Source organism: Moryella indoligenes (genome assembly GCF_030812885.1).
GTDB lineage: Bacteria > Bacillota > Clostridia > Lachnospirales > Lachnospiraceae > Moryella > Moryella indoligenes.
On sequence record NZ_JAUSTO010000003.1, the window covers coordinates 1 to 230,686 of the forward strand.

Genomic DNA, 230,686 nt, shown 5'->3' on the forward strand with positions numbered 1-230,686 from the left:
AACTGTTATCCCCCTGTATGAGGCAGGTTCCCCACGCGTTACTCACCCGTCCGCCACTCGATCTACCGGATTCCGTCCGAAAACTTCCTCCTGTATCTCTCGTTCGACTTGCATGTGTTAAGCACGCCGCCAGCGTTCATCCTGAGCCAGGATCGAACTCTCTGTTTTAAGTTCTCTCCGGTTCAGATAACGTTGACTTTTCTCAGTTATCTTACCCGTTTTACTTGGTTTGGTTCTTCTTTTGAAATTTCAAAGTGTTACTGAGCTGATCGGTGCAGGCATGAAATCGCAGGCGATTTCATGCTGTGGCTCTCGCCACATATCTGCTTCGGCCCTTCCGGATTCAGAAGCAAGCTTCCTCTCCGTCAGGCCCTCGCAGCTGCCCGGCTCAATAACTCAAATTTCAGGGTTGTGTGTACTGTCTGATCTTTGATTTTCAAGGTCCTGTGCTGACCTCTGTCAGCCGCGCAGAAGGAGGGATTTGAACCCTCGCGCCGCTATTAACGACCTACTCCCTTTCCAGGGGAGCCCCTTCAGCCTCTTGGGTACTTCTGCATAAAGTACGCTGTGCTAAATCTTTGATAACGATTTGTAATTTTCTGCCATTCCCCGGAGTTCACTTCTTTTTCGTGAAACAGCTCATTTAATATACTTGTTCCGTTCCAAAATGTCAACAGGTTTCCACAACTTTTTTATAATGGTTGATTGTAAGCGGAGAGCCGGAGCTCTCCGCTTATCGACATTATCTCCCATCTCATCCCTGTGCTTTTTCCGCACAGTCTTTGCACAGACCGTAGAGCACCGAGCCCTCGCATTGCAGCCGGAAGCCGTGTCCGCTCTTTAAGTGCTCCTCTACCTCATCCATGAAGCCACAGTCCATATGAATGACACGGCCGCAGTGTACACATTTCAGGTGCAGATGCTCCGCGCAGTGCTGTCCCTCCCTCTCAAGCTGATACACTGCCTTCTCGCCCTTTTTAGCCACATATTTGATGACTCTTCGCTCCAGACAGAGCTTATCAAGATAGCGGTAGACCGTTGTCGGGCTGACCGAGAGCCCGCGCTCTGAGAGATATCCCAATATATCCGAAACGCTTATTGTTGAAGCCGAACTCTCCTCAAGACAGCGCATAATCCCCTGACGCGCCTTTGTGCTGTAGCTCGCACTCCTCGGCATAGCTTCCTCCTCCCGACAGAGACAGCACGCTGCTCACAGCACAGTCCCTGAGATAAAATCAATTCTTCTGCCACGCTGCGGCTTATGCCACAGCTCCACAGAAGCTTTGCTTTTATACTACCATGATTCTGTGAGAATTTCATCCCTCCGCTGCGGAATAAAAAACGCGAAAGCCCCGCGCAGCCCGATTTATCCGGGTCGCGCGGGGCAGATGTAGAAGCTTAGTATAAATATTAGCTTAGAAGAGGCCGGTGATTCTTCCGTTCTCGTCGACATCGATGTTCTCGGAAGCCGGAACCTTCGGCAGACCCGGCATCGTCATGATATCGCCGGTCTTAGCTACCAGGAAGCCAGCACCTGCGGAGACCTTGATCTCACGGATCGTGATCTTGAAGCTCTCCGGCGCACCGGTGAGGTTCTTGTTGTCAGAGAAGCTGAACTGCGTCTTTGCCATGCAGATCGGCAGCTTATCAAAGCCGAGCTCCGTGAGTCTCTGCACCTGCTTCTTTGCCTCCGGAGTCAGGACAGCGCCTGCGCCGCGATAGATGTTCTTGACAATTGCATTGAGCTTGGACTCGATGCTCTCTTCAACATCATAAGCGAACTGGAAGTTATTTCCTTCGCCGCTCTCGCAGAGACGGACAATTTCCTTTGCGAGTGCCAGACCGCCCTCGCCGCCCTTGGCCCAAACCTCAGACAGGACTACATTGACGCCAAGCTCCTTGCACTTATCCTCAATGAGCTTCAGCTCTTCCTCGGTATCAAACGGGAAGCGGTTGATCGCAACGACAGTCGGAAGACCGAATACAGTGGTCATATTCTCGACGTGACGAAGCAGGTTCGGAAGCCCCTTCTCCAGCGCCTCAAGGTTCGGCTTGTTGAGATCTGCCTTCGCAACGCCGCCGTGATGCTTCAGAGCGCGAACGGTAGCAACGACGACCGCGCAATCCGGGCGAAGACCGGTCATGCGGCACTTGATGTCGATAAACTTCTCTGCGCCGAGGTCAGCACCGAAGCCTGCCTCCGTGACAGCGTAGTCATTCAGCTTCAGAGCCATCTTGGTTGCGAGCACGGAGTTGCAGCCGTGAGCAATATTTGCGAAAGGACCGCCGTGAATGAATGCCGGGGTGTGCTCAAGCGTCTGAACCATGTTCGGCTTCAGAGCATCCTTTAAGAGCGCCGCCATAGCGCCTGCAGCCTTCAGATCACCTGCAGTGATCGGCTCATTGTCTACATTATATGCAACGATCATTCTGCTGAGTCTGTCGCGAAGATCCTTGATATCTGTCGCAAGGCAGAACACGGCCATGATCTCACTGGCAACCGTGATATCGTAGTGATCCTCGCGGACTCTTCCGTCCGTTCTCTTGCCGAGGCCATTCACGATATTGCGGAGCTGGCGATCGTTCATATCCACCACTCTGTTCCAGGTGATTCTCTTGGAATCAATGCGGAGCGCGTTGCCCTGGAAGATGTGGTTGTCAATAATCGCTGCCATGAGGTTATTCGCTGCACCGATCGCATGGAAGTCACCGGTAAAATGAAGGTTGATCTCCTCCATCGGAACCACCTGCGCATAGCCGCCGCCTGCAGCGCCGCCCTTGACGCCAAAGACCGGTCCGAGAGACGGCTCGCGAAGTGCGCAGGCTGCCTTCTTGCCCAGCTTATGAAGTCCATCGGTCAGGCCAACAGAGGTTGTGGTCTTTCCCTCTCCTGCCGGAGTCGGGGTGATTGCAGTAACCAGAATCAGCTTTCCATCCGGTCTGTCCGCAAGATCCTTCAGCAGATTGTAATCAATCTTTGCCTTGTCCTTGCCGTACTGCTCGATGTACTTTTCGTCAATTCCCTCATACTTTGCAATCTCAGTGATATTCAGGGCCTTGGCTTCCTGAGCGATCTCAATATCTGTTTTCATTGTTTACAATCCTCTTAGTCGTCTATGATTGAAAATACTCCGTCAGTTTCAATTACGCTTCTTACTTTTGATTACAGCCGGTCTGTGAGCTCGCTCAGTGCAAAGATCTCCTTCTCCAGCTTCACAGCCTCATCGTCCAGCTTCTTCACCTTTGCGGTGTACTCAGCAACAAAAGCCTCATCCTTGATGGAGCCAAGGTTGATCTTGACATTGAGACCGGCGCCGATCACAGCGGTTCTCGCGGCCATCGCAGCCACAAGGCCATCTGTAACTGCATTTGTGTTGCCTCTCTCGATCACAGCCTTCGCAAGCGGGAAGATCTTCGCGGCAGTCTCCGCCACGGAATACGGAACCTGCGCAGCACTCTTTAGACCGCTCTGCATCGCAGCGGTTCTCGCAGCCTTCTGCTCGTCTGTGTCCTTCGGCATGCCCATGGCAGCCATGAACTCGTTGAAGGAAGAGCTGTCCTTATCAATCGCCTCAACAAGCTCCTTTCTGATCTCCGCCGCCTTCACTGCAATCTCCTTCATCTCAGCCTCAGCATCCGCATACTTCTTCTTGCCGATGGTGAGACCTGCAACCATTGCCGTCAGAGCAGCACCCAGTGCACCAACCAGAGCAGAGACACTGCCGCCGCCCGGCGCCGGAGCATCAGACTCTGTCACCGCGATAAACTGCTCAACGCTCATATCCTTTAAAAGCTCGCTCATCTCACTCCTCCTCGTCCTCTAACAGCCAGTTCTCCATGATCTGCTTCTTCGCATCGAACTTCATCGGCCCAAATGCGCAGGCCTGCAGATAGTACTCCGCACAGTCGATCAGAGACTGCATCGGAACCAGGCCGACGATCTCACTCTCGATCACATTGACACCGTAGCGTCTCGCCTCCATCTTGACAGCCTCAAATGCGCGATAGATAGCGGTCTTCTCATAGTTTACAAGGTTCATGGAAACCTGCGCAACCGTCTCCTTGCCGGAGTAGTGATCCTTCAGCTCAATGCCGATCGCCTTGACAAAGTGATAGCCGCCGCGGATATTCTTCACAGCGTTTGCAATATTGGTCGCGATCTCCATGTTCGGGGTGTCGAGGTTGATGTTGAATGCAATGAGAGGCATTCTCGCGCCGATTGCAGTGACACCAGCGGTCGGATGAATGTGATCCGGGCCGAAATCCGGAGTCCAGAGCGCCTTGTCCTGAAGCTTCTCTGCCATGCCCTCAAACTGACCCTTACGGATCTTCGCAAGGTTCTGACGGTGCGGAGCAGTCGCAGAATCCTCATACAGAAATACCGGAATCTCATACTTCTCACCGACGAGCTTTGCGACTTCCTTTGCGATCACATCCGCATCCTCAAAGGTGGTGTTGCGGCAGGGAATGAACGGAACCACGTCAACTGCGCCCATTCTCGGATGCTGCCCCTCATGCTTGGTCATATCAATCACTTCCACAGCCACACCGTAGGACTCAACAACTGCATCTCTCAGAGCTTCTGGCTCTCCGACTGCGGTGATCACGCAGCGATTGTGGTTTGTGTCGGTCTGGCAGTCAAGCAGACGCACGCCCTTCTTATTCTTAAAGCAGGCGGCAATCTTTCCAACCTTCTCCATGTCGCGGCCTTCGCTGTAATTCGGTACTGTCTCAAGCAATTTCTTTCCCATTTCAATACCTCCGTTTCTGTCTGACAAACTGTTATGCTGCTATAAATTGTGACGCAGTGCGCCTTCATCAGCGCTACTGACACAATTATAGCCTATAAGCATAGCGGGGTATATAGCATCTGTATGATATTTTGCAGGATTCCCTTTACAAACAGCAAGTCTGCTCATGGCAATTCTTTACGAAACCAGATGAACATGAAAATAATATTTGTGCAATGTGGTTTTATTTAAGACCTCATCTCTCATCCCTGGTTATCGGCCTCTTCTATTTTGCTATCGGCATCGCATATAATGTATTGGATAAAATACATAAATTTTCCAAAATTGACTTGATATATTTATGTCGTATGTTATAATTTATATATCGTTATTAAATTAACGTTAAAGAAATCTCAATATTGCGCAGCTGGCGAAGCAGTGACTTTTTTTCAAGAATACACTGCCGCGTACACCACAAAAGAAAGAGAGAGGTAAGCAGATGAAGGTTGCAGTCGTCGGTACTGGTCTGATGGGTATGGGAATTGCTCAGGTTTTTGCAGCGCACGGTGATCAGGTTGCCATGTGTATCGTCACTGGCAAGGATCCCGAGAAAAAGCAGGCAAAGTTTTCCAAAAATATTCAAAAGCTTGTTGCCAAAGGTAAGATGACACAGGAGAGCTGTGATGAGCTCTGCTCCAGAGTGCATTTTGGCGGACTTGAGATCGCCGCGGATGCCGATCTTGTCATTGAGAGCGCACTGGAGAGCATGGAGGCAAAAATCCAGGTCTTCCAGCAGCTTGACAAAATCTGTGGCCCGGATGCGCTGTTCACAACCAACACCTCCTCCCTCTCCATCACGGAGCTGATGAGTCATCTGAACCGCCCGCTGGTCGGTATGCACTTCTTCAACCCTGCACCGGTCATGAAGCTCATTGAGATCATCCCCGGCATACTTACACCGCAGAACCTCAGCGAGAAGATTTATGAAATCTCCAAGGAGATCGGCAAGGATCCGGTCTATGTACAGGAGGGTCCCGGCTTTGTTGTGAACCGCATCCTGATCCCGATGATCAACGAGGGCATCAGCATCTACGCCGAGGGTCTTGCAAGCGTGGAGGATGTAGACAAGGCGATGAAGCTCGGTGCGAACCACCCCATGGGACCGCTGGCACTCGGCGATCTGATCGGTCTTGATGTATGCCTCGAAGTCATGAATGTTCTCTATAATGAGACTCTTGACAGCAAGTATCGTCCCAACCCGCTGCTGAAGAAGATGGTTCGCGGCGGTCTGCTGGGCAGAAAGAGCGGACGCGGCTTCTACGATTACAGTAAAAAGTAAGTATAACTACGGTATCTCCAGGACCGTGCTCCTCACACCGTCCTGTGGTACAACTATATGGCTTCGGCCACAAAAAACGAAGAGAAGCACCGCGATGCCAGACTCCTCCGGCACCGCGGTGCTTCTCTTCTCTTATCATTAAAATATATAATAAATCTATTCTTTCGACAGGCCACCAAAGCGCCTGCCCTTCGGACAGCAGCAACAGTCGAAGTGCGCTTCTCACTCCTACCGGCGCTCATAATCCAGATTCACCATGAGTTCCCCGGGCTCCGGCTTTCTCTCGATGAGCCCCTGCTCATACATCCAGTCGATATTCTGCTGCCAGCACGCCTCTGTCTGTGACAGGAACGGAGCGTCCTCCTGCTCCATGAGCGGAAGCAGAATCTCTGCACTCTTTCTCTCCACATCGGGACTCAAAGGGAAATTCTCCTCATTCTGATTGTCCAGAAGGATCTGCAGCGATGCCTCCGGGTCCGCCTGAAAGTCCTCAAATCCCCGCTTTGAGGCGCGCAAAAAGGCCCTCAGCACCTCCGGCTCCCTCTGAAGAAGCTTTTCATTCGTCAGAAAGCAGAGCTCGTAAAAATTCGGCACGCCATAATCTGTCAGCGGGAAGTAATTCAGTTCAAACCCTTCTTCCTCGAGCTGCGGAACCTCATGGTTCACAAGGCAGCCGATGGTCGCATCCACAGCGCCTGTTGTCATGGAGCTCATCAGCTCAAAGCCGACATTTTGCAGCGTCACCGCAGAGGGATCCTCTCCGACATCCTTCATGAGTGCCTGCACCATCGCTTCAGAGAGTGCCGTGCCCCCATAGCCCACTGTCCTTCCGACAAAATCCTTCGGACTCTGAATGTTTTTTTCCTTCAGAGAGAGGATGATATTCAGCGGGGTCTGACAGATGGCGCCGATTGATCTGAGACCGATCCCCTGATTCGCCACCGCCTGAATCACATCCTGCTGATAGTAAGCACTGAGCTCCGCCTTTCCCGCTGCCACAAGAGCCAGCCCGTCATTGTCATTTGCCGGAAAGCGAACCTTCACATCCAGCCCCTCATCCCGATAATAGCCGCGCTCGATTGCAGTATAAATGAAGCTGTGAATCGCATTCGGATACCAGTCAAGAACCAGATTCAGCTCGCGAAGCTCTCCCTGCGCCGCGCCTGCTTTGCTTGTCTCCGACTGCCCGGAGCTCTTCGCTTCTCCGGAAGTTCCCGCTGCCATCTCTCCCGCGGCGCTGCCTGCATGATCTGCACTCTGACTGCCGCAGGCCGTAAATCCCAGCGACATAAGCACCGCCCCCGCGAGCAGCACTCCAACTGTAGCACTTCTTCTACTCTTCATCTCTGTTCCCCCCTTATTTTTTCAATCATTTCTCCAATGAATCAGTACAGCTTCGATGCAGCCGACCGCTGCGACCATGAGCATGGCCGCCAGACTCAAGAGAAGCACAGGCGCAAAGACGCCCGCCCCGTCCAGCTGTGTCATCATGCGGCGCGAGAAGTAGCCCAGCCCGCACTGCGCCCCCAGCCACTCCCCGATCGCGGCGCCGATCACCGAGATCGGAACTGCCATCCGCAGCGCCGAGAAGAAATACGGCAGCACCGCGGGAAGCTTCAGCTTGAAAAAGATCTGCCGCCCGCTTGCGCCGAAGCTCAGCATGAGCTCCTTCATATCTGTTCTCACCGAGCGAAACCCGTCATAGACTGTAATTGCCACCGGAAAAAAGGTCATGAGCACCGTCACCAACACCCTGCTCCAAATGGAGTAGCCGAACCAGAGCACAAAGAGCGGCGCGAGTGCCGTAACCGGAATGGTCTGCGAGGCGACAATGAGCGGATACAGGGCCTTCTCCGCCATCGGGCTCAGGTCCATGAGCACCGCCAGTCCCACCCCGAGCAGCACGGAGATGAGCAGTCCGATGAGTACAACCTCCATCGTGGCCGGGAGATGCGCCGCAAACAGCGGCTCCCTGAGCTCCCAGAGCCTTGCAAGGATCTGCTCCGGCGCGGGCAGTATATAGGCCGCGTTGATGCGCCGCGCCGCCACCTCCCAGAGCAGGAGCAGGAAGCATACCAGCGCTGCCGCCGGGCCGTTTTTACAGATAGCTGCCTTCCACTCAGACCTCTTCATGACGGCTCCTTTCTCAAAAGCCGGATGAGCTCTTCCTTCAGCTCTGCCGCCTCCGGACGCTGAAGACTCGCTGCTGTACGCGGAAACGGAAGCGGAACCTCAATTGAGCGAAGCTTCCTGATCGGCGAGGTCTCCACTGCCAGAATCCGCGTCGACAAAAACACTGCTTCCTCGACATCGTGGGTGATAAAGAGCACCGTCTTCCTCTCCCGCTCCCACTGCTTCAGCAGCCATTCCCGCATGGAGAGCCGCGTCAGGCAGTCGAGCGCCGAGAAGGGCTCGTCCAGCAGCAAAAGCTCCGAGCCTGTGAGCAGAGTGCGCGCAAAGGCTGCCCGCTGCCGCATCCCGCCGGAGAGCTCCCGGGGCGCCTTCGCACCCTGCCCGAAAAGCCCGACACTCTGAAGTGCCTCCTCTGTGAGACGATTCATCTCTGCCTGCGTTCTGCCTCTCTGGATCTCCAGCGGGAGGCGCACATTTTCCGCAACGGTTCTCCACGGAAAGAGCAGATCCTGCTGAGGCATGTAGCCACAGTAGCGCCTCCGCCCCGCAATCGGCAGACCATCCACCAGGATCTCTCCCTCCGCCGGAATGAGCAGCTGGTTCACCAGGCGGAATATGGTGCTCTTTCCGCAGCCGGAGGCGCCGATCACCGAGACGAACTCCCCCCGCTGAATCTGAAAGCTCAGGCGGTCAATGATGGAAAAAGCCTCCGATGCGTACTGAAAGCGGACATCGCAAAAGCGGAGCACCGCCTGACCGCTCACGCTCTCTGCTCCCATGCCATATCCCAGAAGGACTGCTCAAAGCGGGAGCAGTTCACAAAAATTTCCGCGAGCTGCGAGAGCTCTGCCTCCGGGCTCTGTTCTGTCAGGCGCTCCATGAGGACTATGAGCTTTTCATTCTCCTCGTGATAGCTGAGAGAGCTGTAGCCCTGCACCCACTCCCCATAGAAGGGATGAGACACGGAGGACGGATACTGCTTCAGAAGTCTTCTGGCAATGTACTCATAGCTCAGTGCACAGGCGAGAATCGCTGCTGTAAGCTCTGCCTCTCCGCCCTCATAGGAAATGCGCAGCATGTAGGAGGTATAGGAGAGATTGTCGAGAGAGGCTCTGCTCTGCTCTGCCTCTTTCTCCGGAATGCCGAGCCGCCGCATGTAGCTGCGGTGCAGCGCCATCTCCCCCTCCATGATCTGATGGATGTAAGCTGCAAAAATACGCATTGACTCCGGCTCCCGCGCCTTCGCCGCGCCGAGCGCGAACACCCGCGCGTACTCAAAGAGATATACATAGTCCTGAAGCATATAGAAGCGGAATCTGTCCTGATTCAGGCTTCCCTCACCGAGCCCCCGCACAAAGGGATGCTTAAGATACCCCTCCCAGATCGGCTCTGCCGCCCTGAGCAGCCGTTCTGTCGTCCGTCCCGCGTGCGCCGCAAAGTTCGGGAGCCGCTGCCCCTCTGCACTCTGTACTGCAAGCAAAGCTCTGTCCATAGCTCCTCCTCTCACAGCTCATGTGAGCCGTAGTTCTCTCCGATATCCCATCCGTGATCCATAGGCCCGGAGCCACTTCCGAGATCCAGCATGGCCGCGAGCGCACCGGAGATATACGCCTTCGCACGCTCCACTGCAAGCGCAAGCTCCGCCCCCTTCGCGAGGTTTGCCGCTATGGCGCTGGAGAGCGTGCAGCCCGTGCCGTGCGTGTTATGATTAAAGATACGCTTTCCCATGAACCAGCGGCAGCCGTTGTCCCGCCACAGGAGATCATTGGCATCGTTCAGGCTGTGTCCGCCCTTCAGCAGTACCGCGCAGGAAAAGCGCCTTCCAATCAGCTCTGCCGCTCTCTCCATGTCCTCCGGGCTTTGAATCTCCATCCCGGAGAGTACCTCCGCCTCCGGAATGTTCGGCGTGAGCACAGTCGCAAGCGGAAGGAGCTCCGTCTTGAGACTCTCCACCGCGTCCTCGCTGATGAGCCTGCTCCCACTGGTCGCCACCATCACCGGATCCACGACAATATGCTCTGCTCTGTAGAAGCGCAGGCGCTCTGCAATCCCCTCAATGAGTCCCACAGAGGAAACCATACCTATTTTCACCGCATCCGGGCGTATATCTGTAAACACACTGTCAATCTGCTGCTTCAGAAATTCCGGAGGGACCTCATAAATCCCCTGCACTCCGGTGGTGTTCTGCGCGGTGAGCGCTGTGATCGCGGAGGTGGCAAAGACGCCATTTGCGAGCATAGTCTTGATGTCTGCCTGAATTCCTGCTCCTCCGCTGGAATCGCTTCCCGCAATGGTCAACGCTGTTTTCATAGTTCTGCTCCTTTCCGGACGAATCTCCTGCCGGGGTAACTCCCGTACACGCAAACGATCCCACAAAAAAGAGAGGAGACGCAGCTGCATCCCCTCTCATACAAGAAGCTGCACCGCCCGGAGCTCCGGGCAGCCGCCTCTCTTCCCTACGTTGGCATTATCCAAATCAGGTGTATGGGTTACGGCAAGGACAGCCGACTCTCAGCCCGGTTCCACCGAGCACCCCTCATCATTCTGTTTTCACGCTTCATCTTAAGGACTTGCGCGGCGAATGTCAAGGCTCAGTTCCTTAAGCCTCTCTCCGATCGTCAGGATCACTGTCTTTTCTTTCTCTGCCGCAGCGTGAACAGAAGGAAGAGCAGACTCAACAGTCCGGCGATCAGAGCATACAGCATATTATCACTCATATCTCCCATCTTAGGCAGTGCTCTCCAGTCCTTCTTCGGCTCTTCCACACTCTCCGCCGCAGGATACTGTAGCGGTATTGCTTCTGACGGCCTGACAGCGTTTTCGCGCGGAGACTCTTTCGGCCTGGTAACCCTCCTCGAAACGCTGGAGCCACCTGAAGATCCGGACGACCTCGGAAGGCTCTTAAGCTGATTGATGAGAATATATCCCTCTTTGGCACTTCCCTCCGTTTTAACATGGAAGCTCTGATTACCTAAGTGAATACCGCCGTCGGCTTCTCCCACTTCTTTCACACTGTACTCATACTTTGTTCCGTCATCCGCAGTCTCCGGCAGATGTTCAAACACTGCTGTCCACTGATTCTCATTGCTCAGAACCCTCACGATACCGGCAGGCTTTCCATTTCTTAAGAGCTCTGCACTCACCCGCTCCGGATGTGATTCAAGCGTCTCGCCCTTCTCATCCTTCCAGCGCTTGCTGACTCTGAGCTCCGTATATTTCAGCTGATAGGTATTGGTGACCGTGAGCCCCTCTGCCTCTGACAAATATTCCGCCGGCGGATTCGGCTCCTTCGCATAATACTCAAATACTCTTCCGCTGGGATCGTACTTCTCAAGCTTTCTTCCCTGCATATCTGTATCGAAGCGTCTGGAGCGGAGCGTTCTGTCCGCAACAAATTCATTTACCTTTTCCTCTATCAGCTCGCCGCTGACCTGATGGCCCTTTCTCCAAAGCTCCAGCTCCACAGAGGGCATGGGTCCGTTGACCCATATTTTTTTCAGCTCCGGAGTTACGTTGAGCTTCTCACCGTCTTCCGGTATGAGGTTCCTGACACGAACCAGCTGTTCACTCTCCGCCTTCCTCAGTGTAAGCACACCGTTTTCGGGCTCGTACTGCGGCTCGTACCCATGTGTCTCCGTCTCCTCCACCTGATACTGACCATAGTAGAGGTTTTCGAGCACTGCCTCCTCTCCTGCCTGAAGCTGCAGCTCCTTCTCGTAGCCGTAGGGGCCGGTTATGCGGAAGGTAAATTTCAGGGCTTCACCGGACTCGGCGGGAATTGCATTGGCTCCCGTGGCAAGCTGTCCGGGCCTTCCATTGCCAAGCGGCTCCTTTTGAATGCGCAGGCTCGCCCGGTTTCCTTCCGGCTCCTTCAGGCGATTCGTGACAGTAAGCCCCCGCTCTTCCTTCTCCCAGTTGTCCAGCCGCAGATCCTCCGGATTGCTGTACAGCTCCTTTACGTAGTAGCTGTACTCCCTTCCGTTGGCATCTGTCCGAAGCTGTCGACCGAAATTGCGCATGCCGTTCTTATCAAGCGGCATCGCCTCCGTGACCCGGACACCGTCTCCTGCGTCGCCGCCCTTTCTCCACAGCTCAAAGCCAAGCTCCGGCCTCTCAACGCTCGGATCCGGTACGTCCCAGAGCTTTCTTGCGATGAGCTCCTCAGTCTCCGGCTGCCGGAAGCTGTTTTTGATATCAATAGACTGCTGATTGACCTGCTCCGGTCTGTCTTTGCGGTAGGGCAGCAGCTTTTTCTCATAGCGAATTTCGCCATAGGACGGCGTGTACAAATTCTTATGAACACCTTCTATGAGCTCCTCCGCAGAGTAGATCCACTGTTTCCATGCGCCAGTCTCATCGTCGTAATAATCATAGTCCAGATCTGTAAACTCCGCCCTGCGCTCTGAGCTTCCGGTAAGCGCCGTCAGCTCCTCCACAGGATGGAAGTCTGCATCTTTCTTTCCACCCGCATCAAAACGGCTCAGCCTGACCTTAAACACAGGCATCGGATCTATATTTGTTCCACCGTCAAAGCTCTTGTTTACAGTGAGCTTCACCCTCGCAGGCTCCACGCGACGGTTTACAACCTGAAGCGGGAGTGCGAGTGCATCCTGCTTCCCCTCCTCTGTGACAGTGACTTTGGGAGCTCCGTCAGGAGCCGCCGGATCCTTCTGAACGCTGATCCGCCATCTGGCGCCGGTTTTCTCATAGCCAAGCCATGCTCCGCTCTCTTCTGCCGGCCTCCCGCCGATTTTTGCATTTTTTACACTTTCCTCAGACAGGCGATAGTCTCCTGTCTTCAGTCCCTCGAATGCAAGATCTCCGTTCTTATCCGTAGACTGAACCGCAACTTTCATGTACACAGGCCCGGCTATATGTTTCTCCAGCCTGAAGCTGACATTCTCCAGTGCATGTCCTCTGTCGTCTGTCTTATGAACAGAGACAGTTGCAGGGCTCGGGCTGTTCACAAAGCGCTTCACAATCTCCGTCGTATCTGTAACCTTGATCTCAAGATTCTTTGCATCCGCTCCCAGCGCAAAGCCCGGCAGCGTCTCGACCTCATTCAGAATGTAGGTTGCTCCGATCTCCAGATCCGCAAAGCGCAGCTCTCCCTTCTCATCTGTGCTGCCCTCCACTGCAACAGCGGCGTCCTGCTTCTTCAAACTAAACCTGACTCCCCGGAGCGCAGAACCGTCCTCCGAAAATTTCAGAATACGAAGACTTCCTCTGGTCTTGCGGTTTTCCCAGCTGAGATGAAGCGCTCCGTCAAAGGATGCCTGATTGGCCTTTCCGGGCAGATCCAGCACCTCCACTCTTCCCGGTACTGTCTCCTCATAACCGGCAGGAATTTTTGTCTCCTTCACCGCATATTTTTTCGACATATCAAATTTGTCGTACTGGAAGACTGCTTTTCCCTCTCTATCGGTCTTCACCGTCTCAAGGGCTTCGCCCGTGATCTTGTTGCCCTCATAGCTATACAGGCTGAGCTCCGCTCCCGGCACCGGCGTCTTCTCCTGATTTGGCTCCACCTTGTCTATGGTGAGCGTCACTCTGGGGTTGGTCGCCTCCAAGCTGTGATAGGTGAAATTATCCCCCGTGGTCTTGAAGCGGAAGGGATGGTAGCTGTTCGCATAACCCGTTCTGGGCTTGCTCTCCCGGATCTCAAAGGTGGCCGCCACCGGCACACTGACTCCGGTCGGAAGCTTCTTCATGCCAAAATCCATGAAGGAAAGCTTTCCCTCCGGCCCGGTCTTCTGAGTTTGAAGCAGCTCTTCACCGCCGTCCTCTTTTATCTCCCACAGCTGAAATTCTGTGTCCTCCAGCGGGTGATGCTCCATGTCCTCCTTCAGAATATCTACGCGGTTGGTGTTCTTCACCGGATAGTTCGGATACACAAGGTAATTGTTGTTGGAGGCCTGACCATTGACGCTCAGCCTGCCGCGTGCGTCGACATGTACCTTCACACGATTGTTTGTCCCGGCATTTTCGTACGCTTTATACCCCTCCGGGGCCTTAGGCTCCGCAATATAATAGTCCGTATCGACATCCAGATCCTGAAAGACCGCCTCGCCTCTTGCATTGGTCGACTGCTCCTTAAGCACTGTTCCATCCTCGGACTGAAGCTCAAGCTGCACGTCTCCAAGACGCTTTCCTGCGCTTGATTTGAGCTTCTCCAGAGCTGTCCTTGACCTCTCCTGCTCGGAGATACTGAACAGCCCCAGATTATACACCAGGAGTGTCGCCTTGTCATTTTTGATGGAACCAAGATCCATATGCGCATTCTTTCCGCCGTTATCTTTAAAGCGGATCTCTCTGGACGCAAAGGGCTGCAGCAGGCCGCGCGGCGTAGTCTCCGTCAGCGTGTACGGATAAACACTGCCAAACATTGGCAGGTTTTCAAAACGGACCAGTCCGGTTTCTGTTGACAGCACAAAGCGCCTCACATGGTTGGCTCCCTCGGGACCGCCCTCAAGCGTAAACCCGGTAAAGGGCAGCGGACGGTTATTGCTGTCCACCTTATAGAATTCCAGCGTGCCTGTGAGCGGTGTCATCGGCACCGGCGTATAGAGCTTCTTGTTCAGCACCTCCACGGTGAGTGAGCCATTTTCTGCCTTCTTAAGCTGCTCTGAGCGGATCAGGGTGTACTGATTCTCAATCTCATAGCCGTCCTTCGTGCTCAGCTCCTCCAGAATATAATCCCGATGGTTCTTCAGCTCATCGAAGAGGATCACTCCATTGACTTTTTTAATGCATTAAACGATATTAAATTCTGTAATAAATTAATATTTTGTATATTTTTTAATATTTATATAGATCTTTGGGCTCTTCACAGAAAACAGGGCAGTTGCACCAATTACTCGGTGCAACCGCTCCGCCAGACAAGCGCTTCTACTTTCACTCAGTGCACATAGACTGTCTCTCCCGCATACACGCGCTTATACAGCTTCTTTGCAAAGCTCAGCGGAAGGTTCACACAGCCGTGACTTCCGGAGCTCTTGTAGATTGTTCCGCCAAACTGTCCGCGCCAGGTCGCGTCATGCAGACCAATCCCTGCATCAAATGGCATCCAGTAGTTGACAAAGCTCGCATACAGGCGCTGAGAGCCGCGCAGCACGCGGTTTCTCTGCTTATAGTTGATCTGAAAGACGCCCTTATGCGTCTCTCTGGCCCGGTTTGGCGTACCCGTGACACAATCGCTCTCCATGATCTTGCGGCCGTTCTCAAAGAGAATGACATGCTGCTTCTCGATATCAATATCAATATAGTCAAGTCCGTAGCCCAGCTGGAACTCCGGATCTGCGGCGATGACAGGAATATAGATCTCCTCTTCCGCGAGTATATGCCGCTCTGCTGAGGAGGGAGAGGCCGTCTCTGCCTCCTCCTCGGGATCGTCCGGAATCAGCGCATTGGACCGACTGGCCGGCCCATACTGCTTCTCGGCTTTGCGCCTTCGCTCCTCCCTCGCCTCAGCGCTCTCCACGTTTTCTATATAAATGCCATCTGTGAGACAGATCGTATCATAGCGCTCTGTCTGTTCTGCCCCGGAAGCACTCTGCGCTGTGTCTGCATCACCCGCGCTCCGCTCCTCCTGAGATGACAGCCTCACTGCCAGCATCTCGGGCTCCGGCACAAGCTCTGCCTCCGCCTCTGCAAGAATGCGCTCCGCCTCCTCCGGAGTCTTCGCACGCTTTGCCTTTCTCTGCGCCTCCTTCAGGAGCTTCTCATTGCTCTTTTCCCTTGCGCGTGTCTGTGCCGCAGTCTCGGGAACCGGAAGCGTGACGCCGAGCTTTGCAGCCAGAATATGCTGAAACAGTACCGTATCTATGATATAGCGCTCTCCCTGCTCTGCACCAAGTGTCTTCAGAGCCGCGTCAAACTGATCCGGAAGTGCATCCGCATAAGCTGTGATCGCCGCTGCGTCAAGCCCTCTTCCGCCGTCTCGCGTCTCGCGAAGCCAGCCGCTCAGGATTGTGCCGTCCAGCTCACGCTCCTCTTCCCCGAGTTTCAAGATGTAGCTGTGGTGTGCGAGCGCATTCTGCTCCGCACATAGCTGACAAAGTACGCTATCCTCTGAGGAGCGCTCTGCCTTTACTGCGAAGCGCTCTGTGAGATCCAGCTCAAGGGCATCCTGAACGGCAGCCTCCTGAATGGCATCCATGATCTCCTTCCGGCCGCCGCGCCAGCCGTCCTCATCCGGCAGCACTGTAAAGCCGCTCTCAGGACTATAATCCGAAATCTTTGCGTCGACAGGCGCAATATCCAGTTGAAAGAGCCCCTGCTCCTCCAAAAGCTCCTCCGCGCGCACCCTGTCAAAGCTCAGATTCTTCCCGCTTGAGAGCTCATGGGAACGAAAGAATTCCAGCGGCCAGAGCAGCGTGTTCTGCCCCGCAAAGCCCTGACGTATCGGTGCATCCTCTGCGACAGAGAGAACCTCCGCGCGCGGAAGCTGATACTGCCGATCCTTCACGCTGACAGTCACAGCCCCCTCTGCCGTCTCTTTCCGAATGCGCTGAAAGGCTTCCTCCGGTGTGAGGTAGGAGGCTTCCACTCCGTCTACCTTTGTGTTTGGAAAGCTGTGCTGCCTAAAATAAGCAGCTCCTGTGCCGTACAGAGCCAGCACAACAGCTGCCGCCGCGAGTCTGATCCTCGTCCACTTCTCCATAAATTCCCCCGTCTTACTGTTCTTTTTCAGAAGAAAAGCCCGCTCCGGAAAATATCTGTCTATCTACGGAAAGGCTCCTGCTCTGTTTTCTAAAATTTATATTTCTACTTTACCATGGAAGGTAGGCAGAGACAACCGGGAGCGCGGCCTTTCCCAAAAGTTTTTTCTTTTTCTTTACTCATTTTTTGAAGGTATGATATATTAGTGCATAAGCTCTTGCGAGGAGCACAGAGCGCATCTCGCAAGGCAACAGAAATAATCAAAAAGTAGGGGGCTGCGAAGCTGCTCACTGCGATTTGTAAGGAGGCTATCTTATGGCACTGATGATTCCGGAAAATTATGACCCGGTTCTCTCCGTCCGGGAGACACAGGAAGCAATCAAGTTTATCCGAGACCTGTTTCAGAAGGAATTCGGACGGCAGATGAATCTGGAGCGCGTGTCTGCACCGCTCTTTGTATCCCGCAGCAGCGGACTGAATGACAATCTGAATGGAATCGAGCGCCCCGTAAGCTTCGACATGCTCTCCATCCCGGGAGAGACCGTCGAGGTCGTGCAGTCCCTCGCAAAGTGGAAGCGCTTCGCCCTGAAGCGCTACGGCTACAAGCCGGGAGAGGGCATCTATACCAATATGAATGCCATTCGACGCGACGAGGATCCGGACAATCTCCACTCCTGCTACGTTGATCAGTGGGACTGGGAGCGCGTGATCCGCAGAGAGGATCGCACGAGAGAGACGCTCGAGGACACTGTACGGCGCATCTATATGGTCATCAAGCACATGCAGCACGAGGTCTGGTATAAGTATCCGAACGCCGTGTACCGCCTGCCGCGGGAGATCAGCTTCATCACCGCGGAGGAGCTGCTTCAGCGCTATCCGGACATGAGCCCGAAGCAGAGGGAAAATGCCATCACAAAGGAATATGGCGCTGTCTTTATTGAACAGATCGGTGACAGGCTCTCGAACGGAGAGCCCCACGATCTCCGCGCACCGGACTACGACGACTGGGCGCTGAACGGGGATATTCTGTTCTGGTTTGAGCCGCTGCAGTGTGCAATAGAAATCTCCAGTATGGGCATACGCGTCAGCGAAGAGTCCCTTGCAGAGCAGCTCGAAAAGGCAGACTGTCAGAACCGCCGGAAATTCACCTATCACAAAATGCTCCTGAACGGCGAGCTGCCCTACACCATCGGCGGCGGCATCGGTCAGAGTCGTCTCTGCATGCTGCTGCTGGGCCGCGCCCACGTCGGCGAGGTACAGGCGAGCATATGGCCCGAGGAAATGCGCCGCCGCTGCGAGGAACACAATATGATACTGCTGTAAAGAAGGAAGAGCCACGCGATCGCGTGGCTCTTCCTTCTTTAGATTTCACAGAAAATCCCGGCATATCTTCTCTGCCCATTGCTGATACTCTGTGAGTGTCCTGCTCTTTTTTATTTTCTTCAGTTCCCTCTCACAGCCCGGAAAGCGCGCTCCAAGATAAAACCACAGCTCCTTCATGCGGCAGAGTGTCGCATTCTCAAACTGGAAGCTCCGGCTGTAGCTCTGAAGCAGACAGTCGTGAAAGCGGCACAGTCTCTCCCTGCTGTCCTCCGGATATCCTCCCGCAAACCACGCCTCCGCGAGCAGCGGGTCACGAAGAAGCCCACGTCCCAGCATCATGTGTTCTACGGAGGGGAATTGCTCCTCTATCCTCTGAATATCCTCAATATCCAGAATGTCTCCGTTATAGCAGAGCGGCATCCGGGCCACGCGCACGGCGTATGCAAAGGCGTCCATATGAACATGCCCCCTGTAAAATTCCTTCTGTACCCGCGGATGTATTGTGAGCTCCGAGATCGGATAGCGGTTGTAGATCTCCATGAGCGCCGGAAATTCATCCGGATCGCAGCGTCCGATCCTTGTCTTCACGGAGACCGTCAGCTCCGGATCGAGCTTTTCAAAGAGCTCGTCGAAAAACGCGTCCAGCGCATCCAGCTCTGACAGAAAGCCCGAGCCCTTATTTTTTGCCGCCACCGTACCGGATGGACATCCGAGATTCAGATTGAGCTCCCGGTAGCCGCAGTCCTTCAAAAGCTGCGCTGTGTGCAGGAAGTCCTCCGCGCGGTTTGTCAGAATCTGCGGCACCAGCGGAATGCCTGCATTGTTTTCCGGCAGTATATCTCTCCGGTCCCGCTTCGTAATACCGATCCCACCGTGTCCCGGCGAAATGAAGGGACTCATATAATGTGTCACACCTCTGAAACACTGATGGAAGGCATTCCGGAACACATAGCCCGTGATGCCCTCCATCGGTGCGAGGCAGAAGCTCTTTATCATGACTTATCCTCAGTTTTTTTAGCCCCTTTCGCAAAGCGCTTCAGGAGATTCTCTGCGACGCCCTTTGCCGCCGCGGCCTTGTAGCGTCTGCGGGTATTTCCCTCAAAGGTATCCCCGATCGCAATGGCAAGCGCAGCCGTCGGCTCCGCCTTTGTCCCGATCAGCAGCTGCTCTGCCGCCTCCAGGCGGAAGGGCTTCGTCTGGATGGCTCCTGCAATCACGCGGGCCTCCGTGACGACGCCCTGTGCATCCCTCTTTAGTGCGGCCGCGAGACCGATGCGGGAGATCGTCACCTGCTCGCGGTGTCCGAGCTTCTCAAAGGCGGTCTCAAAGCCTGCCAGTGCACGGCGATCTATGATGAAGCGTGTCAGCACCTCATTGTAAGCGCGATCCGTGTCCTTCACGCCGCGGATGAACGCACGGATCGGAACGCTTCTCAGCGCGCCCGCCGGCCCCATGAGCTCCACCTTGGCATCCAGCATCCACAGCACCGGCGGAAGGTCTCCCGCCGGAGAGGCGTTGGCAACATTTCCCCCTATGGTACCCTTGTTTCTGATCTGCACGGAGCCGACGCCGCCTGCCGCCTCAGAGAGTGCTCTGAGCTCCGGATATCCGGCGAAGGCGTGCTCGACCTCCGTCATGGTCGCCATGGCGCCAATAGAAGCAGTATCCTCCGTCACGCGTATCTCCCTGAGCTCCGGAATATCGGAGAGGCTTAAGAGCTTGTCCGGCGAGAGCAGCTTCTCCCGCATCACAATGATGAGATCCGTGCCGCCCCCCAGTATGATGGAGCGCTCTGTCAGCTGGCTGAGCGCCTCCCCCAGCTCCTCAGGATTTTTCGGAATCAGACTGATGCTCATATGCCCTCCCTCAATTCTTTCGCCGCGCGCTTCACTGCGCTTATGATCTGCCCATAACCGGAACAGCGACATATATTTCCGGCGAGCGCCGTACGTATCTCCGCCTCGCTCGGCTCCGGATTCTGCATGAGCAGCGCCTTTGCGGACATAATCATCCCTGCGGTGCAGAAGCCGCACTGCACCGCAATCTCCTCGATGAAGCAGCGCTGCAGCACATCCAGCTCTCCATTCTTCTCCAGTCCCTCAATGGTCAGAACCTCGCGTCCATTGAGCTGCGATGCAAGGGTCAGACAGGCGTGAACCGCCTTGCCGTCCACAATCACCGTACAGGCTCCGCACTCTCCCTCGGAGCAGCCCTCCTTTGTCCCGGTGAGTTCCAGATCCTCGCGCAGAATATCGAGCAGTCTCCGCGTCGGCTCCGTCTCCAGAGAGGTTCTCTCTCCGTTCAATATAAAGTCCAGCCTCACCTCAGTGTTCCTCCTTGCTCAGATATTCCACGATGCGGTCCGATGACATCGGTATCATGCCCATATCGCTGTCCAGCGCCTGATTCACTGCAGCCATCACCGCGGCCGCCGACGGAACAAAGCTCACCTCTCCGATGGACTTCGCACCGAAGGGACCCTCCTTGGAGTGTCCGTCCTGAATCAGCAGCACATCAATATTCGGGAGAGCCGGCGCGTTCATCAGATGATATTTCGACAGGCTGTTCACAGAGCGTCCCTTCGGATCGATCGCAATTTCCTCCCGGAGCGCGGCGCCGCAGCCCTGCTGTGCCGCACCCGTAATCTGTGCGATGCACATCGCGCGGTTGATAGTCTGCCCCAGGTCATGCACGGCGAGATAGCTGAGCACCTTCGTAATTCCGGTCCAGGTATCCACCTCTACCTGCGCAAAGTGCGTGCCTGTGACACCCGGATTCGAGTTGTTCTGTCCGCGCTCCTCCGCAAAGATCTCCCTGCGGAGCACATTGATTGCGCCGTGTCCCACATCGCCGTAGGTAAAGCGCAGCTCGGGATCGCTCTTCGAGCGGATCACCGCTCCCTCGTAGTAGAGTGTGTCCAGCGGGCAGTCCAGAATCTCCGCCGCCCCTTCTATAATCTTCTCTCTCAGCTTCTCCGCACAGCGCTGCGCCGTCCGCCCCACGACAAAGGTACTGCGGCTCGCATAGCAGCCAAAGTCGAAGGGGGTGTTCGCGCTGTCCGCCTCCTTTAATCGGATCCGCTCCATCGGAAGATGCAGGGTCTCCGCAAGTATCATCTTAAATGCGGTCACAGAGCCGCAGCCGTGATCATGCACGCTGATATTGGCCTGCACGGAGCCATCCTCACACATCCGGAGCTCCACGCCCGCAAAGTCCTTGTAGCGCGGGAAGTAGGTATTGCCGTGGCCACCACAGCCGACCCCGGTTCCGCGCTTATAGCGCACATTCTTCGCGTTGAATTCCGCATCTGCCCGCCGCCTCTCTGCCCAGTGGAAGCGCTCCGCCCCCTGAATGAGCGACTCTCTCGTGCGTATCTCCTCCATCGGCAGCCCGGACTTATGATCCGTATCTCCCGGCAGAAGCACGTTCTTAAGCCGCAGCTCCACGGGGTCCATATTCAGCTGCTTCGCGGCCTTCTCCATGGCATGCTCTATCATAGTCGCCGCCTCCGGCCCTGTCCAGCCGCGGTAAGCGCCGGAAACCGGGGTGTTGGTGGAGACCACCCGGCCGTGCATAAGCCCGTGCGGCACGCGATAGCAGCGGAACATCTTGCCGTAGAGTGTACGAATATATGCCGCTGAATTTCCGATATATCCCCCCGCATCACTTAACAGATCCAGATCCATGCGGAGTATGCTGCCGTCCGCCCGGAAACGCGCCTTCAACACTGCGCGCATGGCGCCGCGGCATATTGTGGATCGCATCGTCTCCGCGCGGTCAAAAGCCAGCTTCACCGGACGGCGCAGCTCCTTTGCCAGCACTGCCGCAACCGGCTCAAGCATCCACTCCTGCTTTGCGCCAAAAGACCCCCCCATTGCCGCCTTGATCACGCGCACGCGGCTGTAGGGAAGCTTCAGCATATCCGCAACGACGGTACGAATTCCATGGACAGACTGATTCGGGCTCTCGATGGTGAGCTCGTCGAGATCCGGGTCATAATCCGCAATGCAGACGTGCGTCTCCATGGCGGCGTGGTGCAGACGCGCGATCTCCGTCTCCGCGACGATCTCAATCCCCTCCGCCTCATCCGGCTCCGCCTCTCCCGTCTCCAGAAAGCACTCGCTCTTCACCGGTTCCTCGCCCGGGAGACAGTTCTTCCCCTCCAGCGCCTCATCAAAACTCAGCGCGTAGGGAAGCTCCTGATACTTCACCTCAACCAGCGCAGCTGCGCGCCGTGCCGTCTCCTCATCCCGCGCTGCAACCGCACCGACTCTGTCGCCGACAAAGCGCACGTACTTCTCGAATACGTGCTCCTCCTGGGGCAGTTCATCCTGCGTCGCCTGACTGCGAAAGCGATTGAAGCGGTAATCCTCTGTGTTCAGGCAGTGAAACACGCCATACACTCCCGGCAGTGCGAGCGCTTTTCCGGCATCGACTGAGACCACGTAGCCATGCGGTATCGTGCTGAATATCATCGCGATATGTGCCATGCGCGACATGGTCTTATCTGCCGCATATTTCAGACGCCCGGTCACCTTTCCCCTGGCGTCATGGATCGGAATATCATGTCCTATCAGCTCCATGCTGCTCCTCTCTCCCTGCTCTCATAAAAAAGAGCTAAAACCACAAACTATATTGTGTTTAATCATAGCATTTTGTAATTGAAAAAGCGTTGAAGATTGACAGCTTTATTTCTTTTGTGCTAGCATGAAACCAATTTATCTGTTTCAAATCGGCATACGCTCACACAGGAGGTTCCGCCATGAAGGTCGCAGCCGTAATTGCAGCCGCCGGGCTTTCCGCCAGGATGAGAGATTTCAAGCCTCTGCTCTGCCTCGGCAGTTCCACGATCATCCACCACACCGTCTCCGCACTGCAAAGCGCCGGAGCGGAGGAGGTCATCATAGTCACCGGATATCAGAGCGCCGTTCTCATGCGGCACTTAAATTTGCCCGGCGTTATATTTTTAAAAAACGAACGTTTCGCAGAGACAGATATGCTTGCCTCCCTGCAGCTTGGCCTTGCCGCTGTCTCCCCGGAGGCGGACCGCATCTTTCTGACCCCCGGGGATATCCCTCTGGTGAAGCCTGAGACCATGCGGAAAATGCTGGCAGAGGACGCCGCTGTCGTCCGCCCACTCTTCGAGGGCCGCGGCGGACACCCTCTCCTGCTCCGGAGAGACGCCGTCCCGGCAGTGCTTGATTTCCGGGGAGACGGCGGTCTCAAGGGGCTGCTCCGCACCGGCACACTACAGCTTGCGGAGCTCGAGACCGGTGATCCCGGCATACGCATGGATGCGGATACACCACAGGACTACAAGCGGCTGCTGTGCTACGAGGCACAGCTCGCAGGGCACGGAAACCTTCGGCTCGATCTGCAGCTGAATATCGGCATGGAGGAGCTCTTTCTCACGACAGAGAGTGTACAGCTCCTCGATATGATCGCGCAGACCGGCTCCATCCAGAACGCCTGCGCCTGTATGCACATCTCCTATTCGAAGGGCTGGAAAATGGTGCAGCTCATGGAGCGCCAGCTCGGCTTTCCCGTGGTGCTTCGCACCATCGGCGGCGAGGGAGGCGGCGGCTCTTCGTTGTCTTCACGCGGCGCAGAGCTTCTGTCTGCCTACCGGAGCTTCCACCGCGAGCTCTCCGACCAGGCCGCCCGGCTCTTCGACAAACATTTCCCGGCCTGTCTCCGCGTGTCCTCAGAACGCCAGACAACGGCTGACATCGCAGAAAGAGAGACATAAATGCTGGATCAACAGAATCGGCTGATTGACTATCTGCGCATTTCGGTCACAGACCGCTGCAATCTCCGCTGCCGCTACTGTATGCCCGCGGAGGGCGTGGAGAGCCTTCCTCACGGCGAAATTCTGCGTTATGAGGAGATTCTCCGGCTCGCCCGCATCTTCTCCTCTCTCGGCATCAGAAGAATACGTCTGACCGGAGGCGAGCCGCTGGTGCGGCAGAATCTGGACCAGCTCGTGAGGGGCTTAAAACAGACGCACGGCATACGCTCCGTCTATCTGAGCACCAACGGCGTACTGCTGAAGGCACAGCTCCCCGCACTGCTTGATGCCGGGCTGGACGGCGTCAACCTGAGCATTGACACTCTGGATGCAGCGGAATTTGAAGCGCTCACGCGACGAAACGCACTCGCCGACGCACTCGCCGGGCTTCGCGCGGCACTCGCAATTCCCGGCTTTCAGGTGAAAATCAACTGTGTCCCCTCGGAACTGAACAGCGATCGGTGGTGTGCGCTCGCGGAGCTCGCAAGATCCCACAGCAATCTCGATGTGCGCTTCATAGAGCTCATGCCGCTGGGACTCGGACGAACACTCAGGAGAAAGACCGAGCAGGAGGTACTCTCCGTGCTGGAGGCACGCTTCGGCTCCTCCACCCCCTGTGCCGCAGCCCCCGGCTCCGGGCCAAGCCGTCTGGTGCGTTTCCCCGGCTTTCAGGGGCGCATCGGTTTCATCAGCGCTATGTCCCACAGCTTCTGTGAGCACTGCAACCGCATTCGCCTCACCGCCGACGGAAAGCTGAAGCCGTGCCTCTATTACAGCCATAGCATTGATCTCTGCACGCTTCTGCGCAGCAATGCGGACGACGACCGCATCCGCAATGCCATCGCGCAGGGCATACACGAAAAACCGATGGCGCATCACTTTTCAAACGCGGCCCCGGAAACGGCAGACAGCAGTGAGCTTTGTCCGAATGAAGGCGAGTCGCGGCTCATGAACCAGATCGGAGGCTGAGTATGGACTGGTATCCGCTCTGGAACTCGCTTCGCATCTCACTGATCTCTGCCGGGATCATCTTTTTTGTCGGGATTTTCGCGGCGCACGCTATCGCGGCGGCACCGCGCATCGTGAAGGGACTGCTGGATGTCATTCTCACACTGCCGCTGGTACTTCCCCCCACTGTGGTGGGGTATCTCCTGCTGCGTCTGCTCGGACCCAGACAGCCGCTCGGCGCGTGGGTACTCTCTCACTTTCAGCTGCGGCTCACTATGAACTGGTGGTCCGCCATCTTTGCGACCTGTGTTGTGATCTTCCCCCTGATGTACCGCACTGCGCGGGGAGCCTTCGAGAGCTTTGATGAGACGCTCGCAGATGCCGCCAGAACGCTGGGACGCTCTGAGCGCTGGATCTTCTGGAGAGTCAAGCTCCCCTGCTGCCGCCAAGGAGTACTCGCCGGAACCGTACTCGCCTTTGCAAGAGCTCTCGGAGAATACGGCGCGACCTCCATGATTGCAGGCTACACCCCGGGGCGCACCGCCACCATCTCTACAACAGTCTATCAGCTATGGAGGACCAACAGCGACGCGGAGGCTTTTCTCTGGGTGATGGTGAATATCGCCATCTCCACAGCAGTGCTGCTCTGCGTCAACATGCTGGAACAGAGCAGCCGCAGGCGGCAGAGGAAGGAGGCAGCACATGACGCTCTCCGTTGATATCGAAAAAAAGTTCGGCAGCTTTGAACTGCAACTCTCCTTCACTGCAGCAGAGGGCGTCACCGGTATACTCGGAGCCTCCGGCTGCGGCAAGAGCCTGAGCTTAAAGTGCATCGCCGGACTCATCACACCGGATCGCGGGCGTATCACGCTGAACGGGCGAACGCTCTTTGACTCCGCACGAGGCATCAACCTCCCTCCGCAGAGGCGCGCAGTCGGCTATCTGTTTCAGCAGTATGCGCTCTTTCCCCATATGACCGTCAGAGAAAATATCGCCGCCGGTCTGCACCACTTAAATCACCGTGAAAAGCAGGCGGAGACGCTGCGCCTCCTTAAGCTGTTCCAGCTGGAGGAGCTTTCAGAGCTTCGCCCGGCGCAGCTCTCCGGCGGACAGCAGCAGCGCACCGCACTTGCGCGCATCCTCGCGAGCCGCCCCGAGGCACTTTTACTGGATGAACCCTTCTCCGCGCTGGACAGCTATTTAAAACAGCAGGTGGAGCTCACACTCTTTCAACAGCTCCGGGACTTCTCCGGCCCCATACTCCTTGTGTCCCACAGCCAGCAGGAGATACGGCGGCAGTGTTCACACGTGTGTGTCCTGCACAAGGGACATGCACAGCCCATGCAGACGACAGCAGAGCTCTTCTCTGCTCCGGAGACACTCTCCGCCTGCTGTCTCTCCGGCTGCGAAAATCTGAGTCCGGTGCATCTGCTTCCCGGACAGCGCGCGGAGAGTGCCCTCTGGGGCGCCGTTCTCACCTTGCCCCATTCCTGCCCGCCCGATGTCTGCTATGTCGGCATCCGCGCAGGAGCCCTCCGGCTCTGCACCGCCCCCGGTGTAAACCGCATTCCCTGCGTCCCCCTCACGCGTCCCTTCTCTGACGGCGAGGCGACAGAGCTCCTGCTCTCCACGCCCGGGGGCAGTGCCCCGGAGCAGCTGCTCCGGCTGCGCTGCACGAAGGAGCTTCCCGCACTGAGCGGACCGCTCTACGTCGAGCTGCCGCCGGATGCACTGCAGCTCCTCAGAGCCGATATCTGAGATCAGACAGCGAAACGGACCACATTTCCCGCATTCTGAGTGTTTTTCATGTGAAGCACAGCGTTTTCAACTAAAATTAAACTCTTTTTCGTTAAAGTATAGTTAAATATTGTTGGCATTCTTAAACTGTGAGGTGAAATATGGAAGCACTTGTACTGAATGGTCACAATCTGACTCTGGAAGGCCTTCGTCAGGTCGCCTATGAGGGCCGGGAGGTCGCAATCGCACCGGAGGCGCTGGAGCTCGTGGATCGCGCGAGAGAGGTTCTCTTCCAGATGGCAGGCGAGGGAAAGCCCGTCTACGGTCTGAACCGCGGCGTCGGCTGGAACAAGGACAAGGAGTTCGATCAGGACTTCTTTGAGACCTACAACCGCAACCTGATCAACAGTCACTCTCTGGGGATTGCCCCCTACGCTTCAGTGGAAGAGGTTCGCGCGACGCTCTGCATCCGTCTGAATGCGGCGCTCTGCGGAAGCACCGGCATCTCCTCGGAGATCCTGAAGCTCTATATGGAATTTCTGAACCGCGGCATCCATCCGCGCATTCCACAGCGCGGCTCCATCGGCGAAGGCGATATCACAACGCTCTCCCTCATCGGCCAGAGCATGATTGGCCAGGGCGAGGTGGAGTACAAGGGACGCTACATGCCCGCAGCACAGGCACTCGCCGCTGAGGACATGAAGCCGGCTGTGCTCGGCCCGAAGGACGGTCTCTCCATCGTCTCCTCCAACGCACAGGGCGAGGCGATGACCGCTGTCCTCTACTATCAGTGCAGGGAGCTCGTAGACATGGCAAACGCTGTCTTCTGTCTGAGTCTTGAGGGCCTGAACGGCGGTCTCCAGCCGCTCGGCGCAAAGGTCAATGAGCTGAGAGGGCTGGCAGGACAGATCCGTGTTGCAGAGCAGTGCCGCAGCTTCCTCGCGGGCAGCTATCTTGAGCAGCCCGACCCGAAGCGCGCGCTTCAGGATCCGCTGAGCTTCCGCTGCGCAAGCGGTGTGCACGGGACTGTGCTGGATGCCATGGAATTTATTGAGAAATACATGCAGATCCAGATGAATGCAACGGATGACAACCCCTGCATCCTGATTGACGAGGGCGATACCTCCGTCAGCCAGAACTTTGAGACCACGACGCTGGCTCTCGGTGTCGAGATGCTCGCCAATGCCCTGAACCATGTCTCAAAGTGCATCTGCTACCGCACAATTCATCTCGCGGACCCAGCATTTACTGGGCTGTCCCGCTTCCTGACTCCGGCAGATGTAAAGACCATCGCCTACGGCACAATCCAGAAGGTCTACACTTACCTCGACTCCGAGAACCGCATGCTCGCAAATCCGAGCTCCATGGACTTCATCGCAGTCGCCGGCTCCATCGAGGATCACGCAAGCAACCTTCCTCTCGCCTGCTCCAAGGCGCTGAAAATTGTCCATAACCTCCGCTACATGCTTGGCATCGAGCTGATTCACGCCGCACAGGCGATCGATCTTCGCAGCAAACCGCAGCTCGGCAAGGTGACAGAAGCTGTCTACCACGCATTCCGCAGAGAGATCAGCTTCCTGAGCGAGGACAGAAACTTAAGCTACGACATCGAGACCGCTTACCGCTTCATCCTTGAGGGGCGCCTCATGAAGGCCATCCGGGACGCGGAGAACTGAGTTACACTGCATCCGAAAAACAAAAAGCTGATTTATTTTCAGATTCTTGCAAATCAAATCGGGCAGACTTCGGTCTGCCCGATTTGATTTGCTTATTTGCTTAATTCTGTTCCGAATAGACCTGTTCTGTCCCGGAGACGCGCGCCTTGTTTTTTTTTGCTTATTATTATATGATAAATAACCAAAACCTTATATTGTTTTGGCAGCGTGAAATCAGACCAGTCAGCGAGAGGAGGTGCATCATGGGTATTTTATCTGTCAACATACTCGGAATTCCTTCGATTGAACTGGATGGCAAGGCTGTCATTCTGCCTTATCGCAAGGCGGAGGCTCTGCTCTATTATCTTATCATGAAGCAAAAGGTCGCCCGAAGTGAGATGATAGGACTGCTATGGGCGGACTCCGATACCAATACCGCTCAGAGAAATCTTCGACATGCAATCTACACGCTCCGTAAAACTCTGGGCATGGATATTTTTCTCTCCGGGCAGCGCACTCTGCTCACCCTGGATCCGGCGCTCCCGCTTCGTTCTGACGTAAATGAATTCATGAACGGTGGTGCACTCTCTCTGTACCGCGGAGAGTTTTTAAAGGGCTTCGCCCTCCACCAGGCAGGGTATTTTGAGGACTGGCTCACTGAACAGCGAAACCTTTTTCAGATTCAATACCTGAAGCGCCTCCTCGCCGCCCAGAAAGACGCCCTGCAAAATGGAGATCTCTCCCTTGCAGAGCAGTATGGACTGAAGCATCTGGAAATTGATCCCCTGGATGAGGATGCAACTGTCACACTCATGCGGGTCTACGCCGCAGAAAGGCAGTATCGAAAGGCAATCGAGCTCTACCACAGACTGTCACAGCTCCTCTCCGAGGAGTTTGGCATATCCCCCTTAAAGAGCAGTTCCCAGCTGTACTACGGCATCGTAGACCAATGGAATTCCTCTTCGACAGGACGGGAAGATCGCGCAAATGAAACGCTTCTGATCGGAAAGGAAAGCGCGCTGAAAAAACTGCTTGCCCTCTGCCGCACACCCGAGAGTCTTGGTGGTATCTCCTCAGCCCTCATTGAAGGTGAAGCCGGTGTCGGAAAGAGCTGTCTGCTGAATCATCTGCTCACACACTTTGACTTCTCTGACCGCCTGGTCCTGAAGAGCTACTGCTATCCCTCTGAGCAGGAGACAGCATTTGCTCCCTGGAATTCTATCATGCTCTCACTTATGGCAGAACTGGAGAGCGGAAAAATATCCGTATCGCAGTCTGTGCTTCGTGCAGCCTCCAGTCTCTTTCCCTGCCTCTCTGTGGATTCGCACGCAGATATAGAGCCCGCCGGACACTACGCGCTTCACCCGAACTATCAGGCTTCACTGGAAAGTGTCATACTCCTGCTTGCCGTGATATCACAGCACAATCCCCTCCTTCTTGTATTCGAGGACATTCACTGGATGGATACAGGAAGCGCCAGTCTGCTCGGACTGCTGCTGCGCAGACTGCGTGCCCCCCAGCTAACCGTGCTCTGCACAGCTCGCACCATCGTACCGGAGCACATCTCCAGGCTGATACGCACTGTGGAGCAGGACAAGCTGATGGAGCGGCTTCTCCTAAAAAATTTTAACCGGAGTGAGACAGAGCGCTTCATACGGGCAAGCCTCAGTGATTATAGCGCAGACAGACAGCTGAACGATATCTACCGTGCCACAGAGGGCAATGCGCTGCTGCTCGTGCAGCTCGTGAATTCCTATCTGGAAGGTGCTGAGCCGGACAAGGTTCCGGACGACCTGGAAAAGCTGATGGACTACCGCCTCGCAAATCTTTCATCGGATGAACGCAAGGTGCTGGATCTTATCTCAGTCTTTACTGACTGGGCGAAGCTCGATACGCTCACTGCCATACTTACCATGGGCACGCTGGAGCTCACCTACACCTGCCACCAGCTTTGTCAGCGCATGCTGCTTCAGGAATCCTTGAAAAATGGTGAGCTGAGTTATGCTCTCGCTCATGAAAAAATCAAGTCTATACTTGTGCAGCAGCAGTCCGAGTCCGCGCGACGTATCCTCCATCTGCGTGTCGCTCAGCAGATGGAGCTGCAGCTCTCTGCACAGAGAACTCCTGTCTATGACAGACTGATCTACCACCTCTCCGAGGGTGGCGATAAAATCAATGTCTTCCGCTATCGTGTGCTGGCACTGAATGCCTACACCGGACTTACCTACGCTCTCCTTCCCACGCTGCGGGAACTTTCCGACGATGAGAATCCGCGGACAGAGGATCCGTTGCATACAGATTCACTGTCACTGTCCGACTACATTCACACATTGGAGAAGGAACTCGCCGCGCTGCGGCTCAACACAGCCCAGAACAGCATACTCGACAGTTCTGAGCTGATCCTGCTTCACTCCAAGAGCCGCTGCTGTATTTACGGTGGAAATTACAGGGAGGGACTCCCCACCATCGAGCAGCTCATCGAGCGCGCTACCGCTCTCCAAGACACAGACATGCTCGTGCGTGCGCACCTGCAGTACATCTATTATGGTATACAGATCTACGATCGCAGGGTGATGAAAACACATCTTGAGGCGGAACAGGCTCTCCTCACGGGGCGAAGGCTCAGCGTGGAGTATGGTGTTTACCTGCGCCTGTCCGGTCTTCTGAAACTGATGTATGCAAGGTATCGCGAGGCAAGGGAACTTCTGGATGAATCCGTACAGCTCTTCCAGGCTCTGGATAGCGACGGACATATGCAGTATGAAATCCATATTGCGGGAGCCTATAACTACATCGCCGAGAGCTATCGCCTTGAGGGCAATTATAAAGCTGCCTTTGATTACTACGACAGAGCCATACGCCACAACCGGAGTCTCGGCTACTACCCGGGAACAGCGGTCTTTTTCACCAACTGTGGTGTGGCTGCCTTTCAGTCGGGTGACAGGACGCGCGCGCGGCTGCAATTTGAGCATGCGCGACGCATCTATACCTCCTCACACGAGTACAGCGGCTATCCCATCGCGCTGAGCTATCTGGCATTTTTTGCTGCCGAGGCAGGAAACTATCACGAGGCCGCATCCAAACTACGAGAGGCTCATAAAATCAGCGATCGCATGGGCTCTCCCTGGTGGAAGGGCATTGCTCTCTTCCTCTCCTGGCGCATACGCATGCTGCCGGCGCTGAGTCAGGAGGCCCCGGAGGAGCTCCATGCACTCTGGCCCGCAGACCCTGCAGAACACTGCCGTCTCTGCCTCTCTTATCTGAAGCAGATGCAGCCCATCCCGGAAACTTCAGAAATAGAAAATGCGCTGAAACAGCTCACAAATGACCTGCCTTCCTGACGGAAAAGGAGCGATCTACACATCATTCAGATGTATAGATCGCTCCTTTTATTCTGTACTTTTTAATTCACCGGAGTATTACGCGCTTCCGGAATCACAAGTGACTAACAAATGCTGCTTACTCCTCAGGTTCCTCTGCAACCTTATCAATAAAGAAGACCTTGATGAAGGAAACAATCTGAAGCATGAAGACAAAGAGTACCAGGAATCCACCGGCTGTAGCCAGCGCCTTGACACCGTCAACACCCTGGGCACCGCCACCGAAGGCAGCCATGATGATAGCAACCGTACCGATTACGATACCCCAGAGAACCTTGATCTGTCTCGGCGGCTCGGAACCGATCGGAACGTCCTTCACGCACATGGAACCGACGTTGGTCAGAGTCGCATCTGCTGCAGTGACGAAGGAGATAACAATGATAAGAATATTAACCGGAATTACAATATGTCCCAGACCAAAGGGCAGGTGCTTCAGGAACTCCCAGAGCGCCATGACTGCGCCGCCTGCATTCAGGGCCGCAACAAGATCAGCACGACCGCTCATCTGCATCTCCAGCGCGCTGTTGCCCCAGATGCCGAACCACACCAGTCCGAATACAGAGGGAAGGATCCAGTTAACAACAAGGAACTCGCGAACGGTGCGGCCGCGGGACATCATTGCAAGGAAGATACCCGTAACCGGCGCATATGCGATCCAGCAGGACCAGTCAAAGAGGGTCCAGGAACGAGTGAGTGCGGTTCCGCCGATGTCAATCGGATCAAGACCCCAGAGCCAGAAATTATCCAGCCACACAGCGAGACCTGCAGTGCTGTTTCTCAGAATGAAAAGTACCGGACCGGTGACAAGAAGCAGAATGAGAAGGCCATAGTAGAACCACGCATTCAGACTTCCGAGCGTCTTCAGTCCCTTGTCCATTCCAATGTAGGAGGAGAAGGTGAAGAGCGCGATCAGAACCACACCGATGACGATAAAGAGCACCAGATTGTCCTGAACGCCATAGGTGCGAAGACCGGTCACGACAAGAGTAATGCACATCGCGAGACCACCGCAGATACCGACGCCCAGTGCCAGCATGGAGAGACAATCAATTGCTGCTGCAAGCACACCCTTGGTGATGCGCTCACCGAAGACCGGCTTCAGTGTCGCGGTAACGTTCAGCTTCTGTCTCTTATTGAAATAGAGATACGCTACGAGCACACCGCAGAGTGCATAGATCGCATACGGCATGAAAGTCCAGTTATAAAAGCTGCGGCCCATTGCAAAGCGGGCGGCCTCCTCGGAGAAGGGCTCAATACCGACCTGATCCAGTTCTCCCCATACGTTTCCGAAGTAGATGATGGGCTCATTGACGCCCCAGGTGACGATACCAGTCGCAACACCACCCGTTAGAGTCATCGCAAACCAGGTCCAGAAGGGGTATTTCGGCTGCGCGTCCTTGCCTCCGAGGCGAATGCTCCCGACCTTGGAGAGGCAGATCACAAGCACAAGAACAGTGCTGCCCGTCACAACATACTGGTAAAGCCATCCAAACGTGTCCAGAGACCAGTTAAAGAAGGCCATGGACGCTGAGGTCAGCGCCTGATTGTTGGTGACTCCGATGATTGCGGCAATTGCAAAGAGAATAATTCCCGGAACAAATACGTCCCAGCGAATATTATCCTTGTAATCGCCTTTCTTTGGGGGATTGCTGTTCATACTCATAAATTCCCTACCACCTTTCTTTGTCTTATAGCCCTTTTGCCGAAGTATTCGGCTGCAGCGCCACATTTCACTGCATAATTTAGCACAAATGTGTCAAAAAAACGTTGAAACGATTATAAATCCTTTATAATTATCATCATTTATTTACGAATAGTCTCTGGGGTAAACTTGATTTTTTTAGTAAACTATAACAAATGACGTACTGTACAGATCTACTTTACAGTAAAAGCTCTCCCATAGCACAGCTGTCCCGGCCCGCGCAAAAAACGCGCGGGTCGGGACAGCCAATGATATCAGTACAACTTTATATTTAAGCCTTTGCGGCTCCCTGCTTCAGCTTGAACATCGCCCGCTTTCTGAGCATCGGATCCAGAATCTTCTTCCGTATTCTCAGATTCTCCGGCGTCACCTCGAGGAGCTCATCCGTATCAATAAACTCAAGGCACTGCTCAAGGCTCATCACCTTCGGCGTGACGAGCTTCAGCGCCTCGTCCGCGCTGGAGGAGCGGGTGTTGGTGAGCTTCTTGGTCTTGCAGACATTCACCTCCACATCCTCGGATTTTCCGCTCTGACCGATCACCATACCGGCATAGACCTTTACGCCCGCACCGATGAAGAGCTGCCCCCTCTCCTGCGCCTGAAAGAGACCGTAGGTGATAGCCTCACCGCTCTCGTAGGCGATGATGGAGCCTGTCTTTCTGTAGAACATCTCCCCCTTGAACGGACCATAGCCCTCAAACTCCGTGTTCAGGATACCATTCCCCTTCGTATCCGTCATGAACTCTCCGCGATAACCGATGAGACCGCGCGAGGGAATGCTGAACTCGATGCGGGTGTAGCCGCCGTGAATCGGTGTCATCCCGACCAGCTCTCCCTTTCTTCCGCTGAGCTTCTGGATCACCGCACCGGAGAACTCGTCCGGGACATCGACATAGGCGATCTCCATCGGCTCCTCTCTGCGGTTCCGCTCATCGTAGCGGTAGATCACCTCCGCCTTGCTGACTGCAAACTCGAATCCCTCGCGCCGCATATTCTCAATGAGCACAGAGAGATGCAGCTCTCCCCTGCCGCTGACCTTGAAGCAGTCCGGGCTCACCTCCTCTACACGGAGGGAGACGTCTGTATTCAGCTCGCGGAACAGGCGCTCACGGATATGTCTGGAGGTGACGTAGCTCCCCTCCTGCCCCGCCAGCGGGCTGTCATTGACCATGAAATTCATGGAGATCGTGGGCTCAGAGATCTTCTGGAAGGGAATGGACTCCGGGTTCTCCGGGCTCGTGATGGTATCCCCGATGTGCAGATCCGAGATGCCTGAAATTGCCACGATGGAACCGACTCTGGCCTCCTTCACCTCGACCCGGTTCAGCCCCTCATACTCATAGAGCTTACCAATCTTCACGCGGCGCAGCTTGTCCGGCTCATGGTGATTTACAATTGCGCACTCCTGATTCACGCGGATCACACCGTTGTCCACCTTGCCGACACCGATGCGGCCCACATACTCATTGTAGTCGATGGTGCTGACCAGAAGCTGCGTATGGGCATCCGGATCCCCCTCCGGCGCCGGGATGTGCTCCACAATCGCCTCAAAGAGCGGAGTCATGTCCATATTTCCGTCATTAAGATCCTTCCGGGCCCAGCCGCTCCGGGCACTGGCAAAGATAAATGGGCACTCCAGCTGATGGTCGTTTGCATCGAGATCCATGAGAAGCTCCAGCACTTCATCGATTACCTCATCGGGACGCGCCTCCGGACGGTCACACTTGTTTACACAGACAACAACATCCAGCGAGAGCTCCAGTGCCTTTTTCAGCACGAAACGGGTCTGGGGCATGGTTCCCTCAAAGGCATCCACCACGAGCACCACGCCGTTCACCATCTTCAGCACGCGCTCCACCTCGCCGCCGAAATCTGCGTGTCCGGGCGTATCAATGATATTGATCTTCGTCCCTCTATAATTCACCGCTGTATTTTTGGAAAGTATCGTAATGCCGCGCTCGCGCTCTATGTCATTGGAATCCATCACGCGGTCCACAAGCTCCTGATTCTCGCGGAAGATACCGCTCTGCCGCAGCAGCTGATCCACCAGGGTTGTCTTGCCGTGATCAACGTGGGCAATAATCGCAACGTTTCTCACATCATCTCTCGTAATTCTCATAAAAACCTCTCTGTTCTTCCCTTCTGTCGCCTCAAACAGCGCACTCCGGCTCTCTGCCGACGTTATTCACAAAAAGTTAGTTTACTACCTGTAGACCTTCTATGCAAGTCCCGGCTTTACAATACCGAACCTTCTGAATCTCCTCCGGCAGCACGCGCCCCGCGCTCTGTTCGGAGACCCGCGCGATGATCTGTTCTGCCTTTTCCTCCGGCACAAGGAGGGTCATGCTGACCGCCTCGCCAAATTCTGTCTCCATAACAGAGAGCGTCTCCTCCTCTGCGAGATACTGGAGCTTCCCGTAGAAGCTGTAGTCTGTGCTCCAGCGTATCAATCTGCCCCTGAGCCGCTCCGAGAAGAGCGAGGCATCCAGCGCGGCCGCAGCTGCGGCACTGTAAGCCCGCACCAGTCCGCCGGTTCCGAGCAGTATTCCGCCGAAATAGCGCGTGACAACCACACAGACATCCCGCAGCCCCTTCTTCCTGAGCAGCTCCAGCATGGGTAGCCCGGCGGTCTTCGCCGGCTCTCCGTCGTCGGAGAATTTCTCCACTGCTCCGTCCTCCCCGGTAATATAGGCGTAACAATTGTGCCGCGCCTCGCGGTGCTGCTTCCGGACCCCGGCAAGAAAGGCGATCGCCTCCTCCTCCGACTTCACCGCCGCCACCCGGGCGATAAAACGCGATTTTTTCTCCGTGATCTCCGCCTCTCCGCCGCGCAGGCAGAGCAGCGCTTTCTTCTCATTTTTCTCCATACTCTCTCACTTTGCAGTATTTTTTTAATAAATTCTTATCTTTTTTGCAATGATTCAGGGCTTCTCTCCCACTTTCGCCTGAAATATATGGAAACACCGGCCCTCTGCTGTGGCATTCCAATAGGAGGAATGGTATACTAGGAGCACTTACAATCATTTTAAGAAAAGAGGCACTTGCGTGAATTTTGGCAGACAGTCCGTGGAGCAGACTCTTCAGAAAGCCTCCTCCAACGCAGAAAAGTACAGAAGCTTTGCAGCTCTGGCTCTGGCCCGGGCTCTCTTCATCTGTGCCCTGTTCTTCACAGCGCTGTTCCTCGCCTGTGCTGCAGGCGCCGTAAAGGGTATCATCGCCTCTGCTCCGGAGCTGAGACCGGACAGTATCACTCCCATGGGCTTTGCGACCTCCGTCTACGACAGTGAGGGCAATCTCACAGAGACACTGGTCATGGCGGGCTCCAACCGTGAGGAGGCAAGCTTTGAGGAGCTTCCCCAGGATCTTATAGATGCCTTCGTCGCAATTGAGGACGCCCGCTTCTGGCAGCACAACGGCATCGATACACGTTCCATTATGCGTGCGGTGGCGGGGGTCGTCAAGGGTGACTCCTCCTCCGGCGGCGGCTCCACCATCACCCAGCAGCTTATCAAGAACAACGTCTTTAACGGCGGACGCGAGAAGACCTTCGGTGAAAAATTGCAGCGAAAGCTCCAGGAACAGGCCCTTGCGCTTCAGCTCGAGAAGCAGATGGACAAGCAGCTCATTCTCACAAACTATCTGAACACCATAAATCTCGGCAACAATGCACTGGGCGTGAAGGTCGCCGCCCGCCGCTACTTTAATAAAGAAGTTTCAGATCTCACGCTTTCCGAGTGCACCGTGCTTGCGGGCATCACGCAGAATCCCAGCCGCCTGAATCCCATCTCCGGGCAGGAGGCCAATGCAGAAAAGAGAAAAGTCATTCTCCGCTATATGCTGGATCAGGGCTATATCACGAAGAAGGAGCAAACAGAGGCCCTCTCGGACAATGTCTACGAGAGGATACAGAACGTAGATCTCATTACAAAGGAAAAGGCGACTCACGTCTACAGCTACTTCACAGACGAGCTGATTGATCAGCTGCTCTCTGACTTCAAGGAGAAATTCGGCTACAGCGACACACAGGCGCATAAGCTCCTGTACAGCGGCGGACTCTCCATCTACACGACGCAGGATCCGAAGCTTCAGAGCATTGTTGACAGCGAAATCAACGACCCGTCCAATTATGCAGTCACCAAATATTCCCTCGAATACCGCCTGTCCATTGAGGACGCACAGGGAGAAAATCAGAACTACAGCGAGAGGGATCTGTTCCGCTGGCATGAGCAGGAGTCAGGAGAGTCCTTTGACGGTCTCTATCCCAGCGAGGCGGCCGCGCGGGCAGACGCGACAGCTTACAGGGACTCGGTGCTTCTTAGCAGCGACAAAGTACTCGGCGAGACTCTGCACATTATACTGGAACCACAGGATTCCTTTGTGCTCATGGAACAGCGCACCGGGCAAGTGAAGGCGCTCTCAGGCGGGCGCGGTGAGAAGACCGCTTCGCTCTCCTTAAACCGTGCCTCAGACGTATTCCGTCAGCCCGGCTCCACCTTCAAGGTACTCTCCTCCTTTGCCCCGGCGCTCGACGCCTGCGGACAGACGCTCGGCTCTGTATACTACGACGGTCCCTATGAGGCCAATGGCAAGCAGTTCAGAAACTGGTACGGCAGCGACAGATATCTCGGCTGGTCCAGCATCCGGGACGGTATTGTGTATTCCATGAATATCGTCGCAGTGCGCTGTCTGATGGAGACCGTCAGCCCACAGCTCGGGGCGGAATACGCAAGAAAGTTCGGCATCAGCTCCCTCACGGATACCGACTACAATCCCTCCATGGCACTTGGCGGCCTCACGAAGGGCGTCAGCAATCTGGAGCTCACGGCAGCGTTTGCCTCTATCGCGGACGGAGGAACCTACTCAAAGCCTGTATTCTACACCAGAATTCTGGATCACAACGGCAAGGTTCTGATCGACAACACAGCGGAACAGCACCGCGTCCTGAAGGAGAGCACCGCCTTTCTCCTGACCGACGCCATGGCGCAGTCCATGCTTCCGAACCGCAAGTTCGCGCAGGGCGGAACCAACATCAACTCCACCAGTACCCGTGCAAAGATTCCGAACATGAGCTGCGCAGGGAAATCGGGAACCACCACCAACAATGTGGACGTGTGGTTTGTCGGCTTCACCCCCTACTACACGGCGGGTATCTGGGGCGGCTGCGACGAGAACCAGCCGCTCAGCGCGGGCAATGGAGGAAATTCCTATCACAAGGACATCTGGAGAAAAATCATGGAGCGCATACACGCAGATCTGAACGACACCGGCTTTCCGGTTCCGGAGAGCATCGTACAGGCGCAGATCTGCCGCAAATCCGGAAAGCTGGCGGTACGCGGCGTGTGCAGCAGCGATCCGCGCGGAGATGCAGTCTACACGGAATACTTCGCGCGCGGCTCCATACCCTCGGAGATGTGCGACAAACACAGAACCGTCACAGTGTGCGCTGAGTCCGGCCAGCTTCCAAACAGCTACTGCCCCTCCACTGCAAATCGCGTGGTCATGGTAACTCCTGAGAGCGAGGTCGGTACAGACGACTCCACGCTGAGCGTATATAGCCACTGCACCATCCACAGCGCACAGACGCAGGAAAGCACAGTGCAGTCCTCCGAAGCGCCCGGAAGCGGCGCAGTCATCGGACTTCCGCCCGGACAAAGCGAGACACAGGCCCCCTGAAGCGGCCTGTGTCTCGCTTTGTCCTGCGTTTTTTCCATGTTTCTCAATATCCCCGCTCCGTCTTCGCCTGCGTGGCAAGCTCCGTATCCGGGAAACGCATAATCACCTCTCCAAAGAGATTGTTCGCATTCTGAATATCGTTCTGCTGCTTGTAGGCCATAGCCTTTTTGAACAGCGCAGCCGTATAGTCCGGATTGATAGCGAGTGCCTTGTCGTAATAGGAAATGGCCTTCTCATAATCTCCGCTGCCATAGGCGAGCTCCCCCTGCTGATAGAGACTCGAGTAGCCCTCTGCACGCATCTTATCTGCGATGGAATTATAGATCGCAGTCACAGAGACGCCGCTCTCGTCGTCGATATCCGTGAGCTGCGCTGCATCGATCATCGCAAAGAGATCTGCTGCGTGTGCATAATTATCACTTCTGTAATCATTCAGTATGCCGATCAGTCTCTGATACTGTGAGAGCTTGTAGGTATAGCTCTCCTCTATGGTGTTCAGCTGATTTTGCAGTTCATCCCGCTCCGTCTCCACAGCTCCGCCACTGCCCCGCGCCTCCGCGAGAGCATTATTCGCCTCTGAGAGCTGCTCACTCACGGAGATGAGCTCCTCATTGTGTGCGCGCCGGAGCTCCGCCTGCTTCGTCGGAAGATAGAGAAAAAATACCGCCGCAGAACCGATCAAAAGACCGATTCCGATATTCAGTATGGTCTGCCATCCCGTGCTCTCCCGGTAAGTAGAGGGGATAATCACATCATCCCCCGAAAGCTTTTCAGCCTCCCGCAGCTCTCGCTGTTCCGCCACCGCATCTGTTCGCGCCTGCTCCCGGCTCTGCTCAATTGAGAGCGCCTCCCGCACCTCTGCGAGATAGCGCACAGCGTCAGAATTGCCGCGATCCGTCCTGAGAAGCCGGAGCAGATGGAGTTCTGCCTTCCTCCATTCCCCCGCCTGCATGCAGAGCAGGGAGAGCAGCAGCCCGGCCCGGGTATAGTTCGGATACTGCGCCACCACTCCGGAGAGCAGATGCAGCGCCGTATCATGGCTTCCGTTCTTTGAGAGCTCCAGCGCGAGATTGTACTGCTCTGCCATGCGCGCGTAGAACCTGAGTCTTCCGTTTCGTTTGCGGATATCCTCCAGATACCAGGCGGCGCGGTTGTCCTCCGGCTTTAGGTTCAGGCTCAAAACCCACTGCACCAGTGCGTCCCCGACCTCTCCCAGCTCAAAGAAGATGAGACCCAGCAGATTTCTCGCGTCCGTAAGCTCCTTATTCAGCTTCAGCGCGCGCTTTAAGAGCGGCACGGCTCCGGAGAGATCCCTGTCTCTGGCCCGCAGCAGTGCGCGGTTATAGCAGCTGTTTGCAGCTCTCTCACAGCGTCGAAGCGCAGTCGTCATCCCTTCTTCTCCTCAGCTCCGCCCTTCAGAATCTCGATCATGATATCCTTCAGATCCGTCAGATCACTCTGAACGATCGCATCCTCCACAGCGGAGATATCCAGACTGGACTTAAAATTCCTGATCTCTTCATCGTAATTGATCATTTCTGACTCCTCTCGGCAGCGAGTATCTCTCCCACAAGGTAGAGCGAGCCCGCGCCAAAAAGTATTTCATCTTCAGAGCGCTCTGCTCTCGCCCTGCGCCAAGCTTCCGCAACGGAGGCGTACTCCCGCACGTCCGCCACACCATCCGTGCGGTACAGCCGCGCGAGCTCCGAGGCATCTGCGGCGCGGTAGGAATCCAGCGGAGCGACGTAAACTCTCACGGGCTGAAGCGCTTCTGAGAAAGCAGCGACCACATGGCGAAGATCCTTGTCACTCACCGCACTTGTCAGCAGCACCGGCTTTTTCCTTCTTGCCTCACAGAGCCCGCGCGCAGCCTCCGTCATGGCGCGGACACCGTCTTCGTTGTGTCCTCCATCCAGAAAAACATTCGGGTATATCTCATCCATGCGTCCCGCCCAGTGTGTCCTCCGCACAGAGTCCTCAAAGAGCTGTGCGCTGTCTTTCCTTCCCTGCCAGAGTTCCGGCTGCTTCTTAAGGAGCTCAAAGACGCGCTTTGCAAGCGTCGCGTTCTCCCTCATATAGCGCGCGGGAAGAAAAGAGAAGCTCTCCTCAATATCCTTGACTGCAAGCGCAGGAGCCCCCATGAGCTCCGCCTGCCTCCGTATGACTTCAGCCGTCCCGGCTCGTCTGGCATCATAGACGATCGGTACCCCCGGCTTAATAATGCCGGCCTTCTCCGCTGCGATCTTTTCCACCGTATCACCCAGATACTGCATGTGATCGAGGCTGATGCTGGTGATTACGGTCATGATCGGCGCGCAGGAATTGGTCGCGTCCAGGCGCCCGCCGAGCCCTGTCTCCAGCATCACGACATCAACATCCGCCTCCTGAAAAATGAGCATCGCCATATAGAACAGAAACTCAAAGTAGGCAGGAAAGCTTCCTCCCTCCTTCTCCCACTGCTCTCCGAGCAGCTTCACCCGCTCTGCGGCTGCCTGAAAGCGCTCCGGGGAGACAGGCACATTGTCGATCAGAATTCTCTCCCTTATATCGACGAGATGCGGGGATATGAAGGTACCCGTGCGAAGTCCTGCGTCAAGAAAGGCCTGCGTCAGATAGGCGCAGACAGAGCCCTTGCCATTCGTTCCGGCGACATGGATGATCTTCAGCTGTCTGTCCGGCGCGCCGAGCCGGTCCAGAAAGCGCCTCACCTCCGGTACGCTGTTCTTTTTGTCCCCCCACATCGGAAGATCCTCCGGAAAATGCTTTCCAGTATTCATGAAGCTCCTCTCCTGCCCGCGAGGCGCAGCCGTCCTCTCAGAACTGCTGCGCCCTGCGGCAAGTCCGTTTATTTTCCTGAGAAATGCGGATGAAGGCATTTCCCGTGCCGAATTTGCACCGCGAAGCAGCTTTTCTCATGCAAATCCATGTATGTTGACCAAAAGTTTCTGAGATAGCAATGATTGCATCAGTGCTTTTTAAGATGTGCCATCTGCTCTCTCAGCTGCTGCAGCATCTGCTCATACTTTTTCAGCTTTTCCCGCTCTACCTCCACCTTTTCAGCGGGTGCCTTATCCAGGAAGCGCTGATTCTTCAGCATTCCGTTGGAGCGCTGTATCTCTGAGTTCAGGCGCTCCTCCTCCTTTGCGAGGCGCAGAAGCTCCTTCTCCGTATCCACAAGATCCGCAAAGGGAATGTAGAGATTGGCCCCCGGAATCACAGCGGAGACTGCATCTTCCGCAATTCCGGTATGATCCGCCTGAATATGCACCTTGGAGGCACGCGCGAGCATCGCAAAGAAGGACTCCGCACGCGCAAAGTTTGCCCGGATACCGGCGTCCTCCGAGACCACATAGACCGCGGCCTGACGTCCGGGAGACACATTCATCGAGCTTCGCACCGCACGAATCGCGCGAACAGCCTCCTTCACGCTCTCCACCTCACGCTCATCCTTGGGGAAGGAGAGACTGTCCTCACTGCGCGGCCAGGACGCAACCATAATGCTCTCCTCATTCTCGTTCAGAGTACAGTAGATCTCCTCCGTGATGAAGGGCAGGAAGGGATGCAGAAGCTTTAAGGATCTGGACAGCACCTCCTTCAGGGTCCAGAGCGCCGCATCTCTGCTTGTGTCCTCCTTATCCCAGAGCCGCGGCTTCACCATCTCGATATACCAGTCACAGAACTCCTCCCAGATAAAATCATAGATCTTCTGGAGCGCGATCCCGAGCTCGTACTTGTCAAGATTCTCCGTGACCTCAGCAGCGAGTGCATTGCACTTTGAGAGTATCCAGCGATCCGCCGCCGTAAGAGCCTCCGCCGCCGGTCGCTCCGGAGCTTTCTCGCCGAGATTCATCATGATAAAGCGGGAGGCATTCCAGACCTTGTTTGCGAAATTCCTCGCAGCCTCCACGCGCTCCCAGTAGAAGCGCATATCATTGCCCGGCGCATTTCCCGTCATGAGCGTGAGGCGAAGCGCATCCGCGCCGTACTTCTCCACAACCTCGAGAGGATCTATGCCGTTTCCGAGCGACTTCGACATCTTGCGTCCCTTTGCGTCACGCACCAGCCCATGAATCAGCACCGTATGGAAGGGCAGCTCTCCCGTCTGCTCCAGCGCGGAGAAGACCATGCGGATCACCCAGAAGAAGATGATGTCATAGCCCGTCACCAGCACATCTGTCGGATAGAAATACTTCAGTTCCTCCGTTTTTTCCGGCCAGCCAAGTGTGGAGAAGGGCCAGAGGGCAGAGCTGAACCAGGTATCCAGCGTATCCTCGTCCTGCTTTAAATGCCTGCCTCCGCACTTCGGGCAGCGCTCCGGGGTCTCCCGCGCCACAATAGTCTCTCCGCAGTCCTCGCAGTACCAGGCCGGGATCCGGTGTCCCCACCAGAGCTGGCGCGAGATACACCAGTCATGGATCCCCTCCAGCCAGTTCAGATAAGTCTTGCCATAGCTCTCCGGAACGAATTGAAGCCTTCCGTCTCTCAGTGCCTCGATTGCGGGCTTTGCCATCTCGTCCATCTTCACAAACCACTGCGGCTTGATCATGGGCTCCACCGTTGTCTTGCAGCGATCGTGTGTTCCGACGCTGTGGCTGTGCGGAACGACCTTCACCAGAAGCCCTTCCGCCTCAAGATCCGCAACCATTGCCTTTCTCGCCTCGTAGCGGTCCATTCCGTCGTACTTTGAGCCTGGGCAGTCGATTGTCGCATCATCGTGCATGATATTGAGCTCCGGAAGTCCATGGCGTTTTCCGACCTCAAAATCGTTCGGATCGTGGGCCGGAGTGATCTTCACACAACCGGTTCCGAATTCTCTGTCCACATAGGCATCCGCGATAACCGGGATTTCTCTGTCCGTCAGCGGCAGCTTCAGAAGCTTTCCGACGAGATCCCTGTAGCGCTCATCCTCTGGATTAACGGCCACCGCCGTATCGCCCAGCAGGGTCTCGGGACGTGTGGTCGCGATCTCGACATACCTGCCCTCCTCACCGACAATGGGATAACGAATATGCCAGAAGAAGCTGTCCTGATCGACATGCTCCACCTCCGCGTCACTGATCGAGGTCTGACAGACTGGGCACCAGTTGATGATACGGCTTCCCTTGTAGATATATCCCTTGTTGTAAAGGCGGATAAACACCTCCTTTACGGCTTCGGAACAGCCCTCATCCATCGTAAAGCGCTCTCTGTCCCAGTCCGCGGAGGAACCGAGCTTTTTCAGCTGATTGATGATTCTGGAGCCATACTCCTCTTTCCAGTCCCAGCACTCCTTTAAGAAGCCCTCTCTTCCAAGATCTTCCTTGCGCTTTCCTTCCTTCTTCAGCTTGTCGATCACCTTGACCTCGGTCGCAATCGCAGCGTGGTCAGTGCCCGGCTGCCAGAGTGCAGAGTAGCCCTGCATTCTCTTATACCGAATCAGAATATCCTGCATGGTATTGTCCAGCGCATGCCCCATATGCAGCTGCCCGGTGATGTTCGGCGGCGGCATAACGATCGTAAAGGGCTTTCTGTCTACGTCTGCCTTTGCGTGGAAATAGCCCTTATCCATCCATTTCTGATAGAGACTGTCCTCGATCTCAGAGGGCGCATAGGTCTTTGGAAGTATTTTCATTGTTCATTTATCCTTTCTACAGCATACTTCTGTATTCTTCTTTCCAGCGACGCACTGTCTCCGCAGCAGCTGCAGCACGCTGTACCGGATCTCCTTTAAATATCTCCGCAACTCTCCGGCTCTCCGCTCCGGAGGCAGCTCTCTGCCTGGCCTCCTCATACTCTCTGTCCCAGGACAGCTGCGTCTCCCCCTCCACCGCAGAGAGATAGCGCTCTCTCACGCCGATGGTCGGCTCAATGAGGGACAGGAAATAAATCCGTTTCAGTATATTTCTGTCCTTTAAAAGCTCATAGGCCTCCACAAAACAGCGATAGGCCTTCTCCGAAAGAAAAAGATTTGCGTAGGCACAGCCCTCGCCGCAGAGCAGCCTCCCTCGAAGTGAGAGACTAATACCGCCGCTCAATTCCCCGTTCAGTACGCGCTCATAAACCGCAACCGCCTTGCCGAATTTTCTGAGAGAAAAAAGAAAATCCCCCTTTTTCTTCCAGTACTCGGCCTGAGAAAGCGACTTAAGCTTCTGCAGGCCAAGACGAAATCGCGCCGCCTCCTGCGCATTGCAGTAGCCAATGGCCTCCGGTATCTTTGAGAGCAGTACCGTCCGGTCCACCCCCGCGGCACTCAGCTCTCTGAGCTCTGCGGCCAGCACCGTCTCCCCGGCTCCCTCGGCCAGAAAATAAAACAGCGCTTCGCCGAACAGCTCATCCATAAAAAGCAGTGGGTATTTTAAAATACAGTACGAGAGCTCCTCCGCCGTGTAAATACGAAGTCCCAGCTCCTCCAGCCAGAGCGCACAGGCAGAATTTGCAGTTCCGCAGAGCATCAGTCCCACAGCTGCACCTCCTCCTCTACCGCTCCCTCAGTCGCAGGGAAAAGCTCTCCAAAGCCGGCATCCCGAAGACACACACACATGGTGCGCTCATCCCTTAGACTTGCCTGAAAATCCACAAAGCAGGTCTTCGCCTCCCGCTCCGGCAAAAAGCTCATCGGAATTCTGACTGTCTTCTCTTTTCTCAGATTGACCGGGGCTATGTGCAGCTCCAGCGCATTGCGGTCAAGCGGCAGCAGTCTCAGCGACACCGCCGCCCCCCCGACCGGATCCCCGGCGTGAATCAGCGGAAACACCATGCTCCGTCCGTTTTTCTCGAGGGAAATGCTGACATTTGCCTCAGCTCTTCCGCTGCACAGAGCCACAAAGCCGGGATCCCCCCTGCCGGAGATCAGAGCCGCTCCGCGCACCAGTGCTCCTCTCGCAAAAATATCAAAGTCCAGAAAAACCTTTCGACGGAATCCACAGATCTGACGCATAAATTCCACTGCCCAGTCATAGTGCTCAAAGCCCTTTCCCGTGAGCAGGATTCCCGAAAAAACTTTATTTTTCAAGAGGCGCTCCGCAGCACTGCTCATGATCTTATCCGCCAGCTTCTCCCCGGCGGCGGATTGAAGCACAGACAGCGTAAATGCCTCGTCGAGATCCTCCTTCTCGGCGCGCACATAGAGCGTCTTTTTGTCACGGCGCATGGTAAGCTCATAAAAGCTGAGCGCCTGATCCGAGAGGTCAAAAAGCCCCACCTCTCCCGTTCTGAGCTCCCGCGGCTGACTCATCACGTAATAAAGAAAGCTCTCGGAGCGGCTCACACAAAAGGTTCTGTCCCGCGGAAAGCCATAATCTGCCAGGGCTTTCAGAAGCTGTTCGGATAGCGTTCGGTCATAATCCGGGAGCACGATCACAACCCCGTCCAGGCTATCCGCTGCGCTCTGTCTGGTCATGGCCTCCGGAATACCTCCCGCTGCAGTCCTCGGCTCACACTCCGCCACAGACTCTGCTTCCTCGGACGATACCAGACTAAACTCCCGCACCAGGGAGAGGAAGCGGCACAGGAGCTCCAGCGCCTCATAGCGCACGCCCCGTATTGTGGCAGTTCCCTGCTTCATGCTGAGCGCCAGCAGCTTATCCGTCAGGATTCCTTTGCCTGCGAGCGCCTTCTCATAGGCCTCTTCCCCGATGTACCAGAGGTCATGCTTCTTATCTCTGCAGATGGCGGTCGGGAGATGAAAGCAGCGATCGCTGTCAGACAGTGCTATGCCAACTTCATTGTCTGTGAGATCAATTCCAAGTATTCTCACTTTCATACATCCCCTCCTTTCTGCATCCGCCCCTTCCGGCAGCATCGATCCCAACGCCTATTCAAGCTGAAAGAGCTCTGCCGCGAGATCCTCTCCCGCAGCAAAGGCCGTCATCTCTGCCCGCAGTGCAGACTCGTCCTTCCTGCCAAGATGCCGCACCATCGCATTCAGGCAGTCGTATCGGCTTCCTGCCCCCGCTGTCTCTTTCTGAAGCTCTTTCTCTTCCGTATCCCGCACAATCGCGCCGGAGATCTCCGGTATCTCCTCTGAATCTCCTGTCTTTCTTATCTCATACTCCCAGCGCTCTCCATCAAAGAGCACGGCCCGCTTCACAAAGCGATCCATATACATACAGGGCAGCTCCTCCAGATGAAATTCCGTCTCGTCCGGAAGGATGCGCATCCGTATCTCATAGCTGCAGCCCGTACTGCCCCGAAACTCCACGCATTCCCTGTCCAGGATCTCCTCGGGAACAGGGATAAAGCGCGCCAAATTTTTATAATAAGAGAAGTAGAGTCCCTCGTCAAGAAGCCCCGGCAGAATTTCTTCTGCAAGCCCCTCCTGCTCCTCAGAGAGAGCTTCGGCCTCTGCATAATGCCTCGTCAGCGCAAGGCGGTAGATGAGCGGTACCTGTGCCGCTGCCTGAGCCTCACGCATCAGGAGCTCAAGATACTGAAAGACCCAGTCTCCCGGCTCTTCATCCTTCAGAAAATAGCACGCCGCGCGCTCCGTCATATAGGCGCGCACCATAAGCTCCGTCGTTTTCTTCCCATCCCGGAAGCGCAAAAACACCCGGTCAAGCTGCCCGGTCTCTCCGGTAAAAAGCATCTGTGCGAGAAGCCGCTCCTCCAGATCATAGGTCTCCACCTGCGCCTCTGCCGCCGCATCAAGGAGACAGCTCATCTCCGCCGTAAGTCCGTTATAAAACTCGCAGAGATAGTCGAGAATCACCGAATCGGCCGTTCCTGCGTGAAATGCGCGGGCAGAGAGCATGAGCAGCATTCCGTCCTCGGGAAACATCCGCTCCAATATCACCTGCGAGCAGAGCTTTCCGAGCGCATCTCCAGGAAGCTCCTGCATCCGGAATTCCTGAATGAGCTCCCACGCCTCCATCCAGTGTCCGGCATCCAGCAGCACGCGAAATATCTCTGTCCGTTCCGCACTGTCAAAGAGCGACTTGTCCGCAGAGAGCAGATAGTCCACACATTCGCGCCCGTTCCGCACCAAGATACCGCGCAGAAAGCTTTTGTAACCCTCCGAGAGCATCCGCTCATCCAGCGCAAGGCGCACCGTTCTCAGTGACTCCGGGCTCAGCCGTCCCGATGCACTCTCCGCGACGCTGCTGCGCAGTGCCGCGAGCATAGCAGGTCTCCCCTCGGGATCCAGCCGGGCGCAGCGCTCCTTAAGCCCCGGTATGGAACACACCGCCTCCGCTCTTCCGAGTGATGCGGCAAAGCGGTTCTCATAGGCATCCTCAAACAGGAAGACCGCCTGGTCTGAGTATACCGGCACATAGGCGCTTCCTTTCTCCAGCCGCACGCGCTCCACCTTCTGGAGCTCCGGGTAAACCACGACCACAGAGCGTATCCAGTCAGATTTCGCGGTGATCCTTCTTGTGTTCAGTATCCCCGGCAGCACAGCTGCCAGCCGCTGATCCAATATATCATCCCGCAGAACCGCGCGATACAGCTCTGCAAGACGGCTATTCACACTGCCTGTCAGCAGCTTTCCCAGCGCAAAATCCTCTATCTGCTTCCGATATTCCTCCCAGAGCTCTCTCTCCTGCTTACGGAAATGAGCAAGATTTGCATAGAGCTTTTCACGGCTCCTCTCATCCAGACGGTTATCATAGACAAAATAGAGAAGGATCTCATGCGGCAGCGCACGCTCTGTGTGGTTCTGCATGCTGGAAACCAGATATTCGTTGAGTCCTGTCAGGCGTATTTTCTGCTCAAGGCCACGCATATACCAGCTGTGAGCCTCCGCGTCCCTCCGGTCACTGCGGATCAGACTTTTGCAGATTGCAGTCAGCAGTTCCGCCGATGGATAGCGCTCATACAGCGCAGAGAGCAGGGGAAAGTGCAGAGCTGTAAAGCTCTTCACCGAAGCTGCCGCTGCCGTGTAAGCTGCCGCTGCTGTTGCACCGGGAAGCTTATGCGAGAGCCCAAAGCGCAGCACCGCGAGCTCCATTCGTCCAAGCTCCCGAATGCGCTCCGGACTTTTTTCATACAGCCCCGCAAGCTCTGCAAACAGGAAGGGGCTTCTGTCTCCCCTTCTGTAAAGCCCAAGAAGCAGCGTATAATACTCCTCTCCCATATCCCGTGACTCGGGGCTGAGCAGAAGATACACGGGCAGCAGTTCCACATGCCCCTCTCTGCTGAGGGCAGAGAGCACGCGCTCCGCTGTGATGTGAACCTGCTCCCCGCCTCTTATCAGTGCGCGAAGTGCTTCTGCGAGATAGCGGAAAAGGAAGCCGTCTCCCCGCTCTCCCGGAAGCAGCACGCCTGTGCGCACCGCTTTCTTTCTTTTCTCCTCCGCCTCAAGTATCAGCGCAGTGCAGCGCTCTGTCTCGCCTCGCCTGAAGGCGAGCTCCGCACGCAGCAGGCAGCGCATTGCGGCATTCCATGCCGCAGGCTGCACAGCATCCACTGTTGACCCGGGTTCCGCCCCCTCCTCTGCCTCTGTGCGCAGAGAGACTGCATGCCTCTCTGCAAGCGCCGTCTCCATCTCATCCAGCAGCTCCTCCGCGCTGTCTCCAGACACAGCATAGTGCAGCCGGAGATAGAGGTAATGCGCAAAGCGTTCCTTTTCTCTCTCCCGCTCAGCCCGCTCCCTGGCCTCTCCGGAGAGTCTCTCCCGGAATACTGTCACCGGCACAGAAAACTCCATGGCCTCAGAGCTGAATCGGATACGCCCCTCATTTTTTCCCTCATGCAGGGCCTTTGAGATCAGTTCAAACTCATATTCATACACACCGTCTGTAAAATCCGAGATGGTAATATAGCGCTTCGGAAGACGGATAAAGCTACCCTCTGCTGTTGCTGTGAGGCGAAAATATCCCTCTCTCAGCTGCAAAAGTGTGATGGCTCCCTCCGCTCCGTTTTCGGTCTCCGCGCGCACCAGTGCGCGCTTCTTGGCCCCTGCCGCAACAAGAAATTCCTCCAGTGCAGAGGCGCGGTCCGGTCCTCTTCGAAACGCCTCATAGAGCGCCCTCAGCTTCAGATCCCGCATAAAGGCAGCAGTCGGGAATTCCCTGTACTCAAAAATTCTGAGTGCCGCCTCCGGCTCCAGCCGGGCAACTTCTGCAAAGCTCTCGAGACTTTCCAGTTTCTCCAGAATATTACCCGCAGTGCCATCTGTCACATGAAAAAGAAAGGGGACTGTTCGCTCCCCGCCATCTGTCACTAGCTTCAGGTTTCCGCGGATCTCCTCTCCCGCCTGCAGCTTTCTCGCATCCACCTCCACAAGCAACTGGTTTTTCCGGTTGCCAAAAGAGGGCCTGAGCACCCGGACACAGATATGGTCCGAATAGATCAGTCCCTTCAGGTAAATGCCGTTTGCGCTGTTCACACTGAGCTCCGTGCGAAGCAGCTCCCCCCGCCGCACCGGCAGCTCAAGACGCTCCGGTATCACGACAAGTTCGGGCCTCTCCGGATTCAGGATTCCCCTCGCCAGGCGGTTGATCCTCTCTCTCATTCTATCCTCTGCACTTTCTCGGTAAACCCACAAAACAAAGCCAGCTCACAGTGCCGGAAATCATACCCTCACACTGCTTTGTGCTTAAAGATTTTATCACACTTCCCCTTGAATGAAAAGCTTGGTATACTATGCTTCAATGGAGGTGACGCCATGTTGTCCGAGCCGATGACACTGTATAAACTGATGATTCTGTATCTTCTGAATCAGGTGAATTTTCCGCTGACAGAGGACCGCATCTCTGAGTTTTTTCTATCCCGCGAATATACGACCTATTTTACATTAAAGCAGGCTCTTGCAGAGCTGAACGATGCGGAGCTGATTCGCGTCCACCGTGTGCGAAATTCCAGCCGCTACTCTATCACCGCCGAGGGCGAACAGACCTACCGCTTCTTCGGCAGGAAAATCTCGCCCGAGATACTCGCGGATATGGACGATTTTCTGAAGGAGAATCGCTTTCGCATCCGCAGCGAGGTAGATATCACTGCCGACTACTGGAAATCCGAAAATCTTGACTACCATGTGCGCTGTGATATCAACGAGGGCCGCAGCTCCATTCTCTCGATTGACATTACAGCTCCCGATGAAAAGCAGGCTGAGCTCATGTGCAGCCGCTGGCGGGAGAGCAGTCAGGAGATTTACGCATTTATCCTGCGAGCTCTGCTCGGAGGCGGATAATGCTGACCGGACAGAGCCGGAACAGCGTGTGAGAGCTGTTCCGGCTCTGTCTGACTTCCCGGCGAGGCAACACACCTCAGACAGGATGCAGCTGCCACAGTGCTCAGAACACGGCAGAAGGCCACACTCTCAGCATCCCCGGAGCAGCTCGTCCACAAGATGAAACAGCTCCTCTCTTCCCTGCTTCGTCTCAGAGGAAAAGGGAATCAGCGGAACTCCCTCCGCGCAGCCAAGCTTTTCACGAATCAGCTTCTCGCGGGCCTTCAGCTGGCTCCTCTTGATCTTATCCGCCTTTGTTGCGACAATCAAAGGTTTCAGCCCCTGTTCCACGATCCAGTCATACATGAGACAGTCGTTCGCCGACGGCTCATGCCGTATATCTACCAGCAGGAACACCGCACAGAGCTGCGGAGACTGATGCAGATAGCGCTCTATCATTCTGCCCCAGGCAGCCTTTGCCTCCTCACTCGCATTTGCGTAGCCGTAGCCCGGAAGATCCACAAAGTAGACCAGACCGTTCACACGATAGAAATTGATGGTCTGCGTCTTTCCCGGCTGTGCCGAGGTTCGCGCGAGGGCCTTGCGATTCACCAGGGCATTCAGAAGACTGGACTTTCCGACATTGGATTTTCCGGCAAAGGCAAATTCCGGCTTTCCGCTCTCCGGAAGCGCGCTCTTCACACCACAGACAAATTCCAGCACAGATTCCTGAATATGCAGGGAGCCGTCTTCCCGGAACAGGGGGGTTGGTTTCGCAGGCGGCACCTGTATCCCGCACTTTTTCTGCGGGACAGGCTTTGTCTCCTTCCTGCGCTTTACACCAAAGGCGCCGTCCACCCGCCTTGCGGGCGCTGCCCCGGTTGCCGCTCTTTTGCTGTTTCGAACCTCTTCCCCGCGCTGCACTCTCTTCTCCCTCACCTCTGCCTCACCTCATCTTTCTCTCGCGCACAGCCCTGCTGCGTAGCTTTCGTACATCAAAGTTCCCGAAAGGCCTCCCGCAGAGCCTCCGGAAGCTCTCGAATATAAACAATCTCAAGCCCGCCGGTGATCTCCCGGTCGAGCTCTGCGATATCTGCGCGATTTGCCTCCGGCACAAGCACCTTTTCCATGTGTGCGGCCTTTGCGGCCAGTATTTTCTCCTTCAGCCCGCCCACTGGAAGTATTCTGCCGCGCAGGGTGATCTCTCCCGTCATCGCAACTGCTCCACTCACCGGTATTTCCGTTACCGCAGAGAGCAGCGCAGTCGCCATAGTGACACCTGCACTGGGCCCGTCCTTCGGCACAGCTCCCTCCGGGATATGGAGATGAATCTCATGCTTCTCATAAAAATCCTCAGCGACTCTCCAGTCTGCGGAGAGACTGCGCACGCAGCTCAGCGCTGTCTGCGCCGACTCACGCATCACGCTGCCCATCTGTCCTGTGAGCTTCAGCTCTCCCTTTCCGGGCATGATATTCACTTCGATCTCCAGGGTATCGCCTCCGACCCGCGTCCACGCCAGTCCCCTGACGATGCCAACTGCATCCGGATGCCGCTCATCCTCCGGCCGGACGCGCGCTCTTCCGAGATACACGGGGAGCTGACGCTCTGTAATGCGTATCCTCCCCTTATGTCCGCGCATGAGCTTCAGTGCGCTCTTTCTGCAGAGCTCCCCGATGCGCCGCTCTGCCCCGCGGACTCCCGCCTCTCTGGTATAGCTGTGAATCAGTTTTTTCAGCGCAGATTCCGTAATCTCCAGCTGATCCGGCCGTATGCCGTTCAGCCTCTTCTGCTTCTCCACGAGATAATCCTTCGCGATATGCAGCTTCTCGTTCTCTGTGTACGAGCTGATCTCTATCAGCTCCATGCGGTCCAGCAGCGGTCCTGGAATCGTCTCCGTGCTGTTTGCTGTCGCAATGAAGAGCACGCCGGACAGATCCACCGGGAGCTCCACATAGTGGTCTCTGAAATGCATATTCTGCTCGCTGTCCAGTACCTCCAGGAGCGCCGATGCCGTTGCTCCGTGATGCTCCGGGGAGAGCTTGTCCACCTCGTCCAGCAGCATCAGCGGATTGGCCGTCCCCGCCTGCCGGAGACCATCCACAATGCGCCCCGGCATCGCTCCCACATAGGTCTTTCTGTGCCCGCGTATCTCAGCCTCATCCCGCACGCCTCCGAGGCTGATACGCACATAGCGCCGGTTCAGCGCCTCCGCGACACTCCGCGCAATCGAAGTCTTTCCGGTTCCGGGTGGGCCCACAAGGCATAAAATGGGGCCATGTCCCTCGGGGTTCAGCATCCGGACTGCAAGATATTCCAGAATGCGCTCCTTTACCTTCTTGAGACCATAGTGATCTCTGTTCAGAATGCGCTCTGCTTCAACCAGATCCTCCGAATCCTTTGAGCAGTGGTTCCACGGAAGCTCCAGCAATGTGTCCAGATAGTTTCGGAGCACATTTGCCTCCGGACTTCCGCTCTGCATGCTCTTCATGCGGAACAGCTCCTTCTTAAGCTTTGTCTTCACCTCATCGGAGGCAAAGAGCTTCTCAAGCCGCGCCTCATATTCCTCCGACTCAGAGAGGAAGCTGTCATCCCCCAGCTCCTCATGCAGAAGCTTCAGCTGCTCCCGCAGCACGTAGTCCTTCTGATTTTTATCAATATTTTCCTTAAGCTTCTCCTGAAACGCATGCCGTATCTCATTCACCGCCACTTCCCGCGTGAGTTCTCCCGCGAGCTCGCCGTACAGTGTCTCCGTATCGGAGCACTCCAGGAAGCGCTGTGCAGTTCTCCAATTCCAGGGAAGCTCCGCCGCGGTTCGCGTGATCAGAAGCTCCAGCTCATCCACAGCCAGCATATCACCGAGCAGCTTCTCGGCAAAGGCTCTGTGACCCGCAGCATATTCCTTCAGCTTGCCTCGAATGATACGCAGCATCGCCTCTGTTGCGGGATCCTCCGGCTGTGCAGCCCGTCTCGGCTCCTCTGCGACGCGCGCAGATAAAAACTCCTGTCCCGGCAGAAGCTCCTCCATGCGGCAGCGCAGTGTACCCTCCACTACAACGCGCCCCATGTCCTGCGGCAGTCTGGCAAGCTGTCGTATCTCGCAGAGCGTGCCGTACTGAAACAACCCCTCCGCATCCGGATCCAGCGCATCCGGGTCTCTCTGAGCAATGAGAAAGAGCTTCTCGCCTTTCTGCATCGCTGCTTCTATTGCAGCCATGGACTTTTTTCTGCTGATATCAAAGTGTGTCGTCTCACCGGGCAGCACGACTCTGGCGCGCAGCGCAACAGTGGGAAAGCTATGATTTTCTCTCATCTGTACTCCAAATATTCTTACTTGAAAAGGCGGGCCGCTATGCCCGCCTTCTGCCACACTCTCTTATGCAGTCTCTCCGGACTGCTCTACTCTCTTCTGTTCCGCCTTCACGGGGGCATCGCGACGCACCAGCTCAGGTCCGCTCCGTTTATCAACCACGTCCTTCGTGACAATACAGATCCCGACGCTCGGATCGGATGGAATCTCATACATCATATCCATCATCACATCCTCAACGATGGAGCGCAGTCCGCGCGCGCCTGTTTTTCTCTCCAGCGCGAGCCGTGCAATCTCCCGCACCGCCTCCGGCGTAAACTCAAGCTTTACGTCATCAAGCTCAAACAGCCTCTGGTACTGCCTGGTCAACGCGTTCTTTGGCTCAGTCAGTATCTTGAGCAGCGCTTCCTCATCCAGAAGATTCAGGGACACCGTGATCGGCACGCGGCCGATAAACTCCGGAATCAGTCCGAACTTCACAAGATCCTGCGGCATCACCTGCCGGAAGAGCTCATCAATCTCACGTGTGTGCTTCTCTATCACCTGAGAATTAAAGCCGATCCCTCCGCTGCCCAGACGGCTATCGACGATCTTCTCCAGACCGTCAAAGGCGCCGCCGCAAATAAAGAGAATATTCTTTGTATCAATCTGGATCAGCTCCTGATGCGGGTGCTTTCTTCCTCCCTGCGGCGGAACACTCGCAACCGTCCCCTCCAGTATCTTCAGAAGCGCCTGCTGCACGCCCTCACCCGAGACATCCCGCGTGATGGAGACATTCTCTGCCTTCTTTGTGATCTTATCGATCTCATCGATATATACAATGCCATACTCTGCGCGCTTCACATCGTCATCTGCAGCCTGAATCAGCTTCAGCAGGATATTCTCCACATCCTCACCGACATATCCCGCCTCTGTCAGCGTCGTTGCATCCGCAATTGCAAAGGGCACATTCAGTACCTTCGCCAGCGTCTGCGCGAGATAGGTCTTTCCGGAACCGGTCGGCCCCAGCATCAGGATATTGCTCTTCTGAATCTCAATATCCGACTCCGACTTCGCAGTGATGCGCTTGTAATGATTGTACACTGCAACGGAGAGAACCTTCTTTGCCTCATCCTGTCCGATAATATACTCGTCCAGGAATTTCCTGATCTCCTTTGGCTTCAGAAGATTGATCCCCTGAAGCTCCTTGCCTCCCTCGTCCTGTGAAAATTCCTCATCTAGGATTTCCGAGCAGAGATCCACGCACTCGTCGCAGATATAGACACCATTCGGTCCGGAGAGCAGCTTTCTCACCTGGTCCTGCGGCTTTCCGCAAAAGGAGCAGCGAATGCGCTCATCATTCTTGTTGGGCATAACTCCTCTCTTTCCTGAACTCAGTGATGCGCAATAACCTCATCAATCAGACCATAGGCCTTTGCTTCCTCTGCCGTCATGTAGTTGTCGCGCTCCGTGTCGCGCTCAAGCTCCTCAAGCGTTCTGCCGGTATTGGCTGCAAGTATTTCATTCAGCTTCTTTCTCGTCTTCAGGATCTGCTCCGCTGCAATGCGGATCTCCGTCTCCTGTCCGCGCGCACCGCCGGAGGGCTGATGAATCATGATCTCCGCATTCGGAAGCGCATAGCGCTTGCCTTTCGTACCGCCGGAGAGCAGAAAGGCGCCCATGCTCGCCGCCATGCCGATGCAGATCGTGGAGACATCGCACTTCACATACTGCATGGTGTCATAGATTGCCATCCCGGCCGTAACACTGCCGCCGGGACTGTTAATATAGAGGTTGATGTCCTTGGTCGGATCCTCCGACTCAAGAAACAAGAGCTGCGCGACCACAAGACCCGCGCTGACATCACTGACCTCCTCATCAAGAAATATAATTCTGTCCTTTAATAGCCGTGAGAAAATATCGTAGCTGCGCTCACCGCGGCTGCTCTCCTCCACGACATAAGGTACTAAAGCCATATTTTGCTCCTTTCTGTCCGCAAAGCCGTGAAGCCCAGGGCCTCACGGCTTACGCTGAAAGTTTCAGTCAGTTTCAGGAGAGCTTTGCCTCGGAGACAAGGAAGTCCACGGCCTCCTGAATCTTGAGATCCATGGCCATTTCCTCCTTCTGAGACTCTCCGATATACTCCTTCATCTTCTCGACATCAATCTTATAGTTATCTGCCATCTTTTTGATCTCTGCCTCGATGCTCTCCTCAGAGACCTGGATATTCTCCTGCTTTACAATTTCCTCAAGCACAAGGCGCGTCTTCAGATTGCGCTCCGCCTGCGGCTTGAACTGCTCCTTCAGAGTCTCGATGGTCATACCGGTGTACTGCATGTACTGATCTAACGGAAGTCCCTGTGCCTGCATTCTGCGCGCGTAGTCGTCGATCATCTGCTCAACCTGCATCTCGATCATCGGAGCCGGAATGTCGAGTGTCGCATTCTCCACAACCTTGCCGATCACATTGTTCTCATTCTGCGTCGCAGCGCTCTTCGCCTTTGCCTCAGCGAGCTTCTTCTTCAGATCCTCCTTGTACGCATCCAGAGTCTCAAATTCGGAGATCTCTCCCACAAACTCATCGTTCAGCTCCGGAAGCTCCTTTCTCTGAATCTCAAGCAGGTCGCACTTGAAGACTGCCGCCTTACCCGCAAGATCCTTTGCATGATATTCTTCAGGGAAGGTGACATTTACATCAAAGCTGTCTCCGATGCTGTGCCCGACAACCTGCTCCTCAAATCCGGCGATAAAGCTGCCGGAGCCGAGCACCAGCGGATAGTTCTCGCCCTTGCCGCCCTCAAAGGGAACGCCGTCAACGCTTCCCTCAAAGTTGATCTTGACGTGGTCGCCGTCCTCTGCCGCGCGGTCATCCACGGAGACAAGGCGGGCATTCTTGTCCTGCTCCTTCGCGAGTGCGTCGTTCACATCATCCTCGCTCACTTCCATATCCGCCTTCTCAACCTCGATGCCCTTGTACTCACCGAGCGTCACACCCGGCTTCGTCGCAACCGTAGCGGTGTAGACCAAATCCTTCTCACCGACCTCCATCACATTGATCTCTGGTCTGGATACGATCTCCAGCTCACTCTGCCTGGATGCCTCGGGATAGCTCTGGTTGATGCAGTCATTGACCGCGCCCTCATAGAAGACGCCCTTTCCGTAGAACTGCTCGATCATGGCCTGCGGGGCGTGACCCTTGCGGAAGCCCGGAAGCTGATACTTGCCCTTCTCACGCTTGTAATTCTCCGTCACAGCCTTCTTAAAGTCGGCCTGCGGCACCGTGACGGTGATCACCGCCATGTTTTTTTCCTGTTTTTCAACCTTAAATTCCATCGAGATATCCTCCTGCATATATACTTGCTTTTTTGTCGAAATCAGATATGCCTCAGGCAAAAAAGGGCATACCTCTTCCGTAAAGAGACACATTCAGTTTGGTATTATAGCATGGTCAAAGTGAAGCTTCAAGTAAAAAGCTCTTTATGTTATGATGATATCCAGGGTCAAAAGCCCATCCCCGGGCGGGCTTGCCCGCCTGCGGGGATAAGGCTTTATGACCCGCACCGCATGGAGCACGAAGTGACGCGGAGCGGCACGGGAGTGCGGAATGCGGCAGGAGCGTGAGAGCACGCAGTGCGAAGCGCTCCGGATATCATCAATAAACTGCTGCTTAAGGGCGGAAACGCCCGCACAAAGCACGAAGGGCTGCTCAAGGGCGGAAATGCCCGCGCAAAGCACGAAGGCTGCTCAAGGGCGGAAACGCCCGCACAAAGCACGAAGGGCTGCTCAAGGGCGGAAACGCCCGTGCAAAGCACGAAGTGACGCAGAGCGGCACGGGAGTGCGATTAAAGTTAAAATTTATTCTGAAAAGGCGGTAATTGTCTGTGGAAATCGAGAGAAAATTTCTTCCGTCGCAGCTCCCGGAAGGGCTCAGCACCCTGCGCTCCATCCCCATGGTGCAGGGCTATCTCTGCACAGAGCCCGTGATACGCGTGCGAAGGGAGGGACCGCGCTGCATACTCACTTATAAGGGGAAAGGGCTGCTCGCACGGGAGGAGTACAACCTCCCGCTGACCGAGAAGGCCTTTCTGCACCTGCTCCCGAAATGTGACGGAAGACTCATACAGAAGACACGCTATCTTCTGCCCCTTAAGGGCACAGCACTCACGGCGGAAATAGATCTTTTTGAGGGAGATCTCGCGGGACTTATCATACTGGAAGTGGAGTTTTCCAGCATGGAAGCTGCTGAGTGCTTCGTCCCACCCGCATGGTTCGGCAGGGAGGTGACGCAGGATCCCGCGTATCACAATGCAAATTTAAGCCGCGGCGTCGATCCGCGCAGCGCCGGATAATACGAAGAGAGCTCCGCTGCGCGCCCCCTCCGTCCCCGCACCTTCTCTGTTGCTGCTCTCCGATCTGAACACCAGTTGCCATGGAGGTTCTATGTCAAAGAATACCATACGCCTTATGCTCTTCCTCTTTGCAGCAGCGCTGCTCCTGCTGCTGGGGCGCAGCCTTCTGTTCCACGGCCCCGGGAAAAAAGTCCTGATCTCTCAGGACGGAGTACTCATTCATTCCTATTCATTAAATGAGACACGCACAGAGATCATTCCCGCAGCGAACGGCGGGCGCAACACACTCCATATCGAGAACGGCGAGGTGTGGGTCACTGACGCCAGCTGCCCCGACCGGCTCTGCGAGCACATGGGGCATATCTCCCTCCCCGGCGAGATCATCGCCTGTCTGCCGAACCGGCTGATTGTTCAGATCTCTGAAGAATAAGGAGGAAATAAGCTGATCCTGACATGACATAAAGCATATTGAGGCCGCTTTGACACATAAAAGATCCGGCAGGATCCTCTAAAATTGAGGATCCTGCCGGATCTTTTTTATCCAGATATCAACTTGTTCAGACCCTGAGTATGGATTGTTCAAGGTCTCAGCTATGCATCCGGCTCAGTTTATGACGCTTGCCGGGCACTTCTTTGCACAGAGACTGCAGTTTCTGCACTTATCATAATCGATCTGAGCGACATTGCCGTTCATATGAATGGCGTCAAAATGGCATTCCTTTACGCAGAGCGTACAGCCGATGCAGCCGGCGGAACATACGTCGCGCACCGCCTTGCCCTTATCCTGAGACATGCAGCGCACATGGAACTTTGACTTGTAATTCGTCATCTCGATGAGATGCTTCGGGCAGGCCTTCACGCACTTGCCGCAGGCCACACACTTCTCCTTGTCGACAACTGCCACGCCGTTGACAACATGGATCGCATCAAATTCGCAGGCCTTCACGCAGGAGCCTCCACCGAGGCAGCCATACTCACAGGCCATATCTCCCGCACCTGGAATCACGGACATCTGGTTGCAATCCGTCGGGCCGACATTGTTGTAGCGCTTCTTTGCACTATCGCAGGTTCCGGAGCAGCGAACCACAGCAACCTTCCGCTCTGTCTCGCCCGCCTCGACACCCATGATCGAAGCGATCTTCTCTGCGCAGGTCTTTCCTCCGACCGGACACTGCGTCACTGCCGCCTCACCGATCGCGATCGCATGTGCGCAGCCATCACAGCCCGGATATCCGCAGGCACCGCAGTTATTTCCTGGAAGCGCTGCCCTGACAGCAAGCTCCTTCTCATCGACCTCTACCTTAAACTTCTCACTCGCCACACCGAGACCCAGGCCGCAGATCAGACCCACGATGCCGACAATGGCAAAGGAGACAATTACGATTGTAAAATTCATTCCCCTCTCCTCCTTCTCAGGTAATCATGCCGGAGAATCCGGTGAATGCGATTGCCATGAGACCGGAGCTGATCAGCACAATCGGCAGTCCCTGGAAATACTTCGGTATATCATTTTCCTCACAGCGCTCGCGGATACCCGCCAGAATAACGATGGCGATGGCATAACCGACAGCTGTTCCGATGCCCCACGCGAGTCCCTCGATAAAATTGTACTCCTTCTGGACATTATCCAGCGCCACGCCGAGCACAGCGCAGTTCGTCGTAATCAGCGGAAGGAAGATACCGAGAGAGGCATGCATGGAGGGCATGCTCTTCTTCATGAACATCTCAATAAACTGCACCAGAGATGCAATCAGAAGTATGAATACAATGGTCTGCAGGTAGTCTATACCCAGTGGTCTCAGCACACAGGCGTACACGACAGAAGCCAGTATCGTCGCCAGGAAGATGGTGAAGATAACCGCTCCACCCATACCGACAGAGGTCTCTTTCTTCTTGGATACACCGACGAAGGAGCAGAGTCCGAGGAAGCGGGACAGGACGACGTTGTTCACCAGCGCACCGCTGACCAGAAGCAACAGAACCTTAGTCATGATTATTCCTCCTCCTTCTTCTCATCCGGAGCAGCCGCCTTCGCCGCTTCAACAGGAGCAGCCTGTGCAGCCACAGTCGCCTTCACGGTCTCAGCAGGCGCCGCCTGTGCGGGAGCTGCTGCCTTCGGAGCTGCCACCGCGGGCTTTGCAGCCGCAGGCTTCGGCGCCGGCTTCACAACCTTGGTCTTTACCTCCTCAAGAGAGGGAGCAGAGCTCTTCACACCGCGCTTCGGATCCTGATAGTACTGCATCGCCGCGACGAGGAAGGCCATAACAAGGAAAGCTCCCGGAGGCAGAACAAAGATCGAGATGTGATACGCCTCAGGAATCAGCGGAATTCCAAAGATGGAGCCAGCTCCGATAATCTCGCGGAAGCCGCCGAGCAGCAGCAGTGCGATTGTAAATCCGAGCCCCATACCGATTCCGTCAAAGAGCGCAGGAATTGGCTTTGCTCCGAGCGCATAGGCCTCGGCACGTCCCAGAATAATACAGTTTACAACGATCAGCGGAATATAGATGCCAAGGGCATCATAGATGCTCGGCGCAAAGCCCTGGATCAGCAGCTGAACGATGGTGACAAGCGAAGCAACAACCACGATCTCGGCGGGGAGACGCACTCTTCCGGGAATCAGCTTGCTGATCGCAGAAATCAAAAGGTTTGAGAACATCAGCACTGCCATAGAGGACAGTCCCATGCCGATCGCATTGGTCGCATTGGTTGTGACCGCGAAGGTCGGGCAGAGGCCCAGCGCCATAATGAAGACGGGGTTCTCAGTAATGATGCCGTTTTTCAGGCGTTCCATACATTCATTCATTCTATTCCCCTCCTTCCTCAGTCCATGCCGTTGGCGGCAAAGAACAGCGCCGCGTTGACTGCATTTGTCACCGCGCGGGAGGTGATGGTCGCGCCGGAGATCGCATCGATCTCGCTGTCATCCTTCGCTCCTGTCTTGGTGACACTGAACTTTTCAACCTGCTTGTTCTCGAATTGTCTGTACCAGTCTGTATCTCGCGCATTCATTCCCAGTCCGGCGGACTCAGAGATGGAGAGGAAGGCGATACCATTCAGCGTGCCATCCTCCTGAATACCCGCAGAGATGCTGATCGCCCCACCAAAGCCTTCTTTAGAGGTGGCATTGATGATGTGACCGATCACTTCACCGGAAGCATCCTTTGCATCAACAACCTTATCCACCGTGACATTGCCGAAGCCCTGCGCTGCAACCTCCTCCGCGGCAGCTGCAATCAGAGCATCACTGTCGGCATTGTCCGCAAAATCCGCGGCATCCGGGTAAACCTGCTTATAGGCGCGCACCGTCGCAGCCTGCTGTGCCGCGCGAATCGGTTCGAGCGTCACGGAGTAGACGATGCCGAGGAGCAGTCCTGCGATCAGGGTGATGAGCATCAGACGAATCGCATCCTGAACAAAAGTAGTTTCTTTTTTTGCACTCATTACTTTTTTGCCCCCCTTCTTCCAAATGCCTTCGGAATCGTGGCGCTCTCAATCAGCGGAGAGAGCATATTTCCGATAATAATGGAATAAGAGACACCCTCGGCGCCGGTTCCGAAGATACGGAACAGACCGGTCAGAAGTCCGATCAGCAGCGCATAGATTATCTGTCCCTTTCGGGTCAGCGGTGTGGAGACATAGTCTGTCGCCATGAAGAAGGCGCCAAAGATCAGTCCGCCGCCGAGCACCTGTGCCAGAACGTAGTCCGCGCTCTGATGACCAAAGATGAAGACAAAGACTGCCACGGTTGCAATATAAATCACCGGAATGTGCCAGCTGATGACCTTCTTCCAGAGGAGGTAGATACCACCGATCAACAGTGCAACTGCGGAGACTTCACCGATGGTTCCCGGCACACGGCCGATAAAGAGCTGCATGAGATCAACTCCCTGCATCGGATCACTGCCTGCCTTCACCGCGCTCTTCATAATTGCGAGAGGCGTCGCTCCGGTCGTGGCGTCAAAGCCGAGACCCGCAGAGCTGAAATTGTTCATGTACTTTGCACAGGAAATCAGCAGAAAACATCTTCCGGCGAGCGCCGGGTTCATCCAGTTCTGACCCAATCCGCCAAAGAGCTGCTTTACAAGGATGATCGCAAAAACTGCACCGAGTGCCGGAATCCAGAGCGGGATCTCCGGAGGCATGTTCAGCGCAAGGATCAGTCCTGTGACGACAGCGGAACAGTCGCAGATTGTGACCTGCTTGTGCATGCCCTTCTGCCAGAGATACTCAGAGAGCACCGCGGCGAGAACCGTGACAATGATGACCAGCAGCGCACTGATTCCAAACTGCACCACACCGAACGCAGCGGTGGGCAGCATGGCAATACAGACATCCAGCATGATGCCGCGCGTGCTGTCCTTGTCTCTGACGTGCGGGGAGGAGGAAACATTCAGCATATTCATTTCTTCTCTTCCTCCTTTCCTGCCTTCTCAGCAGCGGCCTTCTCGGCCTTTGCCTTCTCTTCCGCGGCTTTGGCTCTGCGGATCGCGCCGACCTGGCGCTTCATGTACTTGAACGCCTGCGTGAGCGGACGTCTGGCCGGACAGATGTAGGAACAGCTTCCGCATTCAATACACTCCATCCCGTTCAGGGCCTCATAGCCCTCGGCATTGTCCCGCATACACTCCTTCATCATAAGAACAGGAACGAGGAATTCCGGACATACCGTGCCGCAGCGACCGCAGCGTATGCAGGCCGTCTCCGGATACTTTGCGACCTCATCCTTACAGAAGCAGGTGAGGGAGGAGCTGTTCTTCGTCACCGGGGCATCCGTTGTGAACATCGCCTGCCCCATCATCGGTCCGCCGGACAGTATCTTCTGCGGCTCCTGTCTGAAGCCTCCCGCCGCAGCGATGATATCATTATAGTTCATGCCCGTGCGCGCCTTGAAGTTCTGTGGCTCTGCGATGGCATCACCCGTGACAGTCAGCACACGCTCCACAATGGGAGTCTGCTTACAGACCGCATCATAGATTGCCATGACGGTATTGACATTGTCCACCACACAGCCTGCGTCTGCGGGAAGCATGGAGGAATTGATCTCCCTGCCGGTCACCGCATAGATCAGCGAGCGCTCACCACCCTGCGGGTACTTGGTCAGAAGCTCACAGACCTCAATGCGCGGCTCATCCTTCACAAGCTCCCTCATGCGGGCGATCGCCTTCGGCTTGTTATTCTCAATGCCGATGACGCCCTTTGCGTTGTCAAAGAGCTGAAGCATGACCTTCAGTCCGCCGACCAGCCGCTCCGGCTCCTCCAGCATCATGCGATAGTCGCAGGTGAGGTACGGCTCGCACTCCGCGCCGTTCACAATGACGTAATCAATCGCATTCTCATCCTTCGGCGTCAGCTTGACATTGGTGGGGAATCCGGCTCCGCCGAGACCGACAATTCCGGCCTCACGAACGATATCGCGAATCTCCTTTTTTGAGAGCCCCTCAGCGCTTCTCTCCTCGCCGAAGCCCTCCACAGCGCGATACTCTCCATCATTCTCCACAATGATGGACATCGCCTTGCTGCCATTCACCAGGGTTCTCGCTTCGATCTTCTTCACCTTGCCGGATACGGAGCATATCACGACTGCAGAGATGAAGCCCCCCGCCTCGGCGATCTTCTGTCCGACCAGCACCTCATCGCCCACCTGAACCAGCGGCTTCGCGGGAGCGCCGATGTGCTGCGAGAGTGGATAAACCATCTCGCCGGATGTCGGTTTCAGCACGGTGACGGGCTTGTCCATCGAGAGCTCTTTTCCCTCAAATGGATGGACGCCGCCTATAAATGTTGCCAATCCCATCAGACTACCCTCTTTCTTTCATATTTCTGATACTATTAACGTTAAGAGTATAACATACTGACATCAAAATATACAAAAAAAAACCACAGAAGCGTGGTTTTTTTTTAATACATAGCTGGTAAATCAACTCTCCTGGCAGCTTGTCATTTCGAACCGGCGACGAGTCTTCCGCCACTCACAGCTGTGCGAGCGCGATGGCCGCAAACATAATGACACAGCCCAAAATTTTACGCGGTGAGAGTGTCTGCCCCATCACAAGCCACCCCACCAACACTGCAAAGACTGCCTCAAGACTCATAATCAGCGTCGCCGCAGAAGGATTCTGAAGCTTTTGCTGCCCCACCCCCTGCAGGGTGTAGCCGACGGCACCGCTCAGAACTCCTGCATAGAGGATCGGAATCAGAGCCGCCCGCAGAGAAGCGATATCTGCCGTCTCAAAGAGCAGGGCAAAGACGAGGGAAAGAAACCCAACCGTCAAAAACTCAAGACAGGAAAGGAAGACCGCATCCGTCCGCTGCACATAGTAATCCAGAGCCAGTATTTGAAAGGGAAAAAGCAGCGCACAGAGCAGGCAGTAGGCATCTCCCTTTGACAGTCCGAGGCGCCCCTCAATACAGAGCAGATACATTCCGACCATGGCGATCACAGCCGCAACTCCTACCTTACGCGCCGGACGCCTTCCGAGCGCGATGCTGTAAATCGGCACAACTATGATATAGAGCGCCGTGAGAAAGCCGGCCTTCCCCGCCGTCGTATATTTGACACCAATCTGCTGAACTGCTGCCGCAAAGAATAAAAACACACCGCAGATCAGACCGCCAATCATACCTTCTCTTCGAAGAGCTGCGCGCCTTCCTCTTCCGCTGCTTCTCAATTCATCCCAGCCCATGTGCCGCCGCAGCCAGATCACAGGAATCAAGACAAAGCCGCTCAGAAAGAAACGGGCAGCGCAGAAGCTCATCGGGCCGATATGATCCATCGCCACGGACTGTGCCACAAAGGCGAGCCCCCAGATGAAAGCTGTGAGAAGCAGGATCAGGACTCCCTGATTTTTCTGTGCTGGACTCTGACGCATTCGCTTACATCCTTTCCGGTACTTCCATGCCAAGCATTGTGAGGCAGCTCTCCAGAACGGCCTCTGTGCTCTGAATCAGCGCAAGATAAGCGCGCTTCTTCTCCTCATTCTCCTCCGCAAGAATACGCACCTCGTGATAGAAGGAATTGAAGCTGTTCGCCACTGTGTACAGATACTGGCAGATGCGGTGCGGCGCCAGCTCCTTCCATGCCCCCTCAACCGTTTCTGCATAGCGTGCGAGCTCCAGAAAGAGTGCTTTTTCTACCGGACTCTCCGCAGCCCTCAGGTCTGAAGGCCTCACTGCTGTGCCGCCCGCCGCGAGATATTTCTTTAAAATCGACTTGATGCGCACCGCCGTATATAAAATGTAAGGTCCGGTGTTGCCCTCAAAGGAGGCAAAGCGCTCAATATCGAATACATAATCCTTCGCAGCCTGATTTGAGAGATCTCCGTACTTCAATGCTGCGAGCGCCACAATGCGGGAGGTCTCCCTCGCCTCCTCCTCCGGAATATCCGGATTTTCAGCAATTCTCTGATAGACTGCCTCGCGTATCTCCTTTATCAGGGTCTCAAGACGCATCACGCCGCCGTCCCTCGTCTTAAAGGGCTTTCCGTCCTTACCGTTCATGGTTCCGAAGCCGATATATTTCAGCTCATGCTCCGGCGGGATGATGCCGGCTCTTCGCGCCACGCGGAAGAACTGCGTGTAGTGCAGCTCCTGACGCTTGTCCGCAATATAGATATAGAGATCCGGCCCGTAGCTCTGCTCTCTGTCGATCAGCGTCGCGAGATCGCTGGTCGCATAGAGCGCCGCACCGTCTGACTTTCGGACTATACAGGGAGGAAGTTCCTTCGAGTCATCCGGCTCGGCGATGTCGACCACCAGAGCGCCCTCGGACATACGGGCCACACCGCTCTCCTCCAGCTCCTTCAACAGTCCCGGAATAAAGGGCTGTGCGTCCGACTCTCCCTTCCACAGCTCAAAGGAGACATTCAGCGCGCTGTAGTTTTTTTCAAGATCTCTCACGGAGACAGAGAGAATGTGCTTCCAGAGCGCGCGGTAAGCGGGCGCGCCGCTCTGCAGCATGAGAGTCGCCTCGTGTGCCTTCTCAGCAAAGGCGGCATCCTCCTTTGCGCGCTTCGAGGCAGTCGGATAGATCTCCTCCAGATCGCCTATGGTAAAGGGCGGCTCAGAGGGATAAGTCCCCTGAAATGCCGGATCAAAGTACGGGAGCTCCGGTTTCCTGAGCCTCAGCTCCTCAATGATGAGTCCCATCTGGAGCCCCCAGTCGCCGAGGTGCACATCGCCGATCATGCGGTTCCCGAAAAAGGCGCCCATACGTTTCAGCGCCTCTCCGATGATGGCAGAGCGAAGATGTCCGACATGCAGCGGCTTTGCGACATTTGCTCCGCCGTAATCCACCATGATGGTGCGCTCTGAGTCCATTCTCGCCCCGCACTTCGGATCCTCTGCCATGAGCTGAACGCTCCTGCACAGGAGCTCCGGTCTCAGCTTCAGGTTGATAAAGCCCGGCATCACAGCGCTGACCTCTGAGAAGAGTCCGCTCTTCTCAAGCTCCGCCGCGACCTGCGTTGCAACATCGATCGGTTTCTTCCCTGCCCGCTTCGCAACCGCCATGGCGCTGTTGCACTGATACTCGCAGAGATCCGGGCGGTTTGATACCTGTACCTTGGCATAATCATTCTCAAATCCGCAGTCAGAAAATGCATTCTGAACTGCAGCATTCATCTGTTCAAGTATTGTCTCCATCTCACTACTCTCCTTCTCATCTGCTCTCACCTGAGACAGAACCGAAATCTCTCCTCCCGGGGCTCCGGAAACAGGATGCTTCTCCCGGATTGATACAGCTCACGCCCGGGACAAATAAGAGGCAGTCCCATAAACAGGGGCTGCCCCGGCAATTTCAGTCGGACAATTACGCTCTTCCGAGATACTCTCCTGTGCGTGTGTCGATCTTCACCTTGTCTCCGATTCCGATAAAGAGCGGAACAGAGATCTGCGCACCGGTCTCGACCGTAGCAGGCTTCTGCGCACCGGTCGCGGTATTTCCTGCAAAGCCCGGCTCCGTATCCGTGATCTCCAGCTCAACAAAAAGCGGCGGCTCAACGGAAAAGACATTGCCGTTGTAGGAGACAACCTTGACCATATCATTCTCCTTGACGAACTTCAGCGTGTCGCCGATGAGATCCTTGTTCAGGGAAATCTGGTCGTAGGTCTCGGTGTTCATGAAGTTGAACATATCTCCGTCTGCATACAGGTACTGCATCTCGACGCGATCGATTCTTGCAGTCGGGAACTTCTCTGTCGGACGGAAGGTGCGCTCCGTCACAGCACCGGACATGACGTTTCTGATCTTTGTGCGGACAAAGGCAGCGCCCTTTCCCGGCTTTACGTGCTGAAACTCAACAATCTGATACACCGCACCCTCAATCTCCAGTGTGATGCCGTTTCTGAAATCACCTGCTGAAACCATAAGATAACTCCTCCTTGTTTTACATAATCAGGCACAGAAACACCATCATTTCTCTGCTTGAAGTTATTCTTTGTATTTTTGCCATTTTTTCACAGCTATTTTACAGTATAGCGGGAGCGGAGGCAAGCCCTTTCTGGCGTTTTGCATCCAGCAGGAAAGATTTTTACGGAGTACAGGCGATACGGCTCTTTGTTTTACTCCCTCTCCCGCCGCGAGAGCTCCCTCTGAAGACAGGCGCGAAGCTCCGCGCAGAGCGCTTCCGGCACAGAGCGCCCTGTCCACAGCTCAAAGGAGAGCACGCCCTGATACAGCAGCATATCAAGACCGCCAAGGGCCTCCCTCCCTGCTGCCGAGAGACGCCGCATGAACTCTGTCTCTGAGGGTGTGTAGATCAGATCCACGCCGCAGCGGAGCTTATGATAAAAGTCCGTCTCCGGAATAAGGCTTTTTTCCGTGTACGGATACATTCCGACACTGCTGCACTGAAAGGCAATATAGTCCTGCCGGGAAAGCTCCCGCCAGCCGTCAAGCCCGGCTGCCGTAAAGCAGGTGCCCGGAAAACGGGATTGAAGCTCTGAGACAAACTGTTCAGCCCGCTCCGCGCTCCTGTTCAGTACGGTGAGCTCTGAGGCGCCGTGCAAGGCCGCCATGACAGCAATGGCCCGCGCCGCGCCGCCTGCCCCGAGCAGGAGCACCGGCTCTCCCCTGAGCGAGATGCCCTCCCGCTTCAGAAGGCGCTCCATGCCGGGAAGATCCGTATTGCAGCCAAGATATCCCTGATCTGTCCGCAGCAGCGTATTCACCGCACCGATCTGTTCTGCCGCTCTGTCCAGTCCGCAGAGGAAGGGGAGCACTGCCATCTTATAGGGCACAGTCACATTCAGTCCCCGTATTCCCAGCGCATACGCGCCGTGTACGGCCTCTCCAAGGCGCTCTGCCTCCCTGACCGGAAAGGGAAGGTAGGCGAGATCCACCCCCATACGCTCCGCGAGCGTATTATGCAGGAGTGGTGACAGACTGTGTCCGATGGGATTTGCAATCAGACCGCAGACCAGCGTGTTTGCCGACATCATCCGCGTGTTCCTCCTCTCCTCTGCTCCGCCCTCCTGTAGGCATGAAGAAAGGGGCGCTCAATGAGCCGCTTAAACCGGATCTGCAACTCCTCTCTCCGCTCCATCGGCGCAACCAGTACGCTGTGCATCCCTGTGCGATTGGCCCCCCAGATATCCGTGAAGAGCTGATCGCCGACAGAGACCGTCTCCTCCGGACGCGTCCTCATGATGCGCATCGCGCGGCGATAACCATAGCGCCGGGGCTTCAGAGCCTTCGCCACAAAGGGCAGTCCCAATTCCTCCGCGAAGCTTTGCACCCGCGGCCCCCGGTTATTCGACACGAGGCATATGCGAAAACCAAGCGCTCTCAACCGTCTAACGAGCTCCCTGCTCCGCTCATCCGCCGGGGCATCCGGCGGAACCAGCGTATTATCGATATCAAAGACAATGCCGCGAAGTCCCTCCTCATAGAGCTCTGCAAAGGGCAGCGCATATACGCTCTCAAAGCTTCGCTCCGGAAAGAAGGGATTCATGACTGCTCCTGATGCTGCAGGAGCTTTGCGAGCTCCGCCATGAAGGTGTTCACATCCTTGAACTCCCGATAGACCGAGGCAAAGCGGACATAGGCCACAGGATCCAGATCCTTCAGCTTGTCCATGACCATCTCCCCGATCACAGAGGATGGAAGCTCCCGCTCCTCACGGTTAAAGAGCGCCGTCTCAATCGCATCTGTGATCGCACTGATCTGGAGCGAGGACACCGGGCGCTTGTGACAGGAGCGGATGATGCCCGCCTCGATCTTCGCCCTGTCATAGGCTTCCCTCGAATTGTCCTTCTTGATGATCATGAGAGGCATGGTCTCCAGCTTCTCATAGGTAGTGAAGCGCTTTCCGCAGCTCTCGCACTGTCTTCTCCGACGTATGGATGCGTTGTCGTCCGCCGGCCTTGAATCAATGACTCTTGTGTCCGCAGCGTTACAGAATGGGCATTTCATACAAACCTCCTGTCAGCTCCTGTGCTCCTTACTATGACCTCGCTGCCCCGGGAAGAGATCCCCGCAGCTCTTTCTCAGCCGCCCGTGATGATGCGGTTCAGCTCCCGTACTACCTTGCCCGGATGCAGACCATGCACGCGGCAGGCCTCTCGCACCGTCTCATACTGTGAGGCGGCGCAGCCGATACAGTGCATCCCGAGGCTGTTCAGAAAATCCACTGTCTCCGGATACAGATTCGGCAGCTCAGCGATCAGATCATCCCCGCTCACCGGGCCCTCCTCAAGCTCCATAAATTCGTCCATACAGCGCTCCCTCTCTAATTTCTGCCGAATTCCGAGAGCTTCAGTCCCGGATTTCTGTCCTCAACCATACGCACGCTCCACTCATGACTGAAGAGAAGCAGCGGGTCGCCCTTCAGGTTCTGTATGAGCTTCATATCGCTTGTACCCTGAATACGATCCGGATCGACCTCCTGCGGATTCTCGATCCAGCGGATATATTCATAGGGCAGCTGATCCAGACGCACCTCGACATTGTACTCCTGCTTCAGGCGGTGCGTCAGCACATCAAACTGCAGCACGCCGACCGCCCCCACGATGATCTCCTCCATTCCGGTATTCCGCTCCTGAAAGATCTGGATGGCTCCCTCCTGCGCAATCTGATAGACTCCCTTTGTGAACTGCTTCCGCTTCATGGTGTCTACCTGACGCAGCCGCGCGAAGTGCTCCGGCGCAAAGGTCGGAATCCCCTCGAACTCAACTGTCTCCCGCGCATCGGTCAGCGTGTCTCCGATCGCAAAGATACCCGGATCGAAGACGCCGATGATATCTCCCGCATAGGCCCTCTCGACGATCTTCCTCTCATCCGCCATCATCTGCGTGGACTGGTTCAGTCTGATCTTTCTGCCGCCCTGCACATGTGTCACCTCCATTCCGGCATCGTACTCGCCGGAACAGATGCGCATGAAGGCAATGCGGTCGCGGTGCGCCCGGTTCATATTGGCCTGGATCTTAAAGACAAAGGCGGAGAAGAAATCGTCTCGCATCGGCTGCACCTCCCCCTGCTTCGTCCTTCTGCCAAGCGGCGCAGAGGTCATCTTCAGGAAGTGCTCCAGAAAGGTCTCAACGCCGAAGTTTGTAAGTGCAGAGCCGAAGAACACCGGAGTCAGATCTCCTCTGCCGACGCGCTCCATATCCAGCTCGTCGCTTGCGCCGTCCAGCAGCTCGATCTCCTCCATGAGCTGAGCCTTATAGTCCTCGCCGATTCTCTGTCCGAGCTCCGGTGCGTCCACAGACCAGCTCTCCGTCGCGATCTCCTGCATCCCCGCATGTGACGCATGGAAGGAGGTGATCTCCCGCTGTCTGCGGTCATAGACCCCCTTGAAATTCTTTCCGCAGCCGATGGGCCAGTTCACGGGACAGGTGCGAATACCGAGCAGCTCCTCGATCTCGTCCATGAGCTCAAAGGGATCCCGCGCCTCGCGGTCCATCTTGTTGATAAAGGTAAAGATCGGAATGTGCCGCAGGGTGCAGACCTTGAAGAGCTTCCGGGTCTGTGCCTCGACACCCTTGCCCGCGTCGATCACCATAACCGCAGAATCCGCCGCCATCAGCGTTCGGTAGGTATCCTCCGAGAAGTCCTGATGTCCCGGCGTGTCCAGAATATTGATGCAATACCCCTCATAACTGAACTGCAGCACCGAGGAGGTGACAGAGATGCCTCTCTCCTTCTCAATGTCCATCCAGTCACTGACCGCAAATTTTGCGGTCTTCTTGCCCTTTACGGAGCCCGCGAGATTGATCGCCCCTCCGTAGAGCAACAGTTTCTCCGTGAGCGTCGTCTTGCCCGCATCCGGGTGACTGATGATGGCGAAGGTGCGCCGCTTGCTGATCTCATTAAAATTGCTTGCCACGTTATGCCTGCTTTCCGATCCCTCTGTGTCTGAATCTCATATATAGTCATCTTAAAAAACTACGCGGTCGATGCTCCGCGCCGCTCAGTGCTTTCCTGCCATGCAGTCCAGTATCCGGTCTGCGACCTCGGTCTTCGAGAGCAAGGGGAGCTCCTCTGCTCCGTCCTTCCTCAGCAGAGTCACGATATTGGTATCTGTGCCGAAGCCTGCGCCCGCCGCGCGAAGACTGTTTGCAACTATCATATCCGCCTTCTTTATCCTGAGCTTTTCCGCCGCATTCTCCAGAAGATTCTGCGTCTCCATGGCAAAGCCGCAGAGGAACTGTCCCTCCCGCTTATGCTCCCCGCACCACAGGAGTATGTCCCGTGTTCTCTCAAGAGGCAGGGTGAGGAGCGCATCGGCCGCTTTTTTCTTCTTGATCTTCTCTCCCGCGACCTCAGCCGGACGAAAATCTGCGACTGCCGCCGCCATGATGATAAAGTCCTGCTCTGCCGCTCTCCGCGTCACCGCCTGAAACATCTCCTCCGCAGAGCTGACCCGCACCGTATTCACAAATTTCGGCGGCTCCACGCGCATATCCGCCGCGACCAGCGTCACCTCCGCTCCCCGGATCGCCGCGGCCCGCGCAAGCGCGCAGCCCATCTTTCCGGTCGAATGATTTGTGATAAAGCGCACGGGATCCAGCGGCTCCCGCGTGGCTCCTGCGGTCACCAGCACGCGCCGTCCTCTCAGATCCTGCTCCGCGCCGCAGGCCATCTCAAGCCACTCATAGAGCTCCTCTCCCTCCGGAAGCCTGCCGCTGCCGGTATCCCCGCAGGCCTGATAGCCGATGCCCGGTGCTACAATGCGCCAGCCCCTCTCCGAGAGCTTCTTCAGATTTTCCTGCACGGTCACATTTTCAAACATATGCACGTTCATAGCCGGAGATATGAGCAGCGGACAGGAATATGCCCCGACAATTGCGGAGCTCAGCATATCATCCGCGATCCCGCAGGCCGCCTTTGCGATGATGTTTGCGCTCGCGGGCGCGATGAGAAAAACATCGGCCGCCTTCGGAAGATCCAGATGTGAAACCGGAGAAGCGTTTGTCCGGTCAAAATCATCCAGAACCGTGCGATGCCCCGTCAGCGTATCAAAAACAATGGGGTCTATAAAGCGGCAGGCATTCCTCGTCATGATCACATAGGTCTCTGCGCCCGCCTGCTTCAGGAGGCTCGCAAGATGTGCCATCTTGTATGCGGATATGCTCCCGCTGATACCGAGCAGAACTGTCTTTCCCTTCAGCATCGTCCTCTCTCCCTCCGTGCTGTCTCACGCGTTGTTTTTCCGCGGAATCTGTGTTATAAAAACTGTGTTAAGCGTGGGCTCTGCGCTTTTGGCGCTGTAATCATAGCACAACTCTGCCCAGAAAGGAAGAAAGTCCATGATACTCGCGATTGATATGGGAAACTCGAACATCGTCATCGGCGGCATCGACGAGCAGCACAGCTACTTCATGGAGCGCATTACCACCGACACAAGGAAGACAGATCTCGAGTATGCCATCAGCATCAAAAATATACTGGAGCTCTGGCATGTCACCCCGCCGGATATCGAGGGCGCCATTCTCTCCAGTGTCGTACCGCCCCTGAATCCCATCCTGCTGAACGCCGTGCGGAAGGTGACAGGACTGGACTGCAAGCTGGTGGGCTCCGGCATGAAAACAGGAATGAATATCCGCATGGATGATCCGAAAAAGGTTGGGTCCGACCTCATCGTGGATTCCGTCGCAGCCAAGGCCAACTACCCCCTGCCCATCATCGTGATCGATATGGGCACAGCGACCACGATCACCACCCTTGACCAGAAGGGGGATTATGTCGGCGGCATCATCTATCCGGGGCTCCGCGTCTCTCTGGACACGCTGAGCAGCCGCACAGCACAGCTTCCTCACATTGATCTGGAGAAGCCCGGCGCGATCATCGCCAAAAACACCATAGAGAGCATGCGGAGCGGCATACTCTACGGCACCGCTGCCATGATGGACGGGTGCATCGAGCGCATTCAGGAGGAGCTCGGAGAAAAGGCTACTGTCGTCGCCACCGGCGGACTCGCCCCGTTTGTAACCCCGCTCTGCCGCAACAAAATCATCATCGACGACAATCTCCTGCTGAAGGGACTGCTCATACTCTACCGGAAGAACACCTGATATCAGAGGCTGAAGCTCCGGAGGATCCGCCCCCTCTGCCGAAGAAAAGACAGCGCCGCAGCGCTGTCTTTTCTATATATACACGCGGGCTCTGTCAAAGCCTGATTACTTTCTTCCCTTCAGAAAATCCGGAATATTGATCTGCACATTCTTATTCTGACGCGGCTCAAATACATAGTGATCCTGCGCGTTCAGCTCCGGCTCCACCTTCGCAGGCTCTGCTGCCACAGCAGCCGGTTCCGCTCCACCCGTGAGCTCCTTTGCAGGCTCCGGATTCAGAAAAGAAGCCGTCTGAAAAGACCTTGCCGCCGGCTTCACGGAGCCCGCAGCTGCACTTCCCTTGCGGAAACTGTTTTTTCCCTTATCCGCAGAAGCTGTCGCAATGCTGTTCTGATCCAGACCGGTCGCGATCACCGTGATGGTACATTCATCCTGAACATTCTCATCATACATGACGCCGAAGATAATATTTGCCTCCTCCCCGGCGAGCTCCTGCACATAGGTGGCAGCCTCATTGGCCTCAATGAGACTCACATCACCGGAGATATTGATGATCACATTGCTTGCGCCGTCGATGGTTGTCTCAAGCAGCGGGGAAGCACAGGCGATCTTCACTGCCTCGACAGCCTTGTCGTCTCCGCTCGCCCTGCCGATGCCGATGTGTGCAATTCCCTTGTCCGTCATCACGGTCTGCACATCCGCAAAATCCAGATTGATGAGTCCCGGCACATTGATCAGATCGGTAATGCCCTGCACGGCCTGCTCCAGAACCTCATCCGCCTTGCCGAAGGCCTCCGGAACAGAGGTGCGGCGATCCACAATCTCAAGAAGCTTGTCGTTTGGAATCACAATCAGAGTATCTACAGCGGCCTTCAGATTCTCGATGCCTGCAATCGCATTATTCATGCGCTGTCTGCCCTCGAACCTGAAGGGCTTTGTGACAACGCCGACCGTGAGGATCCCGAGCTCCTTCGCAGTTCTCGCGATAACCGGAGCCGCGCCGGTTCCGGTCCCACCGCCCATGCCGCAGGTCACAAAAACCATATCCGCAGATTTCAGCGCCTCGGTGATATCCTCAATGTTCTCCTCCGCGGCCTTCTCTCCCACCTCCGGCTTCGCACCGCAGCCCAGTCCCTTGGTCAGCTTCTCGCCGATCTGCATCGCAAACTGCGCTCTGCAGGACATAAGCGCCTGCTTATCCGTGTTCACACCGATAAACTCTACGCCCTCGATGCTGCCCTCTATCATGCGGTTCACGGCATTATTTCCCGCTCCGCCGACTCCAACCACGATAATTTTCGCGGTGTTCTCATCCTCATTCAGCTTAATTTCCAGCAAAGTGTGTGCCTCCTGCTTCTATATGATTTCATTTTACCCACAGTTTTTCAGTCTGAACATATCATACGCATTTTTCAGAAAAAGCGCAAGGCAGTTTCAGCGCTTTTTAAATGAATACATGCGGTTCGTCACCGTCGGGTCAAAGTCACTGAGATCCAGCGTGCCGCTTAAATCCCTGATCTCCGGCAGTATATTGGAGAGCTCCGAGAGCTTTCCGTTCATCTCCGAGTCACTCCCCAGCAGGATGGTCACATCACCTGCCGTCATGGAGGCATTCAGGCTGCTGTCGTAGCGTATCACATCCGCCGCAATGCCGTAGCTTGAGAGGGCCTGTGTGAGGTTCAGTATCATGGAGAAAATGCGATCATTCTCCACCGGAAGCTTCTGGTACAGAACAATCTGCCCGAAATGAAGCCCTGTGATCTCCGGTATACCGTCAAGCCTCCGCCCTGAGCTCTCCACAATGATGCCATCTTTGTCGAAGTACATTTTTGAGCTCATATAGGAGACATAGCCCACGATACTCTTCTCATAGACAATCAGCTCCACCGAGGTCGGCCCCGTAAACGCGAGCTTATAGTCCTGTACAAAGGGAATGCTCTTTTTCTTTCCCATCAGTTCCCGCAGCGCACAGACCGTGCTGTTTCGCGAGAAGTGATCCGGGAAGATGATTTCCTCCAGCTGCTCCGCCGTGTACATGTGGTTTCCGGTCACCCTGACCGTTGTGATATTCAGCCCGACCAGAAGAATCGTGGCGATCAGCGCGAGACAGAGAAGGGACAGACGTATTTTATCTTTCATGCGCCTCTCCTCAGCCGTCCGCCCGGATGCTGTGCGACACGCTCAGCACAAGCCCCATCTCCACCATGAGAAAGAGCACGGAGGTTCCCCCGTAGCTTATAAAGGGGAGGGTAATGCCGGTGTTCGGGATGGTATTCGTCACAACCGCGATGTTCAGAATAACCTGAATTGCGATATGCGCCATGATGCCGACCACAAGCAGCGCGCCGGAGAGATCCGGTGCAGAATTTGCAATCACCAGAAAGCGATAGATCATGAAGAGAAATACAAGAATTAATGACACTGCGCCGAAGAGCCCCAGCTCCTCACAGATGATCGAAAAGATCATGTCATTCTGCGCCTCCGGCACAAAGCCCATCTTCTGTATGCTCTCTCCGAGCCCCTTCCCCATGAGCCCGCCGGAGCCGATGGCATAGAGTCCCTGAAGCACCTGATAGCCGCCGTCCTGCGCGTAACGCGCGGGATCCTGCCACACAAGTATGCGGCTCAGCTGATAGGGGTGCAGAAGCCCCACTGCCAAAAGGGCATGAGAGACCGGATTGATCACTGCCACACCCAGTCCCGCCAGAGCACAGAGCAGCAGATGAACAATATACCGCTTCGTAGCCACAAAGCTCATCACAAAGCCAAGACCGAGGATGATGATGCCGGAGCTCAGGTTGTTCTTTCCGACCAGCGCCGCAATGGGAAAATCCAGTGCAAAAAGCATGGCAATTCCCTTCCATCTATTGATCTCCCTGCCCTTCTCCACGATGTAGACCGTGAGAAAGAGGATCAGCGCAAGCTTTGCGAACTCTGTCGGCTGGAAAGAAAGCGGCCCCACACCGAGCCAGCGCTTCTTGCCATTCACCTCCTTGCCGACGATCATAACCGCAATCATCAGCACATAGGAGAGCGCATAAGCGAATTTGGAGCACTTCAGGATCCAGTGATAATCCATCAGAGAGATGATAACCATCAGCACAAAGCCGCCCAGCGCAATCATCCCCTGACGCTTCAGGTAGAAGGCAGCGTCATTCGTGCGCGGATTGATCTGTGCCATATAGGAGCTGGAGGAATAGATCATCAGGAGACCGAAGGCCGTCAGGAAAACAACCGCAAACACAAGACTGTAGTCATAAAAGTTTTTATGCCTCTCCGGCGCCCTTGCTCCGGGGCTGTCCGTCCGCCGCCCGGCGTTCCGGCTGCTAGGCCGCGCTGCACTTTTGCCGCTGCGTGTGCCGGCATTTCCCGCCTCTGTCCGCCTGGCCATCTCTCCCTCCTTTCTTTTCTTACTCCTCTGTCCCGCAGTTTCTTAAGTCCTGCCCGCAGCGCGGCCCGTCACAGTGCCCGCACGTACTCCTTGAACATTGTGCCGCGCACCTCATAGTTCGGGAACATTCCCCAGCTTGCGCAGGCCGGAGACAGAAGCACATTCTCTCCCGCGTTTGCATAGGAAGCGCAGACCTTGACCGCCTCCTGAAGATCCTCCGCAAACATGATATTCGTAAAGCCGTGCCGCTTCGCGCACTCGGAGATCGCATCGCGCGTCTGCCCGATCAGCACAAGATAGCGCACCTTTCCCTCAAAGGCCTCAATCCACTCATCGTACTGCGAGCCCTTGTCGTAGCCCCCGCCGATCAGTATGGTCGGCCCCGGCATAGCCTTGATCGCCTGAATGGCCGCATCCGGATTGGTGCCCTTCGAGTCGTTGTAATACTTCACACCGTAGCGCTCGCACACGAACTCAATCCTGTGCTCCACCGCCTGGAAGCCTCTGCATGTGCTAAGGATCGTCTCCATCGGAACCTCCATGCAGTCCGCAATCGCGATGGCCGCCATCACATTCTCAAAGTTATGACGCCCAAGCAGCTGAAGCTCGTCGGTTCTAAGCAGAGCTGTCGCCTCGCCGTCCACCTTTTTGCAGATCACGCCGTCCTCGATATCATACCCGTTCTGCAGCTCCTCTGTGCTGGAGAAGAATACGACAGTCGAGGGGCAGCTGCCGCTCTCTCCAAAGCTCCTCAGCGCACTGTCGTCGTGATTCAGGACAACGAAGTCCTCCTTCGTCTGGTTGGAGGTGATATCCTCCTTGATCCGGACATAGTTCTCCATTGTGTGATGGCGGTTCATGTGATCGGGGGTAATGTTGGTGATTGCCGCCACGTGAGGACGGAAATTAATAATGGTCTCGAGCTGAAAGCTGGAGGCCTCCAGCACAGTCACCGAGCTGTCCGTCGTCTTCAGTGCGGTCTCCGTGTAAGGAAGGCCGATATTTCCCACCGTGAACGCATCCCCGAAGGCATTCTTCATGATCTCGCCTGTGAGTGTGGTGGTCGTCGTCTTCCCGTTGGTTCCGGTGATTGCAACCAGACGCCCCTTCGCCACCTGATAGCCCAGCTCAATCTCACTCCATAGCTGGACCTTATTGTCCGTGAGCAGCTTCACAAACGCTGTCTCAAGATCAATTCCGGGACTCATGACGCAGATCTGTATTCCGCTGATATCCGGGCGCTCCAGCTCTCCGAGCTTGATCGTGAGCTTCGCATCCTCCGGAAAATTCGCCCTGAGTGCCGCCTCATCCATCTCCGCATTGCTGTCGTAGAGAAAGACTGCACCTCCCGTCTCAAGTAAAAGCTTTGCTGCAGAGATTCCGCTCTTTCCGGCTCCTGCAACCATAACCCTCTCATTCATATGAAACCTCCCCGCTGATTCCATTCTCATCACTCTGATTTGTCTTCACACTCTGCCTCACAGTCCCATCCCCAGCCATGCAATGAGGGACAGGATTGCCGTAGTCACAGAAAACACCGTCACAACCCGCGTCTCTGACCAGCCGCCCAGCTCAAAATGGTGGTGGATCGGTGCCATGCGGAAAAAGCGCTTTCCGTGTGTCCACTTAAAATACCCTACCTGTATCATAACCGATATTACCTCAATGAGGTAGATAAATCCGACAACAGGAATAAAAAGCGGCATGCGCATGACAAGCGCCATGGAGGCGACGTAGGCCCCCAGCGCCAGCGCACCCGTATCTCCCATAAAGACCTTCGCCGGATAGCAGTTGAAGAGAAGAAATGCGAGCAGCGCGCCGGTCACAGCGCCCGCCACCGGCGCGATTAAAATCTGCTCCCGTATGGCCGCCGCAGCAAAGAACAGGGACACCACCACAGTCACAGAGGAGCAAAGCCCGTCCAGACCGTCAGTAAAGTTCACACCGTTGTCCGTCCCGAGCACTACAAAAAAGACTGCAGGGACATAGAGCCATCCAAGCTGCAGCAAAAAGCCGCCTGTAAGCGAGCCTGTAAAGGGAACGAGGAGTGCTCTGAGCTCCGGTCTTCCGTACAGCCAGACCGCCAGCAGCGCTGTCGCCAAGAGCTGCAGCAGAAGCTTCTGCTTCACCGTGAGCCCCTCGGACTGCCGCTTTCTGATCTTCAGAAAATCATCCAGAAAACCAATGAAACCGAATGCTGCGGTAAAAAGCAGCACCGGCACAGTTTCAGGCTCTCTTCGGATAAAGGGAGCTGTGCCTGCCAGTATGGCAAGCACAATCATAATTCCGCCCATGGTCGGCGTCCCGCTCTTCTTGAGATGCGCCTGCGGCCCGTCGTCCCGCACCTGCTGACCGAACTTCATGCGGTGCAGAATTGGAATGGCATAGGGGCAGATCGCCGCACAGACCACAAAGGCCAGCAGCAGCGCAAGGATCGTATCGCTCAGCATAGATACATTCTCCTGACTTTTATGTCAACTCTGGACAATTTAGGACAGTATACCTCGATCACCGGGACTCTGCAAGTGGGCCCCCATGTCGTATCTCTGTCGCAGCGCGGAAGCCACAGCGCGCACTACTGCCCTTCCTCCACCGGAGAAGCCTCTTCCGTATCCTCTTCCTGCGGCTCTGTCTGTGCTCCGCTCTCCGCAGCCACTTCTGCATCCACGCCGGCCGGCGCCCCGGGAAGCTCTGCCCCCTCCGCAGCATTCTCAACATATTCCTCTGTGTCATAGACCGGCGGCAGGGTCTCCGTCTCGGGCTCCGGTGCTGTCTCAGAGAGATCGCTGATGCCCTCACTCTCCGGCAGTCCTGCATTCTCCGCGGCCGGCTCCAGCGCCGCACTTGCGGGAAATACATTCAGATAAGACAGAATCTCTGCCATGATATTATGGAAGATGCCGCTTGCGTAGGTGCTGTGCGGCTGATCCGCCGTGTGCGGCGTATCAACAACCACATAGCAGAGCACCTGCGGATTATCCGCCGGTGCAAAGCCGCAGAAGGACACCAGATAGTTTCCGTTCTTGCGCGGGTATTTCTCTGCAGTCCCTGTCTTTCCGCCGATCTCGTAACCGTCAACTCCGGCAGCTTTTCCGGTTCCCTCCGAGACCGTGCGAAGCAGTGCTGTCCTGAGAAAAGCGGAGGTCTCCGCTGAGCAGGTCTCCCGCACGAGCTCCGGCTGTATATCTCTGACCACCGCGCCCTGTGCATTCAGAACCTGCTTCACAACGTGCGGCTGATAGTAAGAGCCGCCATTGATAGCCGACGCAAAGGCCGATGCGAGCTGTACCATGGTACAGTTGAAATTCTGCCCGAAGGAATTCGTCGCAAGATCCGAGGAGGACATATCCTCCGGCGTGTGTATAAAGGCAGAGGTATCCGCCTCACCCGGGAGATCTATGCCCGTGCGGCTGCCAAATCCGAAGAGTCTCTGCACCTTGCAGAAATTCTCCTTTCCAAGCGTCTGTGCGATGCGCATCATGACGACGTTGCAGGACTGCATGAGGCCTTCCGTGACAGTCAGCATCCCGTGGCCGGTGCGCTTCGAGCAGTGGATCTGCCACCCCCCGACCTCCAGATACCCTCCGCAGTCATAGCTCTCACTGCCGCTGATCGCGCCGTTTTCCATGCCGGCAGCAACCGTAAAAATTTTTGCTGTGGAACCCGGCTCATAGCTATCGCTCACACAGAAATTTCTCCAGAGACTGAAGAGGGCCTCTGTCTTTGCCTCCTCATCCAGCTCCGCGAGCTGCTCCTCATTGTAGATCACGCTGAGATCCCGCGGATTGTTCAGATCAAAGCGGTGGTTTGTCGCCATACCGAGGATCTCGCCGTTTCGCGGATCCATCACGACACATGCCACTGTATCGCCGCCCATCTCCGCCTCAAACTGTGCGATATACTTCTCTACAGTACTCTGTACCTTCATATCTATGGTGGAGACCAGCGTGTTTCCATCCTCTGCGGGCTTGATTACGCGCTCCAGATTGGAGTCGTCGTTCAGATAGCCGTATTCCCGGCCCGGGATACCGATCAGCTCACTGTTGTAATACTGCTCGATGCCACCCGCCCCCTCCGCTCCGTCACTCAGAGAGAACCCGATCACATTGCAGGCAAGCGCATTGTAGGGATACTGCCGCAGATAAGAGTCCTCAAACCAGATGCCGTGCACCCGGTGCGGATCCCCCTCTGTCTTATAGCCCTTATTTACCTCCGCCTTCCGCTCCTCAAACTGCTCCTTCTGGTCATGGGACAGCTGCTTCGCGTAGCGCACATAGTGCGAGGTCGAGCGATCCGCAATGATCTGACGCAGCTCATCCTGGCTGTAGCCAAAGACCTCCGAGAGCAGACTCACCGTCGGCTCAAGATAATCCTCCTGATCGGAATTGATCTGCGAGGGATCCAGAATCAGATTGTAGACCTTGTTGGTCGTGGCGAGATAGGTCCCGTTTCTGTCCACGATATCCCCGCGGCGATACGGAATCTCGCGGGAATCGTAGCGCTGCTGGGAGAGCACCTTCTGATTGAAGGCCTCACTGTTGTCGTTCTGTATCTTCCAGAGTCTGAAGATCAACGCAAACAAAGCCAGCATGATCACCATGGCGGTGACTGCCAGCTTTTCTCTCATGTGTAATGTAAGTCCTGCTTTTGCCGGATTCGAGGATTCCTTACCTCTCCGCCGCTCCGGGGATGTCTTCATACTGTCTCACGTACTCGCTTTCTGTCTTTTTGTAGCGAATTACCTGATTCCGATCCGCATAAACCATGCCAAGCTCGTTGGTCGCCACTTCATAAATGTGATCCAGATCAACATCGGTATTGATCGCGGTCTGAAGTGCATCATTCTCGCTCTTCAGTGCCTCAAGCTGTTCCTCCTGTGTCTCGATGTTCCGCATGCTCGCAGTGATGCCCGACTGCACCCGGATATAGCTGCAGCAGATAAACAGCGCTGCGCAGGTCGCAGCCGTCAGCATCATGAGATAGGGCAGATCCATGTGAAGCGCCTGCCGCTCCCTCCTCCTCGCAATGCGCTCCGCGCGGCGGGCTCTGAGCCTGTCCTCGCGCTCTGCCCGCTGCTCCTCTGTCGGAACCAGCTGCCGCGCCACACTGTCATAATTATACTGCACGGAGGCCACAGCTCTCCCCGGGCGCTGTGCTGCATACCTTTCTCTCCCTGCCATTCTCTGTTTCATTGCTCCCCCCACGGAGCTTTCGCTCCTCCTGCGCTGCTTCTCTAAAGCCTGTCCGTCACAGCGCTCATATTGCTAATTCTGCTCCGCGCTCCGCTCAAACACCCTGAGCTTTGCGCTCCGCGCTCTTCTGTTTTCCTCTGTCTCTGCCTCCAGCGGCACAATCGGCTTTCTCGTAATTACCCGGCCTCTGCTCTTCTCTCCGCACACGCAGACCGGAAGCCCCGGCGGGCAGGTACAAGGATTCTCATTCTTCCGAAAACCGTTCTTTACAATTCTGTCCTCCAGCGAGTGAAATGTGATGATCGAGAGTCTTCCCCCCGGCTTCAGCAGTCCTATCATGCTGTCAATGGACGCCTCCAGCACCTTCAGTTCCCCGTTCAGCTCGATGCGCAGCGCCTGAAAGCTCCGCATGGCGGGATGTCCTCCCGTCAGCTGTATCTTCATGGGTATGGCTCCGCGGACAATATCCGCAAGCTCCCGGGTCGTCTCTATCCTCTTCTCTGCTCTCGCCTTCACAATATGCTTCGCGATATTTTTTGCGAAGCGATCCTCTCCGTAATCCCGGATGATGCGGAACAGCTCCTGCTCAGAGCACTCATTTACCAGATCCGCAGCGGTTCTGTCCTGACGCCGGTCCATGCGCATATCAAGAGGTGCATCCTCTATATAGCTGAACCCCCGCTCCGCCGTATCCAGCTGATGCGAAGAGACGCCGAGATCCAGATAAATGCCGTCCACCCCGGAGATATGGAGCTGTGACAGCACAGCTCTGACATTCACATAGTTGTCACGTACGATCGTCACCCTGTCCGCAAAGGGACTGAGGCGCTCCGTCGCTGCGGCAATCGCATCTGCATCCTGGTCTATTCCAATCAGTCTTCCGCCGGCTGTGAGCCGCGAGGCTACCTGAAACGCGTGTCCGCCTCCCCCGAGCGTCCCGTCAACGTAGATGCCGTCCGGACGGATATTCAGACTGTCTACCGTTTCATTCAACAGTACGGAAATATGGTGGAAGCTCATATGCCAAATCCCAGTCCGTCGAGTCCCGCCGCGATATCGTCTGCGTTATTCTCGATCTCCAGCTCCTTCGCCCAGTTCTCTGCGCTCCAGATCTCCACGTGGTTGCCATTGCCGATCAGCACTGCTTCTTTTACAATGCCGGAAAATTCTCTCAGATTGGCCGGAAGCAGTATCCTGCCCTGTTTATCCGTCTCACAGAACACCGCGCCTGCGTGCAGAAAGCGGGAAAACTTTCTCGCACTCTGATTGGTCAGCGGCAGGTTTGCAAGCTTCTCCTCAAGCTTATTCCACTCCTCCGCGGAATATACAAAGAGACAGCCGTCCAGTCCCTTCGTCACCACAAAGGATGCGCCGAGCTGCTCACGATAAAGAGAAGGGACTATCAGTCGTCCCTTTGTGTCAACCGTATGGTTATACTCTCCCGTGAACATAAGCACCGCCCCACATTTCACCACTTTTTACCACTTCTATGTTCAAATCATACTAAAAACACAGGGAAAAAGCAAGGCATCTCCGGAATAAAAAAAGCAAAAAAACAAGCAGCCATGCGGGTTTGCACGACTGCTACAAGATGTGGAGCTATAAACTTTAAAGGTTCAAGATGTGGATCTCTGTCTCTGAAAATACAGCATTCTTGCGACTTTTTCGAGGTGGGAGCAAGTGGGGGATTTTCTGCACTTTCCGCTTTATCTTGACTTGCGGGCGCTTTTTCTTCGAAAATAGATGATGCCCACTGCTGCGGCAAACACACAGCAGCCCGCCAGCGCCTGTGATACGGCGATCCCTGTTCCAGGCAGCAGAAGGGAGTCAGTGCGCAGTCCCTCGATCCACACTCTTCCCAGTCCGTAGCCGCCGAGATACAGAAACAGCAGCTCCCCCTCGAAGCGCTTTCGGTACCTGTACCAGAGCAGGAAGAGAAGCAGGCAGAGATTCCAGCAGGACTCATACAGAAAGGTCGGATGCACCTGTATATACTCAACGCCGTTCTCCGTGATGAGGTGCCCAAGGAGCTCTGCGTCGATCATGATGGGATTCACAATCTCCCGGCGTATCCGCATGGCAAAGAGCCCCTCCGTGTAGCGGCCGAAGGCCTCACAGTTAAAGAAATTGCCCCAGCGCCCCATGATCTGCCCGACGACCACACCGAGCACCAGAGAATCCGCCATGACAAGGAAGTGCTGCTTCTTCAGACGGCACCACAGAAGGAGCGCAAGGGCGCCGCCGATCACACCTCCGTAGATCGCAAGACCTCCCGCGCGGAGATTCAGAATCTGCAGCAGATCGCTGCGATAGGCTTCCCACTGAAAAAAGACGTAATAGAGGCGCGCTCCCGCAATCCCGGCGAGTATACCGTAGACAATATAATCATAGATCACGTCCTCCCCCAGCCCGCGCCGCTTCGCATCACCCGCAGCGAGCCTTATGCCGAGCAGCATCCCTATGCCGATGATGATTCCGTAGAAGGCAATGCGAAATCCGAAGACGTCAATGTGATTTTGCATATGCTGTATGGTAATTCCCAGATTTACAAAGCTCAGATCGTAGCCCATGTGCGCTCCTCAATTCTCTTAATTCATTTCCCTACACTTATATCACAGAGCAGCACATTTGTCATGGGCGGCAGAACAAGCTGCCGGCCGCAGCTCTGCCATCCGCGGTAAATACAGGCAGGAGTCTGCCTGACTTGTCCTATTTCAGTTCTCTTCCGGAAAACGCACCGTTATTTCTGTTCCGCTTCCCGGCTCACTTTTAATCTCAATCACTCCATTCATATATTCTACCGCGTGCTTTACAATTGAGAGCCCCAGCCCGGTACCCCCGATCTGGCGGGAATGACTCTTATCTACCCGGTAAAAGCGCTCAAAAATACGCGTCTGCTGTGCTGCGTCTATGCCGATGCCGCTGTCTCGCACGGACAAAAAGCGCTCTCCCACTGTAACTGTCACACTGCCGCCGTCTACATTGTATTTGATCGCATTATCACAAAGATTGTAGACTATTTCATGGAGGAGCTGCCGCACCGTCTGAATATGTACCTCTGTTCCCTTCAGCTCCAAGCTGATATTTTTCTGAGCCGCGGCATCCCTCAGCAGACGAAGCTCCTCTGAGACCAGTGATCTCAGCTCCACCGATTCCACCGGCAGCGGAGTCCTCTCATCCAGCTGCGACAGACGAATCGTATCCTCGATCAGGGACATCAGACGCCCCGCCTCTCTGCGGATACGGCCGACAAAAGCAGGAACATCCTCTGCCTGCACAAGTCCGTTTTCCAGAAGTTCTGCACTGCCCATGATACTTTGCAGCGGAGTCTTCAGCTCATGCGATACATTCGCGGTAAACTCCCTGCGATTTCGTTCCGCAAGCACACGCTCTGTGACATCAAACAGCAGGAGGACTATTCCCTGTTTCTCTGCCGCTGTACCGCTCACTCGCAGCAGATACTCCCTTCCGTCCCGACTGAGCTGCAGTTCTGTATCTCCCTCCCGTTTTGCACATTCTATGGCGTCCATAAGCTCTGTGCTGCGCTCCACCAGAATAAAATCCCTGCCGACGGCATCTGCATCTGTCCGAAAAAAGCGCTCCGCGGCCGGATTGATGCTGAGCACCTCCCCGCGATGGTTCAGCAGAACCAGCCCTTCTCTCATTCTCCCGGTAATCGCGGCGAACTCCCTTCTCTGTTCATCAAGTGCTGCCTGCTGCGCATGTACCTGCTGGCGCTGCTGCTCCATGCGTACCAGAATAGGAGACAGTTCCTCATAGCAGTCGTTTTCCAGCGGCCGATCATAATTGATCGCCTCCAACGGGCAGACGATTCTCCGGGAAATCCCTGCAGACAGCACTGCTGAGAGCAAAACAGCGGCAAACAGAACAGCACTGAGCGGAGCAAGCAGCGCAAGCAGCAGCGACAGCGTGGTTTTTCGACTGACTGAAATTCGCAGCACACTTCCATCCCTCAGCCGTTCCGCAAAATACAGCGTCTGCTCTGTCAGCGTGTCGGAAAAGCGTGTGCTCTCTCCCTTTCCCCTCTGAAAAGCCTCCCTGATCTCTTCCCGTGCAGCGTGGTTCTCCATCTGTGCCGCATCACCCTGACTGTCAAACAGAACATCTCCCGCTGCATCTACCCAGGTCAGACGATAGCGATCGCTTTGCAGAGCCCGCAGGTAATTGAATCCCCCCGTCTCCACTCCTTCTGCCGCAAAGGAGAGCTCAGCCTGCAGCTGCTCCGCCTGCACCGTGCCGAAGTAGCTGTAGAGAACAAAAAGGAGCAGGGCTGCGCAGGCAAGCAGAACCAGAAGCGCCACCGACACAATGGAACGAAATATACGTCGAGTCATTTATCTGTCCTCATGCGGTAACCTACATTTCGAATGGTCTCAATATACTTCCCGCAGTCCCCAAGCTTCTGCCGCAGTGTACGGATATGCATGTCCACAGTGCGGCTTTCCGCGATATGATCCATCCCCCAGACTTTTATAAAGAGCTGATCCCTGGTAAACACTCTGCCCGGATTTGTAAGGAACAGCCGAAGAAGCTCAAATTCCTTAAAGGTCAGCTGAATGCGCTCCGCTTTTGCCGTAAGCGTGTGTTCATCCAGATTCATGGAGAGTGCATGCATCTTCAATATATGCTGCTCCGGAGCGGGCTGACAGCGCCGCAGCACAGCCTTTACCCGACTCACCATCTCCATCATGCCAAAAGGCTTCACCAGATAGTCATCTGCACCAAGATCCAGGCTCTGTATCTTATCAAACTCACTTCCCTTTGCAGTTGCCATGATAACAGGAAGCCTGCCGGTGTCAGAGCAGGCTCGGAGACGTCTCAGAGTTTCCACTCCATCTTCACCGGGCATCATGATATCCAATATGATCAGTTCCGGCTTTTCCTGTTCCAGTGCAGCAAAAAGCTCTTCACTGCAGGAAAAACCTCTGGCACCAAGTCCAGTTGCATTCAGCGTATAAACTTCAATATCCCGGATGTTCGCATCATCCTCAACACACCATATCATCCCTGCCCTCCCCTGTGGATTCCCGTGACGGAGAATTCCACCCATTCCGCAATATTCGTCGCGTGATCTCCGATCCGTTCAAAATATTTTGCAATCATCAGCAGATCCAGTGCATACTCTCCGTCCGCATGATTTTCGGCAATCATCCGAATCAGAGCGCTTCTGGTGCTGTCAAAAAGCGCGTCCACGATATCATCACATTGTATCACGTGCCGTGCCAGCTTTAAATCTCTCCGGACAAATGCATCCACACTCTCAACCACCATCTTAATAGCAGCTGCCGCCATCTGTCGAATAGAATCGCACTCTCTGACTCTGCGCTCTTTCAGGTAAGGAATGATTTCCACAATATCAGAGGCCTGATCGCCTATACGCTCCATATCCGTAATCATTTTGAGCGCAGCGGAAATCTGCCGCAGATCCCGGGCCACCGGCTGCTGCTGAAGCAGCAGCTTAAGACAGAGGCCTTCAATCTCCCGCTCCATCTGATCAATCTCCGCGTCCAGAGTAAGCGCCCTTCTGCCTACAGCGGCATTCGCCTCCATCAGGGCCCTTGCTGCAAGAGCAATTGCCTCCTCGCACAGAGCTCCCATATGCGTGAGCTTATGCCTCAGCTCATTCAGCTGCTCATCGAAATGATTGCGCATTATCCGAACCTCCCTGTGATGTAATCCTCTGTTCTCCTGTCTGCCGGACACTCAAACATTTTCTCTGTCGCACCATATTCAACCAGTTCACCCATGAGGAAGAAGGCCGTCCGGTCGGAGATACGCACTGCCTGCTGCATATTGTGTGTCACCATGATAATTGTGTAATTTTTCTTTAACTCCTGCACCAGATCTTCAATCTTTGAGGTTGAAATCGGATCAAGTGCACTGGTGGGCTCATCCATCAGCAGCACATCCGGCTGCACTGCAAGCGCCCTTGCAATGCAGAGCCGCTGCTGCTGCCCTCCGGAGAGCCCCAGTGCGCTTTTTTTCAGTCTGTCCCTGACCTCGTCCCAGATGGCGGCTGCACGCAGAGCATACTCCACCGCATCATCCAGCTTTGCTCTGGACCGGATCCCATGGGTGCGGGGACCATAGGCCACATTATCGTATATACTCATAGGAAAAGGATTCGGCTTCTGAAACACCATGCCAATATGCCTTCGCAGATGATTCACATCCACAGCCGCATCGAAAATATCTTTCCCCTGATAGCACACCTGACCCGCACACCTCACTTCAGGAATCAGCTCATTCATGCGATTCAGCGTTTTTAAAAAGCTGGATTTTCCGCATCCAGAGGGTCCGATCAGTGCTGTAATGCTGTGCGCCTCAATCTCCATGCTGATATGCTTCAGTGCCTGTGTATTCCCGTACCACAGACACAGATCTCTGACAGAAATAATACTGCTCACAATATTCTCCTTCTCTTAAAATAACTTCCGGCCACAGCTGCCAAAAGATTGATAAGCAGAATCAGCAGCAATAGAATCGCAGCAATTGCAAAGGCAATTTGAAACTCTCCCTGTTCTCTGGCATAGACGTAGAGAGCAACTGAAAGAGAGGCTCCCGGACCGGCAAGCCCGGAAACAAAACCGTTCAGCGTATGAGCAAAACCCGCTGTAAACAGAAGCGCTGCTGACTCTCCGACGATACGCCCCACAGCAAGAATGCAACCCGTAACAATGCCGTCAATGCAGCCAGGCAGCACCACAGTCCGTATGACTCTCCACTTGCCCGCTCCCAAGCCAAAAGCCCCCTCGCGATAACACTGCGGCACTGTTCTGAGGCTTTCCTGCGTTGTACGAATGATTACAGGGAGATTCATAATAACCAGAGTCAGGCTGCCTGCAAAAAGAGAAGTTCTCAGTCCTGCAAGCTGACAGAAAACCAGCATCCCGACAAGACCATAAATAACAGAAGGAATTCCTGACAGCGTTTCCGTCGCATATTCAATGAAACTCACCAGTTTTTTGTGTCTCGCGTATTCCGTCAGATACACAGCGGCGCCAACTCCAAGAGGCAGAACCAGCCCCAGTGTCGCCACAACAAGATAGAGTGTATTCAATATATCCGGCAGTATTCCTATGCGCTGTTCCCGGTAGCTCGGTCCCGTGAGCAAAAGCTCCCGGCTGATATGTGACAGACCTCTTCCCAGCACATAAAATACAAGAAAGAGCACCAGCGCAACCGTCATCAGGACAGCCAGTCCCATAAGAATACACATAGCCATACTGTAGCATTTTCTGCTGACGCTGACAGAATCCTTCATAAGCTCAGTTCCTTTCCCTCTTCAGAAAAAAATTCAGGACAGCATTAATCAGGAGAATGAAGAGAAAGAGCACCAATGCAATAGAAAACAGCGCCTGCTGATGCAAACTCCCGCTCACGGCATAGGACATCTCACTGGACACGGCAGTGGTCAGAAAACGAACACTCTGAAACAGCGAGGGCATATTCGCCACATTTCCGGACACCATGATCACTGCCATCGCCTCCCCTAAGGCACGTCCCACTCCCAGCGTAATCGCAGCGGCAATCCCGCTTTTTGCAGCCGGAACAGAAACCCTGAAGCAGGTCTCAATTGCATTGGCGCCCAGTGCGAGCGAAGCATACTCATAATCCCGCGGCACAGCCTCCAGCGCTGTCAGTGACAACTTGATAACAGAGGGAAGAATCATGATTCCAAGCACCAGAATGGCGGAGAGGAGACTGGCTCCATCCGGAAGCCGGAACAGATCTCGCACAGCGGGGACCAGCACCAGCATTCCGACAAGTCCATAGACGACCGAGGGAATACCTGCCAGCAGACTCACAGCTCCCTCTATTATGACCCGCATCCCCTTCGGTGCAAATTTGGCCAGATATACCGCTGTAAAAAATCCGGTCGGAACCCCCAGCAGAACCGCTCCGGCAGTGCCATAGATACTGCTGAGAAGAAACGGCAATATTCCGTAAGAGGGTACAGATTCCAGAGGGGTCCACTTTCCGGAGAGGAAAAAGCGGCTGAATCCTATCGTCCGCAAGGCCGGCAGACCGGCAAGCAAGAGATAGAAGGTGATCAGGAGCACGCACCCTACTGTAAGCAGCCCCAGAATCAAAAATATCGCGTGAATCAGCTGCTCACCGATTTGTCTTCGTCTGTTCAAAATTCATCGCCTCCAAACATGCGGTTCAGTACGCAGCGACGGCTCAGTCAGCAGGAACGACGCCGGTGCCGCTGATGATTTCTCTGGCATCCTCGCTCTGAATATAGTCAAAGAAGGCCTGAGCAGCGGGTGAGATTTCTGCTTTTTCCCGGGTCACCAGAACAAAGGGCCGCTGCACGGCATAGCTCCCGTCCCTCAGACTCTGTGCATTCGGTGCTATACCATTGATACATACGGCCTTCACCTGTCCCTTCAGTGAGGCCAGAGAAGCATATCCGATCGCATGCGGATTTGCTGCCACCGTCGTAATCACATCTCCGGTGGAAGTCAGCTCCTGACGGTACCGGCAGGAGCCCGCGGTCTTTGTGATATTCTCAAAGCCGTCCCGGGTGCCGCTTCCCGCCTCTCTTCCGATCAGAACAATCTCTCCATCTGCTCCCCCGATCTCACTCCAATTTTGGATCTCTCCCGTAAAGACAGCTGCCAGCTGCTCTATCGTCATATCGGAGAGAGGATTGTCAGGATGTACAATAACAGCAATACCGTCATAGGCCAGAACCGTCTCCCTGAGCCCTTTATTCCTCTCCTCCTCACTCAGACTGCGGCTTGAGAGCCCTATATCACAGCGTCCCTCTGCCACTGCGGTGATGCCGCTCCCGGAACCGGTCGGGTTATAAGTAAAGCGAATCTCCGGATGCAGCTCTTCAAAGCTTTCTCCCAGAACTCCTATGACTTTCTCCATAGAGGTGGAACCATCCGCAGTAACATACCCGGCGGTCTCCTCCACCTGTCTGCCGCCGCATCCCGTCAGCAGCAATATGCCAAGTGCCATTCCTATCATCCGTCCAGTTTTCTTTTTCATTCTCTTCAAGCTCCTTTTATATTTTCTGTTCTGTTCTTTATTGTAGCCATCGCATGTAAAACCCAAAACCACGGGAATGTCAAATCCATGTAAAATATTGCTCCTCTATACTTCAGGCTGTTCTCCGGACAGATGGATGTCTATTGCGGGGAAAACGGCTTTCTCTGGTACAATGCCCCCGACATTGCGCTGAAATAAAGTCTGTAATCTGTATAAAAAATTGCAGGAGCTGTGTCTTCGACTCTGTAGGCGCGAAGATGCAGTTCCTGCATTGATATGCGGCAGCAACAGAAGACAGAAGCCACACTACCTCAACAGCACGGCCTTTGTGATAACCCAGCTGTCCGCACGCATCTCATAGCTGTTGCCACAGTAAGGGCAGCACTTCTGATGGCTTGCGTCAAAGCTCGCGCCGCAGCTCCTGCACCGCACCAGCGTGATGGAAAATCCGGGATTCGGCCTTATATGCCTGCTTCTCTCTGCAGTAAATGCGATCCTGTCATTTCTGACAAAGATGCGTCCGTCCACCTCATAGCTGTCATTGGTATATGCCACCAGCTCCAGTCTGCAGAGCTCCGGTGTGAGCTGCATGCTCCGCACCGTCATGCCGCCTGTGTAGACCATATCTATGATGTCATTGAATTCCGCAGAGCGCTCCTCCCCCTGAAATGCCGAGAGCCTGTCCGCATCCTCCGAAAAGATGACCATACGGAGGAATGAGAGCATCTGCCCCTCAAAGTAGCGATAGGAAAAATCCGGATCCAGCGACTTCATAAAGTTTGTAATTTTTTTCTTTGTAAATACCGCGCGGAGCGGCACATGACGGGCAGAATTTGCCACCAGCATGGACAGCAGAAGCAACGGCCCGGAAAGAAAGTAACCCAGAAAACCTCCGACCAGCACGGAGCTGATCAGCTTCGTGAGCAGTCCCGTGTGCTCCGCAGCTCCCGTCAGCTCACGCAGGCACATGCTGAGAAAGCAGAGCAGCATGCAGCACGCCATGATGCAGCAGATCTGCTTCTTTCTGCTCCTTATGCTGTCCATCCGGAGAAAGTAAAAATTGGTCACCTTCGGAAAAAGCTCTGAAATCTGAAAGCGGGCATTGCAGTAGGGACATCCTCTCACGAGCTCTGCCACTCTCGCCGTCGCGCCGCAGTTCGGACAGCTGTAAGGCTTTTCGCCTATCCCATCCGGCGTATCCGCATGGGTGATTGTCTGATACAGAATCTGATCGCTCTTTTTCTGATAGAGACAACGACCGTCTCTGTGATAGCGCACACTCCGCCTGACAGAGGCATAGACCCACTCATCCTCATAATGATTTCCAGGACAGTGCTGCACTCCCAGTACCTCATCCGTGTACTTCCGAAGCTCCAGCTCATGGTGGAGCCTCTTTCTCGCGAGCCGCCCGCCCTGAAGCTCCAGATAGTACGCAGTTTCCCTGTCTGCGAGAGCGGGGATATGCCCGCTCTCGCTCCACTGTTGCAGCTCCTTCGTAAAGCTGTCATAGATAGGATGCTCCGCATCCTGATGGAAATGTATTTTCATAGCCACAAACCCGGCCTTTCTGTGAAAAATTGCAAGCAAGGTTAACCATCGCTAACAGGTTAATCATTCTCCTCCATCTTGTCAATTGTTTTCACAGGAACATTCTCGATTTTAGAACTGCCGGCATTGAGAAACCCTGACTTTGTGCTATAATACGAAATTGTATTGCTTTTCTTTTTCAGAACTGAAATAAGACCCGCAAGTGCGCCGCAGGCTGCACAGCTTCAGCAGCAATGTTTTAAAAGCTGCATAAAAACACAGAGCAAAACAGAAGAAAGGCGGGAAACCTTGAAAATCAGATCTTCCCGGACAGGTATATCAGAATCATGAAATTAGGTATCGTCGGCCTTCCAAATGTAGGCAAAAGCACTCTATTCAACTCTCTCACAAAGGCAGGGGCCGCTGCGGCGAACTACCCCTTCTGTACCATAGACCCGAATGTCGGCATCGTCACTGTTCCGGATGAACGGCTCCAAAAGCTCGGAGAGCTGCACCACTCCAAAAAAGTGACGCCCGCCGTGATCGAGTTTGTGGATATTGCGGGACTCGTGAAGGGTGCCAGTAAGGGTGAGGGACTGGGAAACCAGTTTCTTGCAAACATCCGCGAATGTGATGCCATCGTCCATGTGGTGCGCTGCTTCGAGGATGAAAATGTAGTCCATGTGGACGGCTCTGTGGATCCGGTGCGGGATATTGAGACCATCAATCTGGAGCTGGTGTTTGCGGATCTCGAGGTGCTGGAGCGCCGCATTGCAAAGACGGCACGCTCCGCGATGAACGACAAAAGCTTAAAGAAGGAGCTCGATATACTGAAGGAGCTGAAAACTCTGCTTGAGTCCGGCCAGCCAGCTTCCGCCTATGCGAGTGAGGACACAGATGTTCTCTCCTTTGTACACTCACTCTGCCTCCTGACGGAGAAACCTGTGATCTTTGCGGCCAATGTAAAAGAAGACGAGCTCTCCGACGATGCCGCGTCAAATCCTCATGTGCAGGCGGTCCAGCGCTATGCGGCCGGGCACGGCAGCAAGGTCTTTGTCGTCTGCGCGCAGATTGAGGAGGAGATCTCCGAGCTGGATGAGGAGGAAAAGGCGGACTACCTCGAAGCACTCGGCATCAGTGAGTCCGGTCTCGACAAGCTGGTTGCCGCAAGCTATGACCTCCTGGGACTCCTGAGCTTCCTCACCACCGGAGAGGACGAGACCCGAGCCTGGACCATAAAGAAGGGAACCAAGGCACCGCAGGCCGCAGGAAAGATACACACAGATTTCGAGCGCGGCTTCATCCGCGCCGAAGTGATCAACTACCAGGATCTGCTCGACTGCGGCTCCAACACGGCAGCAAAGGAAAAAGGGTTGATGCGTCTCGAGGGCAAAGACTACGTCGTGCAGGACGGCGACGTGATTCTGTTCCGCTTCAATGTCTGAGTATTACGCTGTCCAAGTCCCCTCTCCCATGAAACGGCTTGCGGCCAAAATTCATCCGAACAGTCCAAAAACAGCGCGCCTCGCAAAAAACTGCGAGGCGCGCTGTTCACTCTCCTGCTGTTAAAAAATCTTCCACTGCTATGATTCCGCTTACTTTCTTACTTCAGAAGTCCCACTTCCTTATAATACTTTTCGGCACCCGGGTGAAGCAAAATCGGGAGTTCATTGCACATGAAAGACGGATCTCCCAGCGGCGCAAGGGAGGCATTTCCGGCAATCATGTCCTCTGCATTCTCATGCAGGGCCTTCGCCAGATTATAGATCAGCTCCTCATCTGCGCTTGCATTGCAGATCACAAGGGTCTTCACGCCGAAGGTGGGAACATCTTTGTCCTGTCCGTTGTAGGTCCCCGCCGGAATGACCTGCTTGGAATAGGACGGATTCTCCGCGATGACGGCATCGAGCTCCTCATCGGTAAAGCCGAGCCACACGCACTCCTTGGTAACGGATGCGTTGAGTTGCGCACCGACCGGAGGGCCGGAGAATGCGGCAGCCGCAGTCATGGTGCCGTTGCAGACATTATCCGCGCCATCGCCCAGCGTGACGTTCTGGAACTTGGAATTCTCCTCGGTGATACCTGCCGCCTTTAGACCGACCAGTGCGGAGACCTCCGTGGTGGATGCCGCCGGGCCCACGCCAAAGGTGCCGCCCTTCGCATCATGCAGGAACTCATAGCCACTGCTCTTTAACGCAATCCAGTTGGACATGGAGGCATATACCGCGCCGATACACACGATATCCTCACAGGGCCCCACATTTTCAAATTTCCCCCTGCCCGCAACCGCAGCTGCCGCTGCATCGCCGGAACACATGCCAAGCTCAACCTCACCGTTGTGGACATTCAGCGCATTCTCATTGGAGCCGGAGGAGGTGGTCGCATCTACATCCAGCCCCTCGATCGCATTGCCCAGTGTCGTAGCAATGGTTGCCGCTGCCGCGTACATCTGCCCGGTGGAATCTGCTCCGCTGAGCGTAAGCCGCGGCCCGGAGTAGGTGTAGGCACCGCCGGATGCCGGCGTCTCAGCCGCTGCGCTGCCTGCTGCTTCCGCTGTTGTCGTCTCCGGAGCTGCTGCGGTTGTCGCGGAAGAACCACCTCCGCAGGCGGTCATCGCCATCGTCATGCTGACTGCAAGAACTGCCGAAACCAAAGAGCGCATACTTTTTTTCATAAACCTTTTCTCCTTTCTCATAGCCTTTTTATCTGCCCGGGAATCTCTTCCCTTAACAACCGGAATCTAATGTTTTCACACAGTGCTCGCCTCTGCAAATCAGACAGCTGCCTTTTCCCTGCTTCCCAGCTTCGGGAGGAAAAACGCTGCGGCCAGCAATACCAGACCGATGATGCTCATGAGATCAGATGGCGTCATCATCAGCAGCCCTCCTGCAATCACCATGAGGCGGACAAGAAGCGGCACCTTTCTCTGCCCGCTGAAATACCAGCCCTGCATACCACAGGACATGCCGATACAGCCGACCAGCGCGGTGACACACACCGATATGATGGAGAGCGGAGAACCGTCCAGCATCATAGCTGCGTTATAACAGAACACGAAGGGCACGATAAAGCCGGCAAACCCGATCTTGCAGGCGTGAATTGCGGTCTGCATCGGATCGCACTTCGCAATCCCTGCTCCCGCATAGGCCGCCAGTGCCACCGGCGGTGTGATGGCGGAAAGGCAGGCAAAGTAAAATACAAAGAGGTGTGCAGTCAGAAGGCTGAGACCAAGCTTCGCCAGCGCCGGAGCCAGAATCGACGCCGCAATCACATACGCGGAGGTGGTCGGAAGACCCATGCCCAGAATGATGCAGGCAATCGCGCAGAACAGAAGGCTCGGAAACATCAGGCCATGTGCCGCGTTAATCATCATATCTCCGAAGACCACGCCTATCCCGGTTCTGGAAATCATTGCCACCACAACGCCCGCACAGGCACAGCCGGATACGATGGAAAGTGCACTGTAGCCGGTTTTTACCATGGTTTCCGGAATCTCCCGGATCGTAAAGCGCTTCTTTTTATCAAAGAGCATGACCAGAGGAACGGACACACAGCCGATCAGACCGGAAAGTGCCGGAGAATACTGCACGATCAGCAGGGCCCACACCAGCGCGCCGATGATGAGGAGGTACAGCCAGCCATCCTTCAAAACAGCTCTCGTCCTCGGAATCTCATTCTCCGGAAGCAGTTCCACATCGCCGACCTCGCCCTGCGCAAACACCGCAATGGCAGCGCCGAGGAAATAGAGCACTGCGGGTATGACTGCCGCGATCACGATCCGGGTATAGGGTACCCCGGTGAAGGCGACCATCAGGAAGGCACCGGAGCCCATGACCGGCGGCAGAATCTGTCCGCCGGTGGAGGCCACTGCCTCAACCCCTGAAGCAAACTCAGGCTTATAGCCTCTGGACTTCATAAGAGGAATGGTAAAGGTGCCGGTACCAACTACGTTTGCAACTGCAGAACCGTTGATGCACCCCATCAGCGCGGAGGCGACAACCGCAGCCAGTGCCGGGCCGCAGCGAAGCTTTCCTGTGAGGGAGAGCGCCAGATCATTGATAAAGCTGGAACAGCCGGACGCCTCAAGAAAGGTACCGAACATGACAAACATGATGATAACCGTCGCGGAGACCTGAATGGTCGTACCGAAAATACCGTCCAGATCGACCGACAGATACTTGAGCAGCGCAGCAAGCTTATATTCCTTGTGCCCCAGTGCCCCCGGCAGCATGTGCCCGAAGCGCGCGTAGAGGAAGAACAGAATCGCCAGCGCCGGCATGATATAGCCGAGACAGCGTCTGGTCCCCTCCAGAACAATGATGAGCAGCAGCGCACCGGCAACCACCGCCCACTGTCCGGCAATACCCAGATTGTCCGACAGATGGTCGTACTCATACTTGCACATCCAGATCGCAGCCCAGAGCGCCCCGATCATCACAAGATCAATGATGCGGCAGACGAGGCGAAATTCGGCATTCCCGGCAAAGCGATCCTTAAATACATGCTCGTAGAGCGGCTGACTAAGCAGCAGTATGGTAAACGCAAATGCGACATGAATGCCGCGCTGCGGTATCACATCCAGCTGCCGGAATACAGTCAGGATGTGAAACAGTGACATAGAGAATGCAAATACTGCGGCGATTCTGCCAAAGGCTGTGCCCTTGTTTTCCTCCATTTTTCTTGCTGCAGCCAGCTCACTGTCCAGAGATTCCACATTGATCTCCTGAACCGCCTTGTCCTTTTTCATACCATTCCCCTTTACACAGACAATCGTTGATAAGTTCCAATATATTGACGAATTTGCCAATATCTCCAACAGCTATATTTCTATATTACACAATTTATCCTCAAAATCAAATGGTTTTATAGTCAATTATTCTATAATCACTGTTTTAACACAAAAATCAGACCCTGAGTGCTCTCACCCAGGGTCTGTCCATAGTATCTATCCGGAGCATGTCCGCTTTTCAGTCATACATGCATCCCAGCGTTTATCCGTCGCTGCTTAACTCTGATCTCTTAATCCTGATTTTCTTTTCTCCTGTGAAGTCCCAGCAGCATGAGCAGAAGCAGCCCCAGCAGGGCAATGTGTGCCCAGGAGCGCTCCTCTCCTGTCTTCGGAACTCTCCTTCTGCCTCTTTCCGGCGTAGATCCGGGCGTCTCAGGCTGTTCGGGTATTTCTGTATTGGTCACGGTAAAGCCTCGCCCCGCATCTCCGCTGATGCTGGTCTCATAACCCTCACAGGGCTCCTCTGCTATGGTGTAGCGGTACTTTCTGAGGCTTCCCTCCGCCCGAACGGGCAGATCCCTGAACTCCCAGCTCCATCCCTCTGACGCGCTGAGCTCCGCTCTCGCATAGCTCTCGCCGTCGCGGAGCAGATAGACGGTCACTGCATCCAGCGGACTGCCTTCCCAGAGCTTCTGCACCTTCACGCTGAAATTCTTCTTTCCCGGATTCGGCGTGTGTCCTCCACCTCCGCCGCCCGGATTGGAGGGCGTGGAGGGCGTCGGCGGTTTCGGTGGGGTCGGCGGCTCCGGCGGTATCTCCATATTGGTCACTTTGAAGTGCTGTTCGCCGTAATCCGCACTGCCGGTGATCTTCACCTCATAGCCCTCTATGGGCCGCTCTCTCAGGCTGTACTGGTAGCGCCTGCCCGAGGCATCCATCGCGGGAAGCCCCTCCACATGAGCGCTCCAGCGGTTCTTTGCACTGAGCGTAATCGCAGGAAGCTCCCTTCCGTTTATATCCTTCGCCGGCACTCCGTCGCAGAGTATTTCCACCACGGCTTCCCGGGCAGCCTTTCCGATCCACTGCTTCTCTATGCCAAATTCCACCAGATGCGGATTGTTGATGATGATACTGCCCGTGGAATCTGCCTCCGTCAGCTCGAAGTGGTAGTCCTTCTCCATGCGCTGATAGCCCTCCGGTGCCTTCACTTCCCGCACCACATAGCTCCCGAGGCTCAGATTCCTGAACTCTGCGATGCCGCGCGCATTGCTGGTCACTGTGAGCAGAGGCTCGGGCCGTTCCGGATGTTTCTGAAGCTCCTCCGCAAGGTAGAGCGCAAACTCCGCCCCCTTCAGCGCGCTTCTCGTGTCTGCATCCCGCTTGGAGATCAGAATGCGCCCCGCGATAGGCTGATTGTTCTTAAAACGCCGGATCACAGATCCGTCCAGCTTGCCCATCCGGCTGTCATCCCGGAAATTCAGCGGGATCTCCGGTACGGTGTAGCTGTCCAGACGATAACCCTCCGGGGCTTTGGTCTCAACCAGTATGTAGTTCCTGCTGACATTCAGCTGCTTCACATAATCCCCGAGCTCTATTCGGCCCTCCGCATCACTGATAAACCTCTTTCCGGGCGTAAGCTCTCTCCTGCTGCCGTCCTCCAGTTTCTCATAGAGCGCGAACTCCGCGCCGCGAAGCGGAAGGTAGATATCTCCTCTGTGCTCCGAGACACTGCGGTAGCGATAGGCAGAATTCTCCCGGAGGAAGCTCTCCTTCTCACTCTCCAGTATGTTCTCATAGATCAGGTCGCCCTTGATGAGCTCCAGCTGAAGCGGCCGGTCCACATAGCGGAAGCTGAACTTCTTTGTGATCTGCTCCTCTTCTACAATGATTCCCGTTTTGTCTCCGCCTGGCTCAAAGGGAATATAGACCGTGTGCTCTGTATCGGAGAGCAGGTAACCATCCGGCGCAGTGAGCTCCCGGAGATAGTAGATACCCGGCTCAATATTCTCAAAGCGGGCCAGTGCCCTGTTCCCTTCAAGCTTCGCCTCCTGCTTCTGAATGACGGCGCCATTCCTGTACAGCGCAAACACTGCGCCGGCAAGTGCTGCGCCTCTCTCATCCTGCTTCTCCACCTCTACCAGACCTCTCACGGGCTTTCGAAGGTTCGGGAAATTCAGGATGTTCTGGCGGAAGACCTGTCCGCTCTCATCTGTTATTTCTGCCTTGTCGTTTAATTTGAAGCGATATTTCCTGTCATTGTGTCTGTAATTCGGATCACTGTGCGGAAGCTCGGAGATCTCATACAGGGTGTTCAGCTTCAGATTCTTTACGATCACTGCTCCCCGCACGGTCTTACCGGTCTCGATCGGGGCTCCGACCGCCTGACCGTCCGCAGTAAGCTCCTGAATGGAGAAGGCATAGCCATCCAGCCTCTTCTTCCCGAAGTTCGTGAGCTTCTGCAGGCTCTCCGGCAGCGCAGCATCCGCCGCAAGCCCCAGCTTATTGATGACCAGCTGCAGATCCTTATTGACAATACTCTGATCCCCGGTGAAGCGAATCTCCCGGTGCTCCGCATCAATCGCAAATTCCAGCGGAGCCGCGGCCTGATAAGCTGTCTGGCTGCTGTTTGTCTGCTCTGTCAGCTGATAGACCCCCTCGAGAAGATCCGAAACCTTGATCTTTCCGTCAGTTCCGGTACGGAAGCTTCTGTCGTAGTCCTGATTCCAGGGACTCATGCCCTTTAAGCGGAAGGCGACATAGGGTAGCGGCGTTCCCGCCTCATTCACCTTCAGAAGCTCCAGCGAACCGCGATACGGCTTTACATTCATGAACTCCCTGATCGCCAGCGTGTCTTCTATCCGGACATGGAACTCCCGCCCCTCTGCATCCGCCGCCGCGTGCTTCTTGAAATCCTCATAGCCGAGCTTTAATTCGTGCTTGGCTCCATTCTCCGCTCTCTGATAACCCTCCGGGAGCTTCGTCTCTGTGATCGTATAGCTCTCCTGTATCGGGAGATCTGTGAAGCGCACCTCTCCATCCTCACCGGATACTGCGGTATAGATGCGGCCGCTGCTGTCCTTTGCCTCAAACTCCGCGCCGGGAAGGCCCTGAGCCTTTGCATCGCCTGTCGCAATCCCTTCTTTTCCAAACTTTTTGAAGCTGATCGAGCCCTTCGGCGGGATCAGGGAATTCCAGACCACATTCGGCTCGATAAAGCGTATGGTGGCGCTGTCCTTCCGGACAAAGCTGTTCCAGGCCTTCTTTCCGGTATTCGCGTAGTTGTTGCTCAGATCGTTCTTCGGCGCCTTCATCGGAACAATGACCGCCAGCACGCCTCCGGCAGCAAGCTTCACACCGGGCTTTGCCTTCACCAGTATGCCTCTGGTATTGGCGGCGGGCGCCGCTGCCCAGCTGAGCTCCTTCGCAATCTGATCCGCGGAACGGTTATTGTAGTTTACTGCTGTATCACTGTTCCAGTAGAGAACCTCATAGCCCTCCGGAACCTGCACGCTGCGGCTTAAATCAAATTGATTCTCAAACTCGGAATGTCTGGGAGCCCTCTTGTGGTTCCCGATATTCTCCTCCTGTATATTGGTATCTCCCACATATGGGAAGAAGTCCATCAGCTGAACATTCTCTCTGTCACTGCTCTGATTGTTGATGAGCTCCAGCTTATATTCCAGCTGTCCCTCGGACTCCGTCATAACTCCATCATCCGACCACGGCAGCTCTCCGTATCTGCGGATATACTTTCGGGCGTACATCTCCTTCGCCTTCATAAAGCGGAAGCTGGTCTCATCGTAGAGCCACGGCTTCGACGCATCTTTGCCCGGCACCGCCTTCTTCACACCGAGCTTCATGATGGAAGGATTCTCAAAATCTACATACAGACGGTTCGTCACAAAGCCCTCCGGGATGGCCGGAGAGGTCGCTGTCTTCAGCGTCGCGATATGATACACTCCGGCCTTCAGGAGCTCTGTGTGGAAGCGGATCGCCAGCTGATCTGTGCCTCCGTAGTTTTCGATCAGCTCATACTCTCCTCCGCTCCTCTGGAAGTCCTCTGAGAGCTGAATCTGGTTCAGACTGACTCCATTCGGCATGAGGTCTATCATCTCAAAATTCTTAAGATCCTCCGCGCCGAGATCGGCGATCGCCGCCCCTCCGTAGATCTCCGGCTTCAGGGACAGGACATAGTCTCCCCGCTCCCCGGGGTAGATGGGACGCGCCGCAGTAGAGGGATAGCTCTGTGTCTTCTGTATTCCCATGCGCTGCGCATAATCCCTCACATAGATTTCCGCGTGGTCGCCCCAGATGAAGTTTCCGGGGATAGGATCCCACTCGCTGTGGTACTTGCTGATCATGGTGTTGCCGTCCGGTTTCTTCAAATCCCCTCTCTCACCGCTCAGGATCTTGGTGCCCTTGATATAGAGATTTCCGGACATGACGGCGTAGTTCTGGAATACATTGCTGCCCGAGGACGAGGCATTGTACTGCTTCTTGTCCGGCTCCCGGAGCTTCGTATCGATGCGAAATTCCAGTGCGGACATAAGCTTATGTTCTGCCGGCAGCACCAGATAGACGTAATCGATCTCCCTGGCAATCTCCTCCGGAAATACGACATGATTCCTCTCGCTCATCTCCACAGACTGCTGATCCAATATCTGATCCGAAGCCGGATCCAGATTCTTGCCCGCTCTCTTATAGGCGATGACATCCACCGTGATATTTGCGGCCGTGTGGCTGTCACGCGGGAAGGAGACGCCGTAGTAGTACAGCCGTGGATCCAGATCATAGTCCGCTATCACAAGCTCCTGCAGATCTGACTTCTGCGCGAGTGAGGACGCGCGTAAAAGGAAAGGAATCACCTTTTCACGATCCTTCGCCGTGTCGTAGAAATAAGAGGTGATGCCGTCCGTGTGCGGCCCTCCGCCGGGAAATTTCTCAAAGCGCGGATCTCCGTCATAGACTATGGGCGCATAGAAGCCAGTATAGATGCTCAGATCATCGCTGCTCTGCATGTGCTCCTCTTTTGCGCCTATGTCATGCGGAACCAGCTCAAGCTGCACCTGGTTCTCCACGTTATAGCCGGACTTCAGATCCGGATAGGAGAGGTAGAGCGGCGCGATATAGCCGGAAGGATTCAGAGTCTTCGGGAACTGCCGGCTCTGCGACAGAAGCTTCTTTCCCTCTGCATCCACGCTCAGAGACCAGTCCGGGTTCATTGACTGATCAAACACTGCATCCCGGGTCTCCTCCAACCCGTCCGCATTGATCGCGACATACTGCGGCAGCGTATCCCGGACTATGGCCTGATCCACATAGCGCTCCAGCGAGCCGACCGTGAAGTCATAGCGCACCGGCATAGCCTCCGTCACCTTGTACTCTCTGACTCCGTCAGGCTTTAAGTACTCTCCCAGAACACCCATGAGGCGCGGGCCGTTGTCACTGGAATCCAGGTTCTTATAGTCGTAGTCCGGAAGGTTCAGAGGACTTCTCTTTATAACCTGCGGCGGATTGTAATAACCCTCCAGCGTGAGCGGCTCCGCAACGCAGATGCTCTCTCCCTTATTGGTGAAGAGCCCCTGAATCTGCAGCCCGTGGTGATTTGGCGTCTCATACTTCTTAAATCTCCACTCAACGGGGAGACTCAGGCTGTAGCCGCCTGACACACTGCCATCTGTGGCCAGCTGAATGCGCAGCTCTCCGTCCTTCGCCTCGAAGCTCTTTACCGAGGTGCCCTCTTTTCGCACCTTGATGGAGCTCTGGTCGATATATTTCGGATCATAATAGAGCCGTATCTCTCCCTCTGTATAGGTGTTGTCGTCATCCGTGACATCCAGATACACCCAGGTCGTCATGAGTTCACCGATGTGATAGCTGTGCTTCGGAAGACTGCTGTTCACATCCGTCTCATTGCCCTGGCGCAGCTCCACGCCGCCGCGATTCGTCACAGTCTGCTTTTGATAGCGGAAAATGAGCTCGTGAGGCTGTCTGTCGTCCGGAACCTCCACCGTCTCATGATCCACAGAGTGCTGGAATATGCGGATATAGCTGTAGGTCTTGTCTCCGTAGATGTATTCGGAGACCGTGTCCGCGAGCTGCTTGTCATTTTCATCCAGATACTTCACTGTCACATGCGTGGGGTTGATGAGGTGCTGACGGACCTGGTTCACATAGCCGTCCTCCAGCTCATTCGGATTCCCGGCAGGCTTATTTCCATCCATGACGAAGACCAGCACTTCCTTCTTCGTCTTATTGCTATTGCGGTTCCCCTGAAAACTGTTCTGAGAGAGCTCCTTCAAAGCCGCGCTGACAAAGACCTCGTCCAGACGATTGTAGCCAAAGGCCAGCTCTGAGAGCGTCTCTGCCTTCGGCAGATCCAGACTTCCGCTGATCTGATTCTTGTGGAACGCCATGCGTTCTGCGGTCCTCAGCTCCGGAAGGGACAGCTCCCTGATCTGGTTTTCATCAAAGGCCCGGCGTCCGACTGTCCGGAGGGCAGGCGCTTCCAGTTCGTTTATCTTATTTCCGGCGAAGGCCAGCGGAGCAACACTCTCCAGACTGGGAGCATAAAGCTTCTCCAGCGGACGATTATAATAGCCTGTGATATTCTCATCCGGATAGTCATATCTCTCTGCATAGGCACTGTTTTTCATAATGTCTGCAAAGGCCGCGACTCCCACCTCCCGGAGCGCCGGAAGCGACAGCTCCTCAAGCTTATGACTGTAGAAGGCGCGCTTTCCTATGCGCTCCAGCTGCGGCGCATGGAGCGTCTCCAGAGGAGCACCGGCAAAGGCATAGTCTCCGATATCCCGGACGGCGGGAAGCTCCGCCTCCGTGATCGGATTTCCCGAAAATGTGCGCCTCCCTATGCTCTCCAGCTGCGGCAGGTCCAGCGCCGTGATCTTATTCACACCAAAGGCCCATGTTCCCGTGATGCTGCGAAGCTGCGGAAAGCCGCTGCTGATATCGCTGAGCTTGTTGCCATAGAAACCGCTGTCCCGCACCTCGGTGACATTTGGCGCACTGACACTGACCAGACCGATGGCCTCAAAGGCGCCCTCCGCCACCACCTGTGCGCGCGGCGGGAGCTTTAATTCAAAATTCTTCTTTGCGATCTTATCCTGCCCCGTCGCCGAGAAGCCGGTCACGACCTCTGGATGCTCCGCGTCCCAGGTGAAATCTGCCTCCTCCCAGTCCCCATCTCCTGTGGGGCTAGGATTCACAATGTAATTCTCCTTACTCGGCAGGCTCTCATTGTCGGTATAGATCACAACGCGATTGGCCCACTCCGGGGATCCCGGATTTCCTGCAAAGGCACCCGTTCCGATGCGCTTCAGCTTCGGCATATGGAGCTCTGTGAGCGCTCCGTTTCCCCTAAGGGCCTCATCGCCGAGCTGCTCCAGACTGTCAAAACGATCCTCGATCACGGGCTGTCCGGTGGACGCATTGCCATAAAACGCCTGTCCGAGCAGCTCCTGCACCATCGGAATCGACACTCTGGTCAGAGGACTTCGGTTAAAAGCTCTGTCCTCGACAATGCGAAGCGCAGGGAAGTTCTCCTCCGTCACCTCCGTGAGCTTACTATCCAGAAATGCGCCATCCCCGACGATCTCCAGATTCGGAACTTCTACCGCGGCAATCGGGCAGTTCCAGAAGGACACATATCCCGTTTCCTTCAGGGAGGGAAGGCTGATGCTGCTGAGAGACTCATTGCTCACAAAGCCCATGGTCTCTATCTTCTCCAGCAGCGGAAGATCTTCCTTTCCGATTTGCTCCAGTTTGTTCGTAGAAAAGGCCTTCCCCTGCACAAGAGTCAGCCTGGGCAGGCGGATATGAGTCAGTGCGTTTTCTTCAAATGCCTTGCCGCCGGCGATCTCCAGTGCGTTCAGGCGCAGTTCACTGATCGCATTGCTGCTGAAGCTGCCCGGATAGTCTGACACCGACTGCCGATACTCTCCCTCTATAACCCGGATATTTCCTGCCTCTCCTTCCGCCGTGGACAGGTAGTCGCTCAGAGCGGTCAGCCCTCGGACACGGAAGGAATTTTCTCCTCTGTTCTCTGCAACCGTATCAATGACTGTCGTTCCGTCCGCCGGGTTCAGGTGCGGAAGCACCAGCTCCTTCTGTGTCTCCACCTTCAAAAGGCCGCTCTCAGAGAAGCCGGTGACCTTATTCCCATCGTAAGTAAAGTCTCCGAGTGTCCAGCCCTTCCCAATCGGAAACGCATTCCAGTCCACACCGATGGAGACCTTCAGCGTGAGGCTGCCTGCATTGCCATAGCGGTCCCGGACAGAGTAGCTCACAGGTATGATCTGACCGGAGACATCTGTCGGAATGCTCTCCGGAGACACGGTGACAGAGGCGCTGATATCCTCTCCGTTCAGATCCGTCGCCTTTACGAAAGCCAGCAGCGCTGCTTTTCCCCCGTCTCCATTCAGCGGAATAAAGGGGCTCGCCTTTGGCTCAATCACAGGCAGTATGTGCGTGTTTTTATATTTTACTGTGAGTACATAGCTCTCACTGTCCGGCGTATACTTAAGCTCCGGCTCCACCGGCTCAAAACCATGAACCGGAGGGGCCTTGTAAGTATTTTCCTCATTCAGGAACACCAGACCGTCGAGCTTCTCTCTGTCATTGCCAAAGATCATATCGCCGAGAATGGGCTGTCCGCTCGCTTCATCCACACAGCGCACCGTGATGGTCGCAGGATTCACCACCTGACCGTACTGCTCCGCCACCACCTCGGTCCGGAGAACAGGCGAGCCGGTCTCGACCAGCACATAGCGGTTATTGTTCGTGAAGACGCCGGTACCCCAGGCCGTGATTCCTGCGGGCAGTTGTACCACATCCAGATCGTTGTAGGAGAAGGCGCTGTCTCCGACGACGGAGAGCGCATCTCCCACGCTGAGTGTCTTCAGCTTATTATTCAGGAATGCCTCCTCTGCGAGCTCCGTGATCTGATTCAGCTGAAGCTCCTCCAGCTTATTGTCGCGAAAGGCAGAGGCCTGAACCTTCTTTACGGCATCTCCAAAAGTCAGGGTCTTCAGACCGCTGCCCGCAAAGGCGGACTCTCCGATCTCCTCTACATTTGCGCCCAGAACGAGCCCAAGCCCGTCCAGATCCTCCTGATAAAACGCCATGGGATCGACACGCTTTACGGGCTTTCCCTCCAGCGTGTCCGGAATCTCAAGCGTCTCGCCATCCGGCAGATCCGCCCTTCCTTTTCCCTCCGCAAAGCCGGTGATGACGACTGCATCATCCTCCTCATAATAGCGGAACAGACCGCTGCTCTTAAGCTCCGGAGCCGGCAGCTTTGCATTCCGAAGCATGAGAAAGCCGAGCGGTGCAGTGAGCGCCGCCCCCAGATTGTCGAGCCATTCCAAAAGCCCGGACTTTATCCCCGCGCCTTCCGCATTGCTGCTGCTGGCATTGCTCGCGCTGGCATTGCTGTCTGTCAGCCTGCCGCTGGAGTTCTCACTGCGCAGCCAGTCCATGAAGGCCTCCAGCCCTCCGGCCTTCGTATCGTCCAGCACCGGGCCATCCGGCATTCCCTCCTCCGAGAATGTCTCAAGAAGAGAAGCCAGTGACTCCTGCCTCGCCGCATAGCTGATACTGTCTCCCTGTGTCACGGTTCCAAAAAGGACGCAAAACGCCATCAGAACAGAGACTGCCCTTCGCCAAGGCCACTTCATAGTACATACTCCCCTCAAAAAATAAATAATTTCCTATATCCCTAATATTTAAAATATATTCAATCAAAATAATTGTCAACTTTTTATGTATTCTTTCAATTTTTTATGTATTTTTTCTGTCTTTAAAAATGTCAACTGTATAATACAAATTTTAATTCCCCCGAATTCGAGGGAATTAAAAATGAAGCAGGATTTAATCGTTTTATTTTATCCGTTAAGCAGTGGGTAGAAAAAACGAATTCTATTGGTATTGTTGCGAGAGCAGGAAGATATGGCGGAACTTATGCGCACAAAGATATAGCATTTGAGTTTGCTTCTTGGGTATCTCCATATTTTAAATTGTATTTGATTAAGGAATTTGAACGCTGAAAGGAAGAAGAACAAAAGAAGTTAGGTTGGGAAACACGCCTTACCACTCAAAAGCGACCGGCCCGCCGTGGGTCGATCGCTCTTTTTCACTCTGATATTTGCTTCGGAGCTCTCACTCCTCCTCTGTCTCCGCTTCGCTGAAGAGCTCATTAAACTCCTGCTCGTCCAGAATCTCGTCAAAGGCATCCGCAACGATCTCGTACTCATCGTCCGTCTCAATATTTGTGAGATCCGGCTGCCCCTCCTCTGTCTCTCCATAGCGGTAGAAGTAAACGGTCGATTCCTCATCATCCGTCTCCGGTGTGAGCGCAATGTACTCTCTGTCCTCACCACCGGCGGTGAAGATCGTGAGTACCACACACTCCAGCTCTGTTCCGTCATCCAGGGTCAGCGTGACCGTGGTGTCTCCGCCATCAAAGAGACCCTCTCTCTTAATCTCCTGACTCTCGCTCATGAAATTCTCCTTTATTCTGCTTCTGTTTATTGGACGCAGCACTGCTGCTGGCTCTATTAAAATTCATCTCATTCCGCTTTGCAAGCAGAATCTTGCAAAAAGCGTAAAAATCAGCCTTTCGGCGTCTCGTATTCCGCGATGAAGCGCGACTCCTCCACCGCGCGGTGAAAGCGCTTTTTACAGGTACAGACCACAAGCTCGTCCTTCGCACGGGTCATCGCGACGTAGAACATGCGCCGTTCCTCCTCCAGCTCGTCTCTGCCGCAGGCCTTTCGGTGCGGGACAATGCCTTCGTTGACATCAATAAGAAAGACCAGCGGAAATTCAAGCCCCTTGGATGCGTGAAAGGTCATGAGATGCAGCTGGTCTGTATCCTCCCTGTACTCCTCTGCCTGTCTCTGTCCCGTCTTTTCTCCATCCCGTGACCTTGCTGTCCGCTCTCTCCGCTGCATGAGCTCCTGCCGGAAGTCCCGGCTGTGCTGAAGCCACTCCTCCGGGAAGCGAAAGCCCTCCGCGCTGTCCTGCAGCTCATCCAGTATCTCCAGCAGCTCTCCGGGCTCGATCTCATGCTCCTCGGCATAGCTTAAGAGAAAGCGCTCATAACCGATCTCCTGACGTATCCAGCTGATCGCCTCATAGACTGTGAGGTGGGAGAGATGACGGAGATCCCGCGACAGGCGATCCAGCCGCTCCCGCATCCACTGCTCTCCGCTCTTCTCGTAGTGCGCATAGATCCCCTCCAGTGTCTCCCCCTCCATGCGGAGCGCCTCGCGCCGGATATAGCGGTTCGGGCGATTCATGATGCGAAGCAGGTCCCCCGGCTCTGCGATATGCCTCGCGAGGCGGAGATAGGCGACCACATCCCTCGCGATCCAGTGCTCCATGAGATCCGGAAGCATCTCACGGATGCGGAAGGGGATATTCTCCGCCATGAGCCTTGCACTTAAGAGCCGGGGCTGAAGATTCGTGCGGTAGAGCACCGCGATATCTCTGTACTGCATCCCCTCTGCAATATGGCGGCGTATCTCCGCGACAATATAGGCCGCCTCCCGCCCGGGATCCGGACAGACCACAGTATTCACAGGCTTTCCGGAGGCACGATGCGCCGTGATTTCCTTTTCAAAGCGTTTTCTGTTCCGGCGTATCAGGCGTCCGGCGGTCTTCACGATCTCCGGTGTGGAGCGAAAATTAATATCCAGCAGAAGCTGACGTGCGTCCGGAAAGTCCCCTCGAAAGCCCAGCATGAGCTCCGGCTTCGCGCCGCGGAAGCGGTAGATCGACTGGTCGTCATCTCCGACTACCGTGAGATTGCTCCGCGCAGCTGCGATCATGCGGACAATCTCATACTGCAGACGATTGATATCCTGAAATTCATCCACCAAAAGCCACTGCCAGCGCTGCTGCAGTGCGGTGCGTATATCGTCCCTCTCCTTTAAAAGCTCATAGGTCATGAGCAGCATGTCCTCATAATCAATCTTCTGCCGCTCACCAAGCGCCCGCTCATAGGCACAAAACAGCTCCCGGAACTGCTCCGCCGGGCAGCTCACGGAGTAGTAATGCGGGAGCTCCGCCCGTTCCTCCTTCACCACTGCGATCTCCGAGAGGAGATTCTGCACCAGTGTCCGGATATCTCCGCTCTCAATGCGCAGCTGCCGCACAAGTCCTGTGAGAATATTCACCCTCTCCCCGTCCGCAATCACCTGATCTGCGGCGTAGCCGTAGGCCGTGCGCAAAATGCGGAAAAAGAAGGAGTGAAAGGTTCCGAAGACCGGCCTGCCTCCCCCGTAAGGCCTTTCCTCACAGGAGGGCATATCTTCCTGTAATGCGGCAAAGCGCTCCTCCATCTCCCGCGCTGCGGCCCGCGAAAAGGTGAGCACCAGTATGCGCCGCGGATCCACCTTCAGCGCATCAATGAGATAGCGTATGCGCCGCGTGATGACAAAGGTCTTTCCCGAACCGGGACCTGCAAGCACAAGAAGCGGCCCCTCCCCGTGGGTGACCGCCTCTCTCTGCGCTCTGCTGAGCCCCTCCGTATGCCGGAGTGGCGCTGCAGCTGTATTTTGTTCTATCTGCGGCCCGGCCTCCGCCATGTGCCGCCGCTCTCTGTCTCTCCTCAATTCTGTCTCCGTTGCAATTCTCTGAAAACCGGAAGGCGCCTCCTCAGGCAAGCTTCTGAATTCCGGTCTCAAGGCGCCTCAGCGCCTCCTCTCTTCCCAACAGCTCCAGGATCTCTGTTGCCCCCGCAGGCGTCATGAGCTTTCCGGAGAGCGCCGTCCGTATGGGCCACATCACATGACCGGTCTTCACTCCTGTCTGCTCCGCATACTGCTTCAGCAGCTCAAAGAGCGCATCGTTCGTCCAGCTCTCCGCCTTCTCAAGAAGCGGGAGCACCTCGGTGAGCACCTTCCGTGCGCTCTCCGCCGTGGACTTCGACTTCTTATTTGTATACATTGCAATATCGTACTCCGGCAGTGCGTTGAAGAAATCTACCATCTCCTCAATATCCGGGAAGGTTTCGATGCGCGTGCGCACCAGCTCTGCCACTCTCCGGCGGTCGATGTCTGCGGTGAGATATCTCTCGAGATAGGGCTCCGCCTTCTCATAGAAGACCTCCGGCGCCATCGCCTTTAAGTACTCCCCGTTCATCCAGCGCAGCTTGGTCATGTCAAACACCGCCGGGGACTTGTTGATGCGACGGTAATCAAAGACCCTTGCGAGTTCGGGCAGACTGAATATCTCCTGCTCTCCCTCCGGCGACCAGCCGAGCAGCGCCACAAAGTTTACGACTGCCTCGGTCACAAAGCCCTGCTCCAGCAGATCCTCAAAAGAGGCGTGTCCGCTGCGCTTCGAGAGCTTCTGATGCTCCTCATTCGTGATGGTCGGGCAGTGCACATAGACCGGAACCTCCCAGCCGAAGGCCTCGTAGAGGCGGTTATACTTCGGGGAGGAGGAGAGATACTCCTGTCCGCGCACCACATGGGTGATGCCCATCAGATGATCGTCCACCACATTTGCAAAATTGTAGGTCGGGAATCCGTCTGACTTGATGAGAACCATATCGTCCAGCTCTGAATTGTCTACGGAGATGTCGCCGTAGATCTCGTCGTGGAAGGTCGTGGTGCCGGTCCGCGGGTTGTTCTGCCGAATTACAAAGGGCTTTCCCGCCGCGAGATTCGCCTGCACCTCCTCCGCAGAGAGCGAGAGGCAGTGCTTGTCGTACTGCATAATGGTCTCGCCGTTCACGCTTCGCTTCAGCGAGTCGAGTCTCCCCTGATCGCAGAAGCAGTAATAAGCCTCGCCCTTCTCCACCAGCTGTTTCGCATACTCCATGTAGATGCCGGCCTTCATGCGCTCACTCTGCACATAGGGACCATAACCGCCATCCTTGTCCGGGCCCTCGTCGTGAATGAGTCCCGTCTCCTGCATGGTGCGATAGATAATCTCTGTCGCGCCCTCCACAAAGCGCCCCTGATCCGTGTCCTCAATGCGAAGCAGGAAGGTTCCGTTCTCGTGCTTTGCGATGAGATAGGCGTAGAGCGCAGTTCTCAAATTTCCAACGTGCATGCGTCCCGTGGGACTTGGCGCATATCTGGTTCTGATCTTCATTTCCTGATCTCCTTCTGTTCATACCGCCCCCCCCGGGAGGGAGGCGTAAATCTGTACTGTTCGTTCCTGCTTCTGCTCAAAGCGCGGGCAATGCGGACAAAGGGCTCAGCGCTCCTCGCGGAAATACGAGAGCCCGAGACTTGCGGGCGGCTGATCCTCCGGCCGGTTCTTCCGGCTGGTAAAAATGAGCACAAGAATGGTCACAACATAGGGCATCATCTTGAATATCTCCTGCGCTGCGCGGGAGAGGTTCGGAATGTAGAGATACATGATATAGAGACCGCCAAAGAGAATGGAGCCCCAGATTGCATTGTTCGCATTCCATATGGAGAGAATGACAAGTGCCACCGCAAGCCAGCCTCTGTCCCCGAAGCTGTTGTTCCCCCAGGTTCCGCCAAGATATTCCATCACAAAGTAGAGACCGCCGAGCCCCGCGATACCCGCGCCGACTATGGTCGCTGTGTACTTGTAGAGCGACACATCAATCCCCGCCGCATCTGCGGTCGCGGGATCCTCTCCCACCGCGCGGAGATTCAGTCCACGCCTCGTGCGCAACAGGAAGTAAGTCAACGCCAGCGCAATGATGAGAGAGAGATAGGTCAGCAGTCCGTAGGAGAAGAATATCTTCCCCAGCACCGGTATCTCCGAGAGCCCCGGTATCGTCTTTCTGTAGGCTGCCGCAGTGACCTTTGTGGAGATCTGGCCGACGCCTCCCGCCATCTGAGAGAGAGAGCCGCCGAAGAAATTGCCGAAGCCCGTGCCAAAGGTCGTGAGCGCCAGACCGACCACGTTCTGATTGGCGCGCAGCGTCACGGTCAGAAAGCTGTACAGAAGTCCTCCGAGCATGGAGACAAGCAGTGCAAAAAAGAGGGACAGAAGAAGTCCTGTGAAGCCGCTGGCACTCTCTCCCGCGCGCTTCTCATAGAGAAAGGCTGCGATGAGGCCGGAGATTCCGCCCATGTACATGATGCCGGGAATACCCAGATTCAGGTTTCCGGACTTCTCCGTGAGTATCTCGCCGGAGGCGCCAAAGAGAATCGGGATGCCCTGAATGATGGCGCGCTGAATGAAGGTTAGAATCACTGTCATCTCACTGCACCTCCTTTTTTCTGAACTGAATTTTATAGCGGATAAAAAACTCACAGCCGATCAGAAAGAAGAGAATAATGCCTGTGATGATATCCGAGAAGTTCTGGTTCAGCTTGTACTGCGACGCAATCTGCACCGCGCCCTGCTGCATGAAGATGAGAAGCCCTGAGATGAGCAGCATAAACAACGGATTGAAATTCGCCATCCACGCGACGATGATTGCGGTGAAACCTCTGCCGTTCGCTGTGCTGGTGGAGAGCGTGTGACTGGAGCCGCCGACGATCACCGCTCCTGCGAGACCGCAGATCGCGCCGGAAATCGCCATGGTGCGGAGAATCACGCGGGGCACGTCGATGCCCGCATAGCGCGCCGTATTCTGGCTGGAGCCGACGACAGAGATCTCAAATCCCTGCTTGGAGCGCCTCAGATAGAAAAATACCAGCAGCGTGACCAGCAGAACGATGAGACAGCTCAGAATATACTGGCCGCCCGCAAAGCCGCTGCCACCGATAGCCGGAAACCAGCCCGCATGACTTTTCTGATTGATGGTGCCGACGCTGTTCGAGCCCTTCGGATTCTCCCAGAAGCAGATTGCAAAGGTCACAAGCTGCATGGCCACATAATTCAGCATCAGAGTGAAGAGCGTCTCATTTGTATTGTACCTCGCCTTGAAATAGGCAGGAATGAGCCCCCAGAGCATTCCCGCCAGCGCACTGGTGACAAGCATGGCAGCAATGAGCAGAAAGCCCGGAAGTCTGTCTCCACAGTAGATCATGAGGGCCGCACTCAGCATGCCACCCATCAGGATCTGTCCCTCCGCGCCGATATTCCAGAAGCGCATGCGAAAAGCCGGCGTCAGTCCCACCGCAATGAGCAGGAGTATGACAGTCTCACGCACTGTGACCCAGAAGCGGCGTGCATTTCCCACGGCGCCCGCATAGAGCGCGCCGTAGACGCCGAAGGGATTCACCTGTGTCACCGCAACGATCACAGCCGCACAGACCACGAGCGCCAGCGCCAGCGCCGCCATATGGATGAGGCAGATCTTCGCAAAGCTGATCTGATTCCGCTTTGTCATATGAAACAGAGGCTCTCTGTTATTCATCTGCGCTCTCCTTTCCGGCAGTTCCGGTCATCATAAGACCCAGCTGCTCCTTTGTCGCCTGCCTCGCCTCCACGATGCCCGCGTTTCTCCCGCCCTGCAGCACGAGAATACGGTCGCAGAGCGCCAGCAGCACATCGAGATCCTCGCCGACACAGATCACCGCCGCGCCCTCCTCCTTCTGACGGCTCAGAAGATTGTATATCAAATAGGAGGAATTGATATCCAGTCCACGCACCGGGTACGCCGCCATCATAACCTTCGGATTGCCGGCGATCTCGCGGCCCACCAGCACCTTCTGCACATTTCCGCCGGACAGACGCCCGATCGGCGTCTCCGTGTTCGGCGTCACAACCTCAAGCTCACTCACAATCTGCTGTGCCATCTTCTTCGGCGTCTCACGATCCGTAACAAAGGACTTTCCGGAGCGGTACGAGCGCAGCATGATATTATCCGTCAGATCCATGCTCCCCACAAGGCCCATACCGAGACGATCCTCGGGCACAAAGGCGAGACGCACGCCGAGATCCTCGATCTCGATCGGCGTCATACTGCCGAGATCCTTCCGGCTCTCATCATCATTGATGTAGCAGATCTGTCCCTCATGCGCCTGAAGGCCCGCGATAGATTCCAGCAGCTCCTTCTGCCCGTTTCCGGAGATGCCCGCAATGCCGAGTATCTCTCCGCTGCGGAGTGTGAAGCTGATATCATCCAGCACCTTCATTCCCTCCGCGTTCACACAGCTCACGTGCTCACAGATCAGGCGGTCCCGGAGGTTCTTCGGCTCACTCCTGTGAATGCCGAGATCCACTTTCTCCCCGACCATCATCTCCGTGAGAGAGCTCACAGAGGCATTTGCGGTCTCCACCGTGCCGATGTAACGCCCCTTCCGAAGCACTGCGACGCGGTCGGAGATATCCAGCACCTCGTTCAGCTTGTGGGTGATGATGATGATGGACTTTCCGTCCCTGCGCATGTTTCGGAGCACACTGAACAGCTTCTCCGTCTCCTGCGGCGTGAGCACAGCTGTCGGCTCGTCCAGAATCAGTATGTCCGCGCCGCGGTACAGCACCTTCACGATCTCCACCGTCTGCTTCTGAGAGACGGACATGCTGTATATTTTTTCCGCAGGATCCAGCTGAAAGCCATACTTCTCGACAAGACAGCGCACCTCATCCTCAACGGCCTTCCGATTCAGTCTTCCCTTCCCCTTAAGTCCCAGAACGATATTCTCCGCCGCCGTCAGCACAGGGATCAGTTTGAAGTGCTGATGGATCATGCCGATGCGGAGCGCAAAGGCGTCCTTCGGCGAGCGAATGGTCACCTCCTGCCCGTTCACCAGAATATGCCCCTCGTCCGGAAAATAAATTCCGGAGAGCATATTCATCAGCGTTGTCTTCCCGCTCCCGTTCTCTCCGAGTATCGAAAGTATCTCCCCCTGTCGAAGCGTGAGGTTGATATGGTCGTTTGCGACGACCTCTCCGAAGCGCTTGGTCACGTCCCGGAATTCGATTGCATTCATCTCTCCCACAAAGCTTTCCTCCATACCGTCCTGCAAGTGCCGCGCCGGTTCAGGCAGACGCAGCGTGCCCCGGGCCGCATCCCTTCCCGCGTTTTCTTTATCTCTGATTCTCCGCGCCGGAGGGCGCTCCCGCCCGCCGTGCAAGGCTCATTATAGCATACTTCTTATAAACCTAAAATCAGGCTCTGAAGGGAATTCTTCAGAGCCTGACTCAAAATTGAAACGCTTAATTCTGAACTGACTCGATGCCGTCCACGATGATGTCGAAGGCCGGCGCTGCGATGACCTCGGACTCATGGAAGTAGCCGTCGGAGATGTACTCTGTACCGTTCGGCGCATAGCTCTCAAGCGTCTCTCCGTTCACCGTAAATGTAGAGGTATCAAAGACGTGGAGCTCGCCGCTCTTGATCTGCTCCTCAATCTCCTTCACCTTCTCCTCTGTACCCGCCGCAACGGAGCTGCCAAGTGCGGAAATACGAACCGCATCCTCGTTGAAGCCCTCGGACCAGTCGGTCTCGATCGGCGTGCCGTCCAGCATGGACTGAATGGCATACTTATAATATACGGACCAGTGATTGGTCGGAGAAGTCAGCGCGGTATTCGGTGCGACGCTGGTCATATCCACATTGTAGCCGACGCAGGGAACGCCCTCCTCCTCGCATGCGGTCGGGGCACCTGTGGTGTCCGCGTGCTGGCTGATGAGAACACAGCCGTCGGAGATGAGCTGCTTTGCAGTCTCCGCCTCTGCTGCCGGATCCGCCCAGCTGTTGGTGTAGAGCACCTTCATGGTCGCCTCCGGAACGATGCTCTTTGCACCGAGATAAAAAGCGGTGAAGCCGGAGATCACTTCTGCGTAGGGATATGCGCCGACATAACCGATCTTGCAGGCGTCTGCGGTAAGCTTACCCTCGTCGATCATCTCCTTCAGCTTCATGCCCGCAACGACACCTGACACATAGCGCGCCTCGTAGATATTGTCAAAGTAGTTATGCATATTCGGGAGACCTGAGCTCGCCGCCTGGAATCCGGTCGCATGACAGAAGGTGATCTCCGGATGATTGCCGGCCGCTTCGATGAGATAGCTCTCGTGACCAAAGCTGGTTCCGATGATGAGCTGGCAGCCGTCGCTCGCCAGATCCTCAGCAGCATCCAGCGCGCTCTCGTCCTCACTAATATTGGTCTTCATGATAAGCTGATCCTCGCTGAGACCAAGCTCGCTCGCCGCGTCCTTGATGCCCTCCATGTGGGAAGCGGAGTAGCCCTCGTTCTCGTCACCGATGAAGAAGATACCGATCTTCAGATCTTCCTTCGCAATGCCTTCTCCTGCAGCTTCGGTGCTCTCCTCCGCGGCAGCCTCGCTGCCCGCCGCCGGCTCCGCCGCAGCGGTTGTTGCTGTCTGTGCGGAGCTTCCGCAGCCCGCAAGCAGTACGCCCGCCATGGACACAGCACACAGTGCGCTCAATACCTTTCTCATTCGTCTTTCCTCCCTTATGTTCGCCGGCGTCCCTCGCCGACAGCCTTGAAACAGTTCTTGTATACCACATTTGCTCTGGCTCCGCAAGAGCCGTTGCGTGAAAGATCCTGCCGGAATTGTACTTTTCCGAATACCCTGTTACACCCGGCCTGCATTTTCCGCTTCTCAGAAAGTACCGCTTCCATCAGCGGCTCTGAAACGTCATCCCGCTTCCTGCGCGCGCACTGTGCTCCTCGGCATGCGCTTTCTCCGCCACACGTCCGGCGAGAGCATAAAGAGGATGGGGAAAATCTCAAGTCTTCCGAGCAGCATATTAAAGGACAGCACAAATTTTGAGAGGTCAGAAAAGCTGCTGAAGTTTCCTGTCGGTCCCACGACATCAAGTCCCGGACCTATATTGTTCATGGTGCAGAGCACCGCGCTGATCGTCGTGACCAGTCCCTTGCTGTCCAGAGAGATAATCATCATGGAAACCATCGCAATGAGAAGGTAGGCCGCCATGTATGCGGTGGTACCGAACATCACACCGTCCTCCACTCTGCGCCCGTCCATGCGGACGATGCTGACGCGACGCGGGTGTATCATCTGATTCATCTGCGCCTTCAGGTGCTTTGCCAGGAGCAGAATACGCGACACCTTGATGCCTCCGCCGGTGGAGCCTGCCGAGGCGCCCACGCACATGATGATGAGCAGAAGATAGCGCGAAAAATCCGGCCATCTGTCAAAATCCGCTGTACAGAAGCCTGTCGTCGTCATAATAGAGGAGACGGAAAAAAAGCTGTCGCGGAAAGCCTGAGGGATATTGCCCGCATACATCGGCATGATGTTGATTCCGATCAGCAGAGAGGCAGCAATCAGAATGAGCCAGTAGCAGCGAAACTCCTCGTTCCGGAAGGCCTCCTTAAAATGCCTGGTCAGAATCAGGTAATAGACAGAGAAGTTCACGCCAAAGAGCGCCATAAACACAGCAATGGTCATCTGTAAATATTGACTTTCATAGAAACCGATGCTGCTGTTATGTATGGCAAAGCCTCCGGTTCCGGCCGTCGCAAAGGCATTCAGCACCGAGTCGAAGAGCGGCATTCCGCCCGCGAGCAGCATAACAATCATCAGGACAGTCATTCCAAAATATATGAGGTAGGTGATCTTCGCGGTCTTGCTGATCTTCGGAACGATCTTTCCCACTGCCGGCCCCGGGCTCTCCGCCTTCATCAGATTGAAGGGCTCTCCATTTCCCTTGGAGAGCGGAACAATTGCGAGCAGAAAGACGAGCACGCCCATGCCGCCGATCCAGTGCGAAAAGCTGCGCCAGTAGAGCAGACCGTTTGAGAGCGCCTCCACATTCGTCAGTATGCTGGAGCCCGTCGTCGTAAAGCCCGACACCGTCTCAAACCAGCAGTCGATAAAGCGCGGAATCATTCCGCTGATGTAAAAGGGTAATGCTCCGATGAGAGACAGCACGATCCAGCCGAGCGCGCAGATCACAAAGCCCTCCCCCATGGAGATGGATTCCCGGCTCTTAAGCCTGCTGAGCAGAGTGCCCGGCAGGAGCGCCGCACAAATCGAGATCAGAAGGGCCCGCACTGTGGCAGGCTCCCCGAAGTACAGTGCAACCAGTACGGCCGGGATCATAAAGATCCCCTCTACCAGCATGATATAGCCCATATATTTTCCGACCAGTCTGTAATTCATGAAGCGCCCCCGTTCTCAAGGAAAATATCCGTGAGATTTGAGATCATCCTCCGCGGATCCGCGATCACAATGATGGAGTCTCCCTTCATCAGCACATCCTGTCCGGTGGGTATGATAACCTGCTGATTTCGAACGATAGAGGCGATGAGGGTCGCTTTCTTCAGCCTGAGCTGCATGATGGGTACATTCAGAATGGCCGGGTGATCCGGTACCGTAAAGCCGAGCGCCTCCGCCTTGCCGTTACTAATGGTATAGAGCGTCTCAACACTGCCCTCCCTGGACTGACCGACCGCACGCACATAGCGGGTGATCTCATTCGCCGTGAGGCTCTTCGGACTCACCACTGCCCCGAGATTCGCAGAGCCGACGAGCTTCAGGTACTCAATCCGGTTTACCTTGGTGATGGTCATCTTTACGCCGATGGACTTTGCATAGAGAGAGATCATAATATTCTCCTCGTCAATACCGGTCAGCGGAACCACCGCGTCCATATCCGCGATGCCCTCTTCCTCAAGGAGCTCCTGAAGCGAGCCGTCTCCGTGGATAATATGAGCCTTCGGCAAACGCTCCACCAGCTGGCTGCACTTCTCCGGATCCGCCTCAACAATGGTGACACTGAGCCCCGCCCGCAGCAGATCGTCCGCGAGATAGAGTCCCGTCGAGCTTCCGCCGACGATCATCACCTTCCGTATACCCTCATTCCCTATGCCAAAGCGACGCAGAAGGAAGGGCAGATCCGAGGTTGCCGCCGCCATGCTGAGCTTATCTCCTGCCATGAGCTCTGTGGAGCCGGAGGGCACAAAGACCTCTCCCCGGCGCTCAATGGTACAGATCAGGGCCTTCTTGTTCAGTATGGCCGGCATCTGATCCAGACGCTTTCCGTTCAGCTCGCCGTCCTTCGGCACGAGGAGCTCCACCATCTCCGCCTTGCCGCCCGCAAAGGAGCTGCGCGTAATAAAGGAAGGAAATTGCAGCAGGCGGAATATTTCCTTCGCACAGGTCTTCTCGGGGTTGATGGCAAGGGTCAGGCCAAAGCTGGATTTCAGGAGATTCATCTCCCGGTCGTACTCCTGATTCCGGACGCGCGCCACAGTGCTGCTGCACCCCAGCTTACCCGCAACCAGCGCCGTCAGCAGATTGATCTCATCGCTGTTCGTCACGGCGATCAGAAGGTCACAGCTCGCCGCCCCCGCCTCTCTCAGCACATCAATCGAGGCGCCGTTTCCAACGACGATCGCCACATCCAGTTTCTCCTGCGTGTAGTAGAGCTTCTGCGGGTTATTGTCGATCACGACGATATCGTGCCCTTCCTTTGAGAGCTGCTGCACCAGCAGAAGCCCTATCTTTCCATTTCCGACGACTATGATTTTCATACTGCGCTCATTCTCCCTGTATCTGCTCTGAAGGCCGGGGCCTCCCAAAAAAATTTCAAAATAATTTAAGCTCAAGCTTCGCCTTCGGCTCGTTCTCGTTAAGTGCTCATAGTATACCACAAGGACGGCGAAGGGGAGGAGGCAAATTTTCACACTGCACTCCGCCGGTAAATTGACTTGCACAGCCTCAGGCGGGTATACTGAAACTATCTATATCTCAGCTGATGCACTGTCTCCCTGCTCTCTCCGCAGCTCTCCGAGCAGAAACCGCCTCAGGAGGAAACATACATTATGAAGACACAGAATATCATCGACTACACCGAAACGGTGCTGGAGCCCTTTGACCAGCTTCCCTTCTCTCCGCCGGACAGTCTCATTCTGTCCTGGTTCTCCTATTTTCACCTCGCCTCCTCCGTGCCAGAGGTCCGCGAGTGGCGCGGCGTGCGGCTTGCCGAGCTGTACCGGGCAGAGAGCTTTCCTGCGCTCTTCCACGATGTGTGGGAGGCGGAGGAAAGCCGTCGCCTGCTCAGTGCCATGGCTGCGAGCCCACGCTTTCGCAATATCCGTGTGAAGGGCTTCACGGAGCAGTTCGACAGCGGACTGGAGAAGCAGTTTGCTGCAGTCAGTCTCCAGCTTGACCGGAATCAGAGCTATATCGCCTTCCGCGGCACCAACACAACGCTCATTGGATGGAAGGAAGATTTCAATATGGCCTTTCAGTCCCCTGTTCCCTCTCAGGCAGAGGCGGCCCGCTATCTCCAGCGCGCTGCCCGGCACTGCCGCGGCATACTGCGCTGCGGAGGACACTCAAAGGGCGGCAATCTCGCCGTCTATGCGGCTGCAAAGAGCAGCGCCGCACTTCGGCGCCGCATGGAACGCGTCTACTCCCATGACGGTCCCGGCTTTCCCGCAGCAGTCCTTCAGGAGCCTGGCTTTCATGCCCTGAGCAGCCGCATCCACAAGACGCTTCCGCAGTCCGCTGTGGTCGGTATGCTCCTTGAGCATCAGGAGCCCTTCCGCGTCGTGAAGAGCAGCAGGCTGAGTCTCCTCCAGCATGATCCCTTCTCCTGGGAGATACAGGGGCAGGATTTTCACTACCTGAAGGAGCTCGCCCCGGATGCCCGCTACCTGAACCACACACTCAGCGAATGGCTGCACGAGCTCTCCCCCGAGGCGCGGGAGCGCTTTGTTGACTCACTCTACACTGTGGTCTCCTCAAATGATGCCAAGACCTTTCCTGAGCTTCTCGATGACTGGAAAACCAGCCTCCCCACCATTGCAAAGGCCGCCGCAAGTCTGGACGAGGATACCCAGAAATTTCTGCGTCAGACACTTATGGAGCTCGCCGCGCTGAGCCTCAAAAATTTTCCTTCTCTCCTGCTCCCCGCGCATCTTCCGGGCAGATAAAATATTTTTTATCAATACAAGTGTTGAAAAATTCGTCTTCTGTTCTATAATAGGAGCATCGCGGGAGATGGAAAACACACCGCCTCCCACAAACTGTGTACAGGAGATGATTTTATGCAGCTTATGAATGAAAATCAAAATAATCACAGAACTTCTCACAATCGGGCTGTTAGGCGCAGAGCGCTCAGCACCCTGCTCTCCCTCACGACAGCATGTTCCGCGTTATGCTTTCCCCCGCTCTCCGCAGCTGCGGCAATCGGAAACGGCGTCTCTCCCACTGTGGACGAGGCCTATTACGTGACGCTGGACAGCTATGGCAACCCGACAGAGGCCAGCATCGTGAAGAGCTACAATCTGAACGGCGCAAGGGAAATCACAGACTACGGAAGCTATGACGCCGTACAGAATCTCACCGACAGCACTGCTGCGGAGACAGGTGACGGAACGGTGCGCTTTCATTTTGGAGAGAAGGCACCGGAGCGCTTTTACTTTGAGGGAAAGACAGAGGCTCCCTTCCGAGCCCTCCCATGGACTATCTCCCTCTCCTACCAGCTGAACGGCGTGCCGACCGAGGCAGAGAAGCTCGCCGGACAGAAGGGCGTGGTGAAAATCACGGTGAAGGCTGTTCCGAATCCGGACAGCAGCGAATACATGAAAAACAACTGGTTCCTGACCGCAGTTTCCGCCTTTAACTTAAACGACATTGTGTCACTGGAGGCACCTGACGCGCAGATCCAGTCCCTCGGAAATATCCGGGTCGCCGCCTTCCTCTGGCTGCCCGGGGAGGAACAGGAATATACACTCTCCGTCGGCGCAGAGGAGTTTCAGTATGAGGGCATGACCTTTATGATGGGCCCGATCAATGCTGCGGGAAGGCTCGGAGACTTGAAGGATCTCCGGGAAGCCAAGGAGGATGCTGAGGATTCCTGGGACAAGATGAACTCTGCGATGGATGAGCTGCTCGACTCTCTGGACAGCATGAAGTCCAATCTCTCCGGCGCCGCCAAGGGACTCGACACGCTGAACGCCGTACGGCAGAATGTACACAGCGCCAGCAGCCGTTTTTACGGAGATCTGGACAGCTTCCTCGGCTCCATGGACGGGCTCTCTGAGACTCTGAAGCCGCTCAGCGGACATCTGAATGCAACAAACAACAGTGTCACAGACCTGCGGCAGAATTTAAAGGATCTGAACGCCAGCCTGCTCGCGCTGAAGGACGATCTCGACGACACCAAATCGACGCTCCGCTCGCTGAGCGACGACATGCAGAACCTCCAGGACGTCACCAGCGATCTGGATCGCGACACCCACCGCGTGAAGAAGGATGTGGAGGGACTGAGGGCGCTCTCAAAAAGCGGGCAGGATTCTGTGAACCGGAGCATCAGCTCCACACTCTCCCAGATGACACAGCTCTATCAGGCCTATGCGGCTTACATGAAATCGCAGGGAATGCAGCCCATGGATGCGATTGGAGACGGCGAGGTGATCTATGATCTGAACAGCCACGGGAGCGGTGTGGCGACACCCGGAAATGCAGGTCTTGACCTGCGCTATAAGGGCAGCGGCACCGTCTCCGTGCGCGGCATGGAGTATCCCGAGGGCAGCTTCCAGAGCTTCGCGATCGAGAAGCTCACCGCACTCGGCTATGACACAGATGAAATCAGCTATGCTGTCGCGCTCTGGAACTACCGCAGAGAGGTCCAGAACGCCTCCGGGAAAGCAGCAGATATCTATAAGAGAACCGACAGCCTCAGCGAAAATATCATGAACCTTCCGCTGGAGGGGCTCTATGACTTCATGGCTGCCATCGGCACCGATGGAGAGAAGGGCTTTGATCAGGCGGGAAACTTAAGTGTCGAGCTGTCCGACAGCATAAAGGAGCTGGATCAGCTGCACAGCACCATTGACAGCTGGATCCCTGAGCTTCAGTCTGCACTGAACGACAGCGCCGCTGTCTGTGACTCCCTGCAGAGCTCCGCCGGAAGCCTGAGCGGCTTCTTAAAAACCACCCGCGACATCATGCGGCAGAACAGCGACCAGCTGAACGACGGCACGAGAGCTGCGCTCCAAAACAGCTCCGGGCTCCTGAAAAAGAGTGCGGATGCACTGGAGAGCAATACAAAATTCCGGGAAGCAAAGCAGAGCCTGAATGATCTGGTCGATGATAAGTGGGACGAGCACACCGGCGATAAGACCAATCTCTTCCGCCTGGATGCAGATGCGGCCGCCGAATCCCTGACCTCCCCGCAGAACCAGAATGTCTCCACAGTCTCTGTCCTCATCCGCAGTGCGGAGATCAAGGCGGAGGAGGAGGAGAATCACCTTCACTCCGGAGATGACCGGGACCACAGAAGCGTGCTGCAGCGCATTGCCCAGATGTTTCGGGATCTCTGGCACGCGCTCACCGGCTGGATGAAGCATTAAGGAGGCAGCTGTCATGATAAAAAAACTTGCGCGCTGGCTCACCCAGCGTCCGAAATTCATCATCCTCGCCGCCCTGCTTCTCACCATTCCCTCGATCCTCGGCTACATCGGCACCAGAACCAACTATGATGTGCTCTCCTATCTGCCGGAGAATGTGCGCTCTGTGGAGGGGGAGCGCCTGCTCGAGGATCCCTTCAAGGCTGCTGCAACCAGCATGATTGTTGTGGAGGGAATGCCTCCGAAGTATACAGACGATCTGCTCTCCAGAATCAAAAAACTGGATCACGTGGGCAATGCCTTCTGGATCTCTGACAGTCTCGGAATTCAGGTCCCGACCTCACTCTTCCCCTCCGAGCTCCAGAAGAACTTCTTCAGCGGAGAGGCTACCATGATGATCGTCCAGTTCGAGACAAATCTCTCCTCGGACGACACGATGAACGCCATCGTTGAGATACGAAAGCTCATGAATGAGCGCTGCTTTGTGGCGGGGATGTCCGCCATGGTCGAGGATATCAAGGAACTGGTGATTGCAGAGCTTCCGATCTATACGGTGATTGCAGTGCTGCTCACACTGATCGTGCTCTTTCTGAGCTTCGAATCCTACGCAATGCCGCCGATTCTTTTAAGCTGCATAGGCCTCGCCGTGATCTACAACATGGGCTCAAATATTTTCTTCGGACAGATCTCCTACATCACAAAGGCGATCGCCGCAATATTGCAGCTCGGCGTCACGATGGACTACTCCATCTTTCTGTACCGGCGCTACGAAGAGGAGAAAGCCAGACATGAGGATATCCGGGACGCCATGGCCGAAGCCATGGCAGCGGCCTTCTCGGCGCTCTCCGGCAGCTCGCTCACAACCATCGCGGGCTTTCTGGCTCTCTGCGCCATGCGCTTCACCATGGGGCGGGACATGGGCATCGTGATGGCAAAGGGTGTGGTGCTCGGTATCGTCTGCGTAATCTTCATTCTTCCCTGTTTTGTTCTGGTCTTTAACCGCCAGATCGAGCAGTATAAGCACAAAAATCTCTTTCCGGACTTCACGGGGATGAACCGCTGGATACTCCGGCACCGCAGAGCGTGGATACTCGCCTTCCTCCTCTGCCTCTACCCGGCATGGTACTCACAGACGCACACAAATATCTATTACCAGATCTCCCGCTCGCTCCCGAGCTCCCTGCCCTCGCTCACCTCAAATGCGAAGCTGAAGGAGGATTTCAGCATGTCCACGCAGCACGTTGTGATCCTCTCCTCGGACATCGACAACGGGACACTCGGAGAGCTGGAGGACGGTCTCGATGCCATACCCGGCATCAGCCATGTGCTCTCTTACCACAGTCTCATCGGCAATGGCGTGCCGGATTTCTTCTTGCCGAAGAAAATACGCGATATCTTCAAGTCCGATGAGTATCAGCTCATGATGCTCATCTCCGACTTCGATCCCGCGACCAATGAGATGAAAGAGCAGCTGAAGCAGGTGAGCGAGCTCGTGTACCGCTATGACCCGAATGCCTACCTGACCGGGGAATCCGCCATGACGGAGGATCTTCGCACAGTCTTCACGCAGGACAATGTGACGACCAATTATCTCTCTATTGCGGCGATCTTTGTGATCGTTATGATGATCTTCCGCTCAGTCAGCATTCCCTTCGCCCTGATCCTCGCGATCGAGCTCGCAATCTATATCAATCAGGGGCTGTGCTACTGGATGGGAAGCTCCATCTCCTTCATAGCTCCCATCCTGATCAGCGCGATTCAGCTCGGCGCGACCGTGGACTACGCGATACTTGTGAGCTCCCGCTTTCAGGAGGAGATCCGAAACGGGAAGGACAGAATGGAGGCTGCACTCCTCGCGGGCAGCACCTCGGATGCCTCCATCATCACCAGCGCACTCGGAATGTTCTCTGCGACCGTCGGCGTCGCCTTCGTCTCCCGCATGTACCTGATCCGGGAGGTATGTATGCTGCTGGCGCGCGGCGCGCTGATCAGCGCCTTCATAGTCGCCTTCATGCTGCCCTGCATTCTCTATGAGCTGGAGCCCCTGTTCAGCCGCACCACCATGAACTGGGACACGCTTCCGAAACCGAAAGCAAAAGAGAAGCCGGCCAAGTAAAGTCTGGCAAGCATCAATCGAGTAGGAGGCTGTTAACTTCTCTCAGGTGCTTCAGGAAGCTCTAAAATCAAAGCTGCACGTCGATTGAAAAGGCCATACTTGATAAGAGGGGCGTCTCCGAAATGGAGACGCCCCTCTTGTCCTCTTCAATTCTGATCCACGCAGAGAACCACTTTTCAGCAGCTCCCTGCGCCTCTGCAGTCTGCCATAACAGCATCCTGCTTCTCTCACACTTCTGTTTTATGCAGCCTTACGGTGTCTCTCTGATCCACGCGCCGCTCTCATCCACACGATAGCCGTCCGGCGTCTGCTCACCCGCATACATAGCACCCAGCGGGCGACTCTGTCCGTTGCGGTACTCCCATCGCTCCGTCTCAGCATTCCAGAACCAGGTCTGTTCCGGTGTGTGCGGGTTCAGGAAGTACCACTTCCCGTCAATCTTCTGCCAGCCGGTCACCATTGCGCCGTCCAGGAGATTCAGATAATACCAGTTCCCATCGTTTGCGTCGTGATGCCAGCCCTTTATGAGTCCTCCGAACCAGCCGTCATGGACGGCAGACAGGAAGTACCAGCTTCCCGCTGCGTCTCTGTACCAGCCGCTGTCCATCACGCCATCCGCATCAAAATGATAGGTGTAGACCTTTGATACGCCTCCGAAGGTGTAGACGATATCCGCCCACTGATCCTTCAGCCGATTTCCGGCAGACGTCACAAATGCCCAGCCATGCTTCGCAGGATCAAAATTGTCCCAGTTTCCGTCGGTTCCGCTGCGGTAGGCACTTCTGACTCCCGGTCCGGCACTCGCAGCGATGCTCCGGGAGACGCCGCCTCCGCCGCCTCCGCCGCCACTATGCCCGCCGCTTCCGCCAGGCGTCGGTGGGGTGGGCGGAACAGGTTCCGGAGGAGTGGGCCCGGGCGGTGTCGGGTTAGCTGTTGTAATTCTGTCCACAAGCTCCTTCAGCGCGTTATACTCCGCTTCCAGCTCCGCTATTGTCGGTCTCGGCAAGTGTGTCCGCACAGCATTGGCATGTGCGATCGCCTGGGTCAGATCCTCTCTGTCCTCCGGGGATACATTCCCGTTCGTGCTCAGTGCACTCGCAACATCCGTCTCTCTTTTCAGCTTTTCGCATGCTGCCTGCCAGGCTGAATCGTCCGCCGGAGCGTACAGCGCATAGAGCGTCAGATTCCGCTTCACTTCATCCGTCACGTCATAGTTCGGAGCTGATGCAGAGTTGGACTTTTTAATTCCCTCCAGCTCATACTCAATGCCTGTCGCCGGATCGGTCCATATGGTTTTCAGATCACTCCAAATGTCCATGTAATTTTCAGCATCCTCAAGGCTCTCGCCCTGACGGACCTTCAGTCTGTGAACCGTGCCGCGCTTTGTATCTTCGATCGTAACGATATAGGCCTTGCTGTAGCTTAAAACTACGGTATCTCCGATATTTGCGAGGAAGTGGAACACTCCCCGGAAACCGGAATCCTCCTCGTTCGGATCCGGCTTCATTGAAAGCTCCTCAAACGTGAGCTCTCCTGCCGTATCCGTGGACTGTCTCCAGAGCTTATAGTCCATGCCGCCGAGGAGACTCTCGTCAATCCTTGCGAGCACATTTACCTCTGCATTGCTGCCGGAGGCGGGAAGCGGCTTGTTTACGCCATTCACTGCACGAGTCAGACCAAGCTTTACGCTCCACGGGAACTTCAGCTTTTCCTCTCCGGTTTTCTCTCTAAGCGCATTCGATACCGATGCCGCAACGCTCCTCCGGTCAAAGTGCACTGTGTAGGCGAGCTCTGTGTTCAGAACTGAAAGTGCCGCTTCGTCCGTCGGATTGCTGATCAGTGCTGTTCTGAGCTTCTCAATCGCACCTTCCTCCGGATTCAATGCGAACCTTCCGTCCTTCGGCGCGTAATCCAGCGTCGCAGCAGAGGTCGCCGACGGAGTATTATAGGTGGCCTGCAGAACCACCGCTCCTCTCGGCATGGTGACGGTCTGATTCCGCCGGTCGCGGTGCTGGATCGTCATGCCGCCGATCAGAATATTCCACTTGCGGAACGCGTTGCCGTCTGCATCCGCTGCATCTGCGTCAATCTTGATCCGGTCACCCTCCCGGACTGTCACCTCGGTCTCATCGTCCCCGATCGCGATGACATTTCCGTTTCTCGTGATCTCCGTCACTCTGCCGCCGTCAAGAAGCCGAAGCACATATGTGCTCTCAGCAGCGCTCTGCGTTCCGGTGACTGTAACGGTGCTTCCCATGGGCTGCTTCTCCTCCGGCGTCTCACTTCCGGAGGCAGTCCGCGCCACCACTGTGTAGGTCGTGTTCGGATCAAGCCCCGTAAACTCCACGGTCTGCGGGCTTCCGGACGGCGCCTTCCAGCCATCTGCAGCTCCCTCCTGCGCAACGATATTTCCGTCCGCGTCAAGAAGTGCATACACGGTGTCCGTAGCAGCAGGCGTCACGGTGAGCTTCTTTTTGTCCGCCGCCAGCGGATCGCTGTCAACGGAGTAATTATTTCCGAGCGCCGGAACCACCGCGAGCGCAGGCTGACTCCGCTTGTCCGGATCGACAGTCTGAATGTTATCAAGATTCCACGTGTCCTGATGCTCCTCAAGTTCATAGACAAAATACTGCTCGCAGACCGGAAGTCCTGTGAAGGCGCCGTTCTGCAGCGCGCTGCCGCTCTGCACGGCGATGATATTCCCATATCTGTCGGTAAGTGCATATTTGCGGTTCTCATTCGGCGCACTGACCACAACTCTTCCGCTTCCGTTCGACGTCACGCCGCCGGAGGCATCCGGAATTGCGAGGAGGTGGTCATCCGGCAGCGCATTGAACCTTGTGAAGCGGAAGGTATAAGTCTGATTCGCGAGAATCAAAGCGTCCGGGTCCACCATCGGCTCGCCTGCCTCGTTGTACCACTTGTCGTTCTGATACAGCGCATCCGGCGACGGTATCGGAAGCATGAGATCGCTCCATTTCGTGCCGCGCGGCACATGTGCCGTCTGCTTTCCGGAAATGCTTCCGTGGCTTCCCGCCACAAAGCTTAAATCAAACCAATCCTCCTCAGTCTCCTCGAACACTGAGATCAGGCGCAGATCCCCGTCCAGATCTATATCTTCGGAGAGCTTGTCTCCCACGGGCTTGCCGGAGGCATCCGCCTTATACCAGCCCTTGAACCTGTAGTTCGGATCTGCATCCGTGCTGATGTTCTTAGTCAGGACAGAGAGCTTCTGCGCTCCCTTCGGGAAGGACTTCGGCTCAACGGGTCCGCTATTTGTACCGTGCGCTCCGGACGCGTAGGTCACGCGCGCCCAGTTCTCGGTGTCACTTAAGTCCTCAAGATAGGTGACATCAATACTGCCGGAACCGTTCTGGAGCTTAAACTTAAAGTTCTCATAGCCCTCCTTCGGATTCTGCATTGGCACAAAATTCGCATTCGGAGAGAAGGTAATATTCGGCGGATAGGTGTAGCCGCTCTGCTTCGGAACAGGCACCTCGTGCTCGTCGAGGAAATTGAAATGATACGTCGCACTGCCATCCGTGCCGATATTTTTCATCAGCTCTCCATGGTTGTCACGATAATGCACAACAACATCAGATGTGAACTCCGGATCCAGCCTGTACGTATAGCGGATCCTCACCTTCTGGTTCGGCATCTTTCCTCTGAATTCACCCGTGGTCTTATTCAGGCTGTCATCAGACACCGCATAGACATGCTCCGCCTTTTTCGGCTCCTTTCCCTCAAGCAGCTCCGCGCCCTGAAACGCATAGGCAGTTATACTGTCCGGAGTCTTTGAAACCTCGTCCTCTGCGGAGTAGCCCTTGCGCTCCGGGCTTTTGATCGTGTGGCCATCTACATCCACATACTCCACCTCAAAGGCGAATTTCACCTGATCATTCGGCTTGTAGCGGTACGCCACTGTAAGGTCATCGTTCGGCATGACGCCCGTCAGATTGTTGCTCGCATTCAGCTTCGCAGCTTCCGGTTCGATGCTTCCCGCACCGGAGGCCTCTCCGAACCCTCTCTTTTTATTGTTCTTGATCAGCACGTCCTGAAGCTTATAGCCGGGGATATCTCTCCGGTAGGTGGCGGAAACCCCCTGATTCGCAGTCACCTTTGTCGGACCGTCCTTTTTGAACGCGTGTATCTCAGGGTCTGTATCATCCGCGATAATCGCATCCACGCCTTTCTGCCCGTTCCGCGTTTTGTTAAGATCGCGATAATGCATAACAGTAAAGTCAAACTGATCCGCGCTGTCTCCTGTCCACCTCGCCGTGTAGGTGGTGGGAGTGGTGTAGGAAAAGTGTGCGGGAAGATTCAAAAGCCTGTTGCCATCACTGTCAAACCAGCCGTCAAAGCGGTAGCCCGGCCATGCCGGGATGGTTGCTCCATCCCCACGAAGCTTCGGGAGCACCGGTCTCAAAACTGTTCCGCCACCGTTGGGGTGCTGCGCTTCCTGCGTAGCAATTCCACCAAAATCAGTTGACTCTGTCAGCGCGTGTCCCGCCTTTCCGTGCGCAACAGAGAGCTTTTTTCCGCCCTCTGTCTCCTGCGGGAGATCTCCATAGCTATCCTTCGTTCCATCCGTCCAGTAAAATTGACCATTCTGCTGATCCTTGGCCTTGAGATCCGGCCCGATCCCCGGATCAAAGCGAATCACGGCGTCGCCTCCGTATGGCAGCGCATACGCATACGCCGGCAGGGCCGGGGCTGTCATGGTGATCGCCATGACAGCCGCCAGAGCTGCGGCGAAGCGCGCTCTGATGCGTCTTCGTATTTTCATCCTGCTCCTCCTCATCTGATCCACGCGCCGTCGCCGTTTACACGGTAGCCGTCCGGCGTTGTCTCGTCCTCAAACATGGAACCCAGCGGTCTTCTGTCATTTCCGAGATAGAACCACTTCTCCGCCGTCCAGTCGTACTGCCAGGTTTCGCCGCTGTTCTGTGGTGCGAAGTAGTACCACTTTCCGTCGATGAGCACCCAGCCCGTCGCCATCTTTCCGCTCACAGGATCAAGATAATACCAGTGTCTGTCGTCCCTGTCATAGTGCCAGCCGGTCTTCATCTTTCCAAACCAGCCGTCATGGACGGTGTCGCAGTAGTACCATTCCTGCGCCTCATCGCGGAACCAGCCGGAATCCATGAGGCCGTGAGAGTTGAAGTGATACCAGCCGTTTCGGTTTATATCTCCGTTCGCGTAATCGAGCTTCGCCCAGCGGCTGGTCAGGCGAATGCCTCCATTCAGCACGAAGGCTCACTCGTGCTTCTCCGCGTCCACAAGCTCCCAGTTTCCATTGGTTCCGACCACATAATTTCTGGCGTTCTCGGGGACATAGGGAACACTCCTCGTTCCCGCGCCTCTTCCGCCGCCACCGCCGCCGCTTCCGCCGCCGCTTCTGTGGGTGGTGATATCATCATAGTGCTTATAGCGGTTATCCAGCTGATCGTCGTAGGTCTTCATGAAGTTCTTCAGTTCGCTCAGAAGATCCTCAAGCTCATTCTGCGTCAGCCTTCTCGGTTCGGTCTGTTCAAACTTTCTCACGACATCGTCTATCTTATCCAGAATCTCTCCGGTCTCCTTCCTCTTTAAGAAGAAGTCGTCCGCCCTTCGCATCGCTTCCTGAATCGCCTTGTCCAGAGCCTTCCGCGCCTCGGTCACTTCCTTCTTATTGTCCTCGTAGAAGGCGTAGACATAGCTTCTCTTCCCGATCGGATCGCCCGGATCAAAGGCCCTCATTCTGTCCTTTCTCCGGCTCCAGCCCTTGTAGAGGTAATAGACACCCTCCGTGCTCGTGAAATCGGGTTTCGGATCCTCCACCTGACCGTAATCGCCGTTTGGATAATCCGGATTTCCCACTGTATCCTCCGGTGAATCACCCTTTCGCAGCTTGAAGGTATACTGCGGCTGTGTCTCGGAGTGCTCGTTGATAAAGGTGAGGCGGAACGCCTTCGAGTAGGTCAGGACATAGCGCGCGCCATCTCTTGCCGTAAAGGTGAAGAGTCCTCCGCTCTCCTCCGGATCCTCACTCAGAGTAACCTCCTCCACAAGGTAGTTCGTCGGATCAGCCGGATCCTTCCGGTACTCATAGAGCGCGTAATCCATCATGTCCACATCTTCCTTGTCGAGCTGCACATAGGTGTTGAACTGTGCATTGGAGGGCGTGGTCCGCTTCACTCTTCTTCCGTTGACGTAGCGCTCGATATCGACGCCGAGCTCCCACGCCTCGGTGTAAGCCTTCTTGTGTGAGCTGTGCTCATAATCATTGAACTCCCTCACCGCATCGGAGACATTCTTCCTGACCTTTCCCTTTCTGTACACCACCTTGTAGATGACTTCCGCCTTGTTCTTCTTCATCAGCACGCGATCCGCGTCCGTGGTGAGACTGTCCTCAAGATCCTCGATCTCGTCGGGATCAAGCGCCATCTCGCCCGGATTTCCGCCCCGGACCTCATCCGTGACAGTCGCATTGCTCGAAGAGCCTCTCTGGTACTCCGCTGTTAACACCACATTGGTATCCGGCATCGCAAAGCCGAACGCAAGATTCTTCAGCTTTGAGCCGATTCCGGAGACCGCACCGACCAGCACCCTCCAGAAGCGGAAGCTGTGGCCTGCGCCGTCCGCTGCCTCCGCAGAGACCTGAACGGCATCTCCTCTGTGCGCCTCATCATAGCGGGGGGCGCCGACTGCGTTGTCTCCGACGCTCACCACCTCTCCGTTCACCGTCTGCACGATGAACTTCGGAATCTCCAGCTCACCGCCCGGATCCATCGTGAGATCTGTGCCGTCCGGCCGCTTATCCTCCGCCGCTATGCCGCTCTGTCCCTTCGGCCGCGCGACAACCGTGTATTTTCCGCCATGATCCAGGCCCGGGAAGACAACTTTTCCGGGATTCCCCGCCGGGGTCTGCCAGCCGCCCTCGCCGCTCTCCGGCGTATGCACCACATTTCCGCTCTCGTCAAGAATTGCGTAGTCCGCATCCTTATCCGCCGGTTCAATGGTCAGGACTGTCTTCCCCTCATTCTCCGTGTCGTAGCTGATCTGGTAGTTATGCTCAACCACCGGCACCAGGACTTCCGTCGGATTTCCGAGCATCCCGCTCGCACCGGAGACATGGCCTCCCGGAGCGGCGTCGGTATCTCCGGACGCCTCATAGACCTGATACCTTGTTCCCGGATAGAGATCGTTAAAGATCACCCTTCCCGTAATGCTTCCATTCTGAACACCCAGGATATTCCCGGCCATGTCGGTGATGATGTATTTATAGCCCGGCTTCGTATCGAAGGCCGTGACTCTGCCCCGTCCGTCCTCATCAAGACTTCCCGCGGCATCCACATCGCCCGCGTTTGTTCCGAAGACATTCGGATCCGGATAGAAGCGGATCGTGTAGGTCTTCCCGTCTGTCAGTGCATCGCCATCCTGCATTGCCACGCTGCCGTCGTACCAGCCCCGCACAAGGTAATTCACCTCCGGCGTATAGGCAGGCTTTGCAATGGCTCCCCAGGTATCGTCGTAGCGCGTGTGAAGCGTCGCCGCGCCGGCCAGCGTTCCGTGATCTCCCGCCTTGAATTTGATATCCACCCACTTCGAGGGTACCTCCTCAAAGTACGCGAACACTGCGGTATCGCCGTCAAATTTCTGCGTATCGGTAAGCAGGGTCTCACCATTATCCCGATCCAGAGTCTGGTTTCCGTTGCTGTCAATGAACCAGCCCGCAAAGCGATAGTACTCGCTGTTCGATTTCGCAATTGGCACCAGGCGCTTCTTCCGGATCTGCTCCCAGGTATAGCCCTCGTCCGAACCACCTGCCTTCAGCACTTTTGCATAGTAGCTGCCGCTGCCGCCGCTCTTCACGTCCGGCGAGACAAGCTTGGACGGATCGTCAGCCGGAGACTCGTTATCATGCGAGAGCGCTCCCAGCGGTCCGCTGTAATAGCTGATCTTCACCCACTTGTCCGGATCACGGTCATAGGTATAGGTCACTGTGAGGTTGTCCGCCGGCATCTTCGCGGAGTAGTTATGGTCTCCGTCAAACTGCGCGTTCGGCGCGGCCGGTGCGGCAGCGTGCGTGCTGTGAATATAACCGTACAGCTCCTTGCACTCCGCCTCGACAGGCTGATCCGCCTGCTTCCCCGTATCCTCAATGGGTTCGATGATATCCCTCAGGCTGCTGTCATCCGTGTTGTTGTCCTCATAGAGCACCCTGAAGCGATAGCCCTCGCCGTTCGGCTCATAGATATAAGTGATCTCCACGGGCTGGTTCGGCATCTTTCCGCTGTAGTTCCATGCGTTGTCAAAGTTTTCACCCGCCGCACTGACCAGGTGTCCGTCCGCGTCATCCGCTCTAGTGCCCTTTGTGACCTTTGCTTCGACCAGATCGTAGCCATAGACCGCTGCCGGATGCGCCGCGATGTCATCCTCCGGATAGTAGGGCTCCGTGTGCTCCGGAAAAACCTCTGTGCCACTCGCCGTCACATGCTTCACGGTGAAATCCGAGCGGGCACTCGGATCACTATAATCCACCACATAGCGATAGTAGACAGCGGCGTCCTGTCCCGGCATATGCCCGGATAAGTGGCCGTTCGCGGGATCAAAGGTGGCAATGTCAACAGGACCGCGTCCGTCGTAAAAATCAAATGTCTCAGGGCTCAGAAGGGAAGCCGCCTTAGACCACTTATAGCCATGGATCGCTTTCTGATCCGCTGTGATCTCATCCTCCACGGAGTGCGCCTTCTCTGCGGTGCCCGTCTGGAAGGTAATGCTCCCGTTTGCATTCTGATATGCCACCGTGTAGTCGAACTTTACACTCGTGTCCGGCTTAAAAATAGCGTAGTACTTCACCGGCTCCTCCGGGAAGTGCGAAGGAAGCGCTCTCTCGAAGGTGTAAGGAGGCGTCGGCAGGCTCCAGCTCTGAGTCCCTGCGTCATAGACACCCTTGACCCATCCTTCAAAGGTATAGCCGTACTTCAGGACAGTCGGCATCACTGCATGCACGCTGTCCCCGGTATTTCCCTTCAGCTCCGCGGGCTCCGGCGTACCGCCGTTCGCATGAAAGCTGATGGAGCTGCCGCGCCTTACATAGGTGTATGTAACAACGACATCCTGCGCAGGCATGCTTCCGGTGATTTTCCCCATATCGCTGCCGCTCATTACAGGGGTCAGTGCCGTGCCGCTGCCCTGATTCACGCTGACACCCGTCAGTGTGTAGCCAGGAGCCGGAGCCGGAGCAGCCTCATCGACCGCAGCTCCCTCACCGTAGGGCTTCTCCGGGCGGTTCTCCGCGCCGCTGACCGCCGTTCCCTTATCGTCCACATAGACGAAGCTCATGGTATAACCGCTCCGCCGGAGCACTGCATTTTTAATATTATGGAGCGCATCTGCACCCACGTTCACCGTGAGCCCCTTCGCGCTCTGGTCCGCCTTGAAAGAATCGGAGAATGGGCAGGTGGTCACAGTACCCGGGTAGCTCGCGGAGGGCACCGCCACCACAACCTCCTGTCCGGCAGCGGTCGGGGCAGCTCCTCCTACCGTCATCTCCGGAAGCGTCGCCGTCGTCACGCCGATCTCGCTGCCCTCAAGATCACCCTCCACCGTGATGCACTTTCCAGCCGGAAGGTATACATTCGCTGCTTTATTTTCCGTGTCTTTGTTGCCGCTGATCTTCACCGCGTTCAAAACAGCAAAGGTTCCCGTGCTGTTGAAATGCACGGCGCCCCTGCCGTCTTTCGCGGAGGTATTGCCTGTAACCGAGCCGCCGTTCATGGCGAGGCTCGCACTGCCGCTCAAATCAATCGCGCTGCCCTTGTCCGTCGCGCTTCCCTTTGCGCCGGTCACCGTCGCACCACTGTTGATTGCCAAGCTTCCCGCTGTCACCGAAATAACAGGAGAAGCGCTTTCCTTTTCACTACCGGAGAGCGTAATATCGTTAAAGCTCCATTTGCCTCCCGTCACATGAAAGAGCTCGTCCGCATAGTTTGTATCTCTCTCGAGGGTCTTAATCCGCTCTTCGGCCGGTAGATTCAGGGTTGACTTTCCGTCGTGTGTAAAATCTGTGCTCGCTATGGTTATATCCCTGCTGTCGCTTCCAGAAAGCGTGAGCGCTGAAGTAAAAGGCTCATAGTCCATAACATAGATATATCCCTTATTATTTCCAATTTTCTCTATCGCCTTACTGAGCGTTTTATACGGCTTTGTGTAGGTACCTTCATTTCCGTCATTTCCATATTGCGAAGACACATAATAAGAATTCACGCGGCAGGCAAATGCCACCCTTCTCTGCACCGTCTCATAGGGACGCAGCTCAAAACTCCAGGAATACGCCAGACCCGAGTCGGTATTGCTGACAGATGAACCGCCGCCTTCAGTGAAAATGTTTTGGCTTCTGCTTCCATAGTGTCCAATCCACCGCGTGGTAGGCACCGGCATTCCTGTAATATTCTCGCTGGTGTAGCAGTCAAAGGATGAGTAGTTCCCATAATTCAGCATATGAAAGCCAGCGTCCGTCTTATAAAGCGTCGCGGCATCCGCCGGGTCACCGCTTCCGGATGAGTGTCCGTCTATCTGTATATCCGCACAGCTTCCAATATTTACCTTCTTAACCTGAGCATCCTTATTGTAAACATAATAATTCACAAAAAGGTACTTGTTGTCAGGACTCGGCAGCACAGTCATTTTTACCTCAACGCCCGTCCCGTCAGGCTCCTGTACTCCGCCGTTTTTATTGCATTGTATACTTTTTTTGTCGCCGCCATTGACCGCAATATAGGTCTGATACCCATTGTTACGATAGCTTGTATTAAAGCTGCTGCTACCGGTGGTGTATGTAGTATTTTCCGTTCTCTTTCCCTGAATGTCAAAGGATTTACTCGACTGGATGACTCCCAGAGTTGAGCTGCAGCTTCGTTCGCCAAGATCTTCCACGGCCATCTCCGACGCATATGCCGTCAGCGTCATCGCCGGCGCCGGCGCAAGAAGGCCGAACACCATTGTGAGCGCAAGAGCCTTCGCGAGGAAGCGCCTGACGATCCCCTTTCGTTTTCCTGCCGTTCCATTCTTCATTTCCTTTTGCTCCTCTCTTAAAAGTTCAGGCATTCCTCAGCCGGAAGTCCGCTCTCCGCGGTCGGCGTATCGCTGCCCGCAATCAGCCCCTCTGCGTAGTGGTCTTCCTTATTGTCCTTGTCGTAATGATAGAAGCCGGGACCCTTGTCTCCGTTCCGCCATCTCGGCGCGAACTCATCTCCACAGTAAGCAACAAACCTGTCGCCGATGATGAGCAAATAGCCGCCGTCGCGATCCTTCAGTGCCTTTCTCCCGGTGACGACCTTTCCTCTCTCATCGACCACCTGGTAGTAATCCGCGCCGTTTTTTTCCGCCTTCACCACACCGTAGCCGAAGCCCTCGTCCGCTTCAAGCCGCAGACCGTTGATGTAATATTTGCCGCCTCGCTTCTGAAGGTAGTTCCGGTTCCCGTATGCCTTTCCATTCGGCGCGAAGCCAAAGGTATAGACGCCGTCCGCCAGCTCCACTTCAATTTCTTTTCCGCTCTTCATCGAGCCATCGTTCAGCTCGTCCGGACCGAAGAGATAGAGATCCGCCTTCTCAATGCCGTAGAGATTCCCCTCGATGAAATCCTTCGAATCCCAGGCATCAACATCGTACTGCGCGACAAATTCATCTTTTCCGCCAAAGAGCACAAAGCCGGTCTGCATCCTGCCGATGCCGTCGAAGGCGTACCTTCTTCCATTCACCTCCTTGATGCGGTTCCGATACACCCTTCCCTTCGCATCCGTTCTCCACCAGCTGCTCTCAAGGTCGATGAAATCGTCCTCGCTGAGCTTCTCCGACGGGAACATCCAGAGCCATTTGTTTTTCATCAGCGGTCCGCCGTCGTAGCCGTCGTAATACTTGACAGACTGCACTGTGGTCGGATTGCTCCGCACTGCGTCACTCAGACTCGCGATATCCCCCCACCAGGAGAGCATGATCCCGTTCTCGTCAAAGCCATAGGTGGCGCCGCCGATCTCCTTCTGAAGCGGGCTCCCGCCCCTGCTCCGGTATTTCTTTGAGTCCGCGCCGAAGTACATCCACATCTCAGGATAATCGCTGTAGCTCCTGCCGCTGACCGCACTCTCAAGGCCGGAGCCGCCGCTTCCGTCTGTCGTCCCGATGCCGCCGTAGTTCAGCCACTGTCCGGTGTACAGCGCGCCGTCCTGTCCCGCAAAGTAGCGTCCCTCCACAAAGGGATCGTCCTCCTCCACAGTCTCACCGTTCTCGTCAATGAAGCCGGTCAGCATCACGCCATCTTCATCAAAGACATAGTACTTTCCGTCAATCTCCTTCCGGAAGCTCTTATTCTTTTTCTTATAGCCCTTTCCGTCCGCGCCGAAGTAGCGCCAGCCCTCCTCATGGACATCATCCCCGGAACCACTCCCGTCGATCCAGATCCACGCATTTGCCTGCATTTTTCCATCCGCATCCACGTAGTAGTCATAATCCCGCCAGGTGACGATCCCATTCCTCACGATGTGTCCGTCCTCGCCCAGGTAGTACCAGTTCTCCTTCGACTTCTTCCAGACATTTGTCATCGGAGTGTCGTTCCTGTTCAGGTAGCTCCACTCATCTCCCTGTTTTGTCCACCCCTCCTCGGCATAGACCGGAGCCGCCGGCAGGAAGCAGCCCAGCGCAACAGTCAGCGCGAGTGCCCCTGCGATCCCCTTTCTTCTCTGTCTCTTCATCTTCCTCCCCCTTCTTCAGCTTTTCTGATATAAATTTTTCTGTTCTGTCTTCCCTGACGCAGCGCCTCTTCATGCGTATCGAAATAAATGTCGATAACCGCACCTTTGACGAGCCGTCCTGTGTCCTCCGCAACATACTTCTTTCCGTCGATCATCAGCTCCGTGCCCAGCGGGATGACCTCCGGATCCACCGCCACGGTGCGCCCCTCCTCCGGCATCGTGCCGCTCGCCGTGGGCCCTCCCGCGTGTACTCCGCAGCAGAGCGCGCAGTTGCAGTAGCCCGTGGTCTGGAACTCTCCCAGGAGCTCCCAGCCCTCCGGCGGGCTCTCCTCCCGGACAATGCGGCTCACCTTCATTCTCTGTCTGCCGAAGCTCATCGCCTTCTCGCAGCTGTCAAACCAAATCCTCAGCTTATCACTGCTGCCGGGCATCACCTTATCCTCCACGCGGTACTCCTTCTCCCCAATCCGGACAGATTCACCTATGGAAAAGAGTGTCGGATCAGCCGCAACGGTGTGGTTTTCTCTCGGCTTTGCGCCGCTGTACGTGCTGCCGTCCTTTTCAAAATAAGCAGCTATCTCCATCTCTCCCAGAGAGAGCTCCTTCACAGCTTTGGCATCCCCACCTTCATCCTTGGCCCTCTCCGGGCCGCTGCGGGTCTCCTCCTCCGCTGCTCCTTCCTGTACAAGGGGCGGCGCAAGCGACAACGCCCGGGTATTTCCATCCACAAAAAGAGGCGGAACCATAGTGCATTCCGCCGCAAGACTTTGTTTCGCACCGGGCACCACCATTCCCAGAGAAAGGAAGAACAGAAGCAGCATTCCGCAGACCGGAACGCGCTCCTCCCACAGCGGATGCCCTCTCAGACTGTGAATCAGACGTCCATTCCGCACACGCCGCTCTCCCTTCTGCCTCAGAGAAGTCAAGGCTCCGGCTGCATGGCAGCCTTCCTCATGCCCGCCTCTGTGATCAGACGATGCTGAAAGCTCACCTTTTCTCCGTCCTGTGTGATACTGAAGTATCTCCATGCCAAACTATTCCCCATGATAACCTTACTCTGTTCCGCACGCGCGCTCCCGCACTCCGTCCCAAAGACACAAGACTGAAAAGAGCACACTCTTTACTCCTTCAGATATTAAATATAAGATAACACTTTTGTAATTGTTTGTCCATGAAACTTTTAAAATTCGATTTTATTTGTTGCACAATATATATATATATATATATTGTATTGCTATATATTGTATATGCCTCATATATTCTCAACAAAACGCTTGTTTTTGAAAACCTTTGTTCAATATTCTTTTTTCTGTTTCACCCACGCTGCTCTGATGTCTCCCAGACCATAATGTGGAAGCACTCCCGGCCGGTACTTATTTGTCTCGCTGAATATAGTCCGAATGCTTTCTCCGCTCCAGAAGTTCTGTTCCTGATATAAAGAGAAACTTCCGGATCGCGAACAGCACCGCGAGCGCCAGAACGCCGATCAGCACGCCGAGTGTGCTCTCATGAATCACCAGAAGATTCTTTGCGACTGCAAAAATCATCGCCTCCATAATGGAGTCCAAATCGTGCCGACAGAGCATCATCACAACTTCAAGACCGATCAGTGCCTCCAGAAGATACTGCAAAAATGCATTAAAACTCAATGCTTCGTTTCCAAAGGTCAATTCAGGCAGTCGATACAGATGTATGACGATACCAAAAAATATAATCAATGCTATGATTACCTCAAACCACATCGCATACTGAAAAAATACGCCCTGTATCCTGTGCAGAACCTGATTTGCCTTTGAATGCATCATACGCAATTCTCTCCTTCCGCAAGTATGCCCCCTTGATTGCGTTCCCGTTTTTTTTACTTCCAAAGCACCTCAAGGTTTCGGTTGTTTGTTACGCAGTCCTTGAGGTAGAGGTTAATCAATGTTTGATATGGAATGCCTGTGCTTTCCGCTTTGCCCTTGAAATAAATAATTATATTTTCATCAAGGTTAATTGTAACAGGCTTTTTAAGAGCCTTTGCATACGGATTTTTTATTGCTTTGCTAAAATTAAATTCTTTTTCTAAAAATTCATCTCTTTCTTTCATCGCCTGACGCTCCTTTCATAACCCGCTTTTTCTCTTGCAGTAGCCTTTCTTGATGAGATAATACGAATAATCGCTTCTTCACGAATACAATGCACTACAAGAAGAATTTTACCTTCATCGCTCCGACCAAGAATACGAAATCTATCTTCATTCTCCGAATGCAATTCGTCGTATTCCAATAGTGCTTGCCATCGTAAAATACCGTTTGTGCTTCTTCAAAGGCTATGCCGTGTTTTTGTTTGTTGATTTGATTTTTATTCTCGTCCCATTCAAATGTCATTGTTTCATCGCCTTTTTATAAATATATTATACATATAATATAAATATAGGTCAATATAAATAGAGTTAAACGGCTTCGCCGTTCATCAGCTTTCTTGAACGGCGGGGGTGCAGGGGGAACACCCTGCAAAGAAACTTCAAACCACAAACTTCATCAAAAGGTACGGGTTGTGTTTTCCCTGTCCGTCGGACCTATATGAGCTTTCTGCTGAGCTCCCGCATCTCTTCCAGGCCGTAGGCGATCTGAAGGAGATCCTCCTCCGCAAAGTCCTCTCCCAGCACAAACATGGTACGATAGAAGCGCTCGTCAAGCTCCGGATCATGGATGCCCTGCTCCATTGCCTTCTGCACCACGCCCGCAAGAGAGCGCAGTCCTGAGAGAATCAAAAATTTCAGGGCCCGCACCTCGGGGTCGTCCTTCGCAAGCGCCTCCATGGAAAATTCTCCCGTGAGATCCGGTGCCCCCGCACAGCCGGCACACTTCGGCGCCGTGAGGCGCTGCCGCATGGCCTTTACCTCCCCGAGCCCCTTCTGAAGTTGCTCCTCTGTCGCATCCGGGCTGCCGCTCAGTGCAAGTCCGCGGAAAAACACCCTGTCCTTATCGCTGATCATGTGAAAGCTGCCCGTGCCACCGGTGCGTATCAGCCCTACCAGCGCCTCTGTCAGCCTATCCCTCAGCTCCTCTGCTCTCATGAGCCCTTCCAGCTCTCGGTGTGTTGCCTCCATAGAAAACCTCCCTTGTTTTATCAGCCCTTTCCCATACGCTGCCGCACAATTTCATAGGCCAGAATGCCCGCCGCGACACTCGCGTTCAGCGAATCAATCTCCCCCCTCATCGGAATGGACGCAGTGAAGTCGCAGTGCTTCTTCACAAGCTCACTGACCCCCTTTCCTTCATTTCCGATCACCAGACCGATCGCCCCAGTGAGCTTTAAGTCATACATGGTCTCTCCGCCCATATCGGCGCAGACAAACCACAGTCCCTCCTTCTTCAGCTCCTCCATGGTGCGGCTTAAGTTCGTGACCTTTGCGACCGGAGTGTAGTTCAATGCACCGGCAGAGGTTCTCGCGACACTCGCCGTGAGCCCGACCGCGCGGTTCTTTCCTATAATAACGCCATGAGCGCCCGCCTGATTTGCGGTGCGTATGATTGCGCCAAGATTATACGGATCCTCAATTCCATCCAGAAGAAAGAGGAAGGGCAGTTCATGTTTTTCCCTGGCGCGCTTTAAAATATCCTCTACCTCCGCATAACTGTAGCTCGCGACCATGGCGATCACGCCCTGATGTCGCCCGGTATCGCTCATCTGATTCAGGCGCTCCTTTGACACAAGCTCCACGCGGGTGTCGCACTTTCTTGCCTCGCGCAATATGGTCTGGATCGGGCCGTCCCTCAATCCGTCCTGCACATAGAGCCTGTCCACCGTCTTGCCGGCGCGAAATGCCTCGATTACGGCATTGCGCCCCTCAACTGCATTTTCATTCATAGCTGCTTCTGTTTCCTCTCTTCTTCTGAAAGCCGTGCGAGTCCCAGCTGTACCAGCTCCAGCACCCGTTCCTCCTGTCCTGCGAGCCAGAGATAGCCGAGCAGCGCCTCAAAGGCAGTCGCCATGCGGTAGTCTATCATGCTTGCGTGCTTCGCCATGGTGTTGGAGTGTGCATTTCTACCGCGCTTCAGCACGGCACGCTCCTGTTCTGTCAGTTCATTCAGCAAAAGCTGACTGAGCTTTGCCTGCGCAGCAGCCTTCACGTAATGCACTGCCTCATGGTGAAGCTTATTCACCTGGCGATTTCCTGCACGGACAAGTCTGGTCCGTATGAGGAGCTCATACACCGCATCCCCCAGGTAAGCGAGAACGAGCGGCGAATACATCGCCGCCGTGTCCTCTTCGGACTGTGCTGTGCAGCCGAATTCCGAGAGGCGCAATCCTGTCGCTGCGCTCCTTATGCCTTCTTCCACTTTACACCCTCTTTGGTATCCTCAAGTATGATTCCCATCTTCGTGAGCTCCGCGCGTATCTCGTCCGCACGCGCATAGTTTTTATTCTTTCTCGCCTCCTGACGCTCCGCAATGAGCGCCTCGACCCGGCTGTCGAGAGAGAGCTCCTTTCGCTCCGGCTCAATACCGAGCACCTGTAAGAGAGCTGTGAGACTCTGCTGCAGTGCCTCTATATAGCCGCCTGCACTCTCCTCAGTCACTGTGGAGTTTGAGAGCTTTATAAGCTCAAACACTGCGCTGATCGCGTCTGCCGTGTTGAAATCGTCCTCCATGGCGGTCTCAAACTTCGTGACCAATGACTTCATCTGCTGAAGTCCCGCATGTTCCGCATCACTCAGCGCTCTGTCCTCCGCCTTTTTCAGGCAGTCACGCAGGTGATCCATGCCGGTCAGAATGCGCTCCAGACTCGCCTTCGCGCCCTCCATCATCTCCCGGGAGAAGTTTAACGGGCTGCGGTAGTGCGCGCTCAGCATAAAGAGACGCAGAATCTGCAGATCGTACTGTTCGCTGATCTGCCGCACAGTCTTGAAGTTTCCGAGCGACTTCGACATCTTGACATTGTCAATATTCAGGAAGGCATTGTGCATCCAGTACTTTGCAAAGGGCTTGCCGCTCACTGCCTCGGACTGCGCGATCTCATTCTCATGATGCGGGAACACCAGATCCTCGCCGCCGCCGTGTATGTCGATCTGCTCTCCAAGGTACTTCTTGCTCATGACCGAGCACTCAATATGCCAGCCGGGACGCCCCTCGCACCAGGGAGACTCCCAGAAGGGCTCCCCCTCTTTTTTCGGCTTCCAGAGCACAAAGTCGTTCGGATCCTCCTTTGCCTCCTCTCCGGTAACCTTCAGCGTGCGGAGACCGGACTGATTCTCCTCAACATTTTTATGGGAGAGTTTTCCGTAGCCCTCAAAGCTCCTCACGCGGTAATAGACTGTTCCGTCCGGCGCCACATAGGCGTGTCCGCCGTCAATCAGCCGCTGTATCATCTCGATCATGCCGCCGATCTCCTGCGTCGCGAGCGGGTGCGTGGTTGCAGGCATGATATTCATACCTGCCATATCCTTCTTGCACTCGGCAATATAGCGCTCAGAGATGACGGAGGCGTCCACCCCCTCCTCCTGTGCCGCACGGATGATCTTGTCGTCAACATCTGTGAAATTCGAGACATAATTCACATCATAGCCCTTGTACTCAAAGTAGCGACGCACGGTGTCAAAAAAGATCATGGGACGTGCATTCCCGATATGAATGAAGTTGTAGACCGTGGGTCCGCAGACGTACATGCTGACCTTTCCCGGATGAAGCGGGACAAACTCTTCCTTATAACGTGACATTGTGTCGAAAATTTTCATATTGATCCTTTCTCAATCAGGCATACCGCGTGCGCCGAGATGCCCTCGCCGCGTCCGGTGAAGCCGAGTTTTTCCTCTGTTGTTGCCTTTACGTTGACTGCGTCTGTCTCCACGGAAAGCCCTGACGCAATGCGCTCCCGCATCCTGTCGATGTAAGGAGCAAGCTTCGGGCGCTGTGCAAGTATCGTGCAGTCCACATTCACCACGTGATAGCCCTTTAAAAGAAGCAGTGCGCGCGCCTTCTCAAGGAGCAGCATACTGTCAATGCCCTCATACGCCGGATCGCTGTCCGGGAAATGCCGGCCGATGTCACCGAGTCCCGCCGCACCGAGGATTGCATCCGTCACCGCATGCAGGAGCACATCCGCATCGGAGTGTCCGAGCAGCCCCTTCTCGCAGGGGATCTCCACGCCGCCGATGATGAGCTTCCGCCCCTCCGACAGCCTGTGTACATCATAGCCATGTCCGATTCGTATCATCTCATCCACCCTTCGCTTCCGCCATACTGTCAGGATATGATCTTGAGCTTCTGTTTTACACAGCGCGCTGAAAATTCTTTCTGGATGCCCAGGCTCTCCCCGTCTGCATGGAAGGGCAGGCCCTCTTCCAGCACGAGCTTTACCTCCCGGCAGTTATAGACACGCACACCTGCATACGCAGAAGGGTCTCTCCGCCCCGGCAGCATGAGTATCCGCAGCAGACGGAGCTTTGAGCGATTGTGAAGAATACAGACGGTGAGCTCCCCGTCCGCATTGGAGACGCGCGGCGCAAGCCGCAGCCCTCCCGCCTCCGTCGGCTGAATCTGCGCGGAGAAGAGAAAAATATGGTTCAGCTCCACGCGCCGCACGCCGTCAAGAAGCAGGTATCCCTTCACAGTTCTTCCCTGAATCAAGCATCGGAGAAAGAGCGCTGTGCGCGCTGCCGCAGCTCTCAGACAGCCGCAGGTGCAGTGCCGCAGGGAGAAAGTGCGAAAGTCCTCCGTCAGCGCCGCATCAAAACCGCTGCCGCAGCTCACAGCAAAGCGTCTGTGTTCCGGCCGCTCCCCGCCATAATCCACCACGCCGTAATCCATGAGGCGCAGCTCCCGCGGAGAGAGGATACGCTTTAAGCATGCCCTTTGTGTGCGCGGGAGACGCAGTCCCCGCTTAAGGTCGCTGCCCCGCCCGGTCGGAATAAAGCCGAGCACCAGCTCCTCCGAGAGATGCACGCCATCCAAAACCTCATTCATGGTCCCGTCTCCGCCGACCGCCACCAGAACATCTCCGCTCTCCGGCACAGTCTCCGTGAGACGCGCCGCAAGCTCCCGCGCCTCTCCCCGGCAGCCGGTCAGAAAGACCTGATACGCTATATTCTTTTTGATGAGATGACGCTCCAGCTTCTTCCAGCTGCGATACCCCTTCTCACCGCCCGAATTCGGATTCACAATGAATGTCAGCATACGCTGCACTCCCTGAGCGCTCCCGCTCTGTGCGCCGCCAAAAAGCCTCGGCTCTGTTTAACGGAAGTATAACATATTCTGCACTGCTGTGGAAAATATCTTCTGCATTGCGCGATCTTCCCCAGCCGATTTTTGTCCGAAAACGGTACAGAAGACCTGCAGTTTCAGCCGCCACCTCCCCCCAGGGCGATTCTGAAATATGTGTCTGAAATATGTGAAGAAAAGTTCTTGACAAGCTGTGGTATATCCCATATACTTACATGGTCTTCGAAAGGAGATGCATGGCGGAATAGCTCAGTTGGCTAGAGCACACGGTTCATACCCGTGGTGTCGAGAGTTCAAATCTCCCTTCCGCTACGAAAGAGTCCTGAGACCGGGGCTCTTTTTTGCTGTTGTTTGACTTTTTATATTCTTTTTAGTTTTTCTTCTCAATTTTGTATATTTTTCTTCTGTTTATTTCAATATTCAGGTGCTATGATTTTATACATCATGAAACGTTGACATAGGATCACTCTTCAGACGATTACGAGGTTTCCATGAAGCAAAATCGACTCTACCTCTTTATTCGAAAATACAGATATCTCTGCGGCATCGGCTACACGATCTTCTATCTGCTGTGGTTCCGTTTCCTGGAGCAGACTGTGAGCGCACGCTCGGGATATCACATCATGCACTGCTCGCTGGATGACCTGATTCCCTTTGCCCCCGGCTTTGTCATTCCCTATCTGCTGTGGTTCCTGTACATCCCCGGGGTGCTCTTCCTGCTCTCCAGAAGGGACGCGGACGAGACGACACAGCTCGGTATTTTTCTCGCGGCGGGCATGAGTATCTGCCTCCTGATCTGCACGCTCTACCACAACGGCACAAACTTCCGGGTCAGCGCAGATCCCGCAGACGGGCTCTGTCAGGCTCTGGTATGGATCATACAGCGAGCGGACACGCCTACAAATGTTTTTCCCAGCATCCACGTCTACAATTCAATGGGGGTTAATGCTGCCGTGTGGCACAGCCGGTATTTTGCCGCACATCCCCTTCTCCGGCGGCTTTCCTCCCTGCTGACACTCTCTATCTGCTGTTCCACTGTGTTTTTGAAACAGCACTCCCTGATCGATGTGGCGGGCGCGCTGGTGCTCTCCTACTTCATCGCGCAGGCGGTCTATGGCGACATTCCGATTCCGTCTCTCAGCGACACTGCGGCGAAGGAAGATCTGAATCACGCTGCATAAACGGCACAAAAAACTCCCCGTCAACGGGGAGTTTTTTACATTCAGTCAGTTAAAGCCATAAAATTTCTGGGCAATCTTGTATGCTGCGACGGAGACGCTGCGGCCGCTCCTGCCCGGAAGATTCACGCTCTGTCCGAGGAAGCCCCAGCGGATGCGGAGATAGAGATGCAGGTTCTGCTCCCTCAGATAACGCCATATTTCCTTCTTCTTCACAAAATTCTCCTCTGTGCCGGACTTGATCGCGAGGATGGAACATATGATCATCATGATCTCCAGATAGAGTATCATGTAGCGGCGCAGCTTCCGCTGTGGTATTTTGTAGGGGTCGTAGTAGCTCAGCATGAGCTTCGTCACGCGGATCTGCTGGTCGATACGCCCTATCATCACCTGTTCATTGACCGACTGATCCGAGCGGCCTATGAAATAGCGGTAGAAATTTACATCCAGATAGTAGAGCGTCTTCACCTGGGGCAGCGGCTGATAGACAAAAATATTGTCCACATAGAAGGTATGCTTCGGAAGATCCAGCCCGGTATCTCTGAGCAGCTGAGTGCGGTAGATCACGGAATGCATCAGGATATACTGCCCCGGAAGGAAATGTCCGATCTCGTTCCAGCTGATCAGCTGACCCTTTGGAATCACACGGCGGTAATTCATAATGCGCTTATGCGCCGCCCCTTCTTTTTCATAGACAAAGTTACTGACCAGCATATCCAGCTGCGTATTCTGCTCCGTGAAGCCGCGGAGCGTCGCAAGCACCTTGTCGTAGGCCTCCTCATCCACCCAGTCATCTGAATCGACAACCTTAAAAAAAACGCCGCTCGCCTTTGCGAGTCCCGCACAGACAGCACTCCCGTGTCCGCCGTTCTCCTGATGGATCGCGCGGCATATACCTGGGTACTCCCTCTCATAGCGATCCGCAATCTCCGCAGTGTTATCCTTTGCAGAGCCGTCATTGACGATCAGAATCTCCACCTCGTCCCCGCCATGCAGCAGGGTTCTGATGCAGTGATCCATATATGCGGCACTGTTATAACAGGGCACAGCAATACTAAGCAGTTTCATACCACCACTCCTTCCGTTCCGCGCCTTGGCTGCGGATTGTTTTTCTTAATACAAAAGCTTCATGCAAAACCAAAAAGCAGACCGCTGATCCTCACGCCCGCCGCCTGAATTTCCGCATTTTTGAGACTCCGGTCTTACCGCCGAAGCAGAATACGACAAAATCACAGGCTAAAACCAGAACACAAAACGCAAAAAAGAACATCCGGACTTTATGCTGAGATCCTCGCAGCAGCGCGGCGACGCAGATAGCAGACCGCCAAAAGAAAAAAGCCAAGTGCCACGGCCCAGAGCCCCGGACTTGCCGCAAGCTTCTGCCCGCGCTCTGTCTGCACAAGCAGCAGAATCAGCATATTGCCTGTGCCGTGCATACATATAGTCAGCAAGAGCGCATCCGTCTTCAAATAAATCCATCCGAGTATGAGCGCCAGCAGCGCCGCAGCAATACCCTGTGTCAGATTTCCGTGAAAGAGCCCGAACGCGAGCGCCGAGAAAAGAAGCGCCCTGTTCTCTCCGCAGAACACAGACAGTCTTCTGAGCAGCAGCCCCCGAAACATCAGCTCCTCTGCCGCCGGTGCCAGCAGCGCCGTGAGCAGCAGGCGCTCTGCGAATTTTCCTTCGGAGAACAGCTGCGCTGCGCTCTGAAAGCCCGCATCTATGGAGCCAAGCCTGCTCAGCGAGATCGTAAGATTCAGGAGCAGATAGAAGCCGGCAAAACCTGCCGTGAGAATAAGCCAGGACAGAAGCAAAAGCTCAGAGCTCCGCTCCGCCGGCCTCCATCCTGCTCTCCCGTCGCTTAAATAAAGCCAGAAAAAGAAGGGCAGACAGAGTACCTCCTGCAGAATCATCATATGAAGGCGCAACTTAACAGCTCCCCCGGGCGCAGCTGTCACCACAGCCGCGAGCAGCAGCTCCAGAAACATATAAAAAATAATCGGCATCAGACAGCGCAATAACGCCCTTGCAGAGCTCTCCATAATAGGCTTAGTATACCCTCTTTCAGTTGCTTTTTCCACCCTGCGAATCTATAATAAATTCAACACAGTTCAGGAGGTTCAGAATGGCAAAAAAACGTCTCGTTCTTTCGCTAGGACATAAAGATCTCGGAACCAATCTTCCCGAGCAGAAGGCTGCGATCGGAAAGACCGCTCCGATTATCGCAGATTTCATTCAGGAGGGCTGGCAGGTCGCACTGACGCACTCCAATGCACCGCAGGTCGGTATGATTCACGGGGGAATGAGCGAATTTGCGCTCTCGCATCCTGACGAGTATACCAGTGTTCCGCTCGCCGTCTGCTCTGCCATGAGCCAAGGCTACATAGGTTACGATCTGCAGAACGGTCTGCGCTCTGAGCTTCTGTCCCGCGGTATCTACAAAACAGTTTCCACCATCATCACTCAGGTCACTGTCAATCCCTACGATGAAGCCTTTTATGATCCGTTGAAGACAATCGGGCGCTGCATGAGTGCAGATGAAGCCGCCGTCGAAGACGCAAAGGGCAATCAGACAGTCGAGGTGCCCGGCAAGGGCTACCAGCGCATCGTCCCCGCACCGAATCCCGTGGCGATCGTAGAGATCGATGCCATCAAGGCTCTGCTGGACGCCGATCAGCTGGTGATCTGCTGCGGTGGCGGCGGCGTTCCTGTCATGGAGCAGGGCACTGCCCTGCGAGGTGCAAGTGCCGTCATTGAAAAAGATTTGACCAGCGGACTGCTGGCGCGCGAGATAGATGCAGACGTGCTGATGATCGTCACTGCTGTGGACAATGTCACGCTGAATTTTGGAACTCCCGCCGAGGAGCCCATCAGCGAGATGAGCATCGAGGCTGCGAAGCAGTACATGGCCGCCGGACACTTTGAGTTCAAGAGTATGCTTCCAAAGATACGCGCAGCGGTCGATTTTGTCGAGTCCGGCAGAAACCGCACTGCCATCATCACCTCGCTCGCGAAGGCGCAGGCGGCGCTGAAGGGCCGGGCAGGCACCCGCATCGCATAAAGTAAGTCCAAAATAACAAGAGTACGCTGGCAGTCCCGTGACCGTCACCGTACTCTATTATTTTACTTTATGGAAATTGTGATTTTCTTTTCCCTAAAACAAAAGCACTGCGCCAGGAAAGTGAGGCGGTTCATCCCACAATCGAAGAGATTGTGTACCAAATCAGAACAATCACGCCCAGCACGATGCGATAGTAACCGAAGAGCTTGAAGTCATTTTTCTTCACCCAGCTCATCAGGAACTGAATGGAGTAGACTGACACAAAAAAGGCCACAGCCATGCCGAGCAGCAGATAAAAGAACTCCAGCAGGCTGAAATGCAGGCCGAACTTCACAATTTTCAAGAGACTCGCACCGAACATCACGGGAATGCCCAGAAAGAAGGAAAATTCCGCGGCGACGGCGCGCGAGCAGCCGAGCAGCATGGCGCCGATGATCGTCGCCCCGGAGCGCGAGGTCCCCGGGATCAGAGCAAGAACCTGAAACACACCGATATAGAAGGCCGTCTGAAAGCTGAGCTTCCCCGTCTTCACGATCTCCGGCTTTCGAAATTTATTTCTGTCCTCTATCAGTATAAAGAGCAGGCCGTAGAGAATCAGAGTGAGGGACACAACAAAGCCATTGTAGAGATGTGCATCCAGCCAGTCATCCAGAAAAAAGCCGAAAAATGCGGCGGGCAGGCATGCAAGCACGATCTTCATCCAGAGCATCCAGGTGGCTCTCTGCTGAGAAGCCCGCTTTCTGCTGTCCAGAGGATTCAGCTTCCGGAAGTACAGCACCACGACTGCAAGTATCGCCCCGAGCTGAATCACAACCCGGAACATTGCCATAAATTCCGCCGATACATTGAGGCGGATCAGATTATCAATCAGTATCAGGTGACCGGTGGAGCTGATGGGGAGCCACTCTGTAAAGCCCTCTACCATGCCCAGCACGATCACCTTTAAAATTTCAATCACGGCGCTCATTCGCAGCCCTCCTATCACAGATTTTCAATCTGCCAGTCTATCTCCGGGAGACCGCAGCCCCTCAGAAAGTCGTTTGTCTTTGAAAAATGCCTGCACCCGAAAAATCCCCGGTACGCGGAGAGCGGCGAGGGGTGCGGGGCCGTCAGTATGAGATGCTTCGGATTATTCAGCATGCTGCGCTTCATCTGCGCAGGGCGCCCCCAGAGCAGAAATACAATCGGCCTGTCCTCAGTATTGACCGCCTGAATAATGGCATCTGTAAACTGCTCCCAGCCATGTCCCTGATGAGAAAAAGCTGCGTGCGCACGCACAGTCAGCACCGTATTCAAAAGAAGTACTCCCTGTTCCGCCCACTTCCTGAGATAGCCGTTGTCAGGAATGTAGCACCCCAGATCATCGTGCAGCTCCTGATAAATATTCACAAGGGAGGGAGGCAGCTGTCTCTGCTCCGGCAGCACAGAGAAGCAGAGCCCATGAGCCTGATTCGGCTCGTGATAGGGATCCTGTCCCAGCACAACCACACGAATGCTTTTCAGGGGTGTGAGATGCAGCGCCTCAAAGATGCGGTCTGCCGGCGGATAGATCGTATGGGTTCTGTATTCCTGGTTGATAAAGCTGTACAGCTCCCTGTAATAGGCCTTTGAAAACTCCGGCTTCAGCGCGGGAAGCCAGTCATTACTGATTGCAGGCATAGCGGCTGTCTCCTTTAAAACATACTGCTTCTATTTATTTAGTATAACATAAGTTATTCCGGAGAAATATTTGTTTTTTTATTTCTGCTCCGTCCTGTATCTGTCACCAAAAAACGTGAGCACAGCGCAACAAATATTATCTGTATTTTACAAAAAAGCATTCATTTGTTATACTGTATTCATAATTTTTTAATAAAATAGATTAGGGGGATAATGTTATGAAAGAAACAGGATCCAAGCAATCTGCTCTTGCCGCAAAATTTATTCTGTGCAGCGCTCTGGGCATCTTTATGTTCTTCATCAGCATCGTCTACAACGGAAAAAGCTCTATTCCTCTGGATCATCTGACTACTATCGTGCGCAATCTCCTCGGAGATTATCAAAAGTACGTTGTGCTGCTTGTGATCGCTGCAGGTGCTGCCATGCCCTTTGTGAATGGCAGCTGGAATAAAAGCACCCAAAATCTCATTTTCTCCATATTTAAATTAATTGGTCTCTGCTGTGCAATCATGTATGTATTTGGAATTGGTCCAGCTTTCCTCTTTGAGAACGGAGACCTCTTCCCCTTCCTTTTTAAGGTGCTCTGCTGCAGCCTGTGCTTCCTGATTCCAATCGGCGCTGTGTTTCTCTCCTTCCTGACAAGCTACGGACTGATGGAATTTGTTGCGGTATTTCTCCAGCCTGTCATGCGCAAAATCTGGAAGACACCAGGACGTTCTGCGATTGACGCAGTTGCTTCTTTTGTTGGAAGCTACTCCCTTGCACTTCTCATCACAGATGATATGTATCAAAAGGGCCGCTATACAAAGAAAGAAGCCTTTATCATTGCGACCGGTTTCTCCACGGTTTCCACAACCTTCATGGTAGTTGTCGCCAAAACGCTGGATCTCATGGATCGCTGGAATTTCTACTTCTGGACTACTCTGATCATCACCTTCATTGTCACTGCAATTGTCGCGCGGATCTATCCGACCGCAGGCGTTCCGGACAGCTATATGGACGGCGTCACTCCGGATCCTGAGGAAATCGTCACAAAGAATCGCCTTCAATTCGCATGGAATGAAGCACTGAATGCGGCAGATGCCTCCGGCTCCATCGCGGAAAATGTCTGGAAAAATACCAAGGATGGTTTCCGCATGGTCAGCAGTATTCTTCCGACTATTATGTCGATCGGTCTGCTCGGCATGCTGCTCGCGCTCTACACGCCGATTTTCAATATAATCGGCTACGTCTTCTATCCCTTTACAGCTATTGTGCAGCTGCCGGAGGCTCTTGTCGCCGCACAGGCCATCGCAACAACGATTGCAGAAATGTTCCTTCCCGCAGCTTTTGTTGTAGAAGCTTCTCTTGCAACCCGCTATGTGGTGAGCGTGGTCTGCATTTCAGAGCTGCTCTTCTTCTCCGCAGTGATTCCCTGCATTCTCTCCACAAAAATTCCTGTCTCCGTCACTCAGATCCTGATACTCTGGGTGGAACGTGTCATTCTCTCCATCCTGCTGGCCGGGGCCGTAGCCCTTCTCTTCCTTTAAACGCGAAACCTGATTCTGTACTGCATGGGGCTGTCGCATTAAAACAAATGCGGCAGCCCCTTTCTTCTCAGTATTGTTTACGCTTCAATCATTTCATTCAGCGCGTCCTGTAACACTCTCGATACGTTAATCCCTCTTCTTTCCGCCTCGCTGTTCATCCAACTCGGGAGGGTTACATTTCTTCTCACCATTCGGCGTTCATGTGCCTTTCGGTATGCAGCAAGGTCTGAATCTATCAAAGTACATATTCCTCCGGTATAATCAAAACCCTCACCATTCGCTGCAGTTTTTGCTTTTTCCACCGCCATCTGATAACTTGAGGCACGTGGAAGACTTATACCGTTATCCTCTTCGGTAATGCACTTCATGCTTATGGCTTCTCTCGCCATAACAATCGCATCCTCTAAACTTTCTCCCTGCGTATAAGTTTCAAGATCCGGAACATAAACTAAATACATTTCCTCATATTTTTCGATCAATGCTGGATAAGCGACTCTCATTTTCTCTCCTTCCTGTGTGCCAGACAAAGCATTGGAATTTTCGGGGCATCTCACTTGATGCCCCATTTTCTTAAAATACTTTTCGCCATAGGCTCTTTGATTTCCTTGTGCCTCGGGATTATCTCTGTCTCCCACGGCTCTCTCTCATATATATCATGATTACTCCCGTGCTTTTTTAACCTAAACCCCGCATCCTCAAGCTTTTTTATCAAATCTCTTTGCTTCATCTCTTCCTTCCTTATATTTATATAATACACATTTTATGTGTATTATCAATACTTTTCAGGAGTTTTCTTGAGAAGAAAGTACGGAAAAAGACGACACCTTGTGAGTGCCGTCCTCTCTAGTTCCCTCTACAGAATCTGATGCCAAAGTATGAGCCAGCTCATTTTTTCTTTTCATAATCCTTTCAATCCGCTATGCGACATCCCCATTTCTGCTGTTATATTCTGTTTTCCCGTTCTACTCCGCGAGACAGGCATTCAGCGCCGTGATGATATCCTCTCTCTTTGCACCCTTCCCGATAAAGACGATCTGATTCATGCGATCCCCGTAGCGGCTGTCCCAGCTCTTTTGCACATCCGGATAACTGCGAAAGACCTCCTCCTGCTCTTCCGGAGAGAAGGAAGCCACCCAGTTTGAGACCTCCGAGACAGAAGCGTTTCTCCCGGCCTGTTCAAACAGCTGCACATGAATATCATCATCCGCAAACCAGATATAGCCCTTTGCGCGAATCAGCTCCTCCGGATACTCCTCCATGAAGCGCATAAATTTATCATAGTCAAAGGGACTCGGCTCCTCGTACACAAAGGAACTGATACCGTATTCATCGACACAGCCGTCATGCTGTCTCTCATGTGTCAGCGCACGCTGCACGAGCGAAGAATCCAAAACTGCGTCATAGTCAAAGCGCGCCCCGTGAAAGATGCGCTCTGCCTGAATCTGCCCTCTTGTACACTCGATGATCTCCGCCTCTCTCTGGAAGCTGCGGATGATATCCTTTACCTCATCCAGCTGCTTCCGCAAAAGAAGATCACACTTATTCAGCACCACTACATTGCAGAATTCAATCTGATCCATCACGAGGTTGATGATATCCGGATCGTCCTCCGTCTCTGCCGTCCCATTCTCCGACGCATCCCGGAGCTCCTCCAGAAACTCAGCATAGATCCGGTCGGCATCCGCCACTGCAACAATGGAATCGAGATAGAACCCCGCGCTGCCGCGCAGCTTTTGATAACTCAAAAAACCCTCCGCAATGGAGGCCGGATTGCTGATTCCGGAAGCTTCCACAACAATGCGCTGCACGCGCTCTTCCGCTGCCAGCCGTGCAAGCTGCTCCATAAAGGCATCCTGAAGCGTGCAGCAGATACAGCCGTTCTGCAGCTCCACCATCTCTGCCGCCTCAGTGAGTGCCCGGTTCTTCCGGATCAACTCCGCATCAATATTGACGCTGCCCATATCATTTACAATCAATGCGAGTCCTTCCGCTCCCCGCTGCCTCAGCAGTTCATTCAGAAGCGTCGTCTTGCCTGCGCCGAGGTATCCCGTAATAATGGTGACCGGGATATCCCGTCTCTCTCCGGCACTCTGCACGCTCTCTCCGTCTCCTTCCATCAGGCTCTCTCCACCCATCCGGAGCGGAGTGCTCTGGTGGAGACCCAGATTCTCTTCGGGGTTCCGTTCACGATTGCGCGAACCTTCTTTAAATTTGCCTTCATCTGCTTATTCGTTCTTCTGTGGGAATGGCTCACGTTATTCCCAAATACAGTTGTCTTCCCTGTAATCGCACACTTTGCCATGATAGCCTCCTCTAATTGCAATCTATTTGCATTTTAAGATCCTATCACCGCAGCAGAGCTCTGTCAACCTGTTTCGATGGCCTCACGCCAAGCTCCAGAAGCACAGCATCATACGGCGTCAGTTCCTCCGCGATATATACCCGCCGTACTCTGCGTTTTAAAAAAGCGATGCAGCGCTCCGCCTCCCGGATCCGAAGCTCTCTGTCCCCTTCAGTTCTCCAGAAAAGCGTCCTGTCCTTACCGCCGTCTGTACCCTCACATCCATGCTTCAGACAGGCCAGACCATCATTCTTCAGATAGCTCAGATTTTGGAGCAGAAGCTGCGGCACTTCCGCATACAGAAAATCCGCCTGACCCAGCGGTATCTCCGGAGAGAAGAGCGCCACAGATCTTCCCAGTCTGAGATGCAGGGCATATGCTCCCTCTCTCCGCTGCAGCACGGTCTTTAGCTCCATCCCTCTCCCGGCAGCGAAGGCGAAGAGCTTCCGCTCCAGCTCCCGCAAAGTCTGCTCTCCGCAGCCACAAAAGATCAGATTTTTCATATGCTCTTCCTCTCTCACTCTGTGAACAGAGGGAGCCCCGCGAGCGAACGCTCCGGCGGCGCGCCCACCCGGAGCAATCCAGAAGCCTGTCTCTCGCCAAGAAAGCTGCGCAGCGCTGCGGCGATATCCTCCGCGCGCTGCTCCTCCCCGTGAAATTCTCTGATCCGGCAGCGAAGCTCGTACTTTCCCTTCACGGCATAGATATGCGTGAGAAGCTCTGTTCTGGTCTCATCCAGCACCAGGGCGCTGCGAAGCTCTGCGAGGTACTCCCGTATGCACTCCTCCGGAATGGGCCAGACTGTTCCGAGCTTCAGAATACGCAGCTCCCTGCAGCCATTCAATATTTCCTTCAACCTGAGATATGCGGCACCGCGCACGATCACTCCTGCACTACCCCGTCCCTCGCGCCGGTTCCACGCGGAATCTGAAAAGGCCTGCCCGGGCAGCAGCGCCCTGCTGACATGACCCGCACAATATTCCGTACCTGTCTGCATGCTGCTGCCGGTTTCCCTTCTGCGATACTCTCCCCGCCTTCGTTCCGTTCGGGTTCGCTTTCCTAACGAAAGGCACATCCGACCGCTCCCCACTTCCTCTGAGAGCCGCACCAGTATCGCCGTCCCGTAGGTATCCGCATACAGTCCCGCTGACCGCGCCATGTAATAGGCCTCCTCCGGCGTCGCGGGACAGAATTCCGGAAGTCGCTCTCTCCGTACAGCACTTCTAAGCGGCAAAGACTGCCGCCAGAGATGTCGCGGAAACACGATCATGCCTTCCTCCGTCTCCATCCGTGCCTTTTCAGCAACCGCAAGCCTCACAGCCTCGCGCCCGGAAAGGTACTGCATCTTCTTTCCTCCTCTGCTCTTTTTCCATAAAGACGGCAGAAACAGAGTTTTGGTTCACTTGAGGGGAATTTTTTGTTACACTGAAAGCACTACGGAAGGAAATTGAAATGATACAGACTGAACAGCTTCTGACAGAGGCCTTCTGGCAGCTGCTGGAGGAAAAGCCATACAAAAAAATAACGGTCCGTGATATCGTGGACCGCTGTCAGGTGAATCGAAATACCTTTTATTACCATTTTGAGGGAATCCCCTCTCTGCTGGAGCGTGCCATTCAGGCCTGGGAGGAACGCATACTCTCGGACCCCAGACTCCTTGGTCCGCCTCTGCTCGGAATCCTGCCGATCGCAGAGGCCTGCATGCTCCACCGCAGAGCGCTTCTGAATCTCTTTCACTCAAGCGCAAAGGAGGAAGTATTTCAGTTTATCGAGGTCCTGTGCCGCCGCGTGGCGGAGACCTTCATCGCTGCCGCCAGCGCGGAGAACTCCGCCCGGAAAAATGAGGTAAAACCACTCTCAGAGGAGGATCAGCGCGTCATGGTGCGCTTCTACAAGGCCATACTGTCCGGCTGCCTCCTGACCTGGATGAACGAGGACATGAAGGGTGATCTCTCCGCAGATATTCACCGTGTGCTGCAGATCCTCAGCCTGCAAGACGGGCGCTGATTCCCATACCGAAGGCATCCGGTCCGGTGTGACAGCAGACACTGTAGGAGAGCGGATCGTAGTGGATCTCCTCTCCCGGAAATGCCTCTTCCGCCATCTTCACCCAGCCTGCCGCATCCTCCTCGTGCGCGAAGCTTCCCGCAACGCCGATGCGAATCTTCAGCCCGCGCTCTCTGAATTCCTCTGCGACCTTCTGCATCTCCTCAAGCTCGCGCTTCCTGCAGTTTCTGCTGCCGCGCACATTGGCAAAGGGCTCAAGCTTCTCCCCCCTGATGATGAGAAGCGGCTTGATGCTCAGTATCGTTCCGATCGCCGCTGCCGTGGAGCTCACTCTCCCGCCGCGCTTTAAATACTGAAGGGTCTCCACCCCGAGAAAGATTGTAGACTCATAGGCATTTTCCTCCAGAATTCTCTTGATCTCCGCAGCGCTTTTCCCCTGTTCCACGAGAGACAGGGCATCCAGCACGGAATGCCGCATCGTCACTGAAATCCTGTGATTATCCACCACCTGCACCCTGCCGTCGTAGTCTCCGGCAAGCAGCAGCGCACTGGAAACGGAGCTGCTGAGCCCTCCGGACATGGGGATGTAGACAAGCTCATCATAGCTCTCAAGCACTCTGTCCCAGAGCGCCATCACATCGCCGGGCGCAGGCTGAGAGGTGCGCACCGGAAGCTCCCCGGCAAGCAGCTCAAAAAAATGTTCCCGCGTGATGGTCTGCCCCTCATAGTAGGTCTCCTCCCCTACGATGATGGGCATGGGCACAACAAAGACGCCTATCTCGCGCCCCTCCGCCTCATAAATACCGCTGTTCGTATCTGTCACAACCGCTGTTCTCATAGGTCGTTCCGCAGGGCAGTCCCCCGCACCTCCCCTTTATCTTTTGTAGCTCTCCCCATATCGCCGCGCACTGTACACAGTACTACGCAGTGCTTCATCACGCCCTCCAGCAGGATTGCAAGCCCTACCATCACATGGCGCGCACGCACGCTGTAGAAGGGATGGATAATGATCAAACAGCCTACAAGCACGCAGACGATGGAGATCACCAGCAGAAGCACCCAGCTCCGGATACCGAACTTTGCCGCATCCTTCGCAGTCTGTATGGTCAGCACGCTGTCGGACAATATGAGCACACCGAGCCCCGGCACCAGAAAGTCCCGGACTCTCAGATTGCAGGCAATTACCAGCACCCCCAGTATCATGAGAAGAATTGCGGAGGCCATGTCATACTGAAAGGCAAGGCAGTAGAGGTCCGGCGAGAGATACCCGACCAGCTTGATCACGCCGTAGATCAGCAGACACACTCCCGCTGCAATGCAGAGCGTGAGGTCCGGAATCTCTGGCAGAAACATATAAGCGAGCCCAAAGGCATAAAAGATGAGGGACATAACAATGTACCCGTATTTTGCGACGTAAAGTCTCTTCATTTCATCCCCCTTGCTTTGTGAATTACAGTGTCCAAAGTACGGAACCCACGCAGACTTGTCTGCAGGTGGGTGACAGTACTTGGGACATGCCCATATTATTTTATGAGAGAACTATACTTACCGCAATGGACAATTGCCGGGCAAATGCCTAAAGAAAGGAGAGCGGCTGCAGGCTGCTCTCCTCCTCTGTCTGAATCTGAAATTTTTTCTTTTGACTCTCCCGGCTCACTTCGCCTCGGTCAGAATACGGGACGCCGGAGCCTGCACACCCTGTGCTGCAAAGCTCTCTGTGACCTTCTGCGTAAGGTCAAAGTACACATCCCAGTAGTCCTCGTTTCTGCACCACACGCGAACCACAAATCTCATGGCGCTGTCCGTGCCGCCCTCAAGACGTGCAAACGGTGCGCTCGGCGCATCAAGTACCTTTGCGGTAGCTGCAATAGCCTCCTTTAATATGCTCTGAATATGAGCCGGATTTTCCGACTTCGCACAGCTGAACTGCAAATCCACTCTGCGCAACTCCTCTGTGGAGTAGTTCACAACATTTGCATTCATAAGAGAGCCGTTCGGAACTGTAATCCGCTTGTTGTCAACACTCATGATCACAGTATAAAAAAGCGTGACCTCCCTCACCGTTCCGGATACTCCGGCCGCATCGACGTAATCGCCCACACTGAAGGGCTTGAAGATGAGCAACATGATGCCGCCTGCGAGATTGCTGAGTGCTCCCTGCATCGCGAGCCCCACCGTCACACCCGCGGAGGCAAGGACAGCGACAACCGAAGCCATGGGCACGCCCAGAATTCCGATGATGCTGATAATCAGAATTACATAGAGTGCAATTCTTAAAAAGCTGCACGCAAAGCTGCGCACTGTCGCGTCCATTCTGTCTATCGCCTTATTCTCAGAAACCAGCTTCACCGCCATGCGGATGAGGGCTCTGCCGACCAGCCATACGATGAGCGCAAATATGAGTTTTCCTATCACTCCGCCGAGCAATCCCAGAATGCCCATACCAAAAATACCCGTTACAATGTCCATGATTTCTCCTGTTCTTTCTGCAATCAGGCGGCAACCTGCCTCCTGTCAGGACAGTATAGCACAGCTGTCACTCCAGAATAAAGTCCTTTCAGCGCTCCGCTTTTTGCTCCGTCAGCGGAATGCCTGCGACCCTCAATCCCGCTGTCTTTCCTGCGTAGGCATAGAGCCAGCTGCCCTCCCGGATATCATAAAGTCCCCTGAGATAGTCCCCGAAAAATATCTCTTCCGGTGTTCCCACGCGCTCTGCCCTGCCCTCCCGCATGCAGAGGATGCGGTCTGAAATGTGCTCAGCGAGCTCCAGCTCGTGGAGGGAGAGCACGACAGTCATCCCCTTCTCTCGGCTGAGCTTTCGAAGGAGCTCCAGAAGCTCCAGCTTGTGGGAAATATCCAGATAAGCTGTCGGCTCATCCAGAAGCAGAAGCTCCGGCTCCTGACACACTGCCTTTGCGAGCAGCACGCGCTGCCGCTGTCCGTCGCTCAATGCGCGAAAATCTCGCTCTGCAAGTGCCTCGACTCCCACCAGGCGCATTGCGTTCTCTGCGACCGCTCTGTCCTCTGCGGAGAGCAGCCCCAGCATCCCGGTATAAGGGTAGCGGCCGCTCTGCACCGCCTCTCGGCAGCTCATATACTCAGGCTCCGGATGCCTCGTCGGGAGCAGGGCGAGACGCCTCGCGCGCTCCCGCTCTCCGAGCGAGGAGAGCGCGCGTCCTGCGAGCAGGACAGCTCCCGAGGAGGGCCGCAGCTGGCCGGAAAGTGTTCTCAGCAGCGTGGACTTTCCGGCGCCGTTTGGTCCGATCAATGTGAATATTTCCCCCGCCTGCACGGAGAAAGAGATCTCATGCAGCACCGCCCTGCCGCCGTAGCCGGCAGAGAGCCGCTCTGCGGAGAGTATAGCTTCCTCGCAGTGCTTCTCTCCCGCTGCGCCCCCACCGTTCCGGCGGTCACAGGAAGTGCCGGCGCTCATTTCCCCGGATCCCTCCCGCGGAACAGCCTGCATCAGCCGCGTCTCCTCTCTCATTTTCTCCATGTCCTCAGCCTCCTCTCCGGCGCAGCATAATGCGTATCACAATCGGCGCGCCGAGCACGGAAGTGACTGCACTGAGCTTCAGCTCCGTGGGTGCAAAGGCCGTGCGCGCAATGAGATCCGCCAGCAGGCAGAAGACAGCGCCGCCGAGGAAGCAGGCCGGCAGCATGAGAAGCGGCTTTGCCGTCCGAAAGAGCCCCTTCATGAGATGCGGCACAGCGACACCGACGAAGGAGACCGGCCCGGCATAGGCGGTCACAAGCGCGCTGAGAAGCCCGGATAGAAGGATGAGCATCAGACGAAAACGGCGTATATTTACACCCATGCTCTCCGCGTGGCTCTCTCCGAACTGATAGGCCCCCATTGGCTTCGCAAGCAGAATTCCCAGCACAAAGAGCAGGGCAATCGCCGGTGCAAAGAAGCGCACCGCTTCCATGCTGATGCCGGAAAAACTGCCCATGGACCAGTTGTGCAGGTTCACGATATTGGAATCTTCTGCGAAGGTCACGACAAACTCCGTCGCGGCGGAGCAGAGATAGCCGATCATAACGCCGCAGATCACAAGCAGCGACATATTCCGGACCCGTCCCGCAACTGCAAGGATAAAGCTGATGGAAAGCATCGCGCCGAGAAACGCTGCGGAAACCAGCGTGACAGAACCTGGCGCGGTGCCGCGGCTTAAGCTGAATACCATCACGAATGCCACCATGAGCTTTGCCCCGGAAGAAATTCCCAGTACATACGGTCCGGCAATCGGATTCGCAAAGAAGGTCTGAAGGAGAAAGCCGGATACGGCAAGCCCACCCCCGAGAAATACCGCGGCGAGAAGGCGCGGCATACGAAGTGCCCAGAGTATCTGCGACGCCTCACTCCCTTCGCGGCGCAAAAGAGCACCCGTCAGCTCACCTGCGGAAATATGCACGCTTCCGACAAAAAGATTCAGAAAACTTAGAAAACAGAGCAGCAGAAGCAGGAGCAGAAAACCACTCTGTACTTTACAACGCACTCTGTCTTTCTGTTCCTGTCCCATCAGTTCAACCTCCGAAAATAGCAAAGCTCCTGCTCCGGATCCCTTTCAGGATCTCGAATCAGCTGATTCAGCTCTGCAATAATCTCTGCGACGCCGACGCTATGCTGAAAAAGATTTTTTCCGGAGCACCAGACCGCCCCCTCCTTCACCGCCTTGAAATCCTGAAAAAGGCTGTTCTTTTCGATCAGCTCCCGGATACTCTCCAGCTCGCCGCCGATCGTCCCGCTGTAGATCAGGATGTCTGCATCCTTCGCCCCCGCATAGAAATCTTCCATCTGCATGCTGATGCCGGAGTTTCCGCTCTTTTGAAACTTCCTGTCGCGGAAAATATAGCGTCCGCCGGAGAGCTCTATCAGCTCTGCCATGTAATCGCCGGGACGGCGCACGTTGACGCTGCCGTTCGCACTGACATAGAAGAAAGCCACGCTGCGCTCCGTATTCTTCTCACGCAGGATGGGCTGCAGTGCGGCGACACTCTCGCTCACGATGCGCTCCGCCTCTGCTTCCTTCCCCGTGAGATAACCATAGAGCCGCACCCACTCCATGCGGCCCAGCGGATTGTCCTCATAGCTGGAGCGCTCCACAAGAACAGGAATGCCGAGGCGCGTGAGCTGCTCCCGCACCGCAGGAGTATGATAAATCATCGTAGACTCCAGCGCAAGACCGCAGCCCTCCGTGAGCAGGCGCTCGTAGTCCGGCGCACTGTACTTTCCCGCGTAGAGCAGAGCTCCTTCATCCATGGCTCTCTGTACCTCCGGAAAGCTCCAGTCCTCCCGTCTGGTTCCGCTCATTCGAAGTGCGGAGAGCGCATCAAGCTGAAGAAAAGCTTCCATCGCAGAGCTCGCCGCAATATAGACTTTCGAGACCGGCCGCCGTATCACAGGAAGACGCTCACCGAAGCGCTGCTCCATATCCGGCAGCTCAGCCCCCCGGTCCGCGATGAGATAGCGCTCGCTTCCGCCTATGGTCAGAAGCACGCATCCCTCAGAGCAGGGTTCCATCGCAAACTGACTCGCATAGCGCGGACTGAGGGAATCCCTTGAAAAAGAAGCGGAGGCAGATGCCTCCGCTCCCGCTGTCTCTATACTGGCCGCATCGAAATACAGTGTGTACTGAATCTCATGCGGCGTGCTCATCGCTGTCGTGTCGGCATACACCGTGAGCTTCCTATCAAAGTAGCGCACAGGAATTTCAAAGCTTGAATTCCCCTCCGTATTTACCGGCTCGTAGCGGACGCCGTCCACCAGCATATAGTCGTAATTCGGACTGCTGAAGGTAATGCGCGCCGTGCAGATTCCCCCGGAAACCCTGAGCTCGGCAGGAGTCTCTACCGCAGCCCTTCCGGAACCGCCCTCCAGCTCTACAGAAACCCGGTAAACCCCATCCGCAAGCCTGAGGCTCTCTGCGCTCTGTCCCGCCGCCGCACTGCCCTCCCGGAGCGCCTCTGCGGGAAGTGTGTCCGCGCGGAACACCAGCGTCCGGTCATACCACTTTTCCTTTCGCTTGCTGAAGGCCGCAAGCGGCAGCTCCTCATCCAGCGCCTTTACAGGAACGGTAAAGGTCTTTCGCCCCTCAGCATCCTCAGCTGCGGGAATGTACTGCGTCTCAGCGGCCGCGGCCGCCTCCTCGCCGCTTCCGGGATATACAAAGAGGTAACCGCTTCCGCCCATCGTGAGCACCGCGGTCATATTGCCATCCTGTACAAGCAGCGCACAGGATGTGATCCGAAACATAGATGAGCTGGAATCCACCTGGATCTCATAGACTCCGTCCCGAAGCTCGGTTCCCGGAACGGGAACCATGCCCTCCCGCCCCACAGATTCCTGTGCGACCGTCTCGTCCGCAGCTGCAACAGCAGCGTTCTCTGCTGATGTACCGTCATCCGCTGCAGTGCTGCTCTCCTGTGTCATCTCTGTCACAGTGCTCTCCGCCACCGCACCGCTGCCCGTGCGCCCACAGGCAGCGATCATAAGGGAAAGCAGGAGGAAGAGTGCCGGTATTCTCTTACTTTGCATTCTCAATGGCCTCTCCTGCGTGCTGCACATAGAGCTCACGAATCTCCTCATTCTCTCCAAGTCCCTTCAAAATGCACTCCACCTCAAAGCCAGCCTTCTCAAACTCTGTCTTCCAGGAGCCCTCCTCATCGCCTGCCATATCGTTGTTCGCGTGATCTCCCGCAACAACCATCAGCGGCTCCAGCACGACCTTCTCGTAGCTGCCCTCTTTTACCATGGCAATCACATCCTCAAGGCCCGGCTCCGCCTCAACGGTTCCGACATAGTAGTGCTCATATCCCAGCTCCTTTAAAAGCTCCTGCATCTTTCCATAAACCGCATTGGAAGCCGCCTCGGTTCCGTGTCCCATGAAGCAGATCGCAGTCTTTCCATCATCATAGCTCTTTGTCGCCGCCGTGACGGCCTTTGCAACTGCCTTAAAATCCTCATCCGAGGTGAGCAGCGGCTCTCCGATAGAGACCGTCTCAAAGGCATCCGCATAATTTGCGAGCGTATCCGTGAGCTCATTATACTCGATGCCGTTCATGAGGTGCGTCGGCTGCACCACCAGAGTCCGAACGCCATTGTCCACGGCACGCTTCAGGGCAGTCTCTACATTGTCAATCTCCACACCATCTCTCTTCTGCACATGGTCAATGATAATCTGGCTCGTGAATGCTCTCCGGACACTCCACTCGGGATACGCCTCTGCAAGCGCCTGCTCAATTGCGCCGATGGTGAGTCTTCTGCTGTCATTGAAGCTGGTGCCGAAGCTCACAACAAGAAGCTCCTTCTCTCCGATCTCATCCTGATTCAAAGGGTTGTCCATGGAGGCATCCCCGGTGCTGTAGTCCTCTTCTTCCTCCTCAGCTGCCTCGCTCTCCGCCATTTCCGTGCTCTCTGCAGCCGTGGTCTCCGCCGCGCTGCTCTCTGCGGCAGACGCCGCTGTGGTCGCTGTGCCGCCTGCTGCGCCGCAGGCCGCAAATACGCAGGCCGCCATAATTCCAAGTGCTAAAATCTGTTTTCTCATGATATCCTCCCTTGCCTCCTGGCATAAAAATGCCCTTCTCCATCTGGAAAAGGGTGTCCTGAGAAGAGCTGCCGATGCAGCTCCTCCGGTACGACCAATTCCACGTGGCCCCGGAGCAGACGCAGCCGACGCTCGCTCCGATGTACCCGAAACCGGCAGGTTTCCTGACTTATGGATCCACAGAGCGGCAGCCTTCCCGGCTCTCGCCAGTGACCGCGCAGCGCGCACGCGCCCTGCTCCCCAAATACAGTGACGGGATCGCACAGGACTCTCACCTGTTTCCCTTTTACCCTCTGTCCGTGGCAGAGGCACCGATTTCCTTTCTGTATTTCATTTTGAATCGTATCCCATCTCACCGCTGCTCGATGGAATTTGTCCTGAAAGCTCCATCCGCAGAATCGCAACAGAACTTTTCCACCTCAGTATACCACAACACTGCCGCTCGATGGGTTTTCTCGTCAAGACTCCTCCTGCTAAAGCGCGAGGAGTCTTTCCTCGTTATTTTACCACAACACTGCCGCTGTGTGAAATTTTATTTCTCTCCTGCTTCTGGACTCACAGCAGCGGGGCGATGAGACGCAGCAGGCAGTGCCCAATGCGCAGCACATGGGAACGGCCGCTTAAGTAGTGCTCCGTCACCTCCCGGCAGCGGGGAAACAGCTGCTCAAACTCCTGCTTCATATCCGTCACGGCAGCACAGTCATAAAAAAGCACCGCATTTTCAAAGTGATGGTACAGACTGCGATAGTCGAGGTTAATGGTTCCGCACACTGCTATGCTGTCATCCGAGACACACTGCTTTGCGTGGCAGAAGCCCGGCGTGTACTCAAAGAGGCGGACACCCCAGCGCGCCAGTCCGTTGTAGTAGGAGCGCGTCGCCTGATATACCAGCTTCTTGTCCGGAATGCCCGGCGTGACGATGCGCACATCCACACCTCGTTTCGCCGCAAGCGTCATCGCACGGCTGAGTTCATCCGTGATAATGAGATAGGGCGTCGTGAACCAGACGTAGCGCTTTGCGTTATTCAGAATGTTCATATAGACATTTTCCCCGATGCGCTCCTCACCCAGAGGACTGTCCGCATAGGGCAGGCACCAGCCCTGCTCCTTTGCCTGATACGCGGGAGCTGTAAGATAGCGCCCCGGCTCCCGGTCATCGAGATCATCTCCCCGGATCGCATTCCAGTTCTCCAGAAAGATAGCCGTGAGATTCCGCACCGCATCTCCCTTAAGTCTCACACCGGTATCGTACCAGTGCCCATAGGGATGTGTGAGGTTAAAGTACTCATCGGCGAGATTATAACCTCCGGTAAAGCCAAGCTCTCCGTCAATCACGGTGATCTTCCTGTGATCCCGGTGATTCATAAAGAGGCTCAGGACCGGCAGCACGGGATTAAATACGCGGCAGCGTATTCCATCCGCCTGCATACGCTCGATAAAGTCGTGATCAATAAATACAAGGCTCCCTACATCGTCATAGAAGAGACGCACCTCGACGCCTGCCGCCGCCCGCTCCCTAAGAGCTGCATGCAGGCGTCTGAAGGCCTGCCGCTCCTCGATCGCATGGTACTCGAGGAATATAAAACGCCTGGCCCCTCGTATGGCCTCAAGCTGCGCCTCAAGCGCTTCTGCTGCGCTTCTGTAATATTGAATATCCGTATTTCTGCAGAGCGGATAGCCTGCATAATCCCTCAGATAGCGAAACTGATTGGCGACACCGACATCCCGCCGCATCAGCGTCCTGAGATCTTCATCCTTCTGGGTGAGCTGCGGAAATATGCACGCATCAATTCGGCGGTAACGCTCCCGCATACGCTCTGTAGAGCCAGGCAGACCCAGCATGAGATAGAGCGGCACTCCAAACAGCGGCGCCGCCGAAATCAGCATGATCCATGGCATCTTCGCCGCCGCATTCATATGTCTTCCGTAGATGCCGAGCACCAGAAACAGTGCCGCAACCCTGACAAGACCTGGAATCCAGGAAAAATGCCTGCTCAGTATTCCGAGCTGCACATAGAGCCAGATCAGCTCAATCAAAATGGCAAGCGCAACAAAGACTGCCCGCCGGATACCATTTTTCACTTCTGCTCTGTGTTCAAGTGTCTGCTCCATCTTATTTGCCTCCGCTTATTATCTTAACACAGAGATACAAGAAGCAAACCCCCAACTTCTCTTTTCGTGGTATACTATGAGCACTTAGTGTACGTTTCGTTAACGATGGAGGTGGATATGAAAGAACTCGGTTATTACGACGGCAGCTACGGCCCGCTGGAAGAGATGCGGATTCCCATGTCCGATCGCGTCTCCTGGTTTGGAGACGGTGTCTACGACGCGGGACCGTGCCGAAACTATCACATCTTTGCTCTGGATGAGCACGTGGATCGTTTCTTCCGCAGTGCAGCGCTCCTTGACATGACGATGCCCATGGGCAAGGAGGAGCTGAAGCAGCTTCTGAACGAACTCGTAAGCAAGATGGACAGCGGAAATCTCTTTGTCTACTATCAGCTGACTCGTGGCAGAGGAGGCGCCGTGAAGCGCAGTCATACCTATGAGCAGGGCGCCCCCGGGAAGCTCTGGATCACCCTCACCCCCGCTGAGATCTCCGACGGGAAGATGCCGATCCGTCTTGTCACAACCGAGGATACCCGCTTCCTGCACTGCAATATTAAGACCCTGAACCTCATTCCCTCCGTCATGGCCTCTCAGAAGGCAAAGGATGCGGGCTGCCAGGAGGCAGTCTTCTACCGCCCCGGGAACATCGTGACCGAATGTGCGCACAGCAATGTGCATATTCTGAAGGATGGAACGCTCCGCACCCACCCGGCGGATCATCTGATCCTCGGTGGAATCGCCCGCATACACCTGATCCGCGCCTGCGAGGCGCTCGGCATTCCGGTGCGTGAGGAGGCCTTCACGCTAGACGAGCTCTTTGCCGCGGATGAGGTCATCGTGACAAGCTCCTCCAATCTCTGCCTGCATGCCGATGAAATCGACAAGAAACCTGTCGGCGGCAGGGCTCCCGAGCTGCTGGAAAAAATACGCAGCTACCTCATCGGGGAGTTCCTGGAGGCGACCGCAGAATAAATCCGGGCTATGCCAGAGGAAAGACCGCTGGATGAGCCTCTTCCATTCTCCATCCGCAAAACGGATGGCGGAAGACGGCTCACAGCGGTCTCTTTTTGCCTTGTATTCAATTCAGCGCAGGCGCGCGCGGTTCCAGCGGTAGACAGCCGTCCCGATGATGAGCACATACCCCAGCACACTGAGCCCATCCGGCAGTTCTCCCCAGAGCAGGAAGCCGAACAGTGCCGCAAACACCACCTGCGCGTAATCAAAGACAGAGATCTCCCGCGCAGGTGCATAGCTGTAGGCCGCTGTGATGCCAAGCTGTCCCAGTGCGGCTGCAGCTCCCGCCAGCAGAAGAAAGAGCAGCTGCCGCACGCTCATCGGCTGAAAGTCCCGAATCAGCGCCGGCACACTCGCAAGGCAGGAAAAGAGTGAAAAGCAGAGAATAATAACCGGTCCCTTCACACCGCCCTGCGCAGTCTTCCGCACATAGGTATAGGCTGTGCCCGCAAACAGACCTCCGAGCAGCCCGATCAGCGCAGGCAGCTGTGCAAGCCCTGCGCCGGGCTTGATCACCAGTGCCGCTCCGGAGAGTGCCACCAGAAGACACACGATATCTGTCCGCTCCGGAACCTCCCCCAGCATCAGCAGAGACATAAGAATTGCAAAGAAGGGGGACATCTTGTTCAGCATATTGGCATCCGCAATTCCAAGATGATCAATCGCCCAGAAATTCGCAATAATCCCCAGCGTTCCAAAGAGCGAGCGCAAAAGAAGCGGCGGCCAGTTCTTCCGTCCGACCCGGAAGTGCTCTCCCGAGCGGCGCAGCATCCAGAAGGCGGTCAGCGCTGCAACTGCGTTCCGGAAGAAGGCTTTCTCCATCACCGGCAGCTCTCCCGACAGGCGCACAAAAACGGACATCAGGGAGAATCCCGCTGCCGCGACCAGTATGAAGCATATCCCCTTCAGCTGACTGCGCATACTCACTTCGACGCAATCACTGCGATCTCAACCCTTGCGCCCTTCGGGAGCGCTGCCACCTGAAAGGCCGCCCGCGCAGGATAGGGCTCCGCAAAGAATTCCGCATAGACCTCGTTCATCGGCGCAAAGTCCGCAATATCGCTGAGATACACATTTGCCATAACGACATTTCCCATATCCAGCCCCGCCTCGGCAAGAATGCTCTTCACGTTCATAAGCGACTGTCTGGTCTGCTCCCTGATGTCCTCAGAGGGAAAGGCTCCTGTCTTCGGGTCGACCGGAAGCTGCCCGGAGACATATACTGTGCTGCCGCTCTGAATTCCCTGGGAGTAAGGGCCAATGGCCGCCGGTGCATTCGCAGTGGAAAGTGACTGATTCATATCTTAACCTCCTTATTTTCCTGAGCCGACTGCTCCTGTCTGTTGTATGATCCAGCTTTATTTTAGACATAAACGAAGAGAGCGTCAACCGCACACTGCGGCCTCCGCCCTCTCCTGACCCACTGTATTTTCTTTTCTTTCTCAATACAACGCACACCCGCTCTGCTTCTGTTCCAAGGCGAACGCTGTCCCCCTTCCCGCCCCTCGCCGGATCCTCCCGATTCAGGCAGGAAGCAGATTTGTCATGCTCTTTAAGCCGGTGACGACTGTCGAGCCGTTATGCAGCAGTGCCGAGGTGGCCGGGGGCACTGCTCCCGCAACCCCCAGCGCAATGAGCAGCGCATTGAAGGAAATAATAAAGTGATAATTGCTGTTGATTCTTTGCATCAGCGCCATGGAGAGCCGGCGCAGCACCACCAGCTGATGCAGATCTGCAGAGGATATCGTAATATCTGCAATCTCACGCGCGATCGCCGCACCATCGCTGATCGCAATGCCTGCATCCGCCTCGGAGAGAGCCGGGGCATCATTGATGCCATCCCCAATCATAATCACCTTGCGCCCGGCCGCATGCTCGCGCTGTATGAAGTGCGCCTTGTCCTGCGGAAGGACCTCCGCGTGATACTCATCGAGGCGAAGCTCCGCTGCGACCGAAGCGGCAGTCTTCTCGCTGTCACCGGTCATCATGCATATCCTTTTCAGTCCCAGCGCGCGCAGTGCCTCAATAACCGCCGGAGCTTCCTCCCGCAGCGGATCAAAGATACAGAGCACGGCCTTCAGCCTTCCATTCATTGCGAGATAAAGCTGTGAGTACTTTTCAGGCACTGCATGAAGCCGCGCCTCCTCGTCCTCATTTACCCGGCACTGCTCATCCTCAAACACAAAGTGATAGCTGCCGATGATCGCCTTTTCCCCGTCAATCTCGCTGGAGATGCCATGCGCCACAACGTACTGTACCTTTGAGTGCATCTCATCATGACTGATTCCCTGCCGTCTGGCCTCCTCCACCACTGCATTTGCAATAGAATGCGGGTAATGCTCCTCGAGGCAGGCTGCAATTCTCAGCGCATTCTCATAGCTCATTCCATCGAAGGTCTCAATCTCCACCACCGTCGGCGTGGCACGGGTCAGCGTGCCCGTCTTGTCAAAGACAATGGTCTGCGCCTCTGCGACTGCCTCAAGGAACTTTCCTCCCCTTACGGAGATGCCGTAATCCCCTGCCTCCCGCATCGCAGACATGACCGAGAGCGGCATGGAGAGCTTCAGCGCGCAGGAGAAATCTACCATGAGGAACGACAGCGCCTTCGCAATATTCCGCGTAAAAAGATAAGTGAGTATCGAGCCGCCGAGGGAATATGGCACCAGACTGTCCGCCAGATGATAGGCCCGCGCCTCTGTGTTGGATTTCAGCTTCTCTGACTCCTCGATCATCCGGACGATCTTGTCATAGCGACCGGAGCCCGCAGCTCTCGTGACCTCAACGACGCACTCTCCCTCCTCGACCACCGTTCCCGCGTAGACATAGCCGCCGGAGCTCTTTCTGACCGGCACGGACTCTCCGGTCATGGAGGCCTGATTGACTGTCATCTCGCCATCCCGCACCACGCCGTCGAGCGGGATGATGTTGGAGGTGCGCACTGCAATGCAGTCGCCTGTCTTCACATCACGCACATCGACCAGCACGTCTCCTCCGGAGGTTTTCAGCCACACCTTCTCAACCTTCAGGGACATGGAGCGCGCCAGATCTCCCACAGACTTCTTGTGCGTCCACTCCTCAAGTATCTCCCCGATATCCAGAAGGAACATCACAGAAGCAGCCGTGCCGAAATCTCTCCGCAGCATGGAGGCGACGATTGCAGTCGCATCCAGCACCGGAACCTCCAGCCTTCCGTGTAGCAGACTGTCAAGACCGCGCGCGATGAAGCGTATGCTGCTTCCGACTGTCCACGCGATCTGCAGCGGCAGCGGCAGCACCAGAGTGCGCAGGCAGCGTCCAGCCAGTGCCAGTACGATCCTGTCCTCATAGACACGGTTCAGCTCGCGCCCACTGTTTTCCGGTATCAGTGCAAGTGCCTTTTCGCTGCTGTAGGAAAAATCACAGAGCGCCGCAAGCAGCTGTTCTCTGTGATCCTCCCGTCTCACATAGCTTATAATGGCATCTCCCGTGCGGTCGTAGATCCTCACATCCGTGACAAATGAAAGCTCCCGCAGATAATACTCCAGAAGATCCGCCTGCTTTCCTGTCATGCGATAGCCGGCCATGTGCACGCGGAGCGTGCGGCGCGATTCATGCCGTATGATATATCTCATGCCTCAGCGCTCCTCACGCCTCGGCCGCACATGCGGGTGCCTCGGCCTCCCCGCTCTGCTTTGCCTCGTACTCCGCGATCAGAGCCTTCGCCTCCTCTACCGCGCGCTTCTCATCCTCTGCATAGCGCTTCTCATTGATATCCCGCGCGTCCTCATAGATGTCATCGCAGTTCTCCTTCAGCGTGGAGACCGTCTTCATCACGGAATCCTTGCCGCGCAGAACTGCCGCAGTCGCCTCCGTATAGGCCCTCTTTGCGTCTCTGCTCTTCAGAATCGCTATCCCGGCAGTGCCAAACAGCGTTCCGCCTACGAATAATCCCAGACCACACCTCAGACCACAGTTAAAAATACACTTCATCCCTTTATCCTCCTGTCTTAGAATCCCTTATATATCATTATTGTAGCAAATTTTATGCAGAGCGCAAAATAAAGTTTGTTATATTTCTCTAAGCTGTCGCTTAAAGCACAGTCAGGAACTGCAAGGCAACTGATGCGTACAACTCTTCTTGGAAAAAATGATAGATAATTCTGAGTGAGAGAGCCGGATTTTCCAATCCGGCTCTCTCACTCTATACATATGCAGAATTTTATGCAGTTTCACCACTTCTCTGTGTCGACTTTCCACGCAGCGCGCATCTTGTGAAAGCTGTCCTCGCTGATCACATGCTCCACGAGGCAGGCTTCCTCCTCCGCGGTCTCCGCGTCTATGCCGATCGACTCAAACAGCGCCTTGAAGTATTCGTGCTTCTCCAGCGTGCGGCTCGCCGCCGCCTTGCCGCGCTCCGTCAGAAGGATGCGCCAGTCATCGCGCTCAATATAGCCCTCTTCCTCCAGCTTCTTCAGCGCCACGGAGACACTGGGCTTCGAAAAGTTCATCTGATCCGCGATATCCGTGGGACGGCACGCCCCCTTCTCCTGGATAATGATCAGTATGCTCTCCAGATAATCCTCGCTCGATTTTCCCAATTCGTGACTGCGCATATCCTCACCGCTTTCCATTTCAAAATTTTTATTAGTTTTTCCTAATAGAAATAACATAAACTGTGGACCGCGTCAAGTCTGCTCGTTCATTCCTCATACTCAATTACATTTTTATGTGCATCAATCGCTTTCTGCTCATGCTCTGTGAAGCGGCAGCCATAGAACCCGAATCCGGTCGGCTCATCCCCCTGATCCGTTCGAAGCAGCTCTCCTCCTTTATTTTCAAAGCTGCAGTCGCGGAAGTTAATATCATACGAATCGATTCCATTCAGCAGCGGATCGCCATCATTGTTCCGGAAGCTGCAGTTACTGAACTCAAAGCTTCCTGCATTGATCAGCATGACAATACCGGCGCTGCAGTCCCGCACAACTGTATTCTCTGCCTTTAGCCTGTCACTGTAGTAGGTACTTATGCCGTGCGCGCCGCAGCCGTACAGATCCATCCCCTTAAGACTGATCCTGTTGCTGCTCTCAAAGCTCAGGACATCTCCATCACAGCTGCCTGCCTCCGTGCTGTGTCCCATCCTGAGCCCCTCGAGCTGAATACGCTCGCAGCCCGTAAAGCTCAGAACATCATCTACAGGATCCGCAAGACATATTTCTGTCTGCTCCGCCCCTCTCTCTCCGCGAAGCGTGAGGCGATTCACAGCGCAAATGACGATTCCCTGATAAGAACAGTCAATATGCGGATACTGCACACGCCACTCTGCCAGCATCTCAGGTTCATCATCCCGGATATACATGCTCTGTTCCGCACGCTCCACAAAGCCGCTCAGGTCATAACTCCCGGGGCTCAGTACAATCTCCCGGTTGGAGCCTATCGCCTGCATCAGCTCTTCCGCCGTGCTGACATGTATTCGCTGCTGCTCTCCCCACTCCCGAAGCTCCTCCGGAAGGATATCCACATATTCCGCGTAGGGCAGCACACATTCAAGCTCCGCTCCCTCCGGAAGTCCCAGCTCCTCGGCCCCCTGCCCCTCCCGGAAGCAGAGACATATCCCCTCCTCCGAGAGATACCAGTCCGGCAGTATATCTTCCCGATAATTATACTCCGCGTCGTAGCCGCCTCTTTTCAGCTCCTCGAGATAATCCATCCAGTTCTTCCGAAAGCCCTTCGCATAGGGAGATTTCTTCAATTCCTTCGCAAGCGCCGCATAGAAGCTCCTCTCATTCCCGATGATATCTCTGAAGCTCGCCTCCACAAACCCACCGTAATACATCCAGACCCAAGTATGTCCCGCAGAGGAGAACAGCTGCTCTCCCTCACCGCTGTCCGCATAGCTTCGCGACTGATAGGAGAGCACACTCTGATTTGCCAGTCCGGCTCTCAGCTCCAGCCTGCCGTGCGCTGCGGGGTCTGCACTTTCACTCTGCCTCCCATGTCGCTGAATCGCGGCAGCAAAACTCTTCTCTCCGAGCTGCTCCTGAAAACGAAGCTTCTCATACTCCATCTCCTGCCTCAGTGTCTCATTCAGATCCTCCAGCTCCTCCGAACGGCTGAAGCCGTCTGTCTGCAGCTGCAGCTGCTCCATAGAGAGCTCCATCTCAAGCCCATTGTTCTCATCTACTATCCGCTCTGTCCGCAGCTCCTTCTGAAGCTTCAGATTATAATGTGTGAGCGCGTGCGCATCGATCGCCTCCGTGATCTCAAAGCTGTCCAGAGAGGCCCGCAGGGCATCCCGTATGTCCAGATACTCATTCGCCTGCTCTCTGCTGGAGGGATCATAGGGATAATCCTGGTTCTCCCAGCTGACTGCGGCATAGTCCGTCCCCTCATAGAGAAGCTTCATCGAATCGTTTCCCGAGAGCTCCTCCAGCTCCTCCGGCTCCAGAATCGATATCACCAGCGCAATGCCTTCATACCCGCTCTCCACCGCCTTTTTGTATATAAAGTAGTCACAGTTTTCCGTATTCTCTATCTCGATGAGCTCCTGATACTGAAGCGGGAGATTCAGCCGGTAGCCAAGTGCAGGATTCTCATAGATCCACTGCCCCTGTGACTGCCCGCTGAGCGCCTCACCATCCTTCGCCTTACCCGGCTTCTCCCCCTTGCTCTGTGCGGACGCTTCGGAGCTCTCTGCTGTGGAGGAAGCTGTAAAATCGGGGATTCCGCTGCAGGCTGTCAGGCCGACGCCGAGAGTAAGGGACAGCAGGCATGCTGTGACGATTCTGAGTCGCTTCATATTGCCTCCTTTTCTGAGCCGGAAATTCTGTCACTGTAATTCCGCTTTCAAATATTTTTATTTTTTATCAGTTTACCACATTATCTCCTGAAAATATACAGACGCATCTTCCTTTTCTCTCAAAATTGGTTTTCTTCTTTTCTGCACAGAAAAAATCATCTGCAAATATTCAGCGTAAACAGTGTTGTATAGCAAAACAGCGGAGCCCCTGTAAGGGACTCCGCTTCGTTCTCAAGGCTATATCCGGCTCAAGGAGCCAGACTTCTATTACTTCTTCTCTGCGATAGCCGCCTGTGCCGCTGCCAGTCTCGCAACCGGTACACGGAACGGGGAGCAGGAGACATAGTCGAGACCGATTCTGTGGCAGAACTCAACAGAGGACGGATCCCCGCCGTGCTCGCCGCAGATACCGATGTGCAGCTTCTCGTTCACCGGTTTTCCAAGTGTGATCGCCATCTCCATGAGCTTCCCTACGCCGTTCTGATCGAGCTTCGCAAACGGATCGTTCTCGAAGATCTTTGCGTCGTAGTAGGAGTTCAGGAACTTACCGGCATCGTCACGGGAGAAGCCAAAGGTCATCTGAGTCAGATCGTTGGTTCCGAAGCAGAAGAAGTCCGCATCCTTTGCGATCTCATCCGCAGTGAGGCAGGCTCTCGGGATCTCGATCATCGTACCGACCTCATACTCAAGAGCAGCACCGGCCGCCTTGATCTCCGCATCTGCGATCTCAACGACAGTCTTCTTGACGTACTTCAGCTCCTTCAGCTCGCATACGAGCGGGATCATGATCTCCGGCTTGACAGTCCAGTCGCTGTGTCTCTTCTGCACCTCGATTGCGGCGCGGATCACAGCCTTGGTCTGCATCGCAGCGATCTCCGGATAGGTGACCGCCAGACGGCAGCCTCTGTGGCCCATCATCGGGTTGAACTCATGCAGGGAAGCAATATAATCCTTGATCTCCTGAACGCTCTTGTGCTTTGCAGCTGCAAGCTTCTCGATCTCCGGCTCAGTGGTCGGCACAAACTCATGCAGCGGCGGATCCAGGAAGCGAATGGTCACCGGGCAGCCCTCGAGCGCCTCATAGAGCTCCTCAAAGTCCTTCTGCTGATACGGAAGGATCTTTGCCAGTGCCTCTTCTCTCTCCTCCACCGTATCGGAGCAGATCATCTCGCGGAACGCAGCAATTCTGTCCGCCTCGAAGAACATATGCTCGGTGCGGCAGAGACCGATACCCTCAGCGCCGAGCTCACGTGCCTTCTTTGCATCAGTCGGCGTATCCGCGTTGGTTCTGACCTTCAGTCTTCTGTACTTATCTGCCCACGCCATGATGCGGCCAAACTCACCGGCGATGGTAGCATCAACCGTTGCAATCACACCTTCATAGATGTTTCCGGTCGTTCCGTCAATGGAGATGCTGTCACCCTCCTTGAAGGTCTTGCCTGCAAGGGTGAATTTCTTCTCCGCCTCGTTCATCACGATGTCGCCGCAGCCGGATACGCAGCACTTGCCCATGCCGCGCGCCACAACTGCTGCGTGGGAGGTCATGCCGCCTCTCACAGTCAGGATACCCTGCGCGGACTTCATGCCGCTGATATCCTCCGGGGAGGTCTCAAGACGAACCAGCACAACCTTCTCGCCGCGCTCTGCCCACTCAACTGCATCCTCAGCAGTAAATACGACCTTACCGAAGGCTGCACCCGGGGAAGCACCGAGGCCCTTGCCCATCGGAGTCGCTGCCTTCAGAGCCTTCTGGTCAAACTGCGGATGAAGCAGGGTATCGAGGTTTCTCGGGTCAATCATTGCGACCGCCTCTTCCTCTGTTCTCATGCCCTCATCCACAAGGTCGCACGCGATCTTCAGCGCGGCCTGCGCGGTTCTCTTACCATTTCTGGTCTGAAGCATATAGAGCTTTCCGTGCTCAACGGTAAACTCCATATCCTGCATATCTCTGTAGTGATTCTCAAGAGTCTTGCAGACCTCAACAAACTGCTTGAATGCCTCCGGGAACTTCTGCTCCATCTCCTTGATATGCATCGGCGTGCGAACGCCCGCAACAACGTCCTCACCCTGTGCGTTGGTCAGGAACTCACCAAAGAGACCTCTCTCACCGGTAGCAGGATCTCTGGTGAATGCAACACCGGTTCCGCAGTCATCTCCCATATTTCCGAAGGCCATGGACTGAACGTTGACAGCGGTGCCCCAGGAATAGGGGATATCATTATCACGGCGATAGACATTTGCACGCGGGTTGTCCCAGGAACGGAACACAGCTTTGATGGCGCCCATCAGCTGCTCCTTCGGATCGGACGGGAACTCGCTGCCGATCTTCTCCTTGTACTCCGCCTTAAACTGGTTTGCGAGCTCCTTCAGGTCGTCCGCGGTGAGCTCTACATCCTGCTTCACGCCGCGCGCTTCCTTCATCTTGTCGATGAGCTCCTCAAAGTACTTCTTACCGACCTCCATAACGACATCGGAATACATCTGAATGAATCTTCTGTAGCAGTCCCACGCCCAGCGCGCATTGCCGGACTTCTCCGCGAGAACATTGACCACGTCCTCATTGAGACCAAGGTTCAGGATGGTATCCATCATACCCGGCATGGAAGCTCTTGCACCGGAACGAACAGAAACAAGAAGCGGGTTCTCCTTATCGCCAAACTTCTTGCCGGTCATCTCCTCCATCTTTACGATGTACTCATTGATCTGTCCCTGAATCTCCGGGTTGATCTCGCGACCGTCCTCGTAGTACTGCGTGCAGGCCTCAGTCGTGATCGTAAAGCCCTGGGGAACCGGAAGACCGATGTTGGTCATCTCTGCGAGGTTTGCACCCTTACCGCCGAGCAGCTCTCTCATGCCGGCATTTCCCTCGCTAAACTTGTAAACCCACTTTCTTGCCATGTTTTCCTCCTACTAGAAAAAACTGTACTGATATAAGCTCTCTACAATCTATAGATGATATCACAATTTATTTAAGAATGGTAGATATTTGACAATCTCTCCGCAAATCCTCAGAACATAAACTTATCAAGGAAATAGTTGCGCAGCTCGGAGATCCTGACACGCTCCTGCTTCATGCTGTCGCGGTCACGCACGGTCACAGCGCCGTCATTTTCCGACTCAAAATCATAGGTCACGCAGTACGGCGTTCCGATCTCATCCTCTCTGCGGTAGCGCTTTCCGATCGCGCCGCGGTCATCGTACTCGCAGTGCCAGTACTTCGCGAGCTCGGCATAGACCTTCTCCGCGCCCTCGCCGAGCTTCTTGGAGAGCGGAAGCACCGCAACCTTGACCGGTGCCAGCGCCGGATGGAAATGAAGCACGGTTCTTACATCTCCTCCCTCAAGCTCCTCCTCATCGTAGGCATTGCAGAGGAAGGCAAGCGTCACGCGGTCGGCACCGAGAGACGGCTCCACAACGTAGGGAACATACTTCTCCTTGCTCTCCTCGTCAAAATAGGACATGTCCTCTCCGGAGACCTCCTGATGGCGGGAGAGGTCATAGTTGGTGCGGTCCGCGATGCCCCAGAGCTCACCCCAGCCGAAGGGGAAGAGGAACTCCAGATCCGTGGTCGCCTTGGAATAGAAGGAGAGCTCCTCCTTATCGTGATCTCTGGCGCGGAGATTCTCCTCCTTGATTCCGAGATCCTTCAGCCACTTGATGCAGTAGCTCTTCCAGTATTCAAACCACTCAAGATCCGTATCAGGCTTGCAGAAGAACTCGAGCTCCATCTGCTCAAACTCACGGGTACGGAAGGTGAAGTTGCCCGGGGTGATCTCGTTGCGGAAAGACTTTCCGATCTGACCAATGCCAAACGGAATCTTCTTTCTGGAGGTGCGCTGCACGTTCTTGAAATTGACAAAAATGCCCTGGGCCGTCTCCGGGCGGAGATATACGACGTTCTTTGCATTCTCCGTGACACCCTGGAAGGTCTTGAACATGAGGTTGAACTCACGGATATCGGTAAAGTCCTTCTTTCCGCAGCTTGGGCAGGCAATTTCATGCTCCTTAATAAAGTTCTGCATCTCCTCGTGCGTCCAGCCGTCAACGCTGGACTTCAGCTCAACATGATTCGCCTCTGCGTAATCCTCAATGAGCTTGTCTGCACGGAAGCGCTCGTGGCAGCTCTTGCAGTCCATCAGAGGATCGGAAAAGCTGCCGATATGGCCGGAGGCCACCCAAGTCTGGGTGTTCATGAGAATCGCACAGTCCACGCCGACATTGTACGGAGACTCCTGCACGAACTTCTGCCACCACGCCTTCTTGACGTTGTTCTTCAGCTCGACGCCGATATTTCCGTAGTCCCAGGTATTCGCCAATCCTCCATAGATCTCAGAGCCCGGGTAGACAAATCCGCGGGATTTTGCCAATGCTACAATTTTTTCCATTGAGTATTCCATTTTTTCCTCCTGCTTTTCCCTCCGCCGGCTGCGGACGGATATTCTCCGTCATTATATACGCTGGAACCCGCTATTTCAAGGCTGGAAGAGGGCAAAGCCGCACAAAGACCTGCTCTCTGTCACAGCAGCTTCTCTGCCCACTCCGCTTCCTTAAAGCCGACAAGCACATCCCCATCCATAATGAAAAGCGGTCTCTTTACCAGCATCCCGTCTGTGGAAAGCAGTTCGATCATTTCTTCGTCCGTCATATCCTTCACTCTGGCGGAAAGCCCCATTCCCCGGTACAGCTGACCGCTGGTGTTGAAAAATTTTCCAGCACTCTTGCCGCTCCGTGGGATCCACATTGAGAGCTCCTGCGCCGTCGGCTTCTGCTCCCTGATCGGTCTGGCGGTGTATTCGATTCCATGCCCGTCCAGCCACTTCTGTGCCTTCCTGCATGTGCTGCAGCGCTCGTAGCAGATAAATGTATTCATAAATGCTTAACCCTCCTCCTAATATATAAAGTGTAGTGGTCAGTCACCTCACATCCAGTGAGGAACTGCTCATCTCATTGTTAAAGCTGCATGAAGTCTTGGCGGTATTGTCTCTGCCAACGATAAGAGTTGTTTTTGCATCGACATCCAGTTTGGCATCAATAAGCAATCTATAATTCTTGACTAACGCCAACCCAATCAACCGATCTGCCTGATCTGCCATGAACAGCGGTATGTTCAATACATCATTGTCCAGTTTTAAATTACCCAGTGAGAAGCGAACTCGGAGCTTGACCTGATCTGGAAACAGTTCCTTGAACTTCTTCAGACTCTTGCTTGTGGTATTAGCCTCAGACTTGACCTCCACAGGAAAAATATCGTTTTCTCTCTGAATCAGGAAATCCACCTCATAGGGAGGATTTGTCTGCATCCAGTAACGAGGTACCACTTCAAACTGAGTAATCAAAGTTTGCAAAACGAAATTTTCCGTCAAAGCGCCTTTGAACTCGGTGAACAAGCGGTTGCCTTCACCGAAAGCAGTAGGAGCAAGCTGAGCCAGACGACGGAGCAGACCCACATCCACCAGATAGATTTTGAATGCGGACAGGTCGTCGTAGGCGGCAACAGGAAGGCCGGGAGCGGAGCTGCGGTAGATTTTATGCACCAGTCGGGCATCAACAAGCCATTGCAGAGCATTCTCGTATCCAGGAAACGTTACAATGATCGTTACATCGCACCCCCTATCCTCGCAATCACAATAGAAAAATATCCCGCCTGCTCCGGCAGTTCCTCTGCCGAGCGATATCTCTTCTCCCCGGGCAGGCCGCAGTTCTCTACCATCATGAGACTTCTGCCTGAACCGGCGAGCTGCTCCTTCATAGCTAAGAGACTGCGCCCGCTCTTCATCAGCACAAGCGTGCCATCTCCGGGAAGTCCTGCCGCGTTTTCTCTTTCACTTTGCTGCGCGGCTACACTGTTCTGCAGGCTGTTTCCGTCTTCACCAGAATTCCCCTCGCGCCTCAGAAAATGCAGCGCCGGGACGATATGAAGCGGCTCATCCCATCTGGCGAGGGGCTCTCCGAGCGCCGCTGCAGCTGCGCAAAAGGACGGAACACCACTCACATACTCCGTAGCGAAACCATCTGCCCGGACCAGAGCTTCAAGATATGAAAAGCTCGCATAGATCGTGGGATCACCGAGACACAGCATGCCGACGGATCTCCCTTGCCTCAGCACTTCCTCAAGCTGCTCCGCACCGCGCCGGTGGGCCTCCTGAAGTGCCTCTCTCTTAAGCCTCATGGGCACAGGAATTGGGAGCAGCTGCTTATGTCTCAATTCAGGAGCCGCCTGCACCGCGATCTGATAAGCTGTCGCTTCCTCTGCGCACTCACCGGGCACCGCAATCACCGGGAGCTCTCTGATAAGGCGCAGTGCCTTCAGAGTCATGAGCTCCGGATCCCCCGGTCCGACTCCAATCCCATATAAAGTTCCATAGCTGTGCTTATCTTCCATCCTCTTCCTCCTGCTATGGGTAATATTATCGTGCTCAGATATGTACAGGATACACGCTTCATTACATCTACGCCATATTTCCAACTGTATCTATTATAATAACAAAATTCCATTTTACGAGGCGTCCCTGAATATCATCTCCATAGGAAAAAGCAGCCGCACGGTCTCGCCGCACAGCTGCACTTCACTCCCTGCATTTGACAGGGCCTGCTATTATCAATCCGAAATTGCTGCTTTACGCCTGCTCCGCCTCCAGCACCTTTGCCTTCAGCTCTGCACAGGATGCGTCAAATTTTGCCTGCTCCTCCTCTGTGATCCGGCACTCCAGCACGGACTGCACGCCGCTCGCATTGATGATCGCAGGAACACCCGCGAACACGCCGTTCTGGTGATACTCTCCGCGCAGATATGCAGATACTGTCTGTACGGAATTCTCATCGCCCAGTATGGCTTTTGTGAGACGCGTCAGCGCGATGCCGATCCCGTAATAGGTCGCCTTCTTTGCGGCGATGATCTTATCCGCGGCAGTGCGGACATCAATCTCTATCTTCTCCAGCTCCTCAAAGGAATATTTTCCATTGGAATTGGCAATAATCTCCTGCACCGGCTTTGTGGATACGCAGACCTGACTCCACGGAACGAACTCTGTGTCGCCGTGCTCCCCCATCACATAGCCGTGCACGCTGCGCGGATCCACCTTCAGATAGCTTCCCACCAGATAGCGCAGCCGCGCCGTGTCAAGCGAGGTGCCGCTTCCGATGACCCGCTTCGGATTAAAGCCGGACAGATGGCAGGCCACCTTTGTCATGACATCCACAGGATTCGTCGCTATGAGAAATATCCCGTTAAAGCCGGAATCCGTCACAGGCTCGATGATGGACTTGAACACCGCGGTATTTCTCGCGAGCAGATCCATGCGCGTCTCCCCGGGCTTCTGCGCGACGCCCGCACATATCGTCACGATATCAGCGTCCTTACAGTCATCATAGCTCCCGCTCAGTATCTTCATATGTGACGCGGAGAACGCGAGGCCGTGATTTAAATCCATCGCCTCTCCCTCGGCCCTCTCCTTATTATAATCGATCAAAACCAGCTCATCACAGGTCTGCTGGTTCATCATCGCATAGGCATAGCTCATTCCCACCATACCGCAGCCCACAAGCACAACCTTTCTCTTATCAGAACCCATATTTCGCCTCCAGTCTTATTTCCGGCTCCGGAGCAGCTGCTCATACCGGAAGTCCATTCTAGCTCTTACAAGTCAACTATATCACAGTCTCGCAAGTCCTGGTGCTGCCATGGCAACATTTTTTATTTTTCCAGAAAATAAAAGCCTTATCGAGGAAAATGCTGTCCTGTGCTATACTGAATTCATTCCACAGATCCCATATGGCTCTCGGCTGCATGGCGGTCTCTATACACCACTACCACAGAAAGGAGCTCCTATGGAGGCAGAACAGAGAAGACAGAATATCCTGACCCTGCTGGCAGAAAGCAAGGGGCCTCTCAGCGCCACTGCGCTCGCCGGCCGCTTCTCTGTGAGCAGACAGATCATTGTGGGCGATGTCGCTCTGCTCCGGGCAGCCGGAAACGATATCGCCGCGACGCCCCGCGGCTATCTGATGGCCGGACAGCAGCCCGCAGACAAGCTCTGCCGCCGCATCGCCTGCCGCCACGAAGGAACAGAAATGCAGGCAGAGCTCTACGCCATGGTTGATGAAGGCTGCACCGTAAAGGATGTCATCGTCGAGCATCCTCTCTACGGACAGCTCACCGGACTTTTGGAGCTCACAAGCCGCCACGATGTAGATGAATTCATCCACCGCGGAAAAAACACAAAGCCGCTCTCCCTGCTGACAAGCGGCATCCACCTCCACACACTCCTCTGCCCCGACGAGGCCGCCTTCCAGCGCGTGTCCGAGCGTCTCTCGGCACTCGGCGTGCTATATCGGGAAGATCACTGAAACCCAGAACAAAATAGTATATTCCAGGAAGGCGCTTTCTCTTGACAGCGCCTTTTTTTAGGTATATACATATGTCTTGACACCTCCGTTTTCACGGGCAATTATTCTGGCCATGGGCGCTCTGCTCATACCCGGAATCCTCCTGTCTCCGGAAAGGAATCACAGTATGGAACGGCTCAAGGCATTTTTAAAGCGTAAGGACATTGAAATATCAGCAAAGCACTACGGTATCGATGCGCTCGGCGCAATGGCGCAGGGCCTCTTCTGCTCTCTACTGATCGGCACCATTATCAATACGATAGGCTCACAATTTCACATCGGCGCTCTGACAGCTCCCGTCGCAGTGATTGCCGGAACAGAGTACACTGTAGGCGGTCTCGCTTCTGCAATGAGCGGCCCGGCCATGGCTGTTGCCATCGGCTACGCGCTGCACTGCCCGCCTCTGGTGCTCTTCTCCCTGATTACAGTGGGCTTCGCCTCCAACGCACTCGGAGGTGCGGGCGGTCCTCTCGCCGTGCTCTTTGTCGCCATACTGGCTGCTGAAATCGGAAAGGCAGTCTCCAAGGAAACACGCGTCGATATTCTGCTCACGCCTCTTGTAACCATCGGCGTCGGCATCACCCTCTCCGCACTCTGGGCCCCCGCCCTCGGAAAAGTTGCCATGAGAGTAGGAGATATTATTATGTGGGCCACGGAGCTTCAGCCCTTCCTCATGGGAATACTGGTATCTGTTGTCGTAGGGATTGCCCTGACTCTTCCGATCTCCTCAGCAGCAATCTGTGCAGCTCTCGGTCTCACGGGACTTGCCGGCGGCGCGGCTGTCGCAGGCTGCTGTGCACAGATGATAGGCTTTGCCGTGATCTCTTTTCCGGAAAATAAGTGGGGCGGACTTCTCTCCCAGGGAATCGGCACCTCAATGCTGCAGATGGGCAATATCGTGCGGAATCCGCGCGTCTGGATCGCGCCCTGCCTCACCTCGGCAATCACCGGCCCGCTTGCGACCTGTTTCTTCCAGCTCCGCATGAACGGCGCCGCGGTCTCCTCCGGAATGGGAACCTGCGGACTCGTGGGACAGATCGGTGTGTACACCGGCTGGATGAGTGATATTGCAAATGGCAGCAAGGCTGCCATCACCGGCTTTGACTGGGCGGGTCTCCTGCTTATCTCCTTTGTTCTTCCCGCCCTGCTCTGCCCTCTCATCCATCTCCTTGTGCGGAGAATGGGCTGGGTGAAGGACGGAGATCTGCAGCTTGGATGAGTTTCAGCTCCCTTCCTCTGCGCCTTCAGCCTCCCTGATCGAAACAGCCATGTACCCGGAATCATATCCGAAGGTACATGGCTGTTTCATTTTTTCTGTTTTCTTTTCCTATCTTCTCGCAATTCTCACGGCAAGACTCACAGCTTCTCCTCCGGGAGCCTCTCCGCGCGGCATCTCCCAGACCTCATGATCCGTATGGAGCAGCATATGCGCTTTTCTCGACATCGGCGCCCCAAGATATTCATCATAAAGACGCAGAACATCCGCATTTTCATGAGAAAAACGAAGCTTCATGCCCTTATCTATGGAACACAACACCGCACCGCGCGCCCTCGCATCACCGCCATCCGGATGAATTGGCTGTCCGCCGCCGCCCGCACAACCGCCGGGACAGGCCATGACCTCCACAAAGTCATAGCGCACCTCTCCCCGCTCAATTCGCTCAATAAGTCGCCGGGTATTGCCGAGGCCGCTGACCACCGCGGCGCGCAGCGGTATCGATCCTATGGTGAGCTCTGCCTCCAGAAGACCGCTCTCGGGGTCCGCCTGATTCACAATATGAATTGTGTCCGGATCCGGATTTTCTCCGGTCAGCATATAATGTGCGGTGCGGAGCGCTGCCTCCATAACGCCTCCGCTTGCACCAAAGATCACTCCCGCGCCCGAGCCCTCCTGCATAATCGTATCCCCGGAAATATCCCGCAGAGATCTGAGCTGCACATGCGCTTCCCGCATAAGCCTTCCGACCTCACGCGTCGTAAGAACGAGATCTATATCATGCCCTGCATATTCTCCATAGTAGAGCTCCATCTCCCGTTCCCCCTTCTTTGCGACACAGGGCATGAGGGAGACTGTATAGATCCTCTCCGGCTTTACGCCAAGCTTCTCTGCGAAGTAACTCTTCATTACCGCGCCAAACATCTGCTGCGGAGATTTCGCACTGGAGAGCTGCTTTACCAGATGAGGGTACTGTGATTTGATGAAACGTACCCAGCCCGGACAACAGGAGGTGAACATGGGCTGTTCCCGTAGATCTCCCATCTTAAAGCGATGCAGAAATTCACTGACCTCCTCCATGATCGTGAGATCTGCGGAAAATGCCGTGTCAAATACATAATCCGCTCCCAGTCGTTTCATCAGATCCAGTATTTTTCCGACAGGTAATTCCTCCGGTGCCACCGACAAGCCCTCGCAGAGTGCTGTCCGCACTGCCGGTGCGACCTGTACCACAACAATTTTATCCGGATCCTCAACCGCATCCCAGAATTTCTCCGTGTCGTTCCGTTCTCTCAGCGCACCGGTGGGACAGTGCGTGATGCACTGGCCGCAGAGTGAACAGGCAACATCGCTTATCTTCCTGCCGCCGCGCACACCGATTGTCGTGCGGGAGCCGGTATTGGCTACATCCCACACCTTCAAATCCTGAATCTTATCACAGACCTGTATACAGCGCATACACTTAATGCACTTCTTCGTGTCCCGGATCAAAGGGAAATTCATATCCCAGGGCAGATCCTCCACCCAGCGCAGCATAGGGACATCTATAATGTTCAGGTCGTTTGCCAGCTTTTGCAGCTGACAGTTTCCGCTGCGCACACAGTTTGTGCACTGGCAATCATGCTGGGACAGTATAAATTGTATGTTATTTTTCCGTGCTCTCCTGACCTTCGGGCTGTTGGTGCGAACCACCATGCCCTCCTTCACGGTATCATTGCAGGCTGTCACAAGACGATCCATTCCCTCGATTTCAACACAGCACACGCGACATGCCCCAATCTCATTGATTCCCTTCAGATAGCAGAGACTTGGAATCTCTATGTCGATTGTCCGCGCCGCCTCCAGTATTGTCGTCTCCTCCGGGACGGCAAGCTGAATACCATCAATCGTAAGATTTACCATATTCGCGCCCTGCCTCCTTTCAGACTTCCATAGCCATAGTGGTCGCAGCGCAGGCAACGTCCCGCCTCCTGGCAGGCCTCTGCACGGCTCATACCATTCTCAACCCCCTCAAAATCATGCACACGCTCTCCTGCCTCGCGCTCTGTGAGATTCACTCTGCCACAGGGCGGCCTGTCTGCAATCTTTGGCGCAGGAATCTCCACATCACAGCCAATGCTGTGATGATAGCCCAGATATTCATCGATATTTGCTGCGATCACCTTGCCGGCGGCCACTGCCTTAATCACGGTGGATGGACCGGATGCACAGTCGCCTCCCGCGAATACGCCCGGTATATTCTCAAAACCGCCGAAGCGCTCACTCATGATCTTCCCACGCTCCACAGGGATACCGGCCTGACGGAAATGCTGCGACTCAATATCCTGTCCGATGGCCACAATCAGAGTCTGACAAGGCAGAAACACACTCTCCTCGCCCGTTGGCCGCACGCTCGCGCGACCATCCCTGATCTTACTGATCATCTGCGGAATCACCCATATTCCGGAAACCCGTCCATTCTCATCCCGCTCAATCCGCTCCGGCGCCATGAGTGTCTTCACCTCGACGCCCTCTGCTATGGCCCCCTCAATTTCCGAGGGCAGTGCGGTCATATCCGCTACGCGACGCCGGTACACGATACTCACCTTTTTAGCTCCCAGACGCACTGCAGTGCGCACCGCGTCCATGGAGACATTGCCGCCACCTATGATACATACTTCCTGACCGCTTAAATCCATGGTCGCTCTCTCACCGGTTTCCCGCAGGAATTTGACTGCGGAGATCACGCCCTCTGCCTCCTCGCCCTCGATTCCGAGTTTCTTATCCGTACTCGCGCCTATGGTAATAAGCACTGCATCGTAGCTTGAGCGCAGGCTCTGGATCGTGATCTCCTCACCGATACGCTTTCCGTAGATTACCTCCACCCCGGTCTTCAGAATGGCGTTAATGTCCTCATCCAGTCTGTCCTTTGGCAGGCGATAGTTTGGAATGCCGTAGCGCAGCATCCCCCCAAGCTTCTCACGCATCTCAAAAAGCGTAGTCTGATGTCCCATCAGCTGCAAGTAGTACGCTGCACTCAGTCCTCCGGGGCCGCCACCTACAATCGCAATCTTCTTACCTGTGGAGGCCGCACACGCCGGCGGCTCCACCTCACCCGCATTGTCTGAGGCCACGCGCTTCAGACCACGGATATTAATGGGGCTGTCTATGATATTCCTCCGGCAACGTGCCTCACAGGGATGCTCACAGATAAAGGCACAGGTCGTCGGGAAAGGATTGTCCTTTCGGATCAGGCGAACTGCGTCCGCATATCTTCCCTCCGCAACCAGCGCCACATAGCCCGGGACGTCCACATGCGCAGGACAGAGCTCCACGCAGGGCACCGGATCCTTAGGCTGACACAGACAGCGGCGATTCTTCACATGAGACTCATAGTCATCTCTGCAACCGCGCAATGCGTTCAGTACCTGCTGGCCCGCCTCATAGCCAATGGCACAATCCGCACTCTCACAAATTGACACTGCCAGCTCCTCGATGAGATCCAGCGTCTCCATGGTCGCAATCCCGTTCATAACATCCGTGTGGAGATTTTTCAGCTGCCACACACCGATGCGGCACGGGATACACTTGCCACATGATGCGGTACGGCATAGCTCCAGAAAGGCACGGGTGATGTCAACGGGACAAAGGCCCGATGGACTTGATTCTATCCGTCGCTCCAAATCCTGATAGAGCTGCTCTATCACAAGCCGCGGTCTTGATGGCACGTCAAGTTCCAATCTGCTCATACTGCACTCCTCTCATGATTTATGCGAAGCGCCTGGCTGTGCTGTAATTTCGTGGACACCTCAGCTTTTACCGCACCTTCCCACAGGACACTCACGTCTTCTATTGTATAAAACACACAAGGAATGTGCAAGAATAGTCAATTTTTTGACACTTTTTGAAAGTACAGTGTCGTGTGAGCTGCTGCAGGCGACGAGACAGTTTTGCAGTAAACACTGCCTGTCATATCCCTTTGACTGTGAGGATCTGTCTGAATGTGTTTGAATATATTGGCCTGACAGGCTATGATATGCTCAGTAGCCATGTTGCGCTCTATCTGCTAATAAGGGAGGGTATTGCATGCATCAACCAACAACTGATAAGAAGACATATCGCATCGAGCAGGATTCCATTGGTACGAAAGAAGTTCCAGCCAGTGCCTATTATGGTGTGCAATCTCTGCGCGCCAAGGAGAACTTTCCCATATCCGCTACGCGTCTGCACCCGGAGATGATACGGAACCTCGCCCGGCTCAAGAAGGCCTGCGCCATCACAAATGCTGAGGCCGGTGTTCTGGATCTGACAATTGCCGAGGCCATTCAGCGCGCCTGTGATCTGATTATCGCCGGAAAATACCACGAGGATTTCATAGTGGATCCCATTCAGGGCAGTGCAGGCACCTCGATCAACATGAATGCAAATGAGGTCATTGCCAATATCTCCATAGAATTACTCGGCGGCACACTGGGAGACTACGCTGTAGTACATCCCAATGACCACGTGAATTTCGGTCAGTCCACCAATGATGTCATTCCCACCGCCGGCAAGATGACCACACTGGTGCTGCTTCAGGATCTGGAAAAGAAACTTCATCGGCTTGAGACTGCACTGCGCGTGAAGGAGAGTGAGTTTGACCACATATTAAAAATGGGGCGTACACAGCTGGAGGACGCGGTTCCCATCCGCCTAGGTCAGGAATTCGGGGCTTATGCCTCTGCTGTGGAGCGCAGCTTAAGTCGCCTGCGCCGGAATGAGAGCGAACTCCGCGTCATCAATATGGGCGCAACCGCCATCGGCACCGGCCTGAATGCGGATCTCCACTACTTCCACAACATCGCCCCCATTCTCTCCCAGGTAACGGGTACAGAATTTACACAGGCTGAGGATCTGATCGACGCCACTCAAAATATTGACTGCTTTGCTGCAGTGTCGAGTGCTGTGCGAAATGCTGCGATTGCTGTCTCAAAACTCGCCAATGACCTGCGCCTCATGTCCTCAGGCCCACGCACCGGCATGGGAGAGATCAATCTTCCTGCAAAACAGAACGGCTCCTCTATCATGCCCGGCAAAGTTAATCCTGTCATTCCCGAGGTTGTGAGTCAGGTAGCCTTTCGTATCATCGGCTTCGATGTCACCATTGCAATGGCCGCTGAGGCGGGGCAGCTGGAACTGAATGCCTTCGAGCCCGTCGTCTTTGACAGCCTCTTCCAATCTATTGATCAGATGGGAAATGCTGTTGATACTTTAATTGACAACTGCATTGTTGGCATCACTGCAAATGAAGATCACTGCCGGGAGATGGTGAACAACAGCATCGGTACAGTCACCGCCCTCTGCCCCCACATCGGTTACACAGAGGCCGCTGACATCGCAAAGGAAGCGCTAAAAACGCACGTTCCTGTGAGCAGGCTCGTCGTGGAAAAGGGCATACTCTCTGAAGAGGAGCTGGCAGTCATCATGGATCCCTACGAGATGACGAAACCGGGAATCTCCGGAAAAGAGCTGCTGCATAAGGGTTGACACCACAGGAGGCACATACTGTTCTCTATAGCAAACAGGCCTGCATCCCGAAATCCGGGACGCAGGCCTGTTGCATTGTACCATCTCGCTTCCGCTCGATGAGTTTTCTCGTCAAAACTCCTCCCGCACAAGCGCGGAGGAGTCTTTCCTCGTTATTTACCACATTTATTGCAGCCCCTGCACCAGAATCACAAGAATCAGGAGCGGCAGGACAAAACGGAAGTAATTCTTCCAGAGCGGAGACATTTTCAGACCCTCGCCTGTATTGGCCTCTTTTAGATAGTTGTCAAAGCCCCAGCCCCACTTCGTGACACAGAACAGAAGGAAGACGAGGGAGCCCAACGGCAGCAGAAGGTTCGAGACAATGAAGTCCTCGCTGTCCAGCACATCTCTTCCGCCGATGAGATGCACATCGCTCCAGAGATTATAACCCAGCACACAGGGAATACTCGCAATCAGGATGAAGCTGCAGCAGATCAGCACAGACTTCTTTCTGTCCCAGCCGAAATTGTCAATGCAGTTCGCGAGCAGATTTTCAAAAACTGCAATAACGGTCGAGAAGCTCGCAAAGGTCATGAAGAGGAAGAAGAGCGTCCCCCACAGTCTGCCTCCCGCCATATTGACAAATACGCGCGGCAGAGTCATAAAGATAAGCGCCGGGCCGGAATTGGTCTCCACACCGTAGCTGAAACAGGCCGGAAAGATGACCAGACCACTAGCCAGCGCGATGAAAGTATCCAGCACACAGATCCAGGCCGCCTCGCCCGCGAGGCTCTTTTCCTTCCCCATATAGCTTCCAAAGATCTCCATTGCACCGACACCGAGACTCAGGGTGAAGAAGGACTGATTCATCGCCGCGGTGATCACCTTGCCTAGGCCCTGCTCCGCTGCCCTCCCGGCGTCCGGCAACAGGTAAAAGCGCACGCCTTCTGCGGCTCCCGGAAGCATGAGACTGTGTCCCGCCAGCACCAGAATGAGTCCCAGCAGACCGCACATCATCACCTTGGTGACACGCTCCAGGCCCTTCTGAAGGCCCAGAGAACAGATCAAAAAGCCGCTCAGCACCGTGACAGTCATAAAAAGGCCCATTTCCATGGGATTCGCCAGCATATCGACGAAAACGCTGTCCACTGCCTCCGTCTGTATGCCTCTGAAGCTTCCGGCCAAAAACTTCACGAAGTAAGCGAGCATCCAGCCGGAGACAGTCGTGTAGTACATCATCAGGATGATGCAGCCAGCCAGCGCGAACCAGCCGTGAATATGCCACTTTGATCCCTTGGGCTCAAGTGCCTTATAGCCCAGCACCGCGCTCTTTCCCGACGCGCGTCCCACAGCAAATTCCATCGTGAGTATGGGAAGCCCCATGATAATCAGAAAGAGCAGATAGAACAGGACAAAGATACCTCCCCCATTCGCCCCGGTAACATAGGGAAACTTCCATACATTTCCGATACCAATTGCACAGCCTGCACTGACCAGAATGAAGCCAATGCGGGACTTAAAATTTTCGCGGTCCATGGAACACCCCCAAAAAATGATAATGGTGCAAGTGTAGCACAAATTAGCATTTCATGGAAGCCTTATTTCTCCGGATAGGAGTAAAAGCCCTGTCCGCTCTTTCTTCCCAGCCTGCCGCCGCGCACCATTTTTCTGAGCAGTGGATGCGGGCGATACTTCGGATCTCCTGTCTCAGCCTGCAGCACCTGCATGATCTTCAGTACGACATCGAGTCCGATCAGATCTCCGAGCGCCAGCGGTCCCATGGGGTGATTGGCCCCGAGCCGCATTGCCTCGTCAATTCTGTCCACCGGGACATCATTTTCTGCATAAATGCCAATCGCCTCATTGATCATCGGAATCAGAATGCGATCCACGACAAAGCCTGCGAACTCCGGCATCTGCAGCGGTCTCTTTCCAATATCCTCTGCAATCGCACTGACCTTATCGGCAATTTCCTGCGGTGTATTCATGCCTACGCAGATCTCAATCAGCCTCATGACCGGAGCCGGATTGAAGAAATGCATCCCGATGACAGGACGGTCAAGCCCCTGGCTCAGCTCCGTGATGGAGAGCGAGCTCGTATTGGTTGCAAAAATACAGTCCTTCTTGCAAATTCCCTCCAGCTCCCTGAATATATCCTTCTTGACCTGCATATCCTCAACGGAGGCCTCAACCACAAGATCGCACTCAAGGCAGAGATATTTCGTACCGGTTCGTATATTTCCCATGATACGATCCATCTCCTCCTGGGAGATTCTGCCGCGATCCACTCTGTCCTTAAGCCGTGCCTCAATTCGCCGCTTTCCTCTTCCGGCAACCAGCTCATTGACATCACAGAGATACACCTCATATCCGTCTGCCTGGGCAAAGGTCTGTGCGATACCCCCACCCATAGTTCCGGAACCAATGACTCCGACCTTCATAGACACTCCTCCTTTGATAGAAACTATAATTAGTTAAAATTCTAGGAAAATTTCGGACAAAAGTAAAGCTAAGTCTTTTTATTAACAAGAGTATCAATAAAGCATCGCAACAAAAAAGGCCACTGCATTCATATGCAATGGCCCCTCTCAATTTTTTTATGATTACTGTTTTGCTGCGATAAACGCACTGATCTCCTTTGCCAACGCCGGAACGATCTTGTTCAGATCGCCGACGATGCCGATATCTGCCACATCAAAGATCGGAGCGTCCTCATCCTTATTGATCGCAATGATGAGATCGGACTCCTCCATACCTGCCAGATGCTGGATCGCACCAGAGATACCGCAGGCAATGTACACCTGAGGACGAACGGTCTTTCCTGTCTGTCCGACCTGAAGATCCTTCGGCTTCCAGCCCGCATCAACCACCGCACGGGAGCAGGAGACCTCTCCGCCGATTGCCTTTGCGAGATCCTCAAGAATCTTGAAGTTCTCAGGACTTCCTACACCGCGGCCGCCGGATACGAGGATCTTTGCGTCCATAATGTCAACGGTATCGCTGATCTTCTTGACGACCTCAAGAATCTCAACATACTTCTCATTCGGAGTGAAGCCCGGGTTGAACTTCACAACATCGCACTTTCTGCCTTCCTGCTTCTCTCTCTTCTGCATAACACCCGGGCGAACAGTCGCCATCTGCGGACGGTTGTTCGGGCAGGCGATGGTTGCGATCGTGTTTCCGCCAAAAGCCGGACGGGTCATGAGCAGCTGATTATGCTTCTGCTCGTGCTCCTTGCCCGGAACGACAACCAGCGGGAAATCACCGATATCAAGCTTCGTGCAGTCCGCAGTAAGTCCGGTAGCGACTCTCGCGGAGACGCTCGGACCGAGGTCACGACCGATCGGTGTAGCACCGATCAGAACGATCTCCGGCTTGTAGGTATTGATCACCTCGGAGAGTGCATGGGTGTACGGCTCTGTTCTGTACTCCTTGAGCTCCGGATCGTCCACCACAATAACCGTATCTGCACCGTACTCCGCGAGCTCCTTGACCTGCTCCTCCATCTCAGAACCGATCAGAACTGCGGTAACCTCTGTCTTCAGATCTGCTGCCAGATCCTTTGCTTTGCCGATTAACTCAAATGCGATACCACTGATTCTGCCATCGACCTGCTCGGCAAAGATATATACTCCCTTATATTCTTCTAAGTTCATTTTTCCCTCACCACTTTTCAGATTATTTTAGATAACGTGCCTACTGGTTAACTGCTCCATAAGATATGCTACAGATGCCTCAGCATCAAGATTGACCTTGGTTCCCTTGCCCTTCTTGACCTTATCGGAGGCCTTCGCGATCTTTGTCGGAGAACCTGCAAGTCCCATATCCTTATCCTGAAGGGTGGGCAGATTCGCTCTTCCCCAGGTTGTAACCTCTTCATCAAAGGCATCAAAGATGCGGCCGACAGTCATATAGCGCGGATCATTCAGCTCTGCCAGAGCAGTGCAGAGGCAGGGAAGCTTCACCTTAAGCACATGATATCTGTCATCGAACTGACGCTGAACAATCGCATAATCGCCCTCGATCTTCAGATTCTGAGTGTAGGAGATAACCGGAAGGCCAAGGTGCTCCGCGATCTGCGGGCCGACCTGTGCGGTATCGCCATCAATTGCCTGACGGCCGGTGATGATGAGATCATACTCGAGGTTACGAATTGCAGCTGCAATCGTACTGGAGGTGGCCCAGGTATCTGCGCCGCCGAGCACTCTGTCGGTGACAAGGATCATCTTGTCAGCGCCCATTGCGTAAGCCTCACGCAGCATATCAGTCGCCTTCGGAAGACCCATCGTGAGCACAGTGACCTCTGCTCCACACTCGTCCTTCAGTCTCAGCGCCGCCTCGAGGCCTGCCTTATCATCCGGGTTCATGATAGCCAGCATTGCTGCTCTGTTCAGTGTTCCGTCCGGGTTGAATGCAACGCCTCCCTTTGTATCCGGAACCTGCTTAATGCATACGATAACTTTCACGATCTGTCCCTCCTAATTTATTTCAGTAAGTTTGCGGAAATGACCATGCGCTGAACCTCAGAGGTTCCCTCATAGATCTCCGTGATCTTCGCGTCACGCATCATGCGCTCAACATCATACTCTCTGATATAACCATAGCCGCCGTGCAGCTGTACGCACTTTGTGGTGACTGCCATAGCAGTCTCTGCTGCGAAGAGCTTTGCCTTTGCAGCCTCCATACCATACTGCTTCTGGGTCTGCTTCGCCATAGCTGCCTTGTACACAAGAAGCTGTGCAGCTTCGACCTCTGTCGCCATATCTGCAATCTGGAACTGTGTATTCTGGAACTGTGCAAGGGAACGGCCAAACTGCTTTCTCTCCTTGACATAATCAATGGTTCTCTCAAGAGCGCCCTCCGCAAGGCCGAGAGCCTGAGAAGCAATACCGATACGTCCGCCATCCAGCGTATGCATGGCAATGTTAAAGCCCTTGCCTCTCTGCCCGAGCAGAGCAGTCTTCGGAATGCGGCAGTCCTGGAAAATAAGCTCATAGGTAGCAGAGCCGCGGATACCCATCTTCTTCTCCTTCACGCCGAAGGTGAAGCCCGGAGTTCCCTTCTCAACAATAAATGCAGAGATCTCCTTCATCATTCTGCCGCGCTTCTCAACAGTTCCGGTAACGGCAATCACAATGTAGATATCTGCATACTTACCGTTGGTGATGAAGCACTTGGATCCGTTCAGAACCCACTCATCTCCGTCAAGCACAGCCTTTGTCTGCTGTCCCTGTGCGTCGGTTCCTGCTCCCGGCTCAGTCAGGCCAAAAGCACCGAGCTTCTTACCGCTTGCCAGCTCCGGAAGATACTTCTTCTTCTGAAGCTCGGTTCCGAAGGTAAGAATCGGATCCATGCAGAGAGATGTGTGTGCAGAAACAATAACGCCTGTGGTGCCACATACCTTGGAGAGCTCCTCAACGCACATCGCGTAGGTGAGGATGTCGCAGCCCTGTCCGCCATACTCCTTCGGAATCGGAATACCAAAGAAGCCATAGCGCGCCATCTTCTCGACAGTCTCCATCGGGAAGCGCTCAGTCTCATCGACCTCCTGAGCCAGCGGCTTCACTTCGTTTTCAGCGAATTCTCTGAATAACGTGCGCGCCATTTCGTGTTTCTTGTCTAATACGAAATCCATTTATCCTTCCTCCATGTTAAATAATTAACGCACTTCGACGTATCACTGCGGGGATACCCTTTCGTATCCCCGCAGAACGTCTCCATACAATTACTGCCCATTATTATAACAGAAAAGCCAAGCCGCGAACAGTATTTCTGTTCTCAATTTCTCAATACTCGTAGAAACCTCTTCCCGTCTTTCTTCCCAATCTGCCTCCGCGAACCATCTTTCTGAGCAGCGGATGCGGGCGATACTTCGAATCTCCGGTCTCCTGCTGCAGCACCTGCATGATCGCAAGCACGACATCGAGTCCGATCAGATCTCCCAGCGCCAGCGGCCCCATCGGATGATTTGCGCCGAGCTTCATTGCCTCATCAATCTTTTCCGCCGGAACATCATTCTCCGCATAGACACCGATCGCCTCATTGATCATCGGAATCAGGATCCGGTTCACGACAAATCCGGCAAATTCACGCATCTGCACCGGAATCTTCCCGATATCCTCGGAGATAGCACTGACCTTATCTGCAATTTCCTGGGGCGTATTCAGTCCGACACTGACCTCAACCAGCTTCATGACAGGTGCCGGGTTAAAGAAGTGCATACCTGTGACCGGTCTGTCAAGCCCTGCGCCTATCTCCGTAATGGAGAGCGAAGAGGTATTTGTAGTAAAAAGACAATCCTTCTTACAGATGGTCGCAAGCTCACGGAAGGTATCCTTCTTGATCTGCATATTCTCAACGGCAGCCTCGACGATGAGGTCGCATTCCTCGCAGATGTATTTGGTTCCCGTGTGAATGCGGTCAAGAATTGCCGTCATCTCCTCTTCTGTCATCTTGCCGCGACTGACGCGCTTCTGGAGATTGGCCTCAATACGCTTCTTTCCTCTTCCGGCAAAGATTTCGTTCAGATCACAGAGGCATACCTCATAGCCCTCGACCTGCGCAAATGCCTGTGCAATGCCGGCTCCCATGGTTCCGGCTCCGATAACGCCTACCTTCATAGAATACTCCTCCTTATTACTGTGTCATCATACTATATATTTCTGATTGCCGCCACAAAAAACGCTTGATTTATGTATAGATTTAACAGATACCCTTATCAGTGATTCAAAAACTCTCTCTCTTTACGCTTCTCCAGAAACGCAGACATGCCTTCTTTCTGGTCATGTGTGCCAAAACAACTGCCGAACAGCTTCTCCTCAAGCACAATTGCGGCATCCATATCTGCTTCCAGTCCTTCATTGACCGCCTTCTTGCAGGCGCGCACCGCGATCGGCGCATTGGAGGCAATCCTTGCGGCGAGCTTCTCCGCCTCCGGTATCAACTGCTCCAGCGGATAGACAGCATTCACCAGGCCGATGCGAAGCGCCTCCTCCGCCCTAATATTCTTTGCAGTATAGATGAGCTGCTTCGCCATGCCCGGACCGACCAGCCGGGCCAGTCGCTGGGTGCCACCAAACCCCGGAGTAATGCCAAGTCCCACCTCCGGCTGTCCGAACATCGCATTCTCCGAACAGATCCGGAAATCACAGCACATGGAGAGCTCACAGCCCCCACCGAGTGCAAAACCATTGACCGCAGCGATCACCGGGACGGGCAGCGTCTCTATCATGCGAAATACATCGTTTCCCTTCTTTCCAAAGGCCTCTCCCTCCGCAGCGCTGAGTCCGCTCATCTCCGCGATATCTGCCCCGGCGACAAAGGACTTCTCGCCGGCTCCAGTCACAATGAGGCAACGAATTTCTTCCATATCGACGCTCTCAACAACGGTCTTTAATTCGTCCAGAACCTCACTGTTTAAAGCATTCAGAGCTTTTGGGCGATTAATGGTTATGATTCCGATCTGCCCTTTGCTTTCATAATCTACATATCCCATAGCTTCCCTCGCTTCTTCTTAACTCTTCTTAACGCACCACGCGCAGTGCCGAATTTTCGGCACTGCGCACCCAGCCTGTTTCTACTGATATCTGATTTTCATCAAGTGATAACCGAGCCCTGCTCTGCACTTACTCGTACTTCTCCACAATTGTGGCGCAGCCCTGTCCGCCGCCGATGCAGAGGGTTGCGAGACCTCTCTTTGCATCTCTCTTCTGCATCTCGTGAAGCAGCGTCACCAGAATGCGGCAGCCGGAAGCGCCGATCGGATGTCCAAGTGCAACCGCGCCTCCGTTGACATTGACCTTCGACATGTCAAACTTCAGGTCCCTCGCCACGGCCACGGACTGCGCCGCAAAGGCCTCATTCGCCTCGACAAGATCCATATCATCGATGGTGAAGCCTGTCTTCTGGAAAGCCTTTGTGGTCGCCGCCACCGGACCGATTCCCATGATGGCTGGATCCACACCGCCCAGAGCGCCGCCGATCCAGGTGGCCATCGGCTTCACACCGAGCTCCTTCGCCTTCTCCTCGCTCATCACAATCACTGCTGCCGCGCCATCATTGATTCCGGAAGCATTTCCCGCTGTGACTATTCCATCCTTCTTGAATGCCGGCTTTAACTTCGCAAGTCCCTCGACTGTGGTGCCCTCTCTCGGCCCCTCATCCTTTGCGAACTCAACCACAGCCTTCTTCTGCTTCACTTGAACCGGAACGATCTCCGTGTCAAACCGTCCCGCTGCCATCGCAGCGCAGGCCTTCTGCTGGCTGTCTGCGGAGAACGCATCCAGCTCCTCACGGGTCAGACCATACTTTTCAGCAACATTTTCTGCCGTAATACCCATGTGATAATCATTGAAGGCATCCCAGAGTCCGTCGTTCACCATGGTATCGATCATCGTCGCATTGTTCATTCTGTAGCCAAAGCGTGCCTTTGTCAGCGCATAGGGAGCCATGGACATATTCTCCATACCGCCTGCCACGACGATATCTGCATCTCCCGCCTGGATCATCTGTGCCGCCATATTGACGCAGTTCAGACCGGAGCCGCAGACGATATTTACTGTCACTGCCGTGGATGTATAGGGAAGACCTGCCTTGAGCGCAGCCTGTCGCGCCGGGTTCTGGCCCAGAGCAGCCTGGAGCACATTACCCATGTACACGTGATCGACCTGTTCCGGGGTAATACCTGCCCGCTTCATGGCTTCCCGGATGACAATTGCACCGAGTTCCACCGCGGGGGTTGTGCTCAGCCCGCCGCCCATCTTTCCGATTGCGGTACGGCATGCGCCAGCAAGAACAATTTTCTTAGCCATAGCTTTTTTTCCTCCTTGAGCCTGAACATGATAAACCACATTTCTTTGTTTTTATTGCTTATAGCAATAATATATCTGAGCCATTTCGCTTTGTCAAACATTTTTGACAATTTTTTATCAATCTCTTCTCTCTTCTCTTAGTTATTAAGCACTATATTGCGCTTTATATCGCGGATTTTGTGTACACATCTGTGCTTTTCTGCTTTTTTTATAGATTATCTTGCTTCGCACGCAGAGGATCATCCATTCTCATAGCTGCAGTGCCTGTAGATCCACCTCCAGATCCGCACCTGTCCCCAGCTGGCATAGATGCCGCAGCTCAGCACACTGAAGAGGGCAATGAGGAGATAATGACCAAAGAACTGAAGACCGGTACCGCCAAAGCTCAGCCTTCTGCCGCCGATCAGCTTATGACGCATCTCCCAGCGCTTCATGAATGCGATGGCCCAGGGAAGCGCAAGGCCGCAGGTGCAGACTGTGATGATAAAGCAGAGGAGCATATAGCCGGCGCACTCAAAGGTATTGCCGTCAAACTCCGAGCCCGGAACGGCATGATCCAGCATTACCTGATCCCCGTAATAGAAGGTATGCTTCATCTCCCACTTCAGATAATCCACAGGAACAAAGAGCGTATAGATACCACAGGTTACTAACGAGAGCAGCACCCACTTGATATAGAGACCGAACATCTGCCCGCCTGTGCCGTTGAAGTCCAGGCGTCTGCCCTCGATGAGCGTATGATTCTTGCGCCACTTTACGATCCTGCACTGCATCCATGGCCACGCAATGCCGCAGGTCACAGCGTTCACGACAGCGGCAAGCAGGCTGTAGCCCAGATACTCCAGCCCTTTTCCGTCAAACTCCGAGCCCGGAACAGGCTGCCCGCCGGAAGCAGCCATACCCGCACCGGCTCCCGCAGCCCGGGAGAGACTGTCCTGCTGTGTGATCAGGAGGTAGACGCCGATGATTGCCGCCAGCACCAGAAAGAGGCACAGAGGACGAATTCCAAGCAGGCTCCCGCAGGCAAGAAGCGCAAACACTGCACCGATGAGCGGAAGCATCCTGTCTACGCTGCGCCCGGTCTCACCGGGTCCGCCCGCACTCTGTCCTTTCAGGAACTCCCGAGCCGCCAGCCCGACGCCGATGAGCGTGATAATGATAGCTGCCGCACGAAGCAGCCCCATAAGAAAGCCTACCAGCATGTATGGGCCATCGTACCAGTACATCTGTTCCTGAAGCTGCTCCAGCGGGAAAAGGATGATCCCCAGCGCCAGCGGCACAAACAGCACTGCCAGACAAAAGAAACGCACCGCGGTGGGTGGGAGGCCATCCAGCCCCTTCATTGCCTTATCGGTCCACTCCATCGCCCTGTCGCCGGCAGCTTTGCTGAAATCGTTGAATGCCTCCTGCCCCTGCTTCTGCCAGCTGTTCTGGTTCTGCTGCGACGATTGCCCTGCAGCGGCTCCCTGACTTGCCTGTGTATACTGGTTCTGCTGCGACGATTGCCCTGCAGCAGCTCCCTGACTTGCCTGTGTATACTGGTTCTGCTGCGACGATTGCCCTGCAGCAGCTCCCTGACTTGCCTGTGTATACTGATTCTGCTGCGACGATTGCCCCGCGGCAGCTCCCTCATTTGTCTGTGTATACTGGTCTTGCTGTGCCGATTGTCCCGCGGCGGCTCCCTGACTTACCTGTGTATACTGATTCTGCTGCGACGATTGTCTCGCAGCAGCCTCCTGATTTACCTGTGTATACTGATTCTGCTGCGACGATTGCTCTGCAGCGGCTCCCTCTTTTGTCTGTGTATACTGGTCCTGCTGCGTGTTCTGAGCCTGCTGTGTATTCTGCGTCTGCTGTGTACTCGCGCTCTGGCTCTGCTGCGACCACCCGGCTGCGTCCCCCTGTGCCGCCTGCTGCTGCGTGTTCTGAACCTGCTGCCGAGCCTCCTGAACGGATTGATCCATCTGGTTTTCCTGCGGTGCTCTCTCCTGCGGTGCAGCGCCCCCCGCCGTCTCATGATGCAGCGGCGCTCCGCAGTTCATGCAGAACTTTGCCGTCGCGTCCACTGGTTTTCCGCAATTCGAACAAAACTTCATGTGGTTGTAGTCCCCCTTCTTTTAAGATAAATTTCGCAGTACGCCATATGCAAGTGTCCCAATCAGCAGGATCAGCAAAAGCAGAAGTTCCGCGACACTGAACTGCAGCTCATCCGTCCGCCGTTGTTTCAGCTTGCGGAATAAGAGATACAGAAGCAGCAGCGGCAGCAGCGTCACGGACAGCGCGTTCATCCTCCACGCAGCTTTCAGGTCGAAGTGCAAAAGCGCAATCATGGCCCGTGTCATCCCGCAGCCCGGACACTCAAGGCCTGTGCACTGATGAAATAAGCAGGGAATGCCATATCCGCTTCTTCTGACAAATTCCAGATAGACAATCCCCAGACACAGAACCACACAGGCATGTGCCAGCATCTTCCACTTCTTATTCATCACACATCCGCCACCTCTAAGGACATCCCTTCCGGGTACGCCTCCCTCAGTCTCTGTTTCACCTCCGCTTTGCCTCGCTCCCGGCTCAAAGGCAGATGAAATACTCAACATCAAATCTCCGCCTCAGTTTGAACCTGCTAATTGTTTTCAGTATATCATTCCAATCAGTAATAATCATCTGAAATATTCTGCTGAAGGGCACAAGAAACCCAAAATTCTGCACAAATAGCCGCGCAGAAAATTGTGAGACTATACAAAATCAAGAAAATATAATTCTTTTTCTTGATTGTCCTGACAACAGGGCGTAATATCAGCTTAGCAGCCTTCTGGTAACGTTTCCGGAACCGTTACCAGAAGCAGGAAAGCAACGATCTGTCATAAGTTTCCGGAACGCAGAATGCAGTCGTCCAGAGTACTGCCCAAACACTCCGCCATATCCCTCCAGTGATATTCCGGAATCGGTCTCTTCGCACTGCATCAGTAATCAGGCAACTATTTTAAGGAGGTATATGAAATGAAGAAGAATCTACTTACAATGGGACTCGGCGCGGCCATCTCCCTCTCTCTTCTGGCAGGCTGCGGCGGCTCCGGAAGCACAGCTTCAGGATCGGCCGACAAGAAGGCGGACGGCGCTTCTGTCTACTACCTGAACTTCAAGCCTGAGGCAGATACGCAGTGGCAGGAGCTCGCAAAGGCCTACACGGAGGAGACCGGTGTTCCGGTCATCGTGAAGACCGCAGCCTCCGGCCAGTACGAGGCGACACTGAAGGCGGAGATGTCCAAATCTGAGGCGCCGACTCTCTTCCAGGTAAATGGACCTGTGGGCCTCGCGGCATGGAAGGACTACTGCCAGGATCTAAGCGGCACTGCCGTTGAGGGAGAGCTGACCAGCGACGACTTCAAGCTGATGGACGGCGACAAAATGCTGGGGCTTGCCTATGTCTATGAGGGCTATGGCATCATCGTGAACAGCGAGCTGCTGGAGAAGGCAGGCTACAGCACCGCAGATATCAAGGACTTTGCTTCCTTTAAAAAAATCGTTGAGGACATCAGCGCGAGAAAGGACGAGCTCGGCTTCTCCGCTTTCACCTCCGCAGGTATGGACGGCTCCTCCGACTGGCGCTTCAAGACCCACCTCGCCAACCTTCCGCTCTACTATGAGTATAAGGACGAGGGCTACGAGGGAACTCCGGCAGAGATCAAGGGCAGCTATCTTGACAACTACCGCCAGATCTGGGATCTCTACATCAACAACGCGACCTGCGAGCCGGGTCTTCTTTCCACGAAGACCGCTGACGACTCCACCGCAGAATTTGTCACCGGGCAGGCCGTCTTTTATCAGAACGGAACCTGGGAGTACAAAAATATCCTGGAGCAGGGCGGCGAGGAGCTCGCCTCAAAGCTCGACATCATCCCGATCTACATCGGCGTAGACGGCGAGGACAAACAGGGCCTCTGCATTGGAACCGAGAACTACTGGTGCGTCAACGCCAAGGCCTCCGAGGAAGCTGTAAAGGCAACGCTGGACTTCATCAACTGGTGCGTGACCTCCGACAAGGGCACAACTGCCATGGCAGAGGAGATGGGCTTTATCTCCCCGTTCAAGAACGCCAAGGAGACCGCAAACATTCTGAATAACAAGATGAATGAATCTGTCGCCTCCGGCAAATATGCCGTGTCCTGGGTCTTCAACCATATCCCCTCCGAGGAGTGGAAGAACGGCGTGGGCTCCGCGCTCACAAGCTACGCGGCAGATCAGAGCGACGATAACTGGAAGGCTGTCGTGACCAGCTTTGTAGATGGCTGGGCCACCGAGGCAGCAGCGGCGAAGTAATATCAGTAGAATGCACACCGTTTGGCGGGTGGGAGTTTCGGCCCGCCCGCCATTTCTGATTGATCAGGACATTTCACTTCCGATTTCTCCCTGAGAAAGGAGGCCACTCCGTGGAGAAAGCCATAAAACGCTACTTTCCCATCTTTCTTCTGCCCACCATGATCGCCTTTTTCATCGGCTTTCTGGCGCCCTTTGCCATGGGGCTCTGGCTCTCGCTCTGCGAGTTCACAACAGTCACCGACGCGCGCTTCGTGGGATTTGAAAACTACGTCCTCGCCTTTCAGGACAGCATATTCCGCCACGCCTTCTGGTACACCGCCCTCTTCGCAATTGTCTCTCTCACGGTCATCAACGTCATTGCCTTCGCGATCGCACTGGCGCTGACACAGAAGCTTAGGGGCACCAACATTTTCCGCACGGTCTTCTTCATGCCGAATCTCATCGGAGGCATCGTGCTGGGCTACATCTGGCAGCTCATATTCAACGGCATACTGGCGGGCTACGGCAAGGCCCTCGCCCTGAACCAGTGGTACGGCTTCTGGGGACTGGTGATACTGGTCTCATGGCAGCAGATCGGCTATATGATGATCATCTACATCGCAGGGCTGCAGTCCATCCCGGGCGGCGTGCTGGAGGCGGCGCAGATCGACGGTGCAAACGGATGGCAGAGACTGAAAAATGTCATCATTCCCATGATGATGCCCTCCATCACCATCTGCACCTTCCTCTCCATCACCAACGGCTTCAAGCTCTTTGACCAGAACCTGTCTCTCACCGCCGGCGAGCCCTCGAAGCTCTCTGAAATGCTGGCGCTGAATATCTTCAATACCTTCTACGGCCGCGTCGGCTGGGAGGGCGTCGGACAGGCGAAGGCCGTCATCTTCTTCATCCTGGTCGTCGGCATCGGGCTGATTCAGCTTCGCGCCACCCGCTCCAAGGAGGTACAGCAGTGACGAAAAGAAAAGAAACGCTGAACAATATCGGCACAGGCTTTTTCACCTTTCTGTGCCTTTTCTACATTCTTCCCATCATCATCGTGTTCTTCAACTCCTTCAAGAAGAAGTCCTTCATCAACCTGAAGCCCTTTGAGCTCCCGAATGAGAGCACCTTCACGGGTCTCGACAACTACTCCGCCGCGATGGGACAGTACGGCTTTCTGAAAGCTGTCGGCTGGACCGTTTTTATCACGGTGGGCTCTGTGCTCGTGATCCTGGTATGCACCTCCATGTGCGCGTGGTTCATCACCCGTGTGAAAAACCGCGTCACAAAGACCATCTACCTGCTCTGCGTGTTCTCCATGGTCATCCCCTTCCAGATGGTGATGTTCACCCTCTCTCTGGTGGCAGACCGCCTGCACCTTAACACACCCTGGGGCATTATCATCATCTATCTGGGATTCGGTGCAGGGCTCGCGGTCTTCATGTTCTGCGGCTTCGTGAAGTCCATCCCGATTGAGATCGAAGAGGCCGCTCTGATCGACGGCTGCTCCCCGCTCCGAATGTTCTTCTCCGTGGTGCTTCCGATCATGAAGCCGACCTACATCTCCGTCGGCATACTGGAGACCATGTGGATATGGAACGACTTTCTTCTGCCCTATCTGGTGCTTGATACCAACAAGTACAAGACCATCTCCATTGTGGTCCAGTACATGAAGGGCTCCTATGGCAGAGTGGATATGGGCGCGATTATGGCGGCCCTCATCATGGCAGTAATTCCTGTAATCGTCTTCTATCTCTCCTGCCAAAAATATATCATCAAGGGTGTGGCGTCCGGCGCTGTCAAGGGCTGAGCCGCACAGTACAGGGAGGTGAACGCTATGACCATCAAAGACATCGCCCGGCTGTCCGGCTACAGTGTGAGCACCGTCTCCCGGGTGCTCAACAAGCATCCGGACGTGAATCCAAAGACGCGGGAGAAGGTGCTTGCCGTGATTAAAGAACAGGGCTTTGCCCCGAACGACAACGCAAAGCTTTTGAAGATGCAGGCGCAGTCCTCTGTCGCAGTTCTCGTAAAAGGTTCACAGAATCCTCTCTTTGCGGACATCCTGGAGAGGAGTCAGTCGCTCTTTCAGCAAAACGGCGAGGCGAGCTATGTCGCATATCTGGATGAGGATGCGGACGAGGTGCAGCACGCCGCAAGGCTCATGGAGCTCCGCCATCCGAAGGGCTTTCTCTTCCTCGGCGGAGATCTGGAGCACTTTAAAGACAGCTTTTCGCAGCTCAGCACTCCCTCGGTGCTCCTGACAAACGATGCCCGCGCCCTCGGCTTTCCGAATCTCTCAAGCTTTACGACGGACGATGCCTCCGCGGCGGCACAGGTGATCGACAGTCTCACGGAGCATGGCCACCGAAGCATCGGTGTCATCGGCGGAAGTCTTGCACTCCATCAGGTGAGCTACCGGCGCATCCGGGGCGTTCAGCAAGCCATGGAGCAACATGGTCTCTGCTTTGATCTGGATCGCTGCTACGAGCCCTGCCGCTATTCCATGGAGGAGGGCTATCAGGCGACCATGCGGCTTTTAAAACGAAACGGGGCGCTCAGCGCGATCTTTGCTCTGGGGGATGTGATTGCCCTCGGGGCACTGCGGGCAATCTGCGACCGGAGGCTCCGGGTTCCGGAGGATATCTCCCTCGTCGGCTACGACGGAATCGCCGCGGCAAAATACAGCATTCCCCGCCTCAGCACTGTCTGCCAGAATACAGAAGCGCTTGCGGCGCGCGGCGTCAGCGCGCTTTTGCAGCAGATACGCCTCGGCGCGGCGCCTCTCCACGAGACCATTCCCTTTGAACTCCGCCTCAGCGAGAGTATCGGCACACCGCGCTGCTGATAGCCGCTCATCCATAGAAAGGTCACATTTTTATGAGAAGTTCCGGTATACTGATGCCAATCACAGCACTCCCCTCTCCCTGCGGTGTGGGTACCCTCGGGGCGGACGCGCGCGCCTTCCTCGACTTCCTGTCAGAGGCAGGACAGCGCTGCTGGCAGATACTTCCCATCGGACCCACAGGCTACGGGGACTCTCCCTATCAGTCCTGCTCCTCCTTTGCAGGAAACCCCTATCTGATAGATCTCGAGGAGCTTCGTGCAGCAGGGCTGCTGCTCCGCAAGGAGTATGAGAACCTTAACTGGGGTAATGATCCCGCCCGCGTGGACTATGCGTTGCTCTACGAACATCGTCTGTCCGTCCTGCGTCGCGCTGTAACGCGACTGTGGGCAGAGGACCATCCCCTGCTTCCTGCACTCCGTCAGTTCTGTGCGGAGGAGGCGTGGTGGCTTGAAGACTACGCGCTGTTCATGGCGCTGAAGGGACGCTTTCAGGGCGCGTCCTGGAGCTGCTGGCCCGCAGCGCTGAAAAAGCGTGAGCAGGAGGCCATGAAGGAAGCGCAGGATGAGCTCTCCGATGAGCTCCGCTTCTGGAGGGGCGTACAATTCCTCTTCTCTGTGCAGTGGCGACGGCTAAGGGACGAAGCAGCCAAGCGAAGCATCTCCCTCATTGGGGATCTCCCGATCTACGCCGCGGAGGACAGCGCAGACGTATGGGCGGATCCCGGACAGTTTCAGATGGACGAAACGCTGCACCCTATCGCTGTGGCGGGCTGCCCTCCGGACGGCTTCTCGGCGACCGGTCAGCTCTGGGGCAACCCCCTCTTTGACTGGACAAAGATGAAACAGGACGGCTACCGATGGTGGATACGGCGCATTGCGTTTCAGTTCCGCTTCTACGACGTACTGCGGATCGACCACTTCCGCGGATTTGACTCCTACTATGCCATCCCCGCCGGCGCAAATACCGCAGAGCGCGGCAGCTGGCAGCCCGGTCCCGGCATCGACTTCTTTCGCACGCTGGAGCAGGCGCTCGGAAAACGGCCCATTATTGCGGAGGATCTTGGTTTTCTCACCCCCTCCGTACATCAGCTGCTAGCCGATACCGGCTATCCGGGCATGAAGGTACTGGAATTCGCCTTCGACAGCCGGGATGGCGGCGGCAGAAGCTATCAGCCCCACAACTATCCGAGGAATTGTGTGGCCTATGTCGGAACACACGACAATGACACCGCGCTCGGCTGGCTTCAAAACGCGGCGCCGGGAGACGTGGCACTCGCCAGGGAATACCTGCACACAGACCCTCAGGAAGGCGAGGGCTGGAGCATGATGCGCGCCATCTGGAGCAGCGCCGCAAAGCTCACAGTCGTACAGATGCAGGATCTCCTGGAGCTCGGAAGCGAGGGCCGCATAAATACTCCCTCTGTTCTCGGCGGAAACTGGCAGTGGCGGGCACTCCCCGGCTTTGACAGCCCCGCGCTTGCAGCGCGGCTGCGCCGGTATATGGAGCTCTACGAGAGAGTGAATATAATTAAAAAATAAACAGGAAACATACACAACGCATATTTATTATGGAGGTAAATCATGGCTGAGGTCAGCTTGCGCCACATCGAAAAAATATATCCGAACACCGAGAAGAAGCATGGCGCGAAGAAGAGCAATCTGAAGATCACGGAGGAAGGCGTCCTCGCCGTAGAGGATTTCAATCTGGAGATCCGTGACAGGGAATTTATCGTTCTGGTCGGCCCCTCGGGCTGCGGCAAGTCGACGACGCTTCGCATGGTCGCGGGACTTGAGGATATCACCCACGGTGAGCTGCTCATCGATGGAAAGCGCATGAATGAGACGGAGCCAAAGGACAGAGATATCGCGATGGTCTTCCAGAGCTATGCTCTGTATCCGCACATGACAGTTCGCGGCAATATGGAGTTCCCGCTGAAGCTCCGCAAAATGGATCAGGCGGAAATAGACCGCCGGGTCAATCAGGCGGCGGAGATACTCGGCATCACAGAGTATCTGGACCGAAAGCCCAAGGCCCTCTCCGGCGGACAGCGTCAGCGCGTCGCCATCGGAAGAGCGATCGTCCGGGAGCCGAAGGTGCTGCTCATGGATGAGCCGCTCTCAAACCTCGACGCAAAGCTCAGAAACCAGATGCGCGCAGAGATCATAAAGCTCCGGCAGCGCATTAACACGACTTTTATCTATGTGACCCACGACCAGACGGAGGCGATGACACTCGGCGACCGCATCGTCATCATGAAGGACGGAGTCATCCAGCAGATCGGTACGCCGCAGGAGGTCTTTGAACATCCCGCCAATCTCTTTGTGGCGGGCTTCATCGGCGTCCCGCAGATGAATTTCTATGATGCGGAGCTCCTGCTGGAAGAGGACGGACACTATGTCGTCCAGATGGGACAGTTCCGCGTGATCCCCTCCGATGAAAAGCAGGAAAAGCTGAAAAACAATCAGGTAGAGCCGCAGACCATCACCCTCGGCGTGCGTCCGGAACATATCGCGCTCCTCGGCGACGGAGAGAACACGCTTCCGGGCACAGTCGATGTGAGTGAGATGATGGGCAGCGCTGTGCATCTGCACGTAAATGCCTGCGGCAGGGACAGCATCATCATCGCACAGACCATGAGCTTTGAGGGCAAGGCTCCGATCAACATGACGATCGGAAGTCCGATCTCCTTCACCTTCGGAGGAAATGTTGTGCACATCTTCCGAAAGGAGGACGGGCGGAATCTTGAGAGCGCCCTGTAAATACAGCCCGCTCCGCTCTGCGCTTCCCTCTGAACATCAGCCGTGGCCTCCTCCGGGAAGCCACGGCTGCTTTGTGCTAAGATACATTGCAAAGCGTGTCCTGGAATGGTAAACTGGTACTGCGTTGTTTTCGAAACGCCTCATTTTTTCGTACAAAATGACAAAATATCACGCGGAGGTAGGTATGAATATTCAGGAAGAATATGCTTCAAAGCTGGTCAGCGCAGATACTGCTGCCGCTGTTGTAAAATCCGGTGACTGGGTCGACTACGGCTGGTGCGTCGGAACACCGGTCACAGTCGATCAGGCCATCGCAAAACGACTCCCGGAGCTTGAAGACGTGAAGTTCCGCGGAGGCGTGCTCTTAAAGCGTCCGGCTGTCTTTGATGTGGAAAATGCACCCGAGCACATGTGCTGGAACTCCTGGCACATGACCGGTATCGAGAGAAAGGCCATTGCAGAGGGCTTCGGCTACTTCTCTCCCATGCGCTATGCGGAGCTGCCCCGCTTCTACCGCGACCCGAACATGCCAAAGCCGGATGTCGCAGTGATTCAGGTCACGCCCATGGACGGGCACGGCTACTTCAACTTCGGCCCGCAGGCCTCTCACCTCGCAGCAATGTGCGCCTCCGCAAAGAAGGTCATCGTCGAGGTCAATAAAAACCAGCCGAACTGCCACGGCGGTTTTGAGCACTGCATTCATATCTCCGAGGTTGATATGATCGTCGAGAGCGGCAATGAGCCCATCCCGCAGCTTCCGGCAGGCGGCCCTGCCTCTGAAATTGACAAGACTGTCGCAAAACTCATCGTCGAGGAGATCCCGAACGGCGCCTGCCTCCAGCTCGGCATCGGCGGTATGCCGAACGCAGTCGGCTCCATGATCGCAGAGTCCGATCTGAAGGATCTCGGCGTGCACACGGAGATGTACGTGGACGGATTTGTGGATCTCTATAACGCCGGAAAGATCAACTGCTCCAAAAAGAATCTGGACCGCGGCCGTGAGGTCTATGCCTTCGCCGCAGGTACACAGAAGCTCTACGACCACCTGAACAACAATCCTGCCTGTATGAGCGCACCGGTTAACTACACCAACGATCCCTACGTCGTCGCACAGATCGACAATTTCATTTCGATCAACAACGCGGTCGATGTGGATCTCTTCGGACAGGTCAACGCGGAGTCCGCAGGCATCAAGCAGATCAGCGGAACCGGCGGACAGCTGGACTTCGTGATGGGCGCTTACCTCTCCAATGGCGGCAAGAGCTTCATCTGCATGTCCTCCTCCTTCCAGCCGAAGGGCAAGCCCATGCAGTCCCGCATTCGTCCGACCCTTACCCCCGGCTCCATTGCATCCGACCCGCGCACGGCGGTTCACTACCTCGTCACGGAGTATGGCATGGTGAACCTGAAGGGTCTGAATACCTGGCAGAGAGCAGAGGCCATCATCTCAATCGCACATCCGGATTTCCGCGATGAGCTGATCGCAGAAGCGGAAAAGATGGGCATCTGGAGAAAGAGCAACCGGAGATAAAGCCTGAAAACATTTTTTTAAATATTGCCTAAAAAATCCCCTGGCCGATATGATTGACACATCGGTCAGGGGATTTCTGCACTCAGCATAACACAGTGCAGCCAATCAGTCATTTCTGCAGCTCGCGAAGCTCCTGAAGCAGCTCGATATCCTCCGCGATGACACGCATATTTGTGGTCACGGGCGCGGCCCCCGGCTTTGTGACAGTAATCTCCAGTATGCTCCCCTCCGGCAGTCCCGGAGCAATCACTGCGCGGAGATAGGAAACCACCTTTGGATGATTCTTCTGAAATTTTCTTCCGAGACCTGCAAGCTTCATCAGCGCGAGCGGATTCATCGCCATCGTTATTCCTTCTCCGTTGTCACCGCGTCAGAGGCACCGTTCAGCATCTCCTCCATGGTGTGCCAGCCGAGCACCGCACACTTCACGCGGGCAGGCATATGCGAGATATCCTGAAGCACTCCGGCCTCCTCAAGCTCCTCCAGCTCCTCTTCCGTGATTCTGCCCTTAATCATACGAAGGAATATCTCTGAGAGGCGCCTCGCCTCAACCTCCGGCTTTCCGATGATCAGATCCAGCATCATATCTGCCGAGGCCTGTGAGACCGCGCATCCATCCCCGGTGAATCCCCCATCCTCTATGATGCCGTCCTTCACGCGCAGCTTCAGGATGATGTCGTCTCCGCAGCTTGGATTTACACCCTCCAGCACCAGATTCGCATCCGGAATATCGCGCTTGTTGCCCGGGTGAAGATTATGATCCGTCAGAATTTCATTATAAAAAATTTTATTTGCCATATTTGTCCCCGCTTAGTCCTCATAACCCATCTCCGCTCTCACGCGGGACAGACTGTCCGCAAGCTTCTGAATCTCCGCCTCCGTGTTATAGAAGGCAATGCTCGCCCGGGTGGTGGAGGGTGTCTTCATAAACTGCATGAGCGGCTGTGCGCAGTGGTGTCCCGCGCGGATATTCACTCCGTCCGCATCCAGAATCGCCGCGATATCGTGCGGATGCACCCCGTCGATCGTGAAAGTAAAGATCCCGTGATGCTCCCCGGCCTGCTTCGGCCCGAGTATACGAAGATGCGGTATCGCGCTGAGCTTCTTCATCGCCACATGGCTTAAGTACTCCTCCCGCTCCAGTATGGTATCCCAGCCGAGCTCCCTGTAATACTCAATCGCCGCACCAAGCCCCGCCGCGCCGGAGGCATTGACCGTACCCGCCTCAAACTTATGCGGAAGAGGCGCCCAGGTCGCCTTCTCACGGCTCACATACTCTATCATCTCGCCGCCAAAGAGGAAGGGCGGCATCTTCTGAAGCAGCTCTCTTCTGCCGTAGAGCACGCCGATCCCCATGGGTCCCAGCATCTTGTGCCCGGAGAAGGCGAGGAAATCCACGCCGAGCTCACGCACATCCACCGGAATATGTGGCACACTCTGCGCGCCGTCCGCCACAAAAAACGCCCCCTGCCTGTGGGAGAGCTCCGCAAAACGGCGGATATCATTTTTCACCCCCAGCACATTGGAGATCTGCGTCATGGAGACGAGCTTTGTCCGCTCTGTCAGCGCAGCGAGAAAGCGCTCCTCGCTGATATATCCCTCCGCGTCCGGCTCCAGAAACTTAAGGACCGCGCCGCAGCGCCGCGCCGCCTGCTGCCAGGGAATCAGATTGGAGTGATGCTCCATGATCGTGATGAGGATCTCGTCCCCCTCTTTGAGAAACGCCTCGCTCCCCGCATAGGCGACGAGGTTCAGGCTCTCAGAGGCATTCCGCGTGAAGATGATCTCCTCTGTGCTCTCCGCATTGATAAACTCCCGCACGAGCTCACGCGCGTTCTCATAATCATCTGTCGCGCGGACACTCAGCGCGTACAGCCCACGGAGCGGATTTGCATTGTCCTCCTCATAGTAATGCCGCATGCAGTCCAGAACGCGCACCGGCTTCTGTGTCGTTGCGGAATTATCCAGATAGGCGATCTCCGGATGACCGCTGATCAGAGGGAAATCCTTTCGTATCCGCTCGTCCTGTGCTCTTCTCTCTTCCTGTGTCATAGCTCTTCCTCTCCGCTCTCAAGGAGCGCACAGCGCGTCTTCACATCCGGAATCTTTCGCATGATGGCATCCAGACGCGCCTTCGCCATCATCTCATAGATCTCGTCCCGCCTCATGCCGCGGGATTCCATGTAGAATAGCAGCTCCTCGTCCAGCCTTCCTATGGTCGCCCCGTGGTTCCCGACTACATCCTCCTCCGCACAGAGTATGATGGGAATGCTGCGATTCGAGACCGTCTCGTCCATGAGAAGCACATCCTCTGTCTCCTCTCCGACCGCGCCGGCGCAACCGTGCTTAAAATCAATGGTATCCCGGAAGACCTTCGAGGCGCGGTCCCGCATGACCCCCTTCGCGCTGATCTCACAGTTTGTCTTTCTTCCGGTATGAATCACCTCGTAATTCATGTCGTAGTGCGAATCGCCGACTGCAATGTAGCCGATATCCGCCGCGAGATGACTCCTGTCTCCCGCAAGCGCCGCACTGAGCCCCTGATAGACATGCCTTCCGGAGAGAATCAGGTGTATCACCTTCAGCTCCGCGCGCTCCGCCGCCTCCGCGCCGACATCATTCAGAAAACTGTAGCCATCGCCGAGCTGCACCACCTGCACCAGCGTGAGCCGCGCCCCCTCCGCAAGCCTGATTCTTGTCTGCACGCCCGCGAGCCCCTTCGCAGAGAGCTCTGAGCGGTAATCCATGACCACCGTGAGCGCGCTGTTCCTCCCGAGAGAGAGATTCACCGCGGAGAATTTCCCCGCTGCCGCCGGTGCGCCCTCCTTCTTCTTTCCGTCCGGGCGCATGTCGATCTTCCCGGAGGGATCGTACTCCTCCTCTGCATCCGGCAGAGAAAAGTTAAGGCGCAGCGCATCCCGCTCCGGGACGCGCATCTCATCCGGCACCGAACAGCTCAGCACAGGGATTCCCGCCGCAGAGAGAGCCGCTCCGAACTCCGCTCCGCTCCCGGTTCGCATCGCGGGAAATGCCGCCGTCCCACTGGTCTTCTCCACCCGCACGCCCTCCGGAAGTTCGATCGCCGGAGAGAGCTTCTGCAGGGCCGGAAGCTTTTTCAGCTCCGCCCCGTTCATTTTAAGCCAGCCGAAGGTCGGCGTGGCCAGCGTATTGATTTTCACAGCTTCCTCCTTATCCGATCGCACCCTTCATCTCAAGACGTATCAGGTTGTTCATCTCCACCGCGTACTCAAGCGGCAGCTCCTTGCCGACATTATCCGCGAAGCCGCTGACAATCAGCGCACGCGCATCCTCCTCGGAGACGCCGCGGCTCATCAGATAGAAGACCGCGTCGTCCGAGATCCTGCCGATCTTCGCCTCGTGGCCCACATCCGCCTTATTGGTTCTCACATCCATCGCCGGAATGGTGTCCGAGCGGGACTCACCGTCCAGCATGAGCGACTGACATGAGGTCGAGGACTTGGAATTCTCCGCCTTTGGTCCGATCACAACAGAGCTTCGGAAGGTGCTGATGCCGCCGCTCTTTGAAATGGAGCGGGTGTTCACATAGGAGCTCGTATCCGGCGCATTGTGCACCACCTTGCAGCCGGTATCGAGATTCTGACCGCGGCCCGCAAAGGTCACACCGGTGAATTCGCTGCGCGCACCCTTCCCGTTCAGCACGCTCATCGGATAGAGATAGGAGACGTGTGAGCCAAAGGAACCGGAGATCCACTCCACCTTTCCGCCCTCCTCAACCTTCGCGCGCTTGGTATTTAAGTTGTACATATTCTTCGACCAGTTCTCGATGGTCGAGTAGCGTATGGTCGCATTCTTCCCGACAAAGAGCTCCACACAGCCCGCATGAAGATTTGCCACATTGTACTTCGGTGCGGAACATCCCTCGATGAAGTGAAGGTAGGCTCCCTCGTCCACGATGATCAGCGTGTGCTCAAACTGCCCGGCGCCCGGCGCATTCAGACGGAAATAGGACTGAAGCGGAATCTCCACGGAGACGCCCGCCGGGACATAGACGAAGGAACCGCCGGACCAGACCGCGCCATGCAGCGCCGCGAACTTATGGTCCGTCGGCGGAACCAGCTTCATGAAGTGATCCTCTATCATCTGTGCGTAGGGGCCGTGCATGGCGCTCTCGAGATCTGTATAGATCACGCCCTGTTCCGCGACCTCCTTCTTCACATTGTGATAGACGAGCTCGGAATCATACTGCGCGCCGACACCGGCCAGAGACTCTCTCTCCGCCTTCGGAATACCGAGCTTCTCAAAGGTGTCCTTGATTTCCTCCGGAACTTCAGACCACTCCGCATTCATCTTTGTGTTCGGGCGCACGTAGGTCACAATATTTTTCATGTCGAGGCCCTCAATCGACGGGCCCCAGTCCGGCATCTCCCTCTCGTTGAATATCCTCAGGGACTTCATACGGAAATCATGCATCCACTCCGGATCATTCTTTCCGCGGGAGATCTCCTCGACAATCTCCTCCGACAGCCCCTCCTTGATGCGATAGGCATCCTTATCCTCATTTCTGAAGTCGTATAGAGAGCGGTCAATGTCGGCAACATAGGTTTTTTCTTCTGCCATCTTCTTCACTCCCTGGACTCAAAGCGCGCGAAGCCGTCGCGGTTGATCTCCTCAACCAGGCTGCCGTCTCCGTCGGTGACGATGGTTCCATTGACCAGCACATGGGTGTGATCCACATGCAGGGAGGAGAGGATACCGGTGCTGTGCGTGATGATGATAAGCGCCGAATCCTTGTCCTTCTGATACTCCTCGACGCCGCGGGACACAGTCCGCACCGCGTCGACATCCAGACCGGAATCCGTCTCATCCAGTATGGCGAGAGAGGGCTTCAGCATGAGCAGCTGCAAAATCTCCGCCTTCTTCTTCTCGCCGCCGGAGAACCCCACATTCAGGTCGCGGTCAGCATAGCTCGGATCCATCTGCAGAACCTCCAGCGCCTTGGCGATCTCCTTCCGGAAGTCCCAGAGGCGGATACGCTTCCCGGTGCGCTGCTCCAGCGCATTGCGGATAAAGTTTGCGAGGCTGATGCCCGGTACCTCCAGCGGATTCTGGAAGGACATGAAGATGCCCGCCTTCGCGCGCTCGTTGACCGGCATTGCGAGAAGGTCTTTCCCGTCAAAGCTGATCTCTCCACCCGTCACCTCATAGTGCGGATTTCCCATCAGTGTGTTGCCGAGGGTGGACTTGCCCGCGCCGTTCGGGCCCATCAGCACATGGGTCTCTCCGCGCTTTACATTTAAATTAAGACAGCGAAGAATCTCCTTCTCCTCGACACGGACAGAGAGATTTCGAATGTCCAGTAGTTCCTTACTCATAGCTTTCCTCCTGGCGGTCACGCCGTTTTCCGGCGCATCCCTTATAATGATCTTTGCTTCAAAGCATTATATCGCGGCGGTTTTCCGTATGCAAGAACAATTCCTACTAAAACACTGTGAATTCTGTTTTTCTTTCCATACAAGGCTGTGCAGCCCTCTCTCAGCCTCATGGCTCTGAACGATTTCTTTACGCTGCCTTCCTCTGCGGGCGATACGCCTCCTCGGATGATTTTCGCATGCAGGAAACGCAAAGGAAGGGTTCATATGAGAGAAAAAGCTGCATCCTGTGGTACAATAAGACTGTCTGTGAAGGCGGACATGGGAAAAGCCGCACACAGCGCAATGCACGGCTGAAGCCGCAGCAAGGAGACTACCATGGGTAAAACAGCGCTCTATCTCGCATACTTCTGCATCTACTCCGTCATCATGCTGATCATAGGCAAAGGCAGCATGCATGGCTCCAGCACCCCGCGGGACTACTTTATCTGCGAGAGAAAGGTCTCTCTGCCCTTCTGCGTCGCGACCTTCACCGGCACCTGGGTCTCCGCCATCACCATACTGAGTCTCACCGGAAGCATCTATGAGGAAGGACTTCCGGTGCTCTTCTACGCCGTGATTCCCTGGTTCCTCGGCGCCTTTCTGCTGGCACTCACCGCAAGACAGCTGTACAGCAGTGCGGCGATCACCGTTCCTGAGATGTTCTGGCTCCGCTACCACTCCCGCGCACTGCAGGCAGTCTACGGCGTCGTACTGATCTTCGTGTATATCTTCTACCTCGTCGCGCAGTACAAGGGCTTCGGCCTCGTCGCCTCCGCTCTGTTCCGCATCCCCTACCCCGCGGCGGTCTGCATGGTATATCTCTTCATCACCTACACAACCATCGGCGGCTACCGCTCTGTGCTCCGCACCGATATGTTTCACCTGCTGCTGCTCTCCGGCAGCCTCCTCCTGGTCTGCGGAAGCTTCGTCGCAAAGGCGGGCGGCTTCTCCGCGCTCTACAGAGCTGCCGGACAGGTTCAGGGCTTTGCGCACGCCGGCATCACAACACCGACTTCTCCCGGACAGCTCCTGCAGCTCTTCGGCGGCCGCTACACGCCTCTCATCTCCCTCTCCATGTTCTGGGGCTGGGGACTGGGGCTCGCCTCGAACCCGCAGTATCTGGTGCGCATTCTGAGTGCGAAGGACAGCCGCACCGCACGAAATACCGTGCTCGTCTCCCTCGCGATCCTCGCGGCCCTCTACTTCGCCCTGATCCATATCGGCCTTGCCATGCGCGTCATGATTCCGAGCCTTCCGGACGCAGAGACGACGGACAGCATCTTCATCCGCCTCATCAACAACGAGCTCTACGGCCCATGGAGCGGCTTCTTTCTCTTCTCCGTCATCGGCGCCTGTGTGAGCACCGCCAATTCCCAGCTCCTTCTGATCGCCTCCTCCCTCTCCTATGATGTGATACGTCCGCTCGCACCGAACGGACTGCCGGACAAGCGGGTGGTCGCTCTGGCGCGCCGCTCTGTCATTGGCGCCGGCACCATCGTCATGCTGCTCACTCTGAACCCTCCGCACTTCACGCTCTCCTACGGCGGAGATCTCTGGGGCGTCGTGGCGATCCTGCTGTTTCCGTCACTCTACGGAAGTGTGCTCACGGGGCGTGTCACCCTTCGCGGGATCTGGTGCTCCATCGCCGCGGGCGCACTCTCCATCGCAGTGTTCTACCCGCTCCGTGCCATGGGGCGCATCCCTGTGCATCCGGCGCTCTGCGGCGTCCTGATCTCCACTGCCGCCCTGTTTTTCGGCTCCGTCACAGAAGGTAAGGACGCGGGTAATGTCGACTCCCTTGGACGCTCCGTTGCCTGCCCGCAGACTGAAGATGAAAACACCCGGCGAGAGGAGGATGCAGAATGAAACGGCTCCGCTTCTCTATCGAAAACAAGATTCTGATCCCCTTTGTCAGCATCACCCTCGTCTGTATTCTGGCCTTCTGCCTCATCTTCTTCTTCACCGAGTACCAGCTGAAGCTGCAGGCGGAGAGCACAAATGCCAGAACCATGAGTGCCGCGCTGAATGCGGAGATCAACCGCAGCTCCCATTCCAGCGCCATCACAGAGCTGCTGGAGCGAAACGCGCTCTTCCGGGACTCGGAGAACCTCTTTCTCTACGACAGCAAGGGAGAGCCCGTGCTGTCCCCCCGCAGCTTCGGACAGGATGAACTGATACTCTCAGAGAGCACGGACAACCGGCTCGGCTGGCACATTGTCTTCGCGATCAGCCGCAGCGCTCTCGCATTCACCATTCTGGAGGAGCAGCGCTATATGATACTCTCCGCCATCGCCATGATGCTGGTCATTGTCCAGACCAGCACCTTTGTGGCCTACAATATATCAAATCCCATACGTGAGCTCTCGGCACTCTGCACAAGGATCAGTCAGAACCCGGACAGGAGTTCTGCCGAGGTCGTGGAATATGCGGACCGCTACGATGAGATCGGGCAGCTTGCAGCCGCCTTCCGTGCGATGATGGAAAGTCTGCGGCGCCACACAGACGAGCTGAACTGGGTCAAGGCACTGAATGTGAGCATTGTTCAGAACCTTCCGCTCGGCGTCATCGTGTACAACGAGGCGCAGAACCTCATCTTCCGCAACGCCCGCGCGGAGGAGATGCTCTCCCACACAGAGGAGCGGGATCCGAAGGGACTCTCTCTCGAGCAGCTGGTGGAGGAGGCGCTGCGCCGCGGTGAGGTGCTGCCCGTGCAGCTGCGCCTCTCAAATCCTTCGGGCAAAACGCGCAGTCTGGAGCTCGGCGTCTGGGAGCTTCGCGAGGCCGACCGCAACACCCCTCTCGGCTCTCTCTGCACAGTCGACGATGTGACGTACCGTCAGCACATCGAGGAGAAGATAGCCCGGGATGAGAAGCTCGCCTACACGGGACAGCTCGCGGCTGATGTCGCCCACGAGGCGAGAAATCCGCTCGCCGGTATCCGGGCGGGCCTGCAGGTCATCTCCCGGAAGCTCCCGGAGGAGAGAGACAGCCGGCTCTGTACGGAGATGATACGCGAGGTGGACCGCGTCAATCTCCTGATCGAAAATCTCGTGAATCTCTCCAGAAAGCGCGAGAGCGAAAAGACCACAGTGAATCTGAACGCACTCTGCGATGAGATATTGCTGCTCTATAATAAAGTGGCGGAAAATAAGGGCGTGACCCTCTCCGCAAAGCTCGGCGGGGCGCTCTGGCTCTTTGCGGACGAGCAGGAGATACGTCAGATTCTCATAAATCTCATCAACAACAGCCTGAAGGCCATGCCGGAGGGCGGCACAGTGACGCTCATCGGAGAGCAGAGTGCAGAGGGGATCGGAATTTCCGTCTCTGACAGCGGTCAGGGCATGAGTCAGGAGGAGCTGGAGAGCGCACTGCACGGAAGCTCCGGCGGACTCGGCATTTCCATCGTCCGGCGGCTGGTGCAGCGAAACGGCGGAAGCTTCCGCATGTGCTCCGCGCCGGAACAGGGCACAACGGTATACTTAAGCTTCCGCGGAACAGAGACTCCGTAGTATTTTCTCATCAGGCAGGTACACTCACAGAGTCACTCATGCGATTTATTTTCATACACTTTCGGAGGTACAGCTATGAACTACAGGCTGCTCATCATTGACGATGAACTGCTGATCCGCATGTCACTTGAGAGCGGCATGACAGATCTCGGCTATCAGGTAAAAAGCGCAGAAAATATTCGGGAGGGGCTTGCGCTTGCAGAGTCCTTTCATCCGAGCGCCATACTACTCGACAACCGTCTCGGAAATGATTCCGGACTCGCACACGTTGCAGAGCTCCGCCGCCTCGACGAGGACATGATGATCATACTCATGACAGCCTACGGCTCTGTGCTTCAGGCGGTGGAGGCGATGAAGCTCGGCGTGAGCCACTATATCCAAAAGCCCTTCGATCTGGAGGAAGTAGATCTCGTGATCCGCCGCGGCATGGAGCAGCTCTCCAGCCGCCGCTCACTCGAGGTGATGAAGCTTCGGCCAAAGCGTCTCCTCGGCGTGAGCCCTGCCATGCAGCACATACGCGAAAATATTCAGCTGCTCGCGGAAAATGACAATGTGGATATCCTGATCTGCGGCGAGACTGGGACAGGCAAGGAGGTCGTCGTAAACACCATCCACGACAAGAGCTCCCGGGCAAATCAACCCCTGGTAAAGATCAACTGCGGCGCCATCCCGGAGCAGCTTCTGGAATCGGAGCTTTTTGGCTATGAGAAAGGGGCCTTCACCGGCGCTGCCAAGACTAAAAAGGGGCTTATGGAGCTTGCCAACGGCGGCACGGTATTTCTGGATGAGATCGGAGAGCTGCCGCTCGCCATGCAGGCAAAGCTCCTGACCTTTCTGGAGGACCGCCGCTTCAAGCGGGTGGGCGGCCTGCAGGACATCGAGGTCAATGTCCGCATCGCCGCCGCCACAAACCGCGATCTGGAGCAGGAGGTGCGCGAGGGGCGCTTCCGCGAGGATCTCTTCTACCGCCTGAATGTCATGCAGATCCGCATCCCGCCGCTCCGTGAGCGCACGGAGGATATTCCCCTGCTGTGCCAGTTCTACCTGGAGCACTTCAACCATAAATTCAATAAGACGCTGAGCTCCGTCGCCCCGGAGTTTCTCACGCAGCTCAAAAACTATTACTGGAAGGGAAATGTCCGTGAGCTCCGCAATGTGATGGAGCGCTGTGCTCTCTTCAGCCGCGGAGATGTACTGACAGGCCGGGAGTCCGGTCTGCCCTCCTCCCCCGCTCCGCTGCCCAGCGACACAGCCACAGTCAGGGGCTATCCCCTGAAGGATCTCTCCAAGGCCCCCATTGATCTCAGGCAGGAGGTCGAGAGCTTTGAGCGCGCCTATATCGACAAGGCACTGGAGCTCGCGGACGGCAACCTGTCCCGCGCCGCTCAGCTCCTCGGCTGCACCCGCTTCACACTGCGGCGCAGACTCGGCGCAGAGAACAGCGAGGAGTAAGGAGTGAGAGCGTCTCCGCATTCCCAATCCAAAAAAATCACAGAGCACAGAATGCCGTGCGAATCCGCACATGGGCTGTGCGGATTTACACAAAATTTCAGTCTCTATGTGAGCTTTTGCACACAGCCCGGAGCGGCAGCGCCCTCCGGGCTGTATTTTGTACCTTTTGCTTCTCTTTCTTCCTGCCTTTCTTTCTGCACTTCTGATAAAAAGCGATTTTTTTTATCACAGTGATCGCCCTTTTTAAGTTCTGGCATGCTTTTTGCTATTTATATCTCTGAAAAGAACCAAATCTATCCCACCATCTATGTCAGGAGGTAAAGCTATGTATAAGGTTGATCTGAACAGTGATCTTGGAGAGAGCTTCGGCGCGTATACCATCGGACTGGACTCCGAGGTAATCGCCCACATCTCCTCCGCAAATGTGGCCTGCGGCTACCACGCCGGCGATCCGCTCGTCATGGACAGAACCGTCGGACTATGTAAGGATGCAGGCGTTGCCGTCGGCGCACACCCCGGCTATCCGGATCTCATGGGCTTTGGGCGCAGGAACATTGCCTGCTCCCCGAAGGATGCCAAGGCCTATGTGAAGTATCAGCTCGGCGCGCTCATGGCCTTCACCGCGGCGCACGGTCTGAAGCTTCAGCACTGCAAGCCCCACGGAGCCCTCTACAACATGGCGGCAAAGGATCAGGCGCTTGCCCAGGCCATCGCAGAGGCGGTTGCAGAGGTGGATTCCGGCATCATCCTTCTGGGACTTGCAAACAGCTTCCTGATTTCGGAGGCGAAGAAGGCCGGTCTCCGTGCAGCAAGTGAGGTCTTCGCAGATCGCGCCTACCAGGCGGACGGCTCTCTCGTGCCGCGCAGCAAGCCCGGCGCAGTCATACACGACAAGGACGAAGCGATTGCCCGCACCGTCCGCATGGTGAAGGAGGGCAAGGTCACGGCAATCACCGGCGAGGAGGTTCCGCTCGCGGCAGATTCCATCTGTGTCCACGGCGACAATCCCTCCGCAGTGGAGTTCGTGAAGAATATCCGCGCGGTGCTCACCGCCGAGGGCGTAGAGATCGCTCCGATCGCAGCAATCGTGTGAGCGCCCCCATTCCTTAAAACTCTGGAGTCTCATAACTTAAAAATCTGTCACGGCAGTACAAGGAGGATATTATGAGTAATGAAAACACCAGCCGCAGCATGTCGGTAAAGCTCGGTGCGGCCTTTCTGATGGCGACATCCGCGATCGGCCCCGGCTTCCTCACTCAGACCTCGCAGTTCACCGCGAAATACATGGCATCCTTTGCCTTTGTCATCGTCTGCGTCATCATCATGGACTGCGTCGCGCAGTCGAATATCTGGTCCATCATCGGCGTGTCCGGAAAGCGCGGACAGGAGATCGCAAATATTGTGCTCCCCGGCCTCGGCGTATTCTTAACCATACTCGTGGTTCTCGGCGGACTCGCCTTCAATATCGGAAATGTCGGCGGCGTGGCGCTGGGACTTGACGCCATGCTCGGACTGAATGAGAAGATCGGCGCGGCGCTCGGCGGCGCACTTGCGATCTGCATCTTCATGTCAAAGAGCGGCAAGGCGCTGGTGGATAAGGTTGCACAGGTACTCGGCGCCATCATCATCGTCGTCATGCTCTATGTCGCGGTCTCCTCGCAGCCCCCGGTCGGTGAGGCTGTGAAACGCGTGTTCGCCCCTGAGAATCCCGGCTCCCTTGTAGCGCCGATGCTCACCCTGCTCGGCGGCTCCTGCGGCGGCTATATCACCTTCTCCGGAGCGCACCGCCTGCTCGACGCGGGCTTCGGCGGCAACAGGAACGAGGTCTCCCACTTCCGTCAGTCCGTTCTGACCGGCATCTCCGTATCCGGAACGGTTCGTATCCTGCTCTTCCTCTGCGTACTCGGCGTGTGCTCCTCCGGTGCCACCGCAGTTGCTGAGAACATCAAGGCCGTCACAGAGGCCTCCAATCCCGCAGCAGAGGCCTTCCGCCTTGCGGCAGGAAATATGGGCTACCGTCTCTTCGGTCTGGCTCTCTTCTCCGCAGGTGTCACCTCCGTCATCGGCGCAGCTTATACCTCTGTCTCTTTCTTAAAGACTCTGAACCCCTACATTGCAAAGAATGAGAACTGGTTCATCGTCGGCTTCATCGCTTTCTCCACGCTCGTCATGGTTGCACTCGGCGGCGCGAAAAAGATGGTCATCCTCGCCGGAGCGGTGAACGGACTGATCCTTCCGATCTCTCTGGCCTGCATCCTGCTCGCCTGCCGCAATAAGAAGGTCGTCGGCGAGGACTATAAGCACCCGGTGGTGCTTCAGATTCTCGGCTGGATCGTGGTGTGCCTCGCGGGATATCTCGCAATCAAGGCACTCCCGAACTTAGGAAAGCTCTTCCTGTAAGCCCTTCCGCCGCAGTGCCGATACGAGCGCCTCATCGCCGCGCCTGTATCGGCATTGCTTTCATCACCGCAACAGAAAGGAGACCACATGGCAAATGTACGTTTTCTGCTCACAGGTGACACCTCCCTGTGCGCCGAATTCGGCAACGAGATCAGCGAAAAAATCAACGCTGAAATCCGCGCCTTCAATATACTGCTGAAAGAGAGCCACATTCCCGGCATTGTAGAAACCGTGCCGACCTACCGCTCTCTCATGATTCACTATGATCCCGGTAAAATCTCCTGCAAAACACTCATCGAACATCTCGGTGCGCTGACAGAGAAGCTGGACAGCGTCACCATTCCGCCCAGCGACGTTCTGGAGATCCCGGTGCTCTACGGCGGAGAGATGGGACCGGATCTCGGCTTTGTGGCAGAGCACGCGGCGCTCTCCGAGGAGGAGGTTATACGCATTCATACCTCCACGGAATACCTCATCTATATGCTGGGCTTCACTCCCGGCTTCACCTACCTCGGAGGCATGAGCGATGCGCTGGAGACGCCGCGCCTAAAGACGCCCCGCGTCAAAATTCCTGCGGGCTCCGTGGGCATCGCCGGCAAGCAGACCGGCGTCTATCCCATCGACTCCCCCGGCGGCTGGCAGCTGATCGGCCGCACACCGGTACATATGTACGATCCGGCGCGGGAGACCCCCATACTTCCTGAGGCCGGACAGTATATCAAATTCCGCGCCATCGACCAGAAGGAGTATGATGAAATCGCTGCCGCAGAGAATGCCGGCAGCTATGTCGTAAAGAAATATCCAAGGAAGGAGGCACAGTGATGGGCTTTACAGTATTAAATCCCGGTGTTCTGACGACAGTTCAGGACAGGGGGCGCATCGGTTATCAGCAGTTCGGCGTCTCTGTCTCCGGCGTCATGGATCCGCGCGCCATGGAGCTCGCAAATATTCTTGTCGGAAATGCACACGATGAGGCGGTGCTGGAGTGCACCATGCTGGGCCCGCAGCTCAGATTCGATGAAGGAAATATCATCGCTGTCACAGGCGGCAACTTAAGCCCCATGCTGGACGGCACACCGCTGCAGAGCTACAGAGCCTACCGCGTCGAGGCCGGACAGACTCTGCGCTTTGCGGGTCTCAGGGCGGGCTGCCGCGCCTATATCGCCTTTGCGGGAGGTCTGGACATCCCCCTCGTCATGGGAAGCCGCTCCACCTACATGAAAGCCAAAATCGGCGGCCTTGAGGGACGGAAGCTCGAGAAGGACGATACCATCGGCTTCCGCGCGCCAAAGGAAGGCATCAAGAATCTCGACACCCGCGCCATAACCCCGGAATTCGTCCCGCGGGAGCTCTACACGCTCCGCGTCGTCATGGGGCCTCAGGATGATATGTTCACCGAGAGCGGCATCCAGACCTTCCTCTCCGAGACCTACACACTGACCCCTGAATTTGACCGCATGGGCTGCCGCTTCGAGGGAAAGGAAATTGAACACAAGGACAGCGGTGACATCATCTCTGACGGCATTGCCTTCGGGGCGATCCAGGTGCCGAGCGCCGGAAAGCCCATCATCATGATGGCAGACCGCCAAACCACCGGTGGCTACACAAAGATCGCCACTGTAATTTCCGCAGACTTCCGCATCCTGGCCCAGCTGAAGGCAGGCGACAAAGTACGCTTTGAAAAAGTGAGCATCGGCGCCGCCCAGGAAGCGCTGCTCGCACAGCGCGCGGCCCTTAGAACCTTCGAGTGGGCATTTTCAAATTGAGCTTATCTCAGGAGGAAATGCCATGAAATTTGATATCACCCCTTATATCTCCATGAAGCCATCCGATGTGCGCGCACTGATCCGCAGCGGAAAGATCGACTTCCCGACTGCCGGAATGTGTCAGGGCTACGCACAGGCCAATCTGGTGATACTCCCGCCGGAGTACGCTGCGGATTTTGAGACCTACACCAGATACAATCCCTTCCCCTGCCCAGTACTGGAGATCGAGGCTCCCCATCGTCATCACCCATGCGCCCGGACATATGTTTATCACAGACATCCTGAATGCTGAGCTGAATGACTATCTGGAGGCACAGAAGAAGTGAGAGGCTTCCTGATATACGTCAGGCAATTCTGTGAGAGCGACAGTAACAGAGCCCGTGCATGGCACTGCACGGGCTCTGTCTGTCGCTCTGTATCATTTTATCCGAGGAAGCTTGCGATGCGCAGCGGCGCGCGGTAGTTCCAGTTTGAGACCTTGATTCCGGTCCGCTCAGTCGACGCGTGAACAATCTGCCCATTGCCGATATACATCGCTACATGATTCACATGGCTGCCTCTCCCATAGAACAGAAGATCGCCGGGCTGCATCTGATCTGCGCTGACTGTGGTTCCCTCGGCCGCCTGATCTCTCGAGCTTCTTCCGAGGGCTACGCCTGCCGCATTCCCCAGCACATATCTGGTGAAGCCGGAGCAGTCCACACCGGAGTGCGGATCATTTCCCCCATAGACGTAGCGGCCGCCCACAAAGGAGAGCGCATAATCCACGACCTGCGCTCTGATTGCTTCCTCCTGCGCCTCGGCACTGGCAGCCTCCTCCGCTGCGGCCGCTGCCTCAGCGGCAGCTGCCTCCTCCTGTGCCTCCTGCTCTGCCCTCTTCTGCTCTGCCTCAAGCACCCAGTCCGCGGTATTTTTCGTGATCTTCACTGCTGCAAGGGACGGAACAGACACTCCGGCGGAGAGCACTGCTGCAAATGCAAGGGCCATGAAATATCTGCTCATTCGATTCATCTGTGTCTGTCCTCCTGTAAACGGCCCTGCCTGATTACAGGCATTATTATTACAAATCAAGACCGTATTTGTTACGCATTTGTTACAAAAGGTAGTATAGATGTTTCGAATCCATTCGTCAAGGGCTTTATTATATCTTCATTTTTTAACTTTTGATTAAGAAAGTTCAGAAAGAGGGGAAGCATTCCACGAATACTTCCCCTCTCTGGTGCAGTATTTACAGATTCAGCTGATCTCTCCCGCACTGCACGCTCACCATCTCCTGCGGCCGCCGCCAAGCAGACGCACCACCAGCATGACCAGCAAAAGGGGCACAAGTATGGGCGACAGAAGTGAAAAGAGCCCCACAAAGACAAGCACAACGATCACCAGCAGCAGGATGATAAACAGAAGCAGCGGGATCCACGGATTTCCGCCCTGCTGCGGGGTCTTACCAGAATAAGTGCTGCGCTCCTCCGAACCATAGCCTCCGGCAGCCCCGTCCCGGTGGCTCCCATACCTCGCTTCGGAAGCGGCAGAATATCCATCACCCTCATATGCACGGGCATCTCCGCCCGGATGCACGTCCGGAATCCCATCTACCTGATAGCCGGCCGCATCCAGTATGGAGCGTGCAATCAGACCGGGCTGTCCCAGCTCCGAGAGCACCTCCGCTTCCTCTCTTCCTTTGCTCACTTCTGTATCGATGTAACTGCTGTAATAGTTCAGATTCCCCTGAACCAGCTCCGAGGCTCCCTCTGCAAGCAGCCGCTCTCTGAGCTCCTCCAAAAATTCCTGTCTGCTCATAATCCTCCGAAAATCCCTTAAATTCTATGAATAAAGATGCCACTTCGAAGCTTCGGCTCAAACCATGTGGACTTCGGCGGCATGAGACGCCCCGCATCCGCCACCTGAAGCAGCTCCTCCATCTGTGTCGGATACATGGAAAATGCCACTGCCGCGCCCTCATTGACCAGGCGCTCAAGCTCCTCTATTCCCCGGATTCCGCCGATGAAGCGAATGCGTTCACTCGTGCGCGGATCTTCGATATTCAGCACCGGTGCAAGAATCGTATTCTGAAGAAATGCGACGTCAAGACTCTCGACCGGATCCTCCGGCCGCAGCTCCTCCCGGGCAGTCAGCTCATACCAGTGATGATCCAGATACATCCCGATCACTCCCTTGCATTCCGGATGCACGGCTGTCTCTCCGCAGTCTCGGATAGAAAATGCGGCATCCACCTCCAGGAGAAAATCCTCCGCAGAGAGAGCGCCAAGATCACTCACGACACGGTTATAGGGAAGAATCTCCAGCGCGTCATCCGGAAACAGCACGGAAAGAAAATAATTGAACTCCTCGCTTCCATTGTAGTCCGGATGCTCCGCCCGGCGCTTCAAAGCAACCTTCACAGCACTCGCAGCGCGGTGATGTCCATCCGCGATATAGCTCGCAGGGAGCGCAGCAAAGGCCGCGGATATCTCCTCAACTCTTGCCGCATCATCTATTTTCCACACGCGGTGGCGTATCCCGTCGTCTGAGTCAAAGTCATAGAGCGGCGCCTGTCGCTTTGCTGTCTCCATGAGCTCTTTCAGCCTGTCATTGCTGCGATAGCTCAAAAAGATGGGACCCGTCTGCGCACTTAAGCTGTCCACATGCCGTATGCGGTCGCGCTCCTTCTCCTCCCTCGTGTTCTCATGCTTTCGCACCACGCCCTGAAGATAGTCGTCCACTGAGGAGCAGCCCACGATGCCGGTCTGACTGTGTCCCGGCATGCAGTCCGCGAGCACGCCGGACTCGACAGTCTGCTCATAGACGAAGAAGGCCGGCTTCTCATCCTCCAAAAAGACGCCGTCATGAAGCTCCTCTTCCAGCATCTCCCTCGCCTTCTGGTACACCGCATCCGCATACATGTCACAGCTCTCATCAAACTGCGTCTCCGGACGGTCTATATTAAGAAAAGAGAGCGGGTGTCCCTGTACCGCCGCTCTGGCCTCCGCACGGTCATACACATCGTAGGGGAGCGCCGCCACCTCGCGCACTGTATCCGGATTGGGACGGACACAGCGAAATGCCTTTACCTCTGCCATAAACTACCTCCTGCCTGTCTGTATGCTTCACTCTGACGCGCGGCAGAGCCGCCCGCACTCATGCTCCCGTCACTGTGCGGAAGCGTATCATTCCATCAATTGCCTTCAGCTCCTTTAGGCAGCCCTCGTCGAGCTGCCCCTCGAGATCCAGAAGCGTATATGCAAAGCGATCCCGGCTCTTATTTGTCATATTTGCGATGTTGATATTTCTTCTCGCCAGCACACCGGTAATCTGACCGATCATGTTTGGGATATTTCTGTGCAGCAGAGCAATGCGCAGATCACTCTGGCACACTCCCATGTCGCAGTTCGGATAATTCACCGAATTGCGGATATTGCCGTTGTCGATGTAGTCCATGAGCTCCTTCACGGCCATCACTGCACAGTTGTCCTCTGCCTCCTCCGTAGAGGCACCAAGATGCGGAGTGATGATGGCATTCTTCATCTTCACCGAGAGTGCATTTGCAAAGTCAGAGAAATAGGCCCGCACGTGACCGCTCTGAAGCGCCTCCGCCATCGCCGTCTCATCCACCAGCTTATCTCTCGAAAAGTTCAGGAAGACAACGCCCTCCTTCATCTCCGCGATCTCCTTTGCACCAATCATGCCGGGATTTTTATCCGTCAGCGGCACATGAATCGTGATATAGTCACAGACCGCACAGAGCTCCGAGAGGCTGGTCGCGTGGCGTATCTCCCTCGAGAGCATCCATGCACCGTTCACCGAGAGATAGGGATCATAGCCATACACAGTCATGCCAAGCTCATTTGCCGCGTTCGCGACCTCCGCGCCGATGGCTCCGAGTCCTATGACGCCGAGCTTCTTGCCCTTGATCTCCGAGCCGACGAAGGCCTTCTTGCCCTTCTCCACATCCTTCTCTATGTTCTCGCTGTCCCGGATGGAGCGCACCCACTCCGCAGCTGCAATGACATTCCTCGATGCCACCATCATAGCACAGAGCACCAGCTCTTTCACGCTGTTTGCGTTTGCGCCCGGTGTGTTGAACACGACGACGCCTTCCTCCGCAAAGCGCTCCAGCGGGATATTGTTGACGCCCGCCCCGGCTCTCGCAACCGCAAGGACAGTCTCCGGCAGCGCGGTCTCCTTCATATCGGCGGAGCGCACCAGTATGCCCTCTGCCTCTTCCATATCCTCTGTCAGTGCATAGTTCTTTAAAAAGCTGTCCGTTCCTACCTTTGAAATAGCATTCAGGCATTTGATCCTGTGCATCAGTTTGTCCTCTCCTTCGCCTCAAATTCTCTCATGAAAGCAACCAGCTTCTCCACACCCTCTCTCGGCATGGCATTATAGATGCTGGCTCTCATACCACCGACTGTGCGGTGCCCCTTGAGATTTTCAAAACCTGCTTCCTTCGCCTCCGCGACAAAGCGCGCATCCAGCTCCTTGTCTCCCGTCACAAAGGTGACGTTCATGAGGGATCGGTCCTCCTTCCGGACCGGATTTCGGAAGAGCCTGCTCTGATCCAGAAAATCATAGAGTATCTTTGCCTTCTCCTCGTTTCTCTGCCTCATCACCTCAAGCCCGCCCATGCGCTTCAGCCACTTGAAGACCTTGCCGCAGATATAGATCGTGTAGCAGGGCGGCGTGTTATACATGGAATGATGCTCCGCGTAGGTGCTGTAGCGCAGCATGGTCGGAGTGCCCGGAAGGCAGTCTCCGATCAGATCCTCCCGCACGATTGCGATCGCCACGCCCGCCGGGCCTACATTCTTCTGTACGCCGCCCCAGAGAATCCCGAACCTGCTCACATCAATCGGCTCAGAGAGAAAACAGGAGGAGATATCCGCCACCAGCGTCTTCCCCTTCGTATCCGGAAGCGCGTGATAGACTGTTCCGTAAATTGTGTTGTTCATGCAGATGTATACATAATCCGCTGCCGGATCCACCGGCAGATTCGAGCAGTCCGGAATATAACTGTATACCTCATCCTCGCTGGAAGCAATCGCTCGGGCGTCTCCGTAGAGCTGTGCCTCCTTCCAGGCCTTCTTTGCCCATTGCCCGGTGATGACGTAATCGGCCTTCTTATTCTTCATGAGATTCATCGGAACCATGGCAAACTGAACATGACCGCCGCCCTGAATGAA

General features: G+C 55.2%; 184 protein-coding genes, 2 tRNA genes, 1 rRNA gene, 2 pseudogenes and 1 riboswitch (1 of these 190 cut by a window edge). Of the genes and pseudogenes, 42 read left to right on the plus strand and 147 right to left on the minus strand.

Going from position 1 to position 230,686, the window contains the following annotated elements; translation table 11 throughout:
- The 6 genes from J2S20_RS02825 to ftcD all read right to left on the minus strand — a co-directional run.
- Positions 1–168 (minus strand): 16S ribosomal RNA (locus tag J2S20_RS02825); the annotation flags it as partial.
- 298 nt (positions 169–466) lie between these two features.
- Positions 467–555 (minus strand) — tRNA-Ser (locus J2S20_RS02830).
- A 199-nt stretch (positions 556–754) separates the two neighbouring features.
- On the minus strand, positions 755–1,177 hold the full coding sequence (locus tag J2S20_RS02835) for a Fur family transcriptional regulator (RefSeq protein ID WP_106611689.1): 423 nt from the start codon (positions 1,175–1,177) through the stop codon (positions 755–757).
- A gap of 238 nt (positions 1,178–1,415) precedes the next feature.
- Positions 1,416–3,092 carry a formate--tetrahydrofolate ligase gene (locus J2S20_RS02840; protein WP_307253058.1) on the minus strand — a complete coding sequence of 559 codons (1,677 nt, stop codon included), beginning with the start codon at positions 3,090–3,092 and terminating at the stop codon, positions 1,416–1,418.
- Between the two features lie 71 nt (positions 3,093–3,163).
- Positions 3,164–3,802 carry a cyclodeaminase/cyclohydrolase family protein gene (locus J2S20_RS02845; RefSeq protein ID WP_307253061.1) on the minus strand — a complete coding sequence of 213 codons (639 nt, stop codon included), beginning with the start codon at positions 3,800–3,802 and terminating at the stop codon, positions 3,164–3,166.
- Position 3,803: 1 nt separating this feature from the next.
- Positions 3,804–4,751 (minus strand): glutamate formimidoyltransferase, encoded by a 948-nt coding sequence (ftcD, locus tag J2S20_RS02850; RefSeq protein WP_106611685.1) that lies wholly within the window; start codon positions 4,749–4,751, stop codon positions 3,804–3,806.
- 478 nt (positions 4,752–5,229) lie between these two features.
- Between ftcD and J2S20_RS02855 the strand changes: the two genes are divergently transcribed.
- Positions 5,230–6,069 carry a 3-hydroxyacyl-CoA dehydrogenase NAD-binding domain-containing protein gene (locus J2S20_RS02855; protein ID WP_307253066.1) on the plus strand — a complete coding sequence of 280 codons (840 nt, stop codon included), beginning with the start codon at positions 5,230–5,232 and terminating at the stop codon, positions 6,067–6,069.
- Between the two features lie 228 nt (positions 6,070–6,297).
- Here J2S20_RS02855 and J2S20_RS02860 read toward each other — a convergent pair whose 3' ends face one another.
- The 7 genes from J2S20_RS02860 to J2S20_RS02890 all read right to left on the minus strand — a co-directional run bounded on the left by J2S20_RS02860 (position 6,298) and on the right by J2S20_RS02890 (position 16,864).
- Entirely contained in the window at positions 6,298–7,413 is a 1,116-nt protein-coding gene (locus tag J2S20_RS02860) for an ABC transporter substrate-binding protein (RefSeq protein WP_307253068.1), read from the minus strand.
- A gap of 21 nt (positions 7,414–7,434) precedes the next feature.
- Positions 7,435–8,202, minus strand: coding sequence for an ABC transporter permease (locus tag J2S20_RS02865; protein WP_172463617.1), 768 nt, complete (start codon positions 8,200–8,202; stop codon positions 7,435–7,437).
- A complete protein-coding gene (locus tag J2S20_RS02870) occupies positions 8,199–8,981 on the minus strand; it encodes an ABC transporter ATP-binding protein (RefSeq protein ID WP_330692734.1) in 783 nt (260 codons plus the stop codon). The genes J2S20_RS02865 and J2S20_RS02870 overlap by 4 nt, the downstream gene beginning before the upstream one ends.
- On the minus strand, positions 8,963–9,694 hold the full coding sequence (tenA, locus tag J2S20_RS02875) for a thiaminase II (protein ID WP_106611683.1): 732 nt from the start codon (positions 9,692–9,694) through the stop codon (positions 8,963–8,965). The genes J2S20_RS02870 and tenA overlap by 19 nt, the downstream gene beginning before the upstream one ends.
- Positions 9,695–9,705: 11 nt before the next feature.
- Complete coding sequence (gene thiD, locus J2S20_RS02880) at positions 9,706–10,512, minus strand: bifunctional hydroxymethylpyrimidine kinase/phosphomethylpyrimidine kinase (protein WP_307253074.1); 807 nt, start codon at positions 10,510–10,512, stop codon at positions 9,706–9,708.
- A gap of 314 nt (positions 10,513–10,826) precedes the next feature.
- Positions 10,827–14,933, minus strand: coding sequence for a SpaA isopeptide-forming pilin-related protein (locus tag J2S20_RS02885; RefSeq protein WP_307253077.1), 4,107 nt, complete (start codon positions 14,931–14,933; stop codon positions 10,827–10,829).
- A gap of 167 nt (positions 14,934–15,100) precedes the next feature.
- Positions 15,101–16,864 (minus strand): L,D-transpeptidase, encoded by a 1,764-nt coding sequence (locus tag J2S20_RS02890; RefSeq protein WP_307253080.1) that lies wholly within the window; start codon positions 16,862–16,864, stop codon positions 15,101–15,103.
- Between the two features lie 314 nt (positions 16,865–17,178).
- Between J2S20_RS02890 and asnA the strand changes: the two genes are divergently transcribed.
- Positions 17,179–18,186 (plus strand): aspartate--ammonia ligase, encoded by a 1,008-nt coding sequence (gene asnA / locus J2S20_RS02895; RefSeq protein ID WP_307253082.1) that lies wholly within the window; start codon positions 17,179–17,181, stop codon positions 18,184–18,186.
- Between the two features lie 45 nt (positions 18,187–18,231).
- Here asnA and J2S20_RS02900 read toward each other — a convergent pair whose 3' ends face one another.
- The 4 genes from J2S20_RS02900 to J2S20_RS02915 are packed head-to-tail and all read right to left on the minus strand — an operon-like array spanning position 18,232 to position 22,769.
- Entirely contained in the window at positions 18,232–19,182 is a 951-nt protein-coding gene (locus J2S20_RS02900) for a tRNA dihydrouridine synthase (RefSeq protein ID WP_307253084.1), read from the minus strand.
- A complete protein-coding gene (locus tag J2S20_RS02905; protein WP_307253088.1) occupies positions 19,179–20,042 on the minus strand; it encodes an FAD binding domain-containing protein in 864 nt (287 codons plus the stop codon). Before J2S20_RS02905 ends, J2S20_RS02900 begins: the two co-directional genes overlap by 4 nt.
- A complete protein-coding gene (locus tag J2S20_RS02910; RefSeq protein ID WP_106611676.1) occupies positions 20,039–20,509 on the minus strand; it encodes a (2Fe-2S)-binding protein in 471 nt (156 codons plus the stop codon). Before J2S20_RS02910 ends, J2S20_RS02905 begins: the two co-directional genes overlap by 4 nt.
- Position 20,510: 1 nt before the next feature.
- Complete coding sequence (locus J2S20_RS02915) at positions 20,511–22,769, minus strand: xanthine dehydrogenase family protein molybdopterin-binding subunit (RefSeq protein WP_106611675.1); 2,259 nt, start codon at positions 22,767–22,769, stop codon at positions 20,511–20,513.
- 179 nt (positions 22,770–22,948) lie between these two features.
- Between J2S20_RS02915 and J2S20_RS02920 the strand changes: the two genes are divergently transcribed.
- The 6 genes from J2S20_RS02920 to J2S20_RS02945 all read left to right on the plus strand — a co-directional run bounded on the left by J2S20_RS02920 (position 22,949) and on the right by J2S20_RS02945 (position 31,655).
- Positions 22,949–23,935: an NTP transferase domain-containing protein gene (locus tag J2S20_RS02920; protein ID WP_307253096.1), complete on the plus strand. Its 987-nt coding sequence runs from the start codon at positions 22,949–22,951 to the stop codon at positions 23,933–23,935.
- Positions 23,936–24,943, plus strand: a complete 1,008-nt coding sequence (moaA, locus tag J2S20_RS02925; RefSeq protein WP_307253098.1) for a GTP 3',8-cyclase MoaA — start codon at positions 23,936–23,938, stop codon at positions 24,941–24,943. It begins immediately after the preceding gene.
- Positions 24,944–24,945: 2 nt separating this feature from the next.
- The gene (gene modB / locus J2S20_RS02930; RefSeq protein WP_106611672.1) at positions 24,946–25,641 is read left to right on the plus strand and encodes a molybdate ABC transporter permease subunit; all 696 of its coding nucleotides are present in this window, start codon (positions 24,946–24,948) and stop codon (positions 25,639–25,641) included.
- Positions 25,625–26,680 carry a sulfate/molybdate ABC transporter ATP-binding protein gene (locus J2S20_RS02935; protein WP_307253103.1) on the plus strand — a complete coding sequence of 352 codons (1,056 nt, stop codon included), beginning with the start codon at positions 25,625–25,627 and terminating at the stop codon, positions 26,678–26,680. The genes modB and J2S20_RS02935 overlap by 17 nt, the downstream gene beginning before the upstream one ends.
- A 140-nt stretch (positions 26,681–26,820) precedes the next feature.
- Positions 26,821–28,335 carry an HAL/PAL/TAL family ammonia-lyase gene (locus J2S20_RS02940; protein WP_307253106.1) on the plus strand — a complete coding sequence of 505 codons (1,515 nt, stop codon included), beginning with the start codon at positions 26,821–26,823 and terminating at the stop codon, positions 28,333–28,335.
- A gap of 242 nt (positions 28,336–28,577) precedes the next feature.
- Positions 28,578–31,655, plus strand: a complete 3,078-nt coding sequence (locus tag J2S20_RS02945) for an AAA family ATPase (protein WP_170065363.1) — start codon at positions 28,578–28,580, stop codon at positions 31,653–31,655.
- Between the two features lie 118 nt (positions 31,656–31,773).
- On the opposite strand, the gene J2S20_RS02950 is transcribed toward J2S20_RS02945, so the two are convergent.
- The 3 genes from J2S20_RS02950 to J2S20_RS02960 form a co-directional block, all read right to left on the minus strand.
- Positions 31,774–33,357: a BCCT family transporter gene (locus tag J2S20_RS02950; RefSeq protein ID WP_242933946.1), complete on the minus strand. Its 1,584-nt coding sequence runs from the start codon at positions 33,355–33,357 to the stop codon at positions 31,774–31,776.
- 310 nt (positions 33,358–33,667) lie between these two features.
- The gene (gene typA, locus J2S20_RS02955; RefSeq protein ID WP_106611668.1) at positions 33,668–35,515 is read right to left on the minus strand and encodes a translational GTPase TypA; all 1,848 of its coding nucleotides are present in this window, start codon (positions 35,513–35,515) and stop codon (positions 33,668–33,670) included.
- A 76-nt stretch (positions 35,516–35,591) separates the two neighbouring features.
- On the minus strand, positions 35,592–36,263 hold the full coding sequence (locus J2S20_RS02960; RefSeq protein WP_307253110.1) for a YigZ family protein: 672 nt from the start codon (positions 36,261–36,263) through the stop codon (positions 35,592–35,594).
- Between the two features lie 178 nt (positions 36,264–36,441).
- Between J2S20_RS02960 and J2S20_RS02965 the strand changes: the two genes are divergently transcribed.
- Positions 36,442–39,069: a transglycosylase domain-containing protein gene (locus J2S20_RS02965; RefSeq protein ID WP_307253112.1), complete on the plus strand. Its 2,628-nt coding sequence runs from the start codon at positions 36,442–36,444 to the stop codon at positions 39,067–39,069.
- A gap of 43 nt (positions 39,070–39,112) precedes the next feature.
- Here J2S20_RS02965 and J2S20_RS02970 read toward each other — a convergent pair whose 3' ends face one another.
- The 7 genes from J2S20_RS02970 to J2S20_RS03000 form a co-directional block, all read right to left on the minus strand.
- Entirely contained in the window at positions 39,113–40,459 is a 1,347-nt protein-coding gene (locus J2S20_RS02970) for a tetratricopeptide repeat protein (RefSeq protein WP_307253116.1), read from the minus strand.
- On the minus strand, positions 40,456–40,605 hold the full coding sequence (locus tag J2S20_RS02975) for a hypothetical protein (RefSeq protein ID WP_170065362.1): 150 nt from the start codon (positions 40,603–40,605) through the stop codon (positions 40,456–40,458). Before J2S20_RS02975 ends, J2S20_RS02970 begins: the two co-directional genes overlap by 4 nt.
- The gene (locus J2S20_RS02980) at positions 40,602–41,846 is read right to left on the minus strand and encodes a bifunctional folylpolyglutamate synthase/dihydrofolate synthase (RefSeq protein WP_307253119.1); all 1,245 of its coding nucleotides are present in this window, start codon (positions 41,844–41,846) and stop codon (positions 40,602–40,604) included. The genes J2S20_RS02975 and J2S20_RS02980 overlap by 4 nt, the downstream gene beginning before the upstream one ends.
- Before the next feature lie 188 nt (positions 41,847–42,034).
- A complete protein-coding gene (locus J2S20_RS02985) occupies positions 42,035–44,680 on the minus strand; it encodes a valine--tRNA ligase (protein WP_307253122.1) in 2,646 nt (881 codons plus the stop codon).
- A gap of 16 nt (positions 44,681–44,696) precedes the next feature.
- Positions 44,697–45,509, minus strand: a complete 813-nt coding sequence (locus tag J2S20_RS02990; protein WP_106611663.1) for a hypothetical protein — start codon at positions 45,507–45,509, stop codon at positions 44,697–44,699.
- A complete protein-coding gene (locus J2S20_RS02995; protein ID WP_307253126.1) occupies positions 45,500–46,810 on the minus strand; it encodes a DUF5716 family protein in 1,311 nt (436 codons plus the stop codon). Before J2S20_RS02995 ends, J2S20_RS02990 begins: the two co-directional genes overlap by 10 nt.
- A gap of 51 nt (positions 46,811–46,861) precedes the next feature.
- Positions 46,862–50,500 carry a DUF5717 family protein gene (locus J2S20_RS03000; RefSeq protein WP_307253128.1) on the minus strand — a complete coding sequence of 1,213 codons (3,639 nt, stop codon included), beginning with the start codon at positions 50,498–50,500 and terminating at the stop codon, positions 46,862–46,864.
- 153 nt (positions 50,501–50,653) lie between these two features.
- Between J2S20_RS03000 and J2S20_RS03005 the strand changes: the two genes are divergently transcribed.
- The gene (locus J2S20_RS03005) at positions 50,654–51,178 is read left to right on the plus strand and encodes a DUF4364 family protein (RefSeq protein ID WP_106611660.1); all 525 of its coding nucleotides are present in this window, start codon (positions 50,654–50,656) and stop codon (positions 51,176–51,178) included.
- 129 nt (positions 51,179–51,307) lie between these two features.
- Here J2S20_RS03005 and yihA read toward each other — a convergent pair whose 3' ends face one another.
- The 5 genes from yihA to tig all read right to left on the minus strand — a co-directional run bounded on the left by yihA (position 51,308) and on the right by tig (position 57,777).
- Positions 51,308–51,898, minus strand: a complete 591-nt coding sequence (gene yihA / locus J2S20_RS03010) for a ribosome biogenesis GTP-binding protein YihA/YsxC (RefSeq protein WP_307253351.1) — start codon at positions 51,896–51,898, stop codon at positions 51,308–51,310.
- A 254-nt stretch (positions 51,899–52,152) separates the two neighbouring features.
- The gene (gene lon / locus J2S20_RS03015) at positions 52,153–54,468 is read right to left on the minus strand and encodes an endopeptidase La (protein ID WP_307253131.1); all 2,316 of its coding nucleotides are present in this window, start codon (positions 54,466–54,468) and stop codon (positions 52,153–52,155) included.
- A gap of 63 nt (positions 54,469–54,531) precedes the next feature.
- A complete protein-coding gene (gene clpX / locus J2S20_RS03020; protein ID WP_106611658.1) occupies positions 54,532–55,818 on the minus strand; it encodes an ATP-dependent Clp protease ATP-binding subunit ClpX in 1,287 nt (428 codons plus the stop codon).
- A 20-nt stretch (positions 55,819–55,838) separates the two neighbouring features.
- Positions 55,839–56,420, minus strand: a complete 582-nt coding sequence (clpP, locus tag J2S20_RS03025) for an ATP-dependent Clp endopeptidase proteolytic subunit ClpP (RefSeq protein WP_106611657.1) — start codon at positions 56,418–56,420, stop codon at positions 55,839–55,841.
- Positions 56,421–56,493: 73 nt separating this feature from the next.
- Positions 56,494–57,777: a trigger factor gene (gene tig, locus J2S20_RS03030; protein ID WP_106611755.1), complete on the minus strand. Its 1,284-nt coding sequence runs from the start codon at positions 57,775–57,777 to the stop codon at positions 56,494–56,496.
- Positions 57,778–58,325: 548 nt separating this feature from the next.
- On the opposite strand from tig, the gene J2S20_RS03035 reads away from it, so the two are divergent.
- Both J2S20_RS03035 and J2S20_RS03040 read left to right on the plus strand, forming a co-directional pair.
- Positions 58,326–58,793: a CYTH domain-containing protein gene (locus tag J2S20_RS03035; RefSeq protein ID WP_106611655.1), complete on the plus strand. Its 468-nt coding sequence runs from the start codon at positions 58,326–58,328 to the stop codon at positions 58,791–58,793.
- A 91-nt stretch (positions 58,794–58,884) separates the two neighbouring features.
- The gene (locus J2S20_RS03040; RefSeq protein WP_106611654.1) at positions 58,885–59,223 is read left to right on the plus strand and encodes a NusG domain II-containing protein; all 339 of its coding nucleotides are present in this window, start codon (positions 58,885–58,887) and stop codon (positions 59,221–59,223) included.
- A 174-nt stretch (positions 59,224–59,397) separates the two neighbouring features.
- Here the strand turns inward: J2S20_RS03040 and J2S20_RS03045 are convergent, their stop codons facing one another.
- From J2S20_RS03045 to coaBC, 15 genes are all read right to left on the minus strand, one after another.
- Positions 59,398–60,189: an RnfABCDGE type electron transport complex subunit B gene (locus J2S20_RS03045; protein ID WP_106611653.1), complete on the minus strand. Its 792-nt coding sequence runs from the start codon at positions 60,187–60,189 to the stop codon at positions 59,398–59,400.
- A 16-nt stretch (positions 60,190–60,205) separates the two neighbouring features.
- Positions 60,206–60,784 (minus strand): electron transport complex protein RnfA, encoded by a 579-nt coding sequence (locus tag J2S20_RS03050; protein WP_106611652.1) that lies wholly within the window; start codon positions 60,782–60,784, stop codon positions 60,206–60,208.
- A 2-nt stretch (positions 60,785–60,786) separates the two neighbouring features.
- On the minus strand, positions 60,787–61,599 hold the full coding sequence (gene rsxE / locus J2S20_RS03055; RefSeq protein ID WP_106611651.1) for an electron transport complex subunit RsxE: 813 nt from the start codon (positions 61,597–61,599) through the stop codon (positions 60,787–60,789).
- Between the two features lie 17 nt (positions 61,600–61,616).
- Complete coding sequence (locus J2S20_RS03060) at positions 61,617–62,237, minus strand: RnfABCDGE type electron transport complex subunit G (protein WP_106611650.1); 621 nt, start codon at positions 62,235–62,237, stop codon at positions 61,617–61,619.
- Positions 62,237–63,199: an RnfABCDGE type electron transport complex subunit D gene (locus tag J2S20_RS03065; protein WP_106611649.1), complete on the minus strand. Its 963-nt coding sequence runs from the start codon at positions 63,197–63,199 to the stop codon at positions 62,237–62,239. The genes J2S20_RS03060 and J2S20_RS03065 overlap by 1 nt, the downstream gene beginning before the upstream one ends.
- Positions 63,196–64,590: an electron transport complex subunit RsxC gene (gene rsxC / locus J2S20_RS03070; protein WP_106611648.1), complete on the minus strand. Its 1,395-nt coding sequence runs from the start codon at positions 64,588–64,590 to the stop codon at positions 63,196–63,198. The genes J2S20_RS03065 and rsxC overlap by 4 nt, the downstream gene beginning before the upstream one ends.
- A gap of 175 nt (positions 64,591–64,765) precedes the next feature.
- The gene (locus tag J2S20_RS03075) at positions 64,766–65,665 is read right to left on the minus strand and encodes a DMT family transporter (protein ID WP_106611647.1); all 900 of its coding nucleotides are present in this window, start codon (positions 65,663–65,665) and stop codon (positions 64,766–64,768) included.
- Between the two features lie 4 nt (positions 65,666–65,669).
- The gene (gene argS, locus J2S20_RS03080; protein ID WP_106611646.1) at positions 65,670–67,436 is read right to left on the minus strand and encodes an arginine--tRNA ligase; all 1,767 of its coding nucleotides are present in this window, start codon (positions 67,434–67,436) and stop codon (positions 65,670–65,672) included.
- A 166-nt stretch (positions 67,437–67,602) separates the two neighbouring features.
- The gene (efp, locus tag J2S20_RS03085) at positions 67,603–68,160 is read right to left on the minus strand and encodes an elongation factor P (RefSeq protein ID WP_106611645.1); all 558 of its coding nucleotides are present in this window, start codon (positions 68,158–68,160) and stop codon (positions 67,603–67,605) included.
- Positions 68,161–68,354: 194 nt separating this feature from the next.
- The gene (locus J2S20_RS03090; protein ID WP_106611644.1) at positions 68,355–69,233 is read right to left on the minus strand and encodes a shikimate dehydrogenase family protein; all 879 of its coding nucleotides are present in this window, start codon (positions 69,231–69,233) and stop codon (positions 68,355–68,357) included.
- On the minus strand, positions 69,230–69,745 hold the full coding sequence (locus J2S20_RS03095) for a YqeG family HAD IIIA-type phosphatase (RefSeq protein WP_106611643.1): 516 nt from the start codon (positions 69,743–69,745) through the stop codon (positions 69,230–69,232). Before J2S20_RS03095 ends, J2S20_RS03090 begins: the two co-directional genes overlap by 4 nt.
- Positions 69,742–70,206, minus strand: a complete 465-nt coding sequence (gene nrdR, locus J2S20_RS03100) for a transcriptional regulator NrdR (RefSeq protein ID WP_106611642.1) — start codon at positions 70,204–70,206, stop codon at positions 69,742–69,744. The genes J2S20_RS03095 and nrdR overlap by 4 nt, the downstream gene beginning before the upstream one ends.
- Positions 70,207–70,280: 74 nt before the next feature.
- Positions 70,281–70,508: a DUF1858 domain-containing protein gene (locus J2S20_RS03105; RefSeq protein ID WP_211292154.1), complete on the minus strand. Its 228-nt coding sequence runs from the start codon at positions 70,506–70,508 to the stop codon at positions 70,281–70,283.
- Positions 70,509–70,522: 14 nt separating this feature from the next.
- Positions 70,523–72,118, minus strand: coding sequence for a peptide chain release factor 3 (locus tag J2S20_RS03110; RefSeq protein WP_106611641.1), 1,596 nt, complete (start codon positions 72,116–72,118; stop codon positions 70,523–70,525).
- Positions 72,119–72,202: 84 nt separating this feature from the next.
- Complete coding sequence (gene coaBC / locus J2S20_RS03115) at positions 72,203–73,405, minus strand: bifunctional phosphopantothenoylcysteine decarboxylase/phosphopantothenate--cysteine ligase CoaBC (RefSeq protein ID WP_106611640.1); 1,203 nt, start codon at positions 73,403–73,405, stop codon at positions 72,203–72,205.
- A gap of 136 nt (positions 73,406–73,541) precedes the next feature.
- Here coaBC and J2S20_RS03120 point away from each other — a divergent pair, with 136 nt between their 5' ends.
- A complete protein-coding gene (locus tag J2S20_RS03120) occupies positions 73,542–74,306 on the plus strand; it encodes a type III pantothenate kinase (protein ID WP_106611639.1) in 765 nt (254 codons plus the stop codon).
- Between the two features lie 105 nt (positions 74,307–74,411).
- Here the strand turns inward: J2S20_RS03120 and ftsZ are convergent, their stop codons facing one another.
- The 18 genes from ftsZ to J2S20_RS03210 all read right to left on the minus strand — a co-directional run bounded on the left by ftsZ (position 74,412) and on the right by J2S20_RS03210 (position 93,467).
- Complete coding sequence (gene ftsZ / locus J2S20_RS03125; protein WP_106611638.1) at positions 74,412–75,644, minus strand: cell division protein FtsZ; 1,233 nt, start codon at positions 75,642–75,644, stop codon at positions 74,412–74,414.
- A 96-nt stretch (positions 75,645–75,740) separates the two neighbouring features.
- Positions 75,741–76,445, minus strand: coding sequence for a cell division protein FtsQ/DivIB (locus J2S20_RS03130; RefSeq protein ID WP_106611637.1), 705 nt, complete (start codon positions 76,443–76,445; stop codon positions 75,741–75,743).
- Positions 76,446–76,455: 10 nt separating this feature from the next.
- On the minus strand, positions 76,456–77,697 hold the full coding sequence (locus J2S20_RS03135; protein ID WP_106611636.1) for an FtsW/RodA/SpoVE family cell cycle protein: 1,242 nt from the start codon (positions 77,695–77,697) through the stop codon (positions 76,456–76,458).
- A gap of 68 nt (positions 77,698–77,765) precedes the next feature.
- Positions 77,766–79,118: a UDP-N-acetylmuramoyl-L-alanine--D-glutamate ligase gene (gene murD / locus J2S20_RS03140; protein WP_106611635.1), complete on the minus strand. Its 1,353-nt coding sequence runs from the start codon at positions 79,116–79,118 to the stop codon at positions 77,766–77,768.
- A 57-nt stretch (positions 79,119–79,175) separates the two neighbouring features.
- Positions 79,176–80,147 (minus strand): phospho-N-acetylmuramoyl-pentapeptide-transferase, encoded by a 972-nt coding sequence (mraY, locus tag J2S20_RS03145; protein WP_106611634.1) that lies wholly within the window; start codon positions 80,145–80,147, stop codon positions 79,176–79,178.
- 125 nt (positions 80,148–80,272) lie between these two features.
- Positions 80,273–82,324 carry a peptidoglycan D,D-transpeptidase FtsI family protein gene (locus J2S20_RS03150; RefSeq protein WP_106611753.1) on the minus strand — a complete coding sequence of 684 codons (2,052 nt, stop codon included), beginning with the start codon at positions 82,322–82,324 and terminating at the stop codon, positions 80,273–80,275.
- Between the two features lie 40 nt (positions 82,325–82,364).
- Complete coding sequence (locus J2S20_RS03155; RefSeq protein ID WP_106611633.1) at positions 82,365–82,889, minus strand: cell division protein FtsL; 525 nt, start codon at positions 82,887–82,889, stop codon at positions 82,365–82,367.
- 72 nt (positions 82,890–82,961) lie between these two features.
- Entirely contained in the window at positions 82,962–83,909 is a 948-nt protein-coding gene (gene rsmH, locus J2S20_RS03160) for a 16S rRNA (cytosine(1402)-N(4))-methyltransferase RsmH (RefSeq protein WP_106611632.1), read from the minus strand.
- Positions 83,906–84,340, minus strand: a complete 435-nt coding sequence (mraZ, locus tag J2S20_RS03165; RefSeq protein ID WP_106611631.1) for a division/cell wall cluster transcriptional repressor MraZ — start codon at positions 84,338–84,340, stop codon at positions 83,906–83,908. Before mraZ ends, rsmH begins: the two co-directional genes overlap by 4 nt.
- 255 nt (positions 84,341–84,595) lie before the next feature.
- The gene (gene lgt, locus J2S20_RS03170) at positions 84,596–85,459 is read right to left on the minus strand and encodes a prolipoprotein diacylglyceryl transferase (protein WP_106611630.1); all 864 of its coding nucleotides are present in this window, start codon (positions 85,457–85,459) and stop codon (positions 84,596–84,598) included.
- Between the two features lie 144 nt (positions 85,460–85,603).
- Positions 85,604–87,244 (minus strand): sensor histidine kinase, encoded by a 1,641-nt coding sequence (locus J2S20_RS03175; RefSeq protein WP_106611629.1) that lies wholly within the window; start codon positions 87,242–87,244, stop codon positions 85,604–85,606.
- Complete coding sequence (locus tag J2S20_RS03180; protein ID WP_106611628.1) at positions 87,241–87,915, minus strand: response regulator transcription factor; 675 nt, start codon at positions 87,913–87,915, stop codon at positions 87,241–87,243. The genes J2S20_RS03175 and J2S20_RS03180 overlap by 4 nt, the downstream gene beginning before the upstream one ends.
- Positions 87,912–88,562 carry a phosphate signaling complex protein PhoU gene (gene phoU, locus J2S20_RS03185; RefSeq protein ID WP_106611627.1) on the minus strand — a complete coding sequence of 217 codons (651 nt, stop codon included), beginning with the start codon at positions 88,560–88,562 and terminating at the stop codon, positions 87,912–87,914. The genes J2S20_RS03180 and phoU overlap by 4 nt, the downstream gene beginning before the upstream one ends.
- A complete protein-coding gene (gene pstB / locus J2S20_RS03190; RefSeq protein ID WP_106611626.1) occupies positions 88,562–89,317 on the minus strand; it encodes a phosphate ABC transporter ATP-binding protein PstB in 756 nt (251 codons plus the stop codon). Before pstB ends, phoU begins: the two co-directional genes overlap by 1 nt.
- Positions 89,314–90,135, minus strand: coding sequence for a phosphate ABC transporter permease PstA (gene pstA, locus J2S20_RS03195; protein ID WP_211292153.1), 822 nt, complete (start codon positions 90,133–90,135; stop codon positions 89,314–89,316). Before pstA ends, pstB begins: the two co-directional genes overlap by 4 nt.
- Before the next feature lie 43 nt (positions 90,136–90,178).
- Positions 90,179–91,051, minus strand: coding sequence for a phosphate ABC transporter permease subunit PstC (pstC, locus tag J2S20_RS03200; protein WP_106611624.1), 873 nt, complete (start codon positions 91,049–91,051; stop codon positions 90,179–90,181).
- A gap of 43 nt (positions 91,052–91,094) precedes the next feature.
- Positions 91,095–91,913: a phosphate ABC transporter substrate-binding protein gene (locus tag J2S20_RS03205; protein WP_106611623.1), complete on the minus strand. Its 819-nt coding sequence runs from the start codon at positions 91,911–91,913 to the stop codon at positions 91,095–91,097.
- A 306-nt stretch (positions 91,914–92,219) separates the two neighbouring features.
- A complete protein-coding gene (locus tag J2S20_RS03210) occupies positions 92,220–93,467 on the minus strand; it encodes a TFIIB-type zinc ribbon-containing protein (protein WP_146137127.1) in 1,248 nt (415 codons plus the stop codon).
- Between the two features lie 320 nt (positions 93,468–93,787).
- Here J2S20_RS03210 and ychF point away from each other — a divergent pair, with 320 nt between their 5' ends.
- Positions 93,788–94,885 carry a redox-regulated ATPase YchF gene (ychF, locus tag J2S20_RS03215; RefSeq protein WP_307253170.1) on the plus strand — a complete coding sequence of 366 codons (1,098 nt, stop codon included), beginning with the start codon at positions 93,788–93,790 and terminating at the stop codon, positions 94,883–94,885.
- A 158-nt stretch (positions 94,886–95,043) separates the two neighbouring features.
- On the opposite strand, the gene J2S20_RS03220 is transcribed toward ychF, so the two are convergent.
- From J2S20_RS03220 to J2S20_RS03230, 3 genes are all read right to left on the minus strand, one after another.
- Entirely contained in the window at positions 95,044–96,114 is a 1,071-nt protein-coding gene (locus tag J2S20_RS03220; protein WP_170065360.1) for a TAXI family TRAP transporter solute-binding subunit, read from the minus strand.
- A 99-nt stretch (positions 96,115–96,213) separates the two neighbouring features.
- Positions 96,214–98,187 carry a TRAP transporter permease gene (locus J2S20_RS03225; RefSeq protein ID WP_106611619.1) on the minus strand — a complete coding sequence of 658 codons (1,974 nt, stop codon included), beginning with the start codon at positions 98,185–98,187 and terminating at the stop codon, positions 96,214–96,216.
- A 272-nt stretch (positions 98,188–98,459) separates the two neighbouring features.
- A complete protein-coding gene (locus J2S20_RS03230; RefSeq protein ID WP_307253174.1) occupies positions 98,460–107,864 on the minus strand; it encodes a SpaA isopeptide-forming pilin-related protein in 9,405 nt (3,134 codons plus the stop codon).
- A 132-nt stretch (positions 107,865–107,996) separates the two neighbouring features.
- Between J2S20_RS03230 and J2S20_RS03235 the strand changes: the two are divergent.
- A pseudogene (locus J2S20_RS03235) lies at positions 107,997–108,230 on the plus strand (KilA-N domain-containing protein); the annotation flags it as partial.
- Between the two features lie 115 nt (positions 108,231–108,345).
- Here the strand turns inward: J2S20_RS03235 and J2S20_RS03240 are convergent.
- The 9 genes from J2S20_RS03240 to trkA all read right to left on the minus strand — a co-directional run bounded on the left by J2S20_RS03240 (position 108,346) and on the right by trkA (position 120,545).
- A complete protein-coding gene (locus J2S20_RS03240; protein ID WP_106611617.1) occupies positions 108,346–108,687 on the minus strand; it encodes a DUF1292 domain-containing protein in 342 nt (113 codons plus the stop codon).
- A gap of 110 nt (positions 108,688–108,797) precedes the next feature.
- Positions 108,798–110,876 (minus strand): ATP-dependent helicase, encoded by a 2,079-nt coding sequence (locus J2S20_RS03245; protein ID WP_307253176.1) that lies wholly within the window; start codon positions 110,874–110,876, stop codon positions 108,798–108,800.
- Positions 110,848–112,293 carry a glutamate--tRNA ligase gene (gltX, locus tag J2S20_RS03250; RefSeq protein WP_307253178.1) on the minus strand — a complete coding sequence of 482 codons (1,446 nt, stop codon included), beginning with the start codon at positions 112,291–112,293 and terminating at the stop codon, positions 110,848–110,850. The genes J2S20_RS03245 and gltX overlap by 29 nt, the downstream gene beginning before the upstream one ends.
- 105 nt (positions 112,294–112,398) lie before the next feature.
- Positions 112,399–113,382 carry an ABC transporter permease gene (locus J2S20_RS03255; protein WP_307253180.1) on the minus strand — a complete coding sequence of 328 codons (984 nt, stop codon included), beginning with the start codon at positions 113,380–113,382 and terminating at the stop codon, positions 112,399–112,401.
- Between the two features lies 1 nt (position 113,383).
- Entirely contained in the window at positions 113,384–114,487 is a 1,104-nt protein-coding gene (locus J2S20_RS03260) for an ABC transporter permease (RefSeq protein ID WP_106611614.1), read from the minus strand.
- Positions 114,480–116,015, minus strand: a complete 1,536-nt coding sequence (locus J2S20_RS03265) for an ABC transporter ATP-binding protein (protein WP_106611751.1) — start codon at positions 116,013–116,015, stop codon at positions 114,480–114,482. Before J2S20_RS03265 ends, J2S20_RS03260 begins: the two co-directional genes overlap by 8 nt.
- 217 nt (positions 116,016–116,232) lie before the next feature.
- Positions 116,233–117,480 carry a BMP family ABC transporter substrate-binding protein gene (locus J2S20_RS03270; protein WP_106611613.1) on the minus strand — a complete coding sequence of 416 codons (1,248 nt, stop codon included), beginning with the start codon at positions 117,478–117,480 and terminating at the stop codon, positions 116,233–116,235.
- A 201-nt stretch (positions 117,481–117,681) separates the two neighbouring features.
- Positions 117,682–119,172 (minus strand): TrkH family potassium uptake protein, encoded by a 1,491-nt coding sequence (locus tag J2S20_RS03275; protein WP_106611612.1) that lies wholly within the window; start codon positions 119,170–119,172, stop codon positions 117,682–117,684.
- Positions 119,169–120,545 carry a Trk system potassium transporter TrkA gene (gene trkA, locus J2S20_RS03280; RefSeq protein ID WP_307253184.1) on the minus strand — a complete coding sequence of 459 codons (1,377 nt, stop codon included), beginning with the start codon at positions 120,543–120,545 and terminating at the stop codon, positions 119,169–119,171. The genes J2S20_RS03275 and trkA overlap by 4 nt, the downstream gene beginning before the upstream one ends.
- A gap of 291 nt (positions 120,546–120,836) precedes the next feature.
- Here trkA and J2S20_RS03285 point away from each other — a divergent pair, with 291 nt between their 5' ends.
- From J2S20_RS03285 to J2S20_RS03295, 3 genes are all read left to right on the plus strand, one after another.
- Positions 120,837–121,952: a DUF2974 domain-containing protein gene (locus J2S20_RS03285; protein WP_307253186.1), complete on the plus strand. Its 1,116-nt coding sequence runs from the start codon at positions 120,837–120,839 to the stop codon at positions 121,950–121,952.
- Positions 121,953–122,075: 123 nt separating this feature from the next.
- Positions 122,076–124,376, plus strand: a complete 2,301-nt coding sequence (locus J2S20_RS03290) for a hypothetical protein (RefSeq protein WP_307253187.1) — start codon at positions 122,076–122,078, stop codon at positions 124,374–124,376.
- A 13-nt stretch (positions 124,377–124,389) separates the two neighbouring features.
- Positions 124,390–126,489 (plus strand): efflux RND transporter permease subunit, encoded by a 2,100-nt coding sequence (locus tag J2S20_RS03295; RefSeq protein ID WP_307253190.1) that lies wholly within the window; start codon positions 124,390–124,392, stop codon positions 126,487–126,489.
- A gap of 67 nt (positions 126,490–126,556) precedes the next feature.
- Here the strand turns inward: J2S20_RS03295 and J2S20_RS03300 are convergent, their stop codons facing one another.
- From J2S20_RS03300 to J2S20_RS03375, 17 genes are all read right to left on the minus strand, one after another.
- A complete protein-coding gene (locus J2S20_RS03300; RefSeq protein ID WP_170065359.1) occupies positions 126,557–126,706 on the minus strand; it encodes a hypothetical protein in 150 nt (49 codons plus the stop codon).
- Positions 126,707–126,739: 33 nt separating this feature from the next.
- Positions 126,740–131,275, minus strand: coding sequence for an N-acetylmuramoyl-L-alanine amidase family protein (locus J2S20_RS03305; protein WP_307253192.1), 4,536 nt, complete (start codon positions 131,273–131,275; stop codon positions 126,740–126,742).
- Positions 131,276–131,286: 11 nt separating this feature from the next.
- A complete protein-coding gene (locus J2S20_RS03310; RefSeq protein ID WP_307253194.1) occupies positions 131,287–131,739 on the minus strand; it encodes a hypothetical protein in 453 nt (150 codons plus the stop codon).
- Positions 131,740–131,745: 6 nt separating this feature from the next.
- The gene (locus J2S20_RS03315; RefSeq protein WP_307253197.1) at positions 131,746–137,547 is read right to left on the minus strand and encodes a hypothetical protein; all 5,802 of its coding nucleotides are present in this window, start codon (positions 137,545–137,547) and stop codon (positions 131,746–131,748) included.
- Between the two features lie 17 nt (positions 137,548–137,564).
- Complete coding sequence (locus tag J2S20_RS03320; protein ID WP_307253199.1) at positions 137,565–139,223, minus strand: N-acetylmuramoyl-L-alanine amidase family protein; 1,659 nt, start codon at positions 139,221–139,223, stop codon at positions 137,565–137,567.
- A complete protein-coding gene (locus tag J2S20_RS03325) occupies positions 139,220–140,116 on the minus strand; it encodes a 3D domain-containing protein (protein WP_307253201.1) in 897 nt (298 codons plus the stop codon). The genes J2S20_RS03320 and J2S20_RS03325 overlap by 4 nt, the downstream gene beginning before the upstream one ends.
- 29 nt (positions 140,117–140,145) lie before the next feature.
- On the minus strand, positions 140,146–140,268 hold the full coding sequence (locus J2S20_RS03330; RefSeq protein WP_307253203.1) for a hypothetical protein: 123 nt from the start codon (positions 140,266–140,268) through the stop codon (positions 140,146–140,148).
- Positions 140,269–140,596: 328 nt separating this feature from the next.
- Positions 140,597–141,028 (minus strand): hypothetical protein, encoded by a 432-nt coding sequence (locus J2S20_RS03335; protein WP_106611603.1) that lies wholly within the window; start codon positions 141,026–141,028, stop codon positions 140,597–140,599.
- Between the two features lie 53 nt (positions 141,029–141,081).
- Positions 141,082–141,312: a BrnA antitoxin family protein gene (locus tag J2S20_RS03340; RefSeq protein ID WP_106611602.1), complete on the minus strand. Its 231-nt coding sequence runs from the start codon at positions 141,310–141,312 to the stop codon at positions 141,082–141,084.
- On the minus strand, positions 141,309–141,491 hold the full coding sequence (locus J2S20_RS03345) for a BrnT family toxin (RefSeq protein WP_307253207.1): 183 nt from the start codon (positions 141,489–141,491) through the stop codon (positions 141,309–141,311). The genes J2S20_RS03340 and J2S20_RS03345 overlap by 4 nt, the downstream gene beginning before the upstream one ends.
- Entirely contained in the window at positions 141,407–141,592 is a 186-nt protein-coding gene (locus tag J2S20_RS12310; RefSeq protein WP_416388988.1) for a BrnT family toxin, read from the minus strand. Before J2S20_RS12310 ends, J2S20_RS03345 begins: the two co-directional genes overlap by 85 nt.
- 191 nt (positions 141,593–141,783) lie before the next feature.
- Positions 141,784–142,317, minus strand: coding sequence for a hypothetical protein (locus J2S20_RS03350; protein ID WP_106611600.1), 534 nt, complete (start codon positions 142,315–142,317; stop codon positions 141,784–141,786).
- 20 nt (positions 142,318–142,337) lie between these two features.
- The gene (gene rlmB / locus J2S20_RS03355) at positions 142,338–143,078 is read right to left on the minus strand and encodes a 23S rRNA (guanosine(2251)-2'-O)-methyltransferase RlmB (RefSeq protein ID WP_307253211.1); all 741 of its coding nucleotides are present in this window, start codon (positions 143,076–143,078) and stop codon (positions 142,338–142,340) included.
- Complete coding sequence (locus J2S20_RS03360; RefSeq protein ID WP_211292150.1) at positions 143,075–143,551, minus strand: Mini-ribonuclease 3; 477 nt, start codon at positions 143,549–143,551, stop codon at positions 143,075–143,077. Before J2S20_RS03360 ends, rlmB begins: the two co-directional genes overlap by 4 nt.
- Complete coding sequence (gene cysS, locus J2S20_RS03365) at positions 143,536–144,945, minus strand: cysteine--tRNA ligase (protein ID WP_106611598.1); 1,410 nt, start codon at positions 144,943–144,945, stop codon at positions 143,536–143,538. Before cysS ends, J2S20_RS03360 begins: the two co-directional genes overlap by 16 nt.
- Positions 144,942–145,421, minus strand: a complete 480-nt coding sequence (gene ispF / locus J2S20_RS03370) for a 2-C-methyl-D-erythritol 2,4-cyclodiphosphate synthase (RefSeq protein WP_106611749.1) — start codon at positions 145,419–145,421, stop codon at positions 144,942–144,944. Before ispF ends, cysS begins: the two co-directional genes overlap by 4 nt.
- 32 nt (positions 145,422–145,453) lie before the next feature.
- Entirely contained in the window at positions 145,454–146,383 is a 930-nt protein-coding gene (locus tag J2S20_RS03375; protein ID WP_106611597.1) for a diacylglycerol/lipid kinase family protein, read from the minus strand.
- Positions 146,384–146,666: 283 nt separating this feature from the next.
- Here J2S20_RS03375 and J2S20_RS03380 point away from each other — a divergent pair.
- Both J2S20_RS03380 and J2S20_RS03385 read left to right on the plus strand, forming a co-directional pair.
- Positions 146,667–146,740, plus strand: a tRNA-Met gene (locus J2S20_RS03380).
- Positions 146,741–146,919: 179 nt separating this feature from the next.
- Positions 146,920–147,609 (plus strand): phosphatase PAP2 family protein, encoded by a 690-nt coding sequence (locus J2S20_RS03385; protein ID WP_307253213.1) that lies wholly within the window; start codon positions 146,920–146,922, stop codon positions 147,607–147,609.
- A gap of 45 nt (positions 147,610–147,654) precedes the next feature.
- On the opposite strand, the gene J2S20_RS03390 is transcribed toward J2S20_RS03385, so the two are convergent.
- Together J2S20_RS03390 and J2S20_RS03395 are read right to left on the minus strand one after the other, a co-directional pair.
- The gene (locus J2S20_RS03390; RefSeq protein ID WP_106611595.1) at positions 147,655–148,674 is read right to left on the minus strand and encodes a glycosyltransferase family 2 protein; all 1,020 of its coding nucleotides are present in this window, start codon (positions 148,672–148,674) and stop codon (positions 147,655–147,657) included.
- Positions 148,675–148,883: 209 nt separating this feature from the next.
- A complete protein-coding gene (locus tag J2S20_RS03395; RefSeq protein WP_170065356.1) occupies positions 148,884–149,612 on the minus strand; it encodes a CPBP family intramembrane glutamic endopeptidase in 729 nt (242 codons plus the stop codon).
- Positions 149,613–149,731: 119 nt separating this feature from the next.
- On the opposite strand from J2S20_RS03395, the gene arcC reads away from it, so the two are divergent.
- Complete coding sequence (arcC, locus tag J2S20_RS03400; RefSeq protein WP_307253218.1) at positions 149,732–150,667, plus strand: carbamate kinase; 936 nt, start codon at positions 149,732–149,734, stop codon at positions 150,665–150,667.
- A gap of 130 nt (positions 150,668–150,797) precedes the next feature.
- Here the strand turns inward: arcC and J2S20_RS03405 are convergent, their stop codons facing one another.
- Together J2S20_RS03405 and J2S20_RS03410 are read right to left on the minus strand one after the other, a co-directional pair.
- On the minus strand, positions 150,798–151,634 hold the full coding sequence (locus J2S20_RS03405; protein WP_106611592.1) for an undecaprenyl-diphosphate phosphatase: 837 nt from the start codon (positions 151,632–151,634) through the stop codon (positions 150,798–150,800).
- A 14-nt stretch (positions 151,635–151,648) separates the two neighbouring features.
- The gene (locus tag J2S20_RS03410) at positions 151,649–152,326 is read right to left on the minus strand and encodes a uracil-DNA glycosylase (protein WP_106611591.1); all 678 of its coding nucleotides are present in this window, start codon (positions 152,324–152,326) and stop codon (positions 151,649–151,651) included.
- 218 nt (positions 152,327–152,544) lie between these two features.
- Here J2S20_RS03410 and J2S20_RS03415 point away from each other — a divergent pair, with 218 nt between their 5' ends.
- Complete coding sequence (locus tag J2S20_RS03415) at positions 152,545–153,855, plus strand: YjiH family protein (RefSeq protein WP_106611590.1); 1,311 nt, start codon at positions 152,545–152,547, stop codon at positions 153,853–153,855.
- 77 nt (positions 153,856–153,932) lie between these two features.
- On the opposite strand, the gene J2S20_RS03420 is transcribed toward J2S20_RS03415, so the two are convergent.
- The 6 genes from J2S20_RS03420 to J2S20_RS03445 all read right to left on the minus strand — a co-directional run bounded on the left by J2S20_RS03420 (position 153,933) and on the right by J2S20_RS03445 (position 157,541).
- Positions 153,933–154,355: a type II toxin-antitoxin system HicB family antitoxin gene (locus J2S20_RS03420; RefSeq protein ID WP_106611589.1), complete on the minus strand. Its 423-nt coding sequence runs from the start codon at positions 154,353–154,355 to the stop codon at positions 153,933–153,935.
- 50 nt (positions 154,356–154,405) lie between these two features.
- Entirely contained in the window at positions 154,406–154,582 is a 177-nt protein-coding gene (locus tag J2S20_RS03425) for a type II toxin-antitoxin system HicA family toxin (protein WP_106611588.1), read from the minus strand.
- A gap of 235 nt (positions 154,583–154,817) precedes the next feature.
- Positions 154,818–155,972, minus strand: coding sequence for a CobW family GTP-binding protein (locus J2S20_RS03430; RefSeq protein ID WP_307253224.1), 1,155 nt, complete (start codon positions 155,970–155,972; stop codon positions 154,818–154,820).
- A complete protein-coding gene (gene rpmB / locus J2S20_RS03435) occupies positions 155,972–156,157 on the minus strand; it encodes a 50S ribosomal protein L28 (RefSeq protein WP_106611586.1) in 186 nt (61 codons plus the stop codon). The genes J2S20_RS03430 and rpmB overlap by 1 nt, the downstream gene beginning before the upstream one ends.
- A gap of 44 nt (positions 156,158–156,201) precedes the next feature.
- Complete coding sequence (locus tag J2S20_RS03440; protein ID WP_307253227.1) at positions 156,202–156,699, minus strand: hypothetical protein; 498 nt, start codon at positions 156,697–156,699, stop codon at positions 156,202–156,204.
- Positions 156,700–156,713: 14 nt separating this feature from the next.
- Positions 156,714–157,541: a hypothetical protein gene (locus J2S20_RS03445; protein ID WP_307253228.1), complete on the minus strand. Its 828-nt coding sequence runs from the start codon at positions 157,539–157,541 to the stop codon at positions 156,714–156,716.
- Positions 157,542–157,648: 107 nt separating this feature from the next.
- Here J2S20_RS03445 and J2S20_RS03450 point away from each other — a divergent pair, with 107 nt between their 5' ends.
- Positions 157,649–158,203, plus strand: coding sequence for a TetR/AcrR family transcriptional regulator (locus tag J2S20_RS03450; RefSeq protein ID WP_307253230.1), 555 nt, complete (start codon positions 157,649–157,651; stop codon positions 158,201–158,203).
- Here the strand turns inward: J2S20_RS03450 and J2S20_RS03455 are convergent.
- From J2S20_RS03455 to cls, 8 genes are all read right to left on the minus strand, one after another.
- Positions 158,181–159,041: a DegV family protein gene (locus tag J2S20_RS03455; protein WP_106611582.1), complete on the minus strand. Its 861-nt coding sequence runs from the start codon at positions 159,039–159,041 to the stop codon at positions 158,181–158,183. The two genes, J2S20_RS03450 and J2S20_RS03455, sit on opposite strands and share 23 nt — an antisense overlap.
- A complete protein-coding gene (locus J2S20_RS03460; RefSeq protein ID WP_170065355.1) occupies positions 159,038–159,631 on the minus strand; it encodes a DUF308 domain-containing protein in 594 nt (197 codons plus the stop codon). The genes J2S20_RS03455 and J2S20_RS03460 overlap by 4 nt, the downstream gene beginning before the upstream one ends.
- A 225-nt stretch (positions 159,632–159,856) precedes the next feature.
- Positions 159,857–160,672, minus strand: a complete 816-nt coding sequence (locus J2S20_RS03465) for a mechanosensitive ion channel family protein (RefSeq protein WP_307253234.1) — start codon at positions 160,670–160,672, stop codon at positions 159,857–159,859.
- Positions 160,673–160,760: 88 nt separating this feature from the next.
- Positions 160,761–161,699: an ABC transporter ATP-binding protein gene (locus tag J2S20_RS03470; protein WP_307253236.1), complete on the minus strand. Its 939-nt coding sequence runs from the start codon at positions 161,697–161,699 to the stop codon at positions 160,761–160,763.
- 4 nt (positions 161,700–161,703) lie between these two features.
- Positions 161,704–162,726, minus strand: a complete 1,023-nt coding sequence (locus J2S20_RS03475; RefSeq protein WP_307253239.1) for a FecCD family ABC transporter permease — start codon at positions 162,724–162,726, stop codon at positions 161,704–161,706.
- On the minus strand, positions 162,726–164,741 hold the full coding sequence (locus J2S20_RS03480) for an ABC transporter substrate-binding protein (RefSeq protein WP_307253241.1): 2,016 nt from the start codon (positions 164,739–164,741) through the stop codon (positions 162,726–162,728). Before J2S20_RS03480 ends, J2S20_RS03475 begins: the two co-directional genes overlap by 1 nt.
- Positions 164,731–165,750, minus strand: coding sequence for a sirohydrochlorin cobaltochelatase (locus J2S20_RS03485; RefSeq protein WP_307253243.1), 1,020 nt, complete (start codon positions 165,748–165,750; stop codon positions 164,731–164,733). Before J2S20_RS03485 ends, J2S20_RS03480 begins: the two co-directional genes overlap by 11 nt.
- Before the next feature lie 137 nt (positions 165,751–165,887).
- A riboswitch (cobalamin riboswitch) is annotated at positions 165,888–166,081 on the minus strand.
- A gap of 224 nt (positions 166,082–166,305) precedes the next feature.
- Positions 166,306–167,862 (minus strand): cardiolipin synthase, encoded by a 1,557-nt coding sequence (gene cls / locus J2S20_RS03490; RefSeq protein ID WP_307253245.1) that lies wholly within the window; start codon positions 167,860–167,862, stop codon positions 166,306–166,308.
- A gap of 117 nt (positions 167,863–167,979) precedes the next feature.
- On the opposite strand from cls, the gene J2S20_RS03495 reads away from it, so the two are divergent.
- Entirely contained in the window at positions 167,980–168,834 is an 855-nt protein-coding gene (locus J2S20_RS03495; RefSeq protein ID WP_307253247.1) for an aminotransferase class IV, read from the plus strand.
- A 111-nt stretch (positions 168,835–168,945) separates the two neighbouring features.
- Here the strand turns inward: J2S20_RS03495 and J2S20_RS03500 are convergent, their stop codons facing one another.
- From J2S20_RS03500 to J2S20_RS03555, 12 genes and pseudogenes are all read right to left on the minus strand, one after another.
- The gene (locus tag J2S20_RS03500) at positions 168,946–169,797 is read right to left on the minus strand and encodes a DMT family transporter (protein ID WP_307253250.1); all 852 of its coding nucleotides are present in this window, start codon (positions 169,795–169,797) and stop codon (positions 168,946–168,948) included.
- A gap of 2 nt (positions 169,798–169,799) precedes the next feature.
- The gene (locus J2S20_RS03505) at positions 169,800–170,177 is read right to left on the minus strand and encodes a RidA family protein (protein WP_106611573.1); all 378 of its coding nucleotides are present in this window, start codon (positions 170,175–170,177) and stop codon (positions 169,800–169,802) included.
- Positions 170,178–170,399: 222 nt separating this feature from the next.
- Positions 170,400–172,487: a heavy metal translocating P-type ATPase gene (locus J2S20_RS03510; protein WP_307253253.1), complete on the minus strand. Its 2,088-nt coding sequence runs from the start codon at positions 172,485–172,487 to the stop codon at positions 170,400–170,402.
- A 13-nt stretch (positions 172,488–172,500) separates the two neighbouring features.
- Positions 172,501–172,845 (minus strand): DUF6110 family protein, encoded by a 345-nt coding sequence (locus tag J2S20_RS03515; protein WP_106611571.1) that lies wholly within the window; start codon positions 172,843–172,845, stop codon positions 172,501–172,503.
- A gap of 239 nt (positions 172,846–173,084) precedes the next feature.
- A complete protein-coding gene (locus tag J2S20_RS03520) occupies positions 173,085–173,486 on the minus strand; it encodes a metal-dependent transcriptional regulator (protein ID WP_242933943.1) in 402 nt (133 codons plus the stop codon).
- A gap of 68 nt (positions 173,487–173,554) precedes the next feature.
- On the minus strand, positions 173,555–175,651 hold the full coding sequence (locus tag J2S20_RS03525; RefSeq protein WP_307253257.1) for a right-handed parallel beta-helix repeat-containing protein: 2,097 nt from the start codon (positions 175,649–175,651) through the stop codon (positions 173,555–173,557).
- A 267-nt stretch (positions 175,652–175,918) separates the two neighbouring features.
- The gene (gene ppdK / locus J2S20_RS03530) at positions 175,919–178,549 is read right to left on the minus strand and encodes a pyruvate, phosphate dikinase (protein WP_307253259.1); all 2,631 of its coding nucleotides are present in this window, start codon (positions 178,547–178,549) and stop codon (positions 175,919–175,921) included.
- 110 nt (positions 178,550–178,659) lie between these two features.
- Positions 178,660–180,048 carry a glycine--tRNA ligase gene (locus tag J2S20_RS03535; protein WP_106611567.1) on the minus strand — a complete coding sequence of 463 codons (1,389 nt, stop codon included), beginning with the start codon at positions 180,046–180,048 and terminating at the stop codon, positions 178,660–178,662.
- A 119-nt stretch (positions 180,049–180,167) separates the two neighbouring features.
- Positions 180,168–180,521, minus strand: coding sequence for an arsenate reductase family protein (locus tag J2S20_RS03540; RefSeq protein WP_307253262.1), 354 nt, complete (start codon positions 180,519–180,521; stop codon positions 180,168–180,170).
- A 184-nt stretch (positions 180,522–180,705) separates the two neighbouring features.
- Positions 180,706–181,224, minus strand: a pseudogene (locus J2S20_RS03545) (DUF4143 domain-containing protein); the annotation flags it as partial.
- Positions 181,225–181,247: 23 nt separating this feature from the next.
- Positions 181,248–182,033 carry a precorrin-2 C(20)-methyltransferase gene (locus J2S20_RS03550; protein WP_307253264.1) on the minus strand — a complete coding sequence of 262 codons (786 nt, stop codon included), beginning with the start codon at positions 182,031–182,033 and terminating at the stop codon, positions 181,248–181,250.
- Between the two features lie 235 nt (positions 182,034–182,268).
- Positions 182,269–183,222 (minus strand): L-lactate dehydrogenase, encoded by a 954-nt coding sequence (locus J2S20_RS03555; protein ID WP_106611563.1) that lies wholly within the window; start codon positions 183,220–183,222, stop codon positions 182,269–182,271.
- A 256-nt stretch (positions 183,223–183,478) separates the two neighbouring features.
- Between J2S20_RS03555 and J2S20_RS03560 the strand changes: the two genes are divergently transcribed.
- Both J2S20_RS03560 and J2S20_RS03565 read left to right on the plus strand, forming a co-directional pair.
- On the plus strand, positions 183,479–183,997 hold the full coding sequence (locus J2S20_RS03560; protein ID WP_106611562.1) for a transcription repressor NadR: 519 nt from the start codon (positions 183,479–183,481) through the stop codon (positions 183,995–183,997).
- Between the two features lie 166 nt (positions 183,998–184,163).
- A complete protein-coding gene (locus tag J2S20_RS03565) occupies positions 184,164–185,255 on the plus strand; it encodes a PTS sugar transporter subunit IIC (protein ID WP_106611561.1) in 1,092 nt (363 codons plus the stop codon).
- A gap of 108 nt (positions 185,256–185,363) precedes the next feature.
- Here the strand turns inward: J2S20_RS03565 and J2S20_RS03570 are convergent, their stop codons facing one another.
- Both J2S20_RS03570 and J2S20_RS03575 read right to left on the minus strand, forming a co-directional pair.
- Entirely contained in the window at positions 185,364–187,154 is a 1,791-nt protein-coding gene (locus J2S20_RS03570) for a [FeFe] hydrogenase, group A (protein WP_106611560.1), read from the minus strand.
- Entirely contained in the window at positions 187,148–188,980 is a 1,833-nt protein-coding gene (locus J2S20_RS03575) for an NAD(P)-binding protein (RefSeq protein WP_307253269.1), read from the minus strand. The genes J2S20_RS03570 and J2S20_RS03575 overlap by 7 nt, the downstream gene beginning before the upstream one ends.
- A 337-nt stretch (positions 188,981–189,317) precedes the next feature.
- Between J2S20_RS03575 and J2S20_RS03580 the strand changes: the two genes are divergently transcribed.
- The gene (locus J2S20_RS03580) at positions 189,318–190,757 is read left to right on the plus strand and encodes an aspartate ammonia-lyase (protein ID WP_307253271.1); all 1,440 of its coding nucleotides are present in this window, start codon (positions 189,318–189,320) and stop codon (positions 190,755–190,757) included.
- Positions 190,758–190,922: 165 nt separating this feature from the next.
- Here the strand turns inward: J2S20_RS03580 and J2S20_RS03585 are convergent, their stop codons facing one another.
- The 10 genes from J2S20_RS03585 to J2S20_RS03630 all read right to left on the minus strand — a co-directional run bounded on the left by J2S20_RS03585 (position 190,923) and on the right by J2S20_RS03630 (position 202,035).
- Complete coding sequence (locus J2S20_RS03585; RefSeq protein WP_307253273.1) at positions 190,923–192,275, minus strand: sodium-dependent transporter; 1,353 nt, start codon at positions 192,273–192,275, stop codon at positions 190,923–190,925.
- 62 nt (positions 192,276–192,337) lie between these two features.
- Positions 192,338–193,180 carry a 3-hydroxyacyl-CoA dehydrogenase family protein gene (locus tag J2S20_RS03590; protein WP_307253276.1) on the minus strand — a complete coding sequence of 281 codons (843 nt, stop codon included), beginning with the start codon at positions 193,178–193,180 and terminating at the stop codon, positions 192,338–192,340.
- Positions 193,181–193,342: 162 nt separating this feature from the next.
- Positions 193,343–194,395, minus strand: a complete 1,053-nt coding sequence (locus tag J2S20_RS03595; protein ID WP_106611555.1) for an electron transfer flavoprotein subunit alpha/FixB family protein — start codon at positions 194,393–194,395, stop codon at positions 193,343–193,345.
- Positions 194,396–194,422: 27 nt separating this feature from the next.
- Positions 194,423–195,205 carry an electron transfer flavoprotein subunit beta/FixA family protein gene (locus tag J2S20_RS03600; RefSeq protein WP_106611554.1) on the minus strand — a complete coding sequence of 261 codons (783 nt, stop codon included), beginning with the start codon at positions 195,203–195,205 and terminating at the stop codon, positions 194,423–194,425.
- Positions 195,206–195,222: 17 nt separating this feature from the next.
- Entirely contained in the window at positions 195,223–196,374 is a 1,152-nt protein-coding gene (locus J2S20_RS03605; RefSeq protein ID WP_307253278.1) for an acyl-CoA dehydrogenase, read from the minus strand.
- Between the two features lie 151 nt (positions 196,375–196,525).
- Positions 196,526–197,359: a 3-hydroxyacyl-CoA dehydrogenase NAD-binding domain-containing protein gene (locus tag J2S20_RS03610; protein ID WP_106611552.1), complete on the minus strand. Its 834-nt coding sequence runs from the start codon at positions 197,357–197,359 to the stop codon at positions 196,526–196,528.
- Between the two features lie 98 nt (positions 197,360–197,457).
- A complete protein-coding gene (locus J2S20_RS03615; RefSeq protein ID WP_307253280.1) occupies positions 197,458–198,234 on the minus strand; it encodes an enoyl-CoA hydratase-related protein in 777 nt (258 codons plus the stop codon).
- A gap of 130 nt (positions 198,235–198,364) precedes the next feature.
- A complete protein-coding gene (locus tag J2S20_RS03620) occupies positions 198,365–199,549 on the minus strand; it encodes an acetyl-CoA C-acetyltransferase (RefSeq protein ID WP_307253282.1) in 1,185 nt (394 codons plus the stop codon).
- Between the two features lie 239 nt (positions 199,550–199,788).
- A complete protein-coding gene (locus J2S20_RS03625; RefSeq protein WP_307253284.1) occupies positions 199,789–201,645 on the minus strand; it encodes a DUF898 family protein in 1,857 nt (618 codons plus the stop codon).
- A gap of 21 nt (positions 201,646–201,666) precedes the next feature.
- On the minus strand, positions 201,667–202,035 hold the full coding sequence (locus tag J2S20_RS03630; RefSeq protein WP_170065352.1) for a DUF2752 domain-containing protein: 369 nt from the start codon (positions 202,033–202,035) through the stop codon (positions 201,667–201,669).
- A gap of 514 nt (positions 202,036–202,549) precedes the next feature.
- On the opposite strand from J2S20_RS03630, the gene J2S20_RS03635 reads away from it, so the two are divergent.
- The 7 genes from J2S20_RS03635 to J2S20_RS03665 all read left to right on the plus strand — a co-directional run bounded on the left by J2S20_RS03635 (position 202,550) and on the right by J2S20_RS03665 (position 210,986).
- Positions 202,550–203,869: an ABC transporter substrate-binding protein gene (locus J2S20_RS03635; RefSeq protein ID WP_106611548.1), complete on the plus strand. Its 1,320-nt coding sequence runs from the start codon at positions 202,550–202,552 to the stop codon at positions 203,867–203,869.
- Between the two features lie 110 nt (positions 203,870–203,979).
- Complete coding sequence (locus tag J2S20_RS03640; protein ID WP_106611547.1) at positions 203,980–204,822, plus strand: carbohydrate ABC transporter permease; 843 nt, start codon at positions 203,980–203,982, stop codon at positions 204,820–204,822.
- Positions 204,819–205,658 (plus strand): carbohydrate ABC transporter permease, encoded by an 840-nt coding sequence (locus tag J2S20_RS03645; RefSeq protein WP_106611546.1) that lies wholly within the window; start codon positions 204,819–204,821, stop codon positions 205,656–205,658. The genes J2S20_RS03640 and J2S20_RS03645 overlap by 4 nt, the downstream gene beginning before the upstream one ends.
- Before the next feature lie 27 nt (positions 205,659–205,685).
- Positions 205,686–206,696, plus strand: coding sequence for a LacI family DNA-binding transcriptional regulator (locus tag J2S20_RS03650; RefSeq protein WP_106611545.1), 1,011 nt, complete (start codon positions 205,686–205,688; stop codon positions 206,694–206,696).
- 32 nt (positions 206,697–206,728) lie between these two features.
- Complete coding sequence (gene malQ / locus J2S20_RS03655) at positions 206,729–208,234, plus strand: 4-alpha-glucanotransferase (protein ID WP_106611544.1); 1,506 nt, start codon at positions 206,729–206,731, stop codon at positions 208,232–208,234.
- A gap of 42 nt (positions 208,235–208,276) precedes the next feature.
- Complete coding sequence (locus J2S20_RS03660; protein ID WP_106611543.1) at positions 208,277–209,455, plus strand: ABC transporter ATP-binding protein; 1,179 nt, start codon at positions 208,277–208,279, stop codon at positions 209,453–209,455.
- Between the two features lie 184 nt (positions 209,456–209,639).
- Complete coding sequence (locus J2S20_RS03665) at positions 209,640–210,986, plus strand: butyryl-CoA:acetate CoA-transferase (RefSeq protein ID WP_106611542.1); 1,347 nt, start codon at positions 209,640–209,642, stop codon at positions 210,984–210,986.
- A gap of 109 nt (positions 210,987–211,095) precedes the next feature.
- Here J2S20_RS03665 and J2S20_RS03670 read toward each other — a convergent pair whose 3' ends face one another.
- The 6 genes from J2S20_RS03670 to sufC are packed head-to-tail and all read right to left on the minus strand — an operon-like array spanning position 211,096 to position 216,340.
- On the minus strand, positions 211,096–211,329 hold the full coding sequence (locus J2S20_RS03670; RefSeq protein ID WP_211292147.1) for a hypothetical protein: 234 nt from the start codon (positions 211,327–211,329) through the stop codon (positions 211,096–211,098).
- A gap of 2 nt (positions 211,330–211,331) precedes the next feature.
- Positions 211,332–211,784, minus strand: coding sequence for a Fe-S cluster assembly sulfur transfer protein SufU (gene sufU / locus J2S20_RS03675; protein WP_106611541.1), 453 nt, complete (start codon positions 211,782–211,784; stop codon positions 211,332–211,334).
- Positions 211,785–211,796: 12 nt separating this feature from the next.
- Positions 211,797–213,038, minus strand: coding sequence for an aminotransferase class V-fold PLP-dependent enzyme (locus tag J2S20_RS03680; RefSeq protein ID WP_307253297.1), 1,242 nt, complete (start codon positions 213,036–213,038; stop codon positions 211,797–211,799).
- Positions 213,035–214,165 carry a SufB/SufD family protein gene (locus J2S20_RS03685; RefSeq protein ID WP_106611539.1) on the minus strand — a complete coding sequence of 377 codons (1,131 nt, stop codon included), beginning with the start codon at positions 214,163–214,165 and terminating at the stop codon, positions 213,035–213,037. The genes J2S20_RS03680 and J2S20_RS03685 overlap by 4 nt, the downstream gene beginning before the upstream one ends.
- Positions 214,166–214,175: 10 nt before the next feature.
- A complete protein-coding gene (sufB, locus tag J2S20_RS03690; protein WP_307253300.1) occupies positions 214,176–215,585 on the minus strand; it encodes a Fe-S cluster assembly protein SufB in 1,410 nt (469 codons plus the stop codon).
- A 5-nt stretch (positions 215,586–215,590) separates the two neighbouring features.
- Complete coding sequence (gene sufC / locus J2S20_RS03695; protein WP_106611537.1) at positions 215,591–216,340, minus strand: Fe-S cluster assembly ATPase SufC; 750 nt, start codon at positions 216,338–216,340, stop codon at positions 215,591–215,593.
- 375 nt (positions 216,341–216,715) lie between these two features.
- Here sufC and J2S20_RS03700 point away from each other — a divergent pair, with 375 nt between their 5' ends.
- From J2S20_RS03700 to J2S20_RS03735, 8 genes are all read left to right on the plus strand, one after another.
- On the plus strand, positions 216,716–218,245 hold the full coding sequence (locus J2S20_RS03700) for a sodium:solute symporter family protein (protein WP_307253303.1): 1,530 nt from the start codon (positions 216,716–216,718) through the stop codon (positions 218,243–218,245).
- The gene (locus J2S20_RS03705; protein ID WP_307253305.1) at positions 218,242–219,888 is read left to right on the plus strand and encodes a sensor histidine kinase; all 1,647 of its coding nucleotides are present in this window, start codon (positions 218,242–218,244) and stop codon (positions 219,886–219,888) included. The genes J2S20_RS03700 and J2S20_RS03705 overlap by 4 nt, the downstream gene beginning before the upstream one ends.
- A 75-nt stretch (positions 219,889–219,963) precedes the next feature.
- Positions 219,964–221,340: a sigma-54-dependent transcriptional regulator gene (locus J2S20_RS03710; protein ID WP_307253307.1), complete on the plus strand. Its 1,377-nt coding sequence runs from the start codon at positions 219,964–219,966 to the stop codon at positions 221,338–221,340.
- Positions 221,341–221,665: 325 nt separating this feature from the next.
- Positions 221,666–222,433, plus strand: a complete 768-nt coding sequence (locus tag J2S20_RS03715; RefSeq protein ID WP_106611532.1) for a LamB/YcsF family protein — start codon at positions 221,666–221,668, stop codon at positions 222,431–222,433.
- A gap of 71 nt (positions 222,434–222,504) precedes the next feature.
- A complete protein-coding gene (locus J2S20_RS03720; RefSeq protein WP_170065351.1) occupies positions 222,505–223,740 on the plus strand; it encodes an NRAMP family divalent metal transporter in 1,236 nt (411 codons plus the stop codon).
- 87 nt (positions 223,741–223,827) lie between these two features.
- Complete coding sequence (gene pxpB / locus J2S20_RS03725) at positions 223,828–224,562, plus strand: 5-oxoprolinase subunit PxpB (protein ID WP_106611530.1); 735 nt, start codon at positions 223,828–223,830, stop codon at positions 224,560–224,562.
- Entirely contained in the window at positions 224,562–225,506 is a 945-nt protein-coding gene (locus J2S20_RS03730) for a 5-oxoprolinase subunit C family protein (RefSeq protein WP_307253310.1), read from the plus strand. Before pxpB ends, J2S20_RS03730 begins: the two co-directional genes overlap by 1 nt.
- Before the next feature lie 22 nt (positions 225,507–225,528).
- Positions 225,529–225,798: a putative hydro-lyase gene (locus J2S20_RS03735; RefSeq protein WP_330692739.1), complete on the plus strand. Its 270-nt coding sequence runs from the start codon at positions 225,529–225,531 to the stop codon at positions 225,796–225,798.
- A gap of 131 nt (positions 225,799–225,929) precedes the next feature.
- Here the strand turns inward: J2S20_RS03735 and J2S20_RS03740 are convergent, their stop codons facing one another.
- The 5 genes from J2S20_RS03740 to serC form a co-directional block, all read right to left on the minus strand.
- The gene (locus J2S20_RS03740; RefSeq protein ID WP_307253312.1) at positions 225,930–226,517 is read right to left on the minus strand and encodes a C40 family peptidase; all 588 of its coding nucleotides are present in this window, start codon (positions 226,515–226,517) and stop codon (positions 225,930–225,932) included.
- Between the two features lie 252 nt (positions 226,518–226,769).
- Positions 226,770–227,303, minus strand: a complete 534-nt coding sequence (locus J2S20_RS03745) for a DUF1700 domain-containing protein (RefSeq protein ID WP_307253314.1) — start codon at positions 227,301–227,303, stop codon at positions 226,770–226,772.
- A 17-nt stretch (positions 227,304–227,320) separates the two neighbouring features.
- Positions 227,321–228,583, minus strand: a complete 1,263-nt coding sequence (locus tag J2S20_RS03750) for a DUF1015 domain-containing protein (protein WP_307253316.1) — start codon at positions 228,581–228,583, stop codon at positions 227,321–227,323.
- 58 nt (positions 228,584–228,641) lie between these two features.
- Positions 228,642–229,811 carry a phosphoglycerate dehydrogenase gene (locus J2S20_RS03755; protein WP_307253318.1) on the minus strand — a complete coding sequence of 390 codons (1,170 nt, stop codon included), beginning with the start codon at positions 229,809–229,811 and terminating at the stop codon, positions 228,642–228,644.
- Positions 229,811–230,686, minus strand: the 3' portion of a protein-coding gene (gene serC, locus J2S20_RS03760) for a 3-phosphoserine/phosphohydroxythreonine transaminase (RefSeq protein ID WP_307253320.1). Its footprint extends 210 nt past the window's final position; the window shows 876 of its 1,086 coding nt (coding positions 211–1,086); the start codon falls outside the window, past its right edge; it ends in the stop codon at positions 229,811–229,813. The genes J2S20_RS03755 and serC overlap by 1 nt, the downstream gene beginning before the upstream one ends.

Excerpts from the sequence above, each read along its gene's own strand:
- J2S20_RS02835 (WP_106611689.1), bottom strand. The coding sequence starts at position 1,177 with ATGCCGAGGAGTGCGAGCTACAGCACAAAGGCGCGTCAGGGGATTATG.
- J2S20_RS02840 (WP_307253058.1), bottom strand. The coding sequence starts at position 3,092 with ATGAAAACAGATATTGAGATCGCTCAGGAAGCCAAGGCCCTGAATATC.
- J2S20_RS02845 (WP_307253061.1), bottom strand. The coding sequence starts at position 3,802 with ATGAGCGAGCTTTTAAAGGATATGAGCGTTGAGCAGTTTATCGCGGTG.
- ftcD (WP_106611685.1), bottom strand. The coding sequence starts at position 4,751 with ATGGGAAAGAAATTGCTTGAGACAGTACCGAATTACAGCGAAGGCCGC.
- J2S20_RS02855 (WP_307253066.1), top strand. The coding sequence starts at position 5,230 with ATGAAGGTTGCAGTCGTCGGTACTGGTCTGATGGGTATGGGAATTGCT.
- J2S20_RS02860 (WP_307253068.1), bottom strand. The coding sequence starts at position 7,413 with ATGAAGAGTAGAAGAAGTGCTACAGTTGGAGTGCTGCTCGCGGGGGCG.
- J2S20_RS02865 (WP_172463617.1), bottom strand. The coding sequence starts at position 8,202 with ATGAAGAGGTCTGAGTGGAAGGCAGCTATCTGTAAAAACGGCCCGGCG.
- J2S20_RS02870 (WP_330692734.1), bottom strand. The coding sequence starts at position 8,981 with ATGGGAGCAGAGAGCGTGAGCGGTCAGGCGGTGCTCCGCTTTTGCGAT.
- tenA (WP_106611683.1), bottom strand. The coding sequence starts at position 9,694 with ATGGACAGAGCTTTGCTTGCAGTACAGAGTGCAGAGGGGCAGCGGCTC.
- thiD (WP_307253074.1), bottom strand. The coding sequence starts at position 10,512 with ATGAAAACAGCGTTGACCATTGCGGGAAGCGATTCCAGCGGAGGAGCA.
- J2S20_RS02890 (WP_307253080.1), bottom strand. The coding sequence starts at position 16,864 with ATGGAGAAGTGGACGAGGATCAGACTCGCGGCGGCAGCTGTTGTGCTG.
- asnA (WP_307253082.1), top strand. The coding sequence starts at position 17,179 with ATGGCACTGATGATTCCGGAAAATTATGACCCGGTTCTCTCCGTCCGG.
- J2S20_RS02900 (WP_307253084.1), bottom strand. The coding sequence starts at position 19,182 with ATGATAAAGAGCTTCTGCCTCGCACCGATGGAGGGCATCACGGGCTAT.
- J2S20_RS02905 (WP_307253088.1), bottom strand. The coding sequence starts at position 20,042 with ATGAGCATCAGTCTGATTCCGAAAAATCCTGAGGAGCTGGGGGAGGCG.
- J2S20_RS02915 (WP_106611675.1), bottom strand. The coding sequence starts at position 22,769 with ATGGAGCTGATAGGACATGATATTCCGATCCATGACGCCAGGGGAAAG.
- J2S20_RS02920 (WP_307253096.1), top strand. The coding sequence starts at position 22,949 with ATGAAGGTCGCAGCCGTAATTGCAGCCGCCGGGCTTTCCGCCAGGATG.
- moaA (WP_307253098.1), top strand. The coding sequence starts at position 23,936 with ATGCTGGATCAACAGAATCGGCTGATTGACTATCTGCGCATTTCGGTC.
- modB (WP_106611672.1), top strand. The coding sequence starts at position 24,946 with ATGGACTGGTATCCGCTCTGGAACTCGCTTCGCATCTCACTGATCTCT.
- J2S20_RS02935 (WP_307253103.1), top strand. The coding sequence starts at position 25,625 with ATGACGCTCTCCGTTGATATCGAAAAAAAGTTCGGCAGCTTTGAACTG.
- J2S20_RS02940 (WP_307253106.1), top strand. The coding sequence starts at position 26,821 with ATGGAAGCACTTGTACTGAATGGTCACAATCTGACTCTGGAAGGCCTT.
- J2S20_RS02945 (WP_170065363.1), top strand. The coding sequence starts at position 28,578 with ATGGGTATTTTATCTGTCAACATACTCGGAATTCCTTCGATTGAACTG.
- J2S20_RS02950 (WP_242933946.1), bottom strand. The coding sequence starts at position 33,357 with ATGAGTATGAACAGCAATCCCCCAAAGAAAGGCGATTACAAGGATAAT.
- typA (WP_106611668.1), bottom strand. The coding sequence starts at position 35,515 with ATGAGAATTACGAGAGATGATGTGAGAAACGTTGCGATTATTGCCCAC.
- J2S20_RS02960 (WP_307253110.1), bottom strand. The coding sequence starts at position 36,263 with ATGGAGAAAAATGAGAAGAAAGCGCTGCTCTGCCTGCGCGGCGGAGAG.
- J2S20_RS02970 (WP_307253116.1), bottom strand. The coding sequence starts at position 40,459 with ATGACGACTGCGCTTCGACGCTGTGAGAGAGCTGCAAACAGCTGCTAT.
- J2S20_RS02975 (WP_170065362.1), bottom strand. The coding sequence starts at position 40,605 with ATGATCAATTACGATGAAGAGATCAGGAATTTTAAGTCCAGTCTGGAT.
- J2S20_RS02980 (WP_307253119.1), bottom strand. The coding sequence starts at position 41,846 with ATGAATACTGGAAAGCATTTTCCGGAGGATCTTCCGATGTGGGGGGAC.
- J2S20_RS02985 (WP_307253122.1), bottom strand. The coding sequence starts at position 44,680 with ATGAAAATACTTCCAAAGACCTATGCGCCCTCTGAGATCGAGGACAGT.
- J2S20_RS02995 (WP_307253126.1), bottom strand. The coding sequence starts at position 46,810 with ATGAAAGTGAGAATACTTGGAATTGATCTCACAGACAATGAAGTTGGC.
- J2S20_RS03000 (WP_307253128.1), bottom strand. The coding sequence starts at position 50,500 with ATGAGAGAGAGGATCAACCGCCTGGCGAGGGGAATCCTGAATCCGGAG.
- J2S20_RS03005 (WP_106611660.1), top strand. The coding sequence starts at position 50,654 with ATGTTGTCCGAGCCGATGACACTGTATAAACTGATGATTCTGTATCTT.
- lon (WP_307253131.1), bottom strand. The coding sequence starts at position 54,468 with ATGAGAGAAAATCATAGCTTTCCCACTGTTGCGCTGCGCGCCAGAGTC.
- clpX (WP_106611658.1), bottom strand. The coding sequence starts at position 55,818 with ATGCCCAACAAGAATGATGAGCGCATTCGCTGCTCCTTTTGCGGAAAG.
- clpP (WP_106611657.1), bottom strand. The coding sequence starts at position 56,420 with ATGGCTTTAGTACCTTATGTCGTGGAGGAGAGCAGCCGCGGTGAGCGC.
- tig (WP_106611755.1), bottom strand. The coding sequence starts at position 57,777 with ATGGAATTTAAGGTTGAAAAACAGGAAAAAAACATGGCGGTGATCACC.
- J2S20_RS03040 (WP_106611654.1), top strand. The coding sequence starts at position 58,885 with ATGTCAAAGAATACCATACGCCTTATGCTCTTCCTCTTTGCAGCAGCG.
- J2S20_RS03045 (WP_106611653.1), bottom strand. The coding sequence starts at position 60,189 with ATGAATTTTACAATCGTAATTGTCTCCTTTGCCATTGTCGGCATCGTG.
- J2S20_RS03050 (WP_106611652.1), bottom strand. The coding sequence starts at position 60,784 with ATGACTAAGGTTCTGTTGCTTCTGGTCAGCGGTGCGCTGGTGAACAAC.
- rsxE (WP_106611651.1), bottom strand. The coding sequence starts at position 61,599 with ATGAATGAATGTATGGAACGCCTGAAAAACGGCATCATTACTGAGAAC.
- J2S20_RS03060 (WP_106611650.1), bottom strand. The coding sequence starts at position 62,237 with ATGAGTGCAAAAAAAGAAACTACTTTTGTTCAGGATGCGATTCGTCTG.
- J2S20_RS03065 (WP_106611649.1), bottom strand. The coding sequence starts at position 63,199 with ATGAATATGCTGAATGTTTCCTCCTCCCCGCACGTCAGAGACAAGGAC.
- rsxC (WP_106611648.1), bottom strand. The coding sequence starts at position 64,590 with ATGGGATTGGCAACATTTATAGGCGGCGTCCATCCATTTGAGGGAAAA.
- J2S20_RS03075 (WP_106611647.1), bottom strand. The coding sequence starts at position 65,665 with ATGCGTCAGAGTCCAGCACAGAAAAATCAGGGAGTCCTGATCCTGCTT.
- argS (WP_106611646.1), bottom strand. The coding sequence starts at position 67,436 with ATGGAGACAATACTTGAACAGATGAATGCTGCAGTTCAGAATGCATTT.
- efp (WP_106611645.1), bottom strand. The coding sequence starts at position 68,160 with ATGGTTTCAGCAGGTGATTTCAGAAACGGCATCACACTGGAGATTGAG.
- J2S20_RS03090 (WP_106611644.1), bottom strand. The coding sequence starts at position 69,233 with ATGATGTCGGCAAACACGCTGGTCTGCGGTCTGATTGCAAATCCCATC.
- J2S20_RS03095 (WP_106611643.1), bottom strand. The coding sequence starts at position 69,745 with ATGAATCCCTTCTTTCCGGAGCGAAGCTTTGAGAGCGTATATGCGCTG.
- nrdR (WP_106611642.1), bottom strand. The coding sequence starts at position 70,206 with ATGAAATGCCCATTCTGTAACGCTGCGGACACAAGAGTCATTGATTCA.
- J2S20_RS03105 (WP_211292154.1), bottom strand. The coding sequence starts at position 70,508 with ATGGACGAATTTATGGAGCTTGAGGAGGGCCCGGTGAGCGGGGATGAT.
- coaBC (WP_106611640.1), bottom strand. The coding sequence starts at position 73,405 with ATGCTGAAGGGAAAGACAGTTCTGCTCGGTATCAGCGGGAGCATATCC.
- J2S20_RS03120 (WP_106611639.1), top strand. The coding sequence starts at position 73,542 with ATGATACTCGCGATTGATATGGGAAACTCGAACATCGTCATCGGCGGC.
- J2S20_RS03130 (WP_106611637.1), bottom strand. The coding sequence starts at position 76,445 with ATGAAAGATAAAATACGTCTGTCCCTTCTCTGTCTCGCGCTGATCGCC.
- J2S20_RS03135 (WP_106611636.1), bottom strand. The coding sequence starts at position 77,697 with ATGGCCAGGCGGACAGAGGCGGGAAATGCCGGCACACGCAGCGGCAAA.
- murD (WP_106611635.1), bottom strand. The coding sequence starts at position 79,118 with ATGAATGAGAGGGTTATGGTTGCAGGAGCCGGAAAGAGCGGAATCTCT.
- mraY (WP_106611634.1), bottom strand. The coding sequence starts at position 80,147 with ATGCTGAGCGATACGATCCTTGCGCTGCTGCTGGCCTTTGTGGTCTGT.
- J2S20_RS03150 (WP_106611753.1), bottom strand. The coding sequence starts at position 82,324 with ATGAGAGAAAAGCTGGCAGTCACCGCCATGGTGATCATGCTGGCTTTG.
- J2S20_RS03155 (WP_106611633.1), bottom strand. The coding sequence starts at position 82,889 with ATGAAACAGAGAATGGCAGGGAGAGAAAGGTATGCAGCACAGCGCCCG.
- rsmH (WP_106611632.1), bottom strand. The coding sequence starts at position 83,909 with ATGAGCTTCCACCATATTTCCGTACTGTTGAATGAAACGGTAGACAGT.
- mraZ (WP_106611631.1), bottom strand. The coding sequence starts at position 84,340 with ATGTTCACGGGAGAGTATAACCATACGGTTGACACAAAGGGACGACTG.
- lgt (WP_106611630.1), bottom strand. The coding sequence starts at position 85,459 with ATGGGCTACGATCTGAGCTTTGTAAATCTGGGAATTACCATACAGCAT.
- J2S20_RS03175 (WP_106611629.1), bottom strand. The coding sequence starts at position 87,244 with ATGACTCGACGTATATTTCGTTCCATTGTGTCGGTGGCGCTTCTGGTT.
- J2S20_RS03180 (WP_106611628.1), bottom strand. The coding sequence starts at position 87,915 with ATGATATGGTGTGTTGAGGATGATGCGAACATCCGGGATATTGAAGTT.
- phoU (WP_106611627.1), bottom strand. The coding sequence starts at position 88,562 with ATGCGCAATCATTTCGATGAGCAGCTGAATGAGCTGAGGCATAAGCTC.
- pstA (WP_211292153.1), bottom strand. The coding sequence starts at position 90,135 with ATGGCTATGTGTATTCTTATGGGACTGGCTGTCCTGATGACGGTTGCG.
- J2S20_RS03205 (WP_106611623.1), bottom strand. The coding sequence starts at position 91,913 with ATGAAAAAGAAAACTGGACGGATGATAGGAATGGCACTTGGCATATTG.
- ychF (WP_307253170.1), top strand. The coding sequence starts at position 93,788 with ATGAAATTAGGTATCGTCGGCCTTCCAAATGTAGGCAAAAGCACTCTA.
- J2S20_RS03220 (WP_170065360.1), bottom strand. The coding sequence starts at position 96,114 with ATGAAAAAAAGTATGCGCTCTTTGGTTTCGGCAGTTCTTGCAGTCAGC.
- J2S20_RS03225 (WP_106611619.1), bottom strand. The coding sequence starts at position 98,187 with ATGAAAAAGGACAAGGCGGTTCAGGAGATCAATGTGGAATCTCTGGAC.
- J2S20_RS03230 (WP_307253174.1), bottom strand. The coding sequence starts at position 107,864 with ATGAAGTGGCCTTGGCGAAGGGCAGTCTCTGTTCTGATGGCGTTTTGC.
- J2S20_RS03240 (WP_106611617.1), bottom strand. The coding sequence starts at position 108,687 with ATGAGCGAGAGTCAGGAGATTAAGAGAGAGGGTCTCTTTGATGGCGGA.
- gltX (WP_307253178.1), bottom strand. The coding sequence starts at position 112,293 with ATGAAGATCAGAACCAGATATGCGCCAAGTCCCACGGGACGCATGCAC.
- J2S20_RS03255 (WP_307253180.1), bottom strand. The coding sequence starts at position 113,382 with ATGACAGTGATTCTAACCTTCATTCAGCGCGCCATCATTCAGGGCATC.
- J2S20_RS03260 (WP_106611614.1), bottom strand. The coding sequence starts at position 114,487 with ATGAATAACAGAGAGCCTCTGTTTCATATGACAAAGCGGAATCAGATC.
- J2S20_RS03270 (WP_106611613.1), bottom strand. The coding sequence starts at position 117,480 with ATGAGAAAGGTATTGAGCGCACTGTGTGCTGTGTCCATGGCGGGCGTA.
- J2S20_RS03275 (WP_106611612.1), bottom strand. The coding sequence starts at position 119,172 with ATGAATTACAGACTGGTCGGAAAATATATGGGCTATATCATGCTGGTA.
- trkA (WP_307253184.1), bottom strand. The coding sequence starts at position 120,545 with ATGAAAATCATAGTCGTCGGAAATGGAAAGATAGGGCTTCTGCTGGTG.
- J2S20_RS03285 (WP_307253186.1), top strand. The coding sequence starts at position 120,837 with ATGAAGACACAGAATATCATCGACTACACCGAAACGGTGCTGGAGCCC.
- J2S20_RS03290 (WP_307253187.1), top strand. The coding sequence starts at position 122,076 with ATGAATGAAAATCAAAATAATCACAGAACTTCTCACAATCGGGCTGTT.
- J2S20_RS03295 (WP_307253190.1), top strand. The coding sequence starts at position 124,390 with ATGATAAAAAAACTTGCGCGCTGGCTCACCCAGCGTCCGAAATTCATC.
- J2S20_RS03300 (WP_170065359.1), bottom strand. The coding sequence starts at position 126,706 with ATGCTGTTATGGCAGACTGCAGAGGCGCAGGGAGCTGCTGAAAAGTGG.
- J2S20_RS03305 (WP_307253192.1), bottom strand. The coding sequence starts at position 131,275 with ATGAAAATACGAAGACGCATCAGAGCGCGCTTCGCCGCAGCTCTGGCG.
- J2S20_RS03315 (WP_307253197.1), bottom strand. The coding sequence starts at position 137,547 with ATGAAGAATGGAACGGCAGGAAAACGAAAGGGGATCGTCAGGCGCTTC.
- J2S20_RS03320 (WP_307253199.1), bottom strand. The coding sequence starts at position 139,223 with ATGAAGAGACAGAGAAGAAAGGGGATCGCAGGGGCACTCGCGCTGACT.
- J2S20_RS03330 (WP_307253203.1), bottom strand. The coding sequence starts at position 140,268 with ATGGGGAATAGTTTGGCATGGAGATACTTCAGTATCACACAGGACGGA.
- J2S20_RS03335 (WP_106611603.1), bottom strand. The coding sequence starts at position 141,028 with ATGATGCATTCAAAGGCAAATCAGGTTCTGCACAGGATACAGGGCGTA.
- J2S20_RS03340 (WP_106611602.1), bottom strand. The coding sequence starts at position 141,312 with ATGAAAGAAAGAGATGAATTTTTAGAAAAAGAATTTAATTTTAGCAAA.
- J2S20_RS12310 (WP_416388988.1), bottom strand. The coding sequence starts at position 141,592 with ATGACATTTGAATGGGACGAGAATAAAAATCAAATCAACAAACAAAAA.
- J2S20_RS03350 (WP_106611600.1), bottom strand. The coding sequence starts at position 142,317 with ATGGAGGCAACACACCGAGAGCTGGAAGGGCTCATGAGAGCAGAGGAG.
- rlmB (WP_307253211.1), bottom strand. The coding sequence starts at position 143,078 with ATGAATGAAAATGCAGTTGAGGGGCGCAATGCCGTAATCGAGGCATTT.
- cysS (WP_106611598.1), bottom strand. The coding sequence starts at position 144,945 with ATGAAAATTTTCGACACAATGTCACGTTATAAGGAAGAGTTTGTCCCG.
- J2S20_RS03375 (WP_106611597.1), bottom strand. The coding sequence starts at position 146,383 with ATGCTGACATTCATTGTGAATCCGAATTCGGGCGGTGAGAAGGGGTAT.
- J2S20_RS03385 (WP_307253213.1), top strand. The coding sequence starts at position 146,920 with ATGAAGCAAAATCGACTCTACCTCTTTATTCGAAAATACAGATATCTC.
- J2S20_RS03390 (WP_106611595.1), bottom strand. The coding sequence starts at position 148,674 with ATGAAACTGCTTAGTATTGCTGTGCCCTGTTATAACAGTGCCGCATAT.
- J2S20_RS03395 (WP_170065356.1), bottom strand. The coding sequence starts at position 149,612 with ATGCCGATTATTTTTTATATGTTTCTGGAGCTGCTGCTCGCGGCTGTG.
- arcC (WP_307253218.1), top strand. The coding sequence starts at position 149,732 with ATGGCAAAAAAACGTCTCGTTCTTTCGCTAGGACATAAAGATCTCGGA.
- J2S20_RS03405 (WP_106611592.1), bottom strand. The coding sequence starts at position 151,634 with ATGAGCGCCGTGATTGAAATTTTAAAGGTGATCGTGCTGGGCATGGTA.
- J2S20_RS03410 (WP_106611591.1), bottom strand. The coding sequence starts at position 152,326 with ATGCCTGCAATCAGTAATGACTGGCTTCCCGCGCTGAAGCCGGAGTTT.
- J2S20_RS03415 (WP_106611590.1), top strand. The coding sequence starts at position 152,545 with ATGAAAGAAACAGGATCCAAGCAATCTGCTCTTGCCGCAAAATTTATT.
- J2S20_RS03420 (WP_106611589.1), bottom strand. The coding sequence starts at position 154,355 with ATGAGAGTCGCTTATCCAGCATTGATCGAAAAATATGAGGAAATGTAT.
- J2S20_RS03425 (WP_106611588.1), bottom strand. The coding sequence starts at position 154,582 with ATGAAGCAAAGAGATTTGATAAAAAAGCTTGAGGATGCGGGGTTTAGG.
- J2S20_RS03430 (WP_307253224.1), bottom strand. The coding sequence starts at position 155,972 with ATGGAAGGAGACGGAGAGAGCGTGCAGAGTGCCGGAGAGAGACGGGAT.
- rpmB (WP_106611586.1), bottom strand. The coding sequence starts at position 156,157 with ATGGCAAAGTGTGCGATTACAGGGAAGACAACTGTATTTGGGAATAAC.
- J2S20_RS03440 (WP_307253227.1), bottom strand. The coding sequence starts at position 156,699 with ATGAAAAATCTGATCTTTTGTGGCTGCGGAGAGCAGACTTTGCGGGAG.
- J2S20_RS03445 (WP_307253228.1), bottom strand. The coding sequence starts at position 157,541 with ATGCAGTACCTTTCCGGGCGCGAGGCTGTGAGGCTTGCGGTTGCTGAA.
- J2S20_RS03450 (WP_307253230.1), top strand. The coding sequence starts at position 157,649 with ATGATACAGACTGAACAGCTTCTGACAGAGGCCTTCTGGCAGCTGCTG.
- J2S20_RS03455 (WP_106611582.1), bottom strand. The coding sequence starts at position 159,041 with ATGAGAACAGCGGTTGTGACAGATACGAACAGCGGTATTTATGAGGCG.
- J2S20_RS03460 (WP_170065355.1), bottom strand. The coding sequence starts at position 159,631 with ATGAAGAGACTTTACGTCGCAAAATACGGGTACATTGTTATGTCCCTC.
- J2S20_RS03465 (WP_307253234.1), bottom strand. The coding sequence starts at position 160,672 with ATGGACATTGTAACGGGTATTTTTGGTATGGGCATTCTGGGATTGCTC.
- J2S20_RS03470 (WP_307253236.1), bottom strand. The coding sequence starts at position 161,699 with ATGGAGAAAATGAGAGAGGAGACGCGGCTGATGCAGGCTGTTCCGCGG.
- J2S20_RS03475 (WP_307253239.1), bottom strand. The coding sequence starts at position 162,726 with ATGGGACAGGAACAGAAAGACAGAGTGCGTTGTAAAGTACAGAGTGGT.
- J2S20_RS03480 (WP_307253241.1), bottom strand. The coding sequence starts at position 164,741 with ATGCAAAGTAAGAGAATACCGGCACTCTTCCTCCTGCTTTCCCTTATG.
- J2S20_RS03485 (WP_307253243.1), bottom strand. The coding sequence starts at position 165,750 with ATGAGAAAACAGATTTTAGCACTTGGAATTATGGCGGCCTGCGTATTT.
- cls (WP_307253245.1), bottom strand. The coding sequence starts at position 167,862 with ATGGAGCAGACACTTGAACACAGAGCAGAAGTGAAAAATGGTATCCGG.
- J2S20_RS03495 (WP_307253247.1), top strand. The coding sequence starts at position 167,980 with ATGAAAGAACTCGGTTATTACGACGGCAGCTACGGCCCGCTGGAAGAG.
- J2S20_RS03500 (WP_307253250.1), bottom strand. The coding sequence starts at position 169,797 with ATGCGCAGTCAGCTGAAGGGGATATGCTTCATACTGGTCGCGGCAGCG.
- J2S20_RS03505 (WP_106611573.1), bottom strand. The coding sequence starts at position 170,177 with ATGAATCAGTCACTTTCCACTGCGAATGCACCGGCGGCCATTGGCCCT.
- J2S20_RS03510 (WP_307253253.1), bottom strand. The coding sequence starts at position 172,487 with ATGAGATATATCATACGGCATGAATCGCGCCGCACGCTCCGCGTGCAC.
- J2S20_RS03515 (WP_106611571.1), bottom strand. The coding sequence starts at position 172,845 with ATGAAGTGTATTTTTAACTGTGGTCTGAGGTGTGGTCTGGGATTATTC.
- J2S20_RS03520 (WP_242933943.1), bottom strand. The coding sequence starts at position 173,486 with ATGGAAAGCGGTGAGGATATGCGCAGTCACGAATTGGGAAAATCGAGC.
- J2S20_RS03525 (WP_307253257.1), bottom strand. The coding sequence starts at position 175,651 with ATGAAGCGACTCAGAATCGTCACAGCATGCCTGCTGTCCCTTACTCTC.
- ppdK (WP_307253259.1), bottom strand. The coding sequence starts at position 178,549 with ATGGCAAGAAAGTGGGTTTACAAGTTTAGCGAGGGAAATGCCGGCATG.
- J2S20_RS03535 (WP_106611567.1), bottom strand. The coding sequence starts at position 180,048 with ATGGAATACTCAATGGAAAAAATTGTAGCATTGGCAAAATCCCGCGGA.
- J2S20_RS03540 (WP_307253262.1), bottom strand. The coding sequence starts at position 180,521 with ATGAATACATTTATCTGCTACGAGCGCTGCAGCACATGCAGGAAGGCA.
- J2S20_RS03550 (WP_307253264.1), bottom strand. The coding sequence starts at position 182,033 with ATGGAAGATAAGCACAGCTATGGAACTTTATATGGGATTGGAGTCGGA.
- J2S20_RS03555 (WP_106611563.1), bottom strand. The coding sequence starts at position 183,222 with ATGGGTTCTGATAAGAGAAAGGTTGTGCTTGTGGGCTGCGGTATGGTG.
- J2S20_RS03560 (WP_106611562.1), top strand. The coding sequence starts at position 183,479 with ATGGAGGCAGAACAGAGAAGACAGAATATCCTGACCCTGCTGGCAGAA.
- J2S20_RS03565 (WP_106611561.1), top strand. The coding sequence starts at position 184,164 with ATGGAACGGCTCAAGGCATTTTTAAAGCGTAAGGACATTGAAATATCA.
- J2S20_RS03570 (WP_106611560.1), bottom strand. The coding sequence starts at position 187,154 with ATGGTAAATCTTACGATTGATGGTATTCAGCTTGCCGTCCCGGAGGAG.
- J2S20_RS03575 (WP_307253269.1), bottom strand. The coding sequence starts at position 188,980 with ATGAGCAGATTGGAACTTGACGTGCCATCAAGACCGCGGCTTGTGATA.
- J2S20_RS03580 (WP_307253271.1), top strand. The coding sequence starts at position 189,318 with ATGCATCAACCAACAACTGATAAGAAGACATATCGCATCGAGCAGGAT.
- J2S20_RS03585 (WP_307253273.1), bottom strand. The coding sequence starts at position 192,275 with ATGGACCGCGAAAATTTTAAGTCCCGCATTGGCTTCATTCTGGTCAGT.
- J2S20_RS03590 (WP_307253276.1), bottom strand. The coding sequence starts at position 193,180 with ATGAAGGTCGGAGTCATTGGTTCCGGAACTATGGGTGGGGGTATCGCA.
- J2S20_RS03595 (WP_106611555.1), bottom strand. The coding sequence starts at position 194,395 with ATGAACTTAGAAGAATATAAGGGAGTATATATCTTTGCCGAGCAGGTC.
- J2S20_RS03605 (WP_307253278.1), bottom strand. The coding sequence starts at position 196,374 with ATGGATTTCGTATTAGACAAGAAACACGAAATGGCGCGCACGTTATTC.
- J2S20_RS03610 (WP_106611552.1), bottom strand. The coding sequence starts at position 197,359 with ATGAAGGTAGGCGTTATCGGAGCCGGAACCATGGGAGCCGGCATTGCA.
- J2S20_RS03615 (WP_307253280.1), bottom strand. The coding sequence starts at position 198,234 with ATGGGATATGTAGATTATGAAAGCAAAGGGCAGATCGGAATCATAACC.
- J2S20_RS03620 (WP_307253282.1), bottom strand. The coding sequence starts at position 199,549 with ATGGCTAAGAAAATTGTTCTTGCTGGCGCATGCCGTACCGCAATCGGA.
- J2S20_RS03625 (WP_307253284.1), bottom strand. The coding sequence starts at position 201,645 with ATGAAGTTTTGTTCGAATTGCGGAAAACCAGTGGACGCGACGGCAAAG.
- J2S20_RS03630 (WP_170065352.1), bottom strand. The coding sequence starts at position 202,035 with ATGAATAAGAAGTGGAAGATGCTGGCACATGCCTGTGTGGTTCTGTGT.
- J2S20_RS03635 (WP_106611548.1), top strand. The coding sequence starts at position 202,550 with ATGAAGAAGAATCTACTTACAATGGGACTCGGCGCGGCCATCTCCCTC.
- J2S20_RS03650 (WP_106611545.1), top strand. The coding sequence starts at position 205,686 with ATGACCATCAAAGACATCGCCCGGCTGTCCGGCTACAGTGTGAGCACC.
- malQ (WP_106611544.1), top strand. The coding sequence starts at position 206,729 with ATGAGAAGTTCCGGTATACTGATGCCAATCACAGCACTCCCCTCTCCC.
- J2S20_RS03660 (WP_106611543.1), top strand. The coding sequence starts at position 208,277 with ATGGCTGAGGTCAGCTTGCGCCACATCGAAAAAATATATCCGAACACC.
- J2S20_RS03665 (WP_106611542.1), top strand. The coding sequence starts at position 209,640 with ATGAATATTCAGGAAGAATATGCTTCAAAGCTGGTCAGCGCAGATACT.
- J2S20_RS03670 (WP_211292147.1), bottom strand. The coding sequence starts at position 211,329 with ATGGCGATGAATCCGCTCGCGCTGATGAAGCTTGCAGGTCTCGGAAGA.
- sufU (WP_106611541.1), bottom strand. The coding sequence starts at position 211,784 with ATGGCAAATAAAATTTTTTATAATGAAATTCTGACGGATCATAATCTT.
- J2S20_RS03680 (WP_307253297.1), bottom strand. The coding sequence starts at position 213,038 with ATGACACAGGAAGAGAGAAGAGCACAGGACGAGCGGATACGAAAGGAT.
- sufB (WP_307253300.1), bottom strand. The coding sequence starts at position 215,585 with ATGGCAGAAGAAAAAACCTATGTTGCCGACATTGACCGCTCTCTATAC.
- sufC (WP_106611537.1), bottom strand. The coding sequence starts at position 216,340 with ATGAGTAAGGAACTACTGGACATTCGAAATCTCTCTGTCCGTGTCGAG.
- J2S20_RS03700 (WP_307253303.1), top strand. The coding sequence starts at position 216,716 with ATGGGTAAAACAGCGCTCTATCTCGCATACTTCTGCATCTACTCCGTC.
- J2S20_RS03705 (WP_307253305.1), top strand. The coding sequence starts at position 218,242 with ATGAAACGGCTCCGCTTCTCTATCGAAAACAAGATTCTGATCCCCTTT.
- J2S20_RS03710 (WP_307253307.1), top strand. The coding sequence starts at position 219,964 with ATGAACTACAGGCTGCTCATCATTGACGATGAACTGCTGATCCGCATG.
- J2S20_RS03715 (WP_106611532.1), top strand. The coding sequence starts at position 221,666 with ATGTATAAGGTTGATCTGAACAGTGATCTTGGAGAGAGCTTCGGCGCG.
- J2S20_RS03720 (WP_170065351.1), top strand. The coding sequence starts at position 222,505 with ATGAGTAATGAAAACACCAGCCGCAGCATGTCGGTAAAGCTCGGTGCG.
- pxpB (WP_106611530.1), top strand. The coding sequence starts at position 223,828 with ATGGCAAATGTACGTTTTCTGCTCACAGGTGACACCTCCCTGTGCGCC.
- J2S20_RS03730 (WP_307253310.1), top strand. The coding sequence starts at position 224,562 with ATGGGCTTTACAGTATTAAATCCCGGTGTTCTGACGACAGTTCAGGAC.
- J2S20_RS03735 (WP_330692739.1), top strand. The coding sequence starts at position 225,529 with ATGAAATTTGATATCACCCCTTATATCTCCATGAAGCCATCCGATGTG.
- J2S20_RS03740 (WP_307253312.1), bottom strand. The coding sequence starts at position 226,517 with ATGAATCGAATGAGCAGATATTTCATGGCCCTTGCATTTGCAGCAGTG.
- J2S20_RS03745 (WP_307253314.1), bottom strand. The coding sequence starts at position 227,303 with ATGAGCAGACAGGAATTTTTGGAGGAGCTCAGAGAGCGGCTGCTTGCA.
- J2S20_RS03750 (WP_307253316.1), bottom strand. The coding sequence starts at position 228,583 with ATGGCAGAGGTAAAGGCATTTCGCTGTGTCCGTCCCAATCCGGATACA.
- J2S20_RS03755 (WP_307253318.1), bottom strand. The coding sequence starts at position 229,811 with ATGCACAGGATCAAATGCCTGAATGCTATTTCAAAGGTAGGAACGGAC.